The sequence below is a fragment of the Enterococcus mundtii genome (assembly GCF_003957375.1).
GTDB classification, from domain to species: Bacteria; Bacillota; Bacilli; order Lactobacillales; family Enterococcaceae; genus Enterococcus_B; species Enterococcus_B spodopteracolus.
This window is the reverse complement of sequence record NZ_CP025473.1, coordinates 288,358-465,000: the sequence shown is the minus strand read 5'-3', so window position 1 is coordinate 465,000 and position 176,643 is coordinate 288,358. Positions and strand designations below refer to the sequence as shown.

The 176,643-nt window shown below is 38.7% G+C and carries 152 protein-coding genes, 1 rRNA gene, 8 pseudogenes and 1 other annotated feature (2 of these 162 cut by a window edge); of the genes and pseudogenes, 37 read left to right on the top strand and 124 right to left on the bottom strand.

All coding sequences use genetic code 11. From position 1 onward, the window contains the following. From CYK55_RS02525 to CYK55_RS02505, 5 genes are all read right to left on the bottom strand, one after another. Nucleotides 1-1,030, bottom strand: a 16S ribosomal RNA gene (locus CYK55_RS02525) (it extends 531 nt beyond the left edge of the window). Nucleotides 1,031-1,822: 792 nt separating this feature from the next. After that, a complete protein-coding gene (locus CYK55_RS02520) occupies nucleotides 1,823-2,179 on the bottom strand; it encodes an ArsC/Spx/MgsR family protein (protein ID WP_034690067.1) in 357 nt (118 codons plus the stop codon). A 17-nt stretch (nucleotides 2,180-2,196) separates the two neighbouring features. Continuing rightward, complete coding sequence (spx, locus tag CYK55_RS02515) at nucleotides 2,197-2,604, bottom strand: transcriptional regulator Spx (RefSeq protein ID WP_019724106.1); 408 nt, start codon at nucleotides 2,602-2,604, stop codon at nucleotides 2,197-2,199. Nucleotides 2,605-2,852: 248 nt separating this feature from the next. Next, nucleotides 2,853-5,057 carry an ATP-dependent helicase gene (locus tag CYK55_RS02510; protein ID WP_034690064.1) on the bottom strand — a complete coding sequence of 735 codons (2,205 nt, stop codon included), beginning with the start codon at nucleotides 5,055-5,057 and terminating at the stop codon, nucleotides 2,853-2,855. A 301-nt stretch (nucleotides 5,058-5,358) separates the two neighbouring features. Beyond that, entirely contained in the window at nucleotides 5,359-5,574 is a 216-nt protein-coding gene (locus CYK55_RS02505; RefSeq protein ID WP_010736344.1) for a hypothetical protein, read from the bottom strand. 575 nt (nucleotides 5,575-6,149) lie between these two features. On the opposite strand from CYK55_RS02505, the pseudogene CYK55_RS02500 reads away from it, so the two are divergent. The 3 genes and pseudogenes from CYK55_RS02500 to CYK55_RS02490 all read left to right on the top strand — a co-directional run bounded on the left by CYK55_RS02500 (nucleotide 6,150) and on the right by CYK55_RS02490 (nucleotide 8,908). Beyond that, nucleotides 6,150-6,751, top strand: a pseudogene (locus CYK55_RS02500) (accessory gene regulator B family protein). A gap of 140 nt (nucleotides 6,752-6,891) precedes the next feature. Next, nucleotides 6,892-8,175: a sensor histidine kinase gene (locus CYK55_RS02495; RefSeq protein ID WP_034690062.1), complete on the top strand. Its 1,284-nt coding sequence runs from the start codon at nucleotides 6,892-6,894 to the stop codon at nucleotides 8,173-8,175. A 4-nt stretch (nucleotides 8,176-8,179) separates the two neighbouring features. Then, nucleotides 8,180-8,908, top strand: a complete 729-nt coding sequence (locus CYK55_RS02490) for a LytR/AlgR family response regulator transcription factor (protein ID WP_010736348.1) — start codon at nucleotides 8,180-8,182, stop codon at nucleotides 8,906-8,908. A gap of 105 nt (nucleotides 8,909-9,013) precedes the next feature. On the opposite strand, the gene CYK55_RS02485 is transcribed toward CYK55_RS02490, so the two are convergent. Beyond that, nucleotides 9,014-10,597: a zinc ABC transporter substrate-binding protein AdcA gene (locus CYK55_RS02485; protein WP_034690060.1), complete on the bottom strand. Its 1,584-nt coding sequence runs from the start codon at nucleotides 10,595-10,597 to the stop codon at nucleotides 9,014-9,016. A gap of 516 nt (nucleotides 10,598-11,113) precedes the next feature. Here CYK55_RS02485 and CYK55_RS02480 point away from each other — a divergent pair. Next, nucleotides 11,114-12,295 carry an AI-2E family transporter gene (locus CYK55_RS02480; protein ID WP_034690058.1) on the top strand — a complete coding sequence of 394 codons (1,182 nt, stop codon included), beginning with the start codon at nucleotides 11,114-11,116 and terminating at the stop codon, nucleotides 12,293-12,295. Nucleotides 12,296-12,458: 163 nt separating this feature from the next. On the opposite strand, the gene treC is transcribed toward CYK55_RS02480, so the two are convergent. Next, the gene (gene treC, locus CYK55_RS02475; protein ID WP_126133885.1) at nucleotides 12,459-14,090 is read right to left on the bottom strand and encodes an alpha,alpha-phosphotrehalase; all 1,632 of its coding nucleotides are present in this window, start codon (nucleotides 14,088-14,090) and stop codon (nucleotides 12,459-12,461) included. A gap of 355 nt (nucleotides 14,091-14,445) precedes the next feature. Between treC and CYK55_RS02470 the strand changes: the two genes are divergently transcribed. Continuing rightward, the gene (locus CYK55_RS02470) at nucleotides 14,446-15,540 is read left to right on the top strand and encodes an AI-2E family transporter (protein ID WP_034690054.1); all 1,095 of its coding nucleotides are present in this window, start codon (nucleotides 14,446-14,448) and stop codon (nucleotides 15,538-15,540) included. A 165-nt stretch (nucleotides 15,541-15,705) separates the two neighbouring features. Here CYK55_RS02470 and CYK55_RS02465 read toward each other — a convergent pair whose 3' ends face one another. The 3 genes from CYK55_RS02465 to CYK55_RS02455 are packed head-to-tail and all read right to left on the bottom strand — an operon-like array spanning nucleotide 15,706 to nucleotide 19,450. Next, the gene (locus CYK55_RS02465) at nucleotides 15,706-16,008 is read right to left on the bottom strand and encodes an antibiotic biosynthesis monooxygenase family protein (RefSeq protein WP_034690053.1); all 303 of its coding nucleotides are present in this window, start codon (nucleotides 16,006-16,008) and stop codon (nucleotides 15,706-15,708) included. Between the two features lie 17 nt (nucleotides 16,009-16,025). Next, nucleotides 16,026-18,737: an ABC transporter permease gene (locus CYK55_RS02460; protein ID WP_126133884.1), complete on the bottom strand. Its 2,712-nt coding sequence runs from the start codon at nucleotides 18,735-18,737 to the stop codon at nucleotides 16,026-16,028. 11 nt (nucleotides 18,738-18,748) lie between these two features. Then, nucleotides 18,749-19,450 (bottom strand): ABC transporter ATP-binding protein, encoded by a 702-nt coding sequence (locus CYK55_RS02455; protein ID WP_010736355.1) that lies wholly within the window; start codon nucleotides 19,448-19,450, stop codon nucleotides 18,749-18,751. Between the two features lie 439 nt (nucleotides 19,451-19,889). On the opposite strand from CYK55_RS02455, the gene rbsR reads away from it, so the two are divergent. Both rbsR and CYK55_RS02445 read left to right on the top strand, forming a co-directional pair. After that, nucleotides 19,890-20,918 carry a ribose utilization transcriptional repressor RbsR gene (rbsR, locus tag CYK55_RS02450; protein ID WP_034690049.1) on the top strand — a complete coding sequence of 343 codons (1,029 nt, stop codon included), beginning with the start codon at nucleotides 19,890-19,892 and terminating at the stop codon, nucleotides 20,916-20,918. Nucleotides 20,919-21,320: 402 nt separating this feature from the next. Continuing rightward, the gene (locus CYK55_RS02445) at nucleotides 21,321-23,462 is read left to right on the top strand and encodes a glucosaminidase domain-containing protein (RefSeq protein ID WP_126133883.1); all 2,142 of its coding nucleotides are present in this window, start codon (nucleotides 21,321-21,323) and stop codon (nucleotides 23,460-23,462) included. Nucleotides 23,463-23,718: 256 nt separating this feature from the next. Here CYK55_RS02445 and CYK55_RS13675 read toward each other — a convergent pair whose 3' ends face one another. The 5 genes from CYK55_RS13675 to CYK55_RS02420 all read right to left on the bottom strand — a co-directional run bounded on the left by CYK55_RS13675 (nucleotide 23,719) and on the right by CYK55_RS02420 (nucleotide 28,306). Then, complete coding sequence (locus CYK55_RS13675) at nucleotides 23,719-23,850, bottom strand: hypothetical protein (RefSeq protein WP_235186379.1); 132 nt, start codon at nucleotides 23,848-23,850, stop codon at nucleotides 23,719-23,721. A gap of 107 nt (nucleotides 23,851-23,957) precedes the next feature. Continuing rightward, entirely contained in the window at nucleotides 23,958-24,026 is a 69-nt protein-coding gene (locus CYK55_RS13670; protein ID WP_235186377.1) for an AbrB/MazE/SpoVT family DNA-binding domain-containing protein, read from the bottom strand. A 100-nt stretch (nucleotides 24,027-24,126) separates the two neighbouring features. Further along, nucleotides 24,127-25,371: an MFS transporter gene (locus tag CYK55_RS02430; RefSeq protein ID WP_235186375.1), complete on the bottom strand. Its 1,245-nt coding sequence runs from the start codon at nucleotides 25,369-25,371 to the stop codon at nucleotides 24,127-24,129. After that, a complete protein-coding gene (locus CYK55_RS02425) occupies nucleotides 25,372-26,703 on the bottom strand; it encodes a 6-phospho-alpha-glucosidase (protein WP_126133882.1) in 1,332 nt (443 codons plus the stop codon). Between the two features lie 13 nt (nucleotides 26,704-26,716). Then, nucleotides 26,717-28,306 (bottom strand): alpha-glucoside-specific PTS transporter subunit IIBC, encoded by a 1,590-nt coding sequence (locus tag CYK55_RS02420; protein WP_126133881.1) that lies wholly within the window; start codon nucleotides 28,304-28,306, stop codon nucleotides 26,717-26,719. A 657-nt stretch (nucleotides 28,307-28,963) separates the two neighbouring features. Between CYK55_RS02420 and CYK55_RS02415 the strand changes: the two genes are divergently transcribed. Next, the gene (locus CYK55_RS02415) at nucleotides 28,964-29,731 is read left to right on the top strand and encodes a MurR/RpiR family transcriptional regulator (RefSeq protein WP_034690042.1); all 768 of its coding nucleotides are present in this window, start codon (nucleotides 28,964-28,966) and stop codon (nucleotides 29,729-29,731) included. A 138-nt stretch (nucleotides 29,732-29,869) separates the two neighbouring features. Here CYK55_RS02415 and CYK55_RS13665 read toward each other — a convergent pair. From CYK55_RS13665 to CYK55_RS02355, 12 genes and pseudogenes are all read right to left on the bottom strand, one after another. After that, nucleotides 29,870-29,968, bottom strand: a pseudogene (locus tag CYK55_RS13665) (DUF2087 domain-containing protein); the annotation flags it as partial. A 216-nt stretch (nucleotides 29,969-30,184) separates the two neighbouring features. Beyond that, nucleotides 30,185-31,999 carry an FtsX-like permease family protein gene (locus tag CYK55_RS02405; RefSeq protein ID WP_034690039.1) on the bottom strand — a complete coding sequence of 605 codons (1,815 nt, stop codon included), beginning with the start codon at nucleotides 31,997-31,999 and terminating at the stop codon, nucleotides 30,185-30,187. A gap of 15 nt (nucleotides 32,000-32,014) precedes the next feature. Beyond that, a complete protein-coding gene (locus CYK55_RS02400) occupies nucleotides 32,015-32,767 on the bottom strand; it encodes an ABC transporter ATP-binding protein (RefSeq protein WP_034690038.1) in 753 nt (250 codons plus the stop codon). Next, entirely contained in the window at nucleotides 32,760-33,137 is a 378-nt protein-coding gene (locus CYK55_RS02395; protein ID WP_034690037.1) for a YxeA family protein, read from the bottom strand. The genes CYK55_RS02400 and CYK55_RS02395 overlap by 8 nt, the downstream gene beginning before the upstream one ends. Before the next feature lie 212 nt (nucleotides 33,138-33,349). Continuing rightward, on the bottom strand, nucleotides 33,350-34,159 hold the full coding sequence (locus CYK55_RS02390) for an SPFH domain-containing protein (RefSeq protein WP_126133880.1): 810 nt from the start codon (nucleotides 34,157-34,159) through the stop codon (nucleotides 33,350-33,352). Between the two features lie 84 nt (nucleotides 34,160-34,243). Then, nucleotides 34,244-34,735, bottom strand: a complete 492-nt coding sequence (locus tag CYK55_RS02385) for a DUF5348 domain-containing protein (protein WP_034690033.1) — start codon at nucleotides 34,733-34,735, stop codon at nucleotides 34,244-34,246. 195 nt (nucleotides 34,736-34,930) lie between these two features. Next, on the bottom strand, nucleotides 34,931-35,794 hold the full coding sequence (locus CYK55_RS02380; RefSeq protein ID WP_235186374.1) for a DUF4097 family beta strand repeat-containing protein: 864 nt from the start codon (nucleotides 35,792-35,794) through the stop codon (nucleotides 34,931-34,933). Between the two features lie 3 nt (nucleotides 35,795-35,797). Next, complete coding sequence (locus CYK55_RS02375) at nucleotides 35,798-36,412, bottom strand: DUF1700 domain-containing protein (protein ID WP_034690030.1); 615 nt, start codon at nucleotides 36,410-36,412, stop codon at nucleotides 35,798-35,800. Next, entirely contained in the window at nucleotides 36,405-36,722 is a 318-nt protein-coding gene (locus tag CYK55_RS02370; protein WP_010736371.1) for a PadR family transcriptional regulator, read from the bottom strand. The genes CYK55_RS02375 and CYK55_RS02370 overlap by 8 nt, the downstream gene beginning before the upstream one ends. A gap of 392 nt (nucleotides 36,723-37,114) precedes the next feature. Beyond that, nucleotides 37,115-37,408, bottom strand: coding sequence for a hypothetical protein (locus tag CYK55_RS02365; protein ID WP_126133879.1), 294 nt, complete (start codon nucleotides 37,406-37,408; stop codon nucleotides 37,115-37,117). A gap of 171 nt (nucleotides 37,409-37,579) precedes the next feature. Beyond that, the gene (locus CYK55_RS02360) at nucleotides 37,580-38,644 is read right to left on the bottom strand and encodes a sensor histidine kinase (protein WP_034690027.1); all 1,065 of its coding nucleotides are present in this window, start codon (nucleotides 38,642-38,644) and stop codon (nucleotides 37,580-37,582) included. Beyond that, nucleotides 38,644-39,312: a response regulator transcription factor gene (locus tag CYK55_RS02355; RefSeq protein WP_034690026.1), complete on the bottom strand. Its 669-nt coding sequence runs from the start codon at nucleotides 39,310-39,312 to the stop codon at nucleotides 38,644-38,646. Before CYK55_RS02355 ends, CYK55_RS02360 begins: the two co-directional genes overlap by 1 nt. Before the next feature lie 145 nt (nucleotides 39,313-39,457). On the opposite strand from CYK55_RS02355, the gene CYK55_RS02350 reads away from it, so the two are divergent. Then, nucleotides 39,458-41,794, top strand: coding sequence for an ABC transporter ATP-binding protein/permease (locus tag CYK55_RS02350; protein WP_126133878.1), 2,337 nt, complete (start codon nucleotides 39,458-39,460; stop codon nucleotides 41,792-41,794). A gap of 142 nt (nucleotides 41,795-41,936) precedes the next feature. Here CYK55_RS02350 and CYK55_RS02345 read toward each other — a convergent pair whose 3' ends face one another. The 4 genes and pseudogenes from CYK55_RS02345 to CYK55_RS02330 all read right to left on the bottom strand — a co-directional run bounded on the left by CYK55_RS02345 (nucleotide 41,937) and on the right by CYK55_RS02330 (nucleotide 44,933). After that, nucleotides 41,937-42,287, bottom strand: coding sequence for a type II toxin-antitoxin system PemK/MazF family toxin (locus CYK55_RS02345; protein WP_126133877.1), 351 nt, complete (start codon nucleotides 42,285-42,287; stop codon nucleotides 41,937-41,939). Then, nucleotides 42,281-42,541 (bottom strand): annotated as a pseudogene (locus tag CYK55_RS02340) (AbrB/MazE/SpoVT family DNA-binding domain-containing protein). Before CYK55_RS02340 ends, CYK55_RS02345 begins: the two are co-directional and overlap by 7 nt. A 215-nt stretch (nucleotides 42,542-42,756) precedes the next feature. Continuing rightward, nucleotides 42,757-43,464, bottom strand: coding sequence for a DUF4811 domain-containing protein (locus CYK55_RS02335; protein WP_034690077.1), 708 nt, complete (start codon nucleotides 43,462-43,464; stop codon nucleotides 42,757-42,759). After that, nucleotides 43,461-44,933, bottom strand: a complete 1,473-nt coding sequence (locus CYK55_RS02330) for an MDR family MFS transporter (RefSeq protein WP_126133876.1) — start codon at nucleotides 44,931-44,933, stop codon at nucleotides 43,461-43,463. The genes CYK55_RS02335 and CYK55_RS02330 overlap by 4 nt, the downstream gene beginning before the upstream one ends. Before the next feature lie 134 nt (nucleotides 44,934-45,067). Here CYK55_RS02330 and CYK55_RS02325 point away from each other — a divergent pair, with 134 nt between their 5' ends. Continuing rightward, nucleotides 45,068-45,535 carry a MerR family transcriptional regulator gene (locus CYK55_RS02325; protein WP_034690080.1) on the top strand — a complete coding sequence of 156 codons (468 nt, stop codon included), beginning with the start codon at nucleotides 45,068-45,070 and terminating at the stop codon, nucleotides 45,533-45,535. Between the two features lie 189 nt (nucleotides 45,536-45,724). Here the strand turns inward: CYK55_RS02325 and CYK55_RS02320 are convergent, their stop codons facing one another. Continuing rightward, nucleotides 45,725-46,273 (bottom strand): PadR family transcriptional regulator, encoded by a 549-nt coding sequence (locus CYK55_RS02320; protein WP_010736381.1) that lies wholly within the window; start codon nucleotides 46,271-46,273, stop codon nucleotides 45,725-45,727. A gap of 103 nt (nucleotides 46,274-46,376) precedes the next feature. Between CYK55_RS02320 and CYK55_RS02315 the strand changes: the two genes are divergently transcribed. Then, on the top strand, nucleotides 46,377-46,910 hold the full coding sequence (locus tag CYK55_RS02315) for a phenolic acid decarboxylase (RefSeq protein ID WP_034690082.1): 534 nt from the start codon (nucleotides 46,377-46,379) through the stop codon (nucleotides 46,908-46,910). A 259-nt stretch (nucleotides 46,911-47,169) separates the two neighbouring features. Beyond that, nucleotides 47,170-48,849, top strand: a complete 1,680-nt coding sequence (locus CYK55_RS02310; protein ID WP_034690084.1) for a hypothetical protein — start codon at nucleotides 47,170-47,172, stop codon at nucleotides 48,847-48,849. Nucleotides 48,850-49,275: 426 nt separating this feature from the next. Here the strand turns inward: CYK55_RS02310 and CYK55_RS13930 are convergent, their stop codons facing one another. From CYK55_RS13930 to CYK55_RS02295, 4 genes are all read right to left on the bottom strand, one after another. Further along, entirely contained in the window at nucleotides 49,276-49,407 is a 132-nt protein-coding gene (locus tag CYK55_RS13930; RefSeq protein WP_268745033.1) for a hypothetical protein, read from the bottom strand. A gap of 105 nt (nucleotides 49,408-49,512) precedes the next feature. After that, nucleotides 49,513-49,920 carry a GNAT family N-acetyltransferase gene (locus tag CYK55_RS02305; protein WP_034690085.1) on the bottom strand — a complete coding sequence of 136 codons (408 nt, stop codon included), beginning with the start codon at nucleotides 49,918-49,920 and terminating at the stop codon, nucleotides 49,513-49,515. 267 nt (nucleotides 49,921-50,187) lie between these two features. After that, nucleotides 50,188-51,015, bottom strand: coding sequence for an endonuclease/exonuclease/phosphatase family protein (locus tag CYK55_RS02300; RefSeq protein WP_126133875.1), 828 nt, complete (start codon nucleotides 51,013-51,015; stop codon nucleotides 50,188-50,190). Nucleotides 51,016-51,143: 128 nt separating this feature from the next. Continuing rightward, nucleotides 51,144-53,306: a PTS transporter subunit IIBC gene (locus CYK55_RS02295; RefSeq protein ID WP_034690087.1), complete on the bottom strand. Its 2,163-nt coding sequence runs from the start codon at nucleotides 53,304-53,306 to the stop codon at nucleotides 51,144-51,146. Nucleotides 53,307-53,590: 284 nt separating this feature from the next. Between CYK55_RS02295 and CYK55_RS02290 the strand changes: the two genes are divergently transcribed. From CYK55_RS02290 to CYK55_RS02275, 4 genes are all read left to right on the top strand, one after another. Then, entirely contained in the window at nucleotides 53,591-55,885 is a 2,295-nt protein-coding gene (locus CYK55_RS02290) for a glycoside hydrolase family 65 protein (RefSeq protein ID WP_034690089.1), read from the top strand. Beyond that, nucleotides 55,878-56,543 carry a beta-phosphoglucomutase gene (gene pgmB, locus CYK55_RS02285; protein ID WP_126133874.1) on the top strand — a complete coding sequence of 222 codons (666 nt, stop codon included), beginning with the start codon at nucleotides 55,878-55,880 and terminating at the stop codon, nucleotides 56,541-56,543. Before CYK55_RS02290 ends, pgmB begins: the two co-directional genes overlap by 8 nt. Next, entirely contained in the window at nucleotides 56,536-57,546 is a 1,011-nt protein-coding gene (locus CYK55_RS02280) for an aldose epimerase family protein (protein WP_034690093.1), read from the top strand. The genes pgmB and CYK55_RS02280 overlap by 8 nt, the downstream gene beginning before the upstream one ends. Before the next feature lie 64 nt (nucleotides 57,547-57,610). Next, nucleotides 57,611-58,627 (top strand): LacI family DNA-binding transcriptional regulator, encoded by a 1,017-nt coding sequence (locus tag CYK55_RS02275; protein ID WP_034690095.1) that lies wholly within the window; start codon nucleotides 57,611-57,613, stop codon nucleotides 58,625-58,627. Between the two features lie 391 nt (nucleotides 58,628-59,018). Here CYK55_RS02275 and tyrP read toward each other — a convergent pair whose 3' ends face one another. From tyrP to dhaM, 6 genes and pseudogenes are all read right to left on the bottom strand, one after another. Continuing rightward, nucleotides 59,019-60,437 carry a tyrosine-tyramine antiporter gene (gene tyrP / locus CYK55_RS02270; protein WP_034690097.1) on the bottom strand — a complete coding sequence of 473 codons (1,419 nt, stop codon included), beginning with the start codon at nucleotides 60,435-60,437 and terminating at the stop codon, nucleotides 59,019-59,021. Between the two features lie 240 nt (nucleotides 60,438-60,677). Next, nucleotides 60,678-62,552, bottom strand: coding sequence for a tyrosine decarboxylase (gene tdc / locus CYK55_RS02265; protein ID WP_034690099.1), 1,875 nt, complete (start codon nucleotides 62,550-62,552; stop codon nucleotides 60,678-60,680). A 290-nt stretch (nucleotides 62,553-62,842) separates the two neighbouring features. Continuing rightward, complete coding sequence (gene tyrS, locus CYK55_RS02260) at nucleotides 62,843-64,099, bottom strand: tyrosine--tRNA ligase (protein WP_034690101.1); 1,257 nt, start codon at nucleotides 64,097-64,099, stop codon at nucleotides 62,843-62,845. Nucleotides 64,100-64,194: 95 nt separating this feature from the next. Continuing rightward, nucleotides 64,195-64,398: a binding site (T-box leader), on the bottom strand. 553 nt (nucleotides 64,399-64,951) lie between these two features. Continuing rightward, nucleotides 64,952-65,557 (bottom strand): dihydroxyacetone kinase subunit DhaL, encoded by a 606-nt coding sequence (gene dhaL, locus CYK55_RS02255; protein WP_034690103.1) that lies wholly within the window; start codon nucleotides 65,555-65,557, stop codon nucleotides 64,952-64,954. Between the two features lie 12 nt (nucleotides 65,558-65,569). After that, complete coding sequence (dhaK, locus tag CYK55_RS02250; RefSeq protein ID WP_034690104.1) at nucleotides 65,570-66,553, bottom strand: dihydroxyacetone kinase subunit DhaK; 984 nt, start codon at nucleotides 66,551-66,553, stop codon at nucleotides 65,570-65,572. A 1-nt stretch (nucleotide 66,554) separates the two neighbouring features. Continuing rightward, a pseudogene (gene dhaM / locus CYK55_RS02245) lies at nucleotides 66,555-66,952 on the bottom strand (dihydroxyacetone kinase phosphoryl donor subunit DhaM). 194 nt (nucleotides 66,953-67,146) lie between these two features. On the opposite strand from dhaM, the gene CYK55_RS02240 reads away from it, so the two are divergent. After that, on the top strand, nucleotides 67,147-67,467 hold the full coding sequence (locus tag CYK55_RS02240) for a heavy metal-binding domain-containing protein (RefSeq protein ID WP_019722737.1): 321 nt from the start codon (nucleotides 67,147-67,149) through the stop codon (nucleotides 67,465-67,467). 76 nt (nucleotides 67,468-67,543) lie between these two features. Here CYK55_RS02240 and nagE read toward each other — a convergent pair whose 3' ends face one another. The 4 genes from nagE to CYK55_RS02220 form a co-directional block, all read right to left on the bottom strand. Next, nucleotides 67,544-69,538, bottom strand: coding sequence for an N-acetylglucosamine-specific PTS transporter subunit IIBC (nagE, locus tag CYK55_RS02235; protein WP_126133873.1), 1,995 nt, complete (start codon nucleotides 69,536-69,538; stop codon nucleotides 67,544-67,546). A 269-nt stretch (nucleotides 69,539-69,807) separates the two neighbouring features. Beyond that, nucleotides 69,808-70,590 carry a hypothetical protein gene (locus CYK55_RS02230; RefSeq protein ID WP_126133872.1) on the bottom strand — a complete coding sequence of 261 codons (783 nt, stop codon included), beginning with the start codon at nucleotides 70,588-70,590 and terminating at the stop codon, nucleotides 69,808-69,810. Nucleotides 70,591-70,830: 240 nt separating this feature from the next. Next, nucleotides 70,831-72,486 carry an FAD-dependent oxidoreductase gene (locus CYK55_RS02225; RefSeq protein WP_034690108.1) on the bottom strand — a complete coding sequence of 552 codons (1,656 nt, stop codon included), beginning with the start codon at nucleotides 72,484-72,486 and terminating at the stop codon, nucleotides 70,831-70,833. A 3-nt stretch (nucleotides 72,487-72,489) separates the two neighbouring features. Next, nucleotides 72,490-72,801, bottom strand: coding sequence for a rhodanese-like domain-containing protein (locus CYK55_RS02220; protein WP_034690109.1), 312 nt, complete (start codon nucleotides 72,799-72,801; stop codon nucleotides 72,490-72,492). A gap of 170 nt (nucleotides 72,802-72,971) precedes the next feature. On the opposite strand from CYK55_RS02220, the gene CYK55_RS02215 reads away from it, so the two are divergent. After that, nucleotides 72,972-73,232 (top strand): metal-sensitive transcriptional regulator, encoded by a 261-nt coding sequence (locus CYK55_RS02215; RefSeq protein WP_010736403.1) that lies wholly within the window; start codon nucleotides 72,972-72,974, stop codon nucleotides 73,230-73,232. A 197-nt stretch (nucleotides 73,233-73,429) separates the two neighbouring features. On the opposite strand, the gene CYK55_RS02210 is transcribed toward CYK55_RS02215, so the two are convergent. Then, a complete protein-coding gene (locus CYK55_RS02210; protein WP_034690111.1) occupies nucleotides 73,430-74,245 on the bottom strand; it encodes a Cof-type HAD-IIB family hydrolase in 816 nt (271 codons plus the stop codon). Nucleotides 74,246-74,318: 73 nt separating this feature from the next. On the opposite strand from CYK55_RS02210, the gene CYK55_RS02205 reads away from it, so the two are divergent. Further along, nucleotides 74,319-75,266 (top strand): LacI family DNA-binding transcriptional regulator, encoded by a 948-nt coding sequence (locus CYK55_RS02205; RefSeq protein ID WP_034690119.1) that lies wholly within the window; start codon nucleotides 74,319-74,321, stop codon nucleotides 75,264-75,266. A 267-nt stretch (nucleotides 75,267-75,533) separates the two neighbouring features. Here the strand turns inward: CYK55_RS02205 and CYK55_RS02200 are convergent, their stop codons facing one another. The 3 genes from CYK55_RS02200 to CYK55_RS02190 all read right to left on the bottom strand — a co-directional run bounded on the left by CYK55_RS02200 (nucleotide 75,534) and on the right by CYK55_RS02190 (nucleotide 78,868). Beyond that, nucleotides 75,534-75,905, bottom strand: coding sequence for a DUF7006 family protein (locus CYK55_RS02200; protein WP_126133871.1), 372 nt, complete (start codon nucleotides 75,903-75,905; stop codon nucleotides 75,534-75,536). 371 nt (nucleotides 75,906-76,276) lie between these two features. Further along, the gene (locus tag CYK55_RS02195) at nucleotides 76,277-76,828 is read right to left on the bottom strand and encodes a CDP-alcohol phosphatidyltransferase family protein (protein ID WP_034690115.1); all 552 of its coding nucleotides are present in this window, start codon (nucleotides 76,826-76,828) and stop codon (nucleotides 76,277-76,279) included. 156 nt (nucleotides 76,829-76,984) lie between these two features. After that, nucleotides 76,985-78,868, bottom strand: a complete 1,884-nt coding sequence (locus CYK55_RS02190) for an endonuclease MutS2 (RefSeq protein WP_126133870.1) — start codon at nucleotides 78,866-78,868, stop codon at nucleotides 76,985-76,987. A gap of 419 nt (nucleotides 78,869-79,287) precedes the next feature. Between CYK55_RS02190 and CYK55_RS02185 the strand changes: the two genes are divergently transcribed. Next, on the top strand, nucleotides 79,288-79,665 hold the full coding sequence (locus tag CYK55_RS02185) for a DUF1093 domain-containing protein (protein WP_034690118.1): 378 nt from the start codon (nucleotides 79,288-79,290) through the stop codon (nucleotides 79,663-79,665). A 69-nt stretch (nucleotides 79,666-79,734) separates the two neighbouring features. On the opposite strand, the gene CYK55_RS02180 is transcribed toward CYK55_RS02185, so the two are convergent. Further along, nucleotides 79,735-80,715 (bottom strand): AraC family transcriptional regulator, encoded by a 981-nt coding sequence (locus CYK55_RS02180; protein ID WP_034690601.1) that lies wholly within the window; start codon nucleotides 80,713-80,715, stop codon nucleotides 79,735-79,737. Nucleotides 80,716-80,837: 122 nt separating this feature from the next. On the opposite strand from CYK55_RS02180, the gene CYK55_RS02175 reads away from it, so the two are divergent. From CYK55_RS02175 to fucO, 6 genes are all read left to right on the top strand, one after another. Further along, nucleotides 80,838-82,016 (top strand): MFS transporter, encoded by a 1,179-nt coding sequence (locus CYK55_RS02175; RefSeq protein ID WP_051536318.1) that lies wholly within the window; start codon nucleotides 80,838-80,840, stop codon nucleotides 82,014-82,016. Nucleotides 82,017-82,056: 40 nt separating this feature from the next. Continuing rightward, the gene (gene rhaB, locus CYK55_RS02170; RefSeq protein ID WP_034690600.1) at nucleotides 82,057-83,505 is read left to right on the top strand and encodes a rhamnulokinase; all 1,449 of its coding nucleotides are present in this window, start codon (nucleotides 82,057-82,059) and stop codon (nucleotides 83,503-83,505) included. A gap of 15 nt (nucleotides 83,506-83,520) precedes the next feature. Then, nucleotides 83,521-84,777 (top strand): L-rhamnose isomerase, encoded by a 1,257-nt coding sequence (gene rhaA, locus CYK55_RS02165; protein WP_126133869.1) that lies wholly within the window; start codon nucleotides 83,521-83,523, stop codon nucleotides 84,775-84,777. 488 nt (nucleotides 84,778-85,265) lie between these two features. Next, nucleotides 85,266-86,090 (top strand): rhamnulose-1-phosphate aldolase, encoded by an 825-nt coding sequence (gene rhaD, locus CYK55_RS02160; RefSeq protein ID WP_034690595.1) that lies wholly within the window; start codon nucleotides 85,266-85,268, stop codon nucleotides 86,088-86,090. 17 nt (nucleotides 86,091-86,107) lie between these two features. Further along, nucleotides 86,108-86,749 carry a sugar O-acetyltransferase gene (locus tag CYK55_RS02155; protein WP_126133868.1) on the top strand — a complete coding sequence of 214 codons (642 nt, stop codon included), beginning with the start codon at nucleotides 86,108-86,110 and terminating at the stop codon, nucleotides 86,747-86,749. Nucleotides 86,750-86,754: 5 nt separating this feature from the next. Next, nucleotides 86,755-87,906 carry a lactaldehyde reductase gene (gene fucO / locus CYK55_RS02150; protein ID WP_034690591.1) on the top strand — a complete coding sequence of 384 codons (1,152 nt, stop codon included), beginning with the start codon at nucleotides 86,755-86,757 and terminating at the stop codon, nucleotides 87,904-87,906. Nucleotides 87,907-88,025: 119 nt separating this feature from the next. Here the strand turns inward: fucO and CYK55_RS02145 are convergent, their stop codons facing one another. The 13 genes and pseudogenes from CYK55_RS02145 to CYK55_RS02085 form a co-directional block, all read right to left on the bottom strand. Next, entirely contained in the window at nucleotides 88,026-88,742 is a 717-nt protein-coding gene (locus tag CYK55_RS02145) for an MIP/aquaporin family protein (protein ID WP_010736418.1), read from the bottom strand. A 1-nt stretch (nucleotide 88,743) separates the two neighbouring features. Next, a pseudogene (gene glpO, locus CYK55_RS02140) lies at nucleotides 88,744-90,527 on the bottom strand (type 1 glycerol-3-phosphate oxidase). 54 nt (nucleotides 90,528-90,581) lie between these two features. Beyond that, entirely contained in the window at nucleotides 90,582-92,078 is a 1,497-nt protein-coding gene (gene glpK / locus CYK55_RS02135) for a glycerol kinase GlpK (protein WP_034690589.1), read from the bottom strand. Nucleotides 92,079-92,190: 112 nt separating this feature from the next. Next, complete coding sequence (locus CYK55_RS02130; RefSeq protein WP_034690588.1) at nucleotides 92,191-93,651, bottom strand: helix-turn-helix domain-containing protein; 1,461 nt, start codon at nucleotides 93,649-93,651, stop codon at nucleotides 92,191-92,193. After that, nucleotides 93,641-94,939, bottom strand: a complete 1,299-nt coding sequence (locus tag CYK55_RS02125; RefSeq protein ID WP_034690586.1) for an NAD(P)/FAD-dependent oxidoreductase — start codon at nucleotides 94,937-94,939, stop codon at nucleotides 93,641-93,643. Before CYK55_RS02125 ends, CYK55_RS02130 begins: the two co-directional genes overlap by 11 nt. Before the next feature lie 275 nt (nucleotides 94,940-95,214). Further along, the gene (locus CYK55_RS02120; protein WP_034690584.1) at nucleotides 95,215-95,892 is read right to left on the bottom strand and encodes a response regulator transcription factor; all 678 of its coding nucleotides are present in this window, start codon (nucleotides 95,890-95,892) and stop codon (nucleotides 95,215-95,217) included. 23 nt (nucleotides 95,893-95,915) lie between these two features. Beyond that, nucleotides 95,916-96,791: a sensor histidine kinase gene (locus CYK55_RS02115; RefSeq protein ID WP_051536313.1), complete on the bottom strand. Its 876-nt coding sequence runs from the start codon at nucleotides 96,789-96,791 to the stop codon at nucleotides 95,916-95,918. Nucleotides 96,792-97,063: 272 nt separating this feature from the next. Then, a complete protein-coding gene (locus CYK55_RS02110; protein ID WP_034690602.1) occupies nucleotides 97,064-97,924 on the bottom strand; it encodes an aldo/keto reductase in 861 nt (286 codons plus the stop codon). 26 nt (nucleotides 97,925-97,950) lie between these two features. After that, nucleotides 97,951-98,628 carry a type 1 glutamine amidotransferase domain-containing protein gene (locus tag CYK55_RS02105; RefSeq protein WP_126133867.1) on the bottom strand — a complete coding sequence of 226 codons (678 nt, stop codon included), beginning with the start codon at nucleotides 98,626-98,628 and terminating at the stop codon, nucleotides 97,951-97,953. 16 nt (nucleotides 98,629-98,644) lie between these two features. After that, nucleotides 98,645-99,751: an NADH-dependent flavin oxidoreductase gene (locus tag CYK55_RS02100; RefSeq protein ID WP_034690580.1), complete on the bottom strand. Its 1,107-nt coding sequence runs from the start codon at nucleotides 99,749-99,751 to the stop codon at nucleotides 98,645-98,647. A 96-nt stretch (nucleotides 99,752-99,847) separates the two neighbouring features. Beyond that, nucleotides 99,848-100,282: a MarR family winged helix-turn-helix transcriptional regulator gene (locus CYK55_RS02095; RefSeq protein WP_126133866.1), complete on the bottom strand. Its 435-nt coding sequence runs from the start codon at nucleotides 100,280-100,282 to the stop codon at nucleotides 99,848-99,850. 157 nt (nucleotides 100,283-100,439) lie between these two features. Next, a pseudogene (locus tag CYK55_RS02090) lies at nucleotides 100,440-100,713 on the bottom strand (helix-turn-helix domain-containing protein). Further along, entirely contained in the window at nucleotides 100,713-102,332 is a 1,620-nt protein-coding gene (locus tag CYK55_RS02085) for a glycoside hydrolase family 13 protein (RefSeq protein ID WP_126133865.1), read from the bottom strand. The pseudogene CYK55_RS02090 and the gene CYK55_RS02085 overlap by 1 nt, the downstream one beginning before the upstream one ends. Before the next feature lie 311 nt (nucleotides 102,333-102,643). Between CYK55_RS02085 and CYK55_RS02080 the strand changes: the two genes are divergently transcribed. Further along, nucleotides 102,644-103,279 (top strand): recombinase family protein, encoded by a 636-nt coding sequence (locus CYK55_RS02080; protein WP_034690450.1) that lies wholly within the window; start codon nucleotides 102,644-102,646, stop codon nucleotides 103,277-103,279. A 61-nt stretch (nucleotides 103,280-103,340) separates the two neighbouring features. Here the strand turns inward: CYK55_RS02080 and CYK55_RS02075 are convergent, their stop codons facing one another. The 31 genes from CYK55_RS02075 to CYK55_RS01925 form a co-directional block, all read right to left on the bottom strand. Continuing rightward, nucleotides 103,341-103,694, bottom strand: a complete 354-nt coding sequence (locus CYK55_RS02075) for a DUF7006 family protein (protein ID WP_034690452.1) — start codon at nucleotides 103,692-103,694, stop codon at nucleotides 103,341-103,343. Between the two features lie 18 nt (nucleotides 103,695-103,712). Further along, the gene (locus tag CYK55_RS02070; RefSeq protein ID WP_126133864.1) at nucleotides 103,713-105,191 is read right to left on the bottom strand and encodes a helix-turn-helix domain-containing protein; all 1,479 of its coding nucleotides are present in this window, start codon (nucleotides 105,189-105,191) and stop codon (nucleotides 103,713-103,715) included. Nucleotides 105,192-105,239: 48 nt separating this feature from the next. Continuing rightward, nucleotides 105,240-106,523, bottom strand: a complete 1,284-nt coding sequence (locus tag CYK55_RS02065; protein WP_034690457.1) for a helix-turn-helix domain-containing protein — start codon at nucleotides 106,521-106,523, stop codon at nucleotides 105,240-105,242. Nucleotides 106,524-106,584: 61 nt separating this feature from the next. After that, a complete protein-coding gene (locus tag CYK55_RS02060; RefSeq protein WP_034690460.1) occupies nucleotides 106,585-109,590 on the bottom strand; it encodes a WxL domain-containing protein in 3,006 nt (1,001 codons plus the stop codon). Beyond that, nucleotides 109,574-110,635 carry a DUF916 and DUF3324 domain-containing protein gene (locus CYK55_RS02055; protein WP_034690462.1) on the bottom strand — a complete coding sequence of 354 codons (1,062 nt, stop codon included), beginning with the start codon at nucleotides 110,633-110,635 and terminating at the stop codon, nucleotides 109,574-109,576. The genes CYK55_RS02060 and CYK55_RS02055 overlap by 17 nt, the downstream gene beginning before the upstream one ends. A gap of 90 nt (nucleotides 110,636-110,725) precedes the next feature. Beyond that, the gene (locus CYK55_RS02050; RefSeq protein WP_034690465.1) at nucleotides 110,726-111,520 is read right to left on the bottom strand and encodes a WxL domain-containing protein; all 795 of its coding nucleotides are present in this window, start codon (nucleotides 111,518-111,520) and stop codon (nucleotides 110,726-110,728) included. 16 nt (nucleotides 111,521-111,536) lie between these two features. Further along, a complete protein-coding gene (locus tag CYK55_RS02045) occupies nucleotides 111,537-111,818 on the bottom strand; it encodes an LPXTG cell wall anchor domain-containing protein (RefSeq protein WP_161633745.1) in 282 nt (93 codons plus the stop codon). A 667-nt stretch (nucleotides 111,819-112,485) separates the two neighbouring features. Beyond that, the gene (locus CYK55_RS02040) at nucleotides 112,486-112,839 is read right to left on the bottom strand and encodes a DUF7006 family protein (protein WP_126133862.1); all 354 of its coding nucleotides are present in this window, start codon (nucleotides 112,837-112,839) and stop codon (nucleotides 112,486-112,488) included. Nucleotides 112,840-112,975: 136 nt separating this feature from the next. Further along, nucleotides 112,976-115,528, bottom strand: coding sequence for a WxL domain-containing protein (locus CYK55_RS02035; protein WP_126133861.1), 2,553 nt, complete (start codon nucleotides 115,526-115,528; stop codon nucleotides 112,976-112,978). A 14-nt stretch (nucleotides 115,529-115,542) separates the two neighbouring features. Then, nucleotides 115,543-116,601: a DUF916 and DUF3324 domain-containing protein gene (locus tag CYK55_RS02030; protein ID WP_126133860.1), complete on the bottom strand. Its 1,059-nt coding sequence runs from the start codon at nucleotides 116,599-116,601 to the stop codon at nucleotides 115,543-115,545. Nucleotides 116,602-116,707: 106 nt separating this feature from the next. Further along, nucleotides 116,708-117,541, bottom strand: a complete 834-nt coding sequence (locus CYK55_RS02025) for a WxL domain-containing protein (RefSeq protein ID WP_126133859.1) — start codon at nucleotides 117,539-117,541, stop codon at nucleotides 116,708-116,710. A gap of 11 nt (nucleotides 117,542-117,552) precedes the next feature. Beyond that, on the bottom strand, nucleotides 117,553-117,906 hold the full coding sequence (locus tag CYK55_RS02020) for an LPXTG cell wall anchor domain-containing protein (RefSeq protein WP_126133858.1): 354 nt from the start codon (nucleotides 117,904-117,906) through the stop codon (nucleotides 117,553-117,555). 544 nt (nucleotides 117,907-118,450) lie between these two features. Then, nucleotides 118,451-118,735, bottom strand: coding sequence for a type II toxin-antitoxin system YafQ family toxin (locus CYK55_RS02015; protein WP_126133857.1), 285 nt, complete (start codon nucleotides 118,733-118,735; stop codon nucleotides 118,451-118,453). Next, on the bottom strand, nucleotides 118,722-119,018 hold the full coding sequence (locus tag CYK55_RS02010) for a type II toxin-antitoxin system RelB/DinJ family antitoxin (RefSeq protein WP_126133856.1): 297 nt from the start codon (nucleotides 119,016-119,018) through the stop codon (nucleotides 118,722-118,724). The genes CYK55_RS02015 and CYK55_RS02010 overlap by 14 nt, the downstream gene beginning before the upstream one ends. 291 nt (nucleotides 119,019-119,309) lie before the next feature. Continuing rightward, complete coding sequence (locus CYK55_RS02005) at nucleotides 119,310-119,609, bottom strand: LPD1 domain-containing protein (RefSeq protein ID WP_034690771.1); 300 nt, start codon at nucleotides 119,607-119,609, stop codon at nucleotides 119,310-119,312. Nucleotides 119,610-119,802: 193 nt separating this feature from the next. Then, complete coding sequence (locus CYK55_RS02000; protein WP_034690772.1) at nucleotides 119,803-120,150, bottom strand: DUF7006 family protein; 348 nt, start codon at nucleotides 120,148-120,150, stop codon at nucleotides 119,803-119,805. A gap of 51 nt (nucleotides 120,151-120,201) precedes the next feature. Further along, nucleotides 120,202-120,366 (bottom strand): hypothetical protein, encoded by a 165-nt coding sequence (locus CYK55_RS13420; protein WP_161633748.1) that lies wholly within the window; start codon nucleotides 120,364-120,366, stop codon nucleotides 120,202-120,204. Continuing rightward, the gene (locus CYK55_RS01995) at nucleotides 120,367-121,377 is read right to left on the bottom strand and encodes a helix-turn-helix domain-containing protein (protein WP_034690773.1); all 1,011 of its coding nucleotides are present in this window, start codon (nucleotides 121,375-121,377) and stop codon (nucleotides 120,367-120,369) included. Nucleotides 121,378-121,450: 73 nt separating this feature from the next. Then, the gene (locus CYK55_RS01990; protein ID WP_241234786.1) at nucleotides 121,451-122,548 is read right to left on the bottom strand and encodes a WxL domain-containing protein; all 1,098 of its coding nucleotides are present in this window, start codon (nucleotides 122,546-122,548) and stop codon (nucleotides 121,451-121,453) included. Nucleotides 122,549-122,844: 296 nt separating this feature from the next. After that, nucleotides 122,845-123,924: a pectate lyase-like adhesive domain-containing protein gene (locus CYK55_RS01985; RefSeq protein WP_126133854.1), complete on the bottom strand. Its 1,080-nt coding sequence runs from the start codon at nucleotides 123,922-123,924 to the stop codon at nucleotides 122,845-122,847. A 15-nt stretch (nucleotides 123,925-123,939) separates the two neighbouring features. Beyond that, nucleotides 123,940-124,995 (bottom strand): DUF916 and DUF3324 domain-containing protein, encoded by a 1,056-nt coding sequence (locus CYK55_RS01980; RefSeq protein ID WP_419177254.1) that lies wholly within the window; start codon nucleotides 124,993-124,995, stop codon nucleotides 123,940-123,942. A gap of 86 nt (nucleotides 124,996-125,081) precedes the next feature. Continuing rightward, nucleotides 125,082-125,894, bottom strand: coding sequence for a WxL domain-containing protein (locus CYK55_RS01975; RefSeq protein WP_034690776.1), 813 nt, complete (start codon nucleotides 125,892-125,894; stop codon nucleotides 125,082-125,084). A 26-nt stretch (nucleotides 125,895-125,920) separates the two neighbouring features. Next, nucleotides 125,921-126,244 carry an LPXTG cell wall anchor domain-containing protein gene (locus CYK55_RS01970; protein WP_034690777.1) on the bottom strand — a complete coding sequence of 108 codons (324 nt, stop codon included), beginning with the start codon at nucleotides 126,242-126,244 and terminating at the stop codon, nucleotides 125,921-125,923. 489 nt (nucleotides 126,245-126,733) lie between these two features. Then, a complete protein-coding gene (locus tag CYK55_RS01965) occupies nucleotides 126,734-127,018 on the bottom strand; it encodes a hypothetical protein (RefSeq protein WP_034690492.1) in 285 nt (94 codons plus the stop codon). Between the two features lie 1,473 nt (nucleotides 127,019-128,491). After that, a complete protein-coding gene (locus CYK55_RS01955) occupies nucleotides 128,492-129,802 on the bottom strand; it encodes an NCS2 family permease (RefSeq protein ID WP_126133853.1) in 1,311 nt (436 codons plus the stop codon). 226 nt (nucleotides 129,803-130,028) lie between these two features. Further along, nucleotides 130,029-130,289 (bottom strand): hypothetical protein, encoded by a 261-nt coding sequence (locus tag CYK55_RS01950; RefSeq protein ID WP_126133852.1) that lies wholly within the window; start codon nucleotides 130,287-130,289, stop codon nucleotides 130,029-130,031. Between the two features lie 18 nt (nucleotides 130,290-130,307). Next, nucleotides 130,308-130,679 carry a glyoxalase gene (locus CYK55_RS01945; RefSeq protein ID WP_126133851.1) on the bottom strand — a complete coding sequence of 124 codons (372 nt, stop codon included), beginning with the start codon at nucleotides 130,677-130,679 and terminating at the stop codon, nucleotides 130,308-130,310. A gap of 219 nt (nucleotides 130,680-130,898) precedes the next feature. Next, complete coding sequence (locus CYK55_RS01940; RefSeq protein WP_126133850.1) at nucleotides 130,899-131,609, bottom strand: B3/B4 domain-containing protein; 711 nt, start codon at nucleotides 131,607-131,609, stop codon at nucleotides 130,899-130,901. A gap of 3 nt (nucleotides 131,610-131,612) precedes the next feature. Continuing rightward, nucleotides 131,613-132,140, bottom strand: coding sequence for a GNAT family N-acetyltransferase (locus CYK55_RS01935; protein ID WP_126133849.1), 528 nt, complete (start codon nucleotides 132,138-132,140; stop codon nucleotides 131,613-131,615). A 13-nt stretch (nucleotides 132,141-132,153) separates the two neighbouring features. Further along, nucleotides 132,154-132,606 (bottom strand): MarR family winged helix-turn-helix transcriptional regulator, encoded by a 453-nt coding sequence (locus CYK55_RS01930; RefSeq protein WP_023519026.1) that lies wholly within the window; start codon nucleotides 132,604-132,606, stop codon nucleotides 132,154-132,156. 68 nt (nucleotides 132,607-132,674) lie between these two features. Next, nucleotides 132,675-133,274, bottom strand: coding sequence for an NUDIX hydrolase N-terminal domain-containing protein (locus tag CYK55_RS01925; RefSeq protein ID WP_034690509.1), 600 nt, complete (start codon nucleotides 133,272-133,274; stop codon nucleotides 132,675-132,677). A gap of 116 nt (nucleotides 133,275-133,390) precedes the next feature. Here CYK55_RS01925 and CYK55_RS01920 point away from each other — a divergent pair, with 116 nt between their 5' ends. Beyond that, a complete protein-coding gene (locus tag CYK55_RS01920) occupies nucleotides 133,391-134,833 on the top strand; it encodes a helix-turn-helix domain-containing protein (RefSeq protein ID WP_034690511.1) in 1,443 nt (480 codons plus the stop codon). Between the two features lie 355 nt (nucleotides 134,834-135,188). Here CYK55_RS01920 and CYK55_RS01915 read toward each other — a convergent pair whose 3' ends face one another. The 3 genes and pseudogenes from CYK55_RS01915 to tdc (CYK55_RS01905) form a co-directional block, all read right to left on the bottom strand. Next, nucleotides 135,189-137,738, bottom strand: a complete 2,550-nt coding sequence (locus tag CYK55_RS01915; RefSeq protein ID WP_034690513.1) for an HAD-IC family P-type ATPase — start codon at nucleotides 137,736-137,738, stop codon at nucleotides 135,189-135,191. 153 nt (nucleotides 137,739-137,891) lie between these two features. Then, a pseudogene (locus CYK55_RS01910) lies at nucleotides 137,892-139,351 on the bottom strand (amino acid permease). 27 nt (nucleotides 139,352-139,378) lie between these two features. After that, the gene (tdc, locus tag CYK55_RS01905; RefSeq protein ID WP_126133848.1) at nucleotides 139,379-141,214 is read right to left on the bottom strand and encodes a tyrosine decarboxylase; all 1,836 of its coding nucleotides are present in this window, start codon (nucleotides 141,212-141,214) and stop codon (nucleotides 139,379-139,381) included. A 496-nt stretch (nucleotides 141,215-141,710) separates the two neighbouring features. On the opposite strand from tdc (CYK55_RS01905), the gene CYK55_RS01900 reads away from it, so the two are divergent. Continuing rightward, nucleotides 141,711-143,141, top strand: a complete 1,431-nt coding sequence (locus CYK55_RS01900) for a hypothetical protein (RefSeq protein ID WP_034690518.1) — start codon at nucleotides 141,711-141,713, stop codon at nucleotides 143,139-143,141. A 228-nt stretch (nucleotides 143,142-143,369) separates the two neighbouring features. Here the strand turns inward: CYK55_RS01900 and CYK55_RS01895 are convergent, their stop codons facing one another. The 4 genes from CYK55_RS01895 to CYK55_RS01880 all read right to left on the bottom strand — a co-directional run bounded on the left by CYK55_RS01895 (nucleotide 143,370) and on the right by CYK55_RS01880 (nucleotide 144,739). Further along, nucleotides 143,370-143,726: a DUF1622 domain-containing protein gene (locus CYK55_RS01895; protein WP_034689895.1), complete on the bottom strand. Its 357-nt coding sequence runs from the start codon at nucleotides 143,724-143,726 to the stop codon at nucleotides 143,370-143,372. Further along, nucleotides 143,726-144,088, bottom strand: coding sequence for a DUF1622 domain-containing protein (locus tag CYK55_RS01890; protein ID WP_010736474.1), 363 nt, complete (start codon nucleotides 144,086-144,088; stop codon nucleotides 143,726-143,728). Before CYK55_RS01890 ends, CYK55_RS01895 begins: the two co-directional genes overlap by 1 nt. A gap of 81 nt (nucleotides 144,089-144,169) precedes the next feature. Beyond that, on the bottom strand, nucleotides 144,170-144,487 hold the full coding sequence (locus tag CYK55_RS13660; RefSeq protein ID WP_034689897.1) for a toxin RelE: 318 nt from the start codon (nucleotides 144,485-144,487) through the stop codon (nucleotides 144,170-144,172). Then, a complete protein-coding gene (locus tag CYK55_RS01880; protein ID WP_010736476.1) occupies nucleotides 144,488-144,739 on the bottom strand; it encodes an AbrB/MazE/SpoVT family DNA-binding domain-containing protein in 252 nt (83 codons plus the stop codon). A 232-nt stretch (nucleotides 144,740-144,971) separates the two neighbouring features. Between CYK55_RS01880 and CYK55_RS01875 the strand changes: the two genes are divergently transcribed. Beyond that, nucleotides 144,972-145,100 (top strand): hypothetical protein, encoded by a 129-nt coding sequence (locus CYK55_RS01875; RefSeq protein WP_010736477.1) that lies wholly within the window; start codon nucleotides 144,972-144,974, stop codon nucleotides 145,098-145,100. Between the two features lie 46 nt (nucleotides 145,101-145,146). Further along, on the top strand, nucleotides 145,147-146,841 hold the full coding sequence (locus CYK55_RS01870) for an oleate hydratase (protein ID WP_034689906.1): 1,695 nt from the start codon (nucleotides 145,147-145,149) through the stop codon (nucleotides 146,839-146,841). 94 nt (nucleotides 146,842-146,935) lie between these two features. Here the strand turns inward: CYK55_RS01870 and CYK55_RS01865 are convergent, their stop codons facing one another. After that, a complete protein-coding gene (locus CYK55_RS01865) occupies nucleotides 146,936-147,778 on the bottom strand; it encodes a hypothetical protein (RefSeq protein ID WP_126133847.1) in 843 nt (280 codons plus the stop codon). Nucleotides 147,779-148,026: 248 nt separating this feature from the next. Between CYK55_RS01865 and CYK55_RS01860 the strand changes: the two genes are divergently transcribed. Both CYK55_RS01860 and CYK55_RS01855 read left to right on the top strand, forming a co-directional pair. Continuing rightward, nucleotides 148,027-149,160 carry an alcohol dehydrogenase catalytic domain-containing protein gene (locus tag CYK55_RS01860; protein ID WP_034689911.1) on the top strand — a complete coding sequence of 378 codons (1,134 nt, stop codon included), beginning with the start codon at nucleotides 148,027-148,029 and terminating at the stop codon, nucleotides 149,158-149,160. Nucleotides 149,161-149,187: 27 nt separating this feature from the next. Then, the gene (locus tag CYK55_RS01855; protein ID WP_010736481.1) at nucleotides 149,188-149,514 is read left to right on the top strand and encodes a YrhK family protein; all 327 of its coding nucleotides are present in this window, start codon (nucleotides 149,188-149,190) and stop codon (nucleotides 149,512-149,514) included. A gap of 21 nt (nucleotides 149,515-149,535) precedes the next feature. Here CYK55_RS01855 and CYK55_RS01850 read toward each other — a convergent pair whose 3' ends face one another. Then, complete coding sequence (locus CYK55_RS01850) at nucleotides 149,536-149,994, bottom strand: GNAT family N-acetyltransferase (RefSeq protein ID WP_200868973.1); 459 nt, start codon at nucleotides 149,992-149,994, stop codon at nucleotides 149,536-149,538. A gap of 202 nt (nucleotides 149,995-150,196) precedes the next feature. Between CYK55_RS01850 and CYK55_RS01845 the strand changes: the two genes are divergently transcribed. Then, a complete protein-coding gene (locus CYK55_RS01845) occupies nucleotides 150,197-150,925 on the top strand; it encodes a class I SAM-dependent methyltransferase (RefSeq protein ID WP_126133846.1) in 729 nt (242 codons plus the stop codon). Between the two features lie 132 nt (nucleotides 150,926-151,057). Here the strand turns inward: CYK55_RS01845 and CYK55_RS01840 are convergent, their stop codons facing one another. From CYK55_RS01840 to CYK55_RS01825, 4 genes are all read right to left on the bottom strand, one after another. Further along, nucleotides 151,058-151,459, bottom strand: a complete 402-nt coding sequence (locus CYK55_RS01840) for an MmcQ/YjbR family DNA-binding protein (RefSeq protein ID WP_034689914.1) — start codon at nucleotides 151,457-151,459, stop codon at nucleotides 151,058-151,060. A gap of 123 nt (nucleotides 151,460-151,582) precedes the next feature. Then, nucleotides 151,583-152,836, bottom strand: a complete 1,254-nt coding sequence (locus CYK55_RS01835) for a PTS sugar transporter subunit IIC (protein WP_010736485.1) — start codon at nucleotides 152,834-152,836, stop codon at nucleotides 151,583-151,585. 35 nt (nucleotides 152,837-152,871) lie between these two features. Beyond that, a complete protein-coding gene (locus CYK55_RS01830) occupies nucleotides 152,872-153,189 on the bottom strand; it encodes a PTS lactose/cellobiose transporter subunit IIA (protein ID WP_010736486.1) in 318 nt (105 codons plus the stop codon). Nucleotides 153,190-153,212: 23 nt separating this feature from the next. Further along, on the bottom strand, nucleotides 153,213-153,533 hold the full coding sequence (locus tag CYK55_RS01825) for a PTS sugar transporter subunit IIB (protein WP_010736487.1): 321 nt from the start codon (nucleotides 153,531-153,533) through the stop codon (nucleotides 153,213-153,215). A gap of 695 nt (nucleotides 153,534-154,228) precedes the next feature. Here CYK55_RS01825 and CYK55_RS01820 point away from each other — a divergent pair. Then, a complete protein-coding gene (locus CYK55_RS01820; RefSeq protein WP_126133845.1) occupies nucleotides 154,229-154,549 on the top strand; it encodes a S26 family signal peptidase in 321 nt (106 codons plus the stop codon). A gap of 509 nt (nucleotides 154,550-155,058) precedes the next feature. Here CYK55_RS01820 and CYK55_RS01815 read toward each other — a convergent pair. The 13 genes and pseudogenes from CYK55_RS01815 to fdrA form a co-directional block, all read right to left on the bottom strand. Further along, nucleotides 155,059-156,054: an aldo/keto reductase gene (locus tag CYK55_RS01815; protein ID WP_034689916.1), complete on the bottom strand. Its 996-nt coding sequence runs from the start codon at nucleotides 156,052-156,054 to the stop codon at nucleotides 155,059-155,061. A gap of 209 nt (nucleotides 156,055-156,263) precedes the next feature. Continuing rightward, complete coding sequence (msrA, locus tag CYK55_RS01810; protein ID WP_034689917.1) at nucleotides 156,264-157,082, bottom strand: peptide-methionine (S)-S-oxide reductase MsrA; 819 nt, start codon at nucleotides 157,080-157,082, stop codon at nucleotides 156,264-156,266. A gap of 98 nt (nucleotides 157,083-157,180) precedes the next feature. Next, complete coding sequence (truA, locus tag CYK55_RS01805) at nucleotides 157,181-157,918, bottom strand: tRNA pseudouridine(38-40) synthase TruA (protein ID WP_126133844.1); 738 nt, start codon at nucleotides 157,916-157,918, stop codon at nucleotides 157,181-157,183. A gap of 137 nt (nucleotides 157,919-158,055) precedes the next feature. Continuing rightward, nucleotides 158,056-159,108 (bottom strand): PTS transporter subunit IIC, encoded by a 1,053-nt coding sequence (locus tag CYK55_RS01800; RefSeq protein WP_034689918.1) that lies wholly within the window; start codon nucleotides 159,106-159,108, stop codon nucleotides 158,056-158,058. 13 nt (nucleotides 159,109-159,121) lie between these two features. After that, a complete protein-coding gene (locus CYK55_RS01795; protein ID WP_034689919.1) occupies nucleotides 159,122-160,060 on the bottom strand; it encodes a 2-dehydropantoate 2-reductase in 939 nt (312 codons plus the stop codon). A gap of 505 nt (nucleotides 160,061-160,565) precedes the next feature. Continuing rightward, the gene (locus CYK55_RS01790; RefSeq protein ID WP_034689921.1) at nucleotides 160,566-161,405 is read right to left on the bottom strand and encodes a PRD domain-containing protein; all 840 of its coding nucleotides are present in this window, start codon (nucleotides 161,403-161,405) and stop codon (nucleotides 160,566-160,568) included. Between the two features lie 50 nt (nucleotides 161,406-161,455). Continuing rightward, nucleotides 161,456-162,922, bottom strand: coding sequence for a glycoside hydrolase family 1 protein (locus CYK55_RS01785; RefSeq protein WP_034689922.1), 1,467 nt, complete (start codon nucleotides 162,920-162,922; stop codon nucleotides 161,456-161,458). Between the two features lie 25 nt (nucleotides 162,923-162,947). Continuing rightward, on the bottom strand, nucleotides 162,948-164,789 hold the full coding sequence (locus tag CYK55_RS01780; RefSeq protein WP_034689923.1) for a beta-glucoside-specific PTS transporter subunit IIABC: 1,842 nt from the start codon (nucleotides 164,787-164,789) through the stop codon (nucleotides 162,948-162,950). Nucleotides 164,790-164,992: 203 nt separating this feature from the next. Further along, nucleotides 164,993-166,207: a dicarboxylate/amino acid:cation symporter gene (locus tag CYK55_RS01775; protein ID WP_126133843.1), complete on the bottom strand. Its 1,215-nt coding sequence runs from the start codon at nucleotides 166,205-166,207 to the stop codon at nucleotides 164,993-164,995. A gap of 6 nt (nucleotides 166,208-166,213) precedes the next feature. Further along, nucleotides 166,214-167,152 (bottom strand): carbamate kinase, encoded by a 939-nt coding sequence (gene arcC, locus CYK55_RS01770; protein ID WP_034689925.1) that lies wholly within the window; start codon nucleotides 167,150-167,152, stop codon nucleotides 166,214-166,216. A gap of 22 nt (nucleotides 167,153-167,174) precedes the next feature. Continuing rightward, a pseudogene (locus CYK55_RS01765) lies at nucleotides 167,175-168,418 on the bottom strand (MFS transporter). Continuing rightward, nucleotides 168,388-169,263 carry a DUF2877 domain-containing protein gene (locus CYK55_RS01760; protein ID WP_034689929.1) on the bottom strand — a complete coding sequence of 292 codons (876 nt, stop codon included), beginning with the start codon at nucleotides 169,261-169,263 and terminating at the stop codon, nucleotides 168,388-168,390. Before CYK55_RS01760 ends, CYK55_RS01765 begins: the two are co-directional and overlap by 31 nt. After that, a complete protein-coding gene (fdrA, locus tag CYK55_RS01755; RefSeq protein WP_126133842.1) occupies nucleotides 169,256-172,267 on the bottom strand; it encodes a DUF1116 domain-containing protein in 3,012 nt (1,003 codons plus the stop codon). The genes CYK55_RS01760 and fdrA overlap by 8 nt, the downstream gene beginning before the upstream one ends. Before the next feature lie 121 nt (nucleotides 172,268-172,388). On the opposite strand from fdrA, the gene CYK55_RS01750 reads away from it, so the two are divergent. Together CYK55_RS01750 and CYK55_RS01745 are read left to right on the top strand one after the other, a co-directional pair. Then, nucleotides 172,389-173,984, top strand: coding sequence for a PucR family transcriptional regulator (locus CYK55_RS01750; RefSeq protein ID WP_034689933.1), 1,596 nt, complete (start codon nucleotides 172,389-172,391; stop codon nucleotides 173,982-173,984). Further along, on the top strand, nucleotides 173,956-174,780 hold the full coding sequence (locus CYK55_RS01745; RefSeq protein ID WP_034689934.1) for an alpha/beta hydrolase: 825 nt from the start codon (nucleotides 173,956-173,958) through the stop codon (nucleotides 174,778-174,780). The genes CYK55_RS01750 and CYK55_RS01745 overlap by 29 nt, the downstream gene beginning before the upstream one ends. Nucleotides 174,781-174,901: 121 nt before the next feature. Here CYK55_RS01745 and CYK55_RS01740 read toward each other — a convergent pair whose 3' ends face one another. The 3 genes in view from CYK55_RS01740 to CYK55_RS01730 are tightly spaced (at most 22 nt apart) and all read right to left on the bottom strand, a layout consistent with a single transcriptional unit that may run on beyond the window. Then, nucleotides 174,902-175,522, bottom strand: a complete 621-nt coding sequence (locus CYK55_RS01740) for an AAA family ATPase (protein WP_034689958.1) — start codon at nucleotides 175,520-175,522, stop codon at nucleotides 174,902-174,904. A 1-nt stretch (nucleotide 175,523) separates the two neighbouring features. After that, entirely contained in the window at nucleotides 175,524-176,393 is an 870-nt protein-coding gene (locus CYK55_RS01735) for a class II fructose-bisphosphate aldolase (protein WP_126133841.1), read from the bottom strand. Nucleotides 176,394-176,415: 22 nt separating this feature from the next. After that, nucleotides 176,416-176,643, bottom strand: the 3' portion of a protein-coding gene (locus tag CYK55_RS01730; protein WP_034689937.1) for a hypothetical protein. 165 nt of this gene lie beyond the right edge of the window; only the last 228 of its 393 coding nucleotides appear in the window; its start codon lies beyond the right edge, outside the window; it ends in the stop codon at nucleotides 176,416-176,418.

The following is a 176,643-nucleotide window of genomic DNA, read 5'->3' as shown; positions in this document are numbered from 1 at the left end:
AGAGTGGTCAAAGGATGTCAAGACCTGGTAAGGTTCTTCGCGTTGCTTCGAATTAAACCACATGCTCCACCGCTTGTGCGGGCCCCCGTCAATTCCTTTGAGTTTCAACCTTGCGGTCGTACTCCCCAGGCGGAGTGCTTAATGCGTTAGCTGCAGCACTGAAGGGCGGAAACCCTCCAACACTTAGCACTCATCGTTTACGGCGTGGACTACCAGGGTATCTAATCCTGTTTGCTCCCCACGCTTTCGAGCCTCAGCGTCAGTTACAGACCAGAGAGCCGCCTTCGCCACTGGTGTTCCTCCATATATCTACGCATTTCACCGCTACACATGGAATTCCACTCTCCTCTTCTGCACTCAAGTCTCCCAGTTTCCAATGACCCTCCCCGGTTGAGCCGGGGGCTTTCACATCAGACTTAAGAAACCGCCTGCGCTCGCTTTACGCCCAATAAATCCGGACAACGCTTGCCACCTACGTATTACCGCGGCTGCTGGCACGTAGTTAGCCGTGGCTTTCTGGTTAGATACCGTCAAGGGGTGAACAGTTACTCTCACCCTTGTTCTTCTCTAACAACAGAGTTTTACGATCCGAAAACCTTCTTCACTCACGCGGCGTTGCTCGGTCAGACTTTCGTCCATTGCCGAAGATTCCCTACTGCTGCCTCCCGTAGGAGTTTGGGCCGTGTCTCAGTCCCAATGTGGCCGATCACCCTCTCAGGTCGGCTATGCATCGTGGCCTTGGTGAGCCGTTACCTCACCAACTAGCTAATGCACCGCGGGTCCATCCATCAGCGGCACCGTAAAGCGCCTTTCAAAACGAAACCATGCGGTTTCGATTGTTATACGGTATTAGCACCTGTTTCCAAGTGTTATCCCCTTCTGATGGGCAGGTTACCCACGTGTTACTCACCCGTTCGCCACTCCTCTTTTCCCGGTGGAGCAAGCTCCGGTGGGAAAAGAAGCGTTCGACTTGCATGTATTAGGCACGCCGCCAGCGTTCGTCCTGAGCCAGGATCAAACTCTCATAATAAAAGTTAGAACAATCTTGCGATTGTTAAGCTCAATTTGTTTGCTAGCATATTGCTTGCTTGTTAAAAATGTTTGTTGTCTTGAATTGAATCAAGACGCCCTACACATTTGGTTTGTCTTACTTTGTTCAGTTTTCAAAGGTCTACGTGATAAATGAAACACAACTGCCTCAACTTATCATTTGTGATTGCCGTAGCAACTTTTATATCTTAGCAAACTCTCGGATGATTGTCAACTATTTTTTAAAAGTTTTTTGAACTCGTTTTTCACGAGGTCGTTTTAGCAACTCACTCATCATAACTCATTGTTTGTTATTTGTCAACAACTTTTTTTACCTCTTCTTTTGCAGAGACAACATTCCTTGATGAATTCCTCAAACAACAAAAGTTATATTAACATGTGTTTTTCTATTCGTCAAGCACTATTTAAAGTTTTATTTACACGATTAAAATCAGTAATAAACAAAAAACAACAAAAAAAAATATACCATTTATTCTATTTAGTTGTCAATCACTATTTCTGATAAATCGATCTGGTATACTTTCAATTCTGATCCTCTTTATAGTAGAAATACGAAAAAGTCGAAATGTTTTATTTTAGAATATACGATTTACCTCTTACACTTTTTGCTAGTTATCACTAGTTTCTTTACGAAAAATAGGCAACGCGCCTTTGGTAATAAGCCAAAAAAACAGAGAACAGGTAAGTGAGATTTTGATTCTTTGGCTTGTTACTAAGGAAAAATCGATGATTCCAATTGCCTTTTTCAGTATGTAACACAATTGGATACAGTCTATTCATGTAAAATCAATTGCTCCATCAATCGTTGATCGTAGCCAACAAACAGCGCATCATCGATGATGATCAAGGGACGTCTAAAAAGATGACGTTGCGTAGTGCACAAAAATAGAAGTTGATCTTCCTGTTTTTTTGGAAGTCCAGCTTTAATTTTTTTGAATTCAAATGACCATGTAGTAAATAATTGTTCAATATCTGCATTTTCAAAACTACATAACTCCTTGACTTCTTTATTACTTAAAGCTCTACTTTCTAGATCAACAAATTGATAAGATAAGTTCTTTTTCTCTAACCATTGGATGGCTTTAACCGTTATGGTGCAATTCGTTGAACTATAGATTTTGATATTCACAACGTCTCCTCCTATTCTTACGAATACAAGACACTATGTTTCATATAAATCAAGTTTCTTGCGACACCTCGTATTTCTCTAGGAATAAATGCTCGTATTTCATCTTCATTGAATCCAATCAATACTCTTTTTTCATCAAGTAGAATCGGACGTCTAAGTAAAGATGGATATTCTTTGAACAAGCGAATCATTTCTTTTAGAGATAAATCATTAAAATCGATTCCTAATTTCTCATAAACTTTTGAACGAGTAGAAATAATATCTTCGACTCCACCTTCTGTTGCGGCCAATATTTGTCGTATCTCATTTTCTGATAGAGGTTCTGCAAAGATATTCTTTTCTTCAAAATCAAGATGATTCGTTTGTAACCATGCTTTGGCCTTTCTGCAAGATGTACAGCTAGGCGAAGTGTATAGTTTTATCATTTTCTCACTCCTTTTTAATTGTAATCCCATTCTAAACGTAATCTCAAAATAATGCCAGTCATACGCTATCCTCAAAATAAATAAAATTTGATTAATCACATATAATCGTTATTTAAAATACCATTTAAAGGTTATATACCGTTTATAAATAAAGATTATTAAAAAACGACATAAATAATAAAAGTTATATATTTATTTGGATAAAAAAGCAAAGCGAATGTATTTTTACTCGCTTTGCTTTTCGTAATTTATTTGATTTTTTTAACTTTACAACCTGTTTCTTTAATAAAACGGGAAGGTTGTAATTTTCTTTTCCCTTTAAACTCAGGTACACATAAATAAAGACGATTCCTTGCTCTAGTCATTGCGACATAAAAAAGACGCCTCTCTTCCTCAATCGTCGTTAATGGTTCGATTTTCAACTCACTTTTCAGTCTTTTGTCTTTTGCTACCGCACCATTGTAAGGAATCATCCCTTCATTACAACCGATTAAAAAAACGTTACGATAACTTAAACCTTTACTTTTGTGAATACTCTGGATACATAATGCATCTAGTTTCCCCTTACGATAAGCAATCAACCTTGTTTTTAGTTCTGCTGCAATTCCTTGGATCTCAAGATACAATTTTTTCAATTGTGGGATCGTTGGATATTGTCCGACAGTCTGCAGCAGCCATTCTTTGTCACCTTGCTCGATTTCTTTATTCGGTCTTGGCAACCGACAATAGGCCTCAATCAGTGAAACACATGACCGCTTCGTTGGTTGAGCAAATGTTTCTAGCACGCTGACAAATGTCTTTAGTTCTTTTTCTCTAGTTTCTAAATTAGGACGCCGTTTTAAAATATAAGCGACAATATCTTGGTCACTGTTTTTATTAGAGAAAAATTGGTCACATTCATTTGTTTTCAGATAACAATTAATCATCAACTGTCGTAATAACTGTTGGTGTGCTTGCACTTTTATCGGTGTTGCCGCATCATACCAACCGATAAATTTTTGATAAAATTGATAAAAAAGCTTAATTCCGTAGATCCCCGCATATTGGGTATCTGCTTCTAGTACAAATGGAATATCTGTTTGGATCAAACGTTGCACTAATGCTTGTGTTTGTGATAATGAACGATATAAAATAATAGATTCTTTGTATTTTCCTTTGTCTTCTATAAAGGCATATACTTGCTGAATCAACCAGTCACTTTCCTCTTGTACCGTTTTAAATGATAATGCCTGTAATACGCCTGGTTCCTTTTGTGCTGGTACCATCGCTTTAGGTATGCGATCCTCTTTATTGTACGTGATCAATCGATTCGCTCCTTGAACGATCGACGCTCGCGAACGATAATTGGTCAATAGAAAGAGTGTTTTTGTTGGATATTCTTTCTCAAACTGTTTAATATAATCAGGTTCTGATCCTCTAAAGCCATAGATACTTTGATCATCATCTCCAACGATGATCAACTTGATCGGCGAGTCTTTCGTAATCAACTGAACGATTGCCCATTGCAAAGGATTCGTGTCTTGAAACTCGTCGATAAACAAGTAATCGTATTTTTGACCTACATATCTTCTGACATCTACATGAGAAAGAGCATTTTTTAAATTTTGCAGAACATCATTGAATTCAAAAAGTCGTTGCTTTTGTTTTTCTTCATATAGTTCAGTCATTAATTGATCCATACGCTCAGAGATGGGGTGACGTGGGTCTTTTTCAATGGAATCAAATCTCTTTTTGATCAATTGGATGATCTCCTGTCGGGAGAGATTCATGTTTTGCCAATAATCCAATCGGTTAGCGATCGTTTTCTCACCATACTGATCGAAAGAATATAGTTGATATTTTTTTATTAGTTTCTGTAGTAAAATATTTACTTTATATGGTGTGTCTTTAGAAAACTCACCTTGAATCCCTTCGGCAGAAAGATCCGGAAACTGCCGTTTGATATCACTGTAGAGACGATAAAAAATACTATGAAAAGTTCCGATCGTCACATTCGTTTTTCTTTGACTAAAATTATCCACCCGTTTTTTCAATTCATTGGCAGCATTTCTAGTAAAGGTAATCATTAAGATCCTTTGCTCTTCTACTTGTTCTTCATTCATCAGATATACAGCTTTCGCACATATTGTTTGTGTTTTTCCACTTCCTGCACCTGCGATGATTCGTAAGTGTTTGCTCATATCATAAGTGATTGCTGCTTTTTGTTCATTATTGAATCGATTATAAGAACGCTTCTCAATATGTTCAAAAAATGATTCATTTGGCTGTTCTTCCTCATGGTGTTCTTCTACCAACCCTGGTGCTTCCCCATATGCAGCTTCATAACTAGCAATTATTTCTTCTTGCATTCGAAAAATTTGTTGGAGCTTTTTATATTTTCTATCCCAATGGCTGATTTCTCTTTGCAATCGAAGAATTTCTTTCTCATTTTCTTGATTGATCATCTTCCCCATCTTTCTTTTATTTATTTTCTACTCCATTTATTTTCTTTATACTACCAGACCTTTACAAAAAATAAAATGGGGCTTCATCCTTTTACGATCGTTGTCTTAGGAAGAAACAAAAGAATCTCTACTATAAACTGATGTATTTGATAAGTACCTAAAACTAATGAGAACCACAAAAAAGCAAAACTAACTTTTCCTTTACCTTTAAAAGTAAAAATAGGCAGTCAAATCCAAAAATGATTTCCATCATTCAAGATTTGGCTGCCTATTTATCAAAATACTAATTTTTATTCATGAACAGTTACTATTAGTAGCTGTACTCTTTCACTGCACTTGACTTACGAACGACTAATTGCCAGTGTAAATTGTGTGCAGTTTCATTGTCTTCATCTGCGCAATTGAGCACACGAACCATCAAACTGTTCTCATAGATTTTTTCAATTTCTGCTTCAATTGGAGAACAAAATAAATCTGATACAAATGCGTACGTTTTACCGACTTCAAATAGATTTTCATTTTCCATGCTATTTCCTCCATTATGTTGTGCATATGGCACAACTTCTTTTGATAAAAATTTCGAATCTGTTACCTCTATTGACAAACTCACCTTCTTAAAGGCTTGCATTTTAACATAGAAATTACCTCGTTGCTGATATCAGAAGGCAACAACAAAAGGGGAAGGGGAGTTGCTGCCTTCTATTAAGAAGTTGTTAAAACAAAATATAAGAACGTGTCACTTACATTTATCTTCGCAACCTCTACTAATTTTTAACATAAATTTTTAAACATAACACAGAAATATCATAAAAAGTTCTTTTGACATCAAAACTGTTAATTAATCTCACTCTTTTTGGTATAATCCTACGTTTAGTTGAAAATTTAAAGATGATTTGATAGTTTTATAGGAAATTTTTTAATTATTTAGAGATAAACATGTCTTTTATTTTTTACATAAGAAAAAGCATTTCATTCTTATATAACAAATATGTTACAAAATCCACTTAGTTAACGATTTTGATGTCAAAACATCCTTTTATGAATCGAAAAACTTTTTTTGTGTCTTTTCGCTTATTATAGTATTCGGAGGTACGTATAGAGATGAAAAATAAAGTGGTAAATCGAATATTGGCAATATTATTCAACGGAAAACAAGATGAAGAAGATATGACTTACATCCAAGTGAAGTTTGCTCTGGAAGTTTTGCTGAACAACCTTGGAAAACTTGCTGTCGTTTTTGTATTTTCTTTATTGACAGGCACGTGGGCAGAAACAGGAATGACTTTCCTTTCATATATCTGTATTCGCAGATATGCTTACGGTCTCCATTCCGATTCTGAATTTGTTTGCTTACTTTGGACTTTGCTTTATTTGTGGGGGTTCCCTTAGTAATGAAACATTATCAATTGACTTTCTCTTTCCCTATGATGGTCCTTTTGTTAATTGTTTGTTTTTTCCTTTTGCTTCGCTATGGATCAAGAGGCACAGCCCTTAACCCGATTGCACCAGAGAAACGCCCACCTCTACTAAAAAAAGCAATTTTCATGTATCTTTTATTTGCAGTACTCACATTATTTTTCTCTGCTTCTTACTTTTCTACCTATTTACTACTTGGGATTATTTTAGAAATAGCTACGTTGCTTCCAGTTACAAATTACATGATGAATATTGGAGGAATTTTTTATGAAAAAAACAATCGTTAAACAATTAACTAACCTTTCTGATTTCTTTGTATCTGGCTGCTGCTTCGGTATGAGCTCAGAATTTAAAATACCTGAAAAATTAAAAAAATAATATTATAAATATGCTATAATTTGGGAAAACGCAATGGGAGCTGTGCTTTATGTTTTTGTGGTCCATAGCCTTGCAATATCTGATTTACACAAGTTCTATCTTAATCATCAATTCCCAAATTAAAAATAAATACCTATTTTCTACGTTTAGTCTCTTGGCAGCAGTCCTGTTGGGAATACTTTACCCGATTTTAGGTATTTTTTCTGCACTTGTCGCAATTGCCATGTTGAGTCTACTTTTCTTTTTCTTTTCATCCTCGCGCCAACATATGATCTACGCATTACCTTTGGGATTATTAGCTTCCATTTTAGGTGATCATTTGACGAGCGTCGCGGATTTTTTAGTATTGGAATCTGCTGTTATTGAACCTGGAGATGCATTACAATATTTCCATATAACTGTATCAGCGATTTTATCTTTATTATTTGCGTATGGATTCAAAAAGTTTTTAGATAATTGGTCCGCTAGTGTTGACCGTCGAATGATTGGTACAATCGGTTCATTGGTTTTACTCACCTACTATATCATTATTTTTTATACACGGTTTTCTGGTGAAACGCCAAAAGTACTAGCATTAAATACGAGCTTTTTTATCCTTTATCTGTGTGTCGGACTAATTATCTTGATTTACTATTGGAAAATATCCAATAAAAAGATGGCAGATCAATTATTGGAACAACGTATCCAATTACAGCAAGATTACATTAGAGATCTAGAAAAAAATTATCAAGAGCTTAGAGAGTTTAAACACGATTATCAAAATCTGTTGTTTTCTTTGAATAGTTATATTTCTGAAGGCGATCTTGAGGGCTTACAAAAATATTACAACCAAACGATTTTACCTACACGTGAAATGATGAATCTCTTCCCAGCAAATCTTAGCTTACTAGACAAAATGAAGGTACCTGAAATAAGAAGTCTATTCTCTTTAAAATTAATGATGGCACAAGAAAAAGGTATCTCTGTCCAATTGACCGTTCCAGATGAAATCGTCATTGGTAAAAAATATACGATCAATTTGGTAAGAATGCTTGGTATTATTCTTGACAATGCAATCGAAGGTGCAACAGTAACTAAAAAGAAAAAAATCGAAGTACTGATCATCAAGAAAAAACAGTCGTTGATGATACGTGTCATCAACACCACTACGAATACGTTTCCATTGAGTAAGTTAAAACAAAAAGGCTTCTCGACGAAAACAAATCCCAAAAATGAAGGATTAGGTTTATTTATTCTTGATGAGTTAACAAAAACGAATCCTTATCTTTTTCTTGAAACATCGATTGAGAATCAGCGATTTTCACAAACAATCCATATACAATTAAAGGAGTAATTTTATGATTCCCATTTACATTTGTGAAGACGATCCGAAACAACTGGAAGTCATCTCTACAGTAATCAAGAATCGGATCATGATTGAAAATTTGGATAGTTATGTCCATATTGCAACTTCTGATCCTATTGAACTCCTCAATGCAGCAAGGATACGTACGTCTTCTTTTGGTATTTATTTTTTGGATATCGAACTGAAAGACAGTGAATTAGATGGCATTGCCATTGGAAAACGAGTACGTGACTTGGACTCGCTTGGAAAAATCATTTATGTTACTTCACACACCGATCTTTCCATGACGATTTTGAAAAGCAACATTGAGCCGACTGATTATATCATCAAAGAAGATATTTTTGATCTTAAAGAAAATGTTGAACGTATCTTAAGTAAAATATTCGAAGATTTCCAAACTGCGCCATTACAAAAGGATATTTTTAGAATTGAATTCAATGATGAAATCAAATTTTTACCTATTCGAGATATCCAATACTTTTCTACTGCTCAAGGTACTCCTCATAAACTTGAGGTCCATTTGACACATGCCCAGATGCAGTTTTATGAGAAGATAAAAGATATCGAAAAGAAAAGTCAACACTTTATCCGCTGTCACAAATCTTATGTTATCAATACCCAAAATGTCCAAACAATCAATAAGAAAACACGAGAAGTGACTCTATCTAATGGGGAAGTGATCCCTGTTTCGATTCGTGGGCTAAAGAAGTTGATTTCTTGAAAGACAATAAAATAAATAAATTCTTTTTAATAAAGAAAAGAAACGAAGAATGAATGAAAAAGTCGTAAATCCTCTTTTCCATTCATTCTTCGTTTTTAGTATCGTTTAATGCGCGATCATTTCTTGCGCGATTTCTTTTCCAGTCATTTCTTCAGGATAGAAAGTTGGCCAATTATCCATTTCTTCTAGTAAAGCTTCTTGGCTATCATTTCCTAAATAGATATGGAAATGGTCCGATTTGGTAGGCGCAATCGAGTGGTCACTGAATTGTATATACTTAAACGCACCAGAATCAGGATCTTCTGCTTCAAACAAGAAACGGACACCGCGATTACCTGCTGAATAGTTCAAGATTTCTTTACCCGCATAACGGTATTTCGATTCTTTCACTTCGCCATCCTTGAAAGTAAAGATCATCGTATCATCTTTGATCTCAATTTTTTCGACATCTGTTTTGTAGCCTATTTCATAGTATTCACGATATTCTTCAACTGTCATATCTGGGTTTGTTTTGGCTTTATATTCAAATACTTGATCAAACGTTCCATCTGCCATATACGTATCGACAGTTTGCCAGATACCATTCCAATCTGACAATGGACGGTCTTGGACCTCTGAATCTTCAAAATAACCATTGTAGATTGTTTTTTCTTTCTCCGGCTTCAACGTATCTTCCAATGGATTCTCAATGTCCGTTGTTTTTTGGAGCGCTTTTAAGTTTGCTTCCATGATTGAAATATACGTTTCACCGTTATCCATTTGCTCTTTTGTCAGTCCTTCTAAAGGATTCAATACTGCTAACGATACGCCTGCTTCAGTAGCTAACGTACGAGCGATACTGTCCTTGGCATTCTCTTCAAAATAGATATATTCAATCCCATGGTCTTCAACAAATTCTTTTAACTCGGCAATTCTTGCAGCAGATGGTTCTTCACTTGAAGAAAGACCGGCAATTGGTACTTGATTAAGACCATATTCTAGAGCTAAATAATTGAACGCAGCGTGTTGGGTTACAAATGATTTTTGTTTTGCTTGACCTAATGTTTCTTTAAAAGTGTTGTGTAACGCTTCTAATTCTTCTAAATAAGAGGCAGCATTTTCAGTGAATGCTTCTTCTTTTTCAGGATATGCCTCAATCAATTGGTCACGAATCGTTTCTACTTGCTTCATCGCTAGATTAGGAGCTAACCAAACATGTGGATCTAATTCATGAGAATGACCGTGGTCTCCGTGAGCGTGATCATGGTCATCCGCATGATCATCGTGATCGTGGTCTTCGTCGTCATGATCGTGGTGATGGCAATGACCATCCCCAGGCAATAACAACATTCCTTCTGTTGCTTTGATTGGAAGTACCTCGCCCTCTTTTAAAGTATGTTCAATTGCTGGAACCCAAGTTTCCATATTTTCATCATTATAAACAAAAACATCAGCATTTTGGATTTTTGCCATATCTCTTGCAGAAGGTTCGTAGTCATGTGAATCTGTTCCAGCTGGAATCAATAATTCAACATTTCCCTCTTCACCAACTACTTGCTTCGTAAATTCGTACATTGGATAAAATGTTGTCATTACATTTAAGCTTTCATCATTTTGTCCATTTGTATTTGTTGTAGTACCTCCTGTGCCACAACTTGCAAGGATCCCTGTCAACAGTAATCCTCCTACCACCTTGATCCAACGTTTCATTTTATTCGCTCCTTCTCATCTTCTTTCTCTATTTGATTACGATTAATAAGTATAAATCGTAATAGTTACGTTTTAGCAACAGGAATTAATTTAGCATAGAATCAAAGTAACCGTCAAGTATTATTACTAAATTTATTTTATTATCGAAATTCGATTGATTTTTCAACTGTATTATTTTCTTTTTATACCCGTTTCAGATTATAATAACTTGAAGTAGGACAAGGTTATGAGAAAAGCATTTTGACCTGAACAGTAAGCTGGGAAATCAGAAAATAGCTTTCCATATTTTTTGATTTTTCAGCTTACTGTTGAAGGTCAGCTTTTCGAACACCGTTTATTAGGTTGTGAGAAAGATGTTCAGCTCTAAGTAGTAAGACAGAATTTGAGAAAATAGCTTCTCATATTTTTCACAGTTGGCTGACTATTAAAAAGGCTTCATTGGATCTCAACAGTTGCTTCGTAAGAATAGCCCAACCCCTAAAAAAACTGCTTATTTCAAGAGAAAGGAGAACTATCGTGGAAAACAAACCGAAAGAATCTTCCCGACTGATTCGTTTTTTAGGAGGGAAAACTTCGTATTACGTTCTAGGATTACTTGTGATGATCGCATTGGTCATTTACTTTTTCCAAAAGATTGCTTTTATATTCAAACCCCTGGTTGTCATTTTCATCACGACTTTACCACCAGTCCTTTTTGCTTTGGTCTTATATTATTTATTAGAACCTTTGATCAAACGTCTCAGCAAGAAACTCTCACGTAATCTGTCAGTCATTTTAGTTTTTGTTATTATTTTATTGCTGATTGGCTTAGGAGGTGTCTGGCTGTTTCCATTTTTAGAACAGCAAGCAACCACATTGATTCAACAACTACCTGACCTATTCCAAGATTTCCAACAAACGTTGAAGGACTTTTTAGCACAGACACCATTTTCTGATTCGTTCAATCAATTCTTTGCATCGATTGATGATTTCACCGATAACTTTACTTCATTCATCGGTAACTATTGGCAGAGCGGTGCCGAAAGTCTAGGAAATCTATTCTCAGCGGTCACAACGACCTTTATCACTTTATTTACTGGTCCGATCATTGCCTTTTTCCTTTTAAAAGATCCGCACAATTTTTATCAAGCGGTCTTAGGTATCGTTCCCCCAAAATTTCGCACAGATTTTCGGACATTGACTAAAATTGCGAACCAACAATTAGGTGCTTTCTTAAAAGGACAAATCATCGCTTCTTTCATTTTAGGTGCCGTTTATTGGGTAACTTTCTTATTGATTGGCTTAGAATTTGCAAGTATTCTGGCTATTGCAGCTGGTTTATTATGTATTATTCCTTATATCGGTCCATTCATCGCTTTCTTTCCTGGACTATTCATTGCTTTTCAAGATTCGACGTTCATGGCTGTAAAATTTGTGATTGTCTGGTTCGTTGTCCAGTTGCTTCACGGAGATCTTGTGGTCCCTCGTGTGATGGGTGATCGGTTACAGATCCACCCCATCACGATTTTGATTGTCTTATTAGTCATGGGAGATCTTCTAGGAATCATGGGCGTCATTTTTGGTATCCCGATCTATACATTGATCAAACTACTTGTTGTTTTTCTCTTTAGAAAATTCAAACAGCGTTACAATAAGTTTTATGGGGATCAAGGGGTTTATCAAAAAGCTGATTTTTCAGAGAAGGATTACTTTAAGTAACAAAAAAGGAAAGGCGTGAGACATGAGTCCACTCCTATCTTCAAAAAAACTATACGGTATTCATCGAGCAACATTTCAGAGATAAGTAAATCCCATAAATAAGCAGCAAAAGCTATTCATGCTTTTGCTGCTTATTTTTAAAACTATTTGTTTGTCACAGTCTCTACTTTTCTTGCACTAATAGTGCGACTGCTTGATAAGGCTGTAACGTCATTTCTTTTTCAACTGTCGTTGGGTAGTTACTGATCAATACTTCCGCACCTACAAATTCTTCCGGTAATTCCACCGAAGTTTCTTTCGCGTAAAAATTGGTCAGAACTAATAATTTTTGATCATCGGTTTGTCTAATATAGCCATAAACTTGTGGATGCTCAGGTGCATAGGCTTTGTAATCACCATTAGCAATCACTGGATATGTTTTTCTAAGTTGGATCAGTCTTTGGTAATAGGCAAAAATCGACTGTTCTTGCTTTTGCTCATTGGCTACATTGATTGTTTCGTGCTTCGATGCTAAAGGTAACCAAGGTGTTCCTGACGTGAAGCCAGCCTGTGGTTCATCCGTCCACTGCATCGGTGTGCGTGAATTATCTCGTGACTTTGCTTTAATTCGTCGAAAGGCTTCTTCTGGCGTGAATCCTTGTTCTTGTAACAGGTTATATGCGTTTAAGCTTTCAATGTCCCGATAGTCAGAAATCGAATCGAAGTCAGGATCGATCATGCCGATTTCTTCTCCCATATAGATATACGGAGTACCTCGATTTAAATGGATCATCGTGGCCAACATTTCTGCCCCTTGTTTATGATACTGTTCGACGTCGACAAAACGATTTAAAGCACGTGGCTGATCATGGTTATTCAAAAATAGTGCATTCCAGCCATTTCCTGCGCTCATTTCTTCTCCCCAAGTATGGAACAAACGCTTTAATTCTTCAAAATCAAATGGCGGAGTTGTCCATTTATTGCCATTCTCATAATCGACTTTTAAATGGTGGAAATTAAATACCATGGACAATTCATTTCGTTCAGGTGACGTATATAAAAGACAGTTTTCGATAGTCGTTGAACTCATTTCCCCTACCGTTATGATTTCAGGGTCTTGGCCAAATGTTTCTTTATTCAAGCGTTGTAAATACGTATGAGTAATTGGTTTATCTGTGTACTCGGCTTTCCCTTCATTTTCCGCGTTGTTTTTCAGTTCCTCGTCTTTTCCGATCACGTTGATTACATCAAAACGGAACCCTTTGACACCTTTAGCCATCCAAAAACGAACAACTTTGAATAATTCTTGTTGTACTGCTTCATTACGCCAATTCAAATCGGCTTGCGTTTTATCATACAAATGCAAATAGTATTTCCCTGTTTCGCCGAATGGCGCCCAAGCGTTCCCACCGAATTTTGATACCCAATCTGTTGGTTCATCTCTTAAAATAAAGAAATCTTGATAGTACTTGTCTCCAGCTAATGCTTTTTGAAACCATTCATGTTCAATAGAGACATGATTCAATACCATATCTAGCATGATGTCGATCTGATATTTTTTTGCTTCAGCAACTAGCTCTTCAAAGTCAGCCATCGTACCGAATAATGGATCGATTGCTTGATAATCAGAGATATCATACCCATTGTCTTTTTGCGGGCTTGGATAAAAGGGGTTCAACCAAATCATATCAATGCCCAATTCATTTAAATAAGGCAATTTTTCTTTGACTCCTGGTAAATCACCAATCCCATCACCATTCGTGTCACGATATGACTTGGGATAAATCTGATAAATCACTTTTTCTGTAAACGCCATAAGCCTGTACCTCCAGCTGATTTTTAACTTATATATACAAGTTTATAACCCAATTATATATGAAACGTAAGCGTTTGTAAATCAATCACGCTAGGAAATATGTGCCATCATTTTTCAAGCAAATATTTTACGTTAAATCGATCATTCACGTCGCGCTCAATTCATTTAACTATTTATTTTTTGACAAATTTCTTTTTCAAGAAAATAAATTCTTTTAGTTATGTTATATTTAAGTATAGGGTCGTGATATAAATCAGCTTGTAGCATCTAAAATCGATTGAACAGTCTTCAAGTAACATGCTTTTTTCATACATCCCCTAAACGATAAAAAGCCAAAAAGCGGAGGATCTCTACTATGACTTTTTTAAAACGTTCCAAATTATTTGCAACACTTGTTTTACTTAGCTTGACAGGAATCACTATTTTTATTTTTTCTAAGATCACTTTTATTTTCAGGCCACTCGAAGCGATCATGGCAAGTATCTTCTTGCCAATCTTGATTTCAGTTTTCGTTTTTTATATTTTTCTTCCAATATACAATCAACTCCTCAAATATATAAAATCAAGAACGCTTGCGGTCACACTAATGATGCTACTGATTTTGTTAACTGTGTATTTGACCGTACAAGTGGTTTTACCGATCATCATTTTGGAAATCAGTAGATTTATCGGTCAGGTTCCTCAAATTCTTTATGTTTTGGCAGAGAATCTAGATGGTTCCTTATTAGAAGAACGCTTGCTCCCATTTATTGATACACTGGAATTGAACCAATTGACACGTTTTGTTTTACAATTTGTTTCAGGTGCCACTTCAAGTTTAGTCAATGTATTCGAAATCGTTTCGCGCTCTGCGATCATTCTCTTTACGATTCCGCTCTTATTGATTTATATGTTCAAAGATGGCGACAGGATTCCAGCTATATTGACACGCTACACGCCTAAGAAATTCCATCAGTTAGTCAGAGATTGGTGCCATGATTTCCATTTAGCAGCTTCGACCTATATTAGTGGCAAGCTTTTAGTCTGTACGTATGTAGGTGTGGGGAGTTATCTTGTTTTTAAAGTATTAGGCTTGCCAAATGCGTTATTACTTGCCTTGATTTGTGGATTGATGGATATCATTCCTTATTTTGGTCCGTTTATTGGTGCTGCACCGGCTTTACTGTACGCATTAAGTCAAGACGTTAAAACAGCCTTACTCTTAGTGGCTTTCATCACCTTGATTCAATTTGGGGAATCTTACCTGGTATCTCCTCTAGTGATGAATAAGATGATTCATATCCATCCAATTGCGACTGTTTTTCTTTTACTTGTCGCTGGGAACTTGTTTGGCTTATTAGGAATGATCCTCGTATTGCCAACGTATACGATCATTCGGGAGATGATCCGTAGCTTTATTCGCTTTAAGAACACTACTGATACATCTAATTCAACTTATCCAACTGAATAGTCCTAGGAATAAACGGGGGATAAACGGGGAAATTTACCGTTTATCCTTTTTTTGCTTTACACTAAGGCTCTCTTTAGCTATTCTCCTCTATCCTTTCAACAAAAAAACCGTTTATTGCTATCTTGTTTTTCAAGAATAAGCAATAAACGGATCATAAATATCGATTTATCTTTCTGTTGGTTCATCAATGAAACGTTGGACCTTCATCTTCAGATGATATTTTTTTCGTAATTCAGCAATCTCCATCATCATCTCTGATTTGTGGTGATGATCGATTGCTTCTTGATCTGTCCAGCGATCCACCAATAAGATCGATTCAGCATCTTCTAAAGGAATAAAATACTCATAACGCTCATTCCCTTCTTGCACACGAATGCGTTCGACGATCCCTCGCTCTGTCATTTCTTGGGCAAATGCCTTTGCATTGCCTTCTTTACCGCTATATAGGATATTCACAGTAATACTCATCTTATTCCTCCCACTCGTTATTCATTTGATTTCAATGCATCGATCATATCAATATGCTTCAATTTGAAATGAGTGACGATCATCACGATCACCGTGAATAGAATCGTCAAAGCAGCGGATAGTGTATAAGCAACCCAGGTAATAACTAACGGAAAAATCACTGATTCCATTGAAGCTTGGCGTAAAATAAAGTCGGTCAGCACATAACCGATCCCAAATCCTCCAAAAATCCCTAATAAAGTAAAGATGATATTTTCTCGAACGATGTACATCGTGACTTCTTTATCAAAAAAGCCTAATACTTTGATCGTAGAAAGCTCTCGTACTCGTTCAGAGATATTGATATTCGTTAAATTGTATAAAACGATAAACGCCAATAAACCAGATAGAACGACGAAAATGATGACCACTGCATCTAAATTTGAAAGAGATTCTTCTTGGTTCTTGATCTGTGTCGAAATAAATGAGGTATTAGTGACCGCCCCCGTTTTCAGTAATTCTTCTGAGAGCGTATCCTCTTCTTCTTTCGACATCTTTTCTGTTTTGAGTAAATACGCATTTGTCGTCATTTGCTGTCCAGAAATCTCTTCATAATACGTTGGACTCATATAGACAAAATTACCCAAATAATTTTGCAAAATGACTGCCACCGTTCCATTTAATTTTTGTTGATCGTCATCATACATTTCCACCGTATCACCGACAGATAAATCGAATAATTCGGCCGCTTTGCGTGTAATCGCAAGCCCATGATCTGGTAGTTCTACCGATTGATCGTCAGTTGTTTTCAAATGGATGAACGTTTCTAATGCTTGTTCATTTTCTGGTACCATCAATGTCAAACTTTGTGATGCTTGGCCTTTTTTACGTAGTTCAATCGTTTGCGAATCAACCGCTAAACGATCAGTGATCTTCGCTTGATCATCCATTGCGTCATTGATTTCTTTTTGACTCGTTTCATCAGTTTGATTGGTCGTTACGATCGCTTGATAATCAATGATTGGTCCAAACTGTTTGGCAGAAACCGAGCTAAGCGAATCCTTTAGCCCAACTCCTGCAACCATCAATCCTGCACAACCGGCAATTCCGATGATTGCCATGAACATCCGTGATTTATAACGGAAAAGATTACGATAACTGATTTTTTGGTTGAAGCTTAAACGTGACCAAAGAGGAGTAATGTATTCTAAAAGAATTCTTTTCCCTGGTTTCGGTGCTTTAGGCTGTAACAAAGCAGCTGGTCGTTCGCGTAGATCTTTGAATAGAACTAACATCGCTGCACCAAAAGCAGCAATGAAGAACGCAATAGCTGCTTGGATGATTGGTGGCCAATCATAGAAAATCACCGCACTGCCAATATCATAACGTTCGTTTGAAAGCTCGAAAATGATCCGAGGCAAAAGATTGGTTCCTAATATCGTTCCTAAAATAATTCCGATACCTGAAGCGAGACAAGCATAAATGGCATATTTTTTGGCAATCTCCAATTTACTGTATCCTAAGGCTTTCAATGTACCGATTTCTCGTCTATTTTCTTCTACCATCCGTGTCATCGTGGTAAAAGTGATCAACGCTGCAATAAAGAAGAAAAAGACTGGAAAGACATTTGCGATGGCTGCGATGCGTTCAGCTAGATCGCCAAATTCCTGAAAGCCGACATTTTCCGATCGCTCTTGGAAAAGATAAGTTGGCTTGGCTAATTCATTGATTTTTTCTTCATTCTCCGCAATAGACGCTTCGGCCTCTGTTAGCTCCGCTTCTTTTGTTGTCAATTGTGCTTCTTGTTCTGATAATTGACTTTCTTGTTCCGCTAAAGCACTCAATGCCGGCGTTCGCTGCGGTTCAGGTAACTGATCCAAGACTTGACGTTGTTGATCAATCTGCGTTCTTGCTGCTTCTAATTGACTTTTCGCATCTACCACTTGTGATTTCCCGGCTGCGATTTCTTGTTTTGCAGGTGCTAAAGCATCCTTGCCCTCTTGCTTCAACTGTTCTAAACGTTGCTGCGGTCGCTCTTCAAACAACACTTCCAGCTTTTCGATGTTTTTTTCCATCTCTTCTTGGTATTCTTCACTGTACGTATTTAAATCGTCGACATTTGCAAAGTCAAGATATAAAACGGATTGGATATCTGTTTTAAAATTATCTTTGGGGACATAGGCAAAGTAATCAATACTCCCATTCCCTACATTTGCAAAACCTCGTTCTAAATTATTGATGAATAACGGCGAGCGTACAAAACCTGTAATCTTGTACGCCGTCTCTTTCAAGTCATCTGATTCAATCGTGTAGGTGTCACCGATGCTGTATCCTTGATTTTTTGCCTTCTCATCTAGTACAAGTTCATCATCCGATTGTGGCAAGTAACCATCGATCACCGTCAACTGATTTTGTTTCATATCTGGAGCATAAGAGAATACTTGGACAACTTCATTTTTATTGGCATTCGCGTAATATAGTTGTTTGCCCGTTTCAACGGTTACATGTGAGAGTTTCTCTGCTTCTGCAACATCTTCTTTCGTCAATCCTGCTGTCGAAACGATCTGTAGATCAGAGAGTTTACCTGCCCTGACATATTCATCCATCGTTTTTTGCATCACAGGACCGGCTGTCTTGACGCCTACATATAAGAGCGTGCCGAGTAAAATGATCAATATAATCGCGATAAAGCGTCCTTTTGATTGGCGTATTTCACGAAATCCTGCTTTGAGGTAAGTTCTATTTTTCATGGCAAACCTCCTTACCAAACAAGTTCATCGATAGATGAAGGCTGTTCATTCAATTCGACTGCACGGACTTTTGCATCATTGATATGGATTACTCGATCAGCGATTGGCGCTAAAGCCGAGTTATGTGTAATGATCAAAACGGTATTGCCATGTTCACGACTAGCATTTTGCAACAATTTCAATACTTGTTTTCCTGTTTCAAAATCCAATGCGCCAGTTGGTTCATCACAAAGTAATAATTTCGGGTTTTTCGCAAGCGCTCGTGCAATCGACACACGTTGTTGTTCGCCCCCTGATAATTGTGATGGGAAATTATTCAACCGGTGCGCAAGCCCAACTTGTGTCAAAACTTCTACAGGATCTAACGCATTTGGCGAAACTTCTGTAGCCAATTCAACATTTTCTTTTGCAGTTAAGTTAGGAACAAGATTATAAAATTGAAAAACAAAGCCAACATCTGTCCGGCGATAAGCCGTTAATTGTTTGTCATTGAATTGAGCAATATCTGTTTCATCAATAATGATCTGTCCCTCATCCGGTGTATCCATCCCACCTAAAATATTCAATACCGTTGATTTCCCTGCTCCACTAGGCCCAAGAATGATCACTAATTCTCCTTTTTCAATGGAGAATGAAATATCGTCATTCGCTGTAATCGTTGTTTCGCCCATCTGGTAACGCTTAAATTCATTTTTTACTTCTACATATTTCATAAAACTTCCACCTTCATTCTCCCGTTTATTTATCTATCTGGTAAATCTCTTATATTTTAACACTGAAATGAAAGGTTGTGAAAAAAACCTTTTCAAAAGAGGAGGTTGCGAAAGGCGCATTCAGCACAGAGGCATAAGACAGAAAAATAGAAAATGGTTCTTTCATTTTTTATCTTTTGTCTTATGTCCGAAGTGTTGCGCCTTGAACACCATTTACAAGAGGTCGTGAGAGAAGCGATTAGTACTGAGTCATAAGAGAGGAAAAGCTAAAATGGCTTTTTCATTTTTTGATTTTTTTGACTTATTATTGAAGTTTTACCTCTGGAACATCGTTTATTTGGTTCTAGGGTGTGCAAGATGACGAATATCACAGAATCATCATTTACTTCTTTACGTATTCATGGGAAAATGACACTAAGAAAGAGATAGGAGTATAGTAATGGCAAAGAAAAAAGTGACGATCAAAGACGTTGCGAAACATTCAGGTGTATCCATCGCAACTGTCTCACTGATCTTGAATGGCAATGAAGCAAAATTCCATCCAGATACGGTCAAAAAAGTAGTAAAAGCCAGAGAAGAATTAGGTTACCAACCCGATTACATTGCACGTCAAATGATCACAAAGAAAACAAAAACAATCGGTGTCCTTGTCCCTGATATCACCAATCCTTTTTTCAATATGTTGATGCAAGGGATAGAAGACTATCTTTACCAACAAAATTTTGTCACGATTCTATGCAATGCAGATTTTGATCATCAAAAAGAAACGGATTATTTACTTGAGTTGACGCAACGTGGTGTCGACGGTTTTATTATTGCCTCTTCGGCTGTCTCAACGAAAGCCCTCCAAGTTTCTTTGAAGAAACAAGGGAAACCATTTATCGTATTAGATCAGAAAAAAGCAGAAGGTTCTAGTGATGCCGTCTTAACAGATGATTATCAAGGTGGGTACTTAGCCGGTGAGCATCTACTAGGCTTAGGCCATCAGGAAATTGCTTTAGTCTATCCACAACAAACACCGCAAAATGTCCAAAATCGGATAGATGGTTTTTTAGCAGCGTGTAAACATGTGGATCATTCTGAGAAACAGATTCATTGGTTCCCTACTCACTTTTCAAAAAAAGGGGGCTATGAAATCGTTCCTGATTTACTTTCTTCTGCTGTTACAGCGATCTTCGCATTAAATGACGAACTAGCTTTTGGTGTATATCGCGGATTAGCGGAGCATGATAAACTCATTCCCGAAGATTATAGCATCATTGGCTATGACAATATTGATATGTGTGAGTACATGAAACCTAAATTAACGACCATTGCTCAACCCATTTTAGAGTTAGGTAAAGCGACTGCTCGTTTACTCTTAGAACGCATCCAACACCCTGATAAATCCTGGGAAGAACTTTTATTGCCCGTAGAGTTGATCCAACGTTCCTCGACTCAATCGCTCGATCTCTCCGCCCCTCAATAACACGAATATTTGTTGCGAACCAATGATGACTGAACCTGTTGTCATTGGTTTTTAAAACGATACGTTATTTTATATTTTTATTTCTTCCATAAAAAGCCCACAACTTGGGCTTTTTTTTTACGTTGGTTATTTAACGAAATGTTTTGAAGAATTTATAAATCTTTGGTAAACTTATAGTAAGTGTACTCATTTCCCCCAAAATTTGTGCCCCCACAAATGAAATAGGGTACATCAAACAATGAATGTTCAAACGTAATGAATGGCTACTTAATATTTTTGTCCAATGTTTATTTGTTTTTTATTCGTGAATCATGATTGAATATATTCACGGAATCAAGCAACTGACAGAACAGATGCCACTTTATTAGTGCAACTGTGGAAAAAGAAAAGGAGTATTTCGTTATGAAGAAAAAAACAGCAATACGCCTACTTGCAGCATCTTGGCTGATTGCTCCAACTTTGTTATCTACACAGCCTGTGTTTGCTACAATCAGGCGAACACAGACATCCGAAACCACGATCGTAGCTGAGTCACCTTCAGCTACGGCCGATTCAAGTACTAATGATTCCACGCTCTCAAGTTCTTCAACTGATTCTTCCGATAGCACTAGCACAGAGGAATCCACAGAGGAAACGACCGAAACAGCTACTCGTACGCTATCGATTGCTCGGAATTTACGTGGAAAAATCAAATTGAAGATCGTTGATGAAGAGAAAGAAAAATCTGAGATCAAAACAAGAGAGTACACAGAAGAAGATTTTCTAGAGATTTCTAAGTCTGGCAAAGTCAAAGACTTAGAAGAAGGAACCAAAGTTACATATATGATCACACCTGAAACAAAAGAACAATTAGTTTCTGTCAAAATCGAAGGTGCGCAAGAAATCGACTACACCAAACAACTGTTTACAGTTGGTGTGACTGATTTAACGATCTCCGCGAAGTTTGAGTCGTCGACTTCCCCTTCTGAACCAACATCCCCAGAAGAAGAAACGACAGATTCTTCTGAGCCAACGCCAGTTACTCCAGATATTCCGGATAGTGGTAATAATGGCAACACTGGCAATGCGGGAAATAATGGCAACAACAACGGAAATTCAACTACAGGAAATACAGCGAATCCTTCACAACCACCAAGTTCGTCAAATAATACTGGCAATACAAACGGTTCTACAGGATCAACAAACAATAATGGCTCATCTCCAAACCAGACAACAAATACGAATCGGCCACAGATGCCCGATCGAATTGAAAACCTAGCTTCAGAATCATCTGATTTTGTTGTAAAAACACCGATCGAAGCAATTTTACCGGCCAACACAACGAGCATTCAACAAGCACTTGTAAAAGAAGCGTATCGTCAGCTGGGAAAACCATATATCTGGGGTGCCAAAGGTCCTACGACTTTCGATTGTTCTGGTTTGACTTATTACATCTATAAAAAAGTAACTGGCCATTCGATTGGAGGTTGGACAGGGGAACAACAATATGCTGGTACACAAATCCCTGTCGAGAATGCTCAACCGGGCGATTTAGTCTTTTGGGGCCCTGCTTCTGGTACTACCCATCATGTAGGTATTTATATTGGTAATGGGAATTACATCCATGCTCCTCAGCCGGGTGACCATTTGCGGATCACTTCTATCAAGGATTACAGACCCGACTTTGCCTTACGTGTCGATATAGCTGGTTTACCACGAGCGACAAATTCATTAGCTAGCTCAACGATTTTAGATGGAATCAACGACTCATTTCATTTCGCACAAAATCAAACAACAGATCAATTTGTTGCAAAAATCGCTGAGGACGCTCGAGAAATTGGACAAGAAGAAAATATTTATGCTTCTGTTATGATGGCACAAGCTATCCTAGAAAGTGGTTCTGGTAACAGCTTGCTTTCTCGTTCACCGAACTATAATCTTTTTGGGATCAAGGGCGCTTATAAAGGGAGTAGTATTTCCTTCAATACCTTAGAACAAACGGCAGCTGGGCAAAATTATCAAATTCGTGCAGCATTTCGTAAATATCCATCTTATAAAGAAAGCTTAGAAGACTATGCTGATTTGATCAAAAATGGCTTGCCTCATAATACTGATTTTTACAAATCAACGTGGAAATCTGAGACCAAAGATTACCGAGATGCAACGAAATATTTAGAAGGGCGCTATGCGACAGATCGACAATATTCTAGAAAATTGAATGCCATCATTGAAGCCTATGACTTGACGCAATATGATGAACCAAAAAAACAAGAAATACAAGATTCTGAAACAAATGAGCGAATGGATTCCTTTATCGTTCCCACTCGTTGGCGAAATTCTTCGTCTACCTCATCTAGAATGACCATTTCTTTGTTCAATCAAAGAAAACCTTCACTTCTATATCTATCAGAATTAAGATTTGCTTCTTTCTGGGACCTATGGCATCATTTTTCAGTGAGAGAGATCCCACAGAAACTTTCTGTAACGATCAAAGAAACCGATCAGCCACTTGTTAGTCGCTTAAACATTGACCGTGTCTTTCGGATGAAACAATTTTTGAGATAGAAAAAATGGACACCCTATCAAAGAACCAAAACTCAGAAGTCGATGGAATACTTCTGAGTTCTGGTTCTTTTTATATATCTTACTCCACCTAAATAGGCGCTGGAAAGTTGCATTATTGGTTAGAAAAAATATTTGGTAATTTCTGATAACCTTTCTTCCGTTTGAGGATCAATTTGATCAACCACTTGAAGATTACTGCGTTGAGATAAATCGATGCTTCGGATATGTTGACATAATATCGTTCCTTGGATTGTATTCATCGCTGTATCAGAAATTGTTTAAAATCACCTGAATGTTGATATTTTCCCTGTAAATATTTTGTTGAACTACTGATTGGCATGACTAAAACAGCATTGAATATCTTATTATAGTTATGATTGCTACTGATGACACACGGGCGTTTTTTTGCTCGCCTACATCCTCTTCAAAATCCAGATTATATTTTTCACTAGTCACTTTAATTTCACCTTCAGGTGTGAGTTCAAAAATAACTCTTTAATTCTCTTTCAAGCCTAATTTTTGACGCACACTCTTAGGAACAGTAATTTGATTTTTGGACGTCATTTTAGCTGAGACTTGCACTTTTTTATCCAAAAGTATTCCGCTCATTTATTTGATTATACAAAAAGAGTAAGGAATCCCCACCTTTCTTGTACGCATCTGTTCAGATTTTTCTTTTATTTCTTTGATACTTCCTGTAACAGTAATAACAAATAAAAGCAAAGATCGGTAGCATACTAAAAAAGTAAAGTGCTTGGTCCAATGATAACTGTTGCGCCAAGATACCGCCTAGTAATGGGGAAACAAAGGAAGAAAGCCCCATATAAACACTTATAGACAGAAGTTGTCCGGAGGAAAAAACATTTTTAGGGGTAATCTCACTGATGATCATTCGACTACCGATAGTAAAAGCTGGTACAGTGAAAAACTGCAAGAAACTGGCAGCAAGCAATACTAACGGCGTTCGCGAAGTTGCATAAACCAAAAATTGCAGGACCAAAAAGAAACCAGAAATAAAAAGTAATCGCTCATTTTTCCATTTTGTCACCGAATGATTCAACAAAAGGTACGCCGGGATTTCACAGAAAGCTTGAATCGCCCACTTTAATCCTACGTACATATTTCCACTATCCATTAAGAATAATTTGTCAATCACGATCGTATTATTGGCGACGATCGTTAAATATAAAAGGAAAAATAGCAACGTATGACATAAAAACTCCCTATTCTTGCACAGCTGATACATATCTGACAGATTAAATTCCTCGCTTTTTTGTTCTTTATATTCATTTTTATCTTGAGGTGTTTGGGGCACTGTTTTTGCGATGTACAAATAACTGATTAGAAAAAAGAGAAAGGGAACGATCAGCCACTGGTAATTATTATTAAAAATGAAGAATGGAATACATACACTTATCACACTCCAACCTAAAGAACCTATTGCTTTGATCGCCGCAAGATTGTTTCGCATCTCTGACTCTGACAACACCCAGTTATCTAGGACGGTTGCTCCTGTATTGGATAGCCCTCCCGCAATAGCCAGTACGATCAGATGTATCATCCAGACATCTTTTACTAGCAAATAAAAAGTAATCGCAAAGCATACGAATAGTATAGAAACTACCATGGAAACTTTCTTTAGCTGCTTGCTTCGGTCAGAATAATAGCCAATAAAGATTTGGAAAATAATCGTAGTAACACTATAAGAAGCTAAAAACCAACCTCTTTGTACCGCATCATATCCTTGTCCAGTTAAAAACGGAACGATTTGTGTCATCAAAATAGCCATCAGCGCATATTGAAAAAAATAGATGAATTGAAATTTATTCTTTACTACCATATCGACTTTCAAAATGATCGACTGAAGGATTTCCCCCAGCCGATCCCTTTCATTTTTTATAAGTGGCACTTATTGAAGCTCCGGCCAATAAGAAGCATTGACTTCGATCATTTCATCAAGGATTTCCTTTGCTACTTTTGCACTAGGTACCGTTTTGTTCATGATGAAGGCTTGCCATAATTTTTGATATGATTTTTGTTCCCACGCATCGACTGCTAACTTTTCAGAGGCAATTTGCTGTTCCATCAAGCCTTTTTGGAAAGTAGGGATTTCACCAATCGATAGTACTTCGTAGCCATCTTTCCCTACGATACAAGGCAATTCGACCATCGCATTGTGATTGAAATTAGAAATGGCACCGTTATTTTCAACGATCAGGATCATGCGCTCTTTCGTATTGAATGTCAACGCACAAGCTAGATCTGTAATAAATGAGGCATGCTCATTAGAGGCAAAAAGTGTATCTTTGGCTGTTTGATGATTAATGATCCGCTGGCATTCTTCAAAAACGATTTTCTCCCGTCCATCAATGATTTCATTCGCTCTTGTATACTGTTTATCGGCATGAGCAACCGTTTCATCAGCCATCAAATAATATTTTAAATACGTATTGGATAAAAAGGTGGGTTCGATTTCATGTAACTCTTTGGCTGCTAGCATGGTTTCTACCCAGCTAGTTTCTTTGTGTTGGCCTTGTTGTGTTTGTTCTGTATAGCCATATTTTTTTACATGGGCGCTTATTTTTGGTAGCAAATCATTGCCGTCATGGTCTTTGATGCTTGTCCACCACCCAAAGTGATTCAAGCCAAAATAAGACGTTTCAAAATCTTTACGATCCCGTAGCCCAATCACTCGAGCCATGATATCTTCTAAACAAACGGGCATGTCACAAATATTGATGATTTTTGAATTGGGGCGAAACCTTCTTGTTGCTTCTGCGACCACTGCTGCTGGATTAGAATAATTCAATAACCAAGCATTCGGTGAATACTTTTCCATATAATCGACTAGTTCTAAGACTGGCCCGATCGAGCGTAACCCATAAGCAAGTCCCCCTGGTCCACATGTTTCTTGACCTACAACATTATGTTTAAATGGAATTTTTTCATCTTGTTCCCTCATGGCATATTTTCCAACTCTTAGTTGTGCCATAACGATATCAACATCTGTAAAAGCCTCTTTGGGATCTATTGAATAATCAAATTCGATTTCTGGCGCTCGTTCTGCGAGGATGATCGCGCATGCTTTTGCTATAACTGCTTGCCTTTGTTCATCATTATCATAAAATTTGATTTTTCTGACTGGAAATCGTTCTCGGTCTTCTATTAACATCATCACTAATGAAGGTGTATATGTACTCCCTCCACCTGCGATCAAGATTGAACTTTTTTTCTTATTCATAATTATCCTCCTCTTATTTTACAATCAATTCTTCAAATGATTCTCGCACTCTTGGTACAGTTAACCCAACAATGATTTGGATACCACCATTTCCAGGATTGACAAGTCCTGCGGCCCCAGCTTCCTGAAAATCAGTAGGACTGGCTACTCTACTTGCATCTTTCACGGTAAGTCGTAACCGTGTTGCACAATTCGTCACATCCAGTACATTCTCTTTTCCACCTACTAACACTAGATAGGCTTGTGCTTGTCTAGCATGTTTAGGTAGATTTTTCTCTTGTTCATCTTGTTGTGTCTTCTTTTTGTTTTCGTAATCAGCTTTTGAATAAAGTTGTATCTCTGATACCTCCTCTTCACGTCCTGGAGTTTTTAAATTGAATTTTTTGATCATGAAGGTGAATACTAAGAACCAGATTGCAGTAAATGTAAGTCCGATCATGATTTGGGTGAGGTAGGTCGAACCATGAAATTTCCAAAGAGGCAACCAATTTAGTCCTAACCAATTGATTAAACCACCACCAAAATCACCAACGACGCCAAAAGCGTAAGAAATCGTAGCAATGGAAGCATCTAATAGGGCATGGACACCCCATAAAGCTGGGGCAACAAATAAGAAAGTAAACTCAATAGGTTCGGTGATTCCTGTCAACATCGCAGTTAATGCAGCTGGAGCGATCAATGCGATGACCTTCTTCTTTTTCTCTGGATGAGCGGCTTGAATAATGGCTAAGCTTAAGCCAGCAGTTCCAAATACTTTTGACATACCCGATAAAGAAAAACCTCCAAAAGGATAAAGTTCTTTAAGCGAAAGCGCATTCGTTTGGAATTCACCAATATTTGACGCCCAATACGCAGCCATCCCTCCTTCAACCACCGCACTATCATAAGCAAATGGCGCGTATACGAAATGATGTAAGCCAGTTGGAATAAGGATTTTCTGTAAAAATTGATAGATGAATACACCAAAATTCCCCGAATGGATAAAAAATCCTTGCATGCTTCTCATTCCTTCTTGAATGATTGGCCATATGACACACATCAACAGTGCTAGAGGAATCATGACAAAAAAAGCGATCATTGTAACGAAAACAGAACCACTAAAAATCGTCAACATTTCTGGTAATTCTTTTTCATAAAAGCGATTATGCAAATAAACCACGATACCTGAAATCAATAATGCTCCGATCATGCCCGTATCTAAAGTAATGATTCCAGCAATCGCTGTTAATCCAGAACCAACGGCTGTTCCTTGAGATAGATCCACAGCGAAAGAATCGGGCCATATCGTTAAAATTGCATTGACGAAATAATTGAAAGCAATATAGATCACTAATGCTTCCATCGTTGCTCGAGCCGCATATTTTTTAGCTAAGCTGATTGGTAATCCGACCACAAATAAAAGTGGTAATTGAAAAAACGGGGTCCAGCCACCGGCTGCTACAACATTCCAGAACTTATACCAGAGTGTATCAGGCGCAGCAATATCTCCCATGATCGTTTGATTGGAAAAAAGTAAAGAAAAACCAATAACGATACCGAAAAAAGAAAATAGCATGACAGGTGCTAACATTGCTCCACCAAATCTTTGAATTTTTTTCATCATAGTCTTTTAGTCCTTTGTATTTTTTAGTAAGCGCTATACTGATTCTTAGTTTACTATTAAAATGGATGCCTGAAACACTTTAAGATGATTTAAAAACTCCTCACAGAAAAAAGGTTTTTGTCACAAAATTTGTGAATGGTCACGTCCTATCTTCGAAAATAAAACAAGGGGGCTGGTAATAGTTAATCAAATAAACGGTACATGAAGACGTATCTTAATAGTGAGGTGAGAACAATAAGGACACACGCAATTGGAAAATCCTCTAAGTAAACCAAAGGGTGATTGAAGACAGTCTACCAACCAAAAATTGACTGAAAAAAAATTGGTTATTGAGTTAGGTAACAAAGATTTAGCAGTTGTATCACCTTGCATGGTCTATGAAAATTGCAATAAAACAAGCAAAATTGAGAAACGTCTACGTCGATTACAACGTGAACTCTCTCAAAAATATCAAATGAAAAAGGGGGAAACTGATTTGTCAAAACCTGTAATATCTATAAATTAGAATCGGACATTCAATCGATACATCAAAAAAATAATCACTATTCACCAGATCTATATTTACAAATGACCAAACAAGCGTAGTAGAACCATGGCTCTGAAAACTTTAATGGTGAGTTCTAACGATTTATAGATTTTTGGCAATGATGAAAAGAGATGTTACAAGACCGTATTACGATGTTTCAGTCAAGGTTGACTGAAAATGATTTTCTTATCTGGTCCTATATCACAAATCACAAAAAAAATTCTTTAACAATGTCCATTAACGAACTGGCGAAACAATGCAACGTTTCTCGCACGACAATCATGCGTTTTTGCCAAAAATTAGGGTTTGATGGTTTCTCAGAATTCAAATATCATCTAAAAAATGAACTGACACAGGAAAATGTACGTCTATCTGAGTTTGAGGGGGAAATCTTGGAAAATCATATCCAAACAATTGAAAACCTTAAGAAAAAAGATTTCACTGATCTATGTACAATGATGGCTAATGCTAATCGGATTTTTATCTATGGATCAGGTGATATACAAACGCTAGTTTCGAGTTATATGAAATTGCTCTTCGTACACAACGGATTGATACTCTATGACTTCGGTGCCGTTTCCATCAACAAGCAGTTTTACCAAATCATTCAGCCAGAAGACTTAGTCCTGTTGATCACGCTAAATGGTGAGTCTCCTGAAGTCGTCAAATTAGCGAAGCAACTGAAACAACGAAAAATCCAGACAATTGGTATCACAAAACTTAGGAACTCAACTGTCTCAAAACTTTGTGATGAAACGATTTTCTTCTTGAATCCTGAAGTACAAGATCGAGAAGATATCCTTACACCTTTTGAAACAACTTCGACGCTTTTTTTCGTGATCGAATATTTTTTGTTGAAATATGATGGTTGGCAAAAACAAATAAATAAAAGTTCCTAAAAAACGCATCTCTTGCTTGCCAATATGGCTTATAAAGAGATGCGTTTTTTTATTTGATTCTGTCTCTCTCACTGTCTTTTTATAGATCGAACCGCCCTTTTCTCGATCAAGATAACGGTAATCGGCGAGGTAGCGACGTAATATCGCATGGTCAGAATAAATATTTTTTAGAATCGTATTGATCTCATTTTCTAAATCATCTTTATCAAATCCAAACTTTGAATAAAGATAATCCAAAAGCAAGCGTTTATTTTTTTCTAGGTATCTATTGTGGTTGTCCGTCTTTGAAAAAATTCGCCAGTTCCCTCATAACCGATATCCTTCCATCATATCCAGTGGTCTCTTCTCTATTTGATCATGCTTCAAGAAAATTTTATCGATGGTATAGAAAACACGTGAAGAAAGTTCTTCTACGAACTTTCTTCACGTGTTTGATCCATCCCTATTCAAGTATCATTCTTTTTTGTTCAACACAATGCCTGTATACAACCAAGTGGTTAACGCATAGTAGATAAAGTAAAGAACAAAGAAGATTGCAAATGGTATCCATAAGTCATGATATGGATCATCCATCAAAACAGTAAACATTTGAAGGCCAAATAATACATGGATAGCTCCTAGAATTCCTGGTGCTAAGAAGAGAATCCCGATTTCTCGGCGAATCGATTGTTTTAATAATGCTTGTCGAGCACCAATTTTACCGAGCATTTCATAACGAACAACATCACTTTTGCTACCTGAAAGAATCTTGAACATCAAACAGCTTGCTAACATCGTCAAGAAGGCGATCCCTAAAAAGAATCCCATAAATTCAAAGCCTGAGAACATACTGTTGATCAATTGGTAAGCATCATATTTTTGTGTGAAACTTAACATTTCATCTTTTAATGATTCATTGTTTTTATTATTTTCTGCTACCAGATTCCCAATCTGTTCAATACTCTCATGGAAATCTTTTGCTTGAATCAGTTGTAGACTTGTTTGTGGAAGAGTTAATTGGGCAAATTCTTCTGCTGGTAATAATTTGATTTCTTTTGCTCGTTGTTCTGGCAACTCGTAATAGCGTAGCTCATCTTGATAGTTTAAGTTTGTCGCTAATTCCTCTGCTGTTACTTTTTTTGTTTTGACGTTTCTTTCCCCAGTGTTAGGTGTTTGATTTTCCATGATCAAAAATGGATTTTGTTCAAATTCACTATAATTATAGTACACTGTTTTTTCGTCTTCTTTTTGTTGATAGACCGCATTGATCGTTGGTGAAAGTTTCTCCACCTTTGATTGATCGATCAATTCTGATTGATTCAATACTAAATCATAATTGGATGCTTCATTCGTCAATTGGGTGATTTGATTTTTAAAGCCTAGGCCGACTGTCAATGCACCTAATGCTAATGCTAGTAACATTGCCACCATTGACAGCATTTGCGTGTACTCACGGATACGGAAACTTAACTGTGATAACGTAAAATTATTCAGTTTTTTCATCGAAATATTTTCTGTTTTCTTCAATAGTTTAAGGAAGAAAATGATGACCGAATGGAAAATAAAGTACGTTCCTAAAACGATTGTAACTAACGCGATGGCGATGGCCATCAACTGATATGTTCCGATATTTGCCATCATGTAGTAACCTACGCCAATAAAAATGATTCCTAAAACCACTTCAAGGAAAAACAAGAATTTGTGTTGTTTCATCTGTGCAGGTGTTTGGTCTGCACGTAGTAAGGTCAAAATTGGCTTTTTGACAATCGAGAATGCGTTGACAAACGCGGCTAATAAGAATAATACGATGAAAAATAGCAAGGTAATCAATAATCCATCCATATTCAATGGCGTAAAATGGGTGATTTCAATATTCAACTGTGCCACTAATAGTCGATGGACGACACTTGTCAAACCAATCCCCAACACTGAACCAACTAATGTGGCAATTGTTCCGACAATCAAAGTCTCAGAGAAAATCATTTGGGCAATCTTTCGGCCTTTTGCTCCTAGCATCATAAACATTGCATAATCTTTTTGTCGCATCGTCATCAAAAATGAGTTAGCATAAAGAATATAGACAAACGTAATAATACCCAATAGAACCGAACCAAAACGGAAGATGATCACAGTCATCGCTAATGTAGAATTATTTTTCAAAAAATCTGTGTTACTTGCCATTGATTCGAACATATAAAAGATGGCTGAAGCCATGACTAAACCTGAAAATAGAACAATATAGTCTCTTAACCGACTCTTGATCCCAGTAAGTGATAATTTCCAAAGCATGTTCAAGTTTCCCCCTTACTGTTCTAGATTACCTAGAATCGTTAATATTTGACGATAAAAGTCTGGACGGCTTTGTTCTCCGCGTTTAACTTCCTGATGGATCACGCCATCTTTAATAAACAAGATTCGTTGACAGTAACTTGCTGAAAAAGCGTCATGTGTCACCAACAGAATCGAAACCTTATCATTTGTATTCAATTCTTCCATCGTATCTAATAGGTCTTTCGCACTTTTTGAATCCAACGCACCAGTTGGTTCATCCCCTAATAGAATCGTTGGTTGCGTAACTAGTGCCCGGGCTGCTGCTACCCGTTGTTTTTGTCCACCTGAGATTTTCGCTGGATAGCTGTCCAAGATATGAGTGATTGACAAACGTTCAGCGACTGCATTGACTTTTTTCTTGATTTCTTTTGGTTTCACGCCTTGTAAAGAAAGCGGAACTGCAATATTTTCTTGTGCAGTCAAGTTTTCTAAAAGATTAAAATCTTGGAAAATAAAGCCGATTTCTTTTGCTCGAAAATCGGCTAACTGATTTCCTTTCAACTTCGTGACATCTGCTTGGTTGATATGGATCGTGCCACTTGTTGGTTTATCTAATGTTGATAAGATATTCAATAAGGTTGATTTACCTGATCCAGAAGCCCCCATGATGCCAATGAATTCACCTTTTTCTACACTAAAACTGATACCATTCAAGGCTTGTGTCTGTTTCTCATTACTTTTTCCGTAAACTTTTGTTACATTATTGATTTCTACGATTTTATCCATTATTGACCGTTCCTTTACTTAATTTTTCTTGTGCTGCTGACGGAATATCTTTTGCCTGTACTTCTTCATACGACGTCACGCCTTTGTTTTTATTCCAAGTTACTTTCAAAAATGCATCTTTTCTTAATGGTCGCTCTTGAGAGCCGTTGAAATCCATTATTTTTTCTTTACCTTCTTTATTAAACCCCGGTAGTTCATAACGATAACTAATGATCTCTTGTCCACCGTCAGCGCGATCCACCTGTTTCTCACCATCCGTTGTGATTTGAACATAGTAGCTTTCACCACCCATGATCAAATGATCTGCTAAACGGTAGCCACCAAAAGCGATGATGATAAATGCTCCCAACCCAATCAATAATTTTTTCATTGTGACTCCTTCTTTCCTGTTCTGATAAATTAAGTATAGTCAAGTATCCGTGAAAATTCCTTTCTTTTTACTATCAAACCTCTTTCATTATTGTCATATGTTTCCAAAAAAAAAGAAATCTGGAAGTGTAAATCACTCCAAATTTCTTTTTATTGATTCAAACCGATATTCGTTGGATAAACGCTCCATTGGCGGATGCTTTCCTCATTCAGCTATTTTCCTTTGTTATTGCCCGTATTGATCACTGGTTGTGTGCCTTTATCCGTAATAATCGATACAAGTAGATTGTTGATCAACTGGATCTTTCGATCATCGGTAAAGGTCATATCCTGACCTGCTTCGATTTGTTCCAGAGCCATTTGTGTCATCGTCACTGCGCCTTCAACGATGGTTTGACGGGCAGATAAAATGGCCTTAGCTTGTTGTCGTTGCAACATCGCACTGGCAATTTCTGTTGCATAAGCCAGGTGATTCAATCTCGTCTCTAAAACTTCGACCCCCGCCACCGATAAACGTTCTTGTAATTCCTTTGCCAATTCATCTGAAATCGCAGTGGTATTTCCACGTAAAGTAAGATCATCCTCGTTGAATGTGTCATATGGATATTGACTGGCGATATGACGAATGGCGGTTTCACTTTGGATTTCAACAAATTGATGATAGTTTGCTACATCAAAAAGCGCCTTAGCTGTATCTACTACTTTAAAAACGACGACAGCGGAAATCTCGATTGGATTTCCATCTAAGTCATTGACCTTCAACAGCGAACTATTGAAGTTTCGAACTTTTAACGACAAGTTGATTTTTTGTGCAAAAGGAATCGTTAAGAAAAACCCGCTCTCACGAATCGTTCCGATGTATTGCCCAAAAAAGACGATGGCCTTTGCTTGATTGGGGCTGACTACTGTCAGTCCGCTGATTGCTAAGAAAACCAGCAACCACAAGAAAATCCCAACAATTGAAAAGCCAACTAAAAATCGAGCAACCCCTATGAAAAATAGTAAGATTCCTACGACAAACATTAGAAGAATAATAAATAGCCCGATATAGCCATTGATAGTGAAAGCCTTTTTTCTTTCATTTACTCACTCCTAATTTTTTTGGTTCTATTCTGTTTTTTTACGAATCCTTGCCATGGCTCCTTCTAGTTCCAATTCTTTGTCTTCCGTGATATACCAACCGTTTTCGTGTACACCACCTGATGCTTCTGGCAAATATTCTAATCGTGTACGGACCCACTGTTTCGTTTCAGTAAAATAGTCTTCCACTAAGATCTCTAGGTCCATACCGGCGGATAATTCAAGATTCTCACGAACCGACTTGAAGACAAATCGCTCACTTGCTTGATCGTATTTTAAAATACCCGTATCAATGATTGGCAGTGAATAATAATCTAATTCTTTTTTCACTTTCAATAGATGTTTGAACATTTCGTTGTACACTTGTTCAAGTTGTCGACCTTCGGAGTTATTTGGATATTGGATCGTTACCCTTTCTTTGTCTGTATCATAATACTTGGTACTCAGTTCTGTTAAAAAATGATGCAATTTCCCTAATTCACTTTTCAATTCTTCCCGCTTGATTTCCTCTGTTTTCATTCAATATTCACCCTATTTTCCCCATATATGTACGTTTTTCCCTTTCCTTATTCTACTATATTATTGAATGATAGGCGATGATATTTCATGTAAAATAAATAAAAAAGCGTATAATTCCTTATTCCATAAAGAATTATACGCTTCTTCAACTATTTATTCGTTATTTTGAAAAAGACAGTCTTGACTGTTCAACGATTAATCATACTCTCCATAATCTTTATCATCCATCGGAGGCTCTTCATAATCTTCATTCGTCAAGTTCACTTGACTATTATAAGCAGTTACTTTGAGATCTTTGTTTCCTTGATTGTACGTCTTGGTTGTCAAAGATTCATAATTTTTGTTGATATAAGAATCCCCTTCTAGGGTCACAGCTAGTCCTTGCTCTTGGTTGTTATAAAAATCAACACTACTATTATGAAGTGTGACTTCGCCTTTGATTGATTTTTCGTTATCGTTAAAAATGATACTGCCATCACTTGTAGCTAATTTGACTTTATCTATCGAAAACTCCTGTAAATCTAGTGAGCCCATTTGATTTTCAACAGTAAGAAGTTCCCCACTTACTTCATTGATCGACGTCCAAGTATTGGCTAAATTCAAGTTGATATTCTTACTACTAAATTCATCTAAAAACAATTCATTGTTTTTTCCTTCAATCACTAATTCTTTTAAGGAAATGGTTTTAGGGATCGTGATTTTCAACATCGAACGTGTGTCTGTCACATTGATCATCACTGCCGGTGTTTGACCATCAGCTGAAATATCCAATGTGTGATCTTCCAGATTGATTTTTGGTTTTTGCGCTTTGTCATGAGACGTTTCAACCTCAAAGTTCACGCCTCGTTGGATCATGATATTTTGGTGATCTGCTCGTACAACGATTTTTTCAATTTTTTCAGACGAAAAATCTTTTATTTCACGAGTCATTTCTATGATTCTTGGACCACCTTCCCAAGTCAGACTCGTTTGGGCACCAGAGGCATAACTTAATCCTGCCGTCAAGCCACCAATGATCATCAGTCCTAAACCTATCCCCAAGATATATTTTAATTTCATTTTTTACACCCCACTATTCGTCGTATGAATCGCTCGTTTCGTAATAAACCGGCGTCCTACCCACTTGACAAAGTTCATCATCATTTGGAATAACCATTTAGTTCCTTTTAACAGTAATGGTGCAAAGAAGACAGCCCCTCCCGTGGCAAGTAACCCTAATCCTACAAAGAACAACCCACTAGCAATCGATTGTTGCAAGACAGCAACACCTGAAATAATCGAAAATAAACCAGCTCCTAAAATACTGATACATACGACATAGATTCCAATGATCACGCCAATTAAGCCAATCAGAATACCAAAAATCGCTAGAATAAAAGCTAATGCCAAAGGAATCAATAAAGGTGATGCACACAACCCGATAACGATCATCCAAATCAAACGGATTTTCCGTTTAGGACTTTGGCTGTATTCTGATTCATCGTCGTCTTGTTCCGAGTAATAATTGATTTTCAGTTTCAGGGCAAATTGCTTTGGTGAGCCATATTCATCCACGACTTCTTCTACTGTTTTGCCAGAATCCAAGAAGTATTCTTCATAATACTGAATAATATCAAAGCGATCATCTTCAGGTATTTCTTGAAGTTCGTCCAACACATCATTTAAATATTCATTCATTCGTATTCTCCTCCAGTAATCGGTTTAAGGAATCTCGAAACACGATCCATTTATCAATGATTTCTTCTAAATGTTGACGTCCTTTCGGAGTTAAGCGGTAATATCGGCGATTTCTACCTTCGAATGGTTCGTCGTATGTTTCTAAGTATTCTTCTTTTTTTAATCTGCGTAAAACAGGATACATCGTTGATTCACTGACAGATAAACTTTCTTGGACGATTTTCGTTAATGCGTAACCGTACATGTCTTCTCTGCTCAAAGCCGCTAAAACTGTACCATCGAGTAAAACTGTTGGGACTTGGATATGCATTACTTCACCTTCTTTATAGTTTGCAATATTTTATATTCACCAATATTATATCATGTATAATATTGTTTGCAAGTAAAATTCACAATCATACCCACTAATTACTTGAATATTCGCGAAAATAACGCTGAGTATCATAAACCTCTACTGACAAAAAAGGAACAAAGACCGTAATAATTTCTGGTCTTTGTTCCTTTTGAATACTTTTTTATTCTCCTCTTACCTACAACAATGCAAACACAATAAAACTTAGCATAAAGCCTAGAAAAACTGCAAGTAAGAGACGGATCAATTCTTTTTTATTTCTACTCAACCACGTTTCATTCATTGTTTGTTCCACTCCATTCTAAAGTGATCGCTTGCTAATTTGGATAGACAGAGGTGACATGATTGTATTACTGTGCATGTTTATTGGCAGCAGAAACAGCTGTTCCAGAAAAGAGATGCCACTCACTATTATAGCCACAGGTGTGGCATTTCCAGTAATAGCCGATGCCACGATCGGTTTGTTTTTCATCCTCTGCACTTGCATTTGCCACAAGTGTACTTAAGACCGTATCCTGTTTCAATAATGCCACGGGAGTATCATGAGAATGAGTTGTTTCCTCTGCAATGACTATGGGATTGGCTCCACTTAGCCCAACACTTAACGTCAAAAGTCCGAGCAATAAACCGACTTGTTTTTTCATTTTCTATCATTCCTCTGCTCTCTTATGTACGACATGACTTCGTACACTTTTCCATCTTTATATGACTTGAAAAGAAGACTCATGATCGATTTAATCTAACGCGTTGTTTTTTTCTTTATTTTTGTTGATTTATGGCTCCCATAGCTCATTAACTGTTCATTTCCCTGAATCTTATTCCACCGGATAAGTTAGCGACGTGTTTTCTTTGTCTAATTGGATGACGACAGTCGTACCTACTTTTGGGATACTGTTATAACTAATTTTTCCATGATGCAATTCCACGATTTTTTTGACTAATGACAAGCCCAGCCCGTTCCCAGAAAATTGACGACTGGATTCCCCTTGATAAAATTTCTCAAAGAGTCGTGCTTGTGTTTCTTGATCCATACCCACGCCAGAATCTGTCACTTCAACGATCACTTGAGTGGCATTTTGTGTTAGGCGAATCTTGATTTTCCCTTGTGGTTGATTGTACTTGATGGCATTGTCCATGAGATTCAGCCAGACTTGATATAGAAATTCTTCATTACCGACAAAGTTGACACTTTCCAGATCGATCTCCAGTTGAAGGTGTTCTTGCTCCCATTTAGGTTGTAAAAAAACAATCACTTCACGGATCTGTTCATCTAAACAAAAAGGGCGCTTTTCTAATTTGATTCGCTGGTTTTCTAATTTATTCAATTTCAGTGTGTTCTCTGTCAATTGCGAAAGCTGAGTGATGCTCTCAATGATCCGTTGCAAGAAAATCTGCTTTTCTTCTTCTGAAATGTTAGGTGCTTGCAATAATTGGACGTATCCTTGGATCGTGGCAAGAGGGGTCTTAAATTCATGAGAAACATTGGAAACAAAGTCATTTCGTAACGTTTCGATACTACTCAATTCTTGGACCATCACGTTGAAATCTTTATATAGTTGCTGCACCTCTTCGACTTTTTGTTGCTCATCCATCCGAATCGAAAAATCGCCAGTTGCTACTTTACTCATATTGGTTCGTAAATCACTGATCGGCAGCAAGATCCGACGACCGACAAAGATCGAGATCCCTGTGCCCACCATCATACTAAATCCTGCAAAAACGACTAAAGGAACCCATGTCGCTTGTTGCTCTGCAGCGGGGACTGTTTTGTGTGACAGTAAGAAAATAAAACCTAAGAAACATAACAAAGTAACTAAAATGGAAAGAAACACAATGCAAGCAAAATAAATCCATAATTGGGAAAAGATTTTTTTACGCATCAAATCACCGCCTTATAGCCTAAGCCACGAACTGTTATGATCTGAAAATCATCATTTTCAATAAAACGCGTGCGTAATCGTTTGATATGCACATCGATCGTCCGTTCTTCCGTATTGGTATCCAACCCCCATATATCATCCATTAATTGTTGTCGTGTAAAAATCTTATTTGGATAAGAAAGTAGTTTGTACAATAATTGAAATTCTTTTTGTGGAAGTAAGATGGCTTGATCCTGCTTGATCACTTCATACGTTTCTTGGTTCAAGCTAGTGTGTCCAATGTTCAATTGGTGGCTATGATTGATTTTTGCTCGCCGTAACAAGGCCTCTACCCGCAACACCATTTCATTGACATCTACTGGTTTCGTCATATAGTCATCCGTTCCTAGTTGAAATCCCTTCTTTTTATCTTCAAAATCTGCTTTCGCTGTGATGATCAACATAGGTGTTTCTACGTGACTGCTTCGTAAAGTTTCCAACAGTTCATACCCATCCATCACAGGCATCATAATATCTGTGATGATCACATCCACTTGAGTACTCTCTAATTGCTTCAAAGCTTCGGTCCCATTTGCGACTGCGAAAACCAAAAAACCAGCGCGTTCTAAAACGGATTGATAAAGTTGTTGCAAACGCTCATCATCTTCTACTAGTAATATTCGATTCATCATTTCTCCTCATACAATTATTTGAAAAATTTCAGTTTTTTTTCTGATTGTTCATATTCAGTTAACATTCATTCATTATACTACGTTCATTGTTCTGTTATACTTATTAGTATAACGAATATTTCAAATGGAAAGAAGGGTGACAATGTTACAATTAAAAGAGATAAAGAAATATTATAAAGTTGGTGAAACAACGACAAAAGCATTAGACGGCGTATCCGTCGCTTTTAGAAAAAAAGAATTTGTAGCTATTCTAGGTCCTAGTGGTTCTGGTAAAACAACTATGCTGAACGTGATCGGCGGCTTGGATAATTATGACTCTGGCGATATGATCATCAACGGAAAGTCCACAAAAGATTTTAAAGATAGCGATTGGGATGCTTACCGTAATAATTCCATCGGTTTTGTTTTCCAAAGTTATAACTTGATCGGTCATTTAGGGATCATTGAAAATGTTGAGCTTGGCATGACATTAAGTGGTGTCTCTAGAGATGAGAAACGGAAAAAAGCCGAGGAATCATTGCGTCGCGTTGGCTTGACCGACCACATGCACAAAAAACCCAATCAATTATCTGGGGGCCAAATGCAACGTGTCGCAATTGCACGTGCTTTAGCCAATGATCCTGACATCCTTTTATGTGATGAGCCAACCGGTGCTTTAGATACAGAAACAAGTGTCCAAATCATGAAGTTGATCGAAGAACTATCCAATGAAAAACTAGTGATCATGGTCACACATAACCCTGAGTTGGCACATGAATATGCCGATCGGATCATTGAGTTTTCAGATGGAAAAATCGTTTCTGATTCTAACCCACATATCGAACGTCCAAAAGATGATCAATTTAATCTACGTCGGACAAAGATGAGCTTTTGGACCGCATTAAAATTATCTTTCAATAATATTCGCACAAAAAAAGGCCGGACATTTTTGACTTCCTTTGCTTCAAGTATCGGGATTATTGGGATTGCGATCGTATTAGCCCTATCTACAGGATTCCAAAAACAAATTGATCAAACACAGTCAGAAACGATGGCTCGTTTTCCAATCACGATTTCCAGAGTCACCACTAGCCCTCCTTCTGAATCGGATGGCTTGAGTTCCAACACAGCCGAATATCCAGACACAAAAACTGTTACGGCAAAAATCAGCGATGAAGACCGTGCACAACATACGAATAATATCGACCAAGAATATGTTGATTATGTAACGAGTATCGATCCTGATTTAAGTAATAATATTGGTTTTACCCGCACGACTGGTATTAATTTGTTAAGAGATGTTGACGGCGAAGTACAGCCTGTTAGCTTTTCGAATCAAAACCCAGATTCTGAATCACTGTCCTTCTCAAGTGCCATGTCTTCCATGACTGGCGTAGGTGTTTCTAGTTTCCCAACACAACTAGACGACCAAAAAGACAATTTCTTAGAATCAAATTACTCATTGCTTTCTGGTAGTTATCCGAACTCTGCAAATGATGTCGTATTGATCGTGGATGGCAATAATAATACCAACATCAATGCGTTGAAAAATTTAGGCTTTGATGTGAAAGACGGCGAAACGCTTGATTTTGACAAAATCGTCGAAACGACTTTCAAATTAGTGAACAATGATACGTACTATACAAAATTACCGACAGGAAACTTCATTCCTAATACGGATTACCAAGCAATGTACGACGATGCAACAAGAGAAGTTAAGATTTCTGGTATTTTGCGTGTCAAATCTTCTTCTACGATGAATCTATTATCTCCTGGTATTGCTTACAGCGACCAATTGACAACAGAAATCGTCAATGAAAACAAAGATTCTGAAATTGTTCAAGCACAAAAAGATAGTGATATGAACGTATTGACGACCGAAAAAGTAGATGACTCAGCAAAACAAACATTGATCAGCTACTTAGGTGGAGATAGCTTACCTTCAAGCATCATGATCTATCCAAATAATTTTGGCGATAAAGAAGAGATTCTAAACTATTTAGATGAATTCAACAAAGGAAAATCAGATGAAGATAAAATCATCTATTCTGATTTAGCTGGAACGATGACCGAATTGACTGGTGGATTGATGGATGCCATCACGTATGTCCTGATTGCTTTTGCTGGTATTTCACTCGTTACCAGCATGATCATGATCAGCATCATCACTTATACTTCTGTGATCGAGCGGACGAAGGAAATCGGTGTCTTGAAAGCATTAGGTGCGCGTAAGAAAGATATCACACGAGTATTCGATGCTGAGACTTGTATCTTAGGGATTTCTTCTGGTTTACTAGGGGTCCTGATTGCTTGGCTAGCGACTTTCCCAATCAATAGTCTCTTGTACAATATGACTGATTTAGAAAATGTTGCTCAACTAAATCCTGTACACGCCTTGATTCTGATTGTTGTATCAACGATCTTAACGATGTTAGGCGGACACATCCCAGCTCGTATGGCAGCGAAGAAAGATGCAGCGATTGCTTTGAGAGCAGAATAATAACAAGTATTTATAAAAAAACACGTTTGATTTTGAGGATCTTTGTCAAAATCAAACGTGTTTTTTTTATCGTTCAATACATCTTATCTGATATACAAATGTCGTAGTATAGTTATTGACCAAACCAGAAAAAATTCTTTATTCAATTGTTTACTTTTTGAAATATCAGCTTTGTCTTCTGTAACAACTCATCGACTAACCTTTTATGCGCTTTTTCTAGGAAAACAAATTGTCTTGCTTCATGATCAATTGTTGTTAATTGATCTAACAATACTTTTCCTACAGTCTTCATTCCATAAGAAGAACGAATAGGTACATCCAACGGATAGCTTCTATTGGTAGTTGAAATGGGTGCAACAGTTACAACATTACTATTTTCTGCAATAATATCGTGACTCAAAACAATATATGGACGTTTTCCTGTTTGTTCATATCCAGATCTAGGCACTGTATTTAATAATAAAATGACCCCTTGTCTAGGGGTTCTCACCATTTTTCATTTCCTCCTACCTCACCTAGATCCTGTAGATCTACATGAGCCCTTTTTTTGTAGTTTGCAAACAATTGCTCAATTGTCCATTCATTTTCTGGAGTAGCCGCTTCGAGGATCAAACATTTTTTCCCATTCTTCTCTTCTTATATGATTTTCACTTTATCTTCTGTATGGATTTCAAGGTATTCCATAATGTATTTTGGCAATCTAAGACCATTACTGTTTCTCCATTTTTTTATTGGTAACATCTCCATTATAAACGACCTCCTCTATGTATATACATAATTATCTTTAGTGGTGATTTTCTTATTCGTATTTCATTTCCTCCTTTCTTTTAGGAACTTGCTGTCTATACTCTTTAAATACGTATAAATGTAATTTATCTTTATTCCTTTTTCCATAAAAAAATAGTGGACAAAGTATGTTGTCGAATACTTCATCCACTATTTTTGTCATATTATTAAACTATTTACTTCTTCACTTCTGCGACTAATTTTGCCAATGCTTGTTTTTGATAAGCTGTCGCTAAGTCTTTTGATACTTGTTGTTGTTCTTCTTGAGACATCGCTGGATTTTGGGCAATGGCTTTCATCAAGCCTTCTTTTACAACCTTTTGTGCATCGGCTTCCATCGTGCTTTTTTGTTCTTTGACACGTTTTGCCAACTCAGAAGCTTGGTCAGTACTTAATTCGATCCAATCCGCGGGAAGTTTGAACGTATTGACCCGGCGTTCATATTCATGGTTATTATCCGCTAAGTTGAACCAGAATTTGTATTGGTCATTTTTATAAACCCAATAAGTTGTTTCACTGACTTTTTCTGCTTTTCCGTCCGTTTGTTCGACCTTATTTGTTTCATTTTTTGTGCCAGTTGCTTTTGGTTCTTTTTGCTTGTCATCTGTTCGATATAAGTAGACTTTTTCTGTCCCATCTCCTAGTGACTGATAAAGCAACATATTTACTTCTGACTGATCCGCACTGGAAACGAGCGGAGTCGTTTTTGTTTCTGTCACTTCTTCCATCCCAAAATGATTCGTGATATTTCCTACGATCAGTCCTAACGAGAGAACAAACAGTAAGCCAAAGACGAGTGAAAGAAATGTTTGCCACATTTTTTTGGCAAAAACATTTGTCAAAGCAAAGGCAATGACACTGGCAATCAATACGAAAATAATCATGCGTTATCCCCCACTTCCATCACTACTGGTTCTTTTCTTTTTAAGAAGAAAGCAATCGCAAAGCCGATCAAGCCGAATATGATTGCGACAAAGAAAGCTGCATGGTAACCAGATAAAGTCGCGTTGATTGCTTGATCTTTATAGGCTAAAGGTGTACTTTTCAACACAGCATCAGTTGGTAGATTGTCTTTCGTAACATTCGTCAACACACTGATCAAAATCGCAGTTCCGATTGAACTTGCAATTTGGCGGAAGGTATTGTTCACTGCTGTTCCGTGACTGATCAAGTGGTTAGGTAAAGCATTCATTCCTGATGTTGTCACCGGCATCATGACCATCGAGATCCCAAACATTCGGATCGCATAAAGAATGACGATATACAAAACAGGTGTCGTTTCAGTCAAGAAGGCAAAAGGTGCTGTAGCTGCTGTTAGGATGAACATCCCAACAATCGCAAGACGTTTTGCCCCGTGTTTGTCAAAGATCGCACCAGTGATTGGCATCATTGCTCCCATGATCAATGCACCCGGAAGCAACATCAAACCTGAGTGGAATGCCGATTCTCCACGAATATTTTGAATATATAAGGGAACGACCATTTCTGCTCCGACCATCGCCATATTCGTTACGCCTGCTAGGATCGCTGCAATCGTAAAGGTTGGTGACTTAAAAACACGCAACTCTAAGAATGGATGTTCTAAATGTAATTGCCGCCAAGCAAATGCGACGATGAAAATCACACCAACAATCAAAAAGCTGATTACCTTCGTACTTCCCCAACCGGCGTCTCCTACGCTTGAGAATCCATAAAGTAAACTACCAAATCCAATCGTTGAAAGAATAGCAGAGAAAATATCGATACTTGGATTGGACAAAGGAATCACACTCTTCATCAAAAAGAATGCAAGTACTAAAACAAGAACGACGATGGGAATAACCATTCCAAATAAATCGCGCCAATGATAGTTATCAATGATATAGCCAGATAATGTTGGGCCTAATGCTGGGGCTAATCCGATAACGATCCCAGACATTCCCATAGCCGAACCTCTTTTTTCTGGTGGGAAGATCGATAGCATGATATTTTGCAATAATGGCATAGATACCCCTACACCACACGCTTGGATTAATCGTCCAATCAATAGTGTACTAAAATTAGGAGCAGTAAAACAGGTGATCGTCCCAATCAAAAAAATCGTCATAGCAGACAGATATAATTTTCTAGAACTGAACTTATTGATCAACCAAGCAGTAATCGGAATCATGATCCCGTTCACTAGTAAAAAGCCTGTTGTCAACCATTGCACATCAGAAGCTGAAATATCAAAAGCTTTCATCAATGCTGGAAAAGCAGTTGTCAATAAGGTCTGATTCAAGACTGTACAAAATGTCCCAATCAATAACACAACAACTAATAGTGTACGATTATATGGTTTTCCGTAAATATCTACGGGTTGATTCTTACTCATATGTCTCCTTCTTTCTGAATGTTTTCTGAAATCACTAAGATACTTTATTCCTATTTTTGCCTTTTGTCAACCTACTTGACACAATAGTCAACAAAAGTATAATTAAGGGAACAACCAACAAAGGAGTGTGACGAATGGTGGGGGCTTCACTTAAACAATTATTGGAAAATGACCATTTATTAGTAGGTATTAGTGAATTGAGTGAGATTGTCGGAGTTTCACCACGACAATTGAGATACTGGGAACAAAAAGGCTTTATCCAATCCGTTACTGCTGACGCAAATTGTTCAAGAAAATACCGATTACCGACAGTGGTCAAAGTGGAGATCATCAAGAAATTTTTAGATGAAGGGTACACGTTGACCAAAGCCGCTGAAAAAGCTCAGGAACGTTTAAACAAAATGCACCATGTCCGAAAAGTCTTCTCAAAATCCATCAAAGACATTCAATTGATTGATGAACGTTATACACTCCTTTTAATTGGCGACTTCAATGATCTGGAACAGCTATGCATTATTCATGACGAAGAAACGGATGAACTTTCTTATAAGATCCTTCCAGCAGATGAAACGATCGATCCTAAAAAAGTACTGAAAAAATAAGAAAAGAGCGCAGATTGATTTTTTTACTCCATTAGAGCTTGTAGCCGACATGTTATAGTTAAATAAAAAAACCACCACGAGGTCGGGACAGAAGTGTTCAGCCTCGAGAAATAGGCGCCAACCACGAAAATTGTTTTTCAAATTTTTGTGATTGGCGCCTTTTTAAGCTGTTTGTCATAAACTTTCCATTTATTTTCTTATTTCTTGTTCCAATACTTGTGTCAACCAGTTGATATATTCGGTTTCTCGATTGATTGCGTGAGACAAGATCAGATAATGGCCATAATTTTCATGTTGATCTTTTTCTGTCGGGAAAATCACTTGTTGTCGGGCGAATAAATGCTGTCTTTTTTCTTCATGAAGCTCCTTTTGCTGTTCAAGAATCTCGATCCATGTTGGATCATTGATATCTTTCACAAAATAAAGTTTCAAGACAAATTCGTCTCGATTGACTGGAAGTTCATTTGGTGAGGTATGGATCCATTCGTTTAACAAAACACGTCCTTCTTCAGTCAGCTGATAAATTTTCTTTTCTAGCTTGACTCCAGTGATCCCTACTTCATGTTTGATGATTCCTAGTTCTTCCATTTTGGCCAGTTCAGGATAAATCTGACTATGCTTTGCCTGCCAGAATTCACCGATTTCATTTTTGAATGCCTGATTCAATTCATACCCCGTTTGATTTTTTTTGCTCAGTAATCCCAGTAATATATAGCGTAATGTGTTTTTTCTAGCCATCAAAATTTCCTCCTTGACATTCTCTCAAAATCATTCTATCATAATCACGTAATCAAAAACATGTAAATTATTACATGTTTTAATTTAAAGGGAGATGTTTTACATGAAACAATTCAAAAACTTAGAAGATTTTATCGGAACTCACTTTATCTATACGTATGACAATGGTTGGGAATATGAATGGTATGCAAAAAATGACCACACCGTTGACTATCGTATTCATGGCGGGATGGTCAAAGGGCGTTGGGTCAAAGATCAAGAAGCAGATATCGTAAAATTAACAGATGGTGTTTTTAAAATCACTTGGACTGAACCAACTGGTACAGACGTTGCTTTAGACTTTATGCCAAATGAGAAAAAACTCCATGGCACGATTTTCTTCCCTAAATGGGTCGAAGAACATCCAGAGATCACTGTCACTTTCCAAAACGAACATCTTGCGGAAATGGAAGCTGCTCGTGAAAAATATGAAACATATCCAAAATTAGTCGTTCCAGAATTTGCGACAATTACTTATATGGGTGATGCGGGTGTTGATAATGAAGATGTAATTAGCGAAGAACCTTATGAAGGAATGCCAAAAGACATTCGTGAAGGTCGTTACTTCGACGAAAACTACCGTCGCATCAATAAATAATCACTCTACTAGTATAAAATCAAAAGCCACTCCTTCAATTGATGAAGACCAGTGGCTTTTTGATCATTATAAATGGAGGCTTTTGTTTCTACCTTTTATTTTATTGTAAATAAATATGGTCATTTAACTTTTCCAATTGATTTCTTTATGATTTACATAAATAATTTCATGTTATTTTCAATTTTTTTCTAATTCCTTGCCTCTCCTTTCATTAACCTTTATGATAAGTTTAGTTATTATATGAAAAGGAGCCAAACAGTTGAAAAAATATAGACCATATTTTTTGATTTTTATTTTCGCAATTATTTTCGTATTGCCAAATATCTTATCACACAAATTGATCATCGGGGCGGATGCGCCATTTCATTACAATCGTTTTTATGATGCAGCCCAACAAATTATTCACGGAGACTTACACTACTTCCCATCGATGTATGGCTTTCAACAAAGCGGTCGGATCGTCAATGCAATCTACGGTCCCTTATTCTCCTACTTTCAAGGGTTGATCGTACTTGTTGCTAGAAGTTGGTATCATTACCAGATTTTATCGAATTTTATTCTCTTCCTTATCGCAGGTTGTTCCATGTTGACTTTGTTGCGTTATGTAAAAGTACGTGATTGGGTGAGTGTGCCGGTTTCAGTCTTGTTCATGACGACCTATTCGATTCAATATTGGGCTGTCAATCAAGGTTTTACGAGCTGGGGCACCGTGTTTTATCCTTTATGTATGATCCCGCTCGTTGATTTCATCGTGCATAAAAAATTCCCTGTACTTAAAGTAACTGCAGCGATTGCATTGATGACGCAGATCCATCTACTATCTTCTGTGATGTTAGTATTGATGTATATTCCTTTTTATGGGTATTATTTCTTCACACAAACAAATAAAGGGAAAGCTCTTTTACAGTTAGGTAAATCAATTCTTCTATACTTTATCCTAACGGCAAATATTTGGGTAGGTATGGCAATGGTTTACAGTGGGAATAAGATTCTTCCACCTTTCGTCAATCGACGAATGACAGAGAAATCAATCAACCTTGAGGGAAGTTACTGGTTGAATTATCCGAAAATCCTTCCTGTCGTTTTATTTACTGGTTTTTTATTTTTCTTATTGTTCCGAAAGCGAGAAGAACTGTTTCCAAAACTTTTGTTGCGCACAAGTGTTGTGTTCTTCTTACTTTCAACCAGCCTGATCCCTTGGAATACATTAGTTGAAAACGAAGTGCCATTTATTAGCTTGATTCAGTTTCCATTTCGTTTCTTTGTCCCATTTACCTTGCTTTTTTTACTTTACTTTGCAATCGTCGCCAATCGTTGGGAAAACAAAACCTGGTTACGGATAGCTGCGACCTTACTGATCCTGATCAGTTCTGTTCAGACCATCCAAAACTTATACCGTCACCTCAATAAATGGGAAGATGAAACCTTCGTCAGTCGTCATACGTATTTGTTCGATACACCTGATGAAGCAAGAAAAACTTTCTACAGTCGTGATATGTCCAAAAGTTTATTTGTTTTCCAGAAAACTACGCCAGATTATTTGCCGATCTATAAACAAACAAAGGCAAATAAATACGATCGATACAATGAAGAAATCCTGGAAAATGAAACAACATTCATCAAATCACATCCTGATGGTCGGTTGAGTATCAAATGGAAAAATACCGGTGAACCGACTGTTCATGTGCCAGTTATCGTGTATGATCGAACCGTCTTGATGCAAAATGGACAGAAATTGACGGATTTTGAATTGACCGATATCGGTACACCGATCGTCAAACAGCATAATGGCATCAACGAGATCATTCTCTATTACGACCTTCCCGTCTATTTCTACTTCGTTGTTGCTGCGACTATTGCAGGTTGGCTATCCTTTTTAGGAATCTATCTTTCACAAAAGTTTAATTTTAGGAAAGAAAAAAATGTGAAAATCAGTTAGACCATCATTGTTTAGATTATGCAAAACACGTACGATAAGCGGGACTGTGACAGGCTGACTGTCGCAGTCCCGCTTAATTTTGAACTTTGAAAGTAGGAAATCTCCTCCTTTCTCTACTAAATACGTTTATTTTTTTATGGTTATCGGATTGCCACAATCTTCATCAAAACGCTGATGTCTGCTTCTGTCTTTACTTAAAATAGCAAGGGCCAACTAGATGGACCGAATTTTTTCTTTTTTTCCAGATTTCTTGGATCTCCGGTTGTAATACGGCCTGTAGTCTTTCCATTTCACTCACTTTCTTATCGGTTATCGTCATTATTCCGATCAAGCCATTCTTTTTTTAAATAATATCAAATAGCTACTTTTTTTATGGCAATAACTAAATTGCCAACTATCCCAAAATCTCAATTCACGTTTCACATCCTAGAGATTATTTAACAACTCTTCTATCTTAGATAGTCGTTCGCAAGCATCCTCACCAATAAACATTTTTATTGATTTTTCTGTGGGTTCATTCTGTTTATCTGATAAAACTTCCGCTTTATTTAGTTTCATATCCTCATTCTCCTTAATCATAGTATTCATTGACAAGCACTCAAACCATTCCTTCGAAACTGTTATCAAAACGATGAAATACTTTAATTATCTTATCTTCAACAACTAAAACTCTTTGTAAAACGATACGAGATTACCTTTGTCGCAAGAAACAAATCCAAATCCCTCATAAAAGTACCTTACATCTGGAGCATCTTCAGTCAAAAGTATTTTCTGTCTTACCTCTTTATATTCCTGTAAAATCTCAGCCAGTAAATAAGTTCCTATCTTTTTATTTTGGTAATCAGGATGAACTAAGAGATCTTGTATATATATAATTGTCTGACCATCACCAACCACTCTGATCAACCCCACTAATTTATCTTGATGCCAAGCAGTTATTACGGATAAGGAATGAGCGATTGCTTTTTCTAACCTATCCAAGTCATTCGTATAACTAGTCCATCCTACACTGGCATATAGATTTTCAAGTTCACTTTTATGTATCTGTACATTGGTCTGATAATTTATCATAGATTTTCACTCCTATTTATTTTAGCTTGCTCTTTTCATATCATTACTTCGATTATATCAATATTCCTTCTAAACAGCTTAGTATACTGCAAACCAAGTCTAATTATCCCAATTTTTATCTAGCTATTCTAAAATTAGTTTACAAATGTTTTTCTAGATCACCAATAATAGTCAGCAACGCTATAAAAGCACATCATTTAAAACAACTGACTGTTTTTTAAAGATGTGCTTTTTTGTTATTCGCCTTTTTATATTTTCACTCTCACTTTATAGCTCCATTTCCACAGCTACCCCAAAATGATCACTAACGATTGAACCATTCGTCCCATCAAAGACACGGATATACGAACTGACTTTACTCTCCATCGGAACGAAAATATAGTCGATTCGCAGTGCTTCTGTATTGTTTTCCCAGCCATCGATTTTTTTCTCGATCGTGGCTTCTTCAGATTTTTGCTCTGCTAGAACATACGCATCTTTGATATTCAATTGATTGTCTGCCACTAAGCAATACCCTTCCTCACCTGCTGGATTATTAAAATCACCCATCAACAAGCAAGGTATTTGATAAGTTAAGAGTTCTCTCTGTAAGAATTGCCACTCGTAGGCAAAGCCCGTTTCTATATCTGACCACCAAGAGAAATGACAGCTTGCGACAACGATTGGTTGGTTGTCAATTACTGTTTCGGCCACAAGGATCATGCGGGTACGGTAGTTTTCTTTTTCTTTTGTTTCAGACACTATGTATGCCCGACTATCCAAAAGAACCTTTGATAAAATAGCGTTTCCTTCTTCGTACTTATCATAACCAATATGACTCATTTCCCAACTCCAAAAATAGGATTCCCCTGCTTCTGCCAGTCGTTGGATCAAGCAATAAGCGAAATTATCTTTGTGGATTGGGGTCTGATTCGTTACTGGACAAAAACCGACTAGCTCTTGTTCATTTACGATTTTTGTTTCAATCAGTTGATTGACCTCTTGCAAAGCAATCACATCATAGCGCTCAACTAAAATCTTATCTGCAAGGTCTTGTAGTTTAGTTAATGGTTCTTCTTCCAACCAACTATGTGTATTCAACGTCATTATTTTCATTTTTTTGGAACCTCTTTTCTATTTTTACATAAAAATCAGAGACTGTTACGTCAGCGCTGATCATTGAAGAAATCTCTCCTCAATCGTCTCGCTTTTTCGTCACAATCTCTGATCACTTCTTGTATTTATTATAGCTTGATTTTTCCGATTTCTGTACCCATTTCAACAGAACCCAGTGTAGTGATCGCAATTTCTTTCACTTTATCATCCGTGAAAACAACCATGATCGTTGTATCTTTTCCTTGTTCTTTGACTTTTGCAAGATCCATGCGTGCAATCGGCATACCTGGTGTGACTTCTTGTCCTTCTTTCACAGATATTTCAAATGCAGGTTGCGCCATTTGGACAGTATCGATTCCCATGTGGATCAGTACTTCTGCGCCTTCAGCTGTTTCCATCCCAATAGCGTGCTTCGTTGGGAATACGCTAACGATTTTACCCGCTACTGGAGCAGTGATCGTATCTGTTTCAGGAATGACTGCAAAACCGTCACCCATCATTTTTTGTGAAAAGACTGGATCATTGACCGCTGCTAAAGCAATCACTTCTCCTTTGGCTACTGCGTATAATTCTTTTTCGATTCCTAATGCTGCTGTCGCTGTTTCTTTTTCCATCACGACTTCTTTGACTTGTGGTTCAGGAATATCTGCGCCTGATTGCAATAAATCTTCAATATCTGATTTTAACACATCTGCTTTTGGCCCATAAACGGCTTGGACACCATTGTCTTTGACGATCAATCCCATTGCGCCAGCACGTTTCCACGCGTCTTCTGAACCAACTCTGCCTCGATCTGCCACTGTTACACGTAAACGTGTCATACAAGCATCCACGTCTTTGATATTTTCTTTTCCACCTAATAAATGGATGATTTGGATAATTTGTTGATCCACCACTCCTGTTGTCGTGCCAGTTGTTGTTTCTTCACTGTCATTATCATAGTTCCCGTTACGTCCTGGTGTAGCAAAGTTGAACTTCTTAATCAAGAAGTTTGCTAAGAAATAAGTCACTACGCCAAAGAGAATGACACAAATGACGAAGTTGATTAAATCGCCGCCAAGCCCTGCTTTAATTCCTAATGGTGTTCGTGTCAATAATTCGATATTCCCGAAGGAATGGACACGCAATGGTAAGATATCCGCCATCGCAAAAGCTGCTCCTTGAATGACTGCATAGATCGCATACAGTGGAACTGCTGCAAACATAAACATAAATTCTAATGGTTCTGTTACCCCTGTTAAAAAGACAGCTAAAGCAGCTGAGAAATACATGGATTTGTATTTTGCTTTTTTGTCTGGATCGACATTGCGATACATCGCAAGCGCCATCCCCATCAAAATACCAGAAGAACCAATCATTTGACCGACTTTGAAACGTGCGGGTGTCCAATTGTTCAATACGAATTCATACTGTGCCATGTCTCCTGCACCTCGTAGGTTCACTAAGTCAGTTGCCCAAGCTAACCATAATGGATCTTGTCCAAATACTTGTGTACCGGCTTGTGCGCCAGATAAAATCTCATATGTTCCACCTAATTGCGTATAGTTGATTGGAATCGTCAACATGTGGTGTAAACCAAAAGGTAGTAATAAACGTTCTAATGTTCCATATAAAAATGGTGCTAAAATCGGTGCGCTATCTTGTGATTGTGCAATCCATAAACCAAAATTATTGATTCCTGCTTGAATTGCTGGCCAAACTGCTGCCAAAATAAGAGCTACGATCGTTGACCAAAGAATCACTACAAAGGGAACAAATCGTTTCCCATTAAAGAAAGAAAGTGCATCTGGTAATTTACGGTAGTTATAGTATTTGTTATAAGCCATCGCACCGACGAACCCAGCGATGATCCCTACGAATACTCCCATGTTCAATGCAGGAGCTTCTAAGACACTCGTAAAGAATCCTTTCACCATGATTCGTGTACCAAACAACGTATGTGTGAAGGCATCTTCATTGGCTAACATCTCTGTTGTGACACCGAAGATCGCTCCTGTGATCCGATTGATCAAAACAAACGAGATTCCGGCAGCGAATGCACCACCTGCTCGTTCTTTTGCCCAACTACCACCTATCGCTAATGCAAATAATAAATGCAAGTTCCCAATAATTGCCCAACCAATACTTTCAAGAACACCACCCGTAGTGACAAGTGCTGCCATGTTCGGGTTGATCAATGGGATCGATTTCCCGATACTGATCATTAAACCAGCAGCTGGCATAACTGCTACAACGACCATTAAAGCCTTTCCAAATTTCTGCCAAAAATCAAAACTAAACATTTTCTTCAATTTCTACCTCTCCTTTACGCAATCGGTTTCGTTAATCCGTATTATAGAGGTAATTCCTTTTTTTGTAAATGCTTTATTTTTATTTTATTTATTTTTTTATCCAGAAGCATGATACAACAGATACAATAAGAACTATACAGAAAAACTAGGGCAATGATACTTTCCACCCTCTTGCGAAGTGTTCTACAATAAAAAAGATTGAGTATTTATCAGTTTACTATTGACTGACGCAACCGGTTGCGTTTATTATAAACCTAAGAAATGAAACATTTAGGAGGAGAATCATGAAACAAATCAAACGCTTATTCCAAATCGACCCTTGGAAAATCAGTACGACAACATTAGATAAAGAAAACTTACGTTTGCAAGAGTCATTGACAAGCATTGGAAACGGCTACATGGGAATGCGTGGAAACTTCGAAGAAACGTACTCTGGCGATCATCACCAAGGCACTTATTTAGCAGGCATCTGGTATCCTGATAAAACTCGTGTGGGTTGGTGGAAAAACGGTTATCCTGAATATTTTGGGAAAGTCATCAATGCGGTCAACTTTATCGCAATGGATATTTATATCAATGACCAATTGATCGATTTAGCTTCCCTTGATCCAGAAGATTTTCATTGGGAATTAGATATGCAAAACGGGGTCTTATCTCGTCACTTCACTATCACAACAGCAACGAATAAAGTCCATTTCTCATTTGAACGTTTCTTGAGTATCGCCAAAAGAGAAGCTGCCTATATTCGTGTAAAAGTTGAATTGCTTGCTGGTTCAGCCACCGTGAAGTTCGTTTCGAAACTGGATGGACATGTACAAAATGAAGATAGTAACTATGATGAGCATTTCTGGAACCAAATTGACCGTGGTACAAAAGACTCAATCGGCTATTTGACGACAAAAACGATCCCTAACGCTTTTGATATTGAGCAATTCACTGTCACTGCCGGAATGCGCCATTTGATCAACGGAGAAGTAGCTATCCCTGTATTTGAAGAAGAAACTTTAGCTTTACAAGGGGTCTTCACATATGACCTAACACTAAATGAACCTGTGATCGTGGATAAAGAAGTCTTGATTTTGACGAGTCGTGATATTCCTGAAGCACAACAATTCACAACACTTATGGCTGAATTTGACCAGTTAACTACCCATTATGATGCAGCCAAAGAAGAGCAAACAACCGCTTGGGCAAAACGTTGGGAATTGGCTGACGTAGTGATCGAAGGCGACGATGAAGCGCAACAAGGCATCCGTTTCAACCTTTTCCAATTATTCTCTACTTATTATGGTGAAGATGAGCGCTTGAATATTGGACCAAAAGGCTTCACTGGCGAAAAATACGGTGGTGCGACATACTGGGACACAGAAGCTTACGCCGTGCCATTATATCTAGCATTAGCTGACCCAGAAGTCACAAAAAATTTATTGAAATACCGTCACAATCAATTACCACAAGCAATCCACAATGCTCAACAACAAGGATTGAAAGGGGCGCTTTATCCAATGGTGACCTTTACAGGTGTCGAGTGCCACAACGAGTGGGAAATCACCTTTGAAGAAATCCATCGTAACGGTGCGATTGCTTACGCGATCTACAATTATACAAATTATACAGGCGATACGTCTTATCTGAAAAATGAAGGACTTGAAGTATTGGCTGAGATTGCTCGTTTCTGGGCGGATCGTGTCCATTACTCAAAACGTCAAAATAAGTATATGATCCATGGTGTGACTGGTCCGAACGAATACGAAAACAATATCAATAACAATTGGTACACGAATACGATTGCCGCTTGGGTCCTTCGTTATACTCGTGAAAATTATTTAGCGTTCAAAGAAGAAACAACAATTGAAATCAGCGAAGAAGAATTAGCAAAATGGGCTGATATTGTCGAAAACATGTACTACCCGATCGACGAGGAACAAGGAATTTTTGTACAACATGATACATTCCTAGACAAAGATTTGATGCCAGTTTCGGATTTACCACTTAGCGAATTGCCTTTGAACCAAAAATGGTCTTGGGATAAGATCTTGCGTTCTTGCTTCATTAAACAAGCAGATGTGTTACAAGGCATCTATTTCTTCAATGAAGAATTTACAAAAGAGGAAAAACAACGGAACTTTGATTTCTATGAACCGATGACGGTTCATGAATCTTCTCTTTCTCCAAGTATCCATGCGATTTTAGCTGCTGAACTTGGCTTGGAAGAAAAAGCGGTCGAAATGTATCAGCGTACTGCTCGCTTAGATTTGGATAACTATAACAACGATACAGAAGATGGATTGCATATCACCTCAATGACAGGTAGTTGGTTAGCGATCGTTCAAGGTTTTGCGCAAATGAAAACCGCCCATGGCGAATTATCTTTTGCACCATTTTTACCAAACACATGGAATGCCTATTCTTTCCATATCAATTACCGCGGTCGCTTGATTTTCATCGCTGTTTCTGATGAACAAGTCACATTTACCTTACTGAATGGTGAGGCACTGGAATTGACTGTGTATGGACAAACACAAGAGCTAGCAGATCAACTAACGATTCCATTAAGAAAGGACGATGCACATGTTTAAAGGTGTCCTATTTGATTTAGACGGTGTCATCACCGACACAGCAGAATTCCATTATCGCGCCTGGAAAAAACTTGGTGAAGAAATCGGGATTTCAATCGACCGAAACTTCAACGAACAATTAAAAGGAGTCAGCCGAGAAGATTCATTAACATTGCTTCTTGCTTATGGAAAGAAAGAAAATGTCTTTTCAAACGAAGAATTCGCTGCTTTAGCCAAACGTAAAAATGAGTATTATCTAGAAATGATTCAAGAAATCACGCCAGCAGACGTATTTCCGGGTATTGTCCCTTTATTAACAGAATTAAAGAAAGCTGGCATCAAGATCGCCTTAGCTTCTGCTAGTAAAAACGGGCCATTCTTACTAGATAAAATGCAATTGGCGGATTACTTTGATGCGATTGCTGATCCTAGCAAAGTAGCAAGTGGCAAACCCGCCCCTGATATCTTTTTATTAGCAGCCAAAGAAATCGGATTAGAGGCGACTGATTGTTTAGGTATTGAAGATGCAAAAGCAGGCATCCAAGCGATCATTGCAAGTGGCGCTTATCCTGTAGGCATTGGACGCAAGGAAGATCTTGGGGAGGACATTCCGATCGTCGCTGATACGTCTTCGTTAACACTCGACTATCTACAACACGTTTGGCGCAAAGATGTCTGAACCAAGCATTTCTGTCCTCCCCATCAAACAAACAAATCTAAAAAAAATCACATTGAAGAACGACGAGCTAGAAGTCGTTCTTCTCAATTATGGTGCTCGCTTGCATCAAATATTCACAGTAGATAGAGTGGGAAAAATGGAAAATATCTTACTCTCTTACGACCATCTTCAAGATGTTTTATCTGATCATAGTTTTTTCGGTGCAACTGTTGGTCCAGTGGCAGGTAGGATCAGAAACGGTGAATGGGGACCTCACCGACTAGAAAAAAATCATGGCAAGCATCATATCCACGGCGGAACAAACGGCTGGTCCTTTCAGTTTTGGGAGGTAGAAGTATTCAAATCACCTCAAGCAGTGGGTGTCGTCTTTTATTTAAAAGATACATTTTCAGGTTATCCTGGACCAATCACCGCGACTGTGACTTATCAATTAGAAGGAAATAGATTAGTCATGATCACTAAAGCCAACAGTGTAGTAGAAACGATTTGTAACCCGACAAATCATGCCTATTTCAATCTATCTGGAAATGGAAAACGTGATATTGATTCCCATCAACTCCAGATTCAATTAGATAGCTTATTACTTTTGGATCATGACAAATTACCTACAGGGGAAACCCTGGACAAAGCGGACTTACCAATCAATTTTCAAGAATCAAATACAGTGACAGAGATTTTATCCAAGTATCCTTTAGGTCTTGATGACGTTTTTTTATTAAATACGCCTAAACTCACCAAAAACAGCTTAACTTTATCAGAAGAAGCTTCCGGTCGCCAAATGAATATAGCAACTACGAACAAAAGTATGGTATTATTTTCTACAACTGGGTTCGATGCAGATTTACAGATCAACGGTCAACACATGCATTCTCATTTTGGCTTAGCGATCGAACCACAAGAAATACCAGATATCGTTCATTTTCCGGAGTTTGGCTCGATTACGCTGCGACCTGGACAAGAACGCGTCAGCCAAACAACTTATGAATTTAGTACATTCACTTAACCAGTTTGATTTAACTTGGTTTCAACAAGACGATGGACGATGAAAAAGAAAGGTGATTTAACTTATGGCAATTACAGTGAAAGATGTTGCAAAAAAAGCAGGCGTAGCGACATCTACTGTTTCTCGCGTGATCAATGACCATCCAAGTATTTCCGAAACAACGAAAAAGAAAGTACGAAAAATCATGGATGAACTAGGATATGTTCCCAATATCACAGCGAGAAATCTTGGTAAACGTGTATCAAGCGCTGTAGGTGTCATTCTTCCACCACTCGATTCCAAAGAGCGTCTTGGCAACCCGTTTTATTTAGAAATCATGGAAGCAATCAACGAAGAAGCACGACATCACGGTGTAACAACAGCTATTGCTACCGCAAAAAGTTTCGACGTCTTATTAGAGAACGTTCAGCGTATGCATTTACAAAAACAAGTTGATGGTTTTATCCTAGTCTACTCCGATAGTGACGATCCAGTCATCGATTACCTTTATGAACAACAGATTCCGTTCACACTGATCGGACAACCGTATCATCATGAGAACGAAATCATCTACATTGATAACGACAATCAACTATTAGGAAAACAAGCCACCGAATTTTTGATCGATAATGGCCATAAAAATATTCTTTTCGTGACCAATACAACACATGAAAGTTTATACTTTGAACGCTATTTCGGTTATCAAAAAGCGATGATGTTAGCAGGACTGAGTGCCCAACCAAGTGTGACTTTGGAACAGGCTGAAGATTACTTAGATTTTGACACGATCTTAAAAAAAGCTGAAGCGACAGCGCTAGTTGTTATCGATGATATTTTTGCTTTACGCACGATGCAACTCGCCCAAATGTATGGCTATATCATCCCGGAAACCCTTTCGATGATCAGCTTCAATAACTCGATTTTTTCTACATTGATGCATCCTTACTTAACAAGTATCGACATCGATATCTCTGAGTTAGGTCGAGTCGCGATGCAAAAATTGCAAGAACTGATCCATGAAGAAGTGAGCAATGGTGTACGCTTAGTGATCCCCCATCGTTTGATCAAACGAGAAACGGTCGTTCCATTGAAAGAAAAATAGGGTAGCCATTCCTAGGCGAATCAAAAAAAAATAGCAAAGCATCTTGTCTTAGGACAAAAGATACTTTGCTATTTATTTTTACTAGTAATCAACTGATCCACTAACGATAAGTCCAAATTTGTAGTTAATTAGAAATAATCAAAAAAATGAAATCTCTTCCATTTTTTCTAAAAATCCCTTATAACGTGGGTAAATAGGTATGCGTTAACATGCCCCCTGTAGTCCGTTCAAAGCGGATGGCATCGATAGGAGCTTTAGAGCACGTCTACTTGGCCAAAAGTTGAGACGGCTCTATTTTTTTGCTCTTGATTTTTTAAGAAAAACAACACCTACGAAGAAAATAGTTCTTCATAGGTGTTGTTTTATATCCTCTAAGAGGGAGTTTCCCCCACTATTCTTTTAAGTCTGCTTCAACCTCAGTCAACCAGGTTGTTTTCTTCACGTGATTGATGATCAGCGGAATAACAAACATCACGATCGCGATGACCGCAACAAGCAATGCATCCGCTAACGTTGAAGTTCCTAACGTTGAAACAACAACGGCGATAATTGCCAACATCAGCATACAGCTAACCAGCCACGCAAAGCCATTTCCTTTTTTACCGATTCGATAAGGACGAGGCAATTCTGGATGGCTAGTTCTCATTTTCACTAAAGATATAGCAATCAACAGATAGACGATACAATAAATCACAGTGGTTGCATTCGTCAATGTAAGAAAGACCGCACTTACATCATCCATGACGCCATAAAGTAACGCAAAGAGGGAAATAACTACTGATTGCGTCAATACCACATTTCTTGAAACACCATATTCATTTTCTTTATGGAAGCCAAATTTTGGTGGTAAGAATCCTTCACGTGCTACTTGGATGATCGTTTTAGAAGGTCCAGTTACCCAAGCAGACAATTGTAGTAACACACCAATAAAGACCATAAAGCTGAAGATATTACCGATGAACGTTGGTAATCCTAAAATATCACAATAGATCAATACTGGTTGTGTGATGTTTGCCAATTCCATTGTTCCTTCTGGGACGACATTTGCAACAAACAAGGCATTGATGACATTCAATAACACTAGTCCGATCAATGCAATAAAGACCCCTTTAGTATAGTTCTTCGTTGCATCTTTCAAACGAGGCATATACACTGAGCTCATTTCGATTCCCACAAAAATAAATGTGATCCCTGCTAAATATTTCAATGAATCACTGTGTTGTAGATCAGGCAATGCTTTCGACCATGAAAAATCCCCCAGATAGCCATTTGAAACAAGTCCCACTTTGAAAAACGCTAAGATCCCCAAAATAAACATGATCACCACAGGAATATAAACGCCCAACCAAACACCAATATTCCCGCCAACTTTCGCCATGTCAAACTTCAAGTTGAGCAAGGTGATGATCCAGTAAATGACTAAGATACACCCTAAAACGAAATAGTGATTGTTGCCAAGAGCGGCGTTCCCAAACGTATTCCCTAATAATGGACCTAAGGTAGAAGCGACCATGACCATTCCTGGGAACATTTGCACCCAAAGTAACCATGCAACGACAAATCCCCATTTACTACCTAGAGCTGTTTTGACCCAAAGTTGTGGGCCTCCTTCTTGTGGCAGCATCGTTGATAATTCCCCAGAAATCATTGAAAGGGGTCCAGCAAAAAACAAGACGGCAAAAATCGTGTAAAAAATCAATGTCCAACCAACAGCTGACAATGTTGGGATACTACGAACAGTGGCACATAACGCCATGGTCAACCCAATGAATGTTCCTAGCCCCATTTTACTAACTTGAGCTTTACTCAATTTTGACACTCTCCTTATTCATAAATAAATAGGCGTGTCTTTGAAACTTTTCATTAACAGCAACTAAAAGCAAACGTATGGCCAACTTGTGCTTTGAGTATTCTTTGCTTGGATCATCAAGCTTCAAAGGCACGTCAACATGAATTATTCAATAAGAGAAAGGAGGCTCATTATTCGTTTTGAACGAGAAATGAGCGCCCATTCTACTTACTTTCTCTTCGTTCATAAAAAGATTTACATTTATTTTGTTTCGTTTGCCACTAACTGATCTGCATAGATTTTTTCTAGTTTGCTTTGAAGCGCTGCTTTGATTTTTTCTGCATATTCTTCAAAATGTTCTGCTTTATTCATATAAGGCGTCATGACACTGGCACGCAAGACTGTGACTTTTCCAGCACGTTCCCATTCTTCTTCTGTAAATCCTAATTGTTTTACAAATTGTAATGGGCTGTTGCCATAATCTGGAATTGCAAAGTCTGTATGGGATGTCAAGAATTCATTGCCATAGATGCTTCCTTTGACATAAGAAGAATAATCATATACATCATGATTCAATTGGTTCATTGCTACCAGATCATTATTGCCTTTTTCTTTGAATACGTAATCGACCATATTGAAATCCGGATAAGTCAATGGATGCACTTCGATTTCTTTATCCCCTACTTTGAAGGTTAAATTGTTCAAGAAGTGGAAGAAACGATGTGCGCCTTCAATTGATGCGCCCATCAATTTGCCATAACCAGTCACATTAAGCGGTAGTACATGATGTGCTGCCCAAACACTTGCGGCAGTTGCTCCAGCTTTTGATCCTTCTAGGATATAAGCACCAAGCAATGCTGGGATATCTGCACCTTTTTCAAATACGTACGTTGCAAAGTAAGAGATCACATCACGCATACGAATGTCTTTGATTACAATTCCCCCAGCAGAGTAAGGAACATAGCCCATTTTATGTGGATCGATCGTTACTGATTCTGCTTCTTCAATTGCTTGATACGCGCGATGTACTTCTTCTAAAAGATAATCTTTATTTTCTGTGAAGACATGATGTTTTGCGTGTACTTCTTTCAATTGGTCAAATGGGATGAATTCATTGTTTTCATCAAGGAAGATCGCACGTCCGTAACCACCGTAAGCAGCGTCGACGTGTAGATAGAAGTAAATGCCTTCTTTTTCTAGCTCCCGACGTAATGCAACGATTTTGTCGATTTCATCAATTGCTCCTTCTTCGGTAGAACCAACAACTCCTACAACGCCTAATACTGGGATTTGTTCAGCAGCCAACTCACGGATGATTGCTTCAAGTTCATTGATATCCATGCGATAATTATGATCAACAGGTACTGGGATGACTTGATCTAGACCGACACCAATAATATCTGCTGCCTTCAACCAAGAATAGTGTTTTGTTTGTGGGACTAACCATTTACCTAATTGTTGAAGATGTTTTCCACTGCGTGCAGAATGTGCTTTGATCTCATCGATTTTTTCTGGCACTTGATCTAACAGATCGATGATTTCCCGAGTTGAAAGATTCATTAATTCCCAATCTGTTTGACCTGAAACCAATTCAGGTGTCACTTCTTTCATCGCAAGGGGTAAAGATTTGATGTTACGGGCATACCAAAGACCTTCTAAATTTGCTAACGAGCCATCTGCCACGATATGGCCCCAGCCATTTTTGTACCCCATCAATGTAGCAAATTCCATTCCGACTTCTTCTTCCATTTGACTTGTTGCTGGAGAAGATTCATATGCGACGTTATTTCCATTCCATAACATCGCAAAATTATAGGCTAATAACGATGGCATCAATGTTTCAGAGTTCATATGACCCCAATAACGACCTGCATTATGCCATGGGACAGAGTGTGTGCGCATCCGCGTAGAGATTTCAGCTAACACATCTTTTGTTTTATTGATCGTGTGCGCAAAGCTTTCACTGCTTTTTTCTTCCGGCGTAATGATCGGCATATCTTGTGGCATATAATTTTGACGCCATCCTAAGTGTTCGTCCACTAATTCATTTAACAAAGCTTTATAGATTTGGCCATTCTCTGCTTTGTCTCCAATGAATAGTGCATTTAAATTTAAATCATTTACCTTTGATTCCATTTAGAAACCCTCCTAAAATAATTTTTTAAATTTTGTCGAGGCTTAGATTACACCTGTTTTTTATTTCTGTAAATATCACTTTTTCTATTTTTCTCATTTCATTTTAATGTTTTTAATTGTTTGAATTGTTGGTACAATTAATAAAAATTAAAAAAAGGAGGGAATTTACAAATGTAAATTCCCTCCTCATGATTGTATTAACGACAACCGACGTAACTATTAGGATAAGTTTCAAAAATTGGAATTTTGTAATGGAATAGACCTTTTACAAGGTAAAAAATTACTAAATTCTAATCAACTACTTTGGCCAAAAAGTAGCGTTTTTTCCCTTTTCTGATCACTACGAATTTACCATCAAATTCTGTAGCTGGATCAATGACAAAATTTAAATCGGTTACGCGATCACCGTTAATACTTATAGCTCCGTTCGACACATCTTCACGCGCTTGACGTTTTGATGGCTCGATTTTTGTGGAAACAAGTAGTTCCACGATATTTTCAGGGGTACTTGAAATCTCTACATTCGGCATGTTTCCAAAGCCTTGTTCGATTTCTGACGCATTTAGTTCTTTGATATTTCCAGAGAACAATGCAGCTGTGATTTTTTGCGCTTCTTGTAAGTCTTCTTCGCTGTGGACAAAACGTGTCACTTCTTCTGCTAAACGGCGTTGTGCTTCACGTTTTTCAGGTTCTGTCTCCACTTTTTTCGCTAATTCATTGATTTCTTCTTGTGATAAGAAAGTAAAGAATTTCAAGTATTTCACAACATCCCGATCATCTTGATTCAACCAGAATTGGTAGAATTCGTAAGGGGATGTTTTTTCAGGATCTAGCCAGATTGCCCCACCGGCAGTTTTTCCGAACTTTGTTCCATCTGCTTTTAGCATCAATGGAATCGTCAACCCAAAGGCTTCCGCTTCTGGTCCTTCCAATTTACGAATCAGATCTAAACCAGCAGTGATGTTTCCCCATTGGTCAGCTCCACCGATCTGTAATTGCACATCGTATGTTCTGTGTAAGTGCAAGAAGTCGATCGATTGCAAGATTTGGTAAGTAAATTCGGTAAATGAAATTCCGACTTCCAAACGACTTGCCACGATATCTTTTGCTAACATCGTATTGATGTTGAAATTCTTTCCGTAGTCTCTTAAAAATTCTAATAAAGAAATATTTGATAACCAGTCATAGTTGTTCACGAATGTGATGTTGGCATCTTTCCCAAACAGTTTACGCATTTGGTTCGTTAGTGCATCCACATTATGTTGGACTTGTTCCATCGTTTGTAAAACACGTTCACTTGTACGTCCACTTGGGTCACCGATCGTTCCAGTTCCTCCACCAATCAAGATGTATGGATGATGCCCTGCTAATTGGAATCTTTTCATCATCATAAACGGGATCAAATGCCCAATATGCATCGAATCTCCTGTTGGATCGACACCACAGTAAAGCGAGATACTCTTTTCTTCAACAAGCTCGCGAAGTCTTTCTTCGTTGGTTTGTTGGTTAATGGCATCACGCCAAGTTAATTCATCAATAATATTCATAACATTTCCCTCCATATCTTTTTTATGAAAGCAGGTCCCTGCCAGCATGTCATTTATTAACGGGCAGACAACAAAAAAATCCCTTGACAATCAAGTCAAGGGACGAAAATTCGCGGTACCACCCAAATTATATGCTTGTTTCCCAAACATATCTCTCTAACATTTAACGCTGTCGCGTGGCTTCATGCCATAGACTCCTAAAATGTAATTCGCGCTAAAGCATGTACTAGTTCACAGCAACCACTAGCTTTCTGAAACATTGGCTTTACCCACTACTTCGTTTTATTCATCGTCTAATTCCTTATTCATCTATCTCCTATCTTAGAACGCACTGTTTTTTTTGTCAACAAAAAAATTTTTCTTGATCATTCGAACGACAAAAAATAACGTCGCTTTTTAATCTTGAAATAGGCGGAAATTGATTGAATTGAAGAAGCCTTTATTGATTCCATCGCTAGAATATAGGGGCATTTACCGCTCGATTTGTTGAAAATGTTTTTCTTATTGCACGCATCTTGCATGTACCATTATTTTAATTACATAATTGTCGTTACGTTAATAATTCAAACAGCTGTTATATTGTTATAGGTATTAAAAATTATTTTAGAAAGAAGGAATAAAAAATAAAAAATGAAAGAACCATTTTCTATTTTTCTTTCTTATGCCTCTGTGCTGATCGCGCCTTTCACAACCTCTTGTAAACAGTGTTCCAGAAGCAATCCCTTCAGAAATAAGCCAAGAATCTCAAAAATTTGACGAACAATTTTCGAGTCTCTCGACTTATTTCTCGGAGCTAGATACTTCTGTCATAACCTCCTTTTCCCTAGGTTAGAAACTTTTTTCACCCACCTTTTATATTTCGTCGATTATTTCTAATAACGTAGTAAACAAGATGGCACTAGATGCCGCACCAGGATCAATATGTCCGATTGAACGTTCACCTAAATAAGAAGCACGTCCTTTTTTCGCGACTAATTCTGCTGTGTGTTCTTTTGCTTGCTCAATTACTTCTTTCGTCAGATTGCCTGCGGTTAGTGCTTCAGCTACAGGGAACCAAACATCTAACATGGTTTTATCTTCTTGTTCCGCTTTTCCTCTTGCTTGGATGCCGTTCGCTCCTTCACGGATGATCTCACCTAATTGTTCCTGTGAATCGATCTGCTCTACTCCTTTTGTCGCTTTCATCAAGTTCATAAACGCAGAACCGTAAAGAGGACCCGAAGCGCCTCCCACTTTAGAAATCATCGCCATAGAGAACATCTTGAACGTATCACTAATAGTGTCAGGTGCCCCCTGTTGAAAAGCTACTTCATAGGCTGTCACACCTCTTCCCATATTATTCCCATGATCCCCATCGCCAATGGGGGTATCTAAATCACTTAGATACGCTTTTTTCTCTTTGATCTCTTCAGCAAAGCGGTTAAGCCATGCTTGGATCTCTTTTACCGTCAACTTCATTTTCATCATCCTTTACCATGCTATCGTTTTTACGTGACTTGTTAAAGCAGCTTTCCAAGTGGTTTCTGTTAAGTCAACCATTGTTAATGATAGTCCTTGCATATCCAATGAAGTCATCAAATCACCGACTTTATGGAAAGTAACATCCACCTGTTCTTCACTCAATAACGCCAACACATCATTCATGAATACAAATTGTTCCATCAATGGTGTACCACCCATCCCATTCACTAAGACACCGACTTCTTTGGGTGTTTCAGTATACTCACTCAAAATTTTCATGACTAACTCTTTCGCTAATAATTTAGAGGGTTGCAGTTTTTCTCGACGATAACCTGGTTCGCCATGAATCCCTACGCCGTATTCGATCTCATCTTCATTTAGGTCAAAACCAGGCTTTCCTACTTCTGGGACAGTCGCAGCCCGTAATGCGACACCAATTGTTTTGGTCGCAGCAACTACTTGCTCTCCTAATTCCTTCAGTTGAGTCAAGCTCGCGCCATTTTTGGCAGCATCTCCTAAAATCTTATGAACAAGAATAGTCCCCGCTACGCCACGCTTCCCTGCCGTATACGTGCTATTTTCTACCGCGATATCATCATCGACCACTACTTCTTCGACGTCAATCCCATCCATAGCAGCTAACTCTTTTGCCATTTCAAAATTCAATATATCTCCAGTATAGTTTTTGACGATCAATAACACACCTTGACCTTGATCTGCTTCTTTGATCGCTAGTTGGATTTGATCAGGTGTCGGTGAGGTAAAAACATCCCCCAAGACTGCTGCACTTAACATACCATCTCCGACAAAACCTGCGTGAGCTGGTTCATGTCCACTACCACCTCCAGAAACTAACCCAACTTGTTCGTTCAACTGATTTTTCGCAATTACACGAGAAGCTTCTACACGATGTACTAGTTCTGGATAACTCTTTACGATCCCTTCTAGCATTTCTTCTACGATATCCCCAGGTTCATTCATGATTTTTTTCAATTTACATCCACCCTTTCTTCCCTGCTTGTCGTGCTTCTTCTATGATTTGTTCGATATTGTCGGTTGTTCCTGCTGTAATAGCAGCCGCAAAGGCTCCTTCTACTAAGGGGCATCCACCAAGTAGTAGTTTTTTTGTTGAGATTCCTCCAATAAATCTTTTGCCATTTCTGAATTCATCACTGCGCTACCAAGATCAGCAAAGACAAAATAAGCAGATGAATCGGCTGATTGATTGACAGCATCAACGATCTTCATCGGATCAGAACCCAGTTCTCCCTCTTCGATTCCGCCAAGTGATAATACTTCTACGTCATCAGTTTGTTGCATTTGTTCAATCATCTCTTTGATGCCGTCTGTGACCTTCTTACTATGAGAAAGCAATAAGATACTTTTCTTCAACGAATTCTCCTCCTTCAGTTCATCCCCCTTTTTTTGTAAGGGTTTTCTTAGCGCTATATTAAGTATATATCAACTCCTATGGGTAATGGAAATAATGCGATATAATGAACGATAGTTTTTTATTTACATGAAGATAAAGATAGGACGAAAAAGAGATATTTGCTATACTTTCCTTAAAGAAAGGAGTGATCAAAATGATCATTACAACAACCAATAGCGTAGAACATCAAGTCATTGAGTCTTATGAGGGAATTGTTTTTGGTGAAGTCATTACGGGAATCAACGTCTTAAAAGATTTGGGTGCAGGGATTCGTAACGTTTTTGGCGGACGCTCAAAAAGTTACGAAGGGGAATTATTGACAGCAAGAGAAGAAGCATTAGCTGAAATGGCACAACGCGCAGAAGCACTTGGCGCAAACGCAATCATCGGGATGAAGATGGATTATGAAGTCTTAGGTTCAGATAACGGGATGTTGATGGTCACTTGTAGCGGGACAGCTGTTCGATTGATTTAACAAAAACGAAACAAAAAAAACGAGTGAAGACCCGCCAAATTTGGGTCTCCACTTGTTTTTTTCACTCACATACGCTTCACAATGACTGGACTTGTCCAATCACCTCATTTGCCTCAACCATCGCTCTTTTTTCAATGGTTAGACTTTCAACTTTCTCACTATTTGTAAATACAACGATCATATCTGTTTGTTTGCCTGCTTTTTCTAGCATCGCTAAGTCAACAACTGCCAATAATTGACCTCGTTCCACTCGTTGTGCTTGTTTGACATAAAGAGTGAAGGGTTCTCCTTGTAGATCAACGGTGTTGATTCCCATATGCACCAACACTTCAAGCCCATTGTCTGTTTCGATCCCCAGCGCATGTTTTGTTGGAAATATACTAGTGATCGTTCCACTGATTGGTGTAAATATTTCCTTTGCTTCCGGCAAAACTGCATAGCCATCACCCATCATTTTTTCTGCAAAAACAGGATCACTGACTTCAGTGATCGGAATGATTTTACCGAGCGCCGGTGCATAAAGTTCAACTATTTGATTACTATTTTTAGCAACGGAAACTGGCTTATCTTGGCGAGAAATGGACGTAGCAGTCTCTTTCTCTACCTTACTACCTTGTTGGAGTTTCGTCATTTCGTCTACCACAAATTGGACCTGTGTACCTACAATGACTTGGATATTTGTTTGATCAATTACTTTTACCCCTGGGACGCCAGTTTGTTTAATCGCTTCTTGATTTACTTTTGCTGTGTCCTTTACCTGTAGGCGCAAACGTGTCGTACAATTATCAATTGCTTTTACATTTTCTTTTCCACCTAGTGCATCATAGATCACCGCAGCTAGTTGACTAAATTCATTAGTTCCCGTAGCAATATCAGGTGTCTCTTCGCCCATTTCTGTTTCTCTTCCTGGCGTCATCAAATTGAACTTGTTGATGGCAAAGCGAAAGCCAAAATAATAGATAGCTGCAAAAAATACTCCTTGAACAAGCAACATCAATGGTTGATTGGCGACTGGATTTTGCAACGACAAAAAGTAATCCACAAAACCAGCGCTAAAAGCAAAACCAGCTGTCCAATGGAAAAAGGCACTGATTGCTAATGAAATTCCTGTAAAAACGGCATGGATGACATACAACGGCCACGCCACAAACATAAATGAAAATTCTAATGGTTCAGTCACACCGGTAAAGAACGCAGCAAAACCAGCTGCTAGCATCAAGGAAGCGACTTGTTTTTTCTTTTCTGGACGTGCACTTTGATAAATAGCAAAGGCCCCAGCAGGTAAACCGAACATCATGACTGGGAAAAATCCAGCTTGATACATACCGGTTTGTCCAATCATTGCTTTTCCACTATCTAACGCTTGTTGTCCAGCTAAAAAGTTCCCAATATCATTGATACCTGCCACATCGAACCAAAAAACAGAATTCAATGCATGATGTAAGCCTGTTGGAATCAATAAACGATTGAAGAAACCGTATAGTCCTGCACCGACAAACCCTAATTGAGAAATCCCCTTCCCAAAGGAAACCAGTACATCATAAACAGTTGGCCAAATAAATAATAATATCGCAGAAATAACCAACATGCTCAAGGCAGACATGATTGGAACTAAGCGTTTCCCACTAAAAAAGGATAAGGCCATAGGTAATTTCACTTGGCTAAACCGATTATACATCGCAGCAGCGACTAATCCTGCCACAATTCCAACAAATACATTGTTATCCATTGTATTGAAAGCTGGATTAACTTCAGTGAGATCTCCCAGATGCAATAATCCTTGTACTGAATCAGCAGATAAAACAGTTTGAGGGATCAAGTAAGCGACCAGTCCTGCCAAAGCAGCTGCTCCATCTTTGTCTTTTGACATTCCCAATGCCAAACCCACCGCAAACAATAGGGCAAGATGGTTAAGAATCGCTAGCCCCGCATTCATTAAGAAGGTCGTCCCCGCATTACTGATGCCTACTCCTACGAACCAATTCGCAAGACCAACCAGTAATGAAGCCGCTGGTAAGACTGCTACTGGCAACATCAATGAGCGACCCATTCGTTGCATATATGCTTTCATTCTTTCCACTCCTATTTTCTCTCCGCTCGTGAAAGAGCGTTTATCGTTATTTTTGTAAATTTTCTAGAAAATATCTAAAAACAATAAAACGAGTATACCATTTATTCAAAAAAAGAGGAAGTGTTGATTAAATATATTTGAAAAACCAGCAAAAACAACGAAAAAGAACGGAAAAATCTATTATCCGATTATTTTTTCCAAAAAATAAATATAGACCAATAGTCAATCCATTGTTTTCAAACAACAAAAAAGAGTTTGAGATATCACTCTCAAACTCTTTTTTGATACACAGCACCGACAAAAACAACCAGCAAGCACAAGCTACCGATCACTGACAAATAAATTGACCGACGATCGTCCGTTTTTGGTAATGTCTTCGCGGGTTGTTCTTCCACTACTTTTGTTTCTGTTTCAGTAACTGTCCCCGCTTCTACCGACTGTTTTCCGGCGGAATGTAAGGTCGCCTTGATTCTTTCGATACTGGCAGACAAATCTGCTTTCCTTGCTTCGAAATCGGCCATTGCCGCTTGAGCTTCTGCTGCTTTTTCATGGATCTCCGTACGAGCTGCTTGAATATCTGCTTGTGTCTGATCCACTGACGCAACCGTAGACGTTGCTAAATCTTGCAATTCCGTTTGTACTTCGGTTGCCCGTTGGGTTGCAGATGCTATTTTTTGTTTGGCTAATTCGGCTTTTTCTCGCTCTTCAGCTACTTTATCAGCTAACTCATCGCGATCACTCGCTACTTGATTTGCTAAATCGTTCACTGTTTGATCGATTCCCCTTTGTTTTTCGATAAGTTGTTGTTTCGCTTGTTCCAACGTATCTTCCACTTCTTTACGTTGTTGCTCCAACTTCTCCCAGCGAGTCGAATCTGATGGATCAGTTTCGTTAAAAGGTGTATGTGACGACTTTAGCGGCTCCTGACTCTCCTGAATCTGTGACTCACTGGTTTCTGATGCTGGCTGACTTGAATCTGCCCGAACTGTCTGACAAAGAAAGAAACTGCTGGCGATCAGTGCAGCAAAAAGTACTTTTTTCATTTTGTGCATCTCTGCCATCCCCTTTCATTTTCACTAGTTGTTCATTATAGAAAAAAACTAAGGAATCGCCTATAAACAATTGACGTATTCTGTCTAGTTGTATCGATGAAAGGTTGGAGTGTTGTCATTCGTCAGCTCCTATCCTTCAAAAAAATAGCCTAAAAAAGCGCCCCAAGTTCTAAAAATAGAAAAACAATCATCCAAGCTTACTACTTCCCTTACAAAGCTCATCGGTTATACCCTCAAGTTCTACCCTTGAGGATAGCATAATTCATCTGGTCTGACGGCTTGGTACAGAGAAAAAGCGCCATCTAAATTTTTCACAGTGAATCCCGCTTGTTTTAAGATTCTTTCTGCTAAGTAGCTACGTAATCCACTATGACAACTGACGATATATTCTTGCTCTTTATCCAATTCACCCAATCGCTGACGTAATTCAGATAAAGGGATATGGCTAGCTTTTGGGAAATAACCTTTTTGCAATTCTTCCTTATTCCGAACATCAAGCAATTGTCTCCCTTGTGCTAATTCTTCTGGCAATTCATGCCACTGTATCATCTCACTCAATCCTTCGATGACATTCATCGCAATATAGCCTAGCATATTTACTGGATCTTTCGCTGAACCAAAAGGCGGTGCATAAGTCAATTCTAACTCTGGAAGGTCGAAGACTGTCAAATGCCCTTTAATGGCTGTCGCAAGAATATCGATTCGTTTATCTATCCCTTTTTTACCGATTCCTTGAGCTCCATAGATTTCCCCAGTTTCCGGATGGAAGATCAATTTCAACAACACGTCCGTTGCACCAGGGTAATAACCAGCATGATCTTTACCTGAAGCATGGAGGACTTGAAAAGATAAACCTGCTTTTTTTGCTTGTCGTTCAGTGATACCTGTGGAGGCAGCTGTCTGACCAAATGCTCGAACAATCGCCGTTCCAAGGCTGCCTTGATTCAGACGTGGTCGCCCGGCCATATTATCAGCAGCTTGTCGTCCTTGTCGATTCGCAGGCGAAGCTAAAGAAATCAATGCAGGTTCCTTCGTGATTTGATGTTTCACGACAATCGCATCTCCTACTGCAAAGATTGCCGGATCACTCGTTTGATAATGCTCATCCACAACGATGCCGCCACGTAATCCCAACGTTAAATCTGCCATCTCAGCTAAGCGACTATCTGGTTGGACCCCCACCGAAAGAATCGTCAAATCTGACTCTAACATTTCGCCATTTTCTAGAAGAAGCATGTTTCCTTGTTCTTCAAAACTAGTAACGGCACAATTTGTTAAAACTTGAACATCATTTTTTTCTAATTCTTTTTGTACAAAAGAAGCCATCTCTTCATCCAACGTCGGTACGACTTGCGGAGTCCGTTCGACGATCGTTACATCCAGTCCACGTTTTTTTAGATTTTCTGCTACTTCGATACCAATAAAACCTGCGCCAATAACTACTGCTTTACGAGGTTGTTCCTCTAATTTTTCCATGATAGCATCAACATCTGGAACATTTCTCACAGTAAATACATTTTTCGCCTCAGACAAGCCTGTGATCTCAGGTATAAATGGTGTAGCTCCTGGAGAAAGCAAAAGGGCATCATACGATTCTTTGTGGGATCCCCCTCCATGAGAAACTTCCACTTCTTTTGTTTCTGGAAAAATCGCTGTGACTTCATGCTCCACTCGAACGTCCAAACGAAAGCGTGCAGCTAAACTTTCAGGTGTTTGGATCAAGAGCTTTTCTCTTTCATCGATTTCACCAGAAAGATAGTAAGGAAGGCCACAATTAGCAAAAGAAACATTGGGCCCTTTTTCAAAAACAACGATTTCTGCATCTTCTTGGAGTCGTCTTAAACGAGTGGCCGCGGACATCCCTCCAGCAACACCGCCAATTATCACAAATTTCATTTTTTATCTTCCTCCAATCTTTTCCCCAAACCATTGATTCATCCCGCCACGAATATTGATTGCCTGATAACCAAGATTTTTTAATTCTTTCGTCGCTTGCTTACTACGCATTCCTGACTGACAAATAACGTATACTGGTGCTTGTTTATCTCCATTATAAGTACTAATACGGTGTAAAGGAATATTTTCCGCTTGCTTAATATGCCCACCTCGGTATTCAGTCGGTGTTCTAACATCGATCAATTGGATGTTTTCTTTTAATTTATCTTGCAAATCCTTTACTGTTATTGATTGACTAAGTTGAAATAATCCCATTTTCATTCTCTCCTCTTTTTTTAAAAAATATACCTACTTGGGTATATTCAACACGATAAATACGATTATGTCAACCATTAAAACTTTTAATTTCAGAAAGTTGCAGTTTTCATTTGCAAATAATACCTTTATAGGGTATTATTTGCAAAAAAAGAGTGGGAGGTTCTACGATGACTATTGACAACAAAACAATTCTAAATCGCTTGAGACGTACAGAAGGACAAATTCGTGGTATCCAAAAAATGATTGACGAGGAAAAAGAGTGCATGGATATCATTACACAATTAAGCGCTGTTCGTTCGAGTATTGATCGTGTCATGGGGATGATCGTTGCCGAAAATTTAAAAAACTGCTTGGAGCATCCAGAGAACAGTGTGGAGGAACAAGCAAAAAAAATGGAACAAGCCATCAATATGATCATCAAAAAATAAACACAGAACTTAAAAAATCAGTACCACAAGTTTCTGGAACAGTAACCCTCTTGCACCGACTAAAACCGAATCAACGGCAGGAACAAAAGTAACCTCTTCAAAAAATAAGGCGTCATCCACAAAAATTAAAAAAACAATTTCCGTGGATGACGCCTTATTTCTTATAGCTCAATATTTTGTTAATCGCTATCACTAAGTTACGTATATTTCCCTTCTACAATTGCTTGGATCGTATCGAGTACAGCCTCTGTATTATTTGATCCTATAATCGTCGTAGCTGCTTCTTTGATCTTGGGCTGTCCATTTTCCATAGCAAAACTGTGCTTGATCTGTTGGATCATTTCAAAGTCATTCCCGCTATCGCCAAACGTAGCAATCTCGTCCTCGTTGATTCCCCATTTTTTGCCTAATAAGCGTAATCCGTTTAGTTTGTGGACACCAGGGATGATCAAATCGATATCTCCATGACCACTAGAGACCGGTATCAATCCCTCCCCTAAAGAATTCTTTAAGGCAGTTAGTTTTTCTACTGCTTCTTGCTCATCGAAGGATAAAGCAAACTTGAAAATCGTATCTTCTCCCTTAGCTAACGTATATAGATCTTCTACCTTTTCAAGCTTAGGGTAGTAAAAACTTGCACGTTCAAACAACTCCTTAGAAACCGTGTTAGAGAGATAGGCACTCTGTTTCCCACATAAGATCAAGTTCATTGGCGCTAACTCTTCCAATACATCTAATGTCTGAACGATTTTTTCAGGAGGTAATTCTGCATTGTACACATGGTCTTCGCCAATTAAAATATTTGCCCCATTTTCTGCTACGAATGCTATACTTTTATAAAGATCCGGGAAGAATGAACGCAACTGGAAATATTGATTTCCACTTGCTACAACAAACTTTATTTCTTTTTCCTGTAGTAAGTCAAAAAGTTTCTTAAAACGTTCTTCATTGTATTTCTTTTGATCATTCAAAAATGTACCATCCATATCTACAGCGATCATTTTGATTGTCATTCCATTACCACCTTTCAGAAAAAGTATACCTACTGGGACGCGTCCCAAGTCAAGAGAAAAGGAGGGAAATCCCATCGTTACGATTCGAGAAATCGCAAAAATGTCAGGAGTATCCAAATCTACCGTTTCCAGAGTGATAAATAACGACCGTTACGTGTCCGATGATTTACGAAGAAAAGTCCAATCCGTTATTGAAGAGACGAACTATGTGGTGAACGGCAATGCTGTAAAATTGAGTAAAGGAGAAACCTATACTTTAGGTGTGACCTTGCCTAACAACAGTTCTTGTTATAATCAATTGGTGGATAGTATCTTGTATCAGGCAAAAAGTAAAGGGTATCAAGTATTATTACTCCCTACTTATTACGAAAAGGAGACGGAGAGGCACTATTACACACTACTAGAGCAAAAAATGATCGACGGTCTTATTCTGACGTCACGAACAAAAAATGATGAACTACTTGAACCTCTTCGCTTCAAAGGAAAAATCGTCTCAACTGAAAAGATGGACAATGACGACCTTGCCATGATTTATCCAGATCGAAAAAAAGCGTATGATCAATTGTTTCTTACCCTGCATACCCGTGGGATTTCCAGGGTCATCTTTACTACTAAACGCAGTGCTTCACAAAGCCAGACTACCAAAAACAAATTAACTGCTTATGAAACGTATTTTGGAAAAGCGATTGAAGGAAAAAACTATTTCACTGGTATCGAAACCTATGCAGATGGCTATGCGTTCGCAATAGAGATTACAACTCACGCCTCTATTCCAGAGTTAATCTATGTCAATGGCGATGATACAGCAGCCGGTGTAATTTCAGGAATGAAACAGGCAGGATTCATTCATAAAAAAGATTTCACCATCATAGGTGAAGGAAATCTACCATATAGTGAGATATTAGCCTTTTCAACTATTGATTTCTCCCCTAAAAAAATCGGCGCCTCCGCAGTAGATTTTCTCTTATCCCAGACTGACAGGATCGTGCAAGCAGAAGATCCAGTAATTATTTGGCGCTAATGTGAAGTAGCTCCTGGAGAAATAAGCGTGAGACCTCAAAAATTCCAAGAGAAATTTTCTGGGTTTCACGCTTATTTCTCAGAGCTGAACACTTAGGTCACAGCTTTTTTTGTATATTAAAATCCAATCCATTATAGAATACATGATAATTGTCACAAGAATAGGACAAAAGAGATGTTCTACTAGATAAACAGTCGCTGATCATGTGTATTAAAAACTATGTCGAATCTTTTCCCTTGATAGAAAAATAGCTGTAAACTTGACTGGCTATTTTTCACTCAGATAGATCAATCCGCGTGGAATAGGATCTTTCTTCGTTAACCCTATCCGTTCTCTATAAAAAGAGAAGCTATCTCTCTTGATCATTTCAATGATTTTCTCTTCATTCATTTCTAATTTCAACGATTCGATACATTCCGCCATTTCGTAAAGTATCTGTAGCTGTGCATCGATCCCTAACAGCTCTTGTAATTGCTCAAACACAGGACCGTCCTTTTGAGAGACGACCTCTAAAAAACGATGATGAAGTTCTTTGTAAAAAGAAGCTAAAAGTGGATAGTTGATGGAAAAACAGTTTTCCATGAATTCTCCATAATGTTTTAAGTATTCTTCACTAGATTGAATATTTGATAGATTCATAAATTACCTCTCCTTCTGATGATTGATAGTAAAACCTAAAATATGTACTTGCGACTGATTGAATCGACCTTATTTTTTTTGTGAACTATCTGCTTCTCGAATAGATTATAATAAAATCATATAGGCTTCTCTGTGTAATTTCAACTTCACATATTGCCTAACTCCTTGAAATATTTACTCTTGAATCATTACTACGTCTATGCTTCGGCATATTACCAGCTATTTTTTTCATTAAGTTGATTTTATTCTTAAACTAAAAAAAATCAATCTCAGCCAGTTTTGACTTCGATTGATTTTCGATAAATTCTTCACTTAAATTGCCACGGTGCTCTTCTCATTCGCTGTTACAACAATAAGATACACCAAACTACCTAGCGCTTTAGTAGTTTATGATACTCCAAAGCATATAAAACAAAGGACTGAGCCAAACTGTAGGTAATGATTGCAAATATGACCATGACCCATCCTTCAGGAATCGCCGGGAAAAGTAACAGCAAGATCATCCCTACATAAATCACAGCTGTCGCCCATTTACCATACCACTTTGCTCCATCTAATTTGACCTGTTTACGCAAAGCAACGATCCCAGCAATCAGCATAAATGCTTCTTTCACAATAAATAAAACTAAAACGAGCCAGATATACGGACGTTCCCATGCCATGGAGATGATCAAGACCAATTGGGTCAACTTATCACCGATTGGATCAAGAACTTTTCCAAGTTCTGTGATCTGATTGAATCTTCGGGCGATGTATCCATCTAAAAAGTCTGTGACTCCTGAAAAGAGGATGATCGATCCAGCCAGATAGAAAGCTTGCTTACTCATAAAATACAAATAAAAAGGCAATAAAAGAATTCTTATAATCGATAGTAGATTCGGAATCGTGCGAATTTCTTTTCGCCAATCAGATGCTCCATTCATTACTTAACAACTCCCAAAATGTCATTTCATCTATTTTACCGTACTTTCCACGTGTAACCAATTAATTGTCGGTTTTTTATTGCGAGCTCTTCCAATCCTTCGTATGCCATTGTGAATCTGTTATTATTTTTTTTCGGAGTTTTCATTTCGCGCAGCCTAACGCTGACGGGTTTCTTTTAATAATTTTTTGTGGGCTTTTTTTGAACCACGTTCGATATCTCGCTCCCATTTTCTCGTTTTAAAATCTGTAAATAGATGATCGATCTCATAGCCTACAGGATAAAGTTCTTCTGCTCTCATTTTTAAAAGGAGACGCTGGCGAAGGACCGTTTCTTTGTGGTTATCGACAAAAATCACGATCGTTTCTTCGCCAGTATCTTCAAAGACTAATGCTTCTTTTTTGTATTGGGTGGCATATACCCGATCCCCTTTTGAAAATAAAACCTTTTCTTCGTTCTTGACTTCTTGCTTCTTCACCTGTTGTTTGAATAGGCGTTTTTCCCTTGAATAGTCTTTCGTAGAAAGATACTGCTGAGCTTGTTGGATCAAGTCCTCTGACATTTGCATTTTTTTAGCGATCCACAATGCTTGGCTTTCCCCTGTTTTCCCTACCTGTAATTGATACTTTGGTTGTAAGGCTTCTCGGTCAAAAGCCATTGCTGCCGGCACAAAATCTTCATGTCGTTCCGCAAACTCTTTGATTTCGCCGTAATGGGTCGTTGCAACCATCAGCGCACCTTTCTCGTAAATCGCAGACATGATCGCGATTGCTAAAGCTGCCCCTTCCGTTGGTTCTGTTCCACTACCGATCTCATCAAGTAAAACTAGGGTATTCCTACCCACTTTATTCAAAATCTGTGCGATATTTTGCATATGTCCAGAAAAAGTACTCAATGCATTCGCTAAATCTTGTTGGTCGCCGACATCGACAAAGACTTCGTCGAATACGGCAAGCTCTGTTCCATCTTTTGCTGGTACTTGCAGACCAAACATTGCCATCAACGTCAGCAATCCGACTGTTTTCAAAACAACTGTTTTCCCACCAGCATTTGCACCTGTGATCACTAAACCACGATATTCTGCACCCAAATCAAAATCTAAGGGAACAGCTTTTTCTGATAACAGTGGATGTCTCGCTTGTTTCAGATGGATGCGTTCTGATTTATTGATGATAGGTGTGATGCCATTGATCTCTCTACTGTATTTTCCACGTGCGAAAATAATATCAAAAACGGTGACCGTCTCGATGATTTGATCGATTGCCTGTTCATTTTCAGCTAATGCGCCAGTCAAGCTAGCTAGAATTTGATATTCTTCAGCAATTTCTTCTGCTTTCAATAATTGATGTTGTACGCTTGCTTTAGCGACTACTGTTGGTTCGATAAATACCGTCGTGCCTTTATTCGACTGTTCAATGATCGTTCCGGCTACTTTATTTTTATAACTCGCTTTGATTGGGATCGTTGCGTGTTCCCCTTTTTGGACGATCATCGCTTCTTGGATCATTTCTTTATTCCCAGGATGTCGCAAAAATTTTAACAAACGATCTTGGATTTCTTTTTCTACCGTTTGGATTTGTTTGCGTACTTTACGTAGATTTCTCGATGCTTCATCTGCGACTTGTTGGTTCTTGATTTGTTCATAAACTAAGTCCTCTATCGATTGAAGATCCGGTAGATTTTTACTGTACGCATACAGTAATGGCGTTTGATATTGGTTTTTTTCAAAAAAGCGAGTGATCATTCGACTGCTTCTTAAAAAATCGGCGTATTCAATCAATTCAGCGGGGCTTAATATCAAACCTTTTTTCACTTGGTCAGTTAATGCCACAATTCGTGTCAGCCCCATAAAGGGCACGTGCTGGCTACTTTCTAAAATCGTACGGGCTTCTTTCGTTTCTGTTTGTCTTGTTTCTACGGTCTGAAGATTTGTCGGGATTGACATTTCTGCCAGACGTTCTTTCGTGTGATCTCCGATTGCTCGGGCAACCACTTCTTTTCTAATTTGTTCAAATTGTAATTGTTTGATTGTATGATTCATATTCTCTCCTTTTCTTGAAGAGATACCTGTCCCCAAAATAAATAAAGACCTAAACTAAAATAGAATAAAAGGGCAGGACACAGCTAAAATAAGACATGTCCTCCCCTTGATTTGATTACAAGAAATGTTTCAGACAGGTACCATCTATAAGCACACCAAATAAGCCTACTGCTTTATTGGTTATTCAACTTACTCGATTAGATACCTACTACACTCATCAAAATACCTCGTTCATCTAGGTTTTATTTATTTTTCCTTTTTACTATAGCAAGCGGTTGTCAGAATGTCAAACAGATACTGAACGAGTCTGAATGGCATTATTTTAATAATATTTCAAAATTGTCACGTTTTTCGATTTTCAAACACTTTATCAATCGGCGATAATTGGATATATCAAGAATCATAAAAGGATGGATATGATGAAAAAATTGATTGGAACAATTGCTCTCTTATTGTTGTTATTTGGTGGTTACAAAGGTTATCAATATTATGATCAAACCTACAACAGCCAGGTTGCCTATGCAAAAGTACCAGAAACAGTACCACCATTAACTGATGCGTTGAGTTCTAGCGGAGAGAAAATGTGGAATTGGAAAGCATATGACTATGAATTGACCTTTGTCACTAAAGATGGCAAAACGGTCAAATTGCCTTATACAATCGCCTCAGAAAATCCAACACCATTAGAACCAAATAGTTTTGTCAAAGCAGAGGTCAGCCAAAAACGAGTAACCTCTGGACCAACAACGATTAATGAAAAGCAAGTACCAAAAAATGTTTTAACTATGTTGTATTAATAAAAAAACAACTGCGATCTACGCTTTAACAGCGTTTCGCAGTTGTTTTTTTATGTATCGCCCACGTCCTCAACGTCGTTTACGAATGGCGATCGGCGTATCCCCAAAATATTCTCGATATTTTTTGTAAAAATGTGTTTTATTGGAAAAACCTACACTAGCCGCAATCTCCTCAATCGAAAAACGGGTAGATCTAATTAGATCCTGCGCTTCATGTAAGCGTTGGTTTGTCATCAACTGTTTGAAGGATTTACCTGTCTGTTGTTTTATCAAATTAGATAAATAATTCGGATTATACCCTAACTCCTCTGCCAATCTTTTTAGGTTCAATGTTCGATAGTCACTTTCGATCCGTTGCAGGATTTTGATCATCAAATTACTTTGTCCATCTTTTTTATATATCTTTGCTAATTGCGAATGATACACCCTAGAAAGCTGTAAAAATAACACTTGTGAAAAAGCGTTCATGATTTCATTTCCTAGATGTTTTTTTGAAAAATATTCGAGGATCATTTGATCCAAGGTGACTTGGATCTCTGGTTCTTTTGCTAAGTGTAACAAAAGATGTGTTTCATTATAGCCGGGTTCTAAAATGGCATTCATTAAAAAATTATAGGTCAATCCCCCACTGCGATTATCGATTTTTTTCAGAAGATCGATGTTGATATCATTCGTTTTGAATAAGAAATTCAGCAAAATATCATGTTCACCCAAAGGCATCAGTTCATGGCGACTATTTGTATCTAAAAGTAATAATTGTCCTTCTTTCAAAGTGATTGGCAGACCGTTGACGATCTGTTCTGAAGTACCGCAATACATATAATTGAATTCTAAAAAATGGTGGGAATGTAGTGGATAATGCGCAAAGCGTCGATGTTGGCGAATCAAAATATTATTTTCTTGAAAAAGATGATGATCGTCTAATTTGAATTGTTTGTCCTGTTCATCTAAGTTTTCTCCTTCAAATTCCTTGATCCATTGCCTTGTCTTTTGCTGTTCTATCTCTTCGGGTGTATACGGCAGAAAGATCTTTTGTACAAAAGGATTCATGGTTTTCCTCCCCCTTGATATGTAAATTTGACACCAATATAGTAACATACTGACATTGTTGTGAAAAGGGTTACAAGATATGATGAGTGCAACAAATACATCTTCATCTGGAGGAACAAGCTATGAGAAAGACTTGGTTGATGAAACTGTCACTGTTATCCATTTCCTTAGTTTTAACGTCGAATACTGCTATCGCATCTGCTTTACCGATGATGTTAGGCTACTTCAATGATCAATCGGCTTCATCCGTCGAACTACTGATGACCATTCCTCAACTAACTGTTGTGATTTTTATTGCTTTGAGTAGTTTGATTGCAAAAGCCATCGGACAGAAACAAACTGTCTTACTTGGGTTGTTGCTTGCTGGAGTTGCTGGCGTGTTACCTGTCTTCACTGCCAACTTCTATTTATTGATGATCTCTCGCGCATCATTAGGTGCTGGCTTTGGTCTCTTCAATTCGTTGGCGGTCAGTATGATCAGTGAATTTTTTGAAGGCGAAGAAGCTGCCACATTGATTGGCTTCCAATCCGCCTTTCAAGGGTTAGGAGCGGCAGTCATGACCTTCACTGCCGGACGTCTCCTCACTTTTGGCTGGCAAAAAGTATTCTTAGTTTACTTGATCACCATTCCGATCATCTTCTTATTTATGGCTTTCGTCCCCGAACCACCAATAAAAAAAGAAAACCCCACTTCCAAAAAAGAACTATCAGCAAAAGGGGCACTCCGTCCTACCACGATCATGTATGGCATTTTGATCTTCTTTCTCTGTATTTTCTACATGATCGTTGTCGTTAAGCTTTCAACCTTCATCGTGACTGAAAATCTAGGAACAGAATCAGATGCCGGAACGCTTCTTTCTTTTATGCAGATTGCTAACATGGTTGCTGGTTTCTTATTCGGGTTGATTTACAAAGGATTGAAACGATGGACGTTGCCTATTTCTTTTTTCATCATGGCAGCAAGCTTGTTCCTCATCTTGACAGCCAATCATTTATTTATGATCGGTATAGGGGCAGCACTCAATGGTATCGCATTTGCTTTATTTGTTCCTTACATCTTCAACGATGCCACTCGTTTAGTTCCACAGTCAGCCAAAGCAAGTACCACTTCTTTTATTCTCGTCTTAGCCAATATCGGTAATTTTGTTTCACCATATGGGCATCAATTATTGGAGACATTCGGTATCGGTTCGGATGCTTTACAAAATATTTTTATCAATGGCTGTATTTTGATGACTGTTTTAGGTATTCTTTTTCTTCTCCTTACTTTTAAAAAGAAGCCACTCCCAAATGAAGTCTAGTTTTCATTGATTCAAGCAAAAACAAATTGGAGGAATGTTGATGAATTATCTTGCAATCGATATTGGCGCATCTAGTGGCCGTTTGATCCATGCCAATCTGAACGAATTAGGCATTTTTAAATTACAGGAAGTCCATCGCTTCAAGAATGGCTTCGAAAAAGTCGATGGTGTCGCAAAATGGCCATTGACACATTTAATCACAGAAATCTTAAAAGGATTCGAGAAAGCTAAACGACAAGGAATCACCGAATGTTATGTGGGCATCGATACTTGGGGCGTTGATTATGGCTTGCTTGATGCTGATGGCAATTTGCTCGATGACCCAACCAGCTATCGGGATGATCGTACGAAAGAAGCAATCTCGCACTTTGATCAAAAGTTACCACTAGACAAACTTTATCAAAAAACAGGTATCCAACTACAGCCATTCAATACAGTATTCCAATTACTTGTTGAAAAAAATGAAACGTTAGCAAATGCCCATCACTTATTATTGATGCCCGATTTACTCGGCTATCTTTTCACAGGAAAAGCTGTCACTGAAAAAACAAATGCTTCCACCATGCAGCTTCTGAACTTAAAAACGCGGAAATGGGACCCCGATATTTTAGCCGTTTTAGGTATTGATGATACGCTTTTCCCACGGATTACAGATCCAGGACAGATCCTAGGCGAATTGCAAACAGACCAATTTCCTAAATATGATTTACCAAAAGCAACATTTATCACAATTGCATCTCACGACACAGCTTCAGCAGTCGTCGGCACACCGGCAACAGGCAAAGATTGGGCATACATCAGTTCAGGCACTTGGTCGTTGATGGGTGTAGAGATTCCTGAAGGCATTTCAACAAAAGAAGCATTTGAAGCTAACTTTACAAATGAATGGGGTGTGCAAGGAACCATTCGCTTCTTAAAAAACATCATGGGTATGTGGTTAATCCAAGAAGTTGCTCGTTTGCAAGATGGTGCCTATAGTTTTGCTGAATTGGCAGAACTGGCAGAACAGGAAGCGCCTTTCCAACAATTGATCAATGTCAACGACCCACGTTTCTTGAATCCCCAAAATATGATTCAAGAATTACAAGATTATTGTAAAGAAACAAACCAATCTATCCCTCAAACCCCTGGTCAACTGGCTCGTTGTATCTATGACAACTTAGCTTTGTGCTATGCCCTCGAACTAGAGAACTTAGCGCGGATCACCGGAAATGAATTTCATAAACTACACATTGTCGGTGGGGGTTCAAATAATACTTTCCTCAATCAGCTGACAGCCGATATTTGCAATATCGAAGTCGAAGCTGGACCAGACGAAGCGACCGCGATTGGCAATCTAATGGTCCAAATGATTGCAACGAACGGCTACGGTACGTTGCAACTGGCGCGTAAAGCGATCAGAGATTCTGTTTCATTAACCACTTTTCACCCTCGACATACCGAGGAAATGACACAAGCACTTGCTAGATATAAAGAATTTTTAATATAAAAGGAGAGATTCAATATGATGAATGTCAAAGAACGTTATGAAGAAGCCAAAGCAAAATATGCGAGTATCGGTGTCGATACTGAAGAGGTCTTGCAGAAACTCGCAGAAGTAAAAATTTCGATGCATTGTTGGCAAGGCGATGATGTCAAAGGATTTTTGACGCCAGATGGAGAACTGACTGGCGGCATCATGGCTACAGGAAACTATCCTGGAGCCGCACATACGCCGGACCAATTACGCCAAGATTTAGAAAAAGCTTTCTCATTGATTCCTGGGAATCATAAATTGAACTTACATGCCATGTATCTAGATACAGATGAACCGGTCGATTTAAATGAGATCGAACCAAAACATTTCGAGAAATGGGTCGCATGGGCAAAAAAACAAGGGATCGGTCTTGATTTCAACCCAACCTTCTTCTCTCACCCAATGATGAAAGATGGCTTGACACTTGCTCATCCAGACAAAGAAGTACGGGATTACTGGATCGAACATGGGAAACGCGCTCGTAAAATCGCCGAGTATATGGGAAAAGAAATCGGACAAACGTGTATCGATAATTTTTGGATGCCTGATGGAATGAAAGACAATCCAATCGACCGCCTATCTCCACGCCAACGGTTGATGGAATCTTTAGATGAGATTTTCTCAGAAGAACTCAACGAAGAATATACACAAGATGCCGTGGAATCCAAACTATTCGGACTTGGTGCCGAAGCTTACACAGTAGGTTCACACGAATTTTATATGGGCTATGGATTGACACGTAACAAATTGATCTGCCTAGACGCAGGACACTTCCATCCAACTGAAGTCATCTCCAACAAACTTTCGTCTTTAGCCTTATTCTCAAAAGGGATCATGCTTCACGTCTCTCGTCCTGTGCGTTGGGATTCAGACCATGTGGTGATCATGGATGATGAATTACAAGAAATCGGCAAAGAATTAGTCCGCAATCATTTACTTGAAAAAACAGCGATCGGTCTCGATTTCTTTGATGCAACCATCAACCGGATCGCCGCATGGGCAATCGGCACAAGAAATACGCAAAAAGCATTGTTAAAAGCCATGCTTGAACCAATCGAAGAATTAAAAGAAGCCGAACTAAACTTCGACTTCACCAAACGCTTAGCCTTCACTGAAGAATTAAAAGATTTCCCATACGCTGACGTTTGGAATTACTTCTGTGAAATCAACAACGTCCCAGTAGGCATGGACTGGTACCAAGAAGTCCTACAGTACGAAAAAGACGTACAAAGTAAGAGGTTGTGAAAGAAGCGTTCTGGCCTGAGCAGTAAGATAGAAAATCAAAAAATAGCTCCTCATATTTTATGATTTTTTAGCTTAATGTTGAAGGTCAGCTTCTTGAACACCGTTTATCATAGGTCGTGAGAAAGCCGTTCAGCTCCGAGTATTAAGACGGAAATCGAGAAAATAGTTTCTCATCTTTTTTCAATTTTTGATTTAATATTGAAGGAGTTGGCTTTCGAACACCATTTATTAGGTCGTGAAAGAAGCAATCTGCACTAAGGCATAAGACTGAAAATCGAAAATGGCTGGTTCATTTTTGATTTTTCTGGCTTATGACCGAAGTGTTGCTTCATGAACACTATCTATCAAGTTGTAAAAAAGCCCCTCGCCGATCAACAGAAGCCTTCGAGAATCCGTCTAACTGATTTTGAGGTTCTTTCTGTTGATTTACAAAATAACTATACTACATGTTCCTTCTATTCATCAGAAAAAGAAAAGAGGTCTCACTCGTGAAAAAATTAGCGATGCTCACTGCTCCATTTGTACAAGAGATGATTCAAGCAACAACCAATATGTACCGCCTAGGATGGGATGAACGTAATGGTGGGAATATCACCTATTTATTAGAAGAAGCACAAGTCTTACCTTTTATCGACCCTACGAAAGTTTTACGAACACTGCCGTTGCTATTTGATGCCCAACAATTAGCCGGAAGATATTTCTTAGTGACAGGGTCTGGAAAATATTTTAAAAATGTACAGGAAGCACCAGAAGAAAATCTTGGCTTGATCCGTGTGACCGCAGATGGTCACGCAATCGATATTTTATGGGGATTAATCCCTGATGCTGTTCCAACTTCTGAGTTACCAAGTCATTTCATGAGCCATATTGCTCGATTAAGTGTCGATCCAGATAACCGCATCGTCATGCATTGTCACGCAACACACTTGTTAGCCATGACTTTTAGCCATCCACTTTCTGAACGAGCATTTACTCGTACATTATGGCAAATGTGTACCGAGTGCTTAGTTGTCTTCCCAGAAGGCATCTCGGTCATTCCATGGTTAGTTCCCGGTTCGAATGAAATCGGCGAAGCAACTGCTGCAAAAATGAAAGAAACCCGTTTAGTCGTTTGGCCACAACATGGGATCTATGGTTCTGGAAAAGATATGGATGAAACATTTGGTTTGATTGAAACAGCTGAAAAAGCTGCTCAAGTCTATACGATTGTCATGGCTCAAGGTGGCATCAAACAAACGTTAGAAGATGGCAATTTGAAATTACTGGCTGATGCGTTTGGAGTTGTCCCACGTGCTGGCTATTTGAACGATTAACAATCGTGAGGTGCAAAATGAAATCCAATATCGAAAAAATGATTGTTGGTGAGGTCTATCATCAAGATGAAGAATTATTGCAACTTCGTTTGGTCACGAGAGATCTCCTTTATGAATTCAATCATATCCATCCCCGAAAATTAGCGGAACGTCAGCAATTAATCAAAAAAATGTTCAAGCAAACTGGGGACAAACTCTTTGTTGAACAACCCTTTCATTGCGACTATGGAATCAACATCACCGTTGGAGAAAACTTTTTAGCAAATAATAATTGCACCTTGCTTGATGTTGCTCCGATCACGATTGGTAGAGACGTCTTGCTTGCTCCAAATGTGGGGATCTACACAGCCGGCTATGCCTTAGATCCTGTTTTACGTCAAGAGTACCAAGCAGAATTTGGGGCGCCTGTTACGATCGGCGACAACGTCTGGATCGGTGCAAATACATCCATACTGCCTGGGGTGACAATCGGTGATCATGTAGTGATTGGAGCTGGAAGTGTCGTCACGAAGGATATCCCAGCTAATTCTTTAGCAGTAGGAAATCCTTGTCATGTGGTGCGAACATTCAATAAAAAGGATCGCACCTATTATTTCAAAAAACTGCGTTATCCATCAGAATATATAATTTCTGAAACCGACCTACCTAAAGGAGAGTAAATCAAATGGCAAATCGAATGATTTTAAATGAAACATCCTATCATGGAAAAGGGGCTATTGCAGCTATCCCAACGGAATTTCATGCAAGAAATTTCAAAAAAGCAGTTGTGATCACCGATAAAGAGCTGCATAAAATCGGTGTCGTAGCAAAAGTCACCACCTTATTAGATGAGGCAGAGATTGCTTATGAAATCTACGACGGTATCGTACCTAATCCAACGATCGAGAATGTCAAAGAGGGTGTGGCTTTCGTTCAAGAAGCGAAAGCGGATGTGATTCTGGCAATTGGCGGAGGTTCGCCGATCGACACAGCCAAAGCCATTGGAATCATCGTAACAAATCCAGAATTTTCTGATGTCCGTAGTCTAGAAGGCGTGGCAGATACAAAACATCCAAGCTTGCCGATCTTAGTTGTTCCGACTACTTCTGGTACGGCCGCTGAAGTCACGATCAACTATGTGATCACTGACAAAGAGCGTTCTCGTAAATTTGTATGTGTTGATCCTCATGATATTCCAATCGTTGCCTTTGTTGACAGTGATTTGATGATGGGCATGCCGAAAGTCTTGTGTGCGGCAACTGGGATGGATGCGATGACTCATGCTATCGAGGGATTGATCACGAAAGGTGCATGGGAAATGAGTGATATGTTCCATCTCAAAGCCATTGAGATCATCGGTCGTAGTTTAGCCGATTCCGTGAATGGTGATCCAAAAGGCCGAGAAGATATGGCTTTAGGACAGTACCTTGCAGGAATGGGTTTTTCAAATGTTGGTTTAGGTCTTGTGCATGGCATGGCGCATCCTTTATCCGCATGGTATGATGTCCCCCACGGCGTCGCTTGCGCTGTCTTATTACCAACGGTCATGAAATACAACAAAGAGTTTACAGACAATAAATATCGAGAAATCGCGAAGGCATTGAACATCAAAGACGCAGAATCTCGTTCCATCGAGGATATTCGTGATGCCGCTTGCGAAGCGATTGATGCTTTGTCGAAAAAAGTTGGTATTCCTGCGACGATTTCCGAACTAGGTGTCAAAGAAGCGGATATTGCAAAAATTGCTGAAGACGCGTTCCATGATGTCTGTACTCCAGGAAATCCAAGAGAAACGAACGTGTCAGAGATCATCGACATCTATCAAAGCTTGATGTAAATTTACCGTCTCTCTTGTTAATTGTTATTATGACTTGGCTGATCAATAAAAAATGGTTCTCTTGGTTTGTGAATAACGACCAAGAGAACCATTTATTTTGATATAGAAAATTTGTTTCATTAAACCATCAACGTGTACATGCCTACTGCGACGATTGCACCAACCATTGGTCCTGCAATCGGTACCCATGAATAACCCCAGTCGGAACCACCTTTATTAGCGATTGGTAAAATCGCATGAGCGATACGTGGACCTAGATCACGAGCTGGATTGATCGCATAGCCTGTTGAACCACCTAGTGATAACCCGATAGCTAAAATCAATCCTCCAACAGCAAATACATTTGTTCCACCAGCAAATTCTGTTTGGCCAAATGCCAATAGTCCTAAGACTAAAACGAACGTACCAATCAACTCCGTAATAAAGTTAGCAGGATAGTTGCGGATGGCTGGTCCAGTCGCAAAGGTTCCTAAGATTGCCCCTTGATCCTTTGTTGCTGACCAATGTGGCAAATAAGATAACCAAACAAGTACCGCACCAACGATCGCACCTAATAATTGCGCAATGATGAATGGGAAAACTAAGTTCCAACCGATTGCGCCTGTCATTGCCATTCCGAGTGTTACCGCCGGATTTAAATGAGCAGGTCCCATGAAGCCTGAAATAAAGACTGCCATTGTTACTGCCATTGCCCAACCAAATGCAATGACGATCCAACCAGAGGCTTGCGCTTTACTTTTGTTTAAATTCACTGCTGCACATACGCCGTCCCCTAAAAGGATCAAAATCATCGTTCCAATAAATTCCCCCATGATTTGGGTCATGTCTGCATTCATTTTATTTTTCTCCTTTCAGGTCACGTAAGTCTGACTCAGCGATCAGTTGCTCTAAATGTTGCGTTTCACGTTCTTTTTCTTCGTCTGTCCATTCAAAGTATGCAGCAATCGCATCAATGATCGGTTGTTTGATGGTATCTAACTGATCTCTTTCAAAAAGTAGATGGTTGGTACGGCGAATCAAATAGTCACCTGGAACTAAAACCATTTCGTTTTCTAAGCCGTAACGCAAACGCGCAGATTCTGCCAAAGTCAATCCTGGATAAGGACTCATTTCTTTCGCTAATTCAAAGATGTGTTTCGCATTTGTGCCATAGAAATCTGCGATATATGCAGCATCTTTTTCATCAAGACCTGCTTCCACACCGATTTTTGTATATTCTTCGACCATTTCTTCTTGTTTCGTCGGATCAAAATCGCCGCCTGAGATCGAATAAGTCTTGGAATCAATCTCTTTTACAGTTACACTATACTCTTCTTGTAACAGTTGACGGATCAATTTCATCGCGCCTTCTGCCATTTTGCGATAATCAGTGATTTTACCACCAGATAAAGTAACTAGTCCATCTGGTTCACGTTCTAATGAACTACCGCGAGAAACAGTTGATGGTGCTTTTTCATCACGACTACTTTCTAAATGATTCAACACATCTTCGACTTCTACACGTGATACCTTGCTTTCTTTGTAATCCGTCACCGTATCAACGACTTTACGGAAACTTTTATCAGAGATCGAACCGTTGTCACCACCGTTGTAGTCAGAACCAGCATTGCCGATCAATAACGGACGTAATCCTACCCAACTTGATTCGATATCAGCCAAAGTGATATTTGCTTCTGGATAACGATGATTGATCACATCTAGTAAATAATCCACATCTTCCTGTGTTACCTGAGGATCTGTAAAATCGCCTTGGTAATCGGTATCTGTTGTCCCAAAATACGTTTTATTTTCACGAGGAATCGCAAAGACCATCCGACCATCTTGTTTTCCTGTATCGAAATAAGTAGGCTGTGGCACAGGCAGTTTCTTCGCGTCTACCACTAAATGGACGCCTTTTGTCGGACGCATTTTTGGTGAGATTGCACGCTTGAAGTTCAGGTTACGGATCTTGTCCACCCATGGTCCACTTGTGTTGATCACTACTTTTGCTCGGATCTCAATGACTTCATCACTTAACAAATCACGCGCTTTGACTCCGATAATCTGGTCGCCTTCATAGATAAAACCGGTAGCTTTCATTTTACTGACCAGATATGCTCCGTCTTCTGCCGCTTTTTTGATATTATCGATCACTAAACGGGAATCATTGTTCCGGAAATCCAAGTAAACCCCTGCACCTGTTAACCCATCTTTTTTAAGAAACGGCTCACGTTCAAGAACTTCTTCAGGTGTCAACGTATAGTTTTCATACTTCGTTCCAGTTACTTTTGCTAATTTATCATAAAGATCCATCGCTACTTTTACAGAAAACATATTGAATGTCGTTGCGCCTTCTCCTTCATAAATCGGCAATAACATCGGATCTGGTTTAGGGATATGCGGTGCCACTTGTTGTACCACTGCACGTTCGCCTACTGTATCTGCTACCACTTCAACATCAAACGTTTTTAGGTAACGAATCCCCCATGAACTAACTTGGTTGAGCGTGAAGAAGTTCCTTCTGCAAAATCCTGCATTTCGATCAAACCGGTTTTAATACCAGAAGCTGCTGCTTGGATTGCGACACCTGCACCAGTGATTCCGCCTCCAATAATCAAAAGATCTAATTCTTCTTGTTTCATGTGGTCAATGTTATCTTGTCTTGTTTTTTTTGAAAACATCTTGTGTTCCTCCCTTTACTCAAATGCTTGAGTTGCTTTCACTGCTTTTTTCCAACCAGTATAAAGTTTTTCTCTACGCTCTTCTGGCATTTCCGCCTCGAAGATTTTACCAGCTTCATAAAACTCACGAATTTCATCCGTATCTTTCCAATAACCAACCGCTAATCCTGCAAGAAAGGCAGCACCTAATGCAGTGGTCTCCAAGTTACCGGCACGTTGGATCGGTACATTCAAGATATCTGTTTGGAACTGCATCAAGTATTCATTATTGGCTGCACCTCCATCAACTTTTAACACAGGAATCTGGATGCCTGTATCATCTTGCATCGTATCGATGATATCTCGAACTTGGTAGGCAATGGATTGTAATGTCGCCTTAATGATATCCTCTTTCGTTGTTCCTCGAGTAAGACCAAACATCGAGCCACGTGCTGCTTGATCCCAGTAAGGAGCGCCAAGTCCAACAAAAGCAGGTACGACGTAAACTTCGTCATCACTAGTCGAACGCTTCGCTGCGTCTTCTGAATCACTCGCTTTTTGTAGCATTTGCAGACCGTCACGCAACCATTGGATGGAAGAACCGGCAACGAAGATACTCCCTTCTAGCGCATAATAAACCTTTCCATTTATCCCGTAACCAATCGTCGTCAACAGATTGTTTTTAGATAATTGTGGTTTTTCACCTGTGTTCATCACAATAAATGAACCTGTACCATACGTATTTTTGACCATTCCTGGCTCAAAAGCCATTTGACCGAATAAGGCTGCTTGTTGGTCTCCTGCCATACCAGAAATCGGTGCTTCACTACCATAGAAGTGATACCCTTGTGTATAACCGTAAACCTCTGAATTTGAGGTTACTTTCGGTAACATCACTCGCGGAATATTCAGTAGATCTAAGATTTCTTGATCCCAATCCAATTCATGGATATTGAACAACATTGTACGACTCGCATTCGAGTAATCGGTTACATGCGCTTGTCCATCTGTCAACTTCCAAACAAGCCAAGAATCGATCGTTCCAAACATCAACTCGCCTTTTTCTGCTCGCTCTTGTGCACCTTCTACATGGTCTAAGATCCAGCGAATCTTAGTAGCAGAGAAATACGCATCAATGACTAAACCAGTTTTTTCATGGAAAAACTCTTGGTGTCCGTCTTCTTTTAATTTATTAGCAATACCAGCTGATTGACGCGATTGCCAAACTACAGCATGATAAATCGGACGTCCTGTATCTTTTTCCCAGATCACTGTTGTTTCACGTTGATTCGTGATACCAATACCAGCGATTTGTGTTGGCTTGATACCAGATTCAATAAACGCACCTGCGATAACTGATTGTACGGAGTTCCAGATTTCATTCGCATCATGTTCTACCCAGCTTTCCCGGGGAAAATATTGCGTGAATTCCTTTTGCGAACTACCGATGTGTCTTCCTTTTTTATCAAAGATAATCGCTCGTGAGCTTGTTGTCCCTTGGTCAATCGCCATGATATAAGTTGATTCTGTCATTATGATCTCCTCCATTTTTGCAAACGCTTTCTTTAACTACTTTTATGGTACACCTATTTAAGGAGTAGAAACTGCCAAAAAAATAGCAATTCACTTTTTTTTTGACAGTTTTTTAATTTTTGGCTTTTTTCTCTTGCTCGATTTTTTGCTTTAACCTTAAAATATCATAACTTGAAGCAAACTCAGATAGATAATAGTACTCTTGACCTTTTTTATCTTGATTGAAGGTGATCACAAAATCATAACTTTTTTCTGGTTGGACTTCTTCGATCACGATTCCGCTAATCCCCTTTAACTCTCGAATCAAGAACTGTTGGAAAGCAACCCGATAGATTGGTAAGGATTGTAGATCGATGCCAATAACTACAGATTTTTCAATATAGAAATCGATCATCATCAAAATATTCGCGTATTGACTCATCAGATTATCCAAAACTTGATGGGTCAATTTTTTCATAGGGAGCTGTTCGACTGTCGTTTTTTTCAATCGTTCAAGTAATTGAGTCAACGAATCACCCAACATGCGTTGTTGTTGGATGAGTAAGTGTGGTGGATCATAGATTGTTAAATAGCCAGAAAAAAAGTATAACTCATTATTGATTTGTGCCAAGTGATACCCAATTGTTTTCTCTTCCTTGATTTTTAGACGCCTTGGTCGATAATGCCACAGCATGGTTTCTCGAATATACGTATCCAACACCGCTGTAGGTAACTTTTTGCTACGAGTCAACTCGTATTGATAAAATATCTCTTCCTCCAGTACCGAGAAAGTAACGAGAAAACTATAAAACAGCATCGACTCATACGCCGTAACATCAGCTGCTGTTCGACTAAGATATAAAGAAATCACCGGATGGATGGTCTGGTACAGTTGATCTTCTTGATATAGTTCTTTTTTCTCTTTTGTACCAGAAACCTTCATCTTATCTGACAGTAACCTTTTCCGTGTAATACCGATCCATGTCGCAATTTTTGTCGATGATTGTGGGGAAAAAGTTGTATTCAACACATGCGCCAATCCTACTATCAACGGACGCTTATCTGGAGTATCTTGTAAATACTGTGGTCTTTGTGACTCTGGGAAAAATTGAAATAAGGAATAATAAAAATAACGGATCTGGAGCTCTTCTCCTTGGATTTGTCCATTCTTTATTTGTAGAGAGAACTCTTTCAATAACTGATTTAATTCTTTGGTTTTTCTAAAGACAGAGGATTCACTGATCGTAAAAGCTGTTGCCAAACGAACACTTGAAGCTTGTTGATGTTCAAGAAGATACGTCAAGATCTGATATTTCACGCTTTGTTGTACCAAAAAAAGCATGATTTTTTCTAAACTCGTATGCTCATCTAATTCAAGGACGACTTGAAATTCATTTTTTCGGACAGAAATCTTTTTTTTCATCATACGACCGATCAATTCAAGGTCTTCGATATATTGGTCGAAGGCAGATTTTGATAGTTTCACAGAGGATCGCAACTCATTGATTGAAGCGGAACCACCTTCTAATACAAGCATTCGTAAAATCTCAATTTGGATTTGCTCTTTTTTTTCTAAAAATTCTTCAATCTTCATCGAAAGAATCAACCACCTTTACAAGAGCTGTTGGCGCTCGATACTCTGGTTGAAAGAAGAATTCACGCGCTTCCAGGTCTGCGAGTGTCCATCCTTCCTCAACTGCTAAAGTCAGTCGGTCTAAAAGATAGAAAATCACTGATTGGCTATGACATTGCGCACCAATCAGTTTTCCTTCTTCTGTCAATAGCACTTTTATTTGGATTAACTCCTGATTCGCAGCAGAAGCTCTGGTCGTTAAATATTGTGTGTTGATTTCCCCAGCATAAAAGATACTTTCGCTTGCTGTTAAACCGACACTCCCAAAATAATGTCCGAACCAGTGATTACCAATTGGACGATACGTACCTAAATCCTTCTTTTGTTGCCCACTGATATTTTTACTGGCGATCTTCGCCGTTCGAATCGCATTGTTGACTAAAGACACGTACATCTTTTCTTGCGTTGGTCGATAGGTTACTTGGATGGCATCGCCGATCGCATAAATATTTTCTTGGGATGTTTGCAAGTAGTCATTTACCCAGATTGTCCCATCATCATTCAATTGCAAAGATTCTTCCCATAATTGATTATCTGGTCGAGTATAATTTGCTAACAAGACTAAATCATACGTCTCACTTCTTTTTTCCGTGAAGATCTTTGTTTGTTCTGCTTCAATGATTTCTTGTACTTGTTCATTTAAGAAATATCGAATACCTCGATTGTTCAGCTCGCGATACAACGGCTTGATCATCTCTGGATCAAAATAGCGGAATAAAACTGTCGATTGGCTTTCATACAGATGAAGTTCTTTTCCCAGGTTCGCTAATCCTTCGATGAGTTCCAAGCCAACTTGCCCTGCACCGATCACTGCGATTTTTTTTGCACTTCCAATACGTTGGTGGAATTGTTGCGAAGTTTTAGGATCTTTGATTTTCCAAATCGTGTCGTTTTCTTGTGTACTAAAACGGAAGCGTTGTTGTGAGCCTGTCGCAATCACAAGAAAATCGAAAGACAATATTTCCCCATCATTTAATTGGATTTGTTTTTTATCGCTGTTTAGCGCAGTCACTTCTGTTTCTACACGTACTGCTATCTGATGTTCTTGAGTCAATTGCTCTTTAGTCATCCAATAATGATGGGCTTCTTCATGAAATTGCCCTTTTAAGATCAAATTGATACTATTTGGGATAAAGCCTATCCGCGCTTGCTTCTCAATAATGATTATCTCACTTTCTGGACAGTCGTTGCGCAAAGAAATAGCTGTCTGAATGCCCGCAAATGAGCCACCGACGATTACGATCCTCATATGTTATTCCCCTCTTTTTCATCTGTTATCCTTAGAGTATCATTTCTTAGAAAACGTTTCAATCAGTAAAGGGTATCGTGGTAGACGCCCGCTGTAAATAAGCAGATAATCCCGTTCACTAAGCCACGCTATTGAGCTAGACGAACGAAAAAAATTAGTTAAAACATCGAAGATAAAAACACAAGGAGCACTCGAAATTTGTTGGTTTTCGAATGTCCCTTGTGTTTTTGTGCGTATAGCCTACCTGACTTATGCCACGCTTTCTGATCTTAGCTTTAGATTTTATAGCCAATGCCCCAAACAGTTTTAATATAGGAAGACTGCTTGTGCGTGTCATGCATTTTTTCTCTTAAATTTCGAATGTGGACCATAATGGTATTATTGGAGGAAGTATAATATTTTTCGCCCCAAATTTCATGAAACATTTCTTCAGAGCTAATGACTTGTCCCTGTCGTTCCATCAATAATTTTAAGATGGAAAATTCGATTGGTGTTAGAAAAAGCTCCTCTTCCTGTAAAAAACATTTTCGTTTATCAACATCTAATACCAAATCTTTAACGATCAATTTGTGTTTATCAAATCCATTGTACTGAGTGGATCGCCGAATCTGGGCCTTCACTCGGGCAATTACTTCTAATGGGCGAAAGGGCTTCGTAATATAATCGTCTGCGCCAATCGTCAATCCTGTGATCTTATCGATTTCCTCGGTTTTTGCGGTCAACATGATGATCGGATATTTATGATTTTTTCGGATTTCTTTACAAAGTTCGACCCCAGAGATGTCCGGTAGCATCACGTCAAGAATTGCCAGTGAAAATGTATTTTGTTCAATTTGTGCTTGAGCAGATTTCCCATCAGAGCAAGTCGTTATTAAAAAATTCTCGTTCTGCAAATAAAAGACAATTAGGTCTGAAATTTCTTTTTCATCTTCAACTAAAAGTATTTTTTCCAATCGTATCGACCGTCCTTTTCAACTTAGTTGCTTTCTGATACCTTCATTTTTGTATTACCCAAAGGCAAAGTAACAAGCATCTGGATCTCATTATCTTTGTTGGCAGCTTGAATCGTTCCTTGATGAGCCAGAATGATTTCTTTGGCAATCGCTAGACCTAGACCCGCACCGCCGGTTTTTGTTGAACGGGCTTGATCAAGGCGATAAAACTTTTCAAATAATGCTTCTAGCTGCTCTTGTTCGATAGGCTCACTTTGATTGGCAAGAATAAAGGTTGCTTGATGCTCAGAAACCGATAGTTCCATTGTGATCATTGTATGTTCAGGTGCGTAGGCGATCGCGTTTTTCAACAGATTATTCAATACTCTGGCTAACTGTTCACTATAAGCTTCAATTTTCAAGCTTTCCGGTCCGATATAACGAACCTCTTGTCCTTTTTCTTTCAGCAACGGGTAAAATTCTTCCTGGATTTGTTTTAATAAGAACACAAAGTCAAGTTCTCGTTTAAACAATTGGATATCTTGAAGATTGAATCGAGTAATATCGAAAAATTCATTCATCAGTGTTTCCAACCGCTCAGACTTTTCAAGAGCGATAGTCAGAGACTGAGTCATTTGTTCGTTCGTTAAATTTTTTGTATCCAATAATAGGTTGAGGTAGCCGATCACGGAGGCTAAAGGTGTCTTCAAGTCGTGAGCCAAATAAGTGATTAAGTCCTTTGTTCGTTGAGTTTCTTCCTTTAGGAGGGTTTCATTTCGGTTCATCGTATTTTTTATTTTTAACAATTCATTATCGATTGGCATACTTCTAGTCGAAGCTTCCGTAAAACCAGAGAAAAAAGGCTGAATAGTCAACAAGTTGGCGATACCTTTATTGCCACCAAAGTCATCGTCATGCAAGTCAATTAGATAGCTAGAAAAGCTGGTTGATTAGAAAAAAAACTAAATGTACCACCCATATACTTTAAAACACACACCAATCTATCTTGATTGATACTTCGATCCTATCCAATTGTTTGGAGAATGATATGATCCTAGTTTTCTAAGTATTTCAACAAAAAAGTGCTGGTAGAAAACAAGACTGTTTTCTACCAGCACTAAGTATTAAAGAACTACTTTTTAGAAACACTACAAACTTCTATGCTCTCTTTTTTTACACATCAGTACATTGGTTATTGATTCGCTTGATTGATGGAGATATTATGCAGGTTTTCAACTAATGTTCGATGTTCACGAGGTCCAGTTGACTCTGGTGCTTGATCGAGCTGTTCGATCAAAGTCACTTCTTCTTCTGATAATCGGAAATCAAAAATGGCGATATTTTGCTTTATACGATCCACATGGACAGACTTAGGAATTGTGATAATCCCTAGTTGTGTTTGCCAACGTAAAATGATTTGTGGGACAGTTTTTTGGTATTTTTCAGCTAATTCCTTTAAAACGGGTTCATCAAAAATCCCATCTTTTCCTTGGTTGAAGGGACTCCACGCTTCAGTCACGACATCAAAATGAGTGGCTGTTTCTCTTTGTTGTTTTTGTTGACGGTATGGATGTTGTTCGATTTGGTTGATCACCGGCTTGATCCGATGATTCAAAATCAAATCAGTCAAACGACCGGTTGAAAAATTAGAGACTCCGATTGCCTTTACTTTGCCTGCATCATAAAGTTCTTCCATGGCACGCCATGCGCCATAATAATCATTGTAAGGCTGATGGATCAAGAAAATATCAATGTAGTCTACCCCTAATTTTTGTAAAGAACGTTCATACGCTTTGTATGCGCCCTCGTAAGAAGCATCAGTGACCCATAACTTGGTTGTAATAGTGATCTCTTCTCTTGGAATCCCACTTTTTTTGATTGCCCGACCAACGGCTTCTTCATTGTAATAAACAGCCGCAGTATCAATCAGGCGATAGCCAGCATTCAGCGCTTCTAATACGACTTGCTCACATTCTTCTTGATCCCAGATTTGAAAGACACCAAATCCAAGTACAGGAATTGTCAATCCGTTGTTCAAGGTCCGTGTTTCCATCATTGATTTCCTCTCCAAACTCCACGTTATTTCGTCAATTCAGCAGCGACTTTTTCTCCTAATAAATGTGCAGACTGTGGGTTTTGTCCTGTTAATAAACGCCCATCTGCATGAACAACTTCAGTAAAAGCTTTCCCTGCCTGATAATCGGCCCCTTTTTCCTTCAATGAATCTTCGGTCAGGAAGGGTACGTTATTCGTTGTTCCATTTAATTCCTCTTCTTCATTACTAAAGCCAGTCACTTTACGTCCAGCTAAGATGGACTGTCCGTTTTCATCAACGACAGGTAATAAGCCTACGACACCATGACAAACCGCTGATACGATCCCATTATTTTTGTAGATCGCAGAACCAATCTCTGCTAATTTTTCTGATCCGGGGAAATCCCACATCGTTCCATGACCACCGGCATAATAAATCGCCGTATACTCTGTTGGATCCACTTCATCCGGACGTAACGTTTGGCCTAACGCACGATTACGAAAGTCTTCATCTTGGTAATAGGTCCAATCCACTTGATCCATATCTACTATACTTTTTGGTTCCAATGGTACGTATCCGCCATTCGGGCTAACAAAATCAGCTTCGATCTTGTTTTTGACTAATACATCATAAAAATGAGTCAATTCACTTAACCATAAACCTGTTGGACGCTCGATATTGTCGTATTTTTCTACATTTGTCAAAACAATCAAAACTTTCATTTTTTCAGCTTCTTTCTTAGATATTGATGGTTGATCCATAGCGTTGATCAAGAAAATTATACAACGGACTTGGTAAATACAAGTCTTTGTATGCTTCAGAAAAAGGTTTCGTCACAAATTCAGCATCGCGACCTTCTAACAACTTGACCGCCCATTCTGGATCTACCAACATTTGTTGACCTACTGCTACAAGTTCCGCATGAGCTAACACAGACTCGACATCTTTGCGGTTACGGACATTTCCTACACCTACTAAAGGGATTTTCCCTTGAATCGTTTCGTGGACATATTCAAGAATTGATTTTTCGTTGTAGGTTTCAGAACGAGCCACACGATCATATGTGTTCAATGAAACATGCAGATAGTCTAATTTCGTTTCACGTAATTGCTCCATCAACCAAATCGTTTCTTCAAAACGGATACCTGGTGTTTCAAATTCTTCTGGTGAAAAACGATAACCAACAATAAATGGTTTAGTTGCGTGTGTTTCAACTGCTTGGAAGACAGATTTCAATAATTCTTCAATAAAATGATAACGTTTCTCTAAAGAGCCACCCCATTGATCTCCTCTACGGTTAGAATGAGGAGAAAAGAATTGTTGGATCAAGTAAGTATTCGCACCATGTAGTTCTACTCCGTCAAATCCTGCTTCAATGGCTCTGCGTGTTGCTTCTCCAAATGCTTGGATCGTTTCACTGACTTCTTCATCACTTAATGCCCGTGGTGTCTCAGCATCTGGACGTTCTGCCGGAATCGCACTAGCAGATACTGTTTGTTCTCCTGATAATGTCGCACGGCTTGTCATACGACCGCCATGGAAGATCTGCACGATTGCCTTAGCACCTTCACCTTGAATGGCTTGTGCTAACTCGCTTAGACGAGGAAGCATTTCATCATGGGCAATACTTAATTCCCCTGGCCAACCTTTACCGATGTCTTGCACATTTGCCGCACCAGTGATCACTGCTCCTAATCCTTTTGATCGTTGTGCATAATATTCGATCTCGTCTTTTGTGATTACCCCATTAAAAAAGCTAAGTTCTGTAGTCATTGGTGATAGCATCAACCGATTTTTCAGCACACTACCTGATGGAAATGTGATTGATTCATTGAATTTTGCCATTCTTCTTCCTCCAATATGACGAATGTCACTTATTTTTTCTCGTATTTATTTAACCACACGATTAGTTGCACATGCAACTGTTATGTTTAAAAAATTTTATTTTTTTTGTAATTTATTGGTCGCCTCATTCAGCTCCTGAGAAAGTCGCTCGCTCTCGGCAACACCTAAAACAACTTTATATGCGTGGTGCAGCTCATCCCAACTACTGTCGATCTCTTTGACAAATTCACGACCTTCATCAGTTAAAAATACCAAAGATAACCGTCCTTCTGTGACCGTTTTGACATAGCCTTTATATTCTAACTTTTCTACGAAACGTGCAATCGTTGAAGGCGCTGAATACAACATCTGCGCGATATCTTTTTGAGGAATACCGTTTTTTTCTTTCAAAATCAGTAAGATAAACCCATAAGTAGGTGCAAGTCCCGTTTTCTTGAAGGCTTCATCCGCTAATTTGTTCAATACTCGATCGAGCTTCTTCACACTAAAAAAAAGACATTCTTCTAACGAACGTTCAATTGATTTCCCCATTTTTACACCTCCTGTTAGCGTACATATCATAGTATGATTTAGTGGATTTGTCAAAGAGGAGAACATTGATCGTTTTGTACCATACCTTTGATACTATTTCCAATGAAGTCCTTCACCTAAAAAAATGGATAGATGATCTGCTTAGATCACCTATCCACTATGCAAACTCGACTTTCAACTCTTTTCCTAGAGCATGAGCAAGTTTTGATAACGTATCGAAACTTGTATTGTTTCCTCACTCAATACGCGCTACTGTCGATTGAGGTAAAGAAGCCAAATCTGCTAATTCACGTTGTGTTAATCCGGCAACTTCTCTGGCATTCATCAAAGCGATTGCGCTTGATAACTTAGCATTCTCTGTTTCAAAATTATTTTTGAATACTGATTCTTTCAATTTTTTCTAGATAACCATCAAGTTTAACTGTTGCCATCACCCAATTTTCACTACAAATGCTTCATAAGGACGTAATTCGATTTCTCCTACAGGTACTTCTCGATCATAGTTGGCAATGATTAGTTCCGTTGCTTCTTGCGGAATAGTCCATTCATGTGTTTGCTCGGATAAGTTACAGACGATCAACCAACGTTCTTCATTTAGTGTACGATAATAAGCAAAGACCTCAACTGGCGTTTCTGTCAACAATTCATATTCTCCCCAAACGATGATCTCATTGTGTTTGCGTAACTCGATCAAGCGTTTGTACGTATAGAAAATCGAAGAGGAATCTGCGACTGCTTGTTTCGCGTTGATGGTTTTGTAGTTTGGATTGACGGATAGCCAGGGCATTCCTGTCGTAAATCCACCATGTGCTGTTTCATCCCACTGCATTGGTGTACGTGCATTGTCACGTCCTTTGTCATTGATAGACTGCACGATATCTTCTTTATGATAGCCAGCTGCAAGTCGTTCGTGATACATATTGATCGTTTCGATATCTTTTGCTTCTGAGATGTCCCGGATTGGCGCATTTGTCATGCCTAGTTCTTCCCCTTGATAAATATAAGGAGTCCCTTTCATCATGTGTAGTAAAATAGCAAACATTTTTGCACTTTCTACACGATATTCCTGATCATTCCCCCAACGTGAAACAATTCTCGGTAAATCATGATTATTCCAAAACAAACTGTTCCAACCTTCATCACCTAACGCTGTCTGCCATTTTGACAAAACTTTTTTCAGTTCAGAAACATCTAAAGCTTTTAGATCCCATTTATCCTTACCTTCTTGTTGGTCCAAACTCATATGTTCAAATTGGAAGATCATGGATAGTTCATTTCTTTTAGGGTCTGAATAAAGCTTCGCGATTTCTGTCGTTGCGCCCCAAGTTTCACCTACCGTCATCAAATCTTTGTCGCCAAAGGTTGCTTGATTCATTTCTTGTAGGTATTCGTGAAGCCGTGGCCCATTATTGGTGATTTCTTGATCGGGTAGTTTGCCGATCGTATCGATGACATCCATGCGGAACCCGCCAATTCCTTTATCGATCCAAAAATTCATCATGTCATAGACTTCTTGTCTGACTAGCTCATTCTCCCAATTCAAATCGGGTTGTTTCTTGCTGTATAGATGCAAATAATATTGACCAGTCGCATCATCAAATTCCCAAGCAGGTCCACTAAAAATCGAACGTAATGTATTAGGCACATCACCATTGACTGGCTCACGCCAGATATAATAATCTCGATATGGATTGTCTTTGCTTTTTCGTGATTCGATAAACCATGGATGTTCATCAGAAGTGTGATTGACGACTAAATCCAAAATGATTTTGATGCCTGATTTCTTCGCTTCCTCAATCAGTTCGTCCATTTCAGCCATCGTCCCAAATTCAGCCATGATTGCTTCATAATCGCTGATGTCATAGCCATTATCATCATTTGGGGATTCATAGACAGGAGAAAGCCAAATCGTATCGATCCCTAGATAGGTTAAATAATCTAATCTTGAAATAATCCCTCTTAAATCACCGATTCCATCCCCATTCGTATCTTGAAAGCTACGTGGATAGACTTGATATACCACTGATTGGTGCCACCATTTTTTCTCCATATGTTCCTCCATTTGTTTTGTCCTATTCTTAAAGAATTGTAACGCTTACAAAAACAAGAGTAAACAGGCAGAAACATGTTACCGATAACATTAAAATCCAGGATTTAGAAATAAAACAGCGCGTGGGGAAAGTTTCAATTCATGGAGTATGCCTTAAAACAGAAACCATCGATTGAAATAAGTAGAATTTGCTATCAACATGTCCGTTTAGAGTGTACCCTAAATAGACACTGGCATGACATTGAAAAATCTGGTTTTCTAGTGTATGATTAGGGTGTATTTTAAATAGTTGCAGAAAGTAGGTAAAAATTTTGAGAGTTGCATACATACGTGTCTCATCGATTGATCAAAATGAACAACGGCAAATTGAAGAAATGAAAAAGTTTGGCGCAGAAAAAATTTTTATTGAGAAACAATCTGGAGCAACGATTACTCATCGACCAATTTTCCAGGAAGCTTTAGAATTTGTCCGAGAACAAGATATTTTTATCGTGGAAGCCATCGACCGACTTGGAAGAAATTATGACGAGATCATTGAATCGGTCAATTACCTTAAAAAGAAAAATGTGCAGCTAATCATCACTAGTTTACCAATCATGGCTGAAGCAATTGGAAATCCTCTCCTGGATAAATTCATCAAAGACTTAATCATTCAAATCTTGGCTATGATTGCCGAGCAAGAGCGTACTGAATCTAAACGACGCCAGGCACAAGGAATTAAGATTGCTAAAGCAAACGGCGTCTATAAAGGACGGCCTAAGCTATATAGCGCAGACACAAAAGATCCTCAACGTCGCCTTGTTTATAAAAGTATTGTTGAGGATCTAAATCAGGGGGTTGCTATTTCAAAAATTGCTAAAGCTTACAATATTACTAGACAAACAGTGTATAGAATTAAACATGAAATCAATAATAAGAATACCTATATAAAGACAACTAATCATTAACCAATTAAAAAACTCTTAATAAAGTAAGAGCCTACGCATTTAAGGTATTACCATCGATCCATCATACCACATTGAAAATCATGGAATGATTCGGTTCCTTACTGCGATCGTACCCACATAGTTCTTTGAAGTAAGTGAGATAGTCACTTTCAACAATTCTAAGTATTTCTTTCGCATCTAGAAAATGTTCAAAGCCGATCAGATCTGCTACTAACCCTATCTTGGCATCAATTCCTAAGATCTCCGGTAATAGTTCCCAAAAATTCTCCTGACAGATCTGACTCACTAAGGTCTCCAATCGTTGGATATGGGTGTTTAAATAGATTTTTAGGTCTTCGCTTTCTCGTTTTCTAGCCTCTTCAAAAGAGTTTTGAAAGCCCGCCAGATAAGCTTCTTTTGTAAAAAATGTTGTCATTTTTTTCCCTTCCTTCTTTTAAAATGTTTCCTGATCAATCAGTGGATTTAACTGATGCTTGACTCTTGCCCAATCTTGCGCCGTAGGAATACTGCCCATAAGAACATACTCCGTTTCAAGAGCAAAATCTAAAAGGTACGGTCGATAGTTCGTTACAATTAAATCAACGTGCGCATTATTTAACCGCTCCGGCGTCAATTCTTGAAGCGGCATAAACAACAGCTTATGATGTTCCCCTAATAGTACACGTGCCTGCATTCGGATCGATTGGACCACTAAGTAGTCACCTTCTAATAAAAATAAAACTTTTTTGACCGGTTGGTAATAGTGGAATAATAAGGTCATATTTGCCGTGAAACTCACCACGATATCTTCAAAATATTGGTCAGAAAAACTGAGTACTGGGGCGTGTTTTAAGAGAAATTGTTTATGGGCTTCATAAATCTGTTTATCGTTTTTCTTCACCATCCAATGGATTTCTTCTAGTTCTTTGTTCAACACTGGACTCACTGCTTCATTCATCAAACGCGAAATGAAAAAAGAGGTCATAAACTGTCCTAAAGTATCCGTATTCCACTGTTCAAAGAAAGGGTCAGAAAGGTAATCTGACACGATGAACTGAAGATTCTTCCAGTGGCTGAATCGTTGGTTAAAAGTTTGTTCTTGGTCCACACGATGAATCGTCCGTTTGGAAATAATCGATAAATGAATCCAAGCGAATTCTTCTTTTGGTAGATAGATCTCGTATTCCTGTTTGATCCTTTCTTGTAAAGAATAAAGCAAATGAAAATCTTTTTCTTGATAAATGCTTGCTTTTAGCCATTCAGGTAAGGTCACAAAATGGTTCTGATGGACTCGGACCATTGCGATATAAAGCTGGTAATAAAAGGCTGAAATCGTGATTCCTGTACCCAATTCATACTTTCCCAATTTGCCAGACAGTTCGTTCAAGACCAACGTATGTAAGTCTTCTGGCGGACGGATTGTATACGGAGTTTGTTCACTGCTATAATAAAAATCAAAAAAGAACTTGCGGATATTGGCTTCTTCCCCTAAAAAATTGACTGGGTTCAAAGCCAACGTTAACTCATACTCAGCTAATACCGGTCGGATTCTTATTAAAAACCTTCGCAAAGTACTCTCTGCATAACTGTGCTGGTGAGCCAAGTCAGCCACTGTAAAATCTTTTCCCCAAAAAACATTTCCCACGATTTCAAATAACACTTCGTTTCCCAACAGTTGTTCTTTTTTCTCTTGGTAGTCCCTACGATTTCGTTCTTCAAAATAATACCCACTATAATTCGAACGTAATTCGATGCTTGTGCCAAAATGGTTTTTGAATGCTTGAATATCTTTTATCAAGGTACGTTGTGAAATAGCCAGTCGTTCACTCAGCTCTCCAATCGTAAAACGCCGTTCTTGTTCCATCACACTTAACACCTGCATCCATCGCTTGACCTCTGCGCTTGTAATAAACGCCATCTGAAACTCACGCAATTTTTTTCCCCTCACTTTTTCAAATATTTCCCTCTCATGCTCGTTCACTCATCTTGACTCAGAAAATGCAGAGAGCACTTCATCGATTTTCTCCTTGCTAGGTACGTAGGGAAGTTCAATGGTTACACGAGCGTTTCTAGTTTGTGGTTGATTCACGATTTTCACATGGCGTATTAGTCCGAGTGGATTCATTTGGGCAGCTTCAACCACCTGTAGACCAGATGTTTTTAACATCGTTTCAACTTCCTGTTTGATCCATCGTGTCAAAGCACGTGGGCCTACTAGTTGATAGGAAACATAAATCGTCTGGCTATATTTTTTCTTCTCGGCTAAAAAACGTTTCATGAGTACGTCTAAAGGAGACGGTTCCTCACTGCTTACATACGGAATTTGTGCTGGTGCTTTTAGTGTAGGCAGCTGGAAAAAGGCCTCCATTAAAAAAAGGAGCGTTTCAAAAAAAACATAAGTCAGACCTTCGATCTCACGCACCGGTAACTCATACTCACTCGCAGGTGAAAAGGTGCGGATAAAGGCTTGTTGTTTCAAAGGGTTCAAAAATTGACTCTCATCTAATGAAAGGAGAAACAATGCAGCTTTTTCTTGTCCAGAAAGAGCCACACTCACCTGTTGATCCAAAGCCTGGATTAGAGTTGTTTGGACTTGTTGATACGCCACTTGGTCCGGTAAGTAATGTCCCTGGTCGACCCGTTGCTTGGTTATTCTCAGCCATTGATTAAACAAAGTTTGGTCTAGGTGCCAAGGGCCATCCTGAATCGCCACTTTCTCCTGATGCAAGTCCTGAATATGTTCTGAAAGAAACCTGGGATACAATGGTAAGGTGAAATAAAAATCATAAAGAAATTGGCGAATCCCCGCTTCTTCACCCCACAGTTGATTGGTTTTAGAGTCAATTTTTATCCCATAATAGTTCGTTAATAACGTTTGAAGCTGTCGTTTCATACGTTGAAAGCTTGTACTCGAAACATCAAGATATACCACCCACTGTTGATTGTCTAAACACTTTCCCGCAGCCAACTGATCCACCAAGAGAAAAAGTTTCTCTTTATCTAGTAACGCTTGTTTCTTCTCATAATAACCTTTAGGGTTAAGAAAGGAAAAGTGATAGCCCTTATCATCACCGATCAAATGGATTCTCTCACCAAAGTAGTCCTTGATCGCCTTCATGTCCTCAATAATCGTCCGTCGCCCAAATCCAGTCTGCTCAACTAAGGTGTGAGCGATAACGTGTTCCTCTTCTTCTAACGTTGCCAATAAGACCAACCAGCGTTTAGTCTTATCCGCCATGACTAAATGATCAAATAAAATGTGCATATTTTTTCTCTCCTTTCTATGAAGAAAAAGAAAAGAGCCGCAGCCCTTCTCTTTCTTGTGACTAATTGTCAGGAACTACACTTAGTTCCCAGGTGAGTGTTGTTTCGTATGTGCTTGCTCTTGGGTTCGCGGTTGGTGGGACTTCTAGTGCCACACTCTCGCCTGCACTTTTACTGTCACCAAACCGATAGATCCAGGTACCTGACCCTTGACCATCAAGCGCGGTTAAAAGTTCAGTCTTTTCTCCTGGAATTAAGGTAACACCGTCTTGGTTATACAATATCGGTTCATCACTTCCGTGAATAGACTCCAATTGTTGGTTAGTTAAAAACAAACGTGCCCCTCTTAGTTCATTTTCCTGTAGATCCGTAAATTGACTATTTTGCGTAACTGCTAATTGCCAGCCGTGACGTTCCTCTTCTGGCCGTCGATCACTGATCTGGATATAATTTGGTCGCTCTTCAGCCTCATTAACGGTTCCATCAGGATTTAACAAGCGTTGCGGTTGCGCATAATACCGCTTCGTTCTCGTAGAGATCGCTTGTTCGCCAAATGTGAATTGAGAAGCAAAATCAATGCTTAATAAACCTTGTTCTTCTGCGAGCTCAGGTTTATTTTCTGGATCGACTTCAATTTCGGGATTCATCGGATCCTTAGGATTAGGTGGTCTTCTCGATTTTTCAACAATCGTACTTGCATTAGCAGATTTTCCATTTAGGTAGGCATAAGCCGTCACTTCGTTTCCTTCAGTGAATAGTGAATCTTTAGGTAACTCATATAAATAGTCTCCATTTTCATCAGCAGTCACATGATATTTATCGGTTTCCGAAAAATTTGGTGATGGAATTTCACCATCTGGTATTGCTGGATCACCAGAGAACCGTATTACACTGTGCGGAGAAGCCTTGCCGGTAATAGTATAAGAATTTACTTCCAATGCGTCTTCCGTTAGAGGGTCAATAGTTATCTCCACATCTGGTATTTTTTCAAAGAGTATTCTCTGAACGTTACGTGTAGTGAAAGCTTCATTGAAGCTAGTCATCGTCTCTTGAAAGATAGAAGAAACATTCGTGATTGTTGGATTTATCGTATTGTAACGAAGAATTAAATTAAAAATAGGGGTCCAAAAATAATCGGGTTCTTCTGTAAAATTATCTCTATTCCATTGCTTAACAGATTGAACATCAATATCCAATTGCCCTGTACTTCCATTAATACTAATTAGACCATTAGACGTAGATCCAGAAATAGGTGTCGTACGTTCTAAATTTACTTTTTTGGCATCAGAAAATTCGAATGTTGAACCTGCTGAGGCAAAATTAAGTAAACTTTGACTGATTGACGTGCTATCACTTTTTATATCTAGAGCCCCATCCTTGGCAATTTGGAAGTTTGCATTTCCAGCTACATGGACAATGTTTGATGTTGCACTGCCTCTTCCTGTGGCATTGATATTAAATTCCGCATTCTCGCCTACTAGTAAAGAACTCCCAGCAGCCATGTAAACTAAATTTCTATCTATCGCATTTGAGTTGTTGGTATGACCTGTTGACTCAATATTTATTTTAGCACTATCCTCCAATTTTAACGTAGAATTACTGCTACGCAAGGTTATCGCTGAATAACTTCTCTTATTGTCAATGTTAATAGTTGACCCTTCTTTCATGATCAGATCTCCGTTGGCGATATCTATACTAGAACCTCTGCCATTCGCATTATCCCCAGTCCCCGTTCCATTAGATTCCATGTTGATTGTAGCATTTTTTTCTAATGTCAAATTAGCATTTAATCCGCCTAACCCTATAATGATATTCCCACTATTGACAGTTGACAAATTAAGTTCTCCATCTTCCTTAATAGTTAAACTTCTAGTTTCTAAGTTTACAGAATTTACCGTATTCACTCTCCAATCCGTACGGAATTTAGAGTTATAAGTTGCAGTAATATGATTGTTAACTGTTCCAGAAATATTAACATTCGTATAATAAGGAGCAATTAATTCATTACCATACCCATTGATATTATTTAGAGTGATATTAGAAAGTGCATGTTGTGCTGAAGTGAGGTTTACTGTTTGAAAAAACCCCCACCAATTCCCTGAGTAGATATCTAAATCATTAAATGTAATATCCCATGGGGAATTGGCATTATGTGTTGCTGACCTTAAGCCCAATGAAACAGCCCCAAAATCGATTTGATGTCCATTGCCATTAATCACTAATTTCCTCGAGATACTCCTACTTGACAAATAAACAAAGGTTGCATTCCCCGAAACATTTGAATTAGTACCAGTTATCATTCCTGATAAATTGCTTAGTGGTGTTGTTGGCACTTCAAAATCATCATTGATCTCTATTGTAGAAATAGAGGGATTTGAAAAGGCTTTGATAAAATCGATCCATGAACCCACGTCACTTACATCTTCTCTATTCACTTCTTCATCATTTTCTTCCTGATTTGGCGCTTGTTCTATTTCAATGGTTGCTTCTTCATGAGGCAATTCTTTTTCTGAAGAAGGTAACTCTATTGTTTCATCCTCCTTCTTATACTCACTCGAGGAATCAGTTACTTCGTTCCCTTTATGTTCTTGAGACGATTCTTCATCAACTATCTCAAGCGTCATCGTTGCTTCTTCTAAAGTAATTGTATACACGCCTGTTTCCTCAAAAAACAAAGGAAGACTAAATACTTTTTGTGGAACAGCCATTTTTATTTCTATTTGATTTTTTTCTAAGCCTTGTTTTACGTTGATCCCATGCGCCAGCTCGTCATCTAGAATTGTTGTTTCTTCCGGTAAAGTTATTGTTGCTTCAGTAACTTCTTGATTTGCAAATATTACTAAAGTAAACACTTCTCCAATAGAGCAGGTTGCTTGAGCCTCTTGAAATGAGAAGATTGGTTTATCTTTAAGCTGTTCATGCTCATTAAAGGTCGTCGAAGAATCAATTGTAGTCGTATTTTCGATTGCCTGAACAGAGGTAGATAAACCAATTGTCAGTGGAAGTGTAACTAGCTGAGAACAAAGAAAAATGACACAAAATAAAACGAATTTATTTTTCCTTTTCATTGTCTTTCACCCTCTCACTCTTATTCTCTTTTCTTTTTTTTATTAACCACCAACCAGTAATAAGTAAAAGTACCGCAAACAAAACAAGTGTGGCTACCAGCCACCAATTGATACTTGATTCAATCATCACGTCTTCTCTATTTAACTTGCGGGCTTCATCGACTTCAATCGTAAATTCACGCATCCACGACCATTCATTTTCCCCAGAAGTCGCTGTCAATTCTAGAACATAGTTCCCACTTCGAAAACGATCTCCTTCTAAGGAAATCGGAAAATTAAAGTTCGAATTGGGCGCCATCTGCATCATTTCTTTTTCCGCCTTATAGAGCACCTCGTTCTCCCCTACTCGTTTCACGGTAGCTTCCACCGCCAATTGATTGACAAAAGTGGGCGTAAAGTTTTGTAGCGTGGCGCTGATCACATTGCGATAGTTCAATTGATCCGCAAACACATCTAATAGTTCCAACTCCGGTTGCACGGAGTCTCTGTTATTATTGACAACCACACCTACCACATGGGCAAATTCATTCTTGATAGCTACGCCTTCTCCTTTTGGGACATCACTATCTTCCTCTTCTTTTACTTCGGTGATTCGTAAACCACCGGCTAAATATCCTTCAAAGGCGTCTTTAGGCATTTGAAGAGGAATTTCTATAACCTTTGTTTCATTTCCCGCTAATGTAATGACCTCCGAAGGAGTCATCAACTCATCCAAGGAATGAACCAAGGTCGGATCTGCATCTTTAGCATCTTTGCCATACTCGACATTCCCCAAAGTATTCGTATAAGCCGTATGTGGTGTCACCTGCACGTTGATTGGTTTTGAACTGGAATTACCTACTTCTAGTCGTAAAGTCTCTTTTTGCCCAGGAGAGAGTAACAATTCATAGTATCCTTTACTTTCATCCACTTGACTCTCTGGAAAAAGAGGGGTAACGTACGTATTCAAACCTGCTTCTTCGGCCTGGACTGTCGGATGTGGCAAGAAAAAGAAAAGCGCTATAAGCAGCCATAGTCCTTTTTGCATCGATTGTTTGTGTATCATTTGTCATAATCCTTTCTAAAAAAGCAGCGTCACAGAAATCTGTAACGCTGCCAGTGACTAATGGAACATGGAAATAGGAATGGTTACTTCTTAAACCTCATTTTCAGGTGTTAGTTCTAATTCCCATGTCAATGTTGAACTATACGTCACCGCATCTTTGGCGGTTGAGCCAGGAACAAACAGTTGGATCGCCGTATTTTCAACGACATCTACCCCATCTTCCACTTGTTTTGCAAGCGCATCATGATCTCCCCAAACAACGGAAGAAGTTCCGCCACCCTTTTGGTTAGCAGCCGTCATGATCGGCACGGCATCTTCATTTGGAATCAACTCTAAACCACTTGCGTGAATCGTTGGTGCCTGATCTGCATCATTCACACTGTAACGAAGAGAAGGATCAAGTAACGTGATTTGGGCACCTTTTAACACACTATTTAGGGTATCAGTTTCTGCTTGAAACTCACTTAAACTCACGCTCAGTTCCCATCCTTCATTCGTTCCGCGGGTGTCTTGAACTTGTGCCATACTAATATAAGGAATCATGTTTTCTTCGCCTGTTGTTCCGGCTTTCTGTTGCATTTCCGCAATCATATTGTAATGTTCATCCGCAGTTGAGATCACTTTCGTCCCAAAGTTCATTGTTGGAACTGTTGCAATAGTTAGTGGTCCTGTACCAGGAATTGGTGGAATCGTCACCTCTGGACCTTCAGGATCAGGTTCTACTACTGTGTCTTCAATATTTGGAGTGAAGGTGACCTGACCGGTCGTTGTTGTTTTACGTACTTCTTTTGACTCTTGGCCTGTATCTTCAGCAAAGACTTGTACTCCTCCTGCGAAAATCGTTGTTGATAATGCGGCTACAGTTGCTAAACGAATAAATTTCATGCTTAAATTCCTACTTTCATGTAATTGTTTTTTGTGTTGCTTTTCTTCTTTTGTACCCCAAAACTAATAAAATACCACCCACTAAGAAACTGCCGATCCATAGTCCAAGTGAGCTACCAATCATATTGGTTTTCGGCAAAGTGTCTCCTGGCTTTTGTGGGCTGGTGCTGGGAGGTGGATCTGGTGGTCCGATTGGTTCATAAGTTCCTGTAAATCCAATGGATCCTTCTGATTCGACGGATTGGACCTGTGTACCATACACCTGCAGTGGAAATTGTATTGCTATTATTAGGGACATTAGACTAATCATAAGAGCAATAGTTTTTCGCATCTTCCCTCCTCCTTTAAAACCCATCTCAAAAACGATCGTTTTTGGGTGTGCAACAAAAATAGACATCCGGACTTATCAGATGTCTAAAGAAATGTTGTTAAATTGGCGTTTCGATGACTGAGCATACATAAGTACTCGTCATTCTAAAAAACGATTGTTTTTTAGAATTTTTAGCGAACAAAAAAGGCTTATCCTTCATCCTTTTTTATATTCATTATCTTATAATAATTTATTCAAAATTAAAAATCACAATTTTCACCTTGTTATGCATATTTAGAAAATAAATCCTGGAGAAGAAATAAGATCACGAATTCATCAGGATGAATGGGAGAGAATAATTAACGCACAAGAAAAATAAAAGGTAAGGATCAAAAACTTAAAGATTTTTGACCTTTACCTTTTATTTTTTCTGCTCAACTTCGATGTCATTTTCTAATTTAATTGTTCAACAGCTAAATAGAAAGTCCAACAGGGCATACTCTGTTGGACTCCTGTTGTCTATTGAATGCATTGTTTAACTGAATATAGATTTGTTAAATAATTCTATGAAAAAAGAAAGTTGCTTAAATTATATAAATATAAAAAGATTGCCTAGAAATTATTTTTTCTAAACAACCCTTTTACAAGTTTATTTTTAGACTACATTAAATACCATCGAATAGTTATTTTTTGTACTCAGTTCATTCCCGCAAAGTTCCTTGAAGTACGTACGGTAGTCTGTCTCAACGATCCGAAGGATCTCTTGTATTGGCAATTTGCTATAGTCATAACAAATCAATTCTGCCATTAGTGTTAATTTCGCATCTATCTCTAAGATCTTCGGGAAATTTTCCGTAAAATTATCTGGTGAAATCGTACTTATAAATTGATTCAGTTGCTCGAACTGTTGCCTTAGGTACTCATTCAATTTTTTTGTCTCCCTTTTATCTTGTGGCATGCTTTCTTGCAACTGAAGCAGATAAATATCCTTCGTTATTGGTATTTCCATCTTGTAGACTCCTTTCTAATTGACAGTATAAAATTTATCTATTGATGGATCCACAGGAAATCATGCCTAATTTTGTGGATCATTTTGGTAGATAGTATGTTTCATTAAAGAAACAACAGATGTAGAGAGCTCTTTTTTAATTACTAGGAACAGCACTCAATTCCCACGTCAGTGTGCTTTTGTAGGTTGTAGCCTCAGGAGTTGCTCCTCTGGGTACCGTAAGCGCCACGCTCTCCGATGCTGTTTCTTCATCGCCAAAGCGATAAATCCAAGTTCCTTGCCCTTCATCACCCTGAGCCATCAATAATACCCGTTTAACACCTGGAGTCAATGCCAATGGATTGGTCTGTTGGAGTTCAGGTGCTATACCATCTTGTGCAGTAGCTAATTGTTGGTTCGTTAGGCGCAGTTGGGAACCCGTCAACTGATGGCCTACTTCATTTTCAAATTGTGTTTTTTGCGTAACCGCTAATTGCCAGCCATGGCGTTCTGTATCTGAGCGACGGTCACTGACTTGGATATAGTTCGGTCGTTCTTCTGTCTCGTTGATGGTCCCATCTTCATTCAATAACCGTTGCGGTTGGGCAAAATAAGTTTGATCTCTCGCCGAGATACCTTGCGTACCAAAGTGGAATTGCGAGACAAAATCGATACTTAAACGTCCCTGATCTTCAGGAAGCTGGGGTTTATTTTCTGGATCAATTTCTGTCTCTGGATCAAGAGGATCGACTGGGCTTACGATCGCCAACTCTTCTTCATAGTTCGCTTGAATGACCGTATTAGAACTCCCCATCGTAAACGTCGTGGACTCTGAAGTTGTATCCGCTATTCTTGAGCCTGTTCCAGATACGACTTCCCAGGAAACAAAACGGTAGCCCTCATTGGGCTTGGCTTGAATATTTATATTGGTATTTCCAATTACTTTTCTTTCTCCGCTATATTCTTCATTGTCTAAAAATACCTTACCAGCATTCTCTAAGTTACTAGTTGTTGTCAAAGTATTTATTTGAGGATTACTTGTTTCATAATCAATATCGTAACCATTTAACGGATGATTATACTCTGAAATAGAACTTGACCGCGATAAAATATTCGGAAATGCTTGTTCTACATTTAATGGTGGTGCATAGTGATTGTCGGATTGGTTTCCACTAAAGTCTACCGCACTTGAGATTCTTAGATTATTTGTTAGTGATTCAAAATAAATTCCGCCACCAATTGAGGCATGATTATTTCGAATCTCTCCTCTAGTTAAATCGATTGTCCCTAATTCTTCGACATAAATTCCCGCTCCATGAGTCCCTTCATTTTCAATGATTGATCCACCATTCATTTCAAAAACACCTTGTGTAATACGTATACCGCTGTCTTTTGAGTCTTTTATTGTTCCACCCCTCTGGATAACAGATGTGGAAGTTGAATCGATTAAGATCCCTTCAGTACCAGAGTTCTCGATGATCCCTCCTTCTATTATTAGGTTGGTGTTAGTACCACCGATATATATACCGTTCGTTTCTGAATTGCTTATTACCCCATTTCTAATAATGGACGTTGCGGTACCTAATAAACTTACCCCTGTGCCTTCAATTGTTCCACCATTCATAATAAATGTCCCAGCAGCGCCCGAAACTGCACGTACTCCTCGAGATCCTCCAGAGATTGTGCCTCCATTCATCGTAAGCGTTCCTGTCCAAATTTGTATTGCATTAAAGTCAGCATCCTTAATCGTTCCTCTATTGATAACCATCTGAGCACTACTACTTATATCGATAGACGCTCCATCAGACGCCTTACCATTCTGGACAATTCCACCATTTAGTGTGAATAACCCTGTAGTTCCAGTTACTCTCACTCCACCCCCATCAAGGATAACATTGTCACTCAAAGTCAATTGACTATTCGTTACTAAAAAATGCTGCTGAGGCCCAGAATTAGTTAATGTTCGAGAACTAGTAGCTTGTAATCGAATGTTTCTTCCTTGCGGAATACTAACTCTTGAGGTAAAAGCAAAGGAGTTGGTTATTGTTATAATCGTTTCTGTATTTGCCACAGCATTTGAAACCGCCCTCTGCAAACTTGCGAAGTTTCCAACACTAACATTATTGCGTTGAATCGGGGTGTCTTCGTAATCATCATTTTCTAACGAACCTTCATCCTGACTATTTTCTTCAACAGAATCACTTAACGAGTCATCTGTAGAATCTTCATTGTCTTGTAGGACCTGTATTGTAGCAACAGAATCATCTACTACTAATTCAAACATTCCTTCATCTTCAAAGGTAATCGGAAGTGAAAAGGTGTTTTGTGCCTTCAAGGAAGTAAGTACCCATTCTTGATCTGATGGGCCTCTTTTCAAGAATATTCCTGCTGGCAGATTTTTTTCTAAAATAGTTGCTTCATTCGGTACAGTAAGCTTTACTTCAGAAACTTCTTTGTCTGAAAAAATCGTCATTTCCATTTCTTCATTCATATTCACTTGCTTATGTGGCTCATGCCAGGAAAAGCGAGGTTCAGATAAATCTATCTCTTCAACTAAATTTGTTAGATCTGATTGATTCATCGGAACAGTTTTTTTTTCATCTACAGTTTCATTCGTTTCCGCATAGATTTGTCCTATGGACAATGGCATTATTTGACATAGTAAAAGAAAGGTACCACATAACGCGACTTTCTTACGAATATTTACCATTCTTGTTTCACTCCTTACATCTCTTGCTTTTTGGATTGTTTTTTTTGCTTGATTAGCAAATAAAGAATCACTGCTGCCAGTAAAATCAGTAAACTGATTGCTCCGATCATCCACCAATTGATACTTGTATCGATCGTGACATCTGCTTGATTTAATGCTCGGGCTTCATCTGCATCGATCGTAAACTTCCGTTCCCATTCCCATTCCTCTTTCCCAGAACGTGCCGTCATTTTCAATAGATACTCTCCACTACGAAAGCGATCGCCTTCTAAAGAAATCGGAAAGTTGAAATTCGAGTTTGGCGCCATTTGCATTTGTTCTTGACTGGCTTGGTATAAAATTTCTTCTTCGCCCACTTTTTGTACCGTAGCTTCGACTTCTAAGCGATTCACAAATGTTGGGGTGAAGTTTTGTAGATTCGCACTGATGACATTGCGATAGTTGAGTTGATCGGCAAAAACATCTAACAACTCTAAATCAGGTTGTACAGCATCTTGTTTGTTGCTCACAACTACACCGATGATATACGCAAACTCATTCTGGATGGCGACCCCTTCTTCATCAGTTGTTTCGTCAGTTGTATTTTCTTTGACTTCTTCTATCCGTAAGCCACCAGCTAAGAAGCCGTCGAATGCTTCTTTAGGCATCTTCAGATCTAGCGTCACCGTTTTCGTTTCGTTACCACCAAGCTCGATGATTTCGGGTTGCTCGATCAACTCACCTAGTGAATGCTGGAGTGTGGGATCTGCTTTTTCTGCGTCTTGTCCGTATTCGACGACCCCCATCACGTTCGTATACGCAGTATGTGGCGTAATTTTGATTTTCTTTGCTTCGGCATTGGCGTTTTGTAGTTTCAATGTCAACTTTTCTGTCGCATCTGGCGCAAGATTTAATTGAAAATAACGATCATTTCCTGACTTTTGATTGTCTGAGAACTCCGGTGTTACATAGAAATTCAACGTTCCTTCTTCTGCCCCCACGCGCATCGGTACCAATAAACTAACCAATAATAGAAGCAGTACCATCCCCGCTTGTTGGATTTTCTTTTTTCGATATGTACTTGCTTGTTTCATTCGTTTACCCCTTCCTTTAAAGAGAGTAGCGCTACAAAATTGTAACGCTACGTCATTTGTTTCTATAATCTAAAATAGCTTGCCTTCCACCGATCCTAAATCTGGATTATACTTCGCCATTTTCTTCTTCTACACCGCTACTACCAGGTGTATTAGATAATTCCCAAGTTAATGTTGATTTATATTGTGTCGCATCTTTCGCTGTCTTACCAGGAACGAATAATTGGATTGCCTCATTGGTCACTACATCCGTCTCTGGATCCGCCTCTTGCGCATCTAGATTTGCTTGGTTCCCCCAAACAACGGAAGATACCCCTGCACCTTTATCTTTTTCAGCTGTCATCACGGATACCGCAGAAGCATTTGGCATCAATTTCAATCCACTTGTATGCACTCCTGGCGCATTTCCAGCCGTGTTTCCTTCATACTGGATTCTTGGATCCAACAATGAAATCTCTGCACCGATCAATGTATCATTCACCGTTGTACTCGTTGCTTTAAAGTCGGTCAGGCGTACTTGCAAATCCCAACCAGCATTCGTTCCACGAACATCTTGTACTTGTGCAAAACTGACATAAGGAACTTTGTTTTCTTCACCTGTTGTACCCGCTTTTTGTTGCTTTTCTGCGATCATATTGTAGGTTTGATCTTGATTCGAGATCACTTGTGAGCCAAAGTTCATCGTGACAGCTTTCATGATCGATAACGGACCTGTTGTTCCTGGCACTTCAGGCTCGATGTCTACATCTGGTCCACCTTCTGGTGGAATAACAACTAGCTCTTCCTCTTCATTTGGTGTAAATTCAATCGTTCCATCAGTTGTGACGTTACGTACTTCTTTTGATGTTTCTTCAGTTGTGTCGTCTGCGAAAGCTGTGATGCCTCCGGCAAAAATGGTGGATGTTAACGCTGCAATGGTAGCTAATCTAACGAATTTCATGTATTTAAATCCTACTTTCTTTTATTATTTTTCATTTTGTGTTTCCAAAAACTAAGAGTAACGACGATGATCAGAATACCCAATATTTTCCAAGTATTCATCTGACTCTCGTTCGTTTGCGGTAATCTTTTATGCTCGCTCTTTGTCATTTCTGATGGTGCTTGAGCAATTTCTTTGGGAAAGGTTGGTTTTACTTCAACTTCGGGTGCTGGCTCTGGCGTTCCTGGTGTTTCATAGACGCCAGTAAAACCAATCGTCCCTTCAGTTTCTACCGAACGTACTTCTGTCCCATGAACAACTAGTGGTGTATACATTTGAATCAGTAACATACCTATAAGGAGTATGTATTTTTTTTTTTGTTTCATATCCCTCCCCCTATAACTTTTCTTATATTTCTCGAAAATCTTCGTTTTTAAGGAGACGAAAAAAAGACATCCGATCGCATCAGATGTCTTGAAAAAGTGATTAAATTAGGTTTCCTATTAAAGAAGATAAATAACATATTATCATTATCAAAAACGAAGGTTTTCGAGAATAAACATGCAAGAATAATCCTATAAGGACATTTCTTACTTTAGAAATAATAACATTTTATATTTTTTAAAAAAAACAATTTTTTCATAGGGGAGCGAAAAATTTGTTTTTTCTTTTTAACGTCTTGTTTAAAACCTGAGAGAATATTTTTTTATAAAGGCGTGTTTCGTTTAAAAACAAGTTCAAGTAGACTTATCGGATGATTATCAGGAGTTCATTAGACTATACTCTGTTAGACCTATCTAAATATCATAAAGAAATAATTAATATAAATATAACTAAGTTTTATTAAGTAAGCTGATAAAAGTTCTAAAGTGTGAGAATCAGAAAAAGGATCAAAAACTAAAAAAGTTTCTGACCCATCTATTTTTTAAACTATCTAAATATATCAGAATGACTACCCGTTCTTTCAAAAATAATTGTTTTATCGTAATAGTAAAAAACTACAACCCAATCACTATTTCTGCCACCTATGTGTATGTCCCAACGTTTGGGAATTTGATTTTTAGGTTCCAATGGGTGAAGCTTATATTCAGTTCCTAATTCTTCTTCATTAATAAGTAGTTCCATAGCACGTTGTAACTTTTTTATAGGCTTTCCTTGCTTAATCAACTTTTTCACATCTTTATCAAATCGTGTTGTCGTTTTATAATTCAGCATGCTCTTTCTCAACGGCTTCTTTTTTCATTCTACTAAAATAGCTGTTTAAATCTTCCTTATTGACTAGATCATTATGTGCTATTAAGGTTTCAGTTTCTTTAAAAGCTTGTAAAGTTTCATTTGTTGGTTGGTAAGACAGTGTCTCAATATCAAACGGGAATTTACCAGTTTTTACAAATTTAGTTAAAAATATTTTAACTGCGACGGATGTATTCATTCCAACTTCATCAAACATTTTATCTGCATCTTGTTTTAAGTCATCATCAATTCTGATAGTTGCCATAATATCCCCTCCTTCTATAGGATTATTATAACACAAAACGAACTAATTGTATACATAAGGCGTCATATGTATGCAATTAGTTCGTTTTGTTTAAAAATCAAATTTATTATTTGTAGCTTTTATCCTTTCTTTTGCTAAATCAGGAAGTAGATTATCTGAATCCAGTAAATTATTTTTAGTAAATTAAAATTATCGTCCTTCTTTCTTGTACTTTTGTTCTAGTTTATTTTTTTGAAAAATAATAATCTACCACAATTTAATACATGCTCGTTAAATTTGTAATTAAAGATTCTAACAATCGTGTCTATTTAAGACTGCCGTTTTCAAATTCGGAAAGGCACGGTCAAAAAAAGTTGTGAGCTTATCACGCATATTCTGATCATATAAAGCATATTCAATTTTTGTTGCATAAGTCTCTTTTGATTTAAGAAAAATACTATTCAATCCAGCTTCGTTCACATATAACTCAAAGGTTCTGGCGAATACTTCTGTAGGAGCCGTGTAATATCCTGCCTTTTCGGCTACGTAGCTGCCTTTGCCGTTAAGTGAAAGGTTTTCTCTATATCTTTTAACAATTGGCTTAAAATCCACAACTTGAGTACTTAGCTGAACCTAATTAACTGAGCTGCTGAAGGAGCTATAAAAAAAGCAATTTAAAAAGGATCAAAAACTCAAAAGTTTTTGACCCTAAAGATAATTTGTATTTTTCTTTTTCTGGATGGAAAAGAAAATTTTCAAAAATGTGTTGGACCTTACAACTTAAAATATCATATTAAATTTCATTTTAAAGAATCGTAAAAAACATCGAAGGTCGGGTCTTCGTTTTCAGGTCATACCCACACAATTCCTTGTAGTACGATTGATAGTCCTGCTCAACGAATCGAATAAGTTCTTCATTGGAAAAATCCTCAAATGGAAGCAACTCACTAAGTAACGCAAGTTTAGCATCGATCCCTAGAATCTTAGGATTTACTTGCCAAAATGTTTCTTCTGATAGACCTGCAATCAATTGCTTTAACTCTTCGTACTGCACTGTTAAGTAATCGCGCAATTCATTTCTATCTGGTTTTACTTGCTCAAGTAATATTTGAAAATACCTCATGTATTCTTCAGTTGTCGCAAATTTTGTCATTAGCTTTCCCCTTTGCTTTATTGCTTGGGTAGTGAATCAGTCAAAAATTCGCTACCTGATTCGTTCGATCGCCTGACGAATATAAGGAGTAAGCGAACGATTTTCTAAAAGGCAGTAGCCGATTTCTTCTAATTGCTTTCGAATCGTCCTTTTGATCCACTCTTGTAACGCACTGCTTCCTGTTAACTGAAAAGTCAATTGTATTGAATGGGCCAATTACTTTTTCTGTGCGAAGTAGTTGTGTTTCGTCTGCTCAAAGAGCGCTGTCTGATCAAGCGCTTCTGTCGAGTCGCCTTCTTTTGTTTCTGGGTATGGTAAGGGAAAGAACAAACAGTGTAAAGAAACGATCGTTTCTAAGAAAGAGACTGTTAGATCATCGACATCCTTTATTGGCTTATGTTTCTCACTCGTCGAAGAAAACTGACGAATAAAAGTCTTTTGCCAAAAAGGGGATAAGAATTGTTCTCCCTTTAAGCTTAGTAAAAATAAGGCTGCTTTTTCCTGTACCGGCAACGAACTCGTGATTTGCGCATCAAAGGCTGTCGCTAAAGCAACTGGTATGCGCCCCTTTTGGGGCGGCAATGGTTTGCCTTGAACCATTCGCCAACAAGCAATTTGGTGCCACTGCTTCAATCGTAATGGATCCAGTAACCATTCAGTAGACCGAACGAGTACGCTTTTTAGTGAGTCAGAAGCGCAATTTCTTCTGATGCCTTTTGGCAACAGCGGCAGTCCGAAATAAAAATCATACATCAATTGCCGAATGGCTGGCTCGGTCCCTTGGAATTGATTGTCTCTGCCCGAAAGGGTCACGTGATACTGCGTTTCTAGCGTGTGAATCAGTCTTCGTTTGATCCGCCCAAAGCGAGCCGGGGAGAGCGATAACCATTCTTCCCACTCTTGATTGGTTTGGCTATTTCCTTGAACTAACTGATCCACAAAGAAAAACAATGGTTCGGTTTTTAGCAGTGCTTGTTTTTTCTGCCGGTAGATGGTTGGTTCTTGAAAAGAAAAATGAAACCCATCCTCGTTGCCTAGCAGACGGATCGTTTTCTCGAAATACTGTTTCAACTGCTTAATATCCTTTTGGATCGTCCGGGATGTGCAATCAGCCCGACGGGCTAATTCTTTGGCGGTCACAGTCTGTCGTTCTTCAAATTGTTCTAAAAGGAGAAACCATCGTTTAGTTTCGGCTTTCTGGATCAGTTGATAAAAGAGCGTATGCATAGGTGTCACCTCCAGTTCAGTCATTCTTTAAAAAGGAAAAAGGAGAAAGAGAACTCTCTCTTTCTCCTTTTTGTTAATTGCCAGGAACGGCACTTAATTCCCATGTCAATGTTGCTTTATAGGCTGTTGCTTCGGGCGTCGCTCCTTTGGGTACGGTAAGTGCCACACTTTCCGATGCCGTATCAAGATCCCCGAAACGATAGATCCAAGTGCCTTGCCCTTCCTCCCCTTGAGCCATCAATAAGACCCGTTTCACACCGGGAATCAATGCCAATGGATTCGTCTGTTGGAGTTCAGGTGCACTGCCGTCTTGTGCGGTCGCTAGCTGTTGGTTCGTCAAGCGCAATTGGGCACCTGTCAACTGATGGTTCGCTTCATTTTCAAATTGTGTATTTTGTGTCACGGCTAATTGCCAGCCATGGCGTTCGGTGTCTGATCGACGGTCACTGACTTGGATATAGTTGGGGCGTTCTTCGGTCTCATTGACCGTCCCATCTTGATTCAGTAGCCGTTGCGGTTGGGCAAAATACGTTTGATCCGTCGCCGAGATCGATTGTGTCCCAAAGTTGAATTGTGAAACAAAGTCGATACTCAAGCGTCCCTGCTCTTCAGGAAGTTCGGGTTTGTTTTCTGGATCGACCTCGACTTCTGGATCTAAAGGATCTACTGGCGCAACATGTGCCTCCTCATAGATATAAGAAACCTCAATCATCTCTCGGGAAAATTGACCTGATTCATTGGAAGGTCTCTCGATCAGCTGATAACCAGAAATCTGTTTACTTTTTGTCAGATAATTCTCACCGAGCAGTCCCGTGATCACTTCAGTATCTGCAATCTCACTCCCATTGGTATCCAAATACTTTGCGATAACGGAGCGTGTCATTTCTTCAACCGGGCGATTGCTCATTCGGGAGTAGGCAGCTAATCCAGAAGAGTCGTAAAGTGTTTGAAATCGGTCATTCGTTGTGGTACCAATAATCGACGCATTAACACCAGATAGAGTTGCTTCAATATCAGAAAATACCATTGACGCTTTTTCTTCTTCTTGTAGTCCTAGATCCCAAAGCGCTAAACTTTCTGAATCGAAATATACATTGATGTTTCTATTTTCAATTAACCGCCTTCCACTTAATTGAGAAAAATCAAAGGTTGAATATTTCGAAATATTCAAAGTAACATTGCTACTTCCTGCAAATAAATCAAAGTTATTGTTGGAATTGCTTAAATATAGGGAACCAGTTTCCCTCAAGTTAATAATTATTGGAATTGCATTTCTATGTCCCTGTAGTCTAGCTCCCTCTATAGTTCCCAAAATATTATATGTTGTTGCATCCAACGAAGCATCGGTAATAAGAGAAGATCCTTCTTCAATTTGAAAAGTCATATCTTGTGCTTGAGCATCTGTTTGAGCTGATAGGGCAGTTGATAGGCGTCGGCCACGTGAGATTACTTTGGCGTCATTTGTAATTATAATTCTTCGTACCCCCCCAGAACAGCATTGAAATTTTCACTTGTACTAGGAATTGAAAAGTCAAAATTCCCTCCATCTAAGATTGTTGTTATGACACTGCCATGTGAACCATTACTCGTTCCTACAAATCTATTGAGACTATTGAACGTCAAATCGGAAAATCGAAAAGTAGCAAGAGCAGCACTCGAATTTGTAGTAAAAACTGCGGAGTCCAAACGTCTAGTAGAAACAATCGTTGCATTTCTAACCGCTAATTCAAGATTTGCAGCAGCTAGAGTATAGGATTGGTTCTGAGAATTGATCGTAAAACCATTCCCATTGATAGTCAGATTTCGAGTGATATTATTCAAGGTAGTATTTCCAGAGATGTTAGCTGTCACATTAATTACTGTCACACTTCGATTGTTGATTGCCGCCGCATATTGTGCCCACGTAGAAACATTTACGCTTGATTTTGTACTGGGAATTTCTTCACTTGTATTCGCCTCTTCCAAAGAATCATCTTTCACATGATCTTCTTCAATTGATTCATTATTTTCTAAAGAAGCCTCAGACTGTTCCAAATCTTGGAGTGGGTTTACGTTATCATTGATTGTCTGTTCTTGGATCTCTACAGTTGCCTTTACATCTTCCACAGACAATTCGTAGTTTCCTTCGGATTCAAATAATAAAGGAAGAACAAACGTATTTTGAGCACGTTGCGCTTGGATCAACCACTCTTTAGTGTGTTGATCTTGTTCCATTGAAACACCGATTGGCAGTTGTTCGTTGAGTACTTGTGCGGCTTCTGGTAATTTCACCCGTACTTCAGACACTTCCTGATCAGAAGAAATCGTTACGTTGATTGGCTCATTGACCGTGCCTGTCATCTGGGATCGTTGAAAGAAAAAGCGAGGATCTTTTTCTTCACTTGCTTCTAAAAGATTGGGCGCAGTTGGAAGCGCTGCTTGTTTTGGTGCTTCTTCTTCACTAGCTGTCGTTTCTGCATAAACCATGCCTACTGGCATGCAGACTGCCTGCAGGGCTAAAACAGTCACGCCCAATACAAGCATCCCTTTGATTTTCTTACTCTTCATTTGGCTTCTTTCCTCCTAGTTTGGTTGTTCTTTCTCAGTGCTTCGTTTCTTTTGAACAATCAAATAGATGATGATCGCAAACAAAACAAGGATCAAAAGGCTCGCTCCGATAAACCACCAGTTGATACTGGTATCGATCGTGACATCTTGTTGATTCAACGCGCGTGCTTGATCACCATCGATCGTAAACGGACGTGTCCACTCCCATTCTTCTTCACCAGACACAGCTTTTAACGTCAGAACATAGTTCCCTGCTTGGAAACGATCCCCTTCTAGTGAAATCGGAAAATTGAAGTTGGAATTTGGCGCCATCTGCATCTGCTCTTCGTTGGCTTGATAAAGAACTTCTTCTTCTCCTTCTCGTTGGATCTTCGCTTCCACAGCCAAACGATTGATGAATGTTGGTGTGGTGTTTTGTAAGTTCGCACTGATCACATTGCGATAGTTCAACTGATCCGCAAAAACATCTACTAAGTTTAGGTCCGGCTGGACCGAATCACGCGTATTACTGATCACGACACCGATCACATAAGCAAATTCATTCTTGATCGCTACACCCTCTTCTGTACTTGCGGCTTCTTCTTGTTCTTCTTTGACTTCTTGAACACGCAAACCACCTGCAAGAAATCCTTCAAAGGATTCTGTGGGCATATGTATGGGAACAGTCACAGTCTTTGTTTCATTTCCCGCAAGTTCTATGATGTCGGTGGGTTCGATCAATGCATCCAATGTGTGAGACAATGTATTATCTGGCTCTGTCGCATCTTTGCCATACTCGACAACTCCATGAACGTTGGTGTAGGCGGTATGTGGAGTGACTTGTATACGAATCGGTTCATTACTCGCATTTTGTAAGGTCAAGGTGAGTGACTCTGTTTGACCAGGGTTCAAATTCAAATCAAAGTAGCGATCCGATCCTTCGATCTGACTTTGTGGGAATTCAGGCGTGACATGGAAGTTTAACGTTCCTTCATCAGCTTTTCCTATGATTGGAAAAAAGAACAAGAACAAGGCAATTACTGGATAGAGCCACGAAGTGGCTTTTTGACGATTTAGAGGGTACTGGGTCAACATAAAGTCTCCTTTCTTAAAAAAACAGCGTCACAAAAAGAATTGCGACGCTGCCAAGAGTTTCTCATCAAGTTTCGTTTAGTAACTTACGCGTCTTCTCCTGCATCCTCACCCGGAGTCGTCGTCAATTCCCAAGTTAAAGTAGAAGTATAGGTTGTTGCGTCTTTTGCAGTCGCACCTGGAATCGATAGTTTGATCGCTTTGTTTTCGACAATCTCTTGATTCTCATCCGCAAATTGTGCATCTAGGTCTGCTTGATCGCCCCAGACAACAGAAGAAGCACCGGCACCTTTGCTTTGTGCTGCAGTCATAACTGAGCGTGCTGCTCCATTTGGCATCAAGGTCAAACCAGTTGCGTGTGCTTCAGGTGCATTGGCTTGATTATTTCCTTCATACTGAATCGTTGGATCCATCAAAGCAATTTGGGCACCTGTTAACACATTGTTTTGTGTGTTTGAGGTGAAATCACTTAGGCTTACTTGTAGATCCCAACCAGCATTGGTTCCCCGTAAATCTTGTACTTGAGCAAATGAAACGTAAGGTACTTTGTTTTCGTCTCCTTCTGTTCCACGTAATTGTTGCATTTCTGCCACCATATTGTACGTTTGGTCTTGGTTTGAGATCACTTGTGAGCCGAAATTCATCGTTGCAGCTTTCACGATGGATAAGGGACCTGTTGTTCCAGGCACTTCTGGATTGATCTCTACATCTGGTCCACCATTGTCAGGTCTTTCCGGAGGAATTACCTCTAACTCGCCGTCTTCCTCTGTTGCTGGGGTGAATTGGATTTGACCGTCGGTCTTGACTTCTCTTGCTTCTTCGGCAAAGGCCGCTGTAGCCCCTCCTGCTAAAATCGTTGTGGACAATGCGGCAATGGTCGCTAATCGTACTAATTTCATGTGATAATTCCTACTTTCTTATTGGTTTATTTTTGTGTCTGTTTGTTTTTTCGTTTCCATAAAAGGAACACGAAACTGAGAAGAAGCATTCCTAACCATACTGGCCAAAAAGAACTTGCCTCATTGGTTTGTGGCAACAATCCGCCTGGTTTCGCCACTTCGGATAGGGGTGGTTTGACAATCGTTTCAGGCGGTAGCGGATCAGGTGAACCGATCGGTTCATAGACACCGGTAAAGCCGATGGATCCATTTGTTTCCACTTGTTGGATTTCTTGTGCATGTGTTGGTTTGGTTAAGAATGAAAGGATCAATAAAGCGATCAAAAGCCAACGAGTGTTTTTCCTTTTCATTTCCCTCCTCCTTGGTTTGTCTCAAAAATCTTCGTTTTTAAGGAGACAAAAAAAAAGACATCCGATCGCATCAGATGTCTTGAAAAAGTGATTAAATTAGGTTTCCTATTAAAGAAGATAAATAACATATTGTCATTATCAAAAACGAAGGTTTTCGAGAATAAACATGCAAGAATAATCCTATAAGGACATTTCTTACTTTAGAAATAATAACATTTTATATTTTTTAAAAAAAAACAATTTTTTCATAGGGGAGCGAAAAATTTGTTTTTTCTTTTTCACGTCTTGTTTAAAACCTGAGAGAATATTTTTTTATAAAGGCGTGTTTCGTTCAAAAATATGTTCAAGTAGACTTATCGGATGATTATCAGGAGTTCAATAGACTATACCCTGTTGGTTTTTTTGTGTCGAAATATATTTTTTTAATCATTGTATTAATAAGCTATATAAAAATATTATCTAAACTTCTACAGGCGTAAAATTGTACCCCTACATATTTTCTTTAAACTCCTTAAGTTGTTGAATATTAGTTTGAGCTTGATCACTTATTTCTTGAATACGAACATCGTAATCGCTTTGTTCAATATTTTGACTATTCACTATTTCTTGTACTTCATTAATGAGATTTTTTAAAGTATTTCCACTATGAACCGGTAAGCTGTCAGAAGTGAATCCAACCATTGTTAAATCATAGTTTTTCCCCATTAAATCATTATTAATATGCTTAATGACATATTCACGAGAAAAACTTGTAATATCTTGTTGGAAAGCCACCCAGTTGGTTATTAGATTCTGTAAGGCTTCTTCTTTTCCTGTATATTCTTCACTTATATCTTTTTCAATTGTATCTGACGAAGATTCCTCTTGCTTGACTATTTCACGGGAATATTCTGGAATAACATTTTCATTTTTCTTCTGTGTTGTATTCTGAGTAACGTTAGATTTTTCGGGTTGACTCAGACTAATAATTACTAAAATGATTCCTACTCCGATAATTAGAGCTATTTTTAAACCTCTACGAAAATTTTCAATATTATTTTTTCATATTTCCATGTTCTCTCCTTAACTTATTATTATATATAATATCATTATAAGTTCTTTGTTTGTATTGATTAAACGTCAAATATAGAAATATATTTATTCCAATTTTAGAATGTTAAAATGAATAGTCGCCTATCCTACAGTCTTGTGACTGGGAGGAGGTGTTCACATGTTCTTAGCTTTATTTCTGCCCCCTTCTTGTCGGCTTACTAGTAGCCACATATGAGTACTGGATACATACTCGCAACAAGAAGTAAAACAAATATGGCGACATTAACCAAAACAGAAAAGCCCTAGAGTATCCTACTACTCTAGGGCTTCAGTGTTCACATGTTCTTTTTCTGCAAAACAATCATATCATGATTTGTTGTTTTTTTAAATGGTGACCTCACCTATCGTTTTCCTTTGTATGTTCGCTTTTAGTTTAGAAATATTCATCATCTTTGTACCGATCAATTATTACCACTTCATCTATAACATCTTCTTTCATCTGTTTAGCAACCAAGCTAGGACGAATTTTTTCTAACCAGTCCTGATCAGGTACTTAGTCAATAAAATTTCCAAACGTCGTTAGGTTAGAACTACTTCATCACTAGATAATTCCGCTAATCTTATAAGCTTAAAAGGTGGGATTGCTGCTACGTAATTAACAAAGTTTTTATCAGTGTATTCAAAAGACCACATATATTTTAAACTTTTATTATCGTAAAGATCGATTCATTTCATGTCGTCATATTCTAGTCCTTATTTTTCAACGGTTCGATTTGTGGGTGGGACAAAAAATAAAATTCATTTTTTGTTGCATACCTTAAAACCGAATAAACGGTGTTTGCAAACCAGCTCCTTCAACATTGAGCTAAAAAATTGTCAAATATAAAAAGCAATTTTTCAGTTTTCTACCTTACTACTCAGATCAAAACACTTCTGTCACAAACTCGTCGAACCAGTGACCAGTCATCTAAAGGCTCACTTGGTGTGCTAACTTTTTCGCTAACGTGGGCGAGTGATATCAGATTGGCGCTCATGGTATTAGAGCGAAAGAAATTAGTGAAACACATGGATAAAAAATGTGTATATTACAAAAAACGAGTTCGATTTTGACAAAATACATCAAAATCAGACTCGTTTTTTATTTTCGAGAAAGGACAACCGGACTGTCCTACACTCTATCAACGCGTATGAACACTTAAGTTCTATCTAAAACAATTAAACATTCAAGATCCACATGAATCCTATAAAGACAAAGAACAGCGCGTACATGATCGGCGAAACTTCTTTGCCACGTTTTGCTGCTAGCATGGTGATTGGATAAAAGATGAATCCTAGTGCAATCCCATCTGAGATACTATAAGTCAACGGCATACCGATCAAGATCAAGAAGGCAGGAATAGCAATCTCCATTTTTCCCCATTCGATCTGACGTAATGATTGTGCCATCAACACACCAACTAAAATCAGCGCAGGTGCAGTCACTTGAGAAGTCACCACTGATAATAATGGTGAGAAAAACAAACCAAACAAGAATAAAATCCCTGTAGTGATTGCAGTTAAGCCAGATCGTCCACCGACGGCGATCCCTGCGGATGACTCAACAAAAGCCCCAACTGGCGATGTACCTAACAAAGAACCAGCTAACATCGCGGTAGAATCCGAAGCCAATGCTTTCCCAACACGTGGCATTTTGTTATCTTGCATGAAACCAGCTTGGTTTGCTAGACCAACCAATGTTCCAGCTGTATCAAAGAATGTCACTAACAAGAAAGTCAAAACGACTACCCACATTTGTAAGCTATTGATATCACCAACGTGTTTCAATGCAACTAGGAAAGTAGGTTTCAAGCTAGGTGCTGCCGCAACAAGCTGTGAAGGCATAGGAATCAGTCCAGTGACTAGTCCTAGAAGCGTGGTAGCTACCATTCCGATAAAAATCCCTCCTGGTACGCGACGGACTAACAATACCGCGGTAATGACTAACCCAAAAATCGTCAACCAAGTGGAACCAACACTCAATGAACCTAATCCAACAAGAGTTGATTCATTTGCCACGATCAAGCCACCTTCACTCAAGCCTAGAAAGGCAATAAACAAACCAATCCCGCCAGAAATCGCAAACTTCAAGTCTGTTGGAATGGCATCAATGATCATCTCACGTAATTTAAAAATGGTGATCAAAATAAAAATCAACGAAGCAACAAACACTCCTGCCAATGCTGTTTCCCATGGAATCCCCATACCTAAACAGACCGAGTAAGCAAAAAAGGCATTGATTCCTAGCGCAGGCGCTGTTCCAATCGGATAGCGTGCAACGACCCCCATCAAAATACAGCCAATGGCACTGGCTAATGCTGTCGCAGTAAACACTGCCCCTTCATCCATCCCCGAAGCACCGAGCACTGTTGGATTGACAAATAAGATATATGCCATAGAGATAAATGTCGTAAAACCAGCCAGTATCTCACGTTTCACCGTCGTACTCAGTGCGTCAATCTCGAAGTAGGAAAGTATCTTTTCCTTCATCATCCATCCCCCTAAAACCGAACATTTATAAAAAAGTTCTTACTATATTAGATTTATTAATAAAACAACGTGTTTAATATTAGCCCAAATAAAGAAATAAGTAAACAAAAAATTCGGATTTAATCAAAAATCCGAACATTACTATTTACCTATTCCGCTTTCATTTAGAGAAGAGTATGTCAATTACTAATAAATAAAACTAAGTACACAATAGTTGAAGAAGCTTCTATCTATGGGTTTCTTTACCGATTCGCTTTTGTTCTTCCGCACGAAATTGCTGATTATCGATTTGGCTGATTGGTAAATTACTCCCTTTTCCACGATAATCCAAAGAATTTAAACCGCCGAAGCCTGTATCGACCATTTTGTTCCATCCTTTGGTAGGATTTTTCCCAGTTTTCAAATTCTTCATTCTCAATTTATCACTCTTTTTCATCCGTTGCTTTTTGAAATAATCTTCTAGTGTTTCGGTGATCGAGATTTTCATCTTCTGTCTCCCTTTCATCTACTTTTCTGTCGATTCTAATTTTGCCATCACAAAAAAATTTCCTTCAGGATCGGAAAAGTTAAACGTCAACAAGCCATTATTCTCCAAGATTTCCCCAGCTGTTTCGATTTGTTCGTAAAGTTCGTCAAACTTATCTGTAAAGAAAATCATAGACGGTGGTGGTCCTAACACTTCTGGTGAAAATCGTTCAACGAATGTCCGTGGAAAAATAGCCAACTCCAATTCTTGCGACATACGCAAGACAATGCTTTGATATTCCTCTGGCAATTCCAACGTTTCAACGATTTCTGCCTTCAATTGTTCAACGAAAAACCAACTGACTAATGCGACATCTTCGACGTATAGCATGACACGAGATTTATGGATCATTTAACAACGCCTCCTCTAAATAAAAGCTTGTTTTCATTATAGCACGAAAGCGGAAACACACTCAGTGGAAGTCACTGCTATTAAGCACAAGTTGATTGAGCGAACGTTGCTGATTTTCGTGTTAAGCTATCAAAAGGCAAATCACCTGCAATCTTCAAGTTTCCTTAGTTTGAAGATTACGAGTGACTCCATCGTTTTGGTTATTTCCTACGTGTCCGGTCACAAAGTGATTTCTGGTTGTTCTTTCGACACTGTTTGTCTAGTACTCGACACACCAAATGTTCGTTCAATGTCTTCTTGCAAAGCAGATATTGCTTTTCCGGCAACATCTGCTTGTTGTGCGTTGACTGCCTCGATCACCAACACAGCGTTCGTCGTTTTTTCTGTTAACATGGTCCGTTGCGCTTCACGCCAGTTAAAGCAGCGACAAACTGCGCCTTCTTTGTCATAATAAATGATTTCTTCTGGTAATGCGGGAGCATCTGCTTCTGCGCCTAATGGCAAGAAATTTTCTCCACCTTGAGCTTTACCTAAATGAAGATCCCCAACGATCGTGTCAAGATCTTCTCCGCCACAGGGGACGCCAAAGCGTAAAGAGATACTATTATAGATATCCACTAACGGACTGATCGGGAAAAATTCGCGACCTTGACTGGCTCTTTTTAGCAGTGCTTCGATCGATGAACGTGCGCCTTTTTTTGTCTTGAACTGGGTAAACGCTTGACGCCATTGTGCAATCACTTCGTTTTGACTAAAAGGTTCTTCTGTTAAATAATTTCTTGCTTCATTAGCAGCACGATTCAATTTGTCATAGTAATCCGCTTTGTTTTCTTCAACGACTTCGTTATTGATCCCTTCTACCGTTAGGATCTCAATTTTTGCTTCTGGGAACACTTCCCAAAATGATGGATCTGCTACAAATTTTTTCATTCATTACACCTCATTAATTTTTTTTACTAAGATATGATCGATCTGTGCATCGTCTCCCATATAAAACACATGTTGTCCTTGGCGTATGAAACCATGTTTACGGTAAAAAGCTTGGGCTGGATCGTTATGTTCCCACACACCTAACCACACAGCTGTTTTCCCCTGTGCTTTCGCTTGAGCCAACGCCCACTTCATCAAGTGAGTGCCGATCCCTTTTTTCTTATAAGGTGGTCGAATATAGATCCGTTCAATTTCTAGATGATCCTCAGGCATATCCTCGGATTGTGCTTTTCCTATGTTCAGTTTTAGATAACCCGCAATTTCTCCATGATCTAGCGCCCAGAAAAAAGCTGAGTCTGGATGGATCAGTTCTTTTGTTAATCGCTTCAAATCATACGCTTGCGAAAGATATGCATCCATATCTGCCTGCGTGTTATATTCACCAAAAGTATCTGTGTACGTTTCAATGCTGATAGCTTGGAGACGTTCCACTTCACTCCCCACAATCGGTCTGATTTCTACCTTCTCCACTCCAACATCCCTTTCAATACAGGCGTTTATTGCCCTTTTTTACAAAATTCCAGTCTTCGCTGATATTTTTCCTTACGTGTGTCAATAATCTTTCCAACTGTTGGATTTCTTCTTCAGACAAGCCAGCTAAAGCGACTTTCGTAGAATAATGGTGTTCTCGGATGATCATCGGATAAAGTGCTTCTCCTTGCGCTGTCGGGTAACACCTTTTGTTTTTCTTGTTCTGTTCGTCAGTTACCCGTCGAATCAAGCCATTACTTTCCAACTTTTTCAGCGCACGGGCAGTTGTCGTTCGATCGACTTTAAGCATTTCGGCTATTTTTTCTTGAATGATGCCTGGATTTTCACAAATTCGAACGAGATACAGGTATTGCCCCCTCGTCAAAGCGACTTCCTTGAACTCAATATTACTGATCGAATCTAACGCTCGTGCTATCGCGCCAATTTCTCTTATGATCTCAGCCATCTCTTCTCTCCTTTAGTTGTACTTTTATTGTACTGATTTTTGTTGCAAATGCAACAAAAATATATTGATCACTCAAAGTAAGGCAAATCACCTTTCGCTAAGATCACAAGCTGTTCTTCTGTCGTCCGTTTTTGGGAAAGGATAGGCAAATCATCCAATGCAAAAAAGGCACTATTTGAAGTTTCATTATTCGTGATAAAAGAACCTCCGATTATCGAACATCCAAAAATGACTTTATAGTATTGAAAGGCTTGTGGAATATCTTTTCGGGTATTGGTATCAAAAATTGCCAGTAGTTGATCCACCGTCACCGTTAGCCCGGTTTCTTCTTTCACCTCTTTTCCAATATTTTCCTTTGGTGAATAGCCGATTTCTGCAAAACCACCTGGCAATGCCCATTCTTTTGTATGACTATCTTCCACTAGCAGTATCTTATTCTCTTGTTTGATGAAGGCACGCACATCGACTTTTGGTGTGGGATATCCTTCATTTTGGTCTAAAATAAAAGCAAGCTGATCTTCGATTTCCTTTTCGCCATTACTCAATAAAGATAAAGCAATCGATTTCAATTCTTGGTAACGTTCTTCGTCAAATGGATCTTTGCCATAGAAGAGACCGGCTTCTGCTATCGCTAATAAGCGTTTGTATTGTTCGATTTTTGTTGCCATTTTGATTCATTCCTTTCGATAAATCCGCGTTGCTATCTCTTACTCCAAAACTACAAGAAACCGCTTATGTAAGTCAAGGATTGTGTTATAATTTGTTTTAAAAGGAGGGATGTTGGATGTACTCGCTCATGCACCAAATCATCACTGAAAAAGATTTACAACGACAAGTCACGCTGATTGAATTACTTTTGAACCATCCCAAAATCACTGTCAATGAGCTTGCTGAAGAAACCAATACAACGGAACGTACGATTTTTTCCGACTTACAAGTCATCCGCTCACAATTACCTGATGGCTGGTTGATCGATAGTGATCAGTCAGGGATTCGTTTACTCAATCAAAAAAATCTACTTGCCAATGATCTGTGGGAATTGTTTCTAAAACAATCCGTGAGTGTACAATTGATCAAAGAACTATTGTTTACAAAAGAATGTTCCACAACCAATTTTTTAGCAGTCAATGGACTTTCTTACGAAACGCTGAAACGTCATACAAGAAAAGTCAATCGCCAACTCCTTCGTTATGGGTTACAGATCAAGCTGACAAAATATAAAAGTACGATGAGTGGTTCTGAGAATGCGATTCGCTTGTTTTATCATCGTCTTTTGATGCCATTTACTCATAATAATTATTTTTTTGAAGATTATTCCATCCATGAATCCCATTACTTTCGTTTTTTGAAACGCTTGAAGCAAACCCCTTTTTCTGTTGAAACAGAAGAGATCTTTGGAATTTGCTGGTTTTTCATCAACACGATACGTGTCAAGGCAAATTGCCGTATCAAGGACTCTTTCTTTAAACCTGAAGATACTCTTTACTCCACGTATGCTACTGAATTAACCGAACTTTATGAATTAGAAGGCGTGTATTTACAAAAAGATGAATTGATTTTTGCTTTCTTTTGCTTTTTAGAAAGTTGGAATTACAACAATCAATACCAAGAACCCGTGGCAGATATCTTGCAAAGTTATCCTTTTTCAGGCAAGATCAAACAATTCGTTCAGGATTTAGCTGATACCTTGCACTTAGAAAAACTAAACGAAACAAAACTTGCTGATAACCTGATTTTGTTACTGTTGAAATACCATGAATCACCTATCTTGATCGAGCAGCTGAATTTGCAATATCACTATTTTTTGGAAGAATATGAGCAACAATATCCGCAGTTGTACCCATTCAAACAAGAATTACTTGAGCAACTGAAACAAGAGTTGCCTATTCAAGAAGACGAATACTTTCTACGCCTACTATCCTTCTTGATCCAACAAGCAATCTTATCCGTTCGTCCAAATAAATTGAACCTGTATTTCTTCTTTCAAGGCGAACCCTCTTGGAAAGCCTTTTTGCAACAAGAATTAAATGATTACTTTGGGAAACGAGTTCAATTGATCCCAGTAGAATTATCTCAACTTTCTGATATCACGTTCCATAAAAACGACTTGTTCGTCTCGAACACCCCCCTCGACCAAGTCCCAATACCAATCATTTACATCTCTACCATACCAACCAAAAATGAGCTCGACCAATTGACCGAACTCACATTTAGAAGTTATTTGTAAGGTTGTGAAAGAAGCGTTCAGCACTGAGTAATAAGACAGGAAAATCGAAAATGGCTTTTTCATTTTTGATTTTTTTGGCTTATTATTGAAGTGTTGCTTCTTGAACACCGTTTATCTAGGTTGTGAAAAAGCCGTTCAGCTCCAAGTATTAAGGCAGAAATTGAGGAAATAGCTCCCCATATTTTTTGATTTTTTAGCTTAATGTTGAAGGTCAGCTTTTCGAACACCGTTTATCAGGTTTTAAAAGAAGCGTTCAGCTCCAAGTATTAAACCATAAAAAGCGACAGCCTTCCTCTACAGTAACCTAGGGGGAAGACTGTCGCTTTGACTTTATCTCTTAAACGATCGACGATTCTCAGTTACCGGCAAAAGCTTCTCTTTCTTTTCTTTTGATCCATGTTTTACTGATTCGTTTCTCGACTTCTACGATTGTAAATAATAGAAGTACATTTACAAGGATTGGTAAATGTTGAGCAAAGCTCAAACTTGTTGTTTCAATGACTTGTTGCGCAAAGGGTAGATAAATGACTCCAGTTTGGAGGACAAATAAAATACCTAATGAAATAAATAAGAATTTATTTTGGAAGAAGCCTTTATTCAATGAAGCATCGACTTGCTCACGGCAATTGATCATATAGACGGCTTGGGCAGCAACAATATTTTGTAAAAGAACAGTTTGTTGTAAGGCTTGACCTTCAAACTGCATTGCCAACCAATAAGCTGGGATAATGATCAAGAGGGACACATAGAAAATCCGAAAAACATTGTACTTCGTCAAAATCCCTTGGTTAGGATCTCTTGGTGGCCGACTCATCGTGTCTTTACTTGCTTGTTCAAAACCTAAAGCATAGGATAACGTGATTGTTGTCACCATATTGACCCATAAGATTTGGATCGGTGTCAAAGGCAATGGCTGATTCGCAAGTAATGCCCAGATGATCACCAAGCCTTGTGCTAAAGATGTAGGTAAGAAGAAGCTGATCGTTTTTTGTAAATTATCTAAAATCCGCCGTCCTTCTTTGACTGCTTTAGCGATCGTATGGAAGTTGTCATCGCCTAAGACCATATCTGCGGCTTGTTTACTGACTTCACTTCCTTTGATCCCCATAGCGATTCCTACATCTGCTCGTTTCAATGCTGGCGCATCATTGACACCATCACCAGTCATCCCAACGATTTCGCCATTTTTCTGCAAAGCTTCTACGATTCTTAATTTATGCTCCGGAGTAGTTCTAGCAAAGACATCGACTTTGCTCACTCTCTTCGCTAAATCTTGATCAGAGAGTCGATCGATATCGATTCCTTCAAGGACATTACTCGTATGCTTCAATCCGATTTGATCCGCAATTGCTTGGGCTGTGTCTTTGTGGTCACCAGTAATCATTTTCACTGAGATCCCTGCTTGCTGACATTCTCTTACCGCTTGGATCGCACTCTCTTTTGGTGGATCAATGATTCCTGCAATCCCAACAAATGTCAGTTGTTGCAACTGTGCATGGTCTAACTCTTGCTCAATAGGCATTTGCTTGTAGGCGAACCCTAATACACGTTGGCCTTTTTTCGCTAGTTGTGATGCTTGGTTGATCCATTGTTGCTGTTCTGACTGTGACAAAGAAGATCTCGATAATAAAACTTCTGGCGCTCCTTTGACAAACACTACTGCATGGTCCTGTTCTTCATGCAGTGTTGCCATATATTTGTAACTTGAGCTAAATGGCAATTTAGCAAGCGACGTTTTTAGGGGAAGATTTTGTTCAGCTGTGTATCGTAATAAAGCTAGCTCAGTTGGATTGCCACTCAACGTTTCCACTACTTGATCCTCTTTCGTTTGCACTTCTTGACAATTTTTCATGATTTCAAGTAAGCGTGTCTCATCTTCTGTCATTGTTTCCACAACAGTCATTTCATTTTTGGTCAACGTACCCGTTTTATCTGAACAGATCACCGTCATTGAACCAAGTGTTTCAACAGAAGGTAATCCTTTGATAATCGCTTGTTCTTGTGCCATTTCATTGACCCCAAGTGAGAGGATCATCGTCAATACCGCTGGCAAGCCTTCTGGGATCATAGAAACGATCAACGCAATGATTGTTGAGAATAAAAAGTTCCACTCTAAGCCATACCTAAATGAGGTAAAGAAAATCAAGAATAAACTTAGAAAAACGATTCCTCTGAAGATTTGCTTGTTTAACTGATGGATCTTGCGAACCAAAGGGGTTGTTTGTTGTTGGACTGATTGTAATGCTTGATTGATTTTTCCAATCTCCGTCGTATTCCCTGTTTCAACGACGACACCAAGTGCCGATCCAGCTTGGACAAGTGTACCTGAAAAAGCCATATTGAGTTGATCTCCTGCGCCTAATTCGTCGACTAACGGCTCACTTATTTTCTCGACCGCATCGGATTCACCGGTCAACGCAGCTTCTTCGATCATCAAACCATATGTTTCGACTAAACGAATATCGGCAGGCACGACATCTCCAGCTGTTAAACTAACTATATCCCCTTGCACGATCTCAGTGGCAGGGATACTTTTCTTGACGCCTTCAGAAAGAACCACTGCGTCTTGACTCATTAAACTTTTTAGCCCATTGAGTGACTCTTCTGCTTTTCTTTCTTGCCAATAACCAACAAAACTATTGATGATCACTACAAGTAAAATAATACTACCTTCAATATAATCACCCGTTAAAAACTTCAAAACAGAAGCCACCATAAGGATGATCATCAACAAATCCGTAAAATGCTTCAAAAATTTCCGAAGCGGACTGACTTTCTTTTTTACCTCTATTTCATTTCTTCCTTGTATTTCTAAACGACTGGTACGTTCTTGATTTGAAAGACCATCTTTGGTCGTCTTTAATTTATTCATTGTTTCTTCAGCAGTTTCTTTGTACCATGTCATCGGCAATCCCTCCTGTATTTCATTTGATAATACTTATTATACGTAAAAAGGAGGGTTTCTTATGTCGATTATTTCAGGCAAACATGAAATAATTAATGTGATTTAATATGAGCCAGGTTTCTAGGTTTGCTTTTCAAACGAAAATTTTTGCCTTTACTCCGATTGCTTCGTTGATTTTTGTTCACTCAATTTATTTTTTATTTCTTGTTCCCAAGAAGGTTTTCTAACTTTTTCGATACATAATGGAGCAACAAAAAGAATGCCGCTGATCAATGCGACAGCCACAAAGTTGATCCACGTACCAGCTTTTAATGTAAGTCCGACAGAAAAAACGATTGCTGCAAATAAGACTAGTACAACAAGCCATGCACCAAGATTCCCATTTCCCTCTTTTTTACCAATTCGGAATGGACGTGGGGTAGCTGGGTTTGTTTTTCTAAAGCGTAAAAATGCGACACCCATGATGAGATAGACGATACAATAAATCACTGTCGTTGCATTTACTAGCATCAAAAATGCTTGATTGACTCCTGGAATCAATAAATAGAATAGTGCAAACACAGAAATGATAATGGATTGTGTCAAGATCACCGCTTTTGACACATCAAATTCATTGGTTTTCCAAAAATTGAAACGAGGAGGATACGCACCTTTTCTTGCACTTTCTGTAACAGTTTTGGCTGGACCAGAAGCCCAAGCGGACAATTGTACAGCGACACCGACAAATACAAGTAAGCTGAATAGGTTCACAATCATATGTGGTAAGCCAAGAATTTGGCAATCGATCGAAATGGATTGGGCAATATTATTCAACTCCATTTGACCCTTTGGGACCACATTGGCAACGACCAACGCATTCAGCGTGTTTACCACAAATAAAAAGACTAACGCAGCGAAAATACCACGTATATAAGTTTTAACTGGATGTGTCAATCGAGTGATATAAACAGAAGACATTTCGATTCCAGTAAAAATGAACATGATCGGTGCAAAATAAACGAATGATTTTGCAGTACTTGGATCGGGAACTAAAAGATCCCAAGAAAATTCCCCTAATGTTCCATTTGGCATGATACCAACCTTGATCCACGCTGAGACACCTAATAGGAGCATCAATGCCAACGGGATATACAACCCCAACCAGACACCGATTTTCCCTCCAATTTTTGCCATGTCGAATTTTAAGTTCAATAGTGTGATGATCCAATAAACGACTAAAATCACGAGTAATGTGAATTTACTATTCTATTCAAGCCCAATGGGACGTTATTGACCATGTTGCCAAACAATGGGGCAAGTGCTGAGGCAACCATGACCATCCCTGGAAACATTTGAACCCATAAAAGCCAAGAGACGACAAATCCCCATTTTCTACCGAGGGATTGAGAGACCCATAGTTCTGGCCCTCCCTTTTGAGGAAACATCCCTGCAAACTCTCCTGAGATCAGAGAGATCGGAAACGCATAAAAGAGTACAGCAACTAACATATAAAACAACATCGTCCAACCGGTGGCAGCGACATCAGGAATATTACGGACGCTTGCGACTAAAGCGCAAGTCATCCCAATAAACGTTAACGTTGAAAGTTGTTTGGTAGATTTTGAGTCTGTCATGATCGATCCTTCTTTCTATCACTAAAACTACGCAAGAACTTCTCTTAATTTTTCTTCCATTGCGTGTTTGATGGCTTCGGTATAATAATCAAAGATGTTGTCATCGGTTAAATAGGGGGTCATGATCGCAGCTCGCAACAAAGTAACTTGTTGTTCTTTTTGCCATTCTTCTTGTGGAACGCCCATGCTTTCTACAAATGCTACTGGAGAATCGCCATAATCCGCTTGCGTGAAGGTCGTATGAGAAGTGATAAAGCGTTCTGCGTACACATCACCTTCCATATAAGACGACACATCAAACATTTCTTCATTCAAACGGTTGATTTCTTTTAAATCTGTACAACCTTGGACTTTGAATGCCCAATCGACCATATTGAAATCTGGATGATTCAATAGATAGACTTCGATTGTTTTCCCATTGACAGTAAAGCTTAATTGATCAAGAAATTCTCTGAAACGTTGAGCGGCTTCAATGGATGCACCAATCAATTGACCATAGCCAGTGACATTTAAAGGCAGAACTCGGTGTGCTGTCCAAACTGCCGCAGCCGTTGCCCCAGCTTTTGAACCTTCTAAAATATAGGCACCTAACATATCCGGTGCTTTAACGGATTTTTCAAACACATAAGGTGCAAAATAAGAGATGATATTCCGCATACTTTTATGTTTGATCGTGATTCCTCCTGCCGCATAAGGTACATAGCCCATCTTATGGGGATCAACAGTCACTGATTCTGCTTCACTGATTGCCTTGAATCCTTCATAAACACTTCGTTCGATTTTCACTTCATGATGGAAAACATGATGTTCTTCATAAAATTCTGCTAATGATGCGTAAGGCACAAATTCATACGCTTCATTCATGAACAAACAACGAGCATAGCCACCATAAGCTGCATCCACATGAAGGTAGAAATAAATGCTTTCATCTTTCAATTTTTCTCTAAGTTCAACGATTTGATCGACACGATCGACTTGTCCTTCTTCCGTTGTACCTACAACAGCGACCACACCTAGGATGGGAATATGTTGGATAGCTAGTTCACGAATCGTCTTTTCCAATACTTGGACATCCATTCGGTAGCAGTCATCAACGGGGATCGCGATCATTTGATCCAACCCAACACCACAAATATCTAGTGCTTTCATCCATGAATAGTGTTTTGTTTGAGGAACAAGCCATTTGCCCAATTCTTGGATGTGTTTCCCACTTCGTGAAGATGCAGCTTTGACTCGATCTAATTCTTCATCAGTAAATGTTTCGATCATTTCTAAGATTTCTTCTACAGATAGATTAAGTAATTCCCAACCCGATAGGTCTTTCACTTTTTCAGGGTAAGTTTCTTTGACCGCTAAAGGAATCGATTTGATACAACGGGCATACCATAGACCTTCTAAATTCGCAATTGAACCATCCGCTGTCAGATGGCCCCAACCATTCGGCATACTGAACAGCTTCGCAAAGTCTTCTCCGATTTCTGCTTCCATTTGTGACGTGGCCATTGAGGATTCCAATGCCACGTTATTAGGATTCCAAAGCATCGCAAAGTGATAAGCCAACAAAGCTGGCATCAATGTTTCTGCATTCATTTGTCCCCAATAACGTCCGGCTGAATGCCAAGGAATTGAACCGGCACGCATTCGTTCACTGACTTCATCTAAGACCTCCATCATATGTTGTCGAGTCGCAAGATAAGATGTTGTTGATTTGTCTGCTTCACTGATTGCGGGAAGGTCAGCTGGGAAATAATTTTCACGCCAACCTAAATGTTCATCCACCATCTTATTCAATAACATTTTATACACTTGGCCATTTTCTGCTTTGTCGCCAATAAAGACGGCTTTGATGTCCATATCTTTCATGATTCATTTCTCCTCTCTTGTTACCTGATCACAGGAAATAATCAGCCGGCTGTTGTTTCTTGATCAGTTTACGTGTTTGACTATACGCTCAAATTTCACATTTTTTTTTTAATAACATACCTTTATAGTTCTTACTTTGAAGACAAAAAAAATAAAGTCTGATTATTCTGTATTTTCAGCTCAAAAAAAACGAACGATGTGTCTAAACTTCCTACTAAAAATGGTTAAATTTATTGATTATAACGTTTAAGTCACGAACAAAAAAAAGAAATCAAATATACTTATTCGTTGAAAAATATTCATATTTGTTTTTTCTATTTGGTTCTTTTTATCAAACAGTTCCCAATTTTTTTAATTAAAACAGATACAATAACAAAAATAAGTAAATTTAGCATCTTGTTTGCTAAGAAAGATTGGATGATAGGTGCGTATCTACAAAAAACATGGCATAATAGCTAAGTGCTTGTGCATGACTATACAATAGGGAGGATTCCCCATGATTGAACATTATCTTGAGAAAAATCTCTTACGCCAACTCTTTCTTTGTGGACAATTTTATGTAAACAAAGAAGTCCATCTTCCAACGACTGCTACTTTGTTACATGTTTGTCAAACCACTTTGTTGAATGATATCAAATCATTAAGTAGAGAATTGAGCGACCAAATCATTTATCAATCCAAAGAAAAAGAAACTTATTCTCTATACTTCGCACCAACAACTTCTCGCTTCCAATTGATGCAACGACTCTCTCGGCCGTCTTTATTTTTAAAAACCTGCCTTCTTTACTTAGAAGATGAACCAGATTATATCCAACTAACCGAACTCGAATTTGTTTCAGTCAGCAAAGCTTACGCATTGAAGAAACAAGTGTTAGACTACTTTCAAGCATGCGATATCGCCATTGAACATCATTCCCCTCACTTTACTGACATCGAAAGACGCTTGGTTTTGCTAAATGGGAGCTATCGAACAGGTACGTTACCTGATTTCTCTGTTCCTGCCTCTTTTGACACCCAGGCGCAAGAATTTATCCAAGCAGTCACGAAAAAAAGTGGGCGGATCTATGATCGGGATACCCAAGAGATTTTGCAAACAGGCTTTCTGATCAGTCTGTTCTATCAAAAAGATGCCCCGCTATCAATCGATCAATCCTTCATCGATGAAATCAAAAAGAGACCGATTTATCATTTCGTTCTTGCAGCTTGGGAAGAAAGTCCGTTTAAGCAATTTTTTCAACCAAATGAATTTTATTTTATTCTGATACTCTTCAATTTATGTGATTATGGATTTGATTCTTATGAAGCAATCGAGCAGGATTTTGCCCAACTGCATCAGGTCTTTATTGAAAATAATCCAGAGACAAAACAATTGATCCAACAATTTGAACAACATTTTGATCATGCTTTTCTTGGAAACAAAGCTTTTGAACGTGCTTTGATACGTATTTTGCGTTCTGCTTGGAAAAACTATCAATTGTTCTTACCTGAAAAATTTCATTTATTAACCGATGAACAACGAGAGTTATTTGAAGAAGTAAAACGGATCGTTAGCGATTGGAGCCATGCACTTCCTTATCAATTAAAGATCAATCCAAATTGTCTGCGGTCATTCGTTATTGAATTGACTGGCATTTTACGCTTAGATAAACAAAAATTAACTGTGCGGATCGTGACCAACTCAGATATCAAATACCTGATTTATCGCGAAGCTTTAGAGGCTGTTACGACATGTGACATTTCCGTCGAGCCAATGATTTATAAACAATTAAGTAAAGAAGCTATCGATTTTGTGGCAGCCTCATCTAACCGGCTGTTGTGTGAACGTACACTCTACACACCTGTGGCCTTGTCCATGGAACAAATTATTCCAATCTCAGTCGAAACAGTGGAACAAGCAATTATACTGCTTGTAAAAAGTAGTTCATGAGGAAGGCATACTTTCGTAATAGTAACTCTTGCACACATTTATTCTGTCGTATAAAGTGTGTGAAAAGCTAGACAATTCCATAAAAAAAGCTAGAAAACCAAAAATTCATCCTACAAGATTTTGGCTTTTCTAGCTTTTTTTATAATCGTTACTTTCTGAAAAACTATTCAATTTTAAGAGACGTGATCACTAATATCATTTACCCATTCTGCCTATGATGATGCAAACTTAGACATCTGCTGGACCGATTTCTTTATTCAAGAAGTAAGAGATGATCGTACGAATCACAACTAATGCGGCCAACTGAAAAATATCTTGTAATGTCGGTTTGATGATCGACTCGATGATCCCAGCAGAAATCAATATCTCTAAACTCAACAAGATATACCCACCCAGCATTTTTTTGATGCCATTATTTTGATGAATCCGTTCATTTTGTTTGAATGACGGGTTCAAGGAATCTTTCAAAAAATCTTTGATTGAAAGAAAGCCTCCCCATAATAAGACCACAATGGCAAAAATATCTAAAATCAAGACCAACCATTCAAGATATGGATAAAGAAGTGTCATCCAACTGATCGCCATCAAACTTCCCTTCTTTCATGCGATACATGACTCGCAATTTCTAAATTTAAGAAATAAGAGATGATCGTGCGAATGATAATGATCAATGCTAATTTTAAAATGTCTGTCCAAGTTGGTTTAATGACAGATTCAATGAGATCTGCCACGATCAGTACTTCTAAACTCAACAAAATGTAACTAGCTAGTAGTTTTCGAATATCCGCATTGCGCCGATTACGCGTCGCATAATCTTTAATCAATGGACGTTCCAACATCAAATTTTTTAAAACTAAAAAAATACCAACCAACAAGACTAAAATCGAGAAAATATTCAAAATCGCAGTCACCCATTCCAACAAATGGACTAACGTTTCACTAAACATCTTTACACCCCACTTTTTCTTCTACTCCTATCCTACTAAGAGTAAAGAGTTTCGTCCAGTTTTAGCAAAGCTAACCATTAGCTATTGAAAGCTGATCTTCATCTGACATCGCTCAAAAATATTACCGACCAAAATAAGCTGTTTCTTTTTATCTATTCGGTAAAATATGGCATATTTGTTTCCGATTAATATACGATATGTACATTCATGAAAATGATACAACGCAGATATTTCTTCATGCATTTCGGGAAAATTTTTAGTAAGTTCTATTGATTGATAGATCATCCTGATAAAACGATGTATATTTTCTTTAGATAAAAATAATTCATTTTCCCATTCCTCGATCAACTGCTCTAACCTCTGGCGAAAACTCTCCGAATACACTATCGTATATGCCATCTACTCACCCCAACCATACTTACTAAAAGTATCTTTCATTTCAGATTCGGAAACGATCAAACCTTTTGAGAAATCATCAAATGCTTTTTCTATTTCTTTACGGTCTTGTTCTCTCATCACTTCTTTTGTATCAATTATCAAAGTTGTACCTTCTTTCGTATAGCTCAAAATGTCCCCCTCATGTAACTCAAGTTCCTTGGGTAAAATGACACCGACACTGTTTCCAATTTTTCTCACCTTTAGACTCTTCATCTTTTTTCACACCTTTCTAATTCAAATAAATTATAACACGTTATAACTTAATTCCGAAAATTTCTTTACCTCTATTTTTTAAGAATCTATTACAAAACACACGAAAAAACAGACACTTCCACTAAACTGTCAAAAACCCATGTTACTTCCTTACCCTATCATTTGGCTTATTTTTCTAAACGCTCTATGCTTTGAAGTAGAAATAGTTCACAAACTAAAAGGAGGTTTTTTTATGAGCAAGAAATGGTTGAAAGTAGGCATTGGCTTAGGACTAGTCGCTATAGGTGCTGTTTATCTTGGCAAAAAAACAGGCTTACTAGAAGATGATCGTCACCTTTATGATGAATTTGAATCCATCTAGAAAAATCGCTGTGAAAATGAATTGGTAAATATTGGAGGAACGCATGATGCAAAAAAAGAAAGCAATTATGATTGGTGCAGGAATCGCGAATATGGCAGCTGCTGTTTATTTGATCCAAGAAGGCAAATGGCGTGGAGATCAAATCACTTTCTACTCCTTAGATGACCATGGATCAAATGATGGCGCTCCTGTGGACACAGTGACTGATGAATATTGGAACAAAAATCACCCATTAGAAAATCAAAAAGGCTACGTTGCACGTGGTGGACGTATGCTGAATTACCGTACGTATGTCGATTTGATGGATCTACTCAGTCGTATCCCTTCTGCCACAGAACCGGGCATGACAGCCGAAGAAGATACACGAGATTTCGATGCCAAACATCCGACATTTGATAAAGCTCGCTTATTGGAAGGTGGCAAGGGAATCATTGATGGCGGTAAATTAGGCTTCAACAATAAAGATCGCGTATTATTAACGAAACTAATCGCCATGCCTGATTCAGAAGAAGAAAAATTAGATAATGTGACGATTGCTGAGTATTTCAAAGATGATCCTCATTTCTTTGAAACAAACTTCTGGTTTATGTGGGAAACGACTTTTGCTTTTCGAACACGTAGTTCTGCACAAGAATTACGTCGCTATATGCACCAAATGATTTATGAGTTTACTCAAATCGAGCATTTAGTTGGGGTCAATCGAACACGCTATAATCAATACGAAAGTATTATGTTGCCACTGATCAATTATTTGAAAGAACAAGGTTGTAAAATCATTTTGAATCGTCGTGTCGTTGACTGGGAATTCAAAGAAACAGCGATGCAAGATGAAATCACTGTGACTGGCTTGAAGATGATCAATACAAAAACACAAGAAGAAGAACATGTCGTCGTTGATGGAGATACTGGCGTATTATTTACGAATGGTTCGATCACTGATTCGGCAACACTTGGCGACTACGAAACACCCGCAGAGGAAAATATGGATTACGGTGCTGCTTCGAGTTTGTGGAAAAAAGCCAGTGAAAAATTCTACAATTTAGGTAATCCAGATAAATTTTTCGCAGATCGTGATGCAAGTGAATGGGTCAGCTTTACGTTGACAACGAAAAATCATGTGTTGCTAAATGAGATCACACGTATCACGACACAAGAACCAGGTAATGCGTTGAATTCATTTATTTCAACAACACCGATTACCCCACTTGGTCAAAAAGATGTCAATATGTCGATCGTCGTGCATCACCAACCGCACTTCACTTCACAAAAACCAAATGAAACAGTGATTTGGGGCTACTTCTTGTATCCAAGACGTCGTGGTGAATTTGTCGACAAAGAGTATATTAAAATGAACGGAAAAGAAATGTTAGAAGAATTACTTGGTCAGCTTTCAAAAGTTGATCCTGGTCCAGTAAACATTCGCGAAAAAGAAACCGAAATCTACGATAGTGTCATCAATAATATTCCGGTTTACATGCCATATGCTTCTGCCTTATTTAACAATCGTGCGAAAAGTGATCGACCAAAAGTCATTCCTAAACATTCAACAAACCTTGCCTTTACTGGTGAGTTCGTTGAACAACCTTATCAAATGATCTTTACCGAACAAAGTGCTGTTCGTTCAGGAGAAATTGCGGCATTCCATTTTGCAGGTATTCCAATGTCACGTTTGGTGAAAACACCACGTTATGACAAAGATATCCCTACGTTGATGCGTGCAGCGAAAAAAATGTTTGATTGAGGTTCACTAAAGGAATTCACTTTCCTGTGCTACTTCAGTCCTAAAACAAAAGTCCTCCACCTATGAGAATAGGCGGAAGACTTTTGTTTTTTCACTATTTTTGATTTTGCCCGACAGTTCTCTTTTTGTTTTCTCTTTTCGCAAGGAGCCATGCGAAGCCGCCCACAACAATCTCACTTCCTCCGATCAGTAAAACAATCAGGGTAAAGTTAGTGAGATATGTTCGCATCAATCCTTGAAGTGACGCCATTTGCTCCTCCGTCTGCAAAATCTGCGCATAGTATAAAGTTGCGGCAAATGCTAGACTTATCAGTCCAGCGCCCATCAGACTACACGCAAATTTTTTGATACGCGAACGGATAGAGCCTGGATTGAAATAAATGAACCCTGCTAAGATCAATAGGCTCACACTCACAATGCCCCAGGCATAGTGAAGTACCTGTTGGCGCAGCTCATTGATTCCTCGAATAAAAAGATGCAGATAACTTGGTTGGACACTTCGTTCAAAGATCCCGCCGATCATATGTAAAGCGAGTTCTTCTCCCGCAATCCCTTCTTCGATATTGATCTCATGTTCTGTTTTATATGTATGGATCGTCTCTTTGATATGTTCTTCCAAGTCCGTTGCTTGGATCAAGCTTGGTTGCTTGTCACGATAAGTTTCTTTGACAAAATGCTCGATATTCTTTTTGACTAATTCCTCAGATATACTGTCGGCAAGCACCTCTGGAGTGACTCTTGCTTCTTGGTGATAGCTCTGGACACGACCATTGATCTCTTTCGTTACCTTTTGTATGTAGTTTGCTTGTTTGATTTGTTCATTCATAAATCCTTCATTTGCTAAAGTCGTATAAAAAAGTCCGGCAATTGATAAAAAAAAGAGCCCGACTGTACACACAACTCCTATAATTATTTTGATTAATCGACTATTTCTCATTTCTCTCCTTTCCTAGGTCAGCACAAAAAATTGTTCTTTTACGTTTTATTTTGTTGGAAATCAACTACTATAATTATAACTTTCAGTCAATAAAACTACAACTTCCTTTTTTCGTCAAAAGTTATTTTACTGTTTTAAACTAAAACTAAAAGCGCGTTTCATTGTGAAAAAAAGTAACATTCCCTTAGAATGAGTTTATAAATAACTATCGTTAGTTTTATTAACGAAAACAGGAGAGGAGCACTACGATGAAAGCAGTCACTTGGCAAGGAAAGCAAAAAATGGAAATTAGAAATGTTGATGATCCAAAAATTTTAGCACCAACCGATGCAATCATCCGTATCACTGCGACAGCGATTTGTGGATCTGATCTCCATCTTTATCACCATGGGGAATCCGTTATGGAAAAAGGCTATGTCGTTGGACATGAACCTATGGGGATTGTTGAAGAAGTTGGTTCTGAAGTGAAAAAGTTGAAAAAAGGACAACGTGTAGTTATTCCTTTTAATATTAGTTGTGGTCATTGCCATTTTTGTACAAACCATATGGAAAGTCAGTGTGATAATTCCAATCAGGAAGAATTATACGGCGGATTATTCGGTTTTGGTAAATTGAACGGAAATCACTGGGGTGGGCAAGCAGAGTATCTTCGGGTACCTTTCGCCGACTCTACGTCATTTATCGTTCCAGATAATGATTTACCTGATGAAAAAGTTTTATTTTTATCTGATATTTTACCGACCGCTTATTGGAGCGTTGCAAATGCAGGGGTTAAAAAAGATGATACAGTCGTCGTCTTAGGTTCAGGTCCTGTTGGTTTATTTGCACAAAAATTTGCTGTGATGGCAGGAGCAAAACGTGTCATTGCGGTCGATCCAGTCAAACACCGATTAGACAAAGCAGTCCGCTATAATCAAATCGAAACCTATCTATTAGACGATGTGAACCAAGCCGGAGATGATTTATATGAGTTAGCTCGTGGCGGTGCAGATGTCATCATTGATTGTGTCGGAATGGATGGTTTAGAGCCAACAAAAGAAAAAGCTAAAAATTTAGTTAGTTTACAAAGTGGAACGATCTCACCTATCCAAATGGCTGCTAAAGCGGTGAAAAAATTTGGTACAGTGCAAATCACTGGTGTTTATATGACACCTGCTTCTTCCTATCCACTTCAAGAATTCTTTATGCGCAATATTGATGTCAAACATGGGCAAGCACCAGTTGTCCATTTGATGCCAAAAATTTATGACATGATTACAGAAGGAATGTTTGATCCAACTCAAATCATCACTCATTCGATGCCGTTAGAAGAAGCGGCTCGAGCATACGAGATTTTTGATAAAAAAGAAGATAAAAATATCAAAGTTGTTTTGAAACCGTAGAAATAAAAACTAGTTAGGTGATTTTATATGCCAAGAATCAAACGAAATACCCATGATGTCGAGATTGGCAAAGAAGAAGATATTGAGATCCGCGGACGGCGTTTTCGCTTGTATTTCCAAAATCGTTACACATTGATTTCTTTAGCGGTTGATTTGCTTACAGGGATTTTTTATGTCTTAGGGAGTATTGCTTTGCTCACGAAAATCCCTGATTATTACAGCAATTACTTATATTTAGCAGGCGCCATCTTCTTGACCACTCGCCCCATCTTACGTATCGTGCGAAATGTCTTTATTTACGATGAAAAGAAACAACGAAGAGAACAAGCGAAAAAAGAGAAGCATGAGATTTGATACAACATCTCATGCTTCTCTTTATGTTGTTGTAGTGATTTGATACAACCGGGTAGTTGTTCCACTTTCTTCCTTGACCATAGTTAAAAATGACCAATCATATCGTTCATAAAAGGAGGTGTGGTCTGTCATCAAATAAAGTTTCTTGAACCCTAATCGATGCATCTCTTCTCTGGTTTGTTCTAATATCCATTTTGCTAATCCCTGATTCCGATACTCCGGTTCAACATATAAAGCACAAAGATTAGGTGCTAAATCTGGACGGTCGTGGAAGTCATTTTCGATGACACCTGCTCCTCCAACGATTGCACCTTTTTCATCGAGAATGACATACCATTGAGGAATACTTTCCTTCTCGATGATTCCAGTACGTATACTTTCCGCATAAACCTCAGCAGGGATGCCCCACTTTGAGGAAAACCAACTTGCGGTTTCTTCCAGTAATTCTGGGTGTTCATTTAATTTGATCCATTGATACATATTCAACTTTTAAATCTCCATTCATTATTCATGCGTCGTGTAAAATAGATGCCTAAGCATGTTTATCTATGTTTGAATTTTTGCTTCTTCTTCCGACCTAAGCTAGAATAGATGTCAAAGGAGTGAGCGAGATGATTGCACACAAAAGAGACGGACTCCATGTAGTTTAAGCAAATAAAAAAATTACATGGAGGAATCAAACATGACAAATATTTACGATGATCAACAATTTTTTGACCGATACAAAGAAATACCTCGTAGCAAAAATGGCTTACAAGGTACTGGAGAATGGCCAACGCTTGCATCTATCTTCCCCAATCTCCATGGTCAAACAGTCCTTGATCTTGGATGTGGCTATGGGTGGCACTGTCGTTACGCTGCTTCGCAAGGGGCAAAAAAAATCATTGGTGTCGACTTGTCTGAGAAGATGCTAGCAGAAGCTAGAGCTCGAACAAACGATACCACGATCAGTTATATGCAAGACGATATTTCAACGATTCGGTTTGCGAAAGACTCATTTGATTTCGTGTTCAGTTCTTTAGCTATCCATTATGTAGAAAATTGGGAACAACTCGTCCAGCATGTCCATCACTTCCTAAAACCGAATGGGCAATTTCTTTTTTCAGTTGAACATCCTATTTTCACAGCAGATGGTCGGCAAGACTGGATTTATACAGACAACGGTCAGATCATGCACTTTCCAGTTAATCATTATTTTGACGAAGGGGAGCGTGACACAAACTTCCTAGGATCTTCTGTAAAAAAATATCATCGAACGATTACAACTTATCTTGAGACATTATTGTCTAATGGCTTTCAAATCAACCATGTGCTTGAACCAATACCACCGTCACATATGTTAGATATGCCTGGTATGAAAGACGAATTAAGACGTCCGATGATGTTGATTATTTCTGTGACAAAAATGTAGCGGCGAATCATCGATCCAAACATTCTTATTCTTAGTCCATCTGCACAAATTTTATTGAGCGTCTGGAAATAGGTTGTCCCTATTTCCAGACCTTTTTCATCGACTAGAAAATGATTTATGCCCTTCAAGCTTTCAATCACTTTCTATCACTGAGTTTTTGATTTCTTCTTGTTTCTTTTTAGCGAATTTAGCTAGTACCAATTTATAAGAAATCAAAATCATTTTCTCGATTTCCTCGTCTGACAATTCATCTTTGACTAACATGATCGAATTCCAATGTTTCTTATCGGCATAGTAACCAGGTATAATGCTCTCAGGGTACATCGTTCGTAATTCCTCGTTTTTTTCTGGGAAATGTTTTAACGTGATCAATGCTTTTTCATTCGCTTCTGGACTCATCATCCCAAACTGTTTACCATCTAAATCAAAATAAAGCGTTTTCCAATCTTCGCGAAAATATACCCTAGCTCCTGGAAGGGTGTTCCCATATACTTGGAATCGTTCGATCCTTTTTTGAATATCTGTTGTATTCATATGCTATCCTCCTATTCAAAAAAAATACTTACAAAAACTATACGTTGCTTTCTGAAAAATAGCAATGATAACAGTAGTAACACAAAAAACGGAAAGCAATCACTTGCTCTCCGTTTTTTATTTTTACGCGTTCAATGCCTCTTTTTTCATTTCTTGGATCGTTGCTACTTTAACGAATGGTAGATAGATCAGAATTGAAATCAGTAAGTTGACCGCAGATAACACTGCGCCTGAAAGACTGTTTGTTGCTAAAAATCCGCCGATCACTGGTGGTGTTACCCATGGTGGCATTACTGTCGCTGCTGGTACAAGTCCTGTTGATGTCGCAAAGTACGCAACAGTTACTAAAACCATTGGTGTTAAAATAAATGGAATAAACATCACTGGATTCAAAACGATTGGTAGACCAAACATTGTTGGTTCGTTGATATTGAATACTCCTGGTGCAATCGATAAGTTCGTTACGACCATATAAGGTTTGTTTCTACGTCCTACTAAATAGATCGCAATCAGTAATCCTAGTGTCGCACCTGTACCACCTAAATTGACAAAGCTGTCAAAAAAAGGTTTATTGACGATAAATGGTGCACTTTGACCGTTGGCAATCGCTTCGACGTTTGCTTGGATCGCTGGCGCATTGATGGTTTGCATCAATGGATCGACCATGTTTGCTCCATGTAATCCGAAGAACCAAAGGAACGGTGTAATAAATGCAAGCAATAATGCAGATGGGTAAGAGTTAGCAAGCCCCATAAATGGTTCTTGAACCACCGTGTAGAATGCGCCAACAATATCAGCAACACCGAATGCTGCAAAAATCGCAGCGATTAGTGCGAAAAATGAGATCGTGATCATTGCTGGTAATAATGACGCAAATGCTTTTGCTACTGCTGGTGGCACTCCGTCTGGCATTTTGATGATCAATTTTTCATTTCCACTTAAACGAACAAAAATCTCTGTTGAAATAATTCCGACAATAATTGCAATAAATAATCCGTTTGAACTCATACCTAAAGCGCCGCCTAGTGCGAAGAATGAACCTAATGAAATCACTCCAGCAGATACGCCATCTTTACGGTAACCGTTTGCTAAATGATAAGCTAATAAGAACGCAATCAAAACAGAAAGAATCGCAAACGTTCCGTTCCAAGCAGCCGCACCGAATCCTTTCCATGCTTCACCACCAAAAATCGAATTCATCAATTCTTGGAATCCAGGGATCGGCAAGTTATTGATCATTACAGCTAAAGCGCCTAAGATCATTAATGGCATACTGACCATAAAAGCGTCACGAATGGCCACTAAATGGCGTTGTGCACCGATTTTTGATGCGACTGGTATAAAGTGTTTCTCCATAAATGCTACAAAGCTATCCATATCTTTTCCTCTTTTCTCCTTTAAAAAACTTTTATTTAAGCATCTATACGACGGTATAGATCAATGATTTCTTTTGCTAAATCTGTAAACGCGATCGATGTCATCAAATGATCTTGACTATGAACGGTTAACAAAGTAACTTCCATGTGTTCCCCTTGTGCTTCTTGTGTTAATAACCCTGTTTGCGAATGATGCGCTTGAACCAATGATTCTTCTGCATCTTTGATTTTTGCATCTGCTAATTCAAAGTCACCTTTTTTCGCAGCAGCAATCGCTTCCATTGCATCGCTTTTTGCGTTGCCACCGAACATGATCAAACCCATGATCGCTTCTAAATTTTTTTGATCTTCCATTTTCTTTCCTCTTTTTCTTGTTTTTATTTATTGATCAATGATTCTGCTTGTTCCAATACTTTTGCCCCGTTCATCATGCCATAGTCTTGCATGTTGATAACATCTAACGGAATCCCTTTTGGTGCTAGTTTTTCAGCAAATTGACTTTGCATGAAACGTACTTGTGGCCCTAATAATAAAACGTCTACATTTTTTGATTCTAGTTGGCTATCAGCTTCTGATGCTGAAACTGCAAAGATGTCCGCTTCTACACCTTTTTCTTCTGCTGCTTTTTGCATTTTTGTCACTAATAAACTTGTACTCATTCCTGCAGAGCAGACAAGCATGATTGTTCTTTTCTCCATTTTGAACACTTCCTTTTCTTCTTCTTACACTTTTATATAATGCAAGTATCGTGCCAACTTTGAAATCGCTTTACCACTTTGATATAAAAGGGTTTTCATGTTGTTTTTTATCAAACACACTCTAATTTTTATGTCGCACACTATTTTTAGTGTGCAAAAAAAGAGAATGGAACACCAAAAACCACCAAGTAAAAAATAAGTCTGCTCCTCACTTGGTAGATTTCAATGATTGTTTGCTAGAATTAATCAACAAGTAGTTACTTCGTTGATTGATTTTTTGATTCAATCGCATCGATTCTTCCCATAAATTTCAATTCTTGTAACACTTCTATAGAAGTAACACGTTTTTTTGCCAAGACTTCAAATTTTTGTCGTTTGTAAGCCCATACGATTTTATCTAAAAAATCAGTATTTATAAACTGAAATTATTGAAAAAACCATTTTTTTAACTTTTGATCATCAACAGTTTACTAACTATTGCATTGACCTTTTGTGTCTACATGCTATTTGAACTAGAAAATGCGCGAATAAATGCCCATCAGACTATTCTCGAGTTTGTTGAACAGGTCGTCAAAGAACCAAAAAAACGTTTGGAATAACTAACAGGACCATTCAAGTAAAAAAAGGGGATTGTTTTCTTGTATATCTGGGCGAATGGTCAACTTCAAAAAAAAGAAAGGGCCATATATCTTAATATGGCTGCTTTTATGTGTTGTTTTTACTTATTCACTTCATCGCTATCACTTTCGACAAGTTACTGGAACATCGATTTAGCCAACGGCAATATTGTGATCGTAGACAAGTTTTCGGCACTCACACGTTATATCATCATCGCTATTCAGCGATCCTCTACGGATGAAATCATTAAACGAATCATCGGAATCCCAGGAGATTCTATAAAAGTACATGACAATGAACTGACCTTGCATTTGGGAAACGAGCCACATTCTCCTACAGATATTTTTTGGCTGAGTCCAGAAGTAGTTGCGCAAATGAACCATTCACAAAAAAAATAAGTGAGCTAACGCTAGAAACAGCGATAATGTCAGAAAACAAAACAGGAACCGATAGCCACTCGTCCCCCGAATCTTTAATACAAACCGGAGAGGATAGACGTATTTTGTATGTTAAGGCTCTTTCTGCTGCGTCGGAAACGAATTTGAAACAAATAGAAAAGGAACAAAAAAGCAAGACGATAAAACCTTCACTTTAGAAGAACAAGAAGGTAAGCTATTGTACCAAGTAAAAATGAAGAAAAACAAGCTACGCCGTCTGTCTCTACATCACCTCTCAAACACAAGATATGATAGCATAAGCAAGAGGAGGTCGGAACAGAAGTATTCAGCCTCGATAAATAAGGCGCCAGCCACTAAAATTGTTCTACAAATTTCCGTGGCTGGCGCCTTATTTCCGAAGAGGTTACTTCTGTCCCTACCGTTTATTCGGTTTTAGAATATGCATGAGGACTAATCTCCCAGACACGCTTGCTTTTGTTGTATCCACTTCAACGTGATTTTCTCACACGTTAATTTTCTGCCAAAATCATTTCGATCGTTGCTAGTTCTTCTGGTGCAAAGACGAGATTATCTTTCATTTTGACACTTTCCTGCAACTGACTCAAACGGCTAGCACCGACTAAAACACTTGTCACTGATGGTTGTCGCACATTCCACGCCAATGCCATCTGAGCCAATGTTTGTCCTCTCGCTTCCGCCACTTCCTGTAACTGTGTGATTTTACGTAGTGTCGGTGCAATCTGTTCTTCTGAAAGAAAAGGGATTTCTTTTCGATGCGCACGTGAATCTTCAGGAATCCCATGTAAGTAGCGATTCGTTAACAAGCCTTGTGCTAATGGACTAAACGTGATTGCACCTAGTCCATTTTCAGCAAGGACAGGTGCTAAGTCCGTCTCAAGCAATTCTCTTGAAAACAGATTGTAACGCATTTGATGGATCACGAAGGGCGCATCTTTTTTGCGTAAAATTTCCGCCATTTTCTGTGTGTCCGCCCCATTGTAGTTAGAGATACCGATATAAAGGGCCTTTCCTTGTCGAACTAATTGCATCAATGCCTCTGCGGTTTCTTCCAAAGGCGTTTCAGGATCTGGACGATGATGATAGAAAATATCCACATAGTCCAAACCCATACGTTGCAAACTCTGGTCACAACTGGCAATGATCGACTTACGAGACCCCCAATTGCCGTAAGGCCCATCCCACATATAGTAGCCTGCTTTACTAGAGATAATCAGTTCATCTCGATAGGGTTTGAGATCCTCTTTAAAAAGTCGTCCAAAGTTTGTTTCCGCTGCTCCAGCAGGTCCACCATAATTATTGGCTAGATCAAAATGGGTGATGCCTAAATCAAAAGCCCCCTTTAAAATTTCCCGCTGATTACTGATGGGATCATATTCCCCAAAATTTTGCCATAATCCTAAGGAAAGTAAAGGCAGTTTTAATCCAGATTGACCGCTTTTACGATACTCCATGTTTTCATAACGCGTTTTATCAGCTACATACATTTCATTCACTCCTTATTTTATGATTATCACAGAAGTCTTCCACTCCAAAAAAATAAAGAGTTACTTCTGGAATGCCGTTTTTCATTTTCAAGGATAGCAGATGACTACTGACCAAGATTTTTTAGCCATCTCTATTTCAAGTCCCCATAGATTACTTTCAAATTTATATCTCTTCAACAGAAAACGCTACCAAAATTATGTTGCTTGTTTTAGTTCTTCGCTTTTTTCCCCCAATTGGTAGTCATTTTTTGCAAAAATGCTAATTGACGACGAGTTTGTTTTATTTTTTTGTAACGTTTTGGTTGCTTCCGATAAAATTGCTGATGGTAATTTTCTGCCGGCCAAAAAGCTGTCGCTGGTAAAATAGCCGTAACTATCGGTTTTCTGTAGCGACCTGATGCGCTTAATGCTTGTTTCGACGCTTCAGCAGTTTTTTGTTGCTCTTCATTTTGAACAAAAATGATTGGACGATATTGTTCTCCGCGGTCTTGGAATTGTCCAAATTCATCCGTCGGGTCCGTTACTTGCCAGTAAATCTCGACTAGCTCTTGATAACTGATCAATCGCTTATCAAATATGATCTCCACTGCTTCCACATGACCGGTATAGCCGCCACTGACTTGGTCATAATTAGGGGAATCAAACTGCCCGCCTGTATATCCAGACATCACAGAAATAATTCCTGCTTTTTTCTCAAAAGGCTCTACCATACACCAAAAACAACCGCCAGCAAACACTGCTCGTTCTTGAACTGCCGGATCTGTCAGTTCGTGTTTAGAAAAATCATACCGCGCTTCCCCTAACGGATCGCCGACCATTTGCAAATAGAAATCCATGACATCTGGAGTTAGATTTTGTCGTAAAGCCAATGGTCGCAAAGAAACTTCCAACTTTTCAAGTACCTCTTTTAGAGAAACAGAAGTTGCTAACGCTTCTTTCGCTGTCATTAGTTGTTGTCGCTCCCAGTCTCGCGTGTTTGGGTTTAAAATCAAATTGTAGAGAGTGGTGATTTCTTCCTCTTTCTTCATCGGGTCTCCCCCTCCCAAAGTGTCTACTGCCGACCCAAGGAAACAGGAAAAAGCTGAGATTGCTTTTCCCCTATTTTCTTTGAATCATTTAACGTCTCTTAATAATACACTTCATCTAGAAAAAGCGCATGGGCGGGAACTGTCTCGCCTGCTTGCTGTCTGACTTTCGTTTCAAAAATCGTATCGATCAAAGATAAATCAGCTTTACCTGAACCAATATCTAAAATCGTTCCCATTAAGATCCGTACCATTTTATACAAAAAACCATCCCCTACAAATGTAAAATGAAGCATATTACCTTCTTGTTGGACCGATAATTTTTCAATTGTACGTACTGTTGATTTTTTTGTTTTTTTCAATGCTGAAAATCCAATAAAATCATGTTTTCCTTCTAGTTTCCGACAAGCTTCTTCAATTTTCTCCAAATCAAGTGCCTTAGGATAATCAAAACTATGGTTTCTTTCAAACACTGTTGGAATTGGAGCATTCCAAACGTAGTAACTATATTTTTTCCCTTTTGCATTATATCTAGCATGAAAACGTTCAGGTACTTCTTCCACTTTTTTGACCACAATATCTCTTGGCAAATAACGATTGAGAAAATCCAGCATCTCCATTCGACTCATTGTACTAGCTGTTTTGAAATTAGCTACTTGACCTCTGGCGTGTGTTCCAGCGTCTGTTCGACCAGAACCGATAATCTCAATCGTTTCCCCGGTCATTTGCGAAATGATCGCTTCGATTTTTCCTTGGATCGTTTTTTCATCATTACCAAGTCGTTGCCAACCAGAATATCTTTTTCCATCATATTCGATCGTTAATTTTATATTTCTCATGTATTCTCCCTCTATTGGATCAAATGATCCATTGTTTTCATTTAGTGTCAGTATAGCAGATAACACCATCTTCTTCTCAAAAAAAAACGCAATCCAGAAATTTCTCTGTTTTGCGTTTTTTTCTTTTATAATTTTGATCAACCTAAGAATTTGAAGACTTCTTCTCGGTCGTAAAGTTTCAAGACTTTTTCAAATACCAATTGCGTAAATAAAGCAGCCGCGACTGGTACGACGAACCAACAAATCAACACCATCACGATATTTAGTCCAGCATCTAATGAAGCAAGAGGGCCAACTAAACCTACGATCCCAAAGCCCGCAGAAGCTGGTGTTCCTGATACAGAGAAAAGTGCGACAGGTATCGCTGTGATAACCGCACTGACTAAACATGGAAGCAAGATGATCGGTTTACGGAATAAGTTCGGCATCATCATCTTCATCGCACCTAAAGCAATCGCGATCGTGACACCTGATTTATTGACACGCCAAGAATTGACGATCAACACAAATGTTGTGGCAGCAACACCCATAGCAGCAGCTCCTGCAGAAATTCCATCCAATTGGATCGCTAAACCAATTGCAACGGTTGAAATCGGTGAAATGATCAAAAAGGCAAATGAACAGCCGATCAAAATAGACATCAAAATAGGTTGCAATGTCGTAAAGTTATTGATACCTTCACCAATTGCAGAGGTGATCGCTGTCACATAAGGGAATAAATAAAACCCAATAAGACCTGCGCCCACACCGACTACGATTGGTGTTAATACGATTGCGACTGAGCCAAAGCGGTCACCGATCAATAGGATCAGACCAACAGCAATCGCTGCAGTGATCATCGTATTGATGATATCTCCTGTACCTGCCCCTACATATACCCCTGCTTCACCAAGGTCTGGCATAAAGCGGACAACACCAGAGCCGACAAATGCAGCACCAGCTACTACCATCATTTGCATCGGATTAAACCCAAATTGTAACCCGATCAAACCACCAATGATCAACGGTGTCGCTAATTGGAAGATCACCGCTAGTTGTGCGATCGTCACAGCAACAGGATATTCACTGAAATACTTTAAAATAGCTCCTAAAACAGCATTTGGAATCAGACCTACGATGATCCCTGTTGCTGTTCCAGCTAATACTTTGTTCAAAAAAATTCTTGGCGTCAATTTATTCGTCGTATCCATTTATTTGTTCCTCCTATTTCGCCTCTAGAATCTGTTCTTTTGCATGCACGAGCGCTGTCAAAAAGTCACAGTAAGGCGTAGCGATCCCGTATTTCTTTCCTTTACGTGAAATCGCACCGTTGATATAGTCGATTTCTGTCAATCGGTTGTTTTTGATCAAATCTTGATGCATCGATGGGAAATGCATACCGATCGTCTCAGGATCAAAACAAGTTTCACAGTGTGCGACTGCTTCTGCCACATCTAAATCAATATTTTCTGCTTTTGCTACTTGACCAAATTCATTTACGATAGCAACAACCATATCATGAGCCGTAGAAGTACGACCAAGTCCTGCCATATTCACGTCTAAAATCGTACATAAGCCGTTCATCGTGCCATTGACACAAGCTTTACGATAGATCGAGTAATGGATATTACTTGAATACTTCGCATTCAAACCAGATTCAGCTAAAGCTTCTGCCAATTCTTTCGCAGCTTCTTCTTGTCCGTCTCCTAAGTTTTGTAGTTCTACTGAACCACTACCGAATAATTTCACACGTCCAGGACCTTCTAGGCCTGCCGTCCACATTGTATTACCAATAAAAATATTTTTCATTGGTACAAATTTTTCAATAATATCTTCATGGCCGATTCCATTCAATAAACAAAGGACTTTTGTCTCCTCTTTGATCATTGGACGAATATCTTCCAACATTTTTTCTAGTTGCATTGCTTTTGTGAATAAGACGATCAAATCAACTTTTTCTGCGTCATTGATTTCTGATTGAAGAACGACTGGGATATCGACAACGATGTCCTCACCGTTAAAGTTAGCTTTCAATCCGTTTTCTTTGATTGCTTCTACATGGTCTTTCCAACCATCGATCAATGTCACGTCATTTCCACCTTTTTGTAACATGAGTCCAAAGCGACTCCCCATTGCACCTGCACCAGCAATTGCTATCTTCATTTCTTTGTTCTCCCCCTTTAATTTAGTTATACGACGAATAAGCAAATAATTCCCCTCACGATCATTCAATCATTCACAATGTCCGCTAGTTATGAATGATCAATCGCTTGAAAAACTATTTTACTTGACTCATTTTCCCATTTCCTTTGATTTATTTCAAATAGCCTGATTGATTACTCACAAACGTAAGCGCTATCTATCCATTTTAAGCCCTAGTAGATGGGTTGTCGTACGACACTAAGGAGTATTATACACTAAAAACAGCTCGTTTTTTTAATATAACCTCGATTATTTTTGTTAATTTTTTAAATCTACTACGTTATATAACAAATCAGATACAATTGTGAACCATCACACGATCCTATCCAAAAAACAGGTTATCTGGTACTTTATAAATATATATTTCGCTAAAAAATCCTATTCCTCCTATTTGTTACAAAAAAAGCAGCTGCCAGAAAGGATCACTGGTTTGCTGCTATTCATTACGCAATCTTGTCTATTTTTTTCAATCAGGATGCCGCATCAATCGATTGATATGCACACCTAGATAGGTAACTTCCTCTTTCGTGATTTCCTGTTGGATCATTTTCTGGATATATTGCCTTACTTTATCTGCGTTTTCCATCGCCAATGGATACAAGGTACACATTTGCTGATATAGCCCATCATCTTGTCCATCCAGCATCTTATTCGCAAATAACCGTTCAACGAAAAAACGAACATGAGTAATAAAACGACTATAATGGATCGAGTCTGGAGCAATGTCGATTCGAATCGAATATTTTACTAAGTTGACGATACCACCAATCATTTTCGCTTGTTTCATACTATCGTTTCCCTGACTTTCTTGGGACAATGAATTAATGACATGAAAGGCAATATTTGCCGCTTCTTCATTGGGTAACTCGACATCAGATTTTTCATTGAAGATCGTTAGCGCTTGCTCCGCTGCTTGGTATTCTTCCGGATAGTAATTCTTGATCTCCCAATATAACCGGTTGGTGATGATGATTCCTTTAGCCATACGTTCAACTGAAAAATGTAAATGATCAGGTAATGTTAAATAAATACTAGAGTTTAACCGTTTCCCTAGTCGTTTTTCCATACTGGAGACCATTGCTTTCGTTAATTCAAAATAGGTTAAAGGAACCTCTTTGATCAAATCCAATAATTGCATAGCTTTGCCTTCATCATAGGGCAGATAGATTTCATCAATCGAATCATCCGAGATGATCTCACCGGGCTTTTTACCAAAACCGATCCCTTTTCCTAAAGCAATCATTTTTTGCTGATTGCTGTCGATCAATACCACACTGGAGTTAAGCACCTTTAGTATTTTCCTCATGATATCCTCCTTCGCTCAAGGTTACTCCTTAAGCGCATCGAACAGTTCCTTCACTCGATGGATCGACCGTTCGTTCTAATAACTTCTTTATACCAGTAAAATGAATCTTTACGCAAGCGATCATAACTTCCATTTCCTTCATCATCCGCATCTACATAAATGAATCCGTAACGTTTTGACATTTGAGAGGTTCCGGCACTGACTAAATCAATAGGTCCCCAACTTGTATACCCAATCAAATCAACCCCTTCATCGATGGCTGCTTTCATCGCTTTGAAATGTGCAGTAAAATAGGCGATTCGATAGGGATCATGGATTTCATCGTCAATAACTTCATCAAAGGCTCCCATGCCATTTTCAACAATCATCAAGGGTACTTGATAACGGTCATATAATTCTAGTAAAGAAATTTTCAAGCCTAAAGGATCAATTTGCCATCCCCAATCTGTCGCTTCTAAATAAGGATTTTTAACACCCAAAACGGTATTCCCCGGTGTCCGCTCTGCCTTTGGATCTGCGGATTCACACATCGACATATAATAACTAAACGATAAGAAATCTGCCGTATGTTCTTTCAATAATTCCTTGTCGCCTGGTAACATATCGATTGTGATATGACGGTTGGCTAAGTCTTTCAATACGAGTGGCGGATACGTACCTTTGACTTGAACATCCGCATAAAAATGATTGTTCATATTCTTTTTTAATGTTCGTTCCACATCTTCTGGTCGACTCGTCAACGGATAGGTCATCAATTTCGTCAACATACAACCAACTTGGCTACCAGGGATCTTTTCATGGCAATGTTTCGTTGCTAAAGCCCCTGCCACAAATTGATGATGTAACGCTTGATAGATAACCGCTTCGATTTTGTCTGGTTCGATCCTATCAGTCAAAATCCCGGCAGTCGTAAATGGATGTCTAAAAATACTATCCACTTCATTGAACGTCAACCAGTAATGAACATACTCCCCAAATTCGTCAAAACAAGTATCTGCAAATCGAACAAAGTCATCCACCACACTGCGTTGAATCCAACCGTTGCCTTTCATCGCTAATGCTAGTGGCATCTCATAATGAGATAAGGTCACAATCGGTTCGATTCCTAAGCGCTTCATTTCTTTAAAAACTTCTTTGTAAAATGAGACACCTTCAGGATTAGCTGTCTTTTCATCCCCATTTGGAAAGAGTCGGGACCAAGCAATCGACAAACGTAATGTAGTAAACCCCATTTCCGCAAATAACGCTAAATCCTCTTTGTAACGATGATAGAAATCGACCCCTCGTCGTTTAGGGAACCACTTGTCTGTAGGGTCAGCTATTGCTTCTTCTACTTTTTTGATCGTCACACCTACATGGGCTGCGTAATCTTTGTTGTCTACATCGGGTTTGTAGGTTGCAACATCGGCCACAGATAGCCCTTTTCCACCAATATTCCATGCTCCTTCTACTTGGTTTGCTGCAATTGCACCTCCCCATAGAAATCCTTCGGGAAAACCTGTTTGTGTTGTATCCATTTTTCTATTCCTCACTTTCATTTTTTCATTTTACTAAAGCAGAAATCATCAATAACTCAGTTTCGGGTGTCACTGATTGATTTTCTACTTGACGATCAATGTGATACTCCTTCTGATTGGTCACGACCACCACAACGACTGGATCAAATCCTGCTTGTTTGATTTTTTCAATATCAAACGCAAGCAAACGCTCACCTGGTTGTACCATCTGACCTTCTTTAACAAAAGCCTGGAAGCCTTCACCTTGTAACTTGACTGTATCGATCCCTACATGAATCAGTAATTCTACTCCGCTCACCGTTCGTAAACCGATTGCATGACCTGTCTCAAATAGCATGGTCACTTGTGCTTCTTCAGGAGAAAAAACAATACCTTCTTCTGGAATGACTCCGACACCTTCGCCAACCATCCCACTAGAAAAGACATCATCTGGTACTGTTTCAAGAGGAATCACTTGACCTTTGACTGGGCTCACGATACCCCAAGTTCCTACCCTACGACTCTCGTTTTCTTCTTGTGAAGTTGCTTCTTCTTGATCTTTAAAAAATACCAAGCCACCTACAAACGACACGACAAAAGAAAGGGCTGTACAGACAAATGCCCAGACAAGGTTCATCGGTTGATCTGCACTAGCAAACATCGTGATACTCGCAATCCCTGGTCCAACCAATGCGAAAGCTTCTAAAGCCATGATCCCGGCAAATATCCCGCCGATGAAACTAGAAACCATCACGATACTCAATACCCGTTTGTGTAAGATCGTGACCCCATATAATGCGGGTTCAGTGATACCAAATAAAGCTGAGATTCCTGCAGAAATCGCTGTTTGTCGCAATTTCATATTTTTTGTCTTTAAACTTACGGCAAAACATGCACCAGATTCAGCGATATTATGTGCCAAAGAAGCCGGTAAATAGAGCATCTCTTTTCCTAACTCTCCCATTGAAGAAACAGCATAAGGAATCATTGCTTTGTGCATACCAGTAACGACCATCAATGGTAGAACTGCGGCAAGTAAGCCTGTCGCTAACCAGCCTAATCGTTGATATAACTCGACGATCAAATATGAGAATGCGCCACCAACGTTATAGCCTAACGGTCCTAAAATCAGCAGTGCAACTGGGACAGTCACTAATAAAGCAACCATCGGTACAAAGAAAATACGAATCGGCTTCGGAGAGATTTTCGTGACATATTTTTCGACGATACTGTAAAACAACACCGTTAAGATTGCTGGGAAAACTTGAGAAGCATACGCAATATTTTCAATTGAGAACCCTAGAAAGGAGGTTCCGTCTGCTAGAAGGGTTGCCATTTCTGGTAAAAGCAAGGCACTCACTGCTGAAACAGCTACGATTTCATTGACTTTTAGCTTTCTTGCCGTCGTCATCGCAACTAAAATCGGTAAGAAATAAAGAGGTGCTCCTCCGATCAAATTCAATAGCAGGTAAGTAGATGAGTTTGCATCCATGACACCCAATAAAGATAAGAGCAGTAAAAGTGATTTTAAGACACCGCCACCTGCAATCGCGGGAATCAACGGTTGAAAAACTGAAATGATAAAATCAAGTAAAATTGTTCCAACAGGTTTCTTTTCTTTATTTATGTTCTGATCTGCAGAAATTTCTCCGATCAGTTTGGCCAATTCGTCATACACTTCCACTACTTCATTCCCAATGATTACTTGGAATTGAGCATTGCTACGAACACCGATGACCCCATCTAAGCGTTCTAACTCTTCACGATTTGTTTGTTTGACATCTTTCAACGTAAAACGAAGTCTAGTTGAACAATGTTCCAAATGAATGATATTTTCTTTTCCGCCAACGAATTGTAAAATATGCTTTGCTAAAGTTTGATAATCCATTTTTTCCACCCCTTCTTTCGTTTTTCTTTTTCGCTGCGCAGACAAAAAAGAAAAAAGCAGGCAAGACCATAAGAAATAACAACAAAGGATTCTTTGTGTGTCTTTCTTTAGGTCCTGCCTGCTTTACCAGTCACATGCCTGTTTTATTTACACTTACTATAACAAGTATTTCTTTTGATTGCAACCCCTTTCTTTTCATTCATTTAGCTACGGCTAAAAATCTCATAATCGATTTCATCGACTGATTTCGCCACTAGGATCGCTGAATACACATCAGAATTGACATTCAAAATCGTACGCAACATCCCCACCGACCATTCGACACCGCCAAAAATGGCAATACTTTCAATAGGTAACCCCATTTGCGGCACGATGATGGCTAAAGAAACGAGCCCCGCACCAGGAACTACCGCATTGGCTAAAGAAATAAAAGTGGCTAAAATTGCAAGATAGACCATGGTCGTCCATCGAAACTCTACTTGGTACATCTGGGCGATCGTGATCACCGTCAGTGCCATGTGCATGGCTGAGCCATTACTGTTCAATGACATTCCTAATGGTAAGACTAAGTGACTGATTCGCTTACTCAACCCTAATTTATGTTGTGCTTCTTCTAATTCGATTGGTAAAGTGATGGCTGAAGAAGTCGTTGCAAGTGCCATGATCGACATATTCTTCATATTCATAATCAATTTTAACGGATGTAATCGGCCGTATATACTGACAACAACTAACCATCCCAGTAAGAACAATACTGTAGCTAAGCTATACACCAGTAGATATTTCACCATTGGCAGAATGACTTGTGCCCCTAATTGACTGATACTGCTACTCACCAAGGCAAATATCCCAATAGGGGCAAAATGCATCACATACTTGATGACTTGGATAATCACTTCGTTAAAATCAATGATTAGTTGAAACAACTTCGATTGGGGCTGTTTTTGTCCATAATGATTCAAGGCTAGGCCGAAAAAAATCGCGAAAACAATGATTTGGATAATCGAACCTTGCGTAAGGGATTCAAAAATATTTTTAGGCACAAACTGGAGAAACGTTTCTTGGATCGACAGCTCTTGCGCCTCAATCGTAGGACTTAATCGCTCTATATGTTCCATGCCAGATCCAGGCGTAAACAAAACAGCCAATAACACACCCCATAAAGCTGCCAATAAGGAGGAAATCCCAAAGATGAGCAAGGTGCGTGTCCCAATACTTGCTAATTCCTTCAAATCAATACTACCTAAAGCTTGAATGATCTGACCAAGAATCAATAATGGAATCGCCATCTGCATCAGTCGTAAAAATACTTCGCCAAGCGGTTTTAACACAGACGCACTTATTGGCCAGAACATCCCAACCAGAATACCTAAAGCCAATGCAAGGCTAATTTGAATGATCATGGCATTTTTTTTCATCACTCGTTACCCCGTTTGTTGAATCACTGTTCCCGCACCTTCAGTCAAATGGTTCAATTTTTCAATTGAAGTAATGACTGCTTGACGTTTTGGATCCCTTGCAACAAAACGGACCGCTGCCTCTACTTTTGGCAACATACTTCCAGCTGCAAAATGACCACCAGCTACGTATTCTTTTGCTTCTTCGGGAGTCATCGTCCGTAAAGCTTGTTCTTCTGGTTTTCCATAGTTGATATAGATATGCTCGACACCAGTTAAAATGATCAAACGATCGGCACCCACAGCGTCTGCCAATACGGCTGCTGAGAAATCTTTATCATTGACTGCTTCCACGCCTTGATAAATCCCAGATGACTCGATCACTGGGATACCACCTCCACCTGCACAAATCGTGACAACATTAGCTGCCACTAATGCTTGGAGCGCTTCTTTTTCCACAATTTCTTTTGGTTGAGGAGATGCAACGACTTTACGGTAGCCACGTCCTGCATCTTCCACGTATGTCCCACCATTCTTTTGTGCCAAATCCTTTGCTTCCTCTTCTGTATAAAATGGTCCAATCGGTTTCGTTGGCTTCTGAAACGATGGATCATTCGGATCAACTAGCACTTGTGTCACGATGGAGACGACCGGTTGGTTGATCCCATGTTGCGTAAACGCATTGGTTAACGCTTGTTGTAACCAATAGCCAATACTTCCTTGCGTCATTGCCACACATGTATCCAAGCTCATTGGAGGATTTTTTTCGCTTATTCCTGCTTGTTGCTGCAATAATAAATTGCCAACCTGCGGACCATTGCCATGACAAAGAATGACTTGTTCTCCTTGTTCAACAAAAGCTGCGATAGCTTCAGTCGCCTGTTCGACTACGGCTTTTTGTCCTTTATCAGTTGGATCAGTTTCTAAAATCGCATTCCCACCTAAAGCAATCACATTTAATCCCATGTCTTTCCTACACCTCTTTCTATTACTTCAGCGTTTGTGTACGATCCTCTTTTGCCAATAGGGCAAAGAGAATCAACCCGATGATCAACAAGACACAAGAGAGGTAAAAACCAACTTGCATCGAACCTGAAGTATCTGCTAAATAACCAGTAACGTAAGGCGCTAAAATCGAGCCTGACATCCCGATAAAATTATACGCACTTAACGTCGTTCCTAAGGCTGCTCTTGGTGCATGTTTCGTGACAAACGTCACCATGATCGGGTCAAGTGCTAATTTCCCAGTCAATCCATAAAGGATCAGCACTGTGATCAATAAGGTACGATTGGTTACAAAAGCGATAGCAAAAACTGAAACGATGGCTAATGGAACCAAAACAAAGACTAGTTTCTTCGTCGCTCCTGTTTTATCGTTGATCCGTGCAAAGAGTAAGGCGCCTGGTATCGATGCCCAAGGAACTAAAGAAGAAATAAAGCCAACACTCGCTCCAGTAAATCCACGTTCTGCAATCAAAAACTGCGGCAACCAAGTAAGAATCACAAAATTAGCATAAATGCTGGTAAAACATAAGATAAAGGCTGCTACTAAGTTACGATTTGTAAAAATCTGTTTTAAAGAAATTTTTTCTTTTGGCCCTTCTTCCACTTCTGCTTCTTCACCCGGACGGATCACTTTTTCTTTCAAAAACACATAAAACAATATGCCGACAATCAATGTAGGGATCGCCATAAGATAAAAAGGTTTACTCCAATCATCCCCGTTTTCTAAGACCAATTTACTTGATAGAAGATAACCGCCTGATGTTCCAAATGCCATACCACTATTAATGATGGCATTTCCAATCGTCCGTTTACTCTTTGGAATCGCTTCTGTCGACAAGGCAAACTGTGGACCGTAGTAAGCACCTTGCCCGATACCAGCGATGGCACGAATCACTAAGAATAAAATAAACGTCGTGGCTAATCCGGTGAAATATGTCGCTACTGCCAAAAGTAAAAATCCTACCGTAATGACTAACTTTCGTCCAATTTTGTCTCCGACGATCCCAAAAGGAATCTGAGCGATGGCATATGTCAGAAAGAAGATACTATTTGCTAAGCCTAATTGCGTATTGCTTAAACCGAATTCTTCCCCGACCACCCCATGATCGGGTTGAAAATCGTTCGTGTGGCATACATCAAGATCCAACCAATAAAAAAGATTGCTACTACTTTGATCCAGTAAGTATCACTGACTCTTACTGCTTGTTTTTGTTTACTCGCTTCCATGTTTCACCCTCACTTTCTTCTCCTCCGATTGCTTGTAGCGCCAACCAAATACCAAAAGCTAGATCCTTTCCCGAAGAATGACCAATTCTCGTGATTTTCTCTAACTGTTCTTCTATTTTCTCCTCTTGATTTTGTACTAAGTCTGAAAATAATTGATACACTAGTGAATTGGCGTACCCCTTTGTCGCACAAGTTAGATATGCTTGGCTGATTGCAGTCGTTGCCGTTTGGGCTTCTCCCAGAGCAACCGCGAGCGCGATTCCTCTGGGATCTGAAACAGTCCCTAAAACAAGCTGATAACCCATCAATAGGTCATCACCACTAGGCGTCAACCCTTTGCCTCTGCCTAAAAGATAACCAACGACTTCTTGCCATTCAGTTGTCGTCCACTCTCTGTTTGGCTGTGCCATTCGAGCAAACAGCGTGGATGCACGTTTATCTAACGGTAACCCGATTTTTGTCTGCCAGTTTTTTTCAGCCAAAAATGGTTTCAATAAAAGTAGTTGTTTTTTTGATAGACCTAACGTGAAGACGTTGAGAGGAACCAGCCGACACGGTTTTAATGTCACTTGTCTGACACTTGAAATACTGTAAATCGTCAATACATCATCATTTATTTTCACACGATTTCCTGTTTGAAGAGCCGGAGCAAGTGTGTTAAATCGATCTTCAGGAAGATTGATACCAAAACTAGATAGATAGTCATGAAAACAGGCGATATTGATCAATTGTTGCTTGATTTCAACATTAAAGGAATGCTCAAATACGCTGTGGATCACACCTATTTTTCCAAATTGCAAAAGTGGAGATAAATACTCGCTCAATTGAATTTCTTGATTACTCAACGTTGATCCCTAGCTCCTTAGCATAGGCCTCTAAGGCTTGCTCAAAACAAGCGAGTGGTGCCCGAACTGTACCTGCGCCAATTTGCCCCACTCCAGCATTTTTGTGCGCGATCCCAGTATTTATAACAGGAGTGATTCCTGTTTCCACCACTTTGCGAATATCGATTCCTAAGCAAGTTCCTTGAAAATCCCAAGTTGGTATCGAAAACGTTGGGTTGTGCCCTTCGCAGATCTTCGCCATTTCATTTGAGGTTGCTAACGCATCTTCAAAACCACCTGCGCCAACAAAACGGGTCACACCTGGTGCTGCCACCATGGCCATTCCACCTACACCGACAGTTTCAGTGATCGCACTATCGCCAATATCGGGATTACCATCTTCTTCATTGAATCCTGTAAAGTACAAGCCCTTTGGTGTATTTACAGGTGCTAGATGCCATGTATCGCCTGTTTCTGCGATTCGAACACCAAAATCAACACCATTACGTGTCATCGTTGTCACGATTGTTCCTTTAGTCCCTTGGCGCGCACCATCGACGATTGCTTTTCCCGTAGCCATCATGATATTCAAGAAAAATTGATCCGTATCTGCTAAGAACTTGATTACATCATATTTTTGTTCTTCAGGAATCTCCGTTTGAATGATCAATGGCGCGATTTCTTTCAGGAAATTCAAAGAAGCAGCAATATTTCTTTGATGGAATTCATCCCCCATCGTAATCGACCGGGCGATCAAAACATTTAGATTCAATCCTTCCTCGGTGAATGCCAATGCTTGATGGATTGTTGGTCCTAGTACTTCTTTGATCCAATCTAAGCGATCAACGACTTCTTGGGAATACGCACCAAAACGTAATACCTTACCGATACCTTCATTCAAGATACAGAAGGCTTGATTGCCTTCTTTCCGGTTTTCAACAATGAAGACCGGCATATTACCAGAAGTGATCCCTCCCATCGGTCCTACTGCTTGTACATGATGACAAGGAATGAATCGCACGTCATTTGCTTCAAAAAGTGCTAATGCTTCTTCTTCGTTTTCTGCCCAACGTTCGAATAACGCTGCACCTAGACACGCGCCTCGCATCGGTCCGGTCATCGCCTCCCAAGTGATTGGCGGGCCTGCATGCAATAGTGTTTTTTGCTTTGGATCATTTAATTCAGGAATCACCGTTTTTGCAGGGACCACATCAACCAGAAACGGCTGTGCGTTCTTGATTTTTTCTGTCACTTTTTGATTTTCTTCGTCAATTTGCTCCTGATGCTCTTCCAACGCATCTAAAATTTTGATCATTTTCTTGTTACCGCTCGCGCGAGGCCGCCAATCCAACTGGACTGTTTGTCCACCATAGGTGACAATCGATTCGTTGAAGCTTTTCAAACCGACATTCACTACACGCGGTTTCGTCGTCAATAACTCCATGACTTGCTCACTCGGTTGTGGTACAGCAACTGTTTTTCCATCATATGCTAAGACTTCTTTATCTGCTTCAGACAATCTGATGCCTTTTAACAACAATGCCAGTTGAACCGCTTTAGCATTACTCTCTGCGACAAAAACACCTGCTTCTTTCAAGCGTTCCACTGATTTTTGGTAGTCTTGTGGATCATTCTTCGTCCCACACACTGTCGCCACGAAATAAAGTTCACGTCCTGCTTTTTCCGCTTCTGACTGCGCAGATTGGATCGTTGGTAACAACGCACCCACCATGTCTTCATGTGCACCATATCCTAAAACAATATCAAATAAGATAACGCCAGTTTCTTCTTCCTTGGCATACTCTTCTATTTTATGGATCCGGACTTCCGGATCGATCATTGGGTGTGGTTTACCTTGTGTATAACGATCATCTCCTAAATCAATCACTTCATACCCTTGAGATTTCAAGATATACCCATCTTCTTTGACCAGACCACCTAAATTTAATGCTTCTGAAATCAGCATGCCTGCTTCAGCTGCGAGCGTTCCTCCAGAATATAGCCCTTTGACGACTTTTTCTTTAGCAAGCGTCAAGACATCCGGCTGTTCTAGTGCTTCAAAGTAATTTTTTTTCACTGTTGCTTCGTTTGCTAAATCTACAGCGATACGGGCAGTTTCCTCTAACGTATGTGCCAGATAGACTTTCCCTTCATGATTCGTTGGTTTTTCTCCTAAAAATATAGCGACGACTGGTTTTGAAATACTCTGCAATAATTGCACTACTTCGTCACGTACCTCTTTTGCAGGTGGTTTAGAAATCACACAGATCACATCTGTTGGTTCATGGTTTTCAAGTGCCACGATCGCATCTTTGACCGTTATTGCTCCCACCTTGTCGCTCAGATCACGACCACCGGTACCGATGGCATGAACCACACCTCCACCTAGACGATCAATGATTGTCGTCACTTCTTGGATACCCGTACCAGATGCACCAACTACACCAATATTTCCAGGTGCGACAACATTTGTAAAAGCAATTGGAATACTCGATAAAATACCTGTCCCACAATCTGGGCCCATCATCAGTAACCCTTTTTCATGCGCTAGTTTTTTCAGACGGACTTCATCTTCGATCGCAATATTATCCGTAAATGAAAAAACATGCAGATTATGCTTCAACGCACGTGCCATTTCTGTTGCGCCGTATTCCCCCGGAATACTAAACAAAGCGACATTGGCATCTGGTAATTGTTTCAATGCTTCTTTCCACGTGGTCACTGATTTATTCGGTTGCGCTGTCTCTTTTGCTGATAGATCCGCTAAAAAATCATCAATCATTGGCAGTACCTTTTCCATGATTGATTCATCCTCACTTTCTACCACGATCATTAGATCGTTCGCAGACGCAGTTTGTGCCTTTTCTGTTAAAAGTGACGTGTTATTCAAAATATCTTTATTCGCATCCGTTCCCATCATGATCTGGCTCATGTTGACTTCCTCAAGCGAATTGATTTGATTAGTCAATAGCATCAAGTTGATGGAATCTTGATAATTATTTGGTAAAACAACCGTTTCTAACATAATGCCCCTCCTTATTCATTCTTACACTGTCATTGTAGAAGATTAAGAAAGTGTTTTCATCGGACGTATTTCTAAAAGAATGCTATACTTTTTATCCATAAAAGGAAAAAAGGAGAATATGATGAAATTAAGGGAGTTATTATTGCTAGGTGAACTAAAAAAAGGGAAGATTCTAACGAATGAGATCGGTTTAGATAATGAAGTCGAAACTGCAATGGTCTTAGAAGCCATTGATATCGAAAATTGGAGCAAACAAAATCAGCTGATCCTGACCTCGTTTTATGCATTGAACGACTTGTCAGAAAAAGAACTGGAAGATTTTTTCATCAAGATGTGTCAAATCGGGATCAGCGGTCTTGTATTAAAAACCGATCGTTTTATCAAGGTGATCCCCGAATGGTTTATTGAGTTATGCTTCAAATATGAAATCCCATTGATCAAAATCAGTCAAGAGATCAGCTATGAAAAAATTCTATTAACGATTTATGAGCCGTTACTCAATGCACATGCCCATACTTTACGAACCTACTATGAAGCACGCCAAAGATTCAACCGTCTAGAAAAACAGTTTTCTTCTTTAGAAACGATCATGCAAGAGTTTTATCAAATCATCGAACTTCCTTTTTCCTTAAAATTGCTTGATAAAGAAATCGAAATTTGCGAAGGGAGGATTCCAACCGATGCCATCGTACTCTCACGTGAATCGCTGCCACAAACAGATTTCATGAAAAACGATTATTCTTTACTGACACTTTATGCTCAAACAGACTCGAAAAAACGCTATGCATTAGAGATTGCGATTTTCAATAACTATTCTCTCAATTGCTTATTGCTTGTTTATCTGAACAACCAACAAATCAAAGAAACGGACCTAGTCATTATCGAAAATGCCATTGACGCCTTGCAAGAAAAATTCAATACAGAAAGCCTATTGAAAAAAGAACGCTATACCCGTTTAAATAATTTAGCTGATGCGATTTTACAAAATACACCACGAAATCCTGAAGAACTAGATAGCTTGCTACAAGAAGCGCATATGCAGTCAAAAGATACTTACCAGACAATCGTCTTTTCAACTAAAGAGATGCAAACGCAATTAATGAAAAATCGCATCCTTACACTTTTACGGACACTGAAAAAAGAGGCGATTTTCTTTGACCAACATCAATATTCAGCTGTTTTATTCAACTTTGCTCAATCGGAAGGGCCTATCACTAAAGATCAGATTTCACGTCTGATGGTAGAAATACTTGCAGAAAATGAACAAGTAACATTTGCCATCAGCCAAGCAAAACCACGACAGGAAATCAAGGAATTGTTGTTTGAATGTTTGGATATTTTGAATTTCAATACCTCATTTTACAATGGTCCTGTTGTGACATCCGAAGATATCGGCATATTCAAACATTTTATTCGAGAAAATCAGATAGCAACATTACAAGAAGCAATCCCTCTAAAATTGGCGCAGTTGGCTCAAACAGACTATGACTTATTTGAAACTTTTTATTGTTTTTTACAACACAATCGGAACTACAAACAAACAGCAGAAGCAATGTTTTTACATGCTAAAACGATTCGTTATCGTCTCCACAAAATTTCCGATTATCTATCAATTGATTTAACAAATCCGTTACAAATGATCAATCATGAGATTGGCGCCTATATTATCAAAATGAGGAGACAGGCAAATGAAAGAAACCAAACAACTACTCGATGACATTACAGTAACCATTTATCCTGCTCAGAGTGATACACCGAAATATATCCTTTATTTGCATGGTGGCGGATTGATTTACGGATCAAAAGGTGACATACCCAATAGGCTAAAAGATCTCTTTTTAGCTCATGGCTACACTCTGCTAGCTCTTGATTACCTGTTGGCACCAAATACATCTGTAACAGAAATCATTGCAAAACTAAATGAAAGCTTTGATGCCTTAAAAAAGACAATCATCCATGAACACCCCTTTGGTATTTGCGGGCGTTCTGCCGGAAGTTATTTGATGTTCCACCTAACCAAATATTTGCGTGTGGATCGAGGGCTTTCACCCAATTTCCTAATCAACTTTTATGGCTATGCTGATTTTGAATTTCTGAAGAAACAAACCACTCCCACCACACACACATTAACAGAAGAAATGCTGATAGGCATTGATCAACAAACACCCACGGCAGATGATCCACTGATGAGTCGCGCCTTACTTTATTACTATGGACGACAACAAGGAATCTTAGCCGATTACTATCGCTTACCGAAATCACTGGGTTGGTCGGATTATGCCATTCGTGAAAAAGAACTTGCAGTTTTTCCTCCTTGCTATAGTACCGCCAGCACCTCAGACCAAGAAGTACCTTTTGCTTCAAGTAAAAGGATAAGTAAACAGATCCCGAATAGTCGATTCAAACCTGTTTATGATCTAGAACATGATTTTTTGAAACAAACAAACGACCCCCAAGTCCAAACAGTCTTAAAGGAATTATCAGATTGGTTATCCACCAAAGAGTCGCTTTGACATATGGCACGGAAATCCAGTAATGAAAATAAAAAAGCCTATCTCTTGATAAATAGGAGGATAGGCTTTTACTTTTTACGATTCATTTTAAAACTTGAATCAATCAACTAGATATTAATTTTTATTGGTCATTCGCCACTCGCCACTCTAACTCGTTTAACAGTGGCGTATAATCCACTTTGGTGAAATCAGTCACATCGAATGTATAAAGCGTTCCAAGTTCAAAGTGTTCATACTTTCGATCATTTATAACAGATCTAAATTCTTCTTTGGTGATATGATTGGTTCCTAACGATCGATCGTCCAACGTATCCCCATAATGATAATGGTCCATAATATAACTCAAATGACGTTCAGGATCACGATCTCTTTTATAACGTCGTTGCCATAGTACATCAAAGTCTGCGTGCAAGCGAATCGTGATCACTTCATATCCATATTTTTTTGATAACGCTCCTAATGGTCCTTTTTGTTTGTCACTGAAAGGATATTCTGAAACAATCACTTTCTTCCCTGCTTCCATGTACAGTTCCAACGCTTGATAAAAGAATGGATACACCTTGTTTTTTTCTTGCTCTGCTCGTTCAGCTAAATTATCGAATCCAATTGATTCAGCGTAATACTCTTTGACTTCATCTAAGGTAAGACGATACATCGTTGGAAACCGTTCGAATAGACGTTCCATCAAATAAGTTTTTCCTGTCCCAGGACTTCCTGCCAAAAGAAACAAATATTTTTTCATTTTAGCTCTTTCCTGCATAGATCTCACTTCCTGTGTTCAAAAACAGGCCGATTTTATGTTTGATGATTGCCTTTACTGCTTCGTTGGCTGGAATCACGTTGTGGCGTAATGATCGGCTGACTTCTGTTTCCCCAAAGCTTTCTTTTGCTGTTTTCGTCCAGTTGACAAGTAGCTCTGTCCCAACATTGAATTTGCGGATTCCGTGGTTGATCAACTCTGGATAATCTTCCTCTTTCACTCCAGTACCGCCGTGGATGACCAAGGGAACATCGACTACTGCGTCGATTTCTTTCAGGAGTGGTAGATTGACTTCTGTTTTTGATTTGAATTGCCCATGGTTGGTTCCAATAGCAATTGCTAATGCGTCTACTCCAGTTGCTGCTACGAATTCTACCGCATCTTCGGGTTTCGTATACACTTTATCATCTTCTGCCACATGGATTCCTTCTTCCGTCCCACCAATTGTTCCTAGCTCCCCTTCTACTGAGACACCACGAGCATGGGCGTATTCAACGACTGCTTTTGTTTTCAAGATATTTTCTTTAAAAGGTAGATGGGAACCATCATACATTACTGAAGTATAACCGCTATCGATTGCTTGCTTGATATCAGAGAAATCACGCGCATGATCCAGATGAAGAACAGCGTCCACCATTTCTTCTTCAGAGATCGTTTTCACTACATTGACTAAGACATTCATCCCAATATATTTCGCCGTATCCACACTTGTTTGGATAATGATCGGCGCACCCATTTCTTTGGCTGCTCGTAACATTTCTGGCAACATCTCTAAGTTATGCGTGTTGAATGCGCCCACGGTAAAATTCAAAGCTTCTGCTGTTTTTGTTACCTCTTTTAATGTCGTATACATTTTTTTATAGCCACCTTTATTCTTATTTATTCCCTGTAATCGTAAGTTGTTTAGCAATTTGTCGCATCTCGTCCATTTTCCCCATATAATGATCAATTCCTTGATCGTCCCCACCTCGTGCAGCTTCTGCTCTTTTTGCATTATATAAAGACATCAACTTCTTGTACCCATCATTGATACTTTTCTTCAGTGATAAACTTTTCTCAAGGTGTTCGATTGCCTGATCGTTATCCCCTAACTCAGCGAGCTT

What these genes read in the sequence shown, in the direction of transcription:
- CYK55_RS01785 (WP_034689922.1), bottom strand. Translation starts at nt 162,922, where the DNA reads ATGGATACAACACAAACAGGTTTTCCCGAAGGATTTCTATGGGGAGGT.
- CYK55_RS02060 (WP_034690460.1), bottom strand. Translation starts at nt 109,590, where the DNA reads ATGAAAAGGAAAAATAAATTCGTTTTATTTTGTGTCATTTTTCTTTGT.
- CYK55_RS01840 (WP_034689914.1), bottom strand. Translation starts at nt 151,459, where the DNA reads ATGAATACAACAGATATTCAAAAAAGGATCGAACGATTCCAAGTATAT.
- tdc (WP_126133848.1), bottom strand. Translation starts at nt 141,214, where the DNA reads ATGAAAGATATGGACATCAAAGCCGTCTTTATTGGCGACAAAGCAGAA.
- CYK55_RS02470 (WP_034690054.1), top strand. Translation starts at nt 14,446, where the DNA reads ATGACTTTTTTAAAACGTTCCAAATTATTTGCAACACTTGTTTTACTT.
- CYK55_RS02335 (WP_034690077.1), bottom strand. Translation starts at nt 43,464, where the DNA reads ATGATTATTTTCGTATTGATTGCCAGTGTCATTGCCTTTGCTTTGACA.
- CYK55_RS01985 (WP_126133854.1), bottom strand. Translation starts at nt 123,924, where the DNA reads ATGAAGAGTAAGAAAATCAAAGGGATGCTTGTATTGGGCGTGACTGTT.
- CYK55_RS02395 (WP_034690037.1), bottom strand. Translation starts at nt 33,137, where the DNA reads ATGAAAAAATTATTGATTGGGTTGGGAGCATTTATCATCATCGCTTTT.
- CYK55_RS01860 (WP_034689911.1), top strand. Translation starts at nt 148,027, where the DNA reads ATGAAAGCAGTCACTTGGCAAGGAAAGCAAAAAATGGAAATTAGAAAT.
- CYK55_RS13660 (WP_034689897.1), bottom strand. Translation starts at nt 144,487, where the DNA reads ATGGCATATACGATAGTGTATTCGGAGAGTTTTCGCCAGAGGTTAGAG.
- treC (WP_126133885.1), bottom strand. Translation starts at nt 14,090, where the DNA reads ATGGCGTTTACAGAAAAAGTGATTTATCAGATTTATCCCAAGTCATAT.
- CYK55_RS01880 (WP_010736476.1), bottom strand. Translation starts at nt 144,739, where the DNA reads ATGAAGAGTCTAAAGGTGAGAAAAATTGGAAACAGTGTCGGTGTCATT.
- CYK55_RS02040 (WP_126133862.1), bottom strand. Translation starts at nt 112,839, where the DNA reads ATGGAAATACCAATAACGAAGGATATTTATCTGCTTCAGTTGCAAGAA.
- CYK55_RS02445 (WP_126133883.1), top strand. Translation starts at nt 21,321, where the DNA reads ATGAAGAAAAAAACAGCAATACGCCTACTTGCAGCATCTTGGCTGATT.
- CYK55_RS02465 (WP_034690053.1), bottom strand. Translation starts at nt 16,008, where the DNA reads ATGAGTATTACTGTGAATATCCTATATAGCGGTAAAGAAGGCAATGCA.
- CYK55_RS01975 (WP_034690776.1), bottom strand. Translation starts at nt 125,894, where the DNA reads ATGAAATTAGTACGATTAGCGACCATTGCCGCATTGTCCACAACGATT.
- tdc (WP_034690099.1), bottom strand. Translation starts at nt 62,552, where the DNA reads ATGGAATCAAAGGTAAATGATTTAAATTTAAATGCACTATTCATTGGA.
- arcC (WP_034689925.1), bottom strand. Translation starts at nt 167,152, where the DNA reads ATGGGATTAAATGTGATTGCTTTAGGTGGGAATGCGATTTTAGAAACT.
- rhaB (WP_034690600.1), top strand. Translation starts at nt 82,057, where the DNA reads ATGAATTATCTTGCAATCGATATTGGCGCATCTAGTGGCCGTTTGATC.
- CYK55_RS02035 (WP_126133861.1), bottom strand. Translation starts at nt 115,528, where the DNA reads ATGGTAAATATTCGTAAGAAAGTCGCGTTATGTGGTACCTTTCTTTTA.
- CYK55_RS02240 (WP_019722737.1), top strand. Translation starts at nt 67,147, where the DNA reads ATGATCATTACAACAACCAATAGCGTAGAACATCAAGTCATTGAGTCT.
- rhaA (WP_126133869.1), top strand. Translation starts at nt 83,521, where the DNA reads ATGATGAATGTCAAAGAACGTTATGAAGAAGCCAAAGCAAAATATGCG.
- CYK55_RS02190 (WP_126133870.1), bottom strand. Translation starts at nt 78,868, where the DNA reads ATGAATCATACAATCAAACAATTACAATTTGAACAAATTAGAAAAGAA.
- CYK55_RS02425 (WP_126133882.1), bottom strand. Translation starts at nt 26,703, where the DNA reads ATGAATAAGAAAAAAAGTTCAATCTTGATCGCAGGTGGAGGGAGTACA.
- CYK55_RS02065 (WP_034690457.1), bottom strand. Translation starts at nt 106,523, where the DNA reads ATGCACATTTTATTTGATCATTTAGTCATGGCGGATAAGACTAAACGC.
- CYK55_RS02145 (WP_010736418.1), bottom strand. Translation starts at nt 88,742, where the DNA reads ATGAATGCAGACATGACCCAAATCATGGGGGAATTTATTGGAACGATG.
- CYK55_RS02185 (WP_034690118.1), top strand. Translation starts at nt 79,288, where the DNA reads ATGAAAAAATTGATTGGAACAATTGCTCTCTTATTGTTGTTATTTGGT.
- pgmB (WP_126133874.1), top strand. Translation starts at nt 55,878, where the DNA reads ATGTTTAAAGGTGTCCTATTTGATTTAGACGGTGTCATCACCGACACA.
- CYK55_RS01855 (WP_010736481.1), top strand. Translation starts at nt 149,188, where the DNA reads ATGCCAAGAATCAAACGAAATACCCATGATGTCGAGATTGGCAAAGAA.
- CYK55_RS01890 (WP_010736474.1), bottom strand. Translation starts at nt 144,088, where the DNA reads ATGTTTAGTGAAACGTTAGTCCATTTGTTGGAATGGGTGACTGCGATT.
- CYK55_RS01740 (WP_034689958.1), bottom strand. Translation starts at nt 175,522, where the DNA reads ATGAAAAAATATTTGTTTCTTTTGGCAGGAAGTCCTGGGACAGGAAAA.
- CYK55_RS02095 (WP_126133866.1), bottom strand. Translation starts at nt 100,282, where the DNA reads ATGGGGAAATCAATTGAACGTTCGTTAGAAGAATGTCTTTTTTTTAGT.
- glpK (WP_034690589.1), bottom strand. Translation starts at nt 92,078, where the DNA reads ATGACAGAATCAACTTATATCATGGCGATTGACCAAGGGACAACAAGC.
- CYK55_RS02420 (WP_126133881.1), bottom strand. Translation starts at nt 28,306, where the DNA reads ATGATGAAAAAAATTCAAAGATTTGGTGGAGCAATGTTAGCACCTGTC.
- CYK55_RS02130 (WP_034690588.1), bottom strand. Translation starts at nt 93,651, where the DNA reads ATGAAGATTGAAGAATTTTTAGAAAAAAAAGAGCAAATCCAAATTGAG.
- CYK55_RS02050 (WP_034690465.1), bottom strand. Translation starts at nt 111,520, where the DNA reads ATGAAATTTATTCGTTTAGCAACTGTAGCCGCATTATCAACAACGATT.
- CYK55_RS02030 (WP_126133860.1), bottom strand. Translation starts at nt 116,601, where the DNA reads ATGAAACAAGCAAGTACATATCGAAAAAAGAAAATCCAACAAGCGGGG.
- CYK55_RS02370 (WP_010736371.1), bottom strand. Translation starts at nt 36,722, where the DNA reads ATGCATATCCAAGTCCCAACAGTTTTACTCGATGGTACAGTTTTAGCG.
- rbsR (WP_034690049.1), top strand. Translation starts at nt 19,890, where the DNA reads ATGGCAAAGAAAAAAGTGACGATCAAAGACGTTGCGAAACATTCAGGT.
- CYK55_RS02320 (WP_010736381.1), bottom strand. Translation starts at nt 46,273, where the DNA reads ATGGCTAGAAAAAACACATTACGCTATATATTACTGGGATTACTGAGC.
- CYK55_RS02215 (WP_010736403.1), top strand. Translation starts at nt 72,972, where the DNA reads ATGACTATTGACAACAAAACAATTCTAAATCGCTTGAGACGTACAGAA.
- CYK55_RS01955 (WP_126133853.1), bottom strand. Translation starts at nt 129,802, where the DNA reads ATGAAGGAAAAGATACTTTCCTACTTCGAGATTGACGCACTGAGTACG.
- CYK55_RS02325 (WP_034690080.1), top strand. Translation starts at nt 45,068, where the DNA reads ATGGTGGGGGCTTCACTTAAACAATTATTGGAAAATGACCATTTATTA.
- CYK55_RS01920 (WP_034690511.1), top strand. Translation starts at nt 133,391, where the DNA reads ATGTACTCGCTCATGCACCAAATCATCACTGAAAAAGATTTACAACGA.
- CYK55_RS01950 (WP_126133852.1), bottom strand. Translation starts at nt 130,289, where the DNA reads ATGAAAATCTCGATCACCGAAACACTAGAAGATTATTTCAAAAAGCAA.
- CYK55_RS02360 (WP_034690027.1), bottom strand. Translation starts at nt 38,644, where the DNA reads ATGCGTAAAAAAATCTTTTCCCAATTATGGATTTATTTTGCTTGCATT.
- CYK55_RS01995 (WP_034690773.1), bottom strand. Translation starts at nt 121,377, where the DNA reads ATGCATACGCTCTTTTATCAACTGATCCAGAAAGCCGAAACTAAACGA.
- CYK55_RS02455 (WP_010736355.1), bottom strand. Translation starts at nt 19,450, where the DNA reads ATGAAATATGTAGAAGTAAAAAATGAATTTAAGCGTTACCAGATGGGC.
- fdrA (WP_126133842.1), bottom strand. Translation starts at nt 172,267, where the DNA reads ATGTTAGAAACGGTTGTTTTACCAAATAATTATCAAGATTCCATCAAC.
- CYK55_RS02195 (WP_034690115.1), bottom strand. Translation starts at nt 76,828, where the DNA reads ATGAATGGAGCATCTGATTGGCGAAAAGAAATTCGCACGATTCCGAAT.
- CYK55_RS01915 (WP_034690513.1), bottom strand. Translation starts at nt 137,738, where the DNA reads ATGACATGGTACAAAGAAACTGCTGAAGAAACAATGAATAAATTAAAG.
- CYK55_RS01750 (WP_034689933.1), top strand. Translation starts at nt 172,389, where the DNA reads ATGAAATTAAGGGAGTTATTATTGCTAGGTGAACTAAAAAAAGGGAAG.
- CYK55_RS01815 (WP_034689916.1), bottom strand. Translation starts at nt 156,054, where the DNA reads ATGTATGTAGCTGATAAAACGCGTTATGAAAACATGGAGTATCGTAAA.
- CYK55_RS02375 (WP_034690030.1), bottom strand. Translation starts at nt 36,412, where the DNA reads ATGAATGAATATTTAAATGATGTGTTGGACGAACTTCAAGAAATACCT.
- CYK55_RS02100 (WP_034690580.1), bottom strand. Translation starts at nt 99,751, where the DNA reads ATGGCAAAATTCAATGAATCAATCACATTTCCATCAGGTAGTGTGCTG.
- CYK55_RS02485 (WP_034690060.1), bottom strand. Translation starts at nt 10,597, where the DNA reads ATGAAACGTTGGATCAAGGTGGTAGGAGGATTACTGTTGACAGGGATC.
- CYK55_RS02300 (WP_126133875.1), bottom strand. Translation starts at nt 51,015, where the DNA reads ATGAAAATAATGACGTTGAATACACATAGTTGGTTGGAAGAAGAACCA.
- CYK55_RS02175 (WP_051536318.1), top strand. Translation starts at nt 80,838, where the DNA reads ATGAGAAAGACTTGGTTGATGAAACTGTCACTGTTATCCATTTCCTTA.
- CYK55_RS01800 (WP_034689918.1), bottom strand. Translation starts at nt 159,108, where the DNA reads ATGGATACGACGAATAAATTGACGCCAAGAATTTTTTTGAACAAAGTA.
- CYK55_RS01795 (WP_034689919.1), bottom strand. Translation starts at nt 160,060, where the DNA reads ATGAAGATAGCAATTGCTGGTGCAGGTGCAATGGGGAGTCGCTTTGGA.
- CYK55_RS01780 (WP_034689923.1), bottom strand. Translation starts at nt 164,789, where the DNA reads ATGGATTATCAAACTTTAGCAAAGCATATTTTACAATTCGTTGGCGGA.
- CYK55_RS02290 (WP_034690089.1), top strand. Translation starts at nt 53,591, where the DNA reads ATGAAACAAATCAAACGCTTATTCCAAATCGACCCTTGGAAAATCAGT.
- CYK55_RS02180 (WP_034690601.1), bottom strand. Translation starts at nt 80,715, where the DNA reads ATGAATCCTTTTGTACAAAAGATCTTTCTGCCGTATACACCCGAAGAG.
- tyrS (WP_034690101.1), bottom strand. Translation starts at nt 64,099, where the DNA reads ATGAATATTATTGATGAATTAACTTGGCGTGATGCCATTAACCAACAA.
- CYK55_RS02350 (WP_126133878.1), top strand. Translation starts at nt 39,458, where the DNA reads ATGTTACAATTAAAAGAGATAAAGAAATATTATAAAGTTGGTGAAACA.
- CYK55_RS01930 (WP_023519026.1), bottom strand. Translation starts at nt 132,606, where the DNA reads ATGGCTGAGATCATAAGAGAAATTGGCGCGATAGCACGAGCGTTAGAT.
- CYK55_RS02075 (WP_034690452.1), bottom strand. Translation starts at nt 103,694, where the DNA reads ATGACAACATTTTTTACAAAAGAAGCTTATCTGGCGGGCTTTCAAAAC.
- CYK55_RS01850 (WP_200868973.1), bottom strand. Translation starts at nt 149,994, where the DNA reads ATGTATCAATGGATCAAATTAAATGAACACCCAGAATTACTGGAAGAA.
- CYK55_RS02225 (WP_034690108.1), bottom strand. Translation starts at nt 72,486, where the DNA reads ATGAAATTTGTGATAATTGGCGGTGTTGCTGGAGGGATGTCCGCGGCC.
- CYK55_RS02385 (WP_034690033.1), bottom strand. Translation starts at nt 34,735, where the DNA reads ATGAAAACAGAGGAAATCAAGCGGGAAGAATTGAAAAGTGAATTAGGG.
- CYK55_RS02505 (WP_010736344.1), bottom strand. Translation starts at nt 5,574, where the DNA reads ATGGAAAATGAAAATCTATTTGAAGTCGGTAAAACGTACGCATTTGTA.
- CYK55_RS02230 (WP_126133872.1), bottom strand. Translation starts at nt 70,590, where the DNA reads ATGCACAAAATGAAAAAAGTACTTTTTGCTGCACTGATCGCCAGCAGT.
- CYK55_RS01925 (WP_034690509.1), bottom strand. Translation starts at nt 133,274, where the DNA reads ATGGCAACAAAAATCGAACAATACAAACGCTTATTAGCGATAGCAGAA.
- CYK55_RS01970 (WP_034690777.1), bottom strand. Translation starts at nt 126,244, where the DNA reads ATGAAAAGGAAAAACACTCGTTGGCTTTTGATCGCTTTATTGATCCTT.
- truA (WP_126133844.1), bottom strand. Translation starts at nt 157,918, where the DNA reads ATGAGAAATATAAAATTAACGATCGAATATGATGGAAAAAGATATTCT.
- CYK55_RS02510 (WP_034690064.1), bottom strand. Translation starts at nt 5,057, where the DNA reads ATGGGGAAGATGATCAATCAAGAAAATGAGAAAGAAATTCTTCGATTG.
- CYK55_RS02085 (WP_126133865.1), bottom strand. Translation starts at nt 102,332, where the DNA reads ATGGAGAAAAAATGGTGGCACCAATCAGTGGTATATCAAGTCTATCCA.
- CYK55_RS02275 (WP_034690095.1), top strand. Translation starts at nt 57,611, where the DNA reads ATGGCAATTACAGTGAAAGATGTTGCAAAAAAAGCAGGCGTAGCGACA.
- CYK55_RS02000 (WP_034690772.1), bottom strand. Translation starts at nt 120,150, where the DNA reads ATGACAAAATTTGCGACAACTGAAGAATACATGAGGTATTTTCAAATA.
- CYK55_RS01865 (WP_126133847.1), bottom strand. Translation starts at nt 147,778, where the DNA reads ATGAGAAATAGTCGATTAATCAAAATAATTATAGGAGTTGTGTGTACA.
- nagE (WP_126133873.1), bottom strand. Translation starts at nt 69,538, where the DNA reads ATGAAAGCATATATGCAACGAATGGGTCGCTCATTGATGTTGCCAGTA.
- CYK55_RS02365 (WP_126133879.1), bottom strand. Translation starts at nt 37,408, where the DNA reads ATGAAAAAACAAGTCGGTTTATTGCTCGGACTTTTGACGTTAAGTGTT.
- CYK55_RS01940 (WP_126133850.1), bottom strand. Translation starts at nt 131,609, where the DNA reads ATGAAAAAATTTGTAGCAGATCCATCATTTTGGGAAGTGTTCCCAGAA.
- CYK55_RS01895 (WP_034689895.1), bottom strand. Translation starts at nt 143,726, where the DNA reads ATGGCGATCAGTTGGATGACACTTCTTTATCCATATCTTGAATGGTTG.
- CYK55_RS02490 (WP_010736348.1), top strand. Translation starts at nt 8,180, where the DNA reads ATGATTCCCATTTACATTTGTGAAGACGATCCGAAACAACTGGAAGTC.
- CYK55_RS02355 (WP_034690026.1), bottom strand. Translation starts at nt 39,312, where the DNA reads ATGAATCGAATATTACTAGTAGAAGATGATGAGCGTTTGCAACAACTT.
- CYK55_RS02010 (WP_126133856.1), bottom strand. Translation starts at nt 119,018, where the DNA reads ATGGCAACTATCAGAATTGATGATGACTTAAAACAAGATGCAGATAAA.
- CYK55_RS02380 (WP_235186374.1), bottom strand. Translation starts at nt 35,794, where the DNA reads ATGAAATTAAAATATATCTTGGGGATAGGTTTAGGACTGATGATCATT.
- CYK55_RS02220 (WP_034690109.1), bottom strand. Translation starts at nt 72,801, where the DNA reads ATGGGATTATTTCAACTTAGTCAATCAATAACAGTAAAGGATTTGCAA.
- CYK55_RS02305 (WP_034690085.1), bottom strand. Translation starts at nt 49,920, where the DNA reads ATGATAAATTATCAGACCAATGTACAGATACATAAAAGTGAACTTGAA.
- CYK55_RS02405 (WP_034690039.1), bottom strand. Translation starts at nt 31,999, where the DNA reads ATGCTTTGGAAATTATCACTTACTGGGATCAAGAGTCGGTTAAGAGAC.
- CYK55_RS02400 (WP_034690038.1), bottom strand. Translation starts at nt 32,767, where the DNA reads ATGGATAAAATCGTAGAAATCAATAATGTAACAAAAGTTTACGGAAAA.
- CYK55_RS02210 (WP_034690111.1), bottom strand. Translation starts at nt 74,245, where the DNA reads ATGACAATCAAAATGATCGCTGTAGATATGGATGGTACATTTTTGAAT.
- fucO (WP_034690591.1), top strand. Translation starts at nt 86,755, where the DNA reads ATGGCAAATCGAATGATTTTAAATGAAACATCCTATCATGGAAAAGGG.
- CYK55_RS02390 (WP_126133880.1), bottom strand. Translation starts at nt 34,159, where the DNA reads ATGTTTGTCGTAGGAATCTTACTATTTTTCATAGGGGTTGCTCGATTT.
- CYK55_RS01845 (WP_126133846.1), top strand. Translation starts at nt 150,197, where the DNA reads ATGACAAATATTTACGATGATCAACAATTTTTTGACCGATACAAAGAA.
- CYK55_RS02495 (WP_034690062.1), top strand. Translation starts at nt 6,892, where the DNA reads ATGTTTTTGTGGTCCATAGCCTTGCAATATCTGATTTACACAAGTTCT.
- CYK55_RS02055 (WP_034690462.1), bottom strand. Translation starts at nt 110,635, where the DNA reads ATGATACACAAACAATCGATGCAAAAAGGACTATGGCTGCTTATAGCG.
- CYK55_RS02110 (WP_034690602.1), bottom strand. Translation starts at nt 97,924, where the DNA reads ATGGAAACACGGACCTTGAACAACGGATTGACAATTCCTGTACTTGGA.
- CYK55_RS02105 (WP_126133867.1), bottom strand. Translation starts at nt 98,628, where the DNA reads ATGAAAGTTTTGATTGTTTTGACAAATGTAGAAAAATACGACAATATC.
- CYK55_RS01775 (WP_126133843.1), bottom strand. Translation starts at nt 166,207, where the DNA reads ATGAAAAAAAATGCCATGATCATTCAAATTAGCCTTGCATTGGCTTTA.
- CYK55_RS02045 (WP_161633745.1), bottom strand. Translation starts at nt 111,818, where the DNA reads ATGTCCCTAATAATAGCAATACAATTTCCACTGCAGGTGTATGGTACA.
- CYK55_RS01825 (WP_010736487.1), bottom strand. Translation starts at nt 153,533, where the DNA reads ATGGAGAAAAGAACAATCATGCTTGTCTGCTCTGCAGGAATGAGTACA.
- CYK55_RS01945 (WP_126133851.1), bottom strand. Translation starts at nt 130,679, where the DNA reads ATGATCCATAAATCTCGTGTCATGCTATACGTCGAAGATGTCGCATTA.
- CYK55_RS02015 (WP_126133857.1), bottom strand. Translation starts at nt 118,735, where the DNA reads ATGCTGAATTATAAAACGACAACACGATTTGATAAAGATGTGAAAAAG.
- CYK55_RS02330 (WP_126133876.1), bottom strand. Translation starts at nt 44,933, where the DNA reads ATGAGTAAGAATCAACCCGTAGATATTTACGGAAAACCATATAATCGT.
- CYK55_RS01835 (WP_010736485.1), bottom strand. Translation starts at nt 152,836, where the DNA reads ATGGATAGCTTTGTAGCATTTATGGAGAAACACTTTATACCAGTCGCA.
- CYK55_RS01900 (WP_034690518.1), top strand. Translation starts at nt 141,711, where the DNA reads ATGATTGAACATTATCTTGAGAAAAATCTCTTACGCCAACTCTTTCTT.
- CYK55_RS02025 (WP_126133859.1), bottom strand. Translation starts at nt 117,541, where the DNA reads ATGAAATTCGTTAGATTAGCTACCATTGCAGCGTTAACATCCACCATT.
- CYK55_RS13930 (WP_268745033.1), bottom strand. Translation starts at nt 49,407, where the DNA reads ATGAAACTAAATAAAGCGGAAGTTTTATCAGATAAACAGAATGAACCC.
- CYK55_RS01735 (WP_126133841.1), bottom strand. Translation starts at nt 176,393, where the DNA reads ATGTATACGACATTAAAAGAGGTAACAAAAACAGCAGAAGCTTTGAAT.
- CYK55_RS01870 (WP_034689906.1), top strand. Translation starts at nt 145,147, where the DNA reads ATGCAAAAAAAGAAAGCAATTATGATTGGTGCAGGAATCGCGAATATG.
- CYK55_RS02415 (WP_034690042.1), top strand. Translation starts at nt 28,964, where the DNA reads ATGTTACAAGACCGTATTACGATGTTTCAGTCAAGGTTGACTGAAAAT.
- CYK55_RS02020 (WP_126133858.1), bottom strand. Translation starts at nt 117,906, where the DNA reads ATGAAACAAAAAAAAAAATACATACTCCTTATAGGTATGTTACTGATT.
- CYK55_RS01745 (WP_034689934.1), top strand. Translation starts at nt 173,956, where the DNA reads ATGAAAGAAACCAAACAACTACTCGATGACATTACAGTAACCATTTAT.
- CYK55_RS02345 (WP_126133877.1), bottom strand. Translation starts at nt 42,287, where the DNA reads ATGGTGAGAACCCCTAGACAAGGGGTCATTTTATTATTAAATACAGTG.
- CYK55_RS01875 (WP_010736477.1), top strand. Translation starts at nt 144,972, where the DNA reads ATGAGCAAGAAATGGTTGAAAGTAGGCATTGGCTTAGGACTAGTCGCT.
- CYK55_RS01830 (WP_010736486.1), bottom strand. Translation starts at nt 153,189, where the DNA reads ATGGAAGATCAAAAAAATTTAGAAGCGATCATGGGTTTGATCATGTTC.
- CYK55_RS02315 (WP_034690082.1), top strand. Translation starts at nt 46,377, where the DNA reads ATGAAACAATTCAAAAACTTAGAAGATTTTATCGGAACTCACTTTATC.
- CYK55_RS02125 (WP_034690586.1), bottom strand. Translation starts at nt 94,939, where the DNA reads ATGAGGATCGTAATCGTCGGTGGCTCATTTGCGGGCATTCAGACAGCT.
- dhaL (WP_034690103.1), bottom strand. Translation starts at nt 65,557, where the DNA reads ATGAAGTTGACGGTAAAAGAGATCCAAGCATGGCTTAACCGCTTTGCT.
- CYK55_RS02155 (WP_126133868.1), top strand. Translation starts at nt 86,108, where the DNA reads ATGAAATCCAATATCGAAAAAATGATTGTTGGTGAGGTCTATCATCAA.
- msrA (WP_034689917.1), bottom strand. Translation starts at nt 157,082, where the DNA reads ATGAAGAAAGAGGAAGAAATCACCACTCTCTACAATTTGATTTTAAAC.
- CYK55_RS02200 (WP_126133871.1), bottom strand. Translation starts at nt 75,905, where the DNA reads ATGAATCTATCAAATATTCAATCTAGTGAAGAATACTTAAAACATTAT.
- spx (WP_019724106.1), bottom strand. Translation starts at nt 2,604, where the DNA reads ATGATAAAACTATACACTTCGCCTAGCTGTACATCTTGCAGAAAGGCC.
- CYK55_RS01820 (WP_126133845.1), top strand. Translation starts at nt 154,229, where the DNA reads ATGGCTGCTTTTATGTGTTGTTTTTACTTATTCACTTCATCGCTATCA.
- CYK55_RS02280 (WP_034690093.1), top strand. Translation starts at nt 56,536, where the DNA reads ATGTCTGAACCAAGCATTTCTGTCCTCCCCATCAAACAAACAAATCTA.
- CYK55_RS01790 (WP_034689921.1), bottom strand. Translation starts at nt 161,405, where the DNA reads ATGAGGAAAATACTAAAGGTGCTTAACTCCAGTGTGGTATTGATCGAC.
- CYK55_RS02460 (WP_126133884.1), bottom strand. Translation starts at nt 18,737, where the DNA reads ATGAAAAATAGAACTTACCTCAAAGCAGGATTTCGTGAAATACGCCAA.